This window comes from Streptomyces sp. AM 2-1-1 (assembly GCF_029167645.1).
GTDB lineage: Bacteria > Actinomycetota > Actinomycetes > Streptomycetales > Streptomycetaceae > Streptomyces.
The window spans coordinates 6,844,003-7,074,688 of the sequence record NZ_CP119147.1; the positions used below are offsets into that span (position 1 = coordinate 6,844,003).

At 72.3% G+C, this 230,686-nt stretch carries 173 protein-coding genes and 11 pseudogenes (2 of these 184 running past the window's edge); 103 read left to right on the forward strand and 81 right to left on the reverse strand.

What is annotated here, in order from left to right; translation table 11 throughout:
- On the forward strand, positions 1-758 hold the 3' portion of the coding sequence (locus tag PZB77_RS29565) for an ABC transporter ATP-binding protein (RefSeq protein ID WP_275495685.1). The gene continues 52 nt to the left of window position 1, outside the view; the window shows 758 of its 810 coding nt (coding positions 53-810); its start codon lies beyond the left edge, outside the window; its stop codon occupies positions 756-758.
- 128 nt (positions 759-886) lie between these two features.
- On the opposite strand, the gene PZB77_RS29570 is transcribed toward PZB77_RS29565, so the two are convergent.
- Positions 887-1,912, reverse strand: a complete 1,026-nt coding sequence (locus tag PZB77_RS29570) for a PRC and DUF2382 domain-containing protein (protein ID WP_275495686.1) — start codon at positions 1,910-1,912, stop codon at positions 887-889.
- Between the two features lie 376 nt (positions 1,913-2,288).
- Between PZB77_RS29570 and PZB77_RS29575 the strand changes: the two genes are divergently transcribed.
- Complete coding sequence (locus tag PZB77_RS29575) at positions 2,289-2,975, forward strand: adenosylcobinamide amidohydrolase (RefSeq protein ID WP_275496276.1); 687 nt, start codon at positions 2,289-2,291, stop codon at positions 2,973-2,975.
- Positions 2,976-2,999: 24 nt separating this feature from the next.
- Here the strand turns inward: PZB77_RS29575 and PZB77_RS29580 are convergent, their stop codons facing one another.
- Both PZB77_RS29580 and PZB77_RS29585 read right to left on the reverse strand, forming a co-directional pair.
- Positions 3,000-4,256: a sulfite oxidase gene (locus PZB77_RS29580; RefSeq protein ID WP_275495687.1), complete on the reverse strand. Its 1,257-nt coding sequence runs from the start codon at positions 4,254-4,256 to the stop codon at positions 3,000-3,002.
- 299 nt (positions 4,257-4,555) lie between these two features.
- Positions 4,556-5,428, reverse strand: coding sequence for a SigB/SigF/SigG family RNA polymerase sigma factor (locus PZB77_RS29585; RefSeq protein ID WP_275495688.1), 873 nt, complete (start codon positions 5,426-5,428; stop codon positions 4,556-4,558).
- A gap of 443 nt (positions 5,429-5,871) precedes the next feature.
- On the opposite strand from PZB77_RS29585, the gene PZB77_RS29590 reads away from it, so the two are divergent.
- The 4 genes from PZB77_RS29590 to PZB77_RS29605 all read left to right on the forward strand — a co-directional run bounded on the left by PZB77_RS29590 (position 5,872) and on the right by PZB77_RS29605 (position 9,804).
- Positions 5,872-6,666 carry a GNAT family N-acetyltransferase gene (locus PZB77_RS29590; protein ID WP_275495689.1) on the forward strand — a complete coding sequence of 265 codons (795 nt, stop codon included), beginning with the start codon at positions 5,872-5,874 and terminating at the stop codon, positions 6,664-6,666.
- A 524-nt stretch (positions 6,667-7,190) separates the two neighbouring features.
- Positions 7,191-7,874 (forward strand): TetR family transcriptional regulator, encoded by a 684-nt coding sequence (locus PZB77_RS29595; RefSeq protein ID WP_275495690.1) that lies wholly within the window; start codon positions 7,191-7,193, stop codon positions 7,872-7,874.
- Positions 7,871-8,647 carry an SDR family NAD(P)-dependent oxidoreductase gene (locus PZB77_RS29600; protein WP_275495691.1) on the forward strand — a complete coding sequence of 259 codons (777 nt, stop codon included), beginning with the start codon at positions 7,871-7,873 and terminating at the stop codon, positions 8,645-8,647. Before PZB77_RS29595 ends, PZB77_RS29600 begins: the two co-directional genes overlap by 4 nt.
- Positions 8,648-8,763: 116 nt before the next feature.
- A complete protein-coding gene (locus PZB77_RS29605) occupies positions 8,764-9,804 on the forward strand; it encodes an NAD(P)-dependent alcohol dehydrogenase (RefSeq protein WP_275495692.1) in 1,041 nt (346 codons plus the stop codon).
- Between the two features lie 216 nt (positions 9,805-10,020).
- On the opposite strand, the gene PZB77_RS29610 is transcribed toward PZB77_RS29605, so the two are convergent.
- Positions 10,021-10,497, reverse strand: coding sequence for an NUDIX domain-containing protein (locus tag PZB77_RS29610; protein ID WP_275495693.1), 477 nt, complete (start codon positions 10,495-10,497; stop codon positions 10,021-10,023).
- A 342-nt stretch (positions 10,498-10,839) separates the two neighbouring features.
- On the opposite strand from PZB77_RS29610, the gene PZB77_RS29615 reads away from it, so the two are divergent.
- From PZB77_RS29615 to pgm, 8 genes and pseudogenes are all read left to right on the forward strand, one after another.
- On the forward strand, positions 10,840-14,283 hold the full coding sequence (locus PZB77_RS29615) for a phosphodiester glycosidase family protein (RefSeq protein WP_275495694.1): 3,444 nt from the start codon (positions 10,840-10,842) through the stop codon (positions 14,281-14,283).
- A 217-nt stretch (positions 14,284-14,500) separates the two neighbouring features.
- Entirely contained in the window at positions 14,501-14,962 is a 462-nt protein-coding gene (locus tag PZB77_RS29620; RefSeq protein ID WP_275495695.1) for a hypothetical protein, read from the forward strand.
- Positions 14,963-15,153: 191 nt separating this feature from the next.
- Positions 15,154-16,392 (forward strand): DUF4032 domain-containing protein, encoded by a 1,239-nt coding sequence (locus PZB77_RS29625; RefSeq protein WP_275495696.1) that lies wholly within the window; start codon positions 15,154-15,156, stop codon positions 16,390-16,392.
- A 149-nt stretch (positions 16,393-16,541) separates the two neighbouring features.
- On the forward strand, positions 16,542-16,733 hold the full coding sequence (locus PZB77_RS29630; RefSeq protein WP_275496277.1) for a DUF6381 family protein: 192 nt from the start codon (positions 16,542-16,544) through the stop codon (positions 16,731-16,733).
- Between the two features lie 268 nt (positions 16,734-17,001).
- A pseudogene (locus PZB77_RS31315) lies at positions 17,002-17,199 on the forward strand (HGxxPAAW family protein); the annotation flags it as partial.
- A gap of 308 nt (positions 17,200-17,507) precedes the next feature.
- A complete protein-coding gene (locus PZB77_RS29635; protein WP_275495697.1) occupies positions 17,508-19,151 on the forward strand; it encodes an ABC-F family ATP-binding cassette domain-containing protein in 1,644 nt (547 codons plus the stop codon).
- Between the two features lie 74 nt (positions 19,152-19,225).
- On the forward strand, positions 19,226-20,899 hold the full coding sequence (locus PZB77_RS29640; RefSeq protein WP_275495698.1) for an ABC-F family ATP-binding cassette domain-containing protein: 1,674 nt from the start codon (positions 19,226-19,228) through the stop codon (positions 20,897-20,899).
- Between the two features lie 128 nt (positions 20,900-21,027).
- Positions 21,028-22,674, forward strand: a complete 1,647-nt coding sequence (gene pgm, locus PZB77_RS29645) for a phosphoglucomutase (alpha-D-glucose-1,6-bisphosphate-dependent) (RefSeq protein WP_275495699.1) — start codon at positions 21,028-21,030, stop codon at positions 22,672-22,674.
- A 95-nt stretch (positions 22,675-22,769) separates the two neighbouring features.
- Here pgm and PZB77_RS29650 read toward each other — a convergent pair whose 3' ends face one another.
- The 3 genes from PZB77_RS29650 to PZB77_RS29660 all read right to left on the reverse strand — a co-directional run bounded on the left by PZB77_RS29650 (position 22,770) and on the right by PZB77_RS29660 (position 25,861).
- Positions 22,770-23,849 (reverse strand): YncE family protein, encoded by a 1,080-nt coding sequence (locus tag PZB77_RS29650; RefSeq protein WP_275495700.1) that lies wholly within the window; start codon positions 23,847-23,849, stop codon positions 22,770-22,772.
- Positions 23,850-24,032: 183 nt separating this feature from the next.
- Positions 24,033-25,229, reverse strand: a complete 1,197-nt coding sequence (locus tag PZB77_RS29655; RefSeq protein WP_275495701.1) for an SGNH/GDSL hydrolase family protein — start codon at positions 25,227-25,229, stop codon at positions 24,033-24,035.
- A 62-nt stretch (positions 25,230-25,291) separates the two neighbouring features.
- A complete protein-coding gene (locus PZB77_RS29660) occupies positions 25,292-25,861 on the reverse strand; it encodes a TetR/AcrR family transcriptional regulator (protein WP_275495702.1) in 570 nt (189 codons plus the stop codon).
- A gap of 71 nt (positions 25,862-25,932) precedes the next feature.
- Between PZB77_RS29660 and PZB77_RS29665 the strand changes: the two genes are divergently transcribed.
- Positions 25,933-26,424, forward strand: a complete 492-nt coding sequence (locus PZB77_RS29665) for an FBP domain-containing protein (RefSeq protein ID WP_275495703.1) — start codon at positions 25,933-25,935, stop codon at positions 26,422-26,424.
- Positions 26,425-26,480: 56 nt separating this feature from the next.
- Here the strand turns inward: PZB77_RS29665 and PZB77_RS29670 are convergent, their stop codons facing one another.
- The 6 genes from PZB77_RS29670 to PZB77_RS29695 all read right to left on the reverse strand — a co-directional run bounded on the left by PZB77_RS29670 (position 26,481) and on the right by PZB77_RS29695 (position 35,208).
- Positions 26,481-26,855, reverse strand: a complete 375-nt coding sequence (locus PZB77_RS29670) for a hypothetical protein (protein WP_275495704.1) — start codon at positions 26,853-26,855, stop codon at positions 26,481-26,483.
- 189 nt (positions 26,856-27,044) lie between these two features.
- The gene (rho, locus tag PZB77_RS29675; protein WP_275495705.1) at positions 27,045-28,181 is read right to left on the reverse strand and encodes a transcription termination factor Rho; all 1,137 of its coding nucleotides are present in this window, start codon (positions 28,179-28,181) and stop codon (positions 27,045-27,047) included.
- A gap of 434 nt (positions 28,182-28,615) precedes the next feature.
- Entirely contained in the window at positions 28,616-29,839 is a 1,224-nt protein-coding gene (locus PZB77_RS29680; RefSeq protein WP_275495706.1) for an MFS transporter, read from the reverse strand.
- 255 nt (positions 29,840-30,094) lie between these two features.
- The gene (meaB, locus tag PZB77_RS29685) at positions 30,095-31,093 is read right to left on the reverse strand and encodes a methylmalonyl Co-A mutase-associated GTPase MeaB (protein ID WP_275495707.1); all 999 of its coding nucleotides are present in this window, start codon (positions 31,091-31,093) and stop codon (positions 30,095-30,097) included.
- A gap of 12 nt (positions 31,094-31,105) precedes the next feature.
- Positions 31,106-33,349 (reverse strand): methylmalonyl-CoA mutase, encoded by a 2,244-nt coding sequence (gene scpA, locus PZB77_RS29690; RefSeq protein WP_275495708.1) that lies wholly within the window; start codon positions 33,347-33,349, stop codon positions 31,106-31,108.
- On the reverse strand, positions 33,349-35,208 hold the full coding sequence (locus PZB77_RS29695) for a methylmalonyl-CoA mutase family protein (RefSeq protein WP_275495709.1): 1,860 nt from the start codon (positions 35,206-35,208) through the stop codon (positions 33,349-33,351). Before PZB77_RS29695 ends, scpA begins: the two co-directional genes overlap by 1 nt.
- A 406-nt stretch (positions 35,209-35,614) precedes the next feature.
- Between PZB77_RS29695 and PZB77_RS29700 the strand changes: the two genes are divergently transcribed.
- A complete protein-coding gene (locus PZB77_RS29700) occupies positions 35,615-36,424 on the forward strand; it encodes a tyrosine-protein phosphatase (protein ID WP_275495710.1) in 810 nt (269 codons plus the stop codon).
- Between the two features lie 148 nt (positions 36,425-36,572).
- Here PZB77_RS29700 and PZB77_RS29705 read toward each other — a convergent pair whose 3' ends face one another.
- Both PZB77_RS29705 and PZB77_RS29710 read right to left on the reverse strand, forming a co-directional pair.
- Positions 36,573-37,415 (reverse strand): hypothetical protein, encoded by an 843-nt coding sequence (locus PZB77_RS29705; protein ID WP_275495711.1) that lies wholly within the window; start codon positions 37,413-37,415, stop codon positions 36,573-36,575.
- Positions 37,412-38,008 (reverse strand): hypothetical protein, encoded by a 597-nt coding sequence (locus tag PZB77_RS29710; RefSeq protein WP_275495712.1) that lies wholly within the window; start codon positions 38,006-38,008, stop codon positions 37,412-37,414. The genes PZB77_RS29705 and PZB77_RS29710 overlap by 4 nt, the downstream gene beginning before the upstream one ends.
- Positions 38,009-38,218: 210 nt before the next feature.
- On the opposite strand from PZB77_RS29710, the gene PZB77_RS29715 reads away from it, so the two are divergent.
- The 3 genes and pseudogenes from PZB77_RS29715 to PZB77_RS29725 form a co-directional block, all read left to right on the forward strand.
- Positions 38,219-38,638 (forward strand): DUF1992 domain-containing protein, encoded by a 420-nt coding sequence (locus PZB77_RS29715; protein ID WP_275495713.1) that lies wholly within the window; start codon positions 38,219-38,221, stop codon positions 38,636-38,638.
- A 134-nt stretch (positions 38,639-38,772) separates the two neighbouring features.
- Entirely contained in the window at positions 38,773-39,264 is a 492-nt protein-coding gene (locus PZB77_RS29720) for a GNAT family N-acetyltransferase (protein ID WP_275495714.1), read from the forward strand.
- Positions 39,265-39,300: 36 nt separating this feature from the next.
- Positions 39,301-39,703 (forward strand): annotated as a pseudogene (locus PZB77_RS29725) (ABC transporter ATP-binding protein); the annotation flags it as partial.
- 215 nt (positions 39,704-39,918) lie between these two features.
- Here the strand turns inward: PZB77_RS29725 and PZB77_RS29730 are convergent.
- The gene (locus tag PZB77_RS29730) at positions 39,919-40,413 is read right to left on the reverse strand and encodes a hypothetical protein (protein WP_275495715.1); all 495 of its coding nucleotides are present in this window, start codon (positions 40,411-40,413) and stop codon (positions 39,919-39,921) included.
- Positions 40,414-41,084: 671 nt separating this feature from the next.
- Complete coding sequence (locus PZB77_RS29735) at positions 41,085-41,939, reverse strand: helix-turn-helix transcriptional regulator (RefSeq protein WP_275495716.1); 855 nt, start codon at positions 41,937-41,939, stop codon at positions 41,085-41,087.
- A gap of 169 nt (positions 41,940-42,108) precedes the next feature.
- Between PZB77_RS29735 and PZB77_RS29740 the strand changes: the two genes are divergently transcribed.
- From PZB77_RS29740 to PZB77_RS29755, 4 genes and pseudogenes are all read left to right on the forward strand, one after another.
- Positions 42,109-42,966, forward strand: coding sequence for an SDR family NAD(P)-dependent oxidoreductase (locus PZB77_RS29740; protein ID WP_275495717.1), 858 nt, complete (start codon positions 42,109-42,111; stop codon positions 42,964-42,966).
- Positions 42,963-43,196, forward strand: a pseudogene (locus PZB77_RS29745) (LysR family transcriptional regulator); the annotation flags it as partial. The gene PZB77_RS29740 and the pseudogene PZB77_RS29745, both read left to right, overlap by 4 nt.
- A 22-nt stretch (positions 43,197-43,218) precedes the next feature.
- Positions 43,219-43,638, forward strand: a complete 420-nt coding sequence (locus PZB77_RS29750) for a relaxase domain-containing protein (protein ID WP_343299910.1) — start codon at positions 43,219-43,221, stop codon at positions 43,636-43,638.
- A gap of 72 nt (positions 43,639-43,710) precedes the next feature.
- The gene (locus PZB77_RS29755) at positions 43,711-43,923 is read left to right on the forward strand and encodes a hypothetical protein (RefSeq protein ID WP_275495718.1); all 213 of its coding nucleotides are present in this window, start codon (positions 43,711-43,713) and stop codon (positions 43,921-43,923) included.
- 15 nt (positions 43,924-43,938) lie between these two features.
- Here PZB77_RS29755 and PZB77_RS29760 read toward each other — a convergent pair whose 3' ends face one another.
- The 3 genes from PZB77_RS29760 to PZB77_RS29770 form a co-directional block, all read right to left on the reverse strand.
- Complete coding sequence (locus PZB77_RS29760; protein ID WP_275495719.1) at positions 43,939-45,264, reverse strand: MFS transporter; 1,326 nt, start codon at positions 45,262-45,264, stop codon at positions 43,939-43,941.
- Between the two features lies 1 nt (position 45,265).
- The gene (asnB, locus tag PZB77_RS29765) at positions 45,266-47,077 is read right to left on the reverse strand and encodes an asparagine synthase (glutamine-hydrolyzing) (RefSeq protein ID WP_275495720.1); all 1,812 of its coding nucleotides are present in this window, start codon (positions 47,075-47,077) and stop codon (positions 45,266-45,268) included.
- Positions 47,078-47,254: 177 nt separating this feature from the next.
- A complete protein-coding gene (locus PZB77_RS29770) occupies positions 47,255-47,908 on the reverse strand; it encodes a hypothetical protein (protein ID WP_275495721.1) in 654 nt (217 codons plus the stop codon).
- A gap of 628 nt (positions 47,909-48,536) precedes the next feature.
- On the opposite strand from PZB77_RS29770, the gene PZB77_RS29775 reads away from it, so the two are divergent.
- From PZB77_RS29775 to PZB77_RS29790, 4 genes are all read left to right on the forward strand, one after another.
- Positions 48,537-49,301 (forward strand): phytanoyl-CoA dioxygenase family protein, encoded by a 765-nt coding sequence (locus tag PZB77_RS29775; RefSeq protein WP_275495722.1) that lies wholly within the window; start codon positions 48,537-48,539, stop codon positions 49,299-49,301.
- Between the two features lie 119 nt (positions 49,302-49,420).
- Positions 49,421-51,283: an NAD-dependent epimerase/dehydratase family protein gene (locus PZB77_RS29780; RefSeq protein ID WP_275496279.1), complete on the forward strand. Its 1,863-nt coding sequence runs from the start codon at positions 49,421-49,423 to the stop codon at positions 51,281-51,283.
- Positions 51,284-51,290: 7 nt separating this feature from the next.
- Positions 51,291-51,887 carry a hypothetical protein gene (locus PZB77_RS29785; RefSeq protein ID WP_275495723.1) on the forward strand — a complete coding sequence of 199 codons (597 nt, stop codon included), beginning with the start codon at positions 51,291-51,293 and terminating at the stop codon, positions 51,885-51,887.
- A gap of 349 nt (positions 51,888-52,236) precedes the next feature.
- Positions 52,237-53,496: a nucleotide sugar dehydrogenase gene (locus PZB77_RS29790; RefSeq protein ID WP_275495724.1), complete on the forward strand. Its 1,260-nt coding sequence runs from the start codon at positions 52,237-52,239 to the stop codon at positions 53,494-53,496.
- A gap of 353 nt (positions 53,497-53,849) precedes the next feature.
- Here PZB77_RS29790 and PZB77_RS31320 read toward each other — a convergent pair.
- Positions 53,850-54,284, reverse strand: a pseudogene (locus PZB77_RS31320) (transposase); the annotation flags it as partial.
- A gap of 622 nt (positions 54,285-54,906) precedes the next feature.
- Between PZB77_RS31320 and PZB77_RS29800 the strand changes: the two are divergent.
- Positions 54,907-55,407 (forward strand): cytochrome P450, encoded by a 501-nt coding sequence (locus PZB77_RS29800; protein WP_275495726.1) that lies wholly within the window; start codon positions 54,907-54,909, stop codon positions 55,405-55,407.
- 393 nt (positions 55,408-55,800) lie between these two features.
- The gene (locus PZB77_RS29805) at positions 55,801-56,001 is read left to right on the forward strand and encodes a hypothetical protein (protein ID WP_275495727.1); all 201 of its coding nucleotides are present in this window, start codon (positions 55,801-55,803) and stop codon (positions 55,999-56,001) included.
- A 387-nt stretch (positions 56,002-56,388) separates the two neighbouring features.
- Here PZB77_RS29805 and PZB77_RS29810 read toward each other — a convergent pair whose 3' ends face one another.
- Positions 56,389-57,090 carry a tectonin domain-containing protein gene (locus PZB77_RS29810; RefSeq protein ID WP_275495728.1) on the reverse strand — a complete coding sequence of 234 codons (702 nt, stop codon included), beginning with the start codon at positions 57,088-57,090 and terminating at the stop codon, positions 56,389-56,391.
- Between the two features lie 402 nt (positions 57,091-57,492).
- Here PZB77_RS29810 and PZB77_RS29815 point away from each other — a divergent pair, with 402 nt between their 5' ends.
- The 3 genes from PZB77_RS29815 (at position 57,493) to PZB77_RS29825 (ending at position 58,911) form a co-directional block, all read left to right on the forward strand.
- Positions 57,493-57,777 carry a hypothetical protein gene (locus tag PZB77_RS29815; RefSeq protein ID WP_275495729.1) on the forward strand — a complete coding sequence of 95 codons (285 nt, stop codon included), beginning with the start codon at positions 57,493-57,495 and terminating at the stop codon, positions 57,775-57,777.
- 295 nt (positions 57,778-58,072) lie between these two features.
- Positions 58,073-58,354: a hypothetical protein gene (locus PZB77_RS29820; protein ID WP_275495730.1), complete on the forward strand. Its 282-nt coding sequence runs from the start codon at positions 58,073-58,075 to the stop codon at positions 58,352-58,354.
- Positions 58,355-58,407: 53 nt separating this feature from the next.
- A complete protein-coding gene (locus PZB77_RS29825) occupies positions 58,408-58,911 on the forward strand; it encodes a DUF6328 family protein (RefSeq protein ID WP_275495731.1) in 504 nt (167 codons plus the stop codon).
- 40 nt (positions 58,912-58,951) lie between these two features.
- Here the strand turns inward: PZB77_RS29825 and PZB77_RS29830 are convergent, their stop codons facing one another.
- The 3 genes from PZB77_RS29830 to PZB77_RS29840 form a co-directional block, all read right to left on the reverse strand.
- Positions 58,952-59,776: a VOC family protein gene (locus PZB77_RS29830; protein ID WP_275495732.1), complete on the reverse strand. Its 825-nt coding sequence runs from the start codon at positions 59,774-59,776 to the stop codon at positions 58,952-58,954.
- A 288-nt stretch (positions 59,777-60,064) separates the two neighbouring features.
- A complete protein-coding gene (locus tag PZB77_RS29835; protein WP_275495733.1) occupies positions 60,065-60,217 on the reverse strand; it encodes a hypothetical protein in 153 nt (50 codons plus the stop codon).
- Complete coding sequence (locus tag PZB77_RS29840; protein WP_275495734.1) at positions 60,210-60,539, reverse strand: DUF6479 family protein; 330 nt, start codon at positions 60,537-60,539, stop codon at positions 60,210-60,212. The genes PZB77_RS29835 and PZB77_RS29840 overlap by 8 nt, the downstream gene beginning before the upstream one ends.
- An 88-nt stretch (positions 60,540-60,627) precedes the next feature.
- Here PZB77_RS29840 and PZB77_RS29845 point away from each other — a divergent pair, with 88 nt between their 5' ends.
- The 8 genes from PZB77_RS29845 to PZB77_RS29880 all read left to right on the forward strand — a co-directional run bounded on the left by PZB77_RS29845 (position 60,628) and on the right by PZB77_RS29880 (position 70,694).
- Positions 60,628-61,593 carry an LLM class F420-dependent oxidoreductase gene (locus tag PZB77_RS29845; RefSeq protein ID WP_275495735.1) on the forward strand — a complete coding sequence of 322 codons (966 nt, stop codon included), beginning with the start codon at positions 60,628-60,630 and terminating at the stop codon, positions 61,591-61,593.
- A 151-nt stretch (positions 61,594-61,744) separates the two neighbouring features.
- On the forward strand, positions 61,745-62,134 hold the full coding sequence (locus PZB77_RS29850; RefSeq protein WP_275495736.1) for a hypothetical protein: 390 nt from the start codon (positions 61,745-61,747) through the stop codon (positions 62,132-62,134).
- Positions 62,135-62,181: 47 nt separating this feature from the next.
- On the forward strand, positions 62,182-62,778 hold the full coding sequence (locus tag PZB77_RS29855) for a 2Fe-2S iron-sulfur cluster-binding protein (protein ID WP_275495737.1): 597 nt from the start codon (positions 62,182-62,184) through the stop codon (positions 62,776-62,778).
- The gene (locus tag PZB77_RS29860; RefSeq protein ID WP_275495738.1) at positions 62,775-63,752 is read left to right on the forward strand and encodes a xanthine dehydrogenase family protein subunit M; all 978 of its coding nucleotides are present in this window, start codon (positions 62,775-62,777) and stop codon (positions 63,750-63,752) included. The genes PZB77_RS29855 and PZB77_RS29860 overlap by 4 nt, the downstream gene beginning before the upstream one ends.
- A gap of 133 nt (positions 63,753-63,885) precedes the next feature.
- Positions 63,886-65,982, forward strand: a complete 2,097-nt coding sequence (locus PZB77_RS29865; RefSeq protein WP_275495739.1) for a xanthine dehydrogenase family protein molybdopterin-binding subunit — start codon at positions 63,886-63,888, stop codon at positions 65,980-65,982.
- Positions 65,983-66,174: 192 nt separating this feature from the next.
- Positions 66,175-66,633, forward strand: coding sequence for an ATP-binding protein (locus PZB77_RS29870; protein ID WP_275495740.1), 459 nt, complete (start codon positions 66,175-66,177; stop codon positions 66,631-66,633).
- A 154-nt stretch (positions 66,634-66,787) separates the two neighbouring features.
- Positions 66,788-68,209 (forward strand): NADP-dependent succinic semialdehyde dehydrogenase, encoded by a 1,422-nt coding sequence (locus tag PZB77_RS29875; protein ID WP_275495741.1) that lies wholly within the window; start codon positions 66,788-66,790, stop codon positions 68,207-68,209.
- Positions 68,210-68,300: 91 nt separating this feature from the next.
- Positions 68,301-70,694, forward strand: coding sequence for a phosphoketolase family protein (locus PZB77_RS29880; protein WP_275495742.1), 2,394 nt, complete (start codon positions 68,301-68,303; stop codon positions 70,692-70,694).
- 231 nt (positions 70,695-70,925) lie between these two features.
- Here the strand turns inward: PZB77_RS29880 and PZB77_RS29885 are convergent, their stop codons facing one another.
- Entirely contained in the window at positions 70,926-72,041 is a 1,116-nt protein-coding gene (locus tag PZB77_RS29885) for a chemotaxis protein (protein ID WP_275495743.1), read from the reverse strand.
- Between the two features lie 188 nt (positions 72,042-72,229).
- Here PZB77_RS29885 and PZB77_RS29890 point away from each other — a divergent pair, with 188 nt between their 5' ends.
- Positions 72,230-72,811, forward strand: coding sequence for a DUF1269 domain-containing protein (locus PZB77_RS29890; protein WP_275495744.1), 582 nt, complete (start codon positions 72,230-72,232; stop codon positions 72,809-72,811).
- A 59-nt stretch (positions 72,812-72,870) separates the two neighbouring features.
- Entirely contained in the window at positions 72,871-74,193 is a 1,323-nt protein-coding gene (gene glsA, locus PZB77_RS29895; RefSeq protein WP_275495745.1) for a glutaminase A, read from the forward strand.
- A gap of 91 nt (positions 74,194-74,284) precedes the next feature.
- Here glsA and PZB77_RS29900 read toward each other — a convergent pair whose 3' ends face one another.
- Entirely contained in the window at positions 74,285-75,133 is an 849-nt protein-coding gene (locus PZB77_RS29900) for an endonuclease (RefSeq protein ID WP_275495746.1), read from the reverse strand.
- Positions 75,134-75,390: 257 nt separating this feature from the next.
- On the opposite strand from PZB77_RS29900, the gene PZB77_RS29905 reads away from it, so the two are divergent.
- The 5 genes from PZB77_RS29905 to PZB77_RS29925 all read left to right on the forward strand — a co-directional run bounded on the left by PZB77_RS29905 (position 75,391) and on the right by PZB77_RS29925 (position 81,102).
- A complete protein-coding gene (locus tag PZB77_RS29905; RefSeq protein ID WP_275495747.1) occupies positions 75,391-75,615 on the forward strand; it encodes a hypothetical protein in 225 nt (74 codons plus the stop codon).
- Positions 75,616-75,686: 71 nt separating this feature from the next.
- Positions 75,687-76,862, forward strand: coding sequence for a methyltransferase (locus PZB77_RS29910; protein WP_275495748.1), 1,176 nt, complete (start codon positions 75,687-75,689; stop codon positions 76,860-76,862).
- Between the two features lie 269 nt (positions 76,863-77,131).
- On the forward strand, positions 77,132-77,926 hold the full coding sequence (locus PZB77_RS29915; protein ID WP_275496280.1) for an oxygenase MpaB family protein: 795 nt from the start codon (positions 77,132-77,134) through the stop codon (positions 77,924-77,926).
- Between the two features lie 67 nt (positions 77,927-77,993).
- A complete protein-coding gene (locus PZB77_RS29920; protein WP_275495749.1) occupies positions 77,994-80,297 on the forward strand; it encodes a serine/threonine-protein kinase in 2,304 nt (767 codons plus the stop codon).
- Positions 80,298-80,670: 373 nt separating this feature from the next.
- Positions 80,671-81,102: a DUF6083 domain-containing protein gene (locus PZB77_RS29925; protein ID WP_275495750.1), complete on the forward strand. Its 432-nt coding sequence runs from the start codon at positions 80,671-80,673 to the stop codon at positions 81,100-81,102.
- Between the two features lie 159 nt (positions 81,103-81,261).
- Here the strand turns inward: PZB77_RS29925 and PZB77_RS29930 are convergent, their stop codons facing one another.
- Entirely contained in the window at positions 81,262-83,112 is a 1,851-nt protein-coding gene (locus tag PZB77_RS29930) for a serine hydrolase (RefSeq protein ID WP_275495751.1), read from the reverse strand.
- A 232-nt stretch (positions 83,113-83,344) separates the two neighbouring features.
- Between PZB77_RS29930 and PZB77_RS29935 the strand changes: the two genes are divergently transcribed.
- From PZB77_RS29935 to PZB77_RS29945, 3 genes are all read left to right on the forward strand, one after another.
- The gene (locus tag PZB77_RS29935; RefSeq protein ID WP_275495752.1) at positions 83,345-84,871 is read left to right on the forward strand and encodes a fatty acyl-CoA synthetase; all 1,527 of its coding nucleotides are present in this window, start codon (positions 83,345-83,347) and stop codon (positions 84,869-84,871) included.
- Between the two features lie 99 nt (positions 84,872-84,970).
- Positions 84,971-85,381, forward strand: coding sequence for an ACT domain-containing protein (locus PZB77_RS29940; RefSeq protein WP_275495753.1), 411 nt, complete (start codon positions 84,971-84,973; stop codon positions 85,379-85,381).
- Positions 85,382-85,476: 95 nt separating this feature from the next.
- Complete coding sequence (locus tag PZB77_RS29945) at positions 85,477-85,977, forward strand: hypothetical protein (RefSeq protein ID WP_275495754.1); 501 nt, start codon at positions 85,477-85,479, stop codon at positions 85,975-85,977.
- A 654-nt stretch (positions 85,978-86,631) separates the two neighbouring features.
- Here PZB77_RS29945 and PZB77_RS29950 read toward each other — a convergent pair.
- Both PZB77_RS29950 and PZB77_RS29955 read right to left on the reverse strand, forming a co-directional pair.
- Positions 86,632-88,215 carry a cobalamin-dependent protein gene (locus tag PZB77_RS29950; RefSeq protein ID WP_275495755.1) on the reverse strand — a complete coding sequence of 528 codons (1,584 nt, stop codon included), beginning with the start codon at positions 88,213-88,215 and terminating at the stop codon, positions 86,632-86,634.
- 153 nt (positions 88,216-88,368) lie between these two features.
- On the reverse strand, positions 88,369-88,992 hold the full coding sequence (locus tag PZB77_RS29955; protein ID WP_275495756.1) for an XRE family transcriptional regulator: 624 nt from the start codon (positions 88,990-88,992) through the stop codon (positions 88,369-88,371).
- 92 nt (positions 88,993-89,084) lie between these two features.
- On the opposite strand from PZB77_RS29955, the gene PZB77_RS29960 reads away from it, so the two are divergent.
- Both PZB77_RS29960 and PZB77_RS29965 read left to right on the forward strand, forming a co-directional pair.
- The gene (locus PZB77_RS29960) at positions 89,085-89,993 is read left to right on the forward strand and encodes a DMT family transporter (protein WP_275495757.1); all 909 of its coding nucleotides are present in this window, start codon (positions 89,085-89,087) and stop codon (positions 89,991-89,993) included.
- Positions 89,994-90,588: 595 nt separating this feature from the next.
- The gene (locus tag PZB77_RS29965) at positions 90,589-92,178 is read left to right on the forward strand and encodes a hypothetical protein (protein ID WP_275495758.1); all 1,590 of its coding nucleotides are present in this window, start codon (positions 90,589-90,591) and stop codon (positions 92,176-92,178) included.
- A 144-nt stretch (positions 92,179-92,322) separates the two neighbouring features.
- Here PZB77_RS29965 and PZB77_RS29970 read toward each other — a convergent pair whose 3' ends face one another.
- Positions 92,323-94,563 (reverse strand): germacradienol/geosmin synthase, encoded by a 2,241-nt coding sequence (locus tag PZB77_RS29970; protein ID WP_275495759.1) that lies wholly within the window; start codon positions 94,561-94,563, stop codon positions 92,323-92,325.
- A 364-nt stretch (positions 94,564-94,927) separates the two neighbouring features.
- Here PZB77_RS29970 and PZB77_RS29975 point away from each other — a divergent pair, with 364 nt between their 5' ends.
- The gene (locus PZB77_RS29975; protein WP_275495760.1) at positions 94,928-96,250 is read left to right on the forward strand and encodes a peptidoglycan recognition family protein; all 1,323 of its coding nucleotides are present in this window, start codon (positions 94,928-94,930) and stop codon (positions 96,248-96,250) included.
- Positions 96,251-96,443: 193 nt separating this feature from the next.
- On the opposite strand, the gene PZB77_RS29980 is transcribed toward PZB77_RS29975, so the two are convergent.
- The gene (locus PZB77_RS29980) at positions 96,444-97,583 is read right to left on the reverse strand and encodes an aminoglycoside phosphotransferase family protein (RefSeq protein ID WP_275495761.1); all 1,140 of its coding nucleotides are present in this window, start codon (positions 97,581-97,583) and stop codon (positions 96,444-96,446) included.
- A gap of 233 nt (positions 97,584-97,816) precedes the next feature.
- On the opposite strand from PZB77_RS29980, the gene PZB77_RS29985 reads away from it, so the two are divergent.
- Complete coding sequence (locus tag PZB77_RS29985) at positions 97,817-99,307, forward strand: hypothetical protein (RefSeq protein WP_275495762.1); 1,491 nt, start codon at positions 97,817-97,819, stop codon at positions 99,305-99,307.
- A 90-nt stretch (positions 99,308-99,397) separates the two neighbouring features.
- On the opposite strand, the gene PZB77_RS29990 is transcribed toward PZB77_RS29985, so the two are convergent.
- Complete coding sequence (locus PZB77_RS29990) at positions 99,398-100,837, reverse strand: SpoIIE family protein phosphatase (RefSeq protein ID WP_275495763.1); 1,440 nt, start codon at positions 100,835-100,837, stop codon at positions 99,398-99,400.
- A 379-nt stretch (positions 100,838-101,216) separates the two neighbouring features.
- Here PZB77_RS29990 and rpmG point away from each other — a divergent pair, with 379 nt between their 5' ends.
- Positions 101,217-101,381 carry a 50S ribosomal protein L33 gene (rpmG, locus tag PZB77_RS29995; RefSeq protein ID WP_275495764.1) on the forward strand — a complete coding sequence of 55 codons (165 nt, stop codon included), beginning with the start codon at positions 101,217-101,219 and terminating at the stop codon, positions 101,379-101,381.
- A 112-nt stretch (positions 101,382-101,493) separates the two neighbouring features.
- Positions 101,494-101,751, forward strand: a complete 258-nt coding sequence (locus tag PZB77_RS30000; RefSeq protein WP_275495765.1) for a type B 50S ribosomal protein L31 — start codon at positions 101,494-101,496, stop codon at positions 101,749-101,751.
- 315 nt (positions 101,752-102,066) lie between these two features.
- Here the strand turns inward: PZB77_RS30000 and PZB77_RS30005 are convergent, their stop codons facing one another.
- From PZB77_RS30005 to PZB77_RS30015, 3 genes are all read right to left on the reverse strand, one after another.
- Positions 102,067-102,756, reverse strand: a complete 690-nt coding sequence (locus PZB77_RS30005; protein ID WP_275495766.1) for a YoaK family protein — start codon at positions 102,754-102,756, stop codon at positions 102,067-102,069.
- Positions 102,757-102,998: 242 nt separating this feature from the next.
- A complete protein-coding gene (locus tag PZB77_RS30010; RefSeq protein ID WP_275495767.1) occupies positions 102,999-104,048 on the reverse strand; it encodes a phosphatidylinositol-specific phospholipase C domain-containing protein in 1,050 nt (349 codons plus the stop codon).
- Between the two features lie 172 nt (positions 104,049-104,220).
- The gene (locus PZB77_RS30015; RefSeq protein ID WP_275495768.1) at positions 104,221-104,721 is read right to left on the reverse strand and encodes a tetratricopeptide repeat protein; all 501 of its coding nucleotides are present in this window, start codon (positions 104,719-104,721) and stop codon (positions 104,221-104,223) included.
- A 148-nt stretch (positions 104,722-104,869) separates the two neighbouring features.
- Here PZB77_RS30015 and PZB77_RS30020 point away from each other — a divergent pair, with 148 nt between their 5' ends.
- Positions 104,870-105,640 (forward strand): VanZ family protein, encoded by a 771-nt coding sequence (locus PZB77_RS30020; RefSeq protein WP_275495769.1) that lies wholly within the window; start codon positions 104,870-104,872, stop codon positions 105,638-105,640.
- 211 nt (positions 105,641-105,851) lie between these two features.
- Here PZB77_RS30020 and PZB77_RS30025 read toward each other — a convergent pair whose 3' ends face one another.
- Positions 105,852-107,585, reverse strand: coding sequence for a glycoside hydrolase family 6 protein (locus PZB77_RS30025; RefSeq protein WP_275496281.1), 1,734 nt, complete (start codon positions 107,583-107,585; stop codon positions 105,852-105,854).
- 1,502 nt (positions 107,586-109,087) lie between these two features.
- On the opposite strand from PZB77_RS30025, the gene PZB77_RS30030 reads away from it, so the two are divergent.
- The 7 genes and pseudogenes from PZB77_RS30030 to lepB all read left to right on the forward strand — a co-directional run bounded on the left by PZB77_RS30030 (position 109,088) and on the right by lepB (position 115,898).
- Positions 109,088-111,928 (forward strand): glycoside hydrolase family 48 protein, encoded by a 2,841-nt coding sequence (locus PZB77_RS30030; RefSeq protein WP_275495770.1) that lies wholly within the window; start codon positions 109,088-109,090, stop codon positions 111,926-111,928.
- A gap of 209 nt (positions 111,929-112,137) precedes the next feature.
- Positions 112,138-112,209 (forward strand): annotated as a pseudogene (locus tag PZB77_RS31325) (hypothetical protein); the annotation flags it as partial.
- Positions 112,210-112,452: 243 nt separating this feature from the next.
- Positions 112,453-112,967 (forward strand): annotated as a pseudogene (locus PZB77_RS30040) (DinB family protein).
- Between the two features lie 94 nt (positions 112,968-113,061).
- Positions 113,062-113,772 carry a DUF4230 domain-containing protein gene (locus tag PZB77_RS30045; protein WP_275495771.1) on the forward strand — a complete coding sequence of 237 codons (711 nt, stop codon included), beginning with the start codon at positions 113,062-113,064 and terminating at the stop codon, positions 113,770-113,772.
- A 179-nt stretch (positions 113,773-113,951) separates the two neighbouring features.
- Positions 113,952-114,461: a DUF664 domain-containing protein gene (locus PZB77_RS30050; protein ID WP_275495772.1), complete on the forward strand. Its 510-nt coding sequence runs from the start codon at positions 113,952-113,954 to the stop codon at positions 114,459-114,461.
- 149 nt (positions 114,462-114,610) lie between these two features.
- On the forward strand, positions 114,611-114,922 hold the full coding sequence (locus tag PZB77_RS30055; RefSeq protein ID WP_275495773.1) for a hypothetical protein: 312 nt from the start codon (positions 114,611-114,613) through the stop codon (positions 114,920-114,922).
- Positions 114,923-115,061: 139 nt separating this feature from the next.
- The gene (gene lepB / locus PZB77_RS30060; RefSeq protein ID WP_275495774.1) at positions 115,062-115,898 is read left to right on the forward strand and encodes a signal peptidase I; all 837 of its coding nucleotides are present in this window, start codon (positions 115,062-115,064) and stop codon (positions 115,896-115,898) included.
- Here lepB and PZB77_RS30065 read toward each other — a convergent pair.
- Both PZB77_RS30065 and PZB77_RS30070 read right to left on the reverse strand, forming a co-directional pair.
- Positions 115,868-116,305 carry a protein phosphatase gene (locus PZB77_RS30065; protein ID WP_275495775.1) on the reverse strand — a complete coding sequence of 146 codons (438 nt, stop codon included), beginning with the start codon at positions 116,303-116,305 and terminating at the stop codon, positions 115,868-115,870. The genes lepB and PZB77_RS30065 overlap by 31 nt on opposite strands.
- A 70-nt stretch (positions 116,306-116,375) precedes the next feature.
- The gene (locus tag PZB77_RS30070; RefSeq protein WP_275495776.1) at positions 116,376-116,624 is read right to left on the reverse strand and encodes a DUF6296 family protein; all 249 of its coding nucleotides are present in this window, start codon (positions 116,622-116,624) and stop codon (positions 116,376-116,378) included.
- A gap of 237 nt (positions 116,625-116,861) precedes the next feature.
- Here PZB77_RS30070 and PZB77_RS30075 point away from each other — a divergent pair, with 237 nt between their 5' ends.
- Entirely contained in the window at positions 116,862-117,671 is an 810-nt protein-coding gene (locus PZB77_RS30075) for a PepSY domain-containing protein (RefSeq protein ID WP_275495777.1), read from the forward strand.
- A 170-nt stretch (positions 117,672-117,841) separates the two neighbouring features.
- On the opposite strand, the gene PZB77_RS30080 is transcribed toward PZB77_RS30075, so the two are convergent.
- The 3 genes from PZB77_RS30080 to PZB77_RS30090 form a co-directional block, all read right to left on the reverse strand.
- The gene (locus PZB77_RS30080) at positions 117,842-119,869 is read right to left on the reverse strand and encodes an NB-ARC domain-containing protein (RefSeq protein WP_275496282.1); all 2,028 of its coding nucleotides are present in this window, start codon (positions 119,867-119,869) and stop codon (positions 117,842-117,844) included.
- 203 nt (positions 119,870-120,072) lie between these two features.
- Positions 120,073-120,981 (reverse strand): zinc-binding dehydrogenase, encoded by a 909-nt coding sequence (locus tag PZB77_RS30085; RefSeq protein ID WP_275495778.1) that lies wholly within the window; start codon positions 120,979-120,981, stop codon positions 120,073-120,075.
- 5 nt (positions 120,982-120,986) lie between these two features.
- A complete protein-coding gene (locus PZB77_RS30090) occupies positions 120,987-121,712 on the reverse strand; it encodes a ScbR family autoregulator-binding transcription factor (protein WP_275495779.1) in 726 nt (241 codons plus the stop codon).
- A 313-nt stretch (positions 121,713-122,025) separates the two neighbouring features.
- On the opposite strand from PZB77_RS30090, the gene PZB77_RS30095 reads away from it, so the two are divergent.
- The gene (locus PZB77_RS30095; RefSeq protein ID WP_275495780.1) at positions 122,026-122,790 is read left to right on the forward strand and encodes an SDR family oxidoreductase; all 765 of its coding nucleotides are present in this window, start codon (positions 122,026-122,028) and stop codon (positions 122,788-122,790) included.
- Positions 122,791-122,824: 34 nt separating this feature from the next.
- Here PZB77_RS30095 and PZB77_RS30100 read toward each other — a convergent pair whose 3' ends face one another.
- The 3 genes from PZB77_RS30100 to PZB77_RS30110 all read right to left on the reverse strand — a co-directional run bounded on the left by PZB77_RS30100 (position 122,825) and on the right by PZB77_RS30110 (position 124,843).
- A complete protein-coding gene (locus PZB77_RS30100; protein WP_275495781.1) occupies positions 122,825-123,355 on the reverse strand; it encodes a cupin domain-containing protein in 531 nt (176 codons plus the stop codon).
- 355 nt (positions 123,356-123,710) lie between these two features.
- Positions 123,711-124,259, reverse strand: a complete 549-nt coding sequence (locus PZB77_RS30105) for a TetR family transcriptional regulator (protein ID WP_275495782.1) — start codon at positions 124,257-124,259, stop codon at positions 123,711-123,713.
- Complete coding sequence (locus tag PZB77_RS30110) at positions 124,259-124,843, reverse strand: sugar O-acetyltransferase (protein ID WP_275495783.1); 585 nt, start codon at positions 124,841-124,843, stop codon at positions 124,259-124,261. Before PZB77_RS30110 ends, PZB77_RS30105 begins: the two co-directional genes overlap by 1 nt.
- 135 nt (positions 124,844-124,978) lie before the next feature.
- Between PZB77_RS30110 and PZB77_RS30115 the strand changes: the two genes are divergently transcribed.
- Positions 124,979-126,196, forward strand: a complete 1,218-nt coding sequence (locus PZB77_RS30115; protein ID WP_275495784.1) for a S8 family serine peptidase — start codon at positions 124,979-124,981, stop codon at positions 126,194-126,196.
- 51 nt (positions 126,197-126,247) lie between these two features.
- Here PZB77_RS30115 and eccCa read toward each other — a convergent pair whose 3' ends face one another.
- Positions 126,248-130,201, reverse strand: coding sequence for a type VII secretion protein EccCa (eccCa, locus tag PZB77_RS30120; RefSeq protein WP_275495785.1), 3,954 nt, complete (start codon positions 130,199-130,201; stop codon positions 126,248-126,250).
- A 319-nt stretch (positions 130,202-130,520) separates the two neighbouring features.
- Between eccCa and eccD the strand changes: the two genes are divergently transcribed.
- The 10 genes from eccD (at position 130,521) to PZB77_RS30170 (ending at position 153,959) form a co-directional block, all read left to right on the forward strand.
- Entirely contained in the window at positions 130,521-131,921 is a 1,401-nt protein-coding gene (eccD, locus tag PZB77_RS30125) for a type VII secretion integral membrane protein EccD (protein WP_275495786.1), read from the forward strand.
- A gap of 19 nt (positions 131,922-131,940) precedes the next feature.
- On the forward strand, positions 131,941-133,407 hold the full coding sequence (gene eccB / locus PZB77_RS30130; protein ID WP_275495787.1) for a type VII secretion protein EccB: 1,467 nt from the start codon (positions 131,941-131,943) through the stop codon (positions 133,405-133,407).
- Positions 133,408-133,650: 243 nt separating this feature from the next.
- Entirely contained in the window at positions 133,651-133,983 is a 333-nt protein-coding gene (locus PZB77_RS30135; RefSeq protein WP_275495788.1) for a hypothetical protein, read from the forward strand.
- 52 nt (positions 133,984-134,035) lie between these two features.
- Positions 134,036-134,359, forward strand: a complete 324-nt coding sequence (locus tag PZB77_RS30140; protein ID WP_275495789.1) for a WXG100 family type VII secretion target — start codon at positions 134,036-134,038, stop codon at positions 134,357-134,359.
- Entirely contained in the window at positions 134,359-134,802 is a 444-nt protein-coding gene (locus tag PZB77_RS30145) for a type VII secretion system-associated protein (protein WP_275495790.1), read from the forward strand. The genes PZB77_RS30140 and PZB77_RS30145 overlap by 1 nt, the downstream gene beginning before the upstream one ends.
- 43 nt (positions 134,803-134,845) lie before the next feature.
- Positions 134,846-138,205, forward strand: coding sequence for an AAWKG family protein (locus PZB77_RS30150; protein ID WP_275495791.1), 3,360 nt, complete (start codon positions 134,846-134,848; stop codon positions 138,203-138,205).
- Between the two features lie 9 nt (positions 138,206-138,214).
- Positions 138,215-138,682, forward strand: a complete 468-nt coding sequence (locus PZB77_RS30155) for a YbaB/EbfC family nucleoid-associated protein (RefSeq protein WP_275495792.1) — start codon at positions 138,215-138,217, stop codon at positions 138,680-138,682.
- Complete coding sequence (locus PZB77_RS30160; protein WP_275495793.1) at positions 138,682-139,026, forward strand: hypothetical protein; 345 nt, start codon at positions 138,682-138,684, stop codon at positions 139,024-139,026. The genes PZB77_RS30155 and PZB77_RS30160 overlap by 1 nt, the downstream gene beginning before the upstream one ends.
- 1 nt (position 139,027) lies before the next feature.
- Complete coding sequence (locus PZB77_RS30165; RefSeq protein ID WP_275495794.1) at positions 139,028-152,413, forward strand: lonely Cys domain-containing protein; 13,386 nt, start codon at positions 139,028-139,030, stop codon at positions 152,411-152,413.
- A gap of 121 nt (positions 152,414-152,534) precedes the next feature.
- Positions 152,535-153,959, forward strand: coding sequence for an RICIN domain-containing protein (locus tag PZB77_RS30170; protein WP_275495795.1), 1,425 nt, complete (start codon positions 152,535-152,537; stop codon positions 153,957-153,959).
- A 44-nt stretch (positions 153,960-154,003) separates the two neighbouring features.
- Here PZB77_RS30170 and PZB77_RS30175 read toward each other — a convergent pair whose 3' ends face one another.
- Entirely contained in the window at positions 154,004-154,606 is a 603-nt protein-coding gene (locus PZB77_RS30175; RefSeq protein ID WP_275495796.1) for a CGNR zinc finger domain-containing protein, read from the reverse strand.
- Positions 154,607-154,662: 56 nt separating this feature from the next.
- Between PZB77_RS30175 and PZB77_RS30180 the strand changes: the two genes are divergently transcribed.
- On the forward strand, positions 154,663-155,874 hold the full coding sequence (locus PZB77_RS30180) for an MFS transporter (protein WP_275495797.1): 1,212 nt from the start codon (positions 154,663-154,665) through the stop codon (positions 155,872-155,874).
- 179 nt (positions 155,875-156,053) lie between these two features.
- Here the strand turns inward: PZB77_RS30180 and gap are convergent, their stop codons facing one another.
- From gap to PZB77_RS30200, 4 genes are all read right to left on the reverse strand, one after another.
- Positions 156,054-157,052, reverse strand: coding sequence for a type I glyceraldehyde-3-phosphate dehydrogenase (gene gap, locus PZB77_RS30185; RefSeq protein WP_275495798.1), 999 nt, complete (start codon positions 157,050-157,052; stop codon positions 156,054-156,056).
- A gap of 205 nt (positions 157,053-157,257) precedes the next feature.
- Complete coding sequence (locus PZB77_RS30190) at positions 157,258-158,214, reverse strand: helix-turn-helix domain-containing protein (RefSeq protein WP_275495799.1); 957 nt, start codon at positions 158,212-158,214, stop codon at positions 157,258-157,260.
- A gap of 724 nt (positions 158,215-158,938) precedes the next feature.
- Complete coding sequence (locus PZB77_RS30195; RefSeq protein ID WP_275495800.1) at positions 158,939-159,682, reverse strand: ATP nucleotide 3'-pyrophosphokinase; 744 nt, start codon at positions 159,680-159,682, stop codon at positions 158,939-158,941.
- A 206-nt stretch (positions 159,683-159,888) separates the two neighbouring features.
- A complete protein-coding gene (locus PZB77_RS30200; RefSeq protein ID WP_275495801.1) occupies positions 159,889-161,025 on the reverse strand; it encodes a GNAT family N-acetyltransferase in 1,137 nt (378 codons plus the stop codon).
- A gap of 498 nt (positions 161,026-161,523) precedes the next feature.
- On the opposite strand from PZB77_RS30200, the gene PZB77_RS30205 reads away from it, so the two are divergent.
- The 4 genes and pseudogenes from PZB77_RS30205 to PZB77_RS30220 all read left to right on the forward strand — a co-directional run.
- Positions 161,524-163,074: a Re/Si-specific NAD(P)(+) transhydrogenase subunit alpha gene (locus PZB77_RS30205; RefSeq protein WP_275495802.1), complete on the forward strand. Its 1,551-nt coding sequence runs from the start codon at positions 161,524-161,526 to the stop codon at positions 163,072-163,074.
- 1 nt (position 163,075) lies between these two features.
- Complete coding sequence (pntB, locus tag PZB77_RS30210; RefSeq protein ID WP_275495803.1) at positions 163,076-164,533, forward strand: Re/Si-specific NAD(P)(+) transhydrogenase subunit beta; 1,458 nt, start codon at positions 163,076-163,078, stop codon at positions 164,531-164,533.
- Positions 164,534-164,867: 334 nt separating this feature from the next.
- Positions 164,868-165,857, forward strand: a complete 990-nt coding sequence (locus PZB77_RS30215; RefSeq protein WP_275495804.1) for an NAD-dependent epimerase/dehydratase family protein — start codon at positions 164,868-164,870, stop codon at positions 165,855-165,857.
- Positions 165,858-166,147: 290 nt separating this feature from the next.
- A pseudogene (locus PZB77_RS30220) lies at positions 166,148-166,857 on the forward strand (Tn3 family transposase); the annotation flags it as partial.
- A gap of 159 nt (positions 166,858-167,016) precedes the next feature.
- Here the strand turns inward: PZB77_RS30220 and PZB77_RS30225 are convergent.
- Together PZB77_RS30225 and PZB77_RS30230 are read right to left on the reverse strand one after the other, a co-directional pair.
- A complete protein-coding gene (locus PZB77_RS30225) occupies positions 167,017-167,955 on the reverse strand; it encodes an SDR family NAD(P)-dependent oxidoreductase (protein WP_275496283.1) in 939 nt (312 codons plus the stop codon).
- A 41-nt stretch (positions 167,956-167,996) separates the two neighbouring features.
- Positions 167,997-168,590, reverse strand: coding sequence for a TetR/AcrR family transcriptional regulator (locus PZB77_RS30230; protein ID WP_275495805.1), 594 nt, complete (start codon positions 168,588-168,590; stop codon positions 167,997-167,999).
- A 110-nt stretch (positions 168,591-168,700) separates the two neighbouring features.
- Between PZB77_RS30230 and PZB77_RS30235 the strand changes: the two genes are divergently transcribed.
- From PZB77_RS30235 to PZB77_RS30270, 8 genes and pseudogenes are all read left to right on the forward strand, one after another.
- A complete protein-coding gene (locus PZB77_RS30235; protein WP_275495806.1) occupies positions 168,701-170,134 on the forward strand; it encodes an MFS transporter in 1,434 nt (477 codons plus the stop codon).
- A 565-nt stretch (positions 170,135-170,699) separates the two neighbouring features.
- Positions 170,700-171,491, forward strand: a complete 792-nt coding sequence (locus PZB77_RS30240) for a recombinase family protein (RefSeq protein WP_275495807.1) — start codon at positions 170,700-170,702, stop codon at positions 171,489-171,491.
- Between the two features lie 98 nt (positions 171,492-171,589).
- The gene (locus PZB77_RS30245) at positions 171,590-172,597 is read left to right on the forward strand and encodes a hypothetical protein (RefSeq protein ID WP_275495808.1); all 1,008 of its coding nucleotides are present in this window, start codon (positions 171,590-171,592) and stop codon (positions 172,595-172,597) included.
- A gap of 17 nt (positions 172,598-172,614) precedes the next feature.
- Positions 172,615-173,259, forward strand: a pseudogene (locus PZB77_RS30250) (hypothetical protein); the annotation flags it as partial.
- A gap of 280 nt (positions 173,260-173,539) precedes the next feature.
- Complete coding sequence (locus PZB77_RS30255; protein ID WP_275495809.1) at positions 173,540-174,127, forward strand: Imm21 family immunity protein; 588 nt, start codon at positions 173,540-173,542, stop codon at positions 174,125-174,127.
- Positions 174,128-174,301: 174 nt separating this feature from the next.
- Positions 174,302-176,518, forward strand: a complete 2,217-nt coding sequence (locus PZB77_RS30260; RefSeq protein ID WP_275495810.1) for a helix-turn-helix domain-containing protein — start codon at positions 174,302-174,304, stop codon at positions 176,516-176,518.
- Between the two features lie 87 nt (positions 176,519-176,605).
- Positions 176,606-176,998 carry a hypothetical protein gene (locus PZB77_RS30265; RefSeq protein WP_275495811.1) on the forward strand — a complete coding sequence of 131 codons (393 nt, stop codon included), beginning with the start codon at positions 176,606-176,608 and terminating at the stop codon, positions 176,996-176,998.
- Positions 176,999-177,002: 4 nt separating this feature from the next.
- Complete coding sequence (locus tag PZB77_RS30270) at positions 177,003-177,557, forward strand: XRE family transcriptional regulator (RefSeq protein ID WP_275495812.1); 555 nt, start codon at positions 177,003-177,005, stop codon at positions 177,555-177,557.
- Between the two features lie 184 nt (positions 177,558-177,741).
- On the opposite strand, the pseudogene PZB77_RS30275 reads toward PZB77_RS30270, so the two are convergent.
- The 9 genes and pseudogenes from PZB77_RS30275 to PZB77_RS30315 all read right to left on the reverse strand — a co-directional run.
- Positions 177,742-177,932: pseudogene (locus PZB77_RS30275) on the reverse strand (hypothetical protein); the annotation flags it as partial.
- 311 nt (positions 177,933-178,243) lie between these two features.
- The gene (locus tag PZB77_RS30280) at positions 178,244-180,088 is read right to left on the reverse strand and encodes a N,N-dimethylformamidase beta subunit family domain-containing protein (RefSeq protein WP_275496285.1); all 1,845 of its coding nucleotides are present in this window, start codon (positions 180,086-180,088) and stop codon (positions 178,244-178,246) included.
- A 65-nt stretch (positions 180,089-180,153) separates the two neighbouring features.
- A complete protein-coding gene (locus PZB77_RS30285; protein ID WP_275496286.1) occupies positions 180,154-181,602 on the reverse strand; it encodes a condensation domain-containing protein in 1,449 nt (482 codons plus the stop codon).
- An 8-nt stretch (positions 181,603-181,610) separates the two neighbouring features.
- Positions 181,611-181,889 carry a phosphopantetheine-binding protein gene (locus PZB77_RS30290; protein ID WP_275495813.1) on the reverse strand — a complete coding sequence of 93 codons (279 nt, stop codon included), beginning with the start codon at positions 181,887-181,889 and terminating at the stop codon, positions 181,611-181,613.
- The gene (locus PZB77_RS30295) at positions 181,886-182,110 is read right to left on the reverse strand and encodes an MbtH family NRPS accessory protein (protein ID WP_275495814.1); all 225 of its coding nucleotides are present in this window, start codon (positions 182,108-182,110) and stop codon (positions 181,886-181,888) included. Before PZB77_RS30295 ends, PZB77_RS30290 begins: the two co-directional genes overlap by 4 nt.
- Before the next feature lie 4 nt (positions 182,111-182,114).
- Positions 182,115-185,153, reverse strand: coding sequence for an amino acid adenylation domain-containing protein (locus PZB77_RS30300; protein ID WP_275495815.1), 3,039 nt, complete (start codon positions 185,151-185,153; stop codon positions 182,115-182,117).
- Positions 185,154-186,653: a class I adenylate-forming enzyme family protein gene (locus PZB77_RS30305; RefSeq protein WP_275495816.1), complete on the reverse strand. Its 1,500-nt coding sequence runs from the start codon at positions 186,651-186,653 to the stop codon at positions 185,154-185,156.
- Complete coding sequence (locus PZB77_RS30310) at positions 186,650-192,202, reverse strand: non-ribosomal peptide synthetase/MFS transporter (RefSeq protein WP_275495817.1); 5,553 nt, start codon at positions 192,200-192,202, stop codon at positions 186,650-186,652. The genes PZB77_RS30305 and PZB77_RS30310 overlap by 4 nt, the downstream gene beginning before the upstream one ends.
- On the reverse strand, positions 192,199-193,578 hold the full coding sequence (locus PZB77_RS30315) for a condensation domain-containing protein (protein ID WP_275495818.1): 1,380 nt from the start codon (positions 193,576-193,578) through the stop codon (positions 192,199-192,201). Before PZB77_RS30315 ends, PZB77_RS30310 begins: the two co-directional genes overlap by 4 nt.
- A 1,197-nt stretch (positions 193,579-194,775) precedes the next feature.
- On the opposite strand from PZB77_RS30315, the gene PZB77_RS30320 reads away from it, so the two are divergent.
- The gene (locus PZB77_RS30320; RefSeq protein WP_275495819.1) at positions 194,776-195,627 is read left to right on the forward strand and encodes a nuclear transport factor 2 family protein; all 852 of its coding nucleotides are present in this window, start codon (positions 194,776-194,778) and stop codon (positions 195,625-195,627) included.
- 1,061 nt (positions 195,628-196,688) lie between these two features.
- Here the strand turns inward: PZB77_RS30320 and PZB77_RS30325 are convergent.
- Complete coding sequence (locus tag PZB77_RS30325; protein ID WP_275495820.1) at positions 196,689-197,195, reverse strand: TspO/MBR family protein; 507 nt, start codon at positions 197,193-197,195, stop codon at positions 196,689-196,691.
- A gap of 108 nt (positions 197,196-197,303) precedes the next feature.
- The gene (locus PZB77_RS30330; RefSeq protein WP_275495821.1) at positions 197,304-197,723 is read right to left on the reverse strand and encodes an arsenate reductase ArsC; all 420 of its coding nucleotides are present in this window, start codon (positions 197,721-197,723) and stop codon (positions 197,304-197,306) included.
- 94 nt (positions 197,724-197,817) lie between these two features.
- Between PZB77_RS30330 and PZB77_RS30335 the strand changes: the two genes are divergently transcribed.
- Both PZB77_RS30335 and arsB read left to right on the forward strand, forming a co-directional pair.
- Entirely contained in the window at positions 197,818-198,126 is a 309-nt protein-coding gene (locus PZB77_RS30335; RefSeq protein ID WP_275495822.1) for a metalloregulator ArsR/SmtB family transcription factor, read from the forward strand.
- On the forward strand, positions 198,123-199,235 hold the full coding sequence (gene arsB / locus PZB77_RS30340; RefSeq protein ID WP_275495823.1) for an ACR3 family arsenite efflux transporter: 1,113 nt from the start codon (positions 198,123-198,125) through the stop codon (positions 199,233-199,235). Before PZB77_RS30335 ends, arsB begins: the two co-directional genes overlap by 4 nt.
- 550 nt (positions 199,236-199,785) lie before the next feature.
- Here the strand turns inward: arsB and PZB77_RS30345 are convergent.
- Positions 199,786-200,157 (reverse strand): metalloregulator ArsR/SmtB family transcription factor, encoded by a 372-nt coding sequence (locus PZB77_RS30345; protein ID WP_275495824.1) that lies wholly within the window; start codon positions 200,155-200,157, stop codon positions 199,786-199,788.
- Between the two features lie 867 nt (positions 200,158-201,024).
- The gene (locus tag PZB77_RS30350) at positions 201,025-201,708 is read right to left on the reverse strand and encodes a ScbR family autoregulator-binding transcription factor (RefSeq protein ID WP_275490496.1); all 684 of its coding nucleotides are present in this window, start codon (positions 201,706-201,708) and stop codon (positions 201,025-201,027) included.
- A 375-nt stretch (positions 201,709-202,083) separates the two neighbouring features.
- On the opposite strand from PZB77_RS30350, the gene PZB77_RS30355 reads away from it, so the two are divergent.
- The 4 genes and pseudogenes from PZB77_RS30355 to PZB77_RS30365 all read left to right on the forward strand — a co-directional run.
- A complete protein-coding gene (locus PZB77_RS30355; RefSeq protein ID WP_275496287.1) occupies positions 202,084-202,785 on the forward strand; it encodes a response regulator transcription factor in 702 nt (233 codons plus the stop codon).
- Positions 202,786-204,722: 1,937 nt separating this feature from the next.
- On the forward strand, positions 204,723-205,652 hold the full coding sequence (locus PZB77_RS30360; RefSeq protein WP_343299891.1) for a cytochrome P450: 930 nt from the start codon (positions 204,723-204,725) through the stop codon (positions 205,650-205,652).
- Positions 205,556-205,867 (forward strand): cytochrome P450, encoded by a 312-nt coding sequence (locus tag PZB77_RS31330; protein ID WP_343299892.1) that lies wholly within the window; start codon positions 205,556-205,558, stop codon positions 205,865-205,867. Before PZB77_RS30360 ends, PZB77_RS31330 begins: the two co-directional genes overlap by 97 nt.
- 883 nt (positions 205,868-206,750) lie before the next feature.
- A pseudogene (locus tag PZB77_RS30365) lies at positions 206,751-206,861 on the forward strand (trehalose-phosphatase); the annotation flags it as partial.
- 544 nt (positions 206,862-207,405) lie between these two features.
- On the opposite strand, the gene PZB77_RS30370 reads toward PZB77_RS30365, so the two are convergent.
- Complete coding sequence (locus PZB77_RS30370) at positions 207,406-207,633, reverse strand: hypothetical protein (RefSeq protein WP_275495825.1); 228 nt, start codon at positions 207,631-207,633, stop codon at positions 207,406-207,408.
- A 1,287-nt stretch (positions 207,634-208,920) separates the two neighbouring features.
- Positions 208,921-209,409: an AfsA-related hotdog domain-containing protein gene (locus PZB77_RS30375; protein WP_275495826.1), complete on the reverse strand. Its 489-nt coding sequence runs from the start codon at positions 209,407-209,409 to the stop codon at positions 208,921-208,923.
- Between the two features lie 150 nt (positions 209,410-209,559).
- Between PZB77_RS30375 and PZB77_RS30380 the strand changes: the two genes are divergently transcribed.
- Positions 209,560-210,216: a ScbR family autoregulator-binding transcription factor gene (locus tag PZB77_RS30380; protein ID WP_275495827.1), complete on the forward strand. Its 657-nt coding sequence runs from the start codon at positions 209,560-209,562 to the stop codon at positions 210,214-210,216.
- A 1,148-nt stretch (positions 210,217-211,364) separates the two neighbouring features.
- On the opposite strand, the gene PZB77_RS30385 is transcribed toward PZB77_RS30380, so the two are convergent.
- On the reverse strand, positions 211,365-212,582 hold the full coding sequence (locus tag PZB77_RS30385; protein ID WP_275495828.1) for an MFS transporter: 1,218 nt from the start codon (positions 212,580-212,582) through the stop codon (positions 211,365-211,367).
- Between the two features lie 349 nt (positions 212,583-212,931).
- On the opposite strand from PZB77_RS30385, the gene PZB77_RS30390 reads away from it, so the two are divergent.
- Entirely contained in the window at positions 212,932-213,075 is a 144-nt protein-coding gene (locus PZB77_RS30390) for a hypothetical protein (protein ID WP_275495829.1), read from the forward strand.
- Positions 213,076-213,087: 12 nt separating this feature from the next.
- Here the strand turns inward: PZB77_RS30390 and PZB77_RS30395 are convergent, their stop codons facing one another.
- The 11 genes and pseudogenes from PZB77_RS30395 to PZB77_RS30445 all read right to left on the reverse strand — a co-directional run bounded on the left by PZB77_RS30395 (position 213,088) and on the right by PZB77_RS30445 (position 222,962).
- Entirely contained in the window at positions 213,088-213,987 is a 900-nt protein-coding gene (locus PZB77_RS30395; RefSeq protein ID WP_275495830.1) for a fumarylacetoacetate (FAA) hydrolase, read from the reverse strand.
- A gap of 80 nt (positions 213,988-214,067) precedes the next feature.
- The gene (locus PZB77_RS30400; RefSeq protein WP_275495831.1) at positions 214,068-215,369 is read right to left on the reverse strand and encodes a pyridoxal phosphate-dependent aminotransferase; all 1,302 of its coding nucleotides are present in this window, start codon (positions 215,367-215,369) and stop codon (positions 214,068-214,070) included.
- 56 nt (positions 215,370-215,425) lie between these two features.
- Positions 215,426-217,117 carry an AMP-binding protein gene (locus PZB77_RS30405; protein WP_275495832.1) on the reverse strand — a complete coding sequence of 564 codons (1,692 nt, stop codon included), beginning with the start codon at positions 217,115-217,117 and terminating at the stop codon, positions 215,426-215,428.
- A complete protein-coding gene (locus PZB77_RS30410; RefSeq protein WP_275495833.1) occupies positions 217,114-217,794 on the reverse strand; it encodes a hypothetical protein in 681 nt (226 codons plus the stop codon). Before PZB77_RS30410 ends, PZB77_RS30405 begins: the two co-directional genes overlap by 4 nt.
- Positions 217,795-218,267: 473 nt before the next feature.
- Positions 218,268-218,432, reverse strand: coding sequence for a hypothetical protein (locus PZB77_RS30415; RefSeq protein ID WP_275496297.1), 165 nt, complete (start codon positions 218,430-218,432; stop codon positions 218,268-218,270).
- A 122-nt stretch (positions 218,433-218,554) separates the two neighbouring features.
- Positions 218,555-218,830, reverse strand: a pseudogene (locus PZB77_RS31335) (gamma-glutamyl-gamma-aminobutyrate hydrolase family protein); the annotation flags it as partial.
- A 10-nt stretch (positions 218,831-218,840) separates the two neighbouring features.
- Positions 218,841-219,638 carry an acetylglutamate kinase gene (locus PZB77_RS30425; protein WP_275495834.1) on the reverse strand — a complete coding sequence of 266 codons (798 nt, stop codon included), beginning with the start codon at positions 219,636-219,638 and terminating at the stop codon, positions 218,841-218,843.
- Positions 219,635-220,693, reverse strand: coding sequence for an N-acetyl-gamma-glutamyl-phosphate reductase (argC, locus tag PZB77_RS30430; protein ID WP_275495835.1), 1,059 nt, complete (start codon positions 220,691-220,693; stop codon positions 219,635-219,637). The genes PZB77_RS30425 and argC overlap by 4 nt, the downstream gene beginning before the upstream one ends.
- Positions 220,690-221,541 (reverse strand): RimK family alpha-L-glutamate ligase, encoded by an 852-nt coding sequence (locus PZB77_RS30435; RefSeq protein ID WP_275490478.1) that lies wholly within the window; start codon positions 221,539-221,541, stop codon positions 220,690-220,692. The genes argC and PZB77_RS30435 overlap by 4 nt, the downstream gene beginning before the upstream one ends.
- A 1-nt stretch (position 221,542) precedes the next feature.
- Entirely contained in the window at positions 221,543-221,728 is a 186-nt protein-coding gene (locus PZB77_RS30440) for a lysine biosynthesis protein LysW (protein ID WP_275490477.1), read from the reverse strand.
- A gap of 79 nt (positions 221,729-221,807) precedes the next feature.
- Positions 221,808-222,962: an isopropylmalate synthase gene (locus tag PZB77_RS30445; RefSeq protein WP_275490476.1), complete on the reverse strand. Its 1,155-nt coding sequence runs from the start codon at positions 222,960-222,962 to the stop codon at positions 221,808-221,810.
- Positions 222,963-223,367: 405 nt separating this feature from the next.
- Here PZB77_RS30445 and PZB77_RS30450 point away from each other — a divergent pair, with 405 nt between their 5' ends.
- Positions 223,368-224,552, forward strand: coding sequence for an acyl-CoA dehydrogenase family protein (locus PZB77_RS30450; protein WP_275490475.1), 1,185 nt, complete (start codon positions 223,368-223,370; stop codon positions 224,550-224,552).
- 28 nt (positions 224,553-224,580) lie between these two features.
- Positions 224,581-225,804, forward strand: a complete 1,224-nt coding sequence (locus tag PZB77_RS30455) for an acyl-CoA dehydrogenase family protein (protein WP_275490474.1) — start codon at positions 224,581-224,583, stop codon at positions 225,802-225,804.
- A 383-nt stretch (positions 225,805-226,187) separates the two neighbouring features.
- Here PZB77_RS30455 and PZB77_RS30460 read toward each other — a convergent pair whose 3' ends face one another.
- On the reverse strand, positions 226,188-227,726 hold the full coding sequence (locus tag PZB77_RS30460) for a hypothetical protein (RefSeq protein WP_275495836.1): 1,539 nt from the start codon (positions 227,724-227,726) through the stop codon (positions 226,188-226,190).
- Between the two features lie 645 nt (positions 227,727-228,371).
- Here PZB77_RS30460 and PZB77_RS30465 point away from each other — a divergent pair.
- The gene (locus tag PZB77_RS30465; RefSeq protein ID WP_275495837.1) at positions 228,372-228,758 is read left to right on the forward strand and encodes a hypothetical protein; all 387 of its coding nucleotides are present in this window, start codon (positions 228,372-228,374) and stop codon (positions 228,756-228,758) included.
- 979 nt (positions 228,759-229,737) lie between these two features.
- Positions 229,738-230,686 carry the 5' portion of a beta-propeller fold lactonase family protein gene (locus PZB77_RS30470; RefSeq protein ID WP_275495838.1) on the forward strand. It continues 707 nt past the right edge of the window, so the window shows 949 of its 1,656 coding nt (coding positions 1-949); it begins with the start codon at positions 229,738-229,740; its stop codon lies beyond the right edge, outside the window.

Sequence of the window (230,686 nt, forward strand, 5' to 3'; positions counted from 1 at the left end):
GCGGCCGCCTCATCCTCGACGGCGTGACCCTCGCCCCGCCGCCCGGCTCCACCGTCGGCCTCATCGGCCCCAACGGCTCCGGGAAGTCCACCCTGCTGCGGGTGCTCGCGGGTGTCCTGCCGCCCGAGGGCGGCCTCGTCACCCTCGACGGGGAGCCGCTCGCCGCGACCGGCCGGCGCACGGTGGCCCAGCGGGTCGCGGTGGTCGACCAGCACGCGGCGACCCAGGTCGAACTGAGCGTGCTCGACGTCGTACGCCTGGGCCGCATCCCGCACCGCCGCGCCTGGTCCGCACCGGGGCCGGAGGACGACGCAGCCGTCCGGCGGGCCCTGGAGCGGACCGGACTCACGGACCGGGCCGGGCAGTCCTGGCACACCCTGTCCGGCGGCGAACGCCAACGGGTCCAGATCGCCCGCGCCCTGGCCCAGGAGCCCCGCGAACTGCTCCTGGACGAACCCACCAACCACCTCGACATCCAGCACCAGCTGGAGCTGTTGTCACTGGTGTCCTCACTGCCCCTCACCTGTGTCGTCGCCCTGCACGACCTGAACCTGGCCGCGACCTTCTGCGATCTGATCACCGTGATGGACGGGGGACGGGTGGTCGCGGCGGGCACCCCGGACGAGGTGATCACCGAGGAATTGATCGCGGACGTCTACCGGGTGCGGTCGGTGGTCACCCGGGAGGGCCCGCGAGGGCGCCCCAGCGTGCGGTTCCTGCCGGCGGCCGTCCGCTCCGCGCCCCTCGACGGCGTGTGACGTCGGGCGTGGGGCACACGGGGTGCGGGGCGGATCCGTCGCACGGACCCGCCCCGCACCCCGTTCGTCATGACCCCGGACGGCCGGGCGGCGTCCCGGCCCGTCGCGCCGCCGGCGGCGGCGTCCGGCTAGTGGCGCCGACCCCTCCCGAACTCACCGCCGCCCCTGTCCTTGCCGGTCCCCGCGTCCGTGCCGTCCGCGTAGTCGATCTTCTCCTTGCGGACCTCGGCGGAGACCTCCTTCTGCTCGGTCACCCGTTCCCTCTCCAGCCGTACGCGCTCCACCGGCACGGCCTCCTTGCGCACGGTCGCCCGCTCGGCGTGCAGGGTCACCTCCACGTCCTGGTCGCCGATGGCGGTCTGCCCGGTCACCTTCTCGCCGGGTGCCAGCGGCTCGCGGACCATGCGCACCTCCTCGTGCGAGACGGGCACCGTACGGGTGACCTCCTCGGTCACGACGTACTTGTGCAGGCGGGCCCGTCCGCTCTCGTACTCCTCCGTGCCGACCCGCAGCTGCTCCTCGGAGCGGATCATCTCCTCCCGCCCCGCGAGATCGCCCTTGGTCATGTCGGCGGCGGACCTCGTACCCGCGCCGGCGCCTGCCAGCGGCCGGGTGCCGGCCGCGGCGTCGGAACCCGGGTGCGTACCGGCGCCGGTCATGCCGGTGCCCGTCGTGCCCGCGGCGCCGCCGGCCGCCTTGCCGGTACCGGTGGTGCGCGCCGTGCCCGCCGCTCCGGCGCCCGCCGCGCCACCTGCCGCGGCGCCCATCGCCCCCGTCCCGGCCGTCGTCCTGCCGTCCGCGCCCGTCCCCGTCCCGGCGGAGCTCCGCGGCTTCCTGGTGAGTCCGTAGTGGCGGTAGAGCTCCTCCTCCTCGGCGACGGAGAGGTGGGCGTCCGCGTCTACCCGGGGCGCTTCCTTGACGCTCTCCTTCGGGTGCGCCACATGCAGGTCGGCGCCGACCCGCCGGGCTCCGGCGAGCGGGACGAAGCTCTCCTTCATCCCGAACATGCCGGTCTTGACCGTGACCCAGTCGGGCTTGCCGGTGTCGTCGTCGACGTACACCCGGCCGACACTGCCGACCTTCTCGCCCCCGTTGTCGTAGACGGTGAGACCGTCGAGCTCTCCGGAATCCGTGAAACCGTCAGCGGCTGCCATGACCGATGCCTCCTCGCCCGGACGCGTCCTGTGGTGGGTCCACTCAGGTACGGCACGCCCGGTTCCATCGCGCCTCACCCGGTTGGCCCCTGCAACCCACCGGCCGTCCGGGGCCCGGCGGGGAGGGGGTGCCAGGCCGTCCCCGCCCGCGCCCGCCCGGGAAGTCGGCGCCACCGGCGCGTTAGGCCAGACGGGTGACGGCCCTGGTGGCGGGCGGCCCGGACAGCCGGTGCCGGGCGGTGTCCGGGCCGGCCGGGCGCCCGCATAGGATCGGCCGTCGTCGTCCGTACCGGAGGGCCGCCCTCCGCGGCCGGCCGCCGAACCACCGGGAACCGTCATCGCCTCCGTACCCCACCAGCTCCCGTCCCCACGAGGCCTGCTGCGCACCCGGCACGAGGACGGCCACCGCCTGGGCCACCTCGTCTGGCGGCTGGCTCCCGGCAGCCGGGTGTGCAGCAGCGCGGTCCTCGGCGGCGGCATCGGCCCGCGCGCCTGGATCCTCAACGCCCAGGTGCCCGGCGGCTACCCCAGGCTCGACCCGGAACGTCACCTCGCCGAGATCGCGGCCGCGGAGGGCCTCGCCGGGCCGGGCACCGGACTCATGACCGCCGCCGACGTCAGCGCCCGCACCGAGGCGTACGACGACGGCGTCACGGCCACCGTCACCAGCGGCCTCGGCGTACGGGGCTGGGCGGCCGCGCGCGCGGCCGGCGAACGAGGCCCGCTCCCGCCCGGAACGGTCAACATCGTCGTCTACCTCCCCGTCGCCCTCGGCGACGCGGCCCTGGTCAACGCGGTCGCCACCGCCACCGAGGCGAAGGTGCAGGCGCTGCTGGACGCCGGTCTCGACTGCTCCGGAACTCCCACCGACGCCGTCTGCGTGGCCGTGCCCGGCCCGGGCGCCCAGGGAGCGGAACCGTTCGCGGGCCCCCGGTCGCGCTGGGGCGCACGCCTGGCGAGAGCGGTGCACGCTGCCGTACTCGACGGGGCACTGGCCCACCGTCGCGGTGAAGGCGAGGAGAGGGGCACGGGCGGGGAGCGGCCCCGTGCGGGCGGCCGGTGACGGTCCGACCGCCCCGCCCCCGCCTCAGACCACCGTCACCGGGTGACGGACCACGGCGTCGAAGAGGTACCCCTGCGTGTTGTGGGCCGTGGACGCCGGCTGGGTGCGCCCCGACCGGTCCGTGGCCCGGGCCGACAGGACACCCGGTCCGGTCCGCTCCGGCACCCAGTCGGCCGACCAGCGCACCCAGCTCCCCGCGCGCGGTGCGTCGCGCAGCCGGGCCCGCCGCCAGTGGCCGCCGCCGTCCGTACTGATCTCCACGGAACGGACCGGGGCCCCGCCCGACCAGGAACGGCCCGTCAGCTCGACCCGCCGGTGCGCGGTGAAGGAGGCACCGATCGGCAGCTCGAAGGCGCTCTTGAGGGTCTGCCGGGTCAGCGGGGCGCTGCCCTCGGCCGGGTACCCGGGGCCGAACAGCCGGTAGAGCGTGGTGTTCCAGGGGGACACCAGCGGCTGTGCGCTCACCTCGATGTCACCGAGCCACTTGATGTGGGCGATCCCCACCCAGGAGGGCACGATGAGCCGGACCGGGTGTCCGTGGTCCGGGGGGAGCGGCTCGCCGTTCATCTCGTAGGCGACGAGGACGTCGTCCAGGGCCTTGGAGACCGGCAGTGGCCGGCGCACGTGCCCCAGGTTCGTCCCGTCGGTCACGACCTCCCCGTCCAGGCCGCGCGGCAGCACGTCGACCGCGTGCCGGCCGATCCCCGCGCGGCGCAGCACGGTACGCAGGGGCACCCCGCGCCAGCGCGCGTTGCCGATCGCGCCGAGGGTCCACGCCGTGCCGCTGACCTGCTGGTTCTGCTGGGAGGTGTAGAAGCTGCGGGCGTTGCCCGCGCATTCGACGAACCCGGTGCGGGTGACCGAGGGCAGCGCGCGCAGGGCGTCGTACGAGAAGTCCACCGGGCCGCCGGTCAGTCCGTCGCCCCAGACCGTGAGCTTCCAGTCGGCCGCCTCGATACGGGGGGTCGCGGTGTGGTTCCGCACGAAGAAGCGGTCCGCGGGGGTGAGCAGCCCCGTACCCCGCAGCGAGGCGAAGTTGGTCTCCGCGTTGGTGCCACGGATCGTGAAGAGGTCGGCGGGCAGCGGCTTCACCACACCGGGCAGGGACTCGGCGGCGTGCGCGGGCGCGGCGAGGGAGGCCAGCGGCACGCCGGCGGAGGCGGCGGCCACCAGCTTCAGCAGATCCCGCCGGTCGATCCCCGCCGACCGCGCCCGGCCGTCCGCCCACTGGCGCATCCGTATCCGGTCGTAGGCGGACTCGGACATCGGTGCGTGAACCATGGACGCTCCTCGGAGGCTGCGGGCGGTCGTGCGGCGCGGCTTCGCCGCGGGCCGGTTACGGACCGTAGGACGAGCGGCCCCCGTCGGGAAGGGACTCGCACCCCCCGCCACGAACCTGCAACGTGCGCGCAACAGTCGAGCGCCGGCGAGGCCCGACGACCGCGCTCCTCCCCCTTCGACCTGGGTCCGCCCGCAGCCCCGCAGCCTTGTCGAGGGCGTGGGGCGGAAAGCGCACGCACGTGGGGCGCGGCCCCAAGGCCGCGCCCCACGTTCTTCTTCCGGGCAGTCCCGGACCCGCGTCACTCCTCCGTCAGCATCCCCTCGCGCAGCTTGCGCAGCAGGCGGCTGAGCAGCCGTGAGACGTGCATCTGGGAGATGCCCAGTTCGGCGCCGATCTGCGCCTGGGTCATCTCCTGGCCGAAGCGCATGTTGATGATCTGGCGTTCGCGGGCGTCCAGTTGGCTCATGAGCGGCGCCAGCGCGTGGATGTTCTCCACGCCCTCCATGGCGGAGTCCGGCTCACCGAGCACGTCGGCGAAAGTGCGGCCGTTCGTGTGCGGGCGGCCCGCCTCGCCGCTGTCGGTGGGCATGTCGAGCGAACCCGCCGTGTAGCCGTTGGAGGCGACGATGCCTTCGGTGACCTCTTCGGGCGTCAGGCCGAGGTGGTCGGCGAGTTCCTGCACGGTGGGGTCACGGTCCAACTCGACGGCGAGGTGGTCCTTGGCCTTGGCGAGGTCGACCCGCAGCTCCTGGAGCCGGCGGGGGACGTGCACCGCCCAGCTGGTGTCGCGGAAGAACCGCTTGATCTCGCCGACGATGTAGGGCACGGCGAACGAGGTGAACTCCACCTCGCGCGTGAGGTCGAAACGGTCGATGGCCTTGATCAACCCGATCGTGCCGACCTGGATGATGTCCTCCATGTCGCCGCTGCCCCGGTTGCGGAACCGGCCGGCGGCGAAGCGGACGAGGGAGAGGTTCATCTCGATCAGGGTGTTCCGCGCGTACTGGTACGCGTGGGTCCCCTCCTCGAGTTCCTGGAGGCGGTCGAAGAAGACGCGCGAGAGCTGACGCGCGTCCTGCGGAGCGACCTTCCCGGCGTCCTCGATCCACGGGAGCCCGTCCGCCACCTCCGCCTGTTCCACATCCGTCATCCGTGCCGTGTGTGCGGTCATCCCCTCACGCTCCTCTGGTCGAGTGCCCCTCAGTCACTGGCACCTTCCCCGGGTCCAACGCCTCATGCGCCGTCAGCGAAACTTAAAAGGGCCGGAGTTCGCAATTGGCCGGGAACCTGTGGCGCGGGCGCCCGCCCGCCGTCCCGGGAGGGGCTGCCGGGCCGTCCGGATACGGATCGGCCCCACCGGTACGGGGGCGCCCGGTGGGGCGGGCGGGCACCGGAGTGCCCCGCTGAGGTCCCGGAGAAGGCAGACCGGCGAGGCGCTGCCCTGGCTCCGGTCGACCGCGGTTCCCCCGCGTTTCTCCCGCACGCCGGGGTGGCCCGGCGGAGCCGTACCGGGCAACCCCGCGGGGCCCGGGAATACGCGGTCGCCGCAGGCGCTTCTCGCCAGATGCACGTCGACGTCCGGCGCGCCCCAGGAATCCCGGAGCGAGGAAAAGCATGTCCGAGGCACACGTCACCGATCACCGCCCGGCCCCCGCGAGCCACGGGAGCGGACCGGTGGACGTCCCGGCCCCGCGGCGGGAGAGCCCGGCCCCGTCCGGCCACCCCCTGGACCATCCGTCCCTCTCCGCACTCCACGGTCCCCACGCGCACTTCGCGGAACGGCGGGGCCGCGTCGTCCGCTACCCCGCCGACGTCTCCCCGTGGACGGCCATGCCCGACGAGCCCGACGCGCGGGACTGGGCCGACGCCGCCGCACTCGCCGGGCCCGGCGCCTTCGTCATGTTCATGGGCGCCGCACAGGCGCCGCCCGCGGACTGGGAGGACGGCTTCGAAATCGAGGGTGTCCAGCTGACCGGTGAAGGGCTGCGCACGGAGGCGTACCCGGAGGCGGTGCGGCTCGGCGCGGCCGACGTGCCGGAGATGCTGGATCTGGTCGAGCGGACCCGCCCCGGCCCCTTCCTCCCGCGCACCGTCGAGATGGGTACGTACCTGGGCGTCCGGCGCGGCGGGGAACTCGTCGCGATGGCGGGGGAGCGGGTGCACCCGGCCGGCTGGACCGAGATCAGCGCTGTCTGCACCGACCCGGCCGTACGGGGCCAGGGTCTCGCCGGCCGGCTGGTGCTGGCCGTCGCCCACGGGATCACGGAGCGCGGCGAGACACCGTTCCTGCACGCGGCGGCCGACAACACCGGGGCGATCCGGCTCTACGAGGCCCTCGGCTTCCGGCTCCGCCGGGGGATCGTCTTCCGCGGCGCGACCGCCCCGAAGGCTCCGTCCCGCGCGTCGTAGACCGGCGCACGCGTGACGGCGGGGCGGCGCGGGGGATACGCGCCGCCCCGCCGTCACGCCCGGCTCCCGCCCGGTCCGGCCCCGGGCGGGAGCCGGGTCGGAACCGGGGAGGCTCGTCGAACCACTGGTGCCCGGACGGGGGGCACGCGGTGACGCCCAGCGGTCGCGCTTTCCAGGGGCGACCGCGCCTCGACCGTCCGCTCGGACCCCGTTCGCCCGGTTCCGTCCACTCCACCCTCGGTGCCCGGTCACAGCCGGTGGCGCCGGACGTCGAGCTCCGTGACCTTCTCCGTGATCAGTTCACCCTCGTCGACGAGCGTGTCGGGGGTCTCGACCGGCTCATCGGCGAGCCTTCGGCGAGAGCGTGACCCGTCCGGTCCGCGTCTCGGCAGTGATCACCTCGGCAGTGAGGCGCCGGCCGAGATCCCACCGGCCGGAGCGCTGGATCACTTCCCGGAACCCGCCCCGAACGTCCCGGTGCGACCAATGTCCCACTGCGACACTTTCAGGTGTACGGTGCAGATATGAGCACGGAGCAGAGGGAACCGGAGAGGCGGAGCCGCAAGGCCCGCCGGACCCGGGACACGCTGGCGCGAGCCGCGTTCGAGTTGGTACTCGACCGGGGACTGCGGAAGGTGACGGTCGAGGAGATCGCGGAAGCGGCCGACGTCGACCGGCGCACCTTCAGCCGGTACTTCCGGAGCAAGGAGGACGCGGTCCTCGACGCCGTGCGCGGCGACGGCGACCGCATCAATGAATCCCTGCGTGCCCGCCCCGCCGCGGAACCCCCGCTCACCGCGTACCGCCGTGCCGTACTCGACTGGCTCGACGACACGGAGGCGGGCCCCTGGCACCTGCGCCCCCGGATCTTCGACCTGCTGGTCCTGGCCGAGGAGGAGCCGACCCTCTACGCGGCCTACCACCACATCAGGGTGGACGCCCAGGAGGAGTCGATCGCGATCCTCGCGGACCGGCTCGGCGTGGACCGCCGCGTGGACCTGCGTCCCGCGGTGACCGTGGCCGCCGGAGCGGGCGCCCTGCTCGCCGCGCAAGCCGCCTGGGTACGCGGCGGCCTCCCGGCGGCCCTGCCCGCCCTCGTGGTCCAGGCGTTCGACGCACTCTCCCCGGACCTCCTGGCCCCGGCCCCACCCGGCCGTGTACCAGGACCGGCGCACCGCAGCACCACAGAAAGAAGCACCCCATCATGAGCACTGACCTCACCCTCTCCTACGCGACCGAGTTCACCGGCAAGGTCGCGCTGGTCACCGGCGGCGCCTCCGGCATCGGCCTGGCCCTGTCGAAGCGCCTCGCGGCGGGCGGCGCGGCGGTCGTCGTCGCCGACTACGACGAGGAGGGCGCCCGCAGGACGGTCGCGGAGCTGACGGCCACCGGCGCCCGCGCCGCCGCCGTCCGGCTGGACGTCACCGACCCCGCCTCCGTCGAAGCCGGCGTGCGCTTCACCGTCGACACCTTCGGCGTGCTCCACCTCGCGGTGAACAACGCCGGCATCGGCGGCCCTGCCGCGCCCACCGGCGAGTACGCCGTCGAGGACTGGAACCGCGTCGTCGCCACCAACCTCAGCGGCGTCTTCCACTCGATGCGTTACGAGATCCCCGAACTCCTGAAGACCGGCGGCGGTGCCATCGTCAACATCTCCTCCATCCTCGGCACCAACGGCTTCGCCCAGTCCCCGGCCTACGTCGCCGCCAAGCACGGTGTCGTCGGCCTGACCAAGACGGCGGCCCTGGAGTACGCGGCACAGAACATCCGCGTCAACGCCGTGGGCCCCGGCTTCATCGACACCCCGCTGCTGCGCGACACCGACGCCCCGGCACGCGACCACCTCGTCTCGCTCCACCCCGCGGGCCGCCTGGGCACGTCGGAGGAGGTCGCCGAACTCGCCGCGTTCCTGCTCTCCGACCGCGCATCCTTCGTCCACGGCAGCTACCACCTGGTCGACGGCGGCTACTCCGCCTCCTGACCACCCTCCCCCGGGAGGTGTCAGGGGCGACGGGGGCCCGGAAAGGGGCCCACCACCGGCCGGCCGTCCCTGAGCGGCGTCCGGCGGTGGGCCCGGTACAGAAGAGAGGAAGAACCATGAAGGCAGTTCAGTACCGCACCATCGGCGGGGCACCCGAGGTGGTCGAGATACCGAAGCCCGTGCCGGGACCGGGCCAGGTCCTGCTGAAAGTCACCGCGGCCGGGGTCTGCCACTCCGACATCGCCGTGATGAGCTGGTCCGCCGAGGAGCTCACCTACCCGCTTCCGCTCACCCTCGGCCACGAGGGCGTCGGCACCGTCGTCGGGCTCGGCGAAGGCGCCCAGGGCGTCTCGATCGGCGAGAACGTCGCCGTCTACGGTCCCTGGGGCTGCGGCACCTGCGTGAACTGTGCCGAGGGCCGTGAGAACTACTGCCTGCGCGCCACGGAGCTCGGCATCATGCCGCCCGGCCTCGGCAACCCCGGCGCCATGGCCGAGTACATGATCGTCGACGACACCCGCCACCTCGTCCCGATCGGCGACCTCGACCCGGTCAAGACCGTCTCCCTGACCGACGCCGGCCTGACGCCGTACCACGCGATCACGCGCTCGCTGCCGAAGCTGCGTCCCGGCGCCACCGCCGTCGTCATCGGCACCGGCGGCCTCGGCCACGTCGCCATCCAGTTGCTGCGCGCCATGACCGCCGTCAAGGTCATCGCCCTCGACGTCACCGAGGAGAAGCTGGACCTGGCCCGCGAGGTCGGTGCCCACGAGACCGTCCTCTCCGACGAGAACGCGGCCGCCAGGGTCCGGGAGCTGACCGGCGGTGTCGGGGCCAAGGTCGTCTTTGACTTCGTCGGTGTCCCGGCGACCGTGCGGACGGCCGGAGCGGTCGCCTCCGTCGACAGCGACGTCACCATCGTCGGCATCGGCGGCGGACTGCTCCCCGTGGGCTTCGGAGTGCTGCCGTTCGCCACCTCCGTCAGCGCGCCGTACTGGGGCTCCCGCAAGGAGCTCGCCGAGGTGATCGAGCTGGCGCACACCGGCGCGGTCGACGTCCACGTCGAGACGTACTCCATCGACGAGGCCCCGCTCGCCTACGAGCGCCTGCACGCGGGCAAGATCAACGGCCGGGCCGTCATCCTGCCCAACGGCTGAGCCTCCCCGGATCCGTCGTGCCCGCGGGCGGCGCGGATCCGGTTCGCGAGCCCCCACCCCGACGCGGGCCGCCGCACCTCTGCGACGGCCCGCATCGGCGTGTCCGGAGCACGTCGGCCGGAGGGAGGCGGGCTCCCGTGCGGTGATCCGCGCCGGACGGCCGGCGGCCCCGCACCGCGTCGGACCGGAGCCGGGGAAGCGTACCCCCCGGCGGACTCACGGCCGCAGGTGCGCCAACAGCCGTTCCACGAAGACCCGCTGGCCGGTCACCAGCCGGGACGCCGCCTCCTGCGGGGTGCACCAGGCGACCCGGTCGATCTCGGGGAACTCCTGGACCACGCCGGAGCCCCGCGGCCACTCCATGGCGAAGGTGCCGTACACCGCCTTCGCGAGGTCCACCTCGCCCTCCACCGCCCAGATGACCACCATCTTGCCGCTCGGCTGGCGGGACTGGCCCAGCGGCACCCACAACCCCTCCGGCACCGGCAGCCCCACCTCCTCCTCGAACTCCCGCCGGGCCGCCGTCTCCGGCGTCTCGCCCGGCTCGTACTCCCCCTTGGGGATCGACCACGCGGCATCCTCCTGGCCGTCCCAGAACGGGCCCCCCATGTGGCCGAGCAACACCTCGACCCCGGTGCCGTCGGTCCCGGTCCGGTAGAGAAGGACCCCCGCGCTGCGCTTGCTCATCGACATGTCGTCAATTCTCCGTACATCGCGCCGCCTTCGCCACCGGTTCCGGCATACCGGACGGCCGGATCCGGTCGCCCGTCGCCGGACCGGCCGGCGTGCGGCGCGTCCTGGGGGCGCTGACGCCGCGTCGTGAGCCCGGCGCCGTGGCGGACCCGCCGTACTCTGTTGTCCCCGCCGTGACTCCTGCCCTCTGGCGCTCTTCGGACGCCCCCGGCACGCTGTCCGCCACAAGCGCTGATGAACCGTCCAACCCGCCTTTCAGCAGGAGGACTTGTGCGTCGACGTCCACCGTCCGCCGCCCGCCCGGCGCGGCCGCTCCTACTCTTCGCCACCGTCTGCGGAGTCATGGCGGGGGCCGTCGTCCCCGCGGCTGCCGCCGGTACGACCCCCGACCCCCGCCCCCGCAACGCCGCCGAGGTACTCAGACCGGTCTCCCCGCCCGGACCGAGCCTCCCGGCGGGCGCCGGGCGGCCCGTCGTCGACGACCACGGCATCGAGACCGCCCGAGCCTCCCGGCCCGTCGCGCCCGGGATCGGGCTCACCTCCTACGACCGGCTCGAAGCGGACAAGTGGCTCCGCGTCGACGCGCTCACCGTGGACCTGCACAGCGACGTGCGCGCCGACTACCTCTCCACCGGGAAGGTCGGCGAACGGCGCACGGTCTCCGAGCTGGCGGCCGGCCACGACCCCGGCTCCGGGCGCCGTACCGTCGCCGCCCTCAACGGCGACTTCTTCGACATCAACCAGACCGGCGCACCCCAGGGTCCCGGTGTCCGGGACGGCGCACTCGTCCACTCGCCGGCCGCCGGCTCCTCCCACGCGGTCGGAATCGGCCCGGAGGGCGCCGGACGGGTGCTGGACCTGTACTTCGAGGGCACCCTCACCCTGCCCTCCGGCACGCATCCTCTCGGCGCGTACGACGCGGCCGACGTCCCCGCCGGCTCGGTGGGCGCGTACACCTCCGCCTGGGGCGGCGCGGACCGCGCGCTGACCGTGGACGCGGCGCAGCCGGTCGCCGAGGCCGCCGTACGGGAGGGCCGGGTGGTCTCCGTGTCGACGGCGCCCGGCAGCGGCCCCGTCCCCGGCGGCACCACCGTCCTCGTCGGACGGGAAGCCGGGGCGGGACTGCTGAAGGCCTTGCGGCCCGGTGATCCCGTCGAGATCTCGTACCGGGTGCGCACCGACGACGGGCCCCTGCCGCGCACCGCGGTCGGCGGACGTGAACCGCTCGTCGTGGACGGTGTGGAGCAGAACCACGACGGCGGGAGCAACAACACCGCCGCCCCCCGGACCGCGGTCGGCTTCTCCCGGGACGGCCGCATCCTGCACGTGCTGACCGTGGACGGCCGGCAGGCCGACAGCGGCGGGGCGACCCTCACCGAACTCGGGCGGATGATGCGGGAGGCGGGCGCCTGGAGCGCGCTCAACCTGGACGGCGGCGGCTCCTCCACCCTGTTGGCGAGGGAACCGGGGAGCGACGCCCTCCCGGTGGAGAACAGCCCTTCGGACGGCAGCGAACGCGCCGTCCCCGACGGCCTGGCTCTCACCGTGCCGGACGGCAGCGGGACCCTCACCGGGTACCGGGTCGGGACCCGCACCCCGGCCCTCTCCGCACCGGGGGACGACCCCGTCGCCGGCGGTCACCCCGACCGGGTCTTCCCCGGACTCACCCGCTCCCTGACGGCCGCCGGTCACGACGAGACGTACGGTCCGGCGGCCGGCGCCCCGCGCTGGCGCACCACCGCACCCGGCGTCGGCACCACGGACGCGCGCGGCCTCTTCACCGCCCGGCACGGCGGCACCACCGAAGCCGTCGCCGAACGCGGGAGGGCCCGGGGCTCGGTCCGGCTCACCGTCCTCGACGAACTGGCACGCCTGCGGCCCACCACCGAACGCCTCGGCCTGCCGGGCCGGGGCACCACCGGCACCTTCGGCATCGTCGGCTTCGACGCCCACGGTGCCGGCGCTCCCGTCGAGCCCCGGGACGTCACCCTCGACTACGACCGCGCGCTCTTCGACGTCCGCGACGACGGGCAGGGGTCCTTCGCCGTCACCGCCCGCGCGGGCGGCGGAACGGCGGGGCTGATCACCGCGTCGGTGCACGGCGTCACCACCGCTCTCGCCGCCACGGTCGGCCTCGCCGACCAGGCGGTCTGCGACTTCGACGACGCGGCCACCTGGAAGTTCAGCCAGGCCCGGGGGAGCGGCTCGCTGAACGCGACCGAGGACGGCCGCACCGGCACCGGGCTGGAACTCACCTACGACTTCACGCAGTCCACCGCCACCCGCGCCGCCTACGCCGCCCCGCCCCAGCCGGTCGCGGTTCCCGGCCGGCCCCGGTCGTTCACCCTGTGGATCAACGGCGACGGCAAGGGCGCCTGGCCCACCCTCCACCTCAAGGACGCCGCCGGATCCGACCAGTTGCTCCGCGGTCCGTACGTGACCTGGACCGGCTGGCGGCAGGTCACGTTCGCCGTACCCGCCGGCGCACCGGCCCCGCTGTCGGTCCACCGGTTCTACCTCGCCGAGACCGCCGCCACCGCGCGCTACACCGGCCACGTCGTCATCGACGACCTCGTGGCCCAGGTCGTTCCGGCCGCCGAAGTGCCGGCCCGGGAGCCGGTGGCGGACCCCCTGATCGACTCGGCGGCCGTCACGGAAGGGCGGGACGCGCGGTTCGCGGTGATGTCGGACGCGCAGTTCGTCGCCCGCGATCCGGACAGCGAGATCGTCGCCCTGGCCCGGCGCACCCTGCGCGAGATCAAGGCCGCACGCCCGGACTTCCTCGTCGTCAACGGCGACCTGGTGGACGAGGGCTCACCCGCCGACCTCGCCTTCGCCCGCCAGGTGCTCGACGAGGAGCTCGGCGACGAACTCCCCTGGATCTACGTGCCGGGCAACCACGAGGTCATGGGGGGCACGATCGGGGACTTCGTCGCCCGGTTCGGCCCGGCCCAGCGCACGTTCGACCACGCGTCCACCCGCTTCCTCACGCTCGACACCTCCAGCCTGAGCCTGCGGGGCGGCGGCTACGCGCAGATCCGGGCGCTCCGCGAGCAACTGGACGCGGCGGCCACCGACCCCGCCATCGGCTCCGTCGTGCTGATCGAGCACGTGCCGCCGCGCGACCCCACCGTGCAGCGGGCCAGTCAGCTCAGCGACCGCAAGGAGGCGGCCCTCGTCGAGGAGTGGCTCGCCTCGTTCCGCCGGACGACCGGCAAGGGAGCCGCCCTCGTCGGCAGCCACGTCGGCGTCTTCCACGCCTCCCGCGTCGACGGGGTCCCCTACCTCGTCAACGGCAATTCGGGCAAGGCACCCTCCGGTCCGGCCGACGCGGGCGGGTTCACCGGCTGGAGCCTGATCGGCACGGACCGGGTCCCGCCGGCCGAGCGGGCGGCGGCCCGGCTGCGGCCGTGGACGGGCGGCCCCGACTGGATCTCCGTACAGACGCGGGCGCACGTGGACGGCCTCACGCTCGACGCCCCCGCCCTCCTCGCGGCGGGCGGCCGGGCCGAGGTGTCCGCCCGGATCACCCAGGGTTCGCGCTCCGTGCCGGTCGCCTTCCCCGTCAGCGCCGACTGGACCGGCTCCCCGAACCTCCGCATCGCGGACACCGCCGGCGGTCGCACCGGGGCGCGCGGCCGCCCCGTCGCGCTCCTCGACCCCGCCACCGGCACGCTCACCGCCCTGCGGCCGGGCACCGTCACCCTCGCGGTGACCGTCGACGGCGTCACCCGCAGCGCCCGCGTCACCATCGCCGCCGAGGGGGCCCTGCGGCCGGCGGCCTGATCCCGGGACGGTACGGCTCCGAGCCCATCGGGCCGTACCGCCCGCCGGGCCCCACCGTTTCCCGCACGACGCACCCCGGCTCCCGGCCGGGCGGCCCGCTCCCCGCACGCACTCCGGCCCGAGGAGCGGACCGCCCGGCACCTCGGTGGCTCGTCCGGTCGGGTGGTGGCCCGGTTCCACGCCCTGCCGCAGCCCTCGGGCCGGGCAGGTACCGCACATGAGCGACGAGCGCACCGACCGCCCCGACACCGCCCACACCCGGCCCGAGGGGGTCGGCGACGAGACTGTACGCGCCCTGGGCGCGCTCTCCGAAGCGCTGGAGACCACCGAACGCGCCCGGGGCGCCCTCTACACGTTCCACCAGCTCACCGGAGGCGCCGACTTCCAGCTCGGCGACGCGGTGCGACTGCTCCGCGAGGCCGGCCACGACCGGGCGGCGGAGCTGGTGGAGCGGGAGATCGTGGGCCGCAACGTCATCCCCGGCCACTGGACGTTCCAGATCGTCGAGGAGTACGACCGCACCTACTACCGCCCGTTCGCCGAGATCGAGCGTCGCCTCACCGACGAACTCGCGGCGGGGCGGACCCACCTGTACGAGGCGGAGCTGAAGGAGACCCGGCGGACCCGGGGCCGGCCCGACCACACCGCGCGCCCGGGCGTCCGGCCCGGGAACCGCTAGGGAGCGGTGGATCAGTGACCGGCAGGGCGGCGCGGCGTCCGGCAACTCCGCGAGGTGCCTTGCGCGGCGTCGGAACCCGGCCACGATCCACCGCACACCGCCTGGGGGCGAGACCCGGGCACCCCGCCCCCCGGCCCGTACGGCGGCGTCCCGCACACTGGTGGCCCGCACCCGTACGAGCGAGGCGAGCCATGGCTTTGCAGATCAGCGCCACCAACCCCGAACACCCCGCGCTCCTCCTAGAGCTGCCGTGGCACCTGCCGCTGGAGGAGTGGCCGGAGAAGTACCTCGTACCGCTGCCACGCGGCATCTCCCGGCACGTGGTGCGCTACGCGCGCGCCGGGGCGGACGTGGTCGCGGTCAAGGAGCTCGCCGAGCGGCCGGCGGTACGCGAGTACGACCAGCTCCGCACGCTCGACCGGCTCGGGATACCCGCGGTCGACCCCCTCGCCGTCGTCACCGGCCGCGTCGGGGCCGACGGGGAGCCGCTGGAGCCGGTCCTCATCACCCGGCACCTCAACGGCTCGCTGCCCTACCGCTCGATGTTCGAGACCACGATGCGCCCGTCCACGGTGCACCGGCTGATGGACGCCCTCGCCGTCCTGCTCGTCCGACTGCACCTGGTCGGCTTCGCGTGGGGCGACTGCTCGCTCTCCAACACCCTGTTCCGCCGCGACGCGGGTGCCTATGCCGCCTACCTCGTGGACGCGGAGACCGGGGAGACCCACGAGCGGCTCAGCGACGGTCAGCGGGAGTACGACATCGACCTCGCCCGCGTCAACATCAGCGGAGAGATGCTCGACTTGGAGGCTGCCGGCGCGCTGCACCCCTCCGTGGACCCGATCGCGTTCGGCGCCGAGATCAGCCGCCGGTACGCGGGGCTGTGGAAGGAGCTGACCCGGACCTCCGTCTACCCGGCGGGCAAGTACCACTACATCGAGCGCCGGGTGCGCCGGCTCAACGAGATGGGCTTCGACGTCGCCGAGATGCAGATCGTCAACTCCCCGGACGGTGACACGGTCACCTTCGTCCCGAAGGTCGTCGACGCCGGACACCACCAGCGCCAGCTGCTCCGGCTGACCGGACTGGACACGGAGGAGAACCAGGCCCGCCGCCTCCTCAACGACCTGGAGAGCTGGATGGCCACCCAGGAGGACTACGCTCCCGGCGATCCGCTCGGGGCGCGCACCGAGGTCCTCGCGCACCGGTGGGTCCGCGACCAGTTCCGGCCCACGGTCCGCGCCGTCCCCCTCACCCTGCGGGGCTCCATGGACCCGGCCGAGCTCTACCACGAGCTGCTGGAGCACCGGTGGTTCCTCTCCGAGCGGGCCATGCGCGACATCGGCCTGGAGACGGCGGTGGAGGACTACACCGCCACCAGGCTCCCCCTGGCCGAGCCTGCCGCGGAGGCGGAGACCGGCGAGGAGTGAGCGCTGCGGAGTGAAAGCCGCGGAGTGGAGTCCGGGAAGCGACCGGCGAGGGCGGTCGGCGGTGGCCGCTCCCGATCCCGCCGAGATGCGTCCGTTCGGTTCAGCTGGTTCGCTGGAGGCGTCGGATGTCCAGCGGACGAGGAGTGGTGATGAGCGGAGCGGACGAACCCGCCAAGCTGGCCCAGCAGATGCGGGACAAGGCGCGGCAGCTGAGTGAGGCGGCCGAGAGCGCGAAGGACCCCGAGGAGCGGCAGCGCCTCACCGCCAAGGCCAGCAAGATGCGCGCCCGGAGCGAACAGCAGTCCGGGATGAGCAGCGGGGACATCTACCCGCAGCTGTAGGACGACGGCCCGCGACCTCCCCCGGCACCGGATCCGGTGCCGGGGGAGAGGCGTGTCCGCAGGTGACCGGGGTGCGCGGAGGCTGTTCCCCCGTCCGCCCCCGCACACGGGGGCGGACGGAGCGCGCGGAGGTCCGGAGCGGGTACGCCCGGCCACCCCCTGGCCGGCTGGAGGGGCGCGGCCCCCGCGCGCTCGTCGGCGTGACGGGTAGGGGGCCGCCGTCTGCGCGGCCTCCCCTGCCGGCGCGGTCCTGGGAGGGCGGGGATCCCTGTTGACGGGGGTCGTCACCTGGGTGCTCGACCTGGCGGGCCGGGGCAAGCCCAGTGGCCCCCGGCCGCCGGAGGAGTGGAGCCGGCGGGTACGGGACACCAGGGCCCGCGCGGGGCACCCGGAGTGCCTCGGCTGCCGGGCGGCCGGACGGACGGGCCGCCCAGGGCCGTTCCCGCGCGGGAAGCAGCCCCGGTGACCTGCTGAGACGCCGGGGCGGCCGGGCGGTGGAAGCCCGGCGCGCCGGGCCGTCGCAGACAATTCCCGGCAGCCGCCACGGGGCCCCTGTTATCGTGGACGGCACGTGATCAGCGAGGTGATCGCCGATGAAGGAGAGCAGCTGTGAAGGGTGACGACGACATCTCCGGGTGACACCCGAAGGTGATCGGCCGACGGCCGCGCGTTCTCGCGCTGTTGCCGTGGCCCCCGTTGTCGTACCCCTCATCCCTGTTCGCCGCCGGGCGGCCGCCGTCGACGCGCGCCCGCATCACGTCACCAGGACCCTCCATGTCCACCTCGTTCCTCACCTGTTCCCACCTCTCCTTCTCCTGGCCGGACGGCACCCCCGTCTTCCAGGACCTCTCCTTCACCGTCGGCGCCGGCCGCACCGGGCTCGTCGCGCCCAACGGGGCGGGCAAGAGCACCCTGTTGAAGCTGATCGCCGGCGAGTACCGCCCTGCCGGGGGCTCCGTCTCCGTGCGCGGCACGCTCGGCCACCTCCCGCAGGACCTGCCGCTCACCGGCGGCCTCACCGTCGCCGACGTGCTCGGCGTCGCCCCGGTGATCCGCGCGCTCGACGCCGTCGAATCCGGTGACACGAGCGAGGAGCTCTACACCCTGATCGGCGACGACTGGGACATCGAGGATCGCACCCGGGCCCAGTTGGACCGGCTCGGGCTCGGGGAGGTCGCGCTGACGCGGTGTCTGGACACCCTCAGCGGGGGCCAGATCGTCTCCCTGGGGATCGCGGCGCAACTGCTGAAGCGCCCCGACGTCCTCCTCCTGGACGAACCGACCAACAACCTGGACCGCGAAGCGCGCCAGAAGCTCTACGCCGTGATCGAGGAAGGGAACGGCTGTCTCCTCGTGGTCAGCCACGACCGGGAGCTGCTCGACCGGATGGACCGCATCGCCGAGCTCGAACGGGGCGAACTCCGTCTCTACGGAGGCAACTTCACTGCCTACGAGGAGATGGTGCGGGCCGGGCAGGAGGTCGCCGAGAGAGACGTCCGCAACGCCGAGCAGGAGGTCAAGCGCGAGAAGCGGGAGATGCAGCAGGCACGCGAACGCGCGCAGCGCCGTTCGAGCAACGCCGCCCGCACCATCAAGAGCGCCGGCCTGCCCAAGATCGTGGCAGGCGCCCTGAAACGCAGTGCCCAGGAGTCGGCGGCCAAGGCCGACGGTACGCACGCCGCACGCGTCGGCGACGCCCGGGCACGGCTCGACGAGGCGGGCCGCGCCCTCCGCGACGAGCAGCGCATCACGCTGGAACTCCCCGGGACCCGGGTCCCCGCCGGACGCACCGTCTTCCTCGGTGAGGGCATTCGGGTCCGCCACGACGACCAAGACCTCTTCGCCGGCGACGGCCTGGACCTGGAGATCCGAGGACCCGAGCGGATCGCGCTCACCGGACCCAACGGCGCCGGCAAATCCACCCTGCTGCGGGTCGTCCAGGGCGAGCGGCCCCAGACACCGGGGAGCGGGACCGTGCGGCGGGCCGAGGGCCGCATCGCGTACCTCTCCCAGCGACTGGACCTGCTCGACACCGGCCGCACGGTCGCCGAGAACTTCGCCGCGTTCGCCCCCGCGCTGCCGGAGGCGGAGCGGATGACCCTGCTCGCCCGCTTCCTCTTCCGGGGACCGCGCGCGCACCTGCCGGTGCCGGCGCTCTCCGGCGGGGAACTGCTCCGGGCCACCCTCGCCTGCGTCCTCTACGCCGAACCCGCGCCGCAGCTCCTGCTTCTCGACGAACCCACCAACAACCTCGACCTGGTCAGCATCGGCCAGTTGGAGAGCGCCCTCCACGCCTACCAGGGAGCCTTCGTGGTCGTCAGCCACGACGAGCGCTTCCTGGCGGAGATCGGGGTGAACCGGCGGCTGCGCCTGGCCGACGGACGGCTCACGGAGGCGCCCGCGCCCGGCGACGCCTGACACCCGGCGTACTCCCGCCCGCCCGAGGCCCCTGCCCGGCGGGCACCACGACCGACCGGACCAGGTGATCCCCCATGGACCGACCCGCCCTGCTCGCCCACGACCTCGTCCGCACCCTCCGAGGGCGCCGGGTGCTCGACGGCGTCTCCCTCACCGTCGCCCCCGGCCGCCGCATCGGGCTGATCGGCGAGAACGGCGCCGGGAAATCCACCCTGCTGAGGATCCTCGCGGGGGTGGACGAACCCGACTCAGGCACCGTCGTCCGCCCCGCCGGCCTCGGCTTCCTCCATCAGGAGATGCCGTACGACGGGGGAGCGACCCTCGCCGACGTACTCGACGACGCCCTCGGCGAGGCCCGCGCGGATCTCGCCGCGCTGGACCGGCTCGCCCGCGAGATCGCCGCCGTGCCCGAGGACGCGCCCGGCCACGGCGAGCTTCTCGCCCGGTACGCGGCCTGTCTGGAGCGGGCCGAGGAGCGCGAGTCCTGGGACGCCGAGCGGCGTGCCGGGCTCGTCCTCGACGGCCTCGGCATCGGAGGACTCGCCCACGGGCGCACCCTCGGCTCCCTGTCCGGCGGGCAGCGGGGCCGGCTCGCCCTCGCGGGGCTGCTCGTCCGCCGGCCCACCGCACTCCTCCTCGACGAACCCACCAACCACCTCGACGACGAGGCCACCGCGTTCCTGGAGCGGCGGCTGTGCGAGATGCCCGGAGCCGTCGTCGTGGCGGGCCACGACCGGGCCTTCCTCGACGCCGTCTGCACGGACGTGATCGACCTCGATCCGGCCGTCAGGGGGCCGGTGCACTACGGCGGCGGCTATACCGCCTACCAGGACCAGCGGCGGGCCGCCCGGGAGAGCTGGCAGCGCCGCCACGAGGAGGAGGAGAAGGAGCTGGCCGCCCTGCGGGGCGCGGTGGAGGTCACGGCGCACCGGGTCGCCCCGGACCGGGGGCCGCGCGACAACGAGAAGATGGGCTACGGCCACTCCGGCGGCCGGGTCCAGCACCAGATCGCCCGGCGGGTGCGCAACGCCGCCCGCAGGCTGGACGAACTCCAGCGGCGCCGGGTCCCCGCACCGCCGGAGCCGCTGCGCTTCCGTACCCCCGAGCCCGCTCCCGTCCCACCCGCCACCGAGCCCGCCGACGACACCCCGCTGCTCTCCCTCCGGGAGATCCGGGTGCCCGGCCGTCTCGCGCTGGACCGTCTGGATCTGCGCGCCGGCCACCGCCTCCTGGTGACCGGCCCGAACGGCGCGGGCAAGTCGACACTGCTCGCGGTGGTGGCGGGCACCCTTCCGGCTCCCTGCGGCCGGGTGCGGCGCAAGGAAGGGCTCCGGACCGGACTGCTGGCCCAGGACACGGTGTTCGAGCAGCCCGACCGCACCGTCGCCCAGACGTACGCCCTCGCGCTCGGCGAGGAACGCGCCGAGCGCGTCCCGCTCGCCTCCCTCGGGCTTCTGGCCGCACGGGACCTCGACAGCAGGGTCGGCGAACTGTCGGCGGGTCAGCGCCGCCGGCTGGCGCTCGCCCTGCTCGTCGCGGATCCGCCGGACCTGCTGCTGCTCGACGAGCCGACCAACCACCTCTCGCCCCGGCTCGCCGACGAGCTGGAAGAGGCTCTGGGCACCGGGCCCGGGACCGTCGTGGTCGCCAGCCACGACCGGTGGCTGCGTTCCCGGTGGCCGGGCACCGAGCTGCGTCTGGCGGCCCCGGCGGGGCCCGGACGTGAGAAGGACCGCGTTCGCCCGTGACGGAAACCGGACGCCAGTACGGGAGGGAGGGGGCGGGATCGGGTACACATCGTAGTGATCGTCCGCCCCTGGGCGGTGGGCCGGTCCGGACGTACGGACCGGTCACCACCCATGAACGAGGAGAACCGATGGTGCACGCACGGGCCGGCAAACCGGCACAGTCCGACGACCTGGTCGACGTGGCGCGGCTGGTGACGGCCTACTACGCCCTCCACCCCGATCCGGCCGAACCCGGCCAGCGGGTGGCCTTCGGCACCTCCGGGCACCGCGGTTCCGCGCTCGCGACCGCGTTCAACGAGGACCACATCGCCGCCACCACCCAGGCGATCTGCGAGTACCGCGCACGGCAGGGCACCGACGGACCGCTCTTCCTCGGCGCCGACACCCACGCCCTGTCGGAGCCGGCGCGGGTCACCGCCCTGGAGGTGCTCGCCGCCAACGGCGCCACCGTCCTCATCGACTCCGAGGACGGCTACACCCCGACGCCGGCGGTCTCGCACGCCATCCTGACGTACAACCGGGGCCGTACGGACGGTCTGGCGGACGGGATCGTCGTCACCCCCTCGCACAACCCGCCCGCCGACGGCGGCTTCAAGTACAACCCGCCGAACGGTGGTCCGGCCGGCTCGGACGCCACGTCGTGGATCCAGGACCGCGCCAACGAGCTCGTCGCGGGAGGGCTCAAGGAAGTGCGCCGCATCCCGTACGCCCGTGCGCTGGCCGCCGGGACGACCGGGCGCCACGACTTCCTGGGCGGGTACGTCGACGACCTGCCGTCCGTGCTGAACCTGGACGCGGTCCGCGACGCGGGCCTCAGGATCGGCGCCGACCCGCTCGGCGGCGCGTCCGTCGGCTACTGGGGCCGCATCGCCGAACGTCACCGCATCGACCTCACCGTGGTCAACCCGCTCGCCGATCCGACCTGGCGCTTCATGACGCTGGACTGGGACGGCAAGATCCGGATGGACTGCTCGTCGCCGTACGCCATGGCCTCGCTCATCGCGCAGCGCGACGCCTACGCCATCTCCACCGGCAACGACGCCGACGCCGACCGGCACGGCATCGTCACGCCGGACGGCGGGCTGATGAACCCGAACCACTACCTCGCGGTCGCCATCCAGTACCTCTACACCCATCGCGACGGCTGGCCCGCCGGGACCGGCATCGGCAAGACGCTGGTCTCCTCCTCGATGATCGACCGGGTCGCCGCCGACCTCGGCCGCCCGCTGGTGGAGGTCCCGGTCGGCTTCAAGTGGTTCGTGGACGGCCTCTTCGACGGCAGCCTCGGCTTCGGCGGCGAGGAGTCGGCGGGCGCGTCGTTCCTGCGGCGCGACGGCCAGGTGTGGACCACCGACAAGGACGGCATCCTGCTCGCCCTGCTGGCCTCCGAGATCACCGCCGTCACGGGCTCCACCCCGTCGCAGCGCTACGCCGAACTCGCCACCCGCTTCGGCGATCCCGCCTACGCCCGCATCGACGCCCCGGCCACCCGCGAGGAGAAGGCGGTCCTCGCCAAGCTCTCGCCCGAGCAGGTCACGGCCGACTCCCTGGCGGGCGAGGCGATCACCGCCGTCCTCACCGAGGCCCCGGGCAACGGCGCGGCCATCGGCGGCCTCAAGGTCTGCACCGACAGCGCCTGGTTCGCCGCCCGCCCCTCCGGCACGGAGGACGTCTACAAGGTGTACGCGGAGAGCTTCCAGGGTCCCGACCACCTGAGCCGGGTCCAGGACGAGGCCCGCGCCCTCGTCTCGACGGTCCTGGGCGCCGCGGGCTGACCACCCGCCGTACCCGTGCGGCCGGTCCCGGAGCCCTGGGACCGGCCGCACCCGTCTGCCGCGGGGGTGGACGGTGCGCGGGGCCGGGCGGTCGTTCAGCGGCGCGGGCGCACCCGGGTGAGCAGGTCCGCGCCGTCCGTGCCCGCCCCGGACTTGTCCACGACGTAGGCGGTGCCGTCCTCGGAGATCCGCACGTGGTTGGGGAGAGCGGCGGTGGTGACCGTCGCGAGGACGGTGCCCGCCCGCGGGTCGACGACCGAGACGTTCCCGGCCAGCCGGTTGACGACCAGCACCCGACCGGAACGCGGCTGCACCGCGAGGGACTTCGCGCCCTCCCCGGTGGTCACGGTCCTGGTCACGGCTCCGGCGCGCAGGTCGACGACCGAGACGGTGCCCGCGGTCTGGTCGGCGGTGTAGGCGGTGCGGCCGTCGGCCGAGAGCGCGACGGAGAGCGGCCCCGCGCCGGTCGGCACGAACCGCGGGGCGTCGGACCCCCGGGTGACCTCGATGATCCGGCCGTGGGTGTGGTCGGCGGCGTACACCGTCCCGGTCCGCTCGTTCACCGCGAGCCCGGTCGGCCCCGCGCCCTCCACGGTGACGCGCCGGATCTCCCGGTAGGTACGGCTGTCGTAGGCGACGAGGGTGCCGTCGCCGTACCCACTGGCCCACACGGTGTCGTGCCGCTCGTCGACGACGACCTCGCGGGAGTGCGCGACTCCCGGAAGGGTCGCCAGGTGCTCACCGGTCCGCTGGCTGTAGACGGCGACGGAATCGCTCCGGGTGTTCGTGACCCAGACGGTGTTGTGCTCGTCGTCCACATCGATGCCGTACACGGCCTCCACCACCCCGGTCGCGTCCGGGGGAGGCGTGTAGGCGGCGAGCACCCGCAGCGTGTCCGGATCCGCCTTGACCAGGGTGGAGCCGGACACCGGGGCCGGCGGCTGCCCCAGGGCGGCCGTCGCCCAGAGCACGTCGTTCCGCTCGGAGTACGCGGACTGGTACAGCCCCGGCACCAGCGGGGCCGACACGACGGCCGGGGCGCCCGGAAGACGTGCGGCGACCGGGTGCGGTGGGCTGTCCGCGACGGCTGTGCCGGTCAGCGCGAGGGAACCGCAGGCGGCCAGGGCCACGGTGCCCGCGACGACGCTGCGGGCACGGCGATGGAGCGAGAACATGATGGGCCGATCTCCCTGAGGGGTCCGAGGAGCGGCCGGGTGACGGGGCGGCACACCCGTATGACAGGACCTCACACGTCGTACGCCCCTCCGTGGCGCCCCGGCTCACGTAAAAGTGAGGCAAGCCTAAGCTAAATTTTCAGTCAAAGGCAATGGCGCCGAGGTAGGGAGCCGCGCCCCTCGTCACCCGCGGACTCCCGCGAACGGACCGTCGCCGGTGAAGGCCAGCGCGGCGAAACGCTCACCCATCAGCCGGTGGGTCGCGGCATCGGGGTGCAACTGGTCGGGGAGCGGCAACTCCTCGGCGTCGGCGGGGCCGTAGAGCGCGCGGCCGTCGAGGTGGTGCAGGTGCGGGTCGTCGCCGGACCGCTGTGCGACGATCCGGGCCAGCTCGTCCCGCACGACGGTCAGCGTCAGCTTTCCGCCCGGGATCTCCGCCGCGTCGCCCATGGCGACGAACCGCAGCTGACCGGTGCTCAGCCGGGAGAGGTCCGGCGCGCTCGGACCGGGGGTGTCCTCGTGGATCGGGCAGAGGATCGGCGAGACCAGCAGGATCGGCGTGCTGGGGTGGCCCTCGCGGATCGTGTCCAGGAAGCCGTGGACGGCGGGGGTGAAGGCGCGCAGACGCATCGCATCGGTGTTGACCAGGTTGATGCCGATCTTGAGGCTGATCAGATCGGCCGGCGTGTCCCGGACGGCGCGCGCGGTGAAGGGATCGAGCAGGGCGCTGCCCGCCAGGCCCAGGTTGATCAGTTCCGCCCCGCCGAGGCGCGCGGCGAGCGCCGGCCAGATCTCGCTGGGGCGCGCGGCGTCGGAGCCGTGACTGATCGAGCTGCCGTGGTGCAGCCACACCGGGCGGCCCCGGTCCGGGGCCGCCTCGACCGGGGCGTCGGTGCGCAGGGCGACGAGCTCGGTGGTCTCGTTGTGCGGGAGCCAGATCTCGACGTCCTTGGCACCCTCGGGCAGGTCGGCGAAGCGGATCGTCGCGACCTGCCCCGGCCGGTGTTCGGCGGATCCGGTGGCCATGTCGATGATCACCGTATTGCCGGTGGGGGCGGTGGCCCGGCCGGCCGGCCGTCCGTCGACGAACAGGTCGTACACACCGTCCGGACGCGGCGGCGCACCCGCGTACGCCCTCTTGGTGGGCAGGGTGTCCAGCTCCAGGACGGTGGCGGCCGTACGGAAGGCCAGCCGGACGCCCGAGGGCTGGGACTCGGCCGAGGCCAGCTGGGCGTCGGCGTACTGGGCCCGGGCCCAGGCGGGCAGCCGGTGCGGGAGCACGCCCCGCTCGGTCCGCTCGAGGTCGAGTGCGCCCCGCAGGAGTCCTGCGGTGAGCGGCGTGGTGATCCAGCGGTGCGGTCTCTGCGGTGCGATGCTCAAGTCTCTCAGCCTGTCGGTCGGGTGCCGATGTGCGTACGGGGGGAACGGCGCCGGGTGCCGGGTCACGGGGCGGCCCAGTTCCTCAGGAGCGCGTCGAGGCGGTCCAGCGCCCAGGTCCAGCTCTCCTGCGAGTCCGGGGCCGAGTGGCTGAAGCCCCCGGCCATCTCCAGGGTGACGTAGCCGTGGAAGACACTGCCCAGCAGGCGGACGGCGTGCGTCTGGTCCGGCTCCGCCAGGTCGTATCCCCGCAGGATCGCCCGTGTCATCCGGGCGTGCCGGGGCCCGGCGCTCGCCGCCGCCGTCTCCGGGTCGAGCCTGAGCTGCGCCGCCGCGTAGCGGCCGGGGTGCTCCCGCGCGTAGTCGCGGTAGACGTCGGCGAACGCGGTCAGCGCGTCCCGTCCGGCGCGCCCCGCCAGGGCGGCGGCGACCCGGTCGGCCATCTCCTCCAGGGCGAGGAGGGCGATCCGCACCCTCAGCTCCTGGGAGTTCCGGAGGTGGGAGTAGAGGCTCGCGACCTTGACGTCGAACTGCCGGGCGAGCGCCGAGAGGGTCACCTCATCGAAGCCGACGCTGTCGGCGAGGTCCGCTCCCGCGTGGACCAGGCGCTCCGTCGTGAGTCCCGCGCGTGCCATGGTCTCTCCTGGATGTCCCTGAACGAGATAATCATTTGCCTATAGCCTTTAGGCAAATTACCATATCGCTTATGCATCCGCTGACTGAGCAAGAGATCCGTGCCGCCTTCGTGAACTGCACCAAAGGGGAGGCGAAGCGCCTGGCGGTCCCGCGCGACCTCGCGGACCGCGACTGGGCGGACCTGGACTTCCTCGGCTGGCGCGACCCCCAGGCGCCCGGCCGCGCCTACCTCGTCACGAGGACGCCGGACGGCCCGAAGGGCATCGTGCTGCGCTGCCCCGGCTCGGTGGCAGGCCGGCAGCGGCGGAGCATGTGCTCGATGTGCCTGACCACCCACACGGGCGGTGTCTCTCTGATGGTCGCGCCGAAGGCGGGGAAGGCCGGACAGCAGGGCAACTCGGTGGGCGCCTACCTCTGCAGCGACCTCTCCTGCTCCCTGTACGTCCGGGGCAAGAAGGACGCGGGCGCCAGTGCCAGGATGCAGGAGTCGCTCACCCTGGAGGAGAAGATCCAGCGGACCGTGGCGAACGTCGCCGCGTTCCTCGACGGCGTGACGGCGTGACGGCGTGACGGCGTGACGACAAAAGGGCGCGGCCCCGTCGCGGGGCGCGGGTGCGATCAGGCGCCCGGCGCGGCCTGCCGGGCGACGCCGCGGGCCCACAGCACCAGGGGCACCTGGAGGGGTACCCGGGCGTAGGCGATGCCGCGCAGTGCGGCCGGGCGGTGGCGCCAGTCGACCGCCATCTTCACGTTGCCGGGCAGGACGCCGACGAAGAACGCGGCCGTTCCGAGGGCAGCGGCGCGGCGGGTGCGCGGGACGAGGATCCCTGCCGCCAGGGCGAGTTCGACGCCGGCACTCGCATACGTCCACGTGCGGGGGCTGCCCGGCAGCGCACGCGGGACGAGCGAGTCGAAGGGGCGCGGCACCGCGAGGTGCAGGGCTCCCGCGCCGGCCAGCAGACCGGCCAGCGCGACGGCGGAACGGTGGGTCATGGGTGGGTGCCTCCTGGTGGGGGAGCGGGTTCCTCGGATCCTAGGCCCTTGCGGGCGCGGCCCGGTGCCGCTGCTCGTCGAGCACCTCCTGTGCTCCCCGGCCGACGGGATCTCATGTCCGGTCCGACGGGGAAGCGGGGACGGCCCCGGCGCGAGGCCGCCGCGCTCCGTGCGGCGTCCTGCGCCCGCTCACGCGCCCGGAACCGTCCGGTGCACCTCGCGGAGGAAGGCCGCGTTGTCGGGCGTACGGCGGACCTTGTCCAGGACGGCTTCGAGCGCAGACCGGCCGTCCCTGCCGTGCAGTGCGCGCCGCAGACCGCGTACCGCTGTCAACTCCGCCTCCGGGACCAGTAGTTCCTCCCGCCGCGTACCGGAGGCGACGATGTCGATCGCGGGGAAGAGCCGCCGGTCGGCCAGGGAGCGGTCCAGCCGGAGTTCCATGTTGCCGGTGCCCTTGAGCTCCTCGAAGAAGAAGTCGTCCGCCCGGGAACCCGTCTCCACCAGCGCTGTCGCGAGGATGGTCAGCGACCCGCCCTCCTCGGTCAGTCGCGCCGCGCCGAACAGCTTCTTGGGGCCGCTGAGCGCCGAAGCGTCGACGCCGCCGCTGAGGGTGCGTCCGCCTGGACCCGCCGCGTTGTTGTGCGCCCGGCAGAGCCGCGTGAGGGAGTCAAGGAGGATGACGACGTCCTGCCCCTGCTCGACGAGGCGTTTGGCCCGTTCCACGGCGAGTCCGGCCAGCGCGATGTGTTCCTTCGCCGGCCGGTCGAAGGTGGAGGCGAGGACGTCGCCCCGTACGGATCGCCGCATGTCCGTCACCTCTTCGGGGCGTTCGTCGAGCAGCACCACCATCAGGTGGCACTCCGGGTGGTTCGTCGCGACGGCGGCCGCGAGCTGCTGGAGCAGCACCGTCTTACCGGTCTTCGGCGGGGCGACGATCAGTCCTCGCTGTCCCTTGCCCACCGGCGCGACCAGGTCGACGAGGCGGGGAGCGGGCCCTCCGGCCACGGTCTCCAGGCGCAGCCGGTCACGCGGGTGCAGCGGAGTCAGCTCGTGGAAGTGCGGCCGGGCGTGCAGAGCGTGCGGAGGGAGGCCGTTGACGCGCTCGACGACGGTGAGCGTGCCCGGCCGGTCGCACCCTCCCCGCACGAAGTCGCCTCTGCGCAGGCCGTGTCGGCGGATCAGGGCGGACGGGACCCGGACGTCGCCGGGAGCGGGATGCCCCTGCGTACCGCGCAGCAGACCGTGTCCGCCGTCGGTGGTGTCGAGGACACCGGCGGCGACGGGGGAGTGCTGGGCGGTCGCTGGGCGTTCGAGAGTGGTGGTCATGGGGATGTCCTTTCACGGACGGAAGAGAGTGCGGGCCCGGTGCGGGCCTCGGGAAGCGGGGGAACACACGCCTCGGGGTGCGCCCCACGCACCGGCGTCCCGTCGTGCGGCGGAGCATCGTGCGGTCGCACGGATACGGTGACCTGCGACGACGCGCGGTGAGTGCCGCGGCTGGGGGCGGTGCGGGGAGTGAGCTGAATCGCATGCCGGTGACCGGCGGACGCGACAGCGGTGGAGGAACGGCACCGGCGTCCCGACGGGACGAACACGAGTGCTTCTCGGACCATAACACGGCGGAGACACAGCGCGCCGGAGACACAGCACATCGGAGGCACGGGAGGCGGACTTCCTCCGCATGGCTCCGGAGGGCGCAGGCGGAGACCGGCCGGGCGCGGGACGCGTCGGCCGAGGCCGTCCGGTGGAGCCGGACGCCGCTACGCGTCTTCGGACACCGGGCGCGCGTCCGGCGTGGACGCCGTTCCCGTGGCGCGGCCGACACCCACGGCCGGAGCGAGGAAGATCGCCACGGTGACGGCTGCGAGGACGACGGTCATGGCGGCGCGCAGGCCGTAGTGGTCACCGAGGAAGCCCAGGCCGGGCGGCCCGACGAGGAAGGCCACGTACCCGATCATCGCCACGAGGCTGACGCGGGCGGCGGAGTCGGGTCCGGAGTCGCCTGCGGCCGAGAGGGCGAGCGGAAATCCGAGCGATGCTCCCAGTCCCCACAGGACCACCGCCACCCCGGCGAGCAGGGGATTGTCCGCGAAGACGACGACGGCCAGCCCGAGCGCCGCGGACATCGCGCTGGCGCGGACGACCGGAGCGCGGCCGAAGCGGTCGATGAAGAAGCCGCCACCGAAGCGGCCGAGGGTCATGGCTGCCGCGAAGCCGGCGTAGACGGCCGATCCGAGGGCGGGGTCCATGGCGTGCCCGTCGACCATCAGCAACGGCAGCCAGTCGTTGGCCGCGCCCTCCGCCAGGGCCATGGTCAGCACGATCCCGCCGATGAGCAGCAGGCGGCGGTCCTTGTGGACGGCCGGACGCGGCGCTCCCGTCCGGCCGCCGGCCCGCCCGGTGCCGCGGGTCCGGCCGACACCGTGCGGGATGGCCCGCAGGGCGTAGGCGAACATCGAGGCGGTGACCAGGGCGACGGCTCCCAGGTGCCAGTGGGCGGGGAAGCCGACCGCGGTGCACAGGATGCCGAGCGACGCGCCCACCACGGTTCCGAGGCTGAAGAAACCGTGCAGGGTGGGCAGGATCGTGCGGCCGGCCATGCGTTCCACCTCGGCCCCGTCCACGTTGACCGCGACCTCACCGCCTCCCATGCCGGCGCCGAAGACGAAGAGCCCCGCGGTGACGACGGGCGCGGAGGACCACAGGGCCCCGCAGCCGATCACGGCCATGCTGAGGACGACGAGCGCGGTCCCCGCGCCCATGACCGGCCGGGTGCCGAACCGGGCGACCAGCGCTCCCGAGCCGAGGACCCCGAGCATGGAGCCGACCGACAGGCCGAACAGTACGACGCCCATCTGCGCGGTGGACGCCCCCAGCTGGTCGCGGATGTCGGGGGTGCGGGTCACCCAGGAGGAGATCGACAGGCCGGGCATGAAGAAGAAGAGGAACAACGCGGTGCGGCGTCGGCGGGTGGCCAGGTCCATCACTACGGGCTCTATCCAGACATGGGGCGGCGACCGGCGGCGCGCGGCGCTCCGGACAGTGTGTACAAACGTACATGCCCAGGGGAAGAGCGGGGTGGGCCACCCCGGCGCGAGCGCACGGACCGGGGCCGCCCCTGCGGGAGGGGTCCGGCCCCACGGGCCCGGAAGACGTCGACGAGGAGACGGACCGCCGAGGAGGCCGGGCGCCGGACCACCGGAGTGGCCCGGCGCCCCGGGGCCCCGGACCTCTCCGGATCATCCGCCCGCGGAACCGCCCCGGAAGGCCGCGAGGATCTCCTCGGCGGCGAGCGTGGCGGTCACTTCGCCCGCGCGGACCCGCCGTTCCAGCTCAGGCGCCCGTGCCCGTACCTCCGGGTGGGAACGCAGGCTCTCCAGCAGCTCGTCCCGGACCATCGTCCAGGTCCAGTCCACCTGCTGCTCGCTCCGCTTGGCCGCCAGGCGCCCCGTGGAGTCCAGCAGGGTGCGGTGCTGCTCCAGGCTCTGCCAGACCGAGTCGAGGCCGGTCGCCTCACGGGCGCTGCAGGTGAGGACCGGCGGCGTCCACGCGGCGTCGGCGGGGTGCATCAGCCGCAGTGCGCCCGCCAGTTCGCGCGCGGCCGACCTTGCCTCGCGCTCGTGCGGGCCGTCCGCCTTGTTCACCGTGATGACGTCCGCCAGCTCCAGGACGCCCTTCTTGATGCCCTGGAGCTGGTCCCCCGTACGCGCCAGGGTGAGCAGCAGGAAGGTGTCGACCATGCGGGCGACGGCGGTCTCCGACTGGCCGACGCCCACCGTCTCCACGAGCACGACGTCGTAACCCGCCGCCTCCATGACCACCATGGACTCACGGGTCGCCTTCGCCACCCCGCCCAGCGTGCCGGCCGAGGGAGACGGGCGGACGAACGCGTGCGGATCCACGGAGAGCCGCTCCATCCGGGTCTTGTCGCCCAGGATGGAGCCGCCCGTACGGGTGGACGACGGGTCCACGGCGAGCACCGCGACCCGGTGCCCCAGTCCCGTCAGCAAGGTGCCGAGCGCGTCGATGAAGGTCGACTTGCCGACCCCGGGCACGCCGCTGATCCCGATCCGCCGGGCCCGGCCGGCGTGCGGCAGCAGCCTGCTCAGCAACTCCTGCGCGAGGGCCCGGTGGTCGGGGCGGGAGGACTCGACGAGGGTGATGGCGCGCGCGACGAACGCGCGCTTCCCGTCGAGCACCCCCTTCGCATAACTCTCGATGTCGATCGTCGGGGCCATCGGGTCAGCGGCTCACAGCTCGTGGCCGAGCGCCGCACCGAGCCGCCGCACCAGATCGTGAGCGGCGTCCGGGATGACGGTGCCGGGCGGGAAGACCGCCGCCGCACCCGCCCCGTGCAGCGCCTCGACGTCCTGCGGCGGGATCACCCCGCCCACCACGATCATGATGTCCTCGCGCCCCTCGGCCGCCAGCTCCTCCCGCAACGCCGGGACGAGCGTGAGGTGACCGGCGGCCAGCGACGAGACGCCCACGATGTGCACGTCCGCCTCGACCGCCTGCCGCGCCACCTCGGCGGGCGTCTGGAACAGCGGGCCGACGTCCACGTCGAAGCCCAGGTCGGCGAAGGCCGAGGCGATCACCTTCTGACCACGGTCGTGGCCGTCCTGGCCCATCTTCGCCACCAGGATGCGCGGACGGCGGCCCTCCGCCTCTTCGAAGGCGTCGACCAGTGCGCGGGTGCGGTCCACCGACGGGGACTCTCCTGCCTCTTTGCGGTACACCCCGGAGATCGTACGGATCTGCCCGGCGTGCCGGCCGTACACCTTCTCCAGCGCGTCCGAGATCTCGCCCACGGTGGCCATGGCACGGGCCGCGTCCACCGCCAGCGCCAGCAGATTGCCCTCCAGGTCGGGGCCGGGGGAGCGGCCGGCGGCCTCGGTCAGCGCGCGCAGCGCCCCCTGGCACGCGGTCTCGTCCCGGTCCTCCCGCAGCCGCCGCAGCTTTTCGATCTGCTGGGTGCGCACGGAGGAGTTGTCGACCGAGCGGACGTCGATCCTCTCGTCCGTCTCCACGCGGTACTTGTTGACGCCGATGACGGGCTGGCGGCCCGAGTCGATGCGGGCCTGGGTCCGGGCGGCGGCCTCCTCGATCCTCAGCTTGGGAATGCCTGCGTCGATGGCCTTCGCCATGCCCCCGGCCGCCTCCACCTCCTCGATGTGCTGCCAGGCCCGTCGCGCCAGGTCGTGGGTGAGCTTCTCCACGTACGCGCTGCCGCCCCACGGGTCGATGACCCGACCGGTCCCGGACTCCTGCTGGAGGAGGAGCTGTGTGTTGCGGGCGATGCGCGCCGAGAAGTCGGTGGGCAGCGCCAGCGCCTCGTCCAGCGCGTTGGTGTGCAGCGACTGCGTGTGTCCCTGGGTGGCGGCCATCGCCTCCACGCAGGTACGGGTGACGTTGTTGAAGACGTCCTGTGCGGTCAGCGACCACCCCGAGGTCTGCGAATGGGTGCGCAGCGAGAGGGACTTGGGGTTCTTCGGCTCGAACTCCTTGACCAGCTTGGCCCAGAGCAGCCGGGCCGCCCGGAGCTTCGCGATCTCCATGAAGAAGTTCATGCCGATCGCCCAGAAGAACGACAGCCGTGGTGCGAACGCGTCCACGTCCAGACCGGCCTCGCGGCCGGCCCGCAGGTACTCCACCCCGTCCGCGAGGGTGTACGCCAGCTCCAGGTCGGCCGTCGCCCCGGCCTCCTGGATGTGGTAGCCGGAGATGGAGATGGAGTTGTAGCGCGGCATCCTGCGCGAGGTGTACGCGAAGATGTCCGAGATGATCCGCATGGAGGGGCCCGGCGGATAGATGTAGGTGTTGCGGACCATGAACTCCTTGAGGATGTCGTTCTGGATGGTCCCCGCCAGCTTCTCGGGCGGTACGCCCTGTTCCTCGGCGGCCACGATGTACAGCGCCAGTACGGGCAGCACCGCGCCGTTCATCGTCATCGACACCGACATCCGGTCGAGCGGGATGCCGTCGAAGAGCCGGCGCATGTCGAGGATCGAGTCGATCGCCACGCCCGCCATGCCGACGTCACCGCTCACCCGGGGGTGGTCGCTGTCGTACCCCCGGTGGGTGGGCAGGTCGAAGGCGACGGAGAGCCCTTTCTGACCGGCCGCCAGGTTGCGCCGGTAGAACGCGTTGGACTCCTCGGCCGTGGAGAACCCGGCGTACTGACGGATCGTCCAGGGCTGGTTGACGTACATCGTCGGATAGGGGCCGCGCAGGTACGGGGCGATACCCGGGAAGGTGTCGAGGAAGTCGACGCCCTCCAGGTCGCTCTCGGTGTAGAGCGGCTTGACGGTGATGCCTTCGGGGGTCTCCCACAGCAGGTCGTCGACCGAACTGCCGGTCGACTCCTTCACCGCCGCCCGCCACCGGTCTGCCGACGGCGCCGGGGGAGCCTCCCCGTCGAGCGGGAGGGTGGAGAAGTCCGGCACGGGACTCGCGGGGGCCCCGGTCGTGTCGGGGGTCTCGGGGTTCTGCATCACGCCACTCCCAGCCGGTCGAGTTCGAAGGAGAGCACGGTGACGGCGTCGCAGCCGGCGAAGACGTGACCGTCGACACCGTCCACCGTGCCGGGACGGCCGGCGACCAGCACCCGGCCGGCTCCGGCGGCCACGAGCGCCTCGGCCACCTCGGCCGCCTCCTGCTCGTAGACCGCGTCCGAGGAACAGAGGCACGCGAGCCGGGCGCCGGACGCGGCGAAGGCGTCGGCGACCGTCACGGCGTCCACCGTGACCGGGCGGTGGACCGTCTCGATGCCGCCCGCCTGGAAGAGGTTCGCCGCGAAGGAGACCCGGGCGGTGTGCGTCGCGGCCGGGCCGAGAGCGGCCAGGAAGACCTTCGGGCGGGCGCCCGTCGCGGCCAGGTGGGCGTCCGACCGGCTGCGCAGCGCCTCGAAGGCCTCGTCGCGGCGGACCTTCGGCAGCCCGCCGGCCGGAGCCCGCGTGCCCGGTACCGGCTCGCGCTCCAGCGGCCGTTCGTCCAGATGGGGGAACTCGCTGACGCCCGTCACCGGTTCCTCGCGGCGCGCGAGGCCGCGGGAGCGCTTCTCCCAGGTGGCGGCGAGCCGCTCGGCGACCAGGCCCGAGGCGGTGGCGGCCTGCTGACCACCCGCCCGCTCGATCTCCTGGAAGAAGGCCCAGGCCGAGACCGCCAGCTCCTCGGTGAGCCGCTCCACGTACCAGGAGCCACCGGCGGGGTCGACGACCCGGGCCAGGTGGGACTCCTCCATCAGGATGGTGGAGGTGTTCCGGGCGATCCGCCGGGCGAAGGCGTCGGAGAGCCCCAGTGCCTCGTCGAACGGAAGGACGGTCACCGCGTCGGCGCCGCCGACGCCGGCACCCAGGCAGGCCAGCGTGGTGCGGAGCATGTTCACCCACGGGTCGCGCCGCGTCATCATCACCGACGAGGTCACCGCGTGCTGCCGCTGGGCACCCGCGCCGGGCGCGCCGCACGCCTGCGCGACACGCGCCCACAGCCGGCGGGCGGCCCGCAGCTTGGCGATCGTCAGGAACTGGTCGGCGGTCGCCGCGTAACGGAACTCCAGCTGGGCGCAGGCCGCTTCGACGGACACCCCGGCAGCGGTCAGCGCCCGCAGGTACGCCACGCCGGTGGCGAGCGAGAGGCCGAGTTCCTGAGCGGCCCCCCCACCGGCCTCGTGGTACGGCAGCGCGTCCACGCTCAGCGCCCGCAGCCCCGGGTACCGGGCCGCGCACCTCGCGGCCCAGTCGACGGCGGTGGTGAGGTCGGGCGTGGCGCCCGTACGGGCGGACCGGCCCAGCGGATCGATGCCGAGGCCGCCGCGGACGGCTTCCGGGGCGACGCCCCGCTCCCCGTACAGCCGCACCAGCTCCGCCGCCGCGGCCCCCGCGTCGTCGCCGGCGTCGAGGACGAGCGGGGCGAGATCGAGGAGGACCCCGTCGAGCGCCCGCTCCAGCCCGGCGACCGGTACACCGCCCGGGCCGCCGACACCGAGCCACAGCGAGGTGACGCCGTTCTCCAGATCGGCGAGCAGGGCGTCGTTGAGCCGGGCCGGATCGGCGATCAGGTGGCGCTGCCGTACGTCCCAGCCCCCCGCCGCGTTCCCGGCGGGGCCGCCGCCCCTCGTGAAGGGCGCGAACCCGGGCAGGCCGGCCGGGGGCGCGCTGTCGCGGGAGGTGTACAGGGGACGGGTGGTGAGCCCGTCCTCCAGCGTCGTGGACAGGGCTTCCAGAGCGGCCTCACCCGTGACGTCCTTGCCCGACTTCCGCAGCACGCCCTCGACGAGGGTCTGCCACTGGCCGGGGGAGGCGTCAGCGAATTCGGCGGCCAGGGGGAGCCCATCAGCAGGCAGGACCGTCATGCCCAGATGCTAGGACAGTCCGGTGGAGCGCCAGCAGAGGGAGCCGATGTGACCTATCCCTCTCCGGTGCGCGTCCGTGTTCTCACGCAGCGTGTCGGGCCGGGTTCCCGGCGAGGACCGCTGTCCCGTGGCGGTGCGCGTCGGCGTGCCGGACCCGGATTTCCCGCCGAGGCGAACATGTCGGGAGAGCGCCCCGCATGGCGGCACGGACGGTCCCGGAGTGGCGGATCGTGTCGGACGGAGCCGAGGCGTCGGCTCCGTCCGCCGGCCGGTTCACGGCGGCGCCCATCGGCTCCGCCGCGGTGTTCCGCCCACCGGCACACCGGCACCTTCCGTTGTCGAATCATCTCCGCCGTGCGACGTTGATACGGGAATGCGTAGAACGTCGGGAAAGAGGCAGCTCATCGTGCAGACCGCCCGGGCCGTCCCGGCCACCACCGTCGTCAATCTGCGGGATCTGGGCGGCATCGCCCTCGGCCGCGGCCAGCGGGTGCGGCAGGGGATCCTCCTGCGTGCGGGCCAGCTGAGCGAACTGGACCCGGAACACGACATGGCGGTCGCCGCGCTCGGTGTCCGTACCGTCGTCGACCTGCGCACCGCCGACGAGCGTCACTGGGCCCCCGACCGGCTGCCACCCCGAGCCAGGCTCTTCGTCGCCGACGTGCTGGGCGGCAATCCGGGAGTCGCCCCGGCCCGGCTCCGAGCCCTGCTCGCCGATCCGGCGGCGGCGGAAGCCGCCCTGGGCGGCGGAAGGGCCGAAGAGGTGTTCGCCCAGACCTACCGTCAGATGGTCCTCTCTCCGGGCGCGGCGGCCGCCTACCGCGCCTTCCTGGAGACGGCCGCGGACACGGCGGCCCGGCCGGTGCTCTTCCACTGCACGGCGGGGAAGGACCGCACCGGGTGGGCCACCGCGGTCCTGCTGATGATCCTGGGCGCGTCCCGGGAGACCGTACGGGCCGAGTTCCTCGCGGTGAATCCCGCCGTACGCCTCGCCTTCGCCCCCTCCGTGCAGCGCTTCCTGGACGCGGGCGGCGACCCGGCGATCGCGTCCGCCGTCATCGAGGCGCGGCCGCGTTACCTCGAGGTGGCGCTGGACGCCATGGAGGAGCGCTGGGGAGGGCTCGACGGCTACGTACGCAGCGGGCTGAGGCTGCCGGAGCCGGTGGTGCTGCGTCTGCGCGAGGAGCTGACCGCCCCCGTCGGCGTACCGGTGTAGCAACGGGCCCGGGGCGTGGCCGGCCACAGGGCGCGACCGGACGCGTCGACGCCGGCCGTTCCCTCCGGCGCACGCGGGAGCGGCCGGGAGGCACGTGGACGAGGTGTCCGCGTGCCTCCCGGCCGCTCGTGGCGCGAGGCGCCGGAGGTCAGACCGCCAGCAGGCGGTCGGTGAGGTCGCGGTACTGCTGGAGCACGATCCTCAGCTGCTCCGTCCGCTCACCGGTCCGCTCGCCCTTGCCGTCCGTACCCTCCTCCGAGCGCAGCGCGGAGCTCCGCTCGGCGAGCGCCTTGACCAGGCTCTCGGTGACCGCGTCGAAGGTGGCTCCCGCCTCCCGGACCGCGCGCTGCGGGTCCTCGACGAAGTCGCTGACCGCGTGCCGCATCCGCTGCTCCAGCTCGTCGTGGCCGGCGCCCGCGAGCAGGGCCCCGTCACGGTCGTGCCCGGGCGTGGAGGTGGCGGAGGAGTCGCGGCGCGTTCCGGTACCGGCCGAACCGCTGCGGTCCGTGCCCCTCGTCGCGCCGACGGCGCCGGTACGGTCGGCGTTCGCCGTCGCCGAGCGGTCGTCGTGCGCCGAGTCGGTCCTGGCGTCCGTGGCCGTGCGGGTTCCGGTGTTCGTGCTCGTCGCCGTCGCCGTCGTCGTACGGTCCGTACGGTCGGCGCGGTCCGTACCGGGGTCACGGTCGGTACCGAGGTCACGGTCGGTACCGCGGGTGGGGCCGGCACTGGTCGTGGCGGTCTCCGGCACCGTGGTCTTCCGGCCGGTGGTCTCCCGCCCGGTCGTCTCGCGGACCGGGGCCTTCACCCCGTCGGCCGAAGCGGACCCGTCGGTCCCGGGGGTGTGTACCGGCTCGGGGCCGGCGGCGCTCTTCGGGCCCGTGGCCGTGGTGGAGCGCTCGGCGGCCGCCGCCGTGCGCGTCTCGTCGTCCGTGCGGCGGGCGTCTGCCGCCTCGTCGGTCCGCTCGCCGTTCGTGGAGGATCCAAAAGTCATGACGTCACACTTCCCTTCGCGTGGTGCTGCTTGTCCGTACCGGTCCGGTTCTGGCCGGACGACGCCGTCGTCCGGTCGCCCAGCAGCTCGTCGAAGAGTGCGCGGGCCTCGACGAGGTCCTTGCGCAGTTCCTCGGTGCCGCCGGAGCTGTCGCGCGCCGTGTGCACCCGGCGGTAGGCGTCGACGTGTGCGGGGTGGTGGACCGACAGGGCTTCCGCCCGGTCCTCCACGCTGCCCGACTCCGGGAAGCCGCGGTCCCGGGAAAGCCGGGTGAGCAGGTCACCGGCTTCGGCGACCGCCTCCTCGGGAGCGTCGACGAACCGCTCCTGCACCCGGGTCCAGCGGGCGGTGTACTGCTCCCGGGCCTCGGCCGACAGCGGCTGAGCGCTGATCGAACCGTGCCGCTTCACGCGCTCCCCGAGCTCCTGCTCCGCGAGCTTGGTGTCGCCCTGGTGGCGTGCGAGGACCCGGTCGTACTCGGGTCCGAAGCGGCGCTTCAGACCCGCGCCGCCGGTCGCCCGTCCACGCAGGAGGAGATAACCGGCGATCGCAGCGAGGACGACGACGCCGACGATGATCAGTACGGTCGTCATGATCGCGGCTCCCGCCGTTCGCTGTCCGACACGCAGTTCTCTCGCACGGTGGTCAACTCCTCCCGGTCCGGGCGCCGGCCGGTTGATCCGGCCGAGCGGGGTGCGTGAACTCGTGTACCCCCGACCGGCGGTTCGAGACAGCACCGTTTCGACACGTGCGCTCGGTATCGTGGAAAGGACGTGGACGGAGTACGGAAAGAGGTGTGTGCCGTGACCGAACGCAAGCCCCCGTCGGTCCCCTTCGAGTCCTGGGTGGACCGGCAGATCAACGAGGCCGAGCAGCGCGGTGACTTCGCCTCCCTGCCCGGTTTCGGCAAACCGCTCCCCGGGCTGGAACGCGCCTACGACGAGGACTGGTGGATCAAGGACAAGATGCGGCGTGAGGGCCTGTCGGTCCTGCCGCCCGCGCTCGCCCTGCGCAAGGAGGTGGAGGACGTCCGCCGCGCGGTCGCCGGGGCGGTCTCCGAACGCCGGGTGCGGGAGCTCCTCGTGGCGGTCAACGAGAAGATCGACGAGGCCGTACGCATGCCACCGCCGGGCCCGCCGCTCACCGTCGGGCGGTTCGACGTCGAGCGGGCGGTCGAGGAGTGGCGCACGGCCCGGGCCGAAGAAGGGCGCCGGTCCGCCTGACGCGGACACGGTGGCGCCCCGGTCGCCGCGCCGCCGGTCGCGGCGGGCCACGCGGGGTATCTCCGCCTTCCCCGGACTGCAGGACCGGAGCCCGCCGGCATCCACCGGACGACGGTCCGGGCGATACTCGCCCCATGAACGCGAGCGGCGCCGACACCGGTGCGCCCCACATCAGAAGGGCTCTGGCCCGGGACGCCAAGCGTCTGACGCGCCTGGTCAGGACCTCGCGCGCGTACGAGGGCCACTGGGCGCCCATGGTCGAGGGGTACCGCGTGGGGCCCGACTACGTCGAGTCCCACCGGGTCTTCGTCGCGGTGGCCGGGACCGAAGGGCCGGTGCTCGGCTTCTACTCCCTCGTACTCGATCCGGGTGGACGCCGCGGCCTCGGTGAGCTGGACCTCATGTTCGTCTCCGACACCGCCCAGGGCCACGGGGTGGGCCGGCGGCTGGTCGAGCACCTGCGGGAGGAGGCCGCCCGGGCCGGCCTCGACGCCGTACGGGTGGTCGCCCACCCGCCTGCCGAGGGCTTCTACCGCCGCGTCGGCGCCGAACGCACCGGTACGGTCGCCGCCACGCCCCCGTACGTCATGTGGGACCGGCCCGAACTGATGCTCCCCATCGTCTGAGCCGCCTCCGCCCGGGAAGTGGTCCCGGGGTGGCCCATGAAGCGTCCAACGGCCCGTCGGCCCGCACGTGACCGCGAATCCGCACCACCGGACGGAGTGTCCGCGTCGGAGGAGTCGCTCTTCGGCGGACCGCTCCGCTACGACATGGGGTTCAGCGAGCACGACGACGCGTTCCTCCGGCTCGGTCGGCCGGGGAGTGGTCCAGGCTGTCGCCCTGGTCGCCGTCAACGCCGTTCTCGCCCGTCTGCTGGAGAGCGGTGACACCGCCGACCGGCTCCGCGCCGCCGCACCCGCGCTCGGGGTGGTGGCCCTCGCCGCGCTGGCCGGAGCGCTGTTGCGGGCCGCTTCCACCGCCGGGACGGGACGCCTCGAACCGAAGGTCGAGCGCGTCGCCACCGAGCGCTATCTCGCCCGCACCGCCGAGGTGGAGCTGGAGGCGGCCCCTACAACCCCGAGGGTGGCGCCGGGGCGCAGGGCAAAGCCGGGTTCGAGACGTGGTGCGCTGTCAAGGACCTCACGGTTACGGTCGTCGGGTCACCGTCCGGCTCGCGGAGAGAAGGTCCACGAGCGGGTGAACCTCCGCCCGGTCAAGGACGGGCGTACGAACCGTTGAGCAAGGTGCCCTGTACGGCAGGGAGAGTGAGGGCGCATGAATCAGGCCGGGATCGGAGGGCCTTCCAGTTTCCTGGGTCCGCGAGACAGCCCACGAGGCCGCCGTTCGCTCAGCTCTGCGAGGTGGCCGGGACGCGGGAGATCAAGCCCCGCCCACCACCGGCGCCCGCTCGGCGCGGTCTCCATACCGATATCGCGAATCCCGAGTGCTGCCAGGGCACGCATGTGTTCGGCGTCCCGGAGCGCCTGACCGTCGTCGCTCGGCAGCATGTTCTGCCGGTGGCTGAGCGCCAGGAGCATCACCCGGTCGTGGTCTTCGTCGTCGGCCAGGTGCAGCGAGACGCGCCGACCGCCGTCCCGCGCCGCCGAGCGCAGCAGGAGCTCGACGGCATGCTGGACCTGGTCATCCTTCGGCCGGTAGCCCCATTGGTGCAGTGCCGCGGCGACCTCCCGGCCCACGCGGGCGGCGGCGCCAGGGCTCGGGGTGACAGCCCAGTTCCGTACGGACCGCCCGCGGATCGTGACCGGAGCGGGCACAGGGGCAGTCTGCAGGTCCGGCGGTGGAGGCTGGAGGGGCCGCTTGGGCGGCGGCAGAGTCTTCGGCGGGTAGTCGGGACGGTGTGGTGACACAGCAGCCTCCCGGCGAGTACGGAGGCACCAATCGTAGGGCGGCCATCCCGGGCCAGGGCCTGCTTTGGCCAACTCGGGCGGCCCGGGCCCGGCTTGCACCAGGATGCCTGGCCACCATTCGTGAGGGCCTTTCTCCACGCACGGGTGCGCCCCTGGAGCGCGGGGAAGGGTTGGTGGTGGTCAGGGCCTGCTGCGGGCCCACCGCGTAGACGGCCGACCGGCCGGAACGCGGGGAGGAGGTATTCGTTGATCCCGGTTCCCTTCACACGGGACCATCGCCGGGTGAACGTCTCGCCCTCAATGGCGTGGGGGCCGCAGAAAGGGCTGGAGAGCCTGCCGTGTTCGTCGAGGAGGTGGACGCGGGCGCTGAGGGTCCAGTGCACTCGGCGCCAGTTGCGGAGCCGCGCGGGCGCCGTGCCCGACGAGCTCGGCGGCGGGGGAGCGGTGAAGTGGACCACCCGGACACCACGGAGCGCGCCGAGGCGGGCCCGCCACGAGGCGGTATTGGGCCAGCTCCTCGCCTCGGCCGCGCTGGCAGGCGCGGCGGACCCTCTACGAAACCCGGGGGCTCGACAGTGTCAGGAGCCTGCGAATGTGTCAGCGCCGACGACGGTCAGCAGAGCGAGCTTGTCGTGGCTGTCCGTGCCGGGTGTGGCGGTGAAAATGAGCAGGGACTGTCCCTGGTCAGGGTCGAGCAGTGTCTGACAGTACAAATCGATGCGTCCGATCTGAGGATGGACGAAGCGTTTGGCGCTGCTCCACCGCAATCCCACTTCGTGGCGGTTCCAGAGCTCAGCGAATTCCTCGTTGTGTTGCAGGGCGGCCACGAGCAGCGCGGCTGAGGACCCAGGCCCTTGCGCGGTGGCGCCGGCGCGCAGGGTGGCGACATGGACGCGGCTGTGCTGATGGTGGTCTTCGGGCAGGTAACGATGGCGGGCGAGAGGGTCGGTGAACCACCGGTAGAGGGCGCTGCGTGCCGGGCCGGTGTGGTGCGTTTCGTTGCCGAGCAGGGCTACGGCGGGCGGCGTTTGCTGCAGCGTTTCACCGACCGGGCCCACGATCTGTGCCGGGGTGTCCTGGAGCCGGTCCATGACGCGCAGCAGGCCGGGACTGATGTGTGCTTCGCGCAGGTGCCGTGTCTGGAGCCGGTGACCGCACAGCAGGAACAGGTGGTCGCGTTCGTCCGGGGTCAGGCGCAGGCCCCGGGCGATGGCCGCCGCCATCTGCTGCGACGGCTGGGAGCCGCTACCGCGTTCCAAGCGGGCCAGATAGTCGGCTGACATGTCGCACAGTTCGGCGACCTCCTCCCGGCGCAGCCCGATCGTGCGCCGTCGCATACCGCGGCGCAGCCCGACGTCCTCGGGTTGCAGGGACGCCCGGCGTCCGCGCAGGAAGTGGGCCAGACCCTCACCGTCCAGTGCCGTGTCCGCCATGTGCCCCCACCTCGTATGCCGCGTGTCTCCACCTGATTGTCCGGCAGGCGGGCGCGGGTATCCACGCCCTGCCATTCAGTGGCTGGGCAGGTCCTTCATCCGCTGGCACAGGCCCTTTGTACTGGACGACGTCAGGAAGCCGGTAAGAGATTCTCTGGAGAGTTTCACTATGGCCAAATGGACCGCGGAACGGTTGCCGAGCATGACCGGCGTGACGGTGGTGATCACCGGTGGCGGCGGGGGGATCGGCCTGGTGACCGCCCGCGAACTCGCGGGAGCCGGCGCCCACGTGGTGCTGGCCGTGCGCAACGTCGACAAGGCGCGCCGCGCAGTGGCCGGTATGCGCGGAGATTTCGATGTCCGCCACCTCGATGTCGCCGACCTGGACTCGGTACACGCGTTCGCGGCGTCGTACACGGGCGCCCTCGACGTTCTGGTCAACAACGCGGGGGTGATGGACATCCCGGCGGCGCGGACCGCGCAGGGCCTGGACGTTCAGACCGCGACGAACTATTTCGGGCCGTTCGTGCTCACCAGCCTGCTGCTGCCCCGGCTGACCGACCGCGTGGTGACGGTCTCCAGCCAGCTGCACCGCTTTGGCAGGATCGACCTCGAGGACCTCGACTGGCGTATCCGCAAGTACAACGGGCTGGCCGTCTACGAGGCGTCCAAGCTCGCCGTGGTGCTGTTCTCGCTGGAGCTGCAGCGCCGCCTGACCGCCTCGGGCAGCCATGTCCGCTCGGTGATCGCTCACCCGGGCGTCGCACGGACCGGACTGGTGACGCACTCGCCGCTGAGATTCGTCAACCGGCTCCCGTTCCTTGTCCAGGACGTGGAGCACGGAGCGCTGCCGCTCCTGTACGCGGCCACGCAAGACGTTCCCCGTAACGCCTACGTCGGTCCGGACGGGTTGTTCGGCTTCACGGGCTCCCCACTGGTCCGCAAGCCCGGCCGGGCCGGCCTGGACAAGGCCGTCGCCGAGAAGCTCTGGCAGGCAACCGCCGCTCTCACCGGAACCAGCGTCTGAGCCGCCCCGGCTCCGGCAGGGGCCCAGAGCGGGACATCTCCGGTGCAGGACTGCGGGTCGTGCGGCAAATCGCCGAGTCCGGCAGCTTCACCGCACCAGCCACGCAGCTTGGCTACACCCGGTCGGCTGTCTCACGCCAGGCAGCCTCCCTCGAAGGAAGCGCGGGCGCCGTCCTGTTCGAACGCGACCCCGACAGAGTGCGCTTCACACCCGCGGGTCCGACCCTGCTGTTCCCCTCTGCATGAGCACTGTCTGGTCGCCAACCGGGGGCAGCGCCCTGACGGCTCCTGGTACGCGCTGGACACGGTATGCCTGTACCAGCATGTCGTGGCGGCCGGGACGCTCTACACCCTCCAGATGACGACCGAGGTGTGCGAAGAGCTCGGGCCGGCGACGGTGCCCCGGGAGATGACGCCGGGCCTTCGCCCGTTGATGGAGACAGCCGGGGTCGACCAGAAGCGTATCGACCGGTCGGCCACCCGCCGCCGGCGGATCGAGGACGTCCTGGAGGGCATTACCGACGACTACGTGAAGAAGCATGGCCGGCTGCCGGGCGAGCGCGCCCGCCACGGTCTGGCGTGGTGGGCGGCGCACGAGACCCGCCCGGAGAAGAAGACTCTCCGCGCCCGATGGATCTGCTGGTCGCGTGGCGGCTGGTCTCCGCGCTCCTGAAGTTCGGGCAGCGGACGGTCGACGGGCTCCCTTCAACGGTGCCAGGCGGCCGGGAAGTTGATCCGGTCCGGGGTGAGGCCGCGCGTGGACACCGCGCTCGCCATCGTCGACGTCGCCGCGGTCGTCTTCACCGTGCGCAACATCTTCGCCCGCCGCCACGTCCTGGCCGAAGCGCGCCGGCCCCTGATGGAGACCCTGCGCGGCCGCGCGTACGTGCCCGGCATCGACAGCTACATCGCCGACCGCGCCTTTGTCATACAGGCGGCGTTGGGGATGCCGAGGTAAGCGCTCCCGATCACGTCATGCGGTACGGCTTGGGCATGTTCCTTCTCCTTCAGTCGTGGGAGGCCAGAGGCGGGGCGAGGGGGACCCGTCCGCCACGGGCTTCGCGCGCCGCAGTCGCCGGATCGGGGCCGTGGCGATAAGTGCCGCCGCGCACCCGGTGCTGATCAGGGCTGCGAGCAGCAGTAGCTCATGGATGCCCACGAGCGAGCTGGCCGGGCCAGCGATCACCTGGCCGAGCGGGACGGCGAGGATCGATCCCGCGATCTCGTACGCGGAGACCCGGTTGAGGCGGTCCTCGGGGATCTGGGTCTGCACGGTAGTCGCCCACTGCACGCCCCAGAACGCCCAGCCGCTCCCGCTGACCGCGTACCCGAGGAGCAGCACCGGCAGTCCGAGGTCCGGGGCGAGGCCTGCGGACAGCGGCATCATCGGGAACAGGAACATCGCGACCGCCCCGCCGAACAGCGGCCGCGCCGGACGGATCCGGATGGCGGCCAGGCCGCCGAGCACGCACCCGGCGCCGAACGCGCCCTCCGCGTAACCGAACGCGGCGACCCCATGCGCCCCGGTGACCGAGGCCGCGCCGAGCGGCACGATCGGGCCCCAGACGAAGACGCCGAGCACCCACCAGATCAGGACGACCGCCCACAGCCAGGACCGGGACCGGAATTCGTACCAGCCGGTCTTCAGATTCTCAAGGGTGGAGGCAGAACGGTCGATCTCGTAGGCGCCCAGGCGTAGCGCGAGCAGACTCAGCCCGCTGGCCGCGAAGGTGCCCGCGGTCACCGCAAAGGCCAGGGCCGGGGAGGCCGCCGCGACGAGGAGTCCGGCGAGCGCGGGCCCTGCCATGGTGGAGATGCCCTGGGCGACCCGCAGTACGCCGTTGGCACTCTGCGGATCGGCGGCGACCTTCGGTACCAGCCCATTCACCCCCGGCTGGAACATTGCGGTGGCGAGGCCGCCGAGAGCCGTCACGCAGATGATGAACCACAGCTCAGGCCGCCCGATCGCGAAGGCGAAGGCCGTCGCACCGATCAGGGCGCACCGCACAGCGTCCGCCGCGATCATCAGCGGCCGCGGGTGGACCTGGTCTGCCAGGACACCGCCGAACACCACGAAGAGCGCGAACGCCCCCATCCAGGCGCCCAGGGCGTACCCGACGGCGCTCACCCCGTACCCGAACGTCAGCATCGCCACCGAGAGGGCGACGGGCAGCATCGCGTCGCCGAGCAGCGAGGCGATGCGGGCCGTGAAGTAGAGCGTGAAGTTGCGGGTCCACAGCGGCGGGCGGAACGAAGGCACAGCGGATGCGGGCGTGGGGGCGGAGGCGGAGTCGGTCATCTCAAAGCTCCACTCGTACGCCGTACGTCTTCAGCCAGTCGCCTAGCTGCAGCGCGGTCTCCAGGACCGGCCGGCCAACCCCGTCCAGGGCCGCTCCGTGCCGCAGGCCGTCCGAGAGCAGTGGCAGAACGGGGCTGTCCCCGGCGCGTACGACGGCGGTGAGACGCTCCCGGAGGACACGGTCGTAGGTCTCGTCCCGCAGGTTCGGGTAGGGGGTCTTGACGCGCATCGCGACCTGCTCCGGCAGTATGTCGCGGACGGCGGCGCGCAGCACGCTCTTCTCTCGGCCGTCGTGCGACTTCATCGACCAGGGGATGTCGAAGGCGTACGCGAGCAGACGCGGGTCGGCGAACGGCACCCGGATGTCCAGGCCCGCGGCCATACCGAGCCGGTCGAGCCGGTCGAAGAGCACCCGCGCGTGCCGGGTGAGGGCGAGGTAGGTGACCTCCCGGTGCCGCGCCTCGGCGGGATCGGCGACGGCCTCGCGCACTCCCAGCTCGGCGATCGCGTCGCGATGGCAGTCCTGCTCATACGCGGCGAGGTCCAGCTTCGCCAGCAGCCCGGCGTCGAAGACGGTGGCCATGCCGTTGAAGCGGCTGCGGCCCTCCGCGACCCACGGGAATGTGTCGGTGTGCACCCAGCGGTCGAAGCGCTGCCAGTTGTAGCCGCCGAACACGTCGTCCCCCAGTTCACCGGAGAGAGCGACGGGAGCGTGCCGGCGGGCGGCGCGAAACAGGCTGAGCAGCGAGGCGTACTGATCGCCCTTGTTGATCGGGATGTCATACGCGGCCAGGACGTCCGTGCGTAGCCGCGGGTCGAGGAGGTCGAGGCCCGCAAGGGAGATCTCGTGGTGATCGGTCCCGGCGTGCTCGGCCATCACGCGCGCGTAGAGGTGGTCGTCATTGCCCGACGTGCCGTCCGCACCTTGGTCGTTGACAGCGAGGGTGCGGACCGGCCCAGTTCCGAGCCCGCTTGCCGTCCGGGCTGCGAGCGCCGTCAGCGAGCTGGAGTCCAGGCCGCCGGAAAGCAGCGATGCGGGCGGTTCGCCGCCGGGTCCGAACTGCTCCGAGATCACCGTCTCCAAGAGCTCCCGCACGGTTGTAACGGTCTTGTCCAGGCCATCCGTGTGCTCCCCGGCCCGCAGTGCCCAGTACGTCCGTTCACTCGGCCGGTGCTCCCGCCCGACCCGCACCACACACCCGGGCCGTACCTCGCGCATCCCCCGAAACATCGCGTGCCCAGGCACCCGGGCGATGGACAGGATGTCGCGGAGCCCGCCAGCGTCGACGGACGGCGTGAACAGGGGGTGCGCCAGGATCGCCTTCGGTTCCGAGCCGAACAGGACTCCCTGCTCCATCGGCGCGTAGAACAGCGGTTTCACGCCCATCCGGTCGCGTACGAGGAGCAGCTCCTCGCGGCGCTCGTCCCAGAGGGCGAAGGCGTACGAGCCCTCGATCCGCTCGACGCACTCCTCGCCCCACTGCTCGTATGCGCGCAGTACTACCTCCGCGTCACCGCCGGAGCCGTCGTGAGTGAACTCACGTCCAAGAGAGCGGAGTTGGCCGCGCAGCGGCTGCGCGTTGCTGAGGCGCCCAGCGTATGTGACGACAGTACCGCTCCCCGCGGTGCCGTTGGTGGCCAGCGGCTGTGTGCTGGACGTGGAGGTGCTCCGGTGCCCAAGCGCGGCGTGGGCCGACCGCCAGAGCCCTTCGCCGCCCGGACCGCGCCCGGCGAGTGCCGAAGTCATGACACCTATGGGGTCGGGTGCCCCGGCGGCGTGCGCGAAGTCGACCCATCCGGTTATCGCTGACATGCAAGTGGACCTTTCAGTTTGGGAATTGAGGCTGGTCAGGATCCGGAGGCCAGGGTCTCCATCCGCTCCAGGATGACCAGGTTCTCGGGTTGCCCGGTCTGCGCTTACCAGCCGGGCGAGGCGGGTCTTCTGCCCCCGCTCACGTGCAGCAGCTCCTCGGGAAGCGCGCGATGCTGCTCAAGAGGCGGTTGCGCGCAGGCCCGGGCCGACGGTTTCGGGTGCCGCTCCACTCGGGAAGAAGCTGACCATCTCGTTGTACAGGTCCAGGGGTTGGTCGTCGGGGGAGAGCCAGTCCGTCTCGCCTTGGCGCCACTCGTAGGCACGGTGGTGCGCGGCGATCTCCTCGATGAACTCGGCGGCCAGCCGTGACGCCTCGAACAGGTCTTGGTCGGTGGTCTGAGAACTGGCTGCGACGATCAGGCCCCGGACTTCCGCCGAGTGGCCGTAGCGGAAGGCGCCGGTACCGAGCAGATGCGGATCGGTGTGGACGGACGATCCATTGTTGTGGCCTGTGCGCCTATGGGCAGCGGCCTTAGCGGCTGCTTTCGGGAGGAATCCGCGCGCTTGGTCTCCCACGGTGACGGCTCCCAGCACTGAGGAGGCGGCATCCGTCTGCACGTCGAGCGTCGGGTCGAGGATGACGAATCCCATGGCCGGCCGAGGGTAGGGCCCGCGCGGGGCCTCACCCGGGGCGGCGGTGCGGCTCCGGAGGATGCTTTTGGCCCGGCGGCGTCCCAGGGATGCCAGCACCTCGGTGAGCTCGGCGTCGGTGAGCATGTACGCGTAAGGATTGCGGTGTACGGCCGCCTGTACGTGCAGGGTGTCATTCATGTGCTTCTCCGTAGCTGGGGCGTACGTGGAGCAAATACAGGGCCACGAGGACAGTGAGCGCGCTGCGCGAGTACGGCGTGACGGCGCGATCGATACCGGGCGATTCGCCCCCACGCCGCCTCTTCCAGCGAGCCCGATGCTCAGTTTGTGTCACCTGAGAGAACGCGAAGGGCGAGCCTTCTCGCCGGCGCGCGCCTGTTTTTGAGGGCGCATCGACGCCAATGTCGGCGACACGGGGCGGCGGTCCTGCGAGGCCCTGGAAGGATCATCAACGCTGCAACGGCATCTGCCAAGAGAGGAATTTCAGCCGCCACCCGAAAAGATCATGCCGTTCCGGTTGATTGGTTGCCCCAGTCACCTTGCTGGGCTGGGGATGTATCGACATCGCCGTGACCTGCGGTGATGATCTCCGCAACGCGTCGGGGAGTCGCTGTCCCTGGCACTCCATCCCTGGGTAAACGACCTTGACCCGCTTCCGAAGCGGCTCCTATGCTCCGATGGCCCTGCAGGTCTAGACCATGCCGAGGGTGCCTTCTCCATGTCCGCGAGTGCATTCCCCGGTGCTGCGCACCGCGCCAGAAAATTGCCGCAAATAAACGCAAGGAGTTGTTTTTCTTTGGCCACGCAGGTGGTTTCCGATGTTGCCCAGAAGTTCGCAGACGACGGTTTCGCCGTAGTGGGGGAGGTCATTTCCCCCGATGAACTGGAGGTGTACCGGGACATCTACGACCGTCTCCTGAGCGGAGAAATCGAATCCGGGGACAAGAGGTCCGATCTCGGATCTCATGTGCCGCGCAAGGAGGGAGTAGTCGAGAACATCACACAGATCATGTGGCCCTCCGCCCTCCACCCGCCGTTACGCGACCTGCCCCTCCACGCCAAAGCGCTGTCCGTGGCCCGCGAACTGATCGGCGCGGACGCTGAACTCGACTTCGACATGATGATCCACAAGGCGCCACACACCGGGGTGGCGACCCCGTGGCACCAGGACGCTGCCTACTGGGTCGACATGCCCGACCGCCGTGCCGTCTCCATCTGGGTCGCACTGGACGACACTGATCTCGACAACGGATGCATGTGGTACGTCCGGGGCTCCCACCAGCAGCCGCTGCGCCCTCATCGCCCCACCAGCGACGGCAAGAACATCGAGTGCGACTGCTCCGAGGACGAGTCAGGTGCCACTCCTGTGCCCATGCGGGCAGGCGGAGCAGCGGCGCATTCGGGGACAACGCTCCACTACTCGCGCGGCAACACCACCAACGGATTGCGCAGGGCGTACATCCTCAACTACCGACCCGCCGCGATGATCAAGCTCGAGCGGGAGCGCGGCGCAGACCACGGCCTCAACGAGAACGTGCGGCAGGTGCGCAACTCCGACGCGGCCAAGGACTGACCACAACGGCACAGCCATCCGGGCGGACGCCCGGGCAAACACCTTCCTTCCTCCTTCGGCCGGGCCGGCCGATACGCCGGCCCGGCCTCGAGTGGCCAGAAAGGCACGCCGTGAACGTCATGACGCTGACAGGCGCAGTGATGACCCACCCCCGGAGAATCGCTGCAGCCGGGGAAGTAGCAGCGAAGGACCCGAAAAGCCGCATTCAGGTGGTCACCGACCCAGACCCGACGGGCCCTCCTACCGCACTGCGGACCGCGAATCCCTCATGGAACTGCGTCGGGTCCACGGCAACGCATCACATCGTCCTCCAGGACGACGTCCTTCTCGCTGACGACTTCTTCTCTCACGTGGAAGCGGTCGCAGCCGCCGTCCCCGACGAGGCGGTCGCCTTCTACGAGGGGTGGGAAGGGAGAAACAGCGGTGTGGTGAGGCTGGGAGCACTCACCGGAGCGCAATGGGGGTATGCGATCGATGAACACGTCCCGTCGCTGGCTCTGATGCTGCCGGCCGAAGCAGCGCGAGGCTACGCGAAGTTCGCTGCGCAACACGGTGACGGGTGGCCTTATGACGTCGTCATGCAGCGCTATCTCAAGGCATTGGGAATGCGAGTCAGGATAGCCGTTCCCAGCACGGTCGACCACGACGACGTTCCGAGCCTGGCGGGAAACAGCAAGCACGGCTGGCGGCGGGCCACGTACTTCGCCGAGAAAGCCGATGCCGTCACCTCGCAGGCGTGCGCCGACTTCGACGTGGTGCCGTTCTACCAGTACGGCGAGTCCAAGTGTGCGGTGCGATACGGGGCGCGCTGGGACTACCTGGACACCGACCGCTACCTGGGACGCATTGGCCTGGCCGAACGCTGCGACAGCGGCTTCGCCGGGCTGAGCAACCCAGTTGGCGAAGGGCTGCCTGCAACGGTGCGCCGGCAGGCATGGCTCACGGCCTTCGCCACCGGCGTGGTGGTCGCGGGCCTGACACAGCAAGACCCTAACCCTGACACAGCCCGCGCCGTCATGGAGTCCCTCGGTCCCGGAGGGCTGTGCGAGGAGTACACGGACGCCGAACTCCTCCCTATGATCCCCCGGATCAGGGATCTGGCGACGAAAGCCTTCGAAGCAGGCAGAACCGCCCGCCGCGCCCAGGACGGAGCGATGCCTTCCCTTCCCGCAGACGTCGTGGTCACCGGCGGCAACCCGGCATTCGGTGAGCATCTGGTCCGTCTGCTCGGCGACGAAGGCTGCCGCTCGGTGTACGCCGAGCGGCTCGTTTCCCACCAGGAAGTGCACACCGTTGTCCATCTGGGCGACCCGCAGTGCAGCCCTCATACGGTAACAAGCACGCTCATGGCGGCCGAGAAGCTCGGCGTTCAGCGTCTGCTCCATATCAGTTCAGCAGCCGTCTACCGCAATCAAAGCACTGACGTATGCAGGGAGAACACGTTGTCCGCGCCACCTACGGACGCAGAGGCCCGTGCCTGGTGGGACGAGGAGCAAGAATATCTACATTGGGGTAAGAGGACCGGTGTCACGGTGCAGATCATGCGTCTGGCTGAGCAGGTGGGACCGCATGCACCGTTGAACGGTGTGCTCGCCACCTGGATGCTGAAAGCCTGGACGCGCCGCCCCATGGCTCTCCTCGACGGGCGACGGCACCAGCTCGTTGACCACCGCGACGTCGCCGGGGCACTCGCCGCAGTCCTCGCCTTGCCCGCCCAGTCCCCGGTGTACAACGTCGCCTCCGCCCAGTTCGACGAAATGGAACTGGCCGAGCTGGCCGCACAGACAGCCCGGCTCACTCCTTGGGAACAGGCTGCCGACGCCCCACCGCCCGCCTCCACGATGTCCACCACCCTGATCACGGACGAGACCGGCTGGGTGGCTTCGGCCGACATCCGCAGCGGAGCCAGGGCTCAAGCCCAATGGCTGGCCTGCGACACCCACGATGATCTCGCCGGTCTCGGCCTCCGCCGGTCTCGGTAGACGGCCCATGCCTGAGGAACAACCACAGCAGCTTCTCCAGCCCGACAGCACCGCACAGGCTGGGATCTTGTCCCGCCCCAACGCTGAGGCCACCACCGCGTTCACTGTAGTGATGTCCCTGACGGGATTCGCCGCGCTGGCCGTGGTGCCCATCTCGCCGACCGCTGCCCGGGACCTGGACGGCGTGCCGCTGTTTCCCATGGTGGCGGGCTGCTTCATGGCAGTGACCCTGCTCGGCGGTGGCCTGGGCGGACACTGGTCAGACCAGGCAGGGACCCCGCGCCCGCCGGCGCTCGGCATGGTCCTGTCCGTGGTGACGCTTCCGGTGCCGGCCAACAGCGTGTCGATCGGGCAACGGGCGATCGGCAGGTTCGTAGACGGTCGGGCCGCCGGTACGGTCGCAGTTTCGATGGCGACAGCGATCGGCCACTCCTACCCGGAGCACCTGCGCCTTTGCACGCTCGCCATGATGAGCACGAGCTGGGTCCTCCCTTTTTTGGCCGGGCCGCCGCCCCTGACGCTGATTACGGATCGGGACGGCCCTACCGTCATGGTCGGAGTGGCCTTCACCGCATCAGCGGTCCTGTGGGCGGCAACTTCATGAGTGCAGGGAAGAGTGCTCCAGTACGTTGCTCGGCATCGCCTGGTCATTGCCGGCGCGCCGATCACGGCGGCCTCCGTCGCGTTCACCCTCCTGGGAAGCCTCCCCGGCTGCCGCCTCTCAGCGCCGACGTGGCTATGCCCTTAGCTGCGGGCGACATGGGTTTGCTCGACTCGCACGTCACCGTCCTGTCGCTCTCCCACGGCGCACGGCCCACGGCACCCCCACGGGCACACCACCAGCGCGAGGCAGACGAACAAGAACCTGGGGCAGGTCGTCGTGCTGGCCCTGGCCTCCACCGTCCTCAGCAACTGAGTCAGCTCAACCCCATTCACTCGAAAGGCAGCAACCTGTGCGCAGCGATCTTGTCGTTATTGGCCTCGGATACGTAGGCCTGCCTCTGGCCGTGGAAGCAAGCCGCTCCGGCCTGACCGTTGTCGGCCTGGACCGTGACGCACCTACCGTCGCGCAGCTCAACAGCGGCGTCTCGCACATCGACGACGTCGACGACACCGCCGTTCAAGCCATGCTGTCACAAGGCTTCGCGGCAACGACCGACGAAAGCGTTATCGCCGGCGCCCACACCGTCGTGATCTGTGTGCCAACCCCGCTCTCAACGCACGGTGGACCGGATCTGTCCATGGTCGAAAGCGCATGCGCGACGATCAGCCGCCACTTACATGCCGCCACACTGGTCGTACTGGAGTCCACCACCTATCCCGGAACAACCGATGAGGTGGTCAAACCCATCCTCGAACAATCAGGCCTCACCGCGGGAACTGACTTCCACCTGGCCTTCTCACCGGAACGGGTCGACCCCGGAAACAAGATTTTCGGCATCCGCAACACCCCCAAGGTCGTCGGAGGCTATACCCCCGCCTGCACCGCCGCCGTTGCCGCCTTCTACGGGAAGTTCATCGACCAAGTCGTCCAGGCTGCGGGAACGCGCGAAGCCGAAATGGCTAAGCTCATCGAGAACACTTACCGGCACGTCAACATCGCTCTGGTCAACGAAATGGCGATTTTCTGCCACGAACTCGGTATCAACTTGTGGGACTCCATCTCCTGCGCCGCCACCAAACCCTTCGGCTACCAGGCGTTCCACCCCGGACCTGGCGTAGGTGGGCACTGTATTCCCATCGACCCGAACTACCTTGCTCACAAGGTCCGTACCCTCGGCTACCCCTTCCGCATGGTCGAGTTGGCGCAGGAGATCAACACTCGCATGCCGCGTTACGTGGTCGAGCGGGCCCAGCAACTCCTCGATCGAAACGGCAGCACACTCAGCGGTTCGCGCGTCCTGCTGCTGGGCGTCACCTACAAGGCGGATATCTCAGACCAGCGCGAAACCTCTGCCCGCGATGTCGCCCGACGGCTCCGGACCCTAGGTGCCGAGGTGGTATACCACGACCCCTACATCCACGGCTGGGAAGTCGACGGCACGCCGGTCACCGAGGATCGCGATCTGACCACCGCTTTGGAGCGAGCCGACCTCGCTATCCTCCTGCAGCAGCACACCACCTTCGACATGGATCACATCGAGACCCATGCCCCGCTGCTCCTCGACACCCGTGGCTCGGCTCGTCCGCAGCCGCACGTCGCCCGCCTGTAGCGTCGCGGTCTGCCGCAGGCGATGTCAACGAGTGCGCGGACCCTTTGAAGACACGCCCTGAACTTGCCGTGCAACGTTCGGCTGCTTCGGCATCGGTGGCCGATGCAGGTTCGCCGTGACGGGCATTCCAATGAGTTCAGAGAGCTCACCGTTCCAGTGCACGAGGTCTTCAAGGGGCCGGCTTCTGCTCGCGTCCATGTTGCCCATCCTGCTTGACCGCATGGTCACTGGGCATTGACAGCCGCCGGTCAGCTCGGAACGGGCGTGACGCGTCGGGGTGTGTGGCGACTTTGTGGTGGGCGGGTCGGTTGAACTCGTCGCCGGTGGCAATGACTCTGCTCACGTCGTGGCTGGGCGGCGATCCTCAGCCAGGTCCACCGGTCGGCCGCCTCGGAGCTGCGAAGACAGGGCTGGGTCCGTTCGAGCGTCTGCTTGAACAGGCGGAACGTGTGCTCGATGTCGAAGCGGCGGAGGAAGGACTGCCAGCAGCGGTTCACGTCGTCCGAGGTGGCGCCGGTGCCCGACCACCACAGCCAGACCGGCTTGTTGACCCCGCCGCTGGGCAGCTTCTCCACGATCAGCCGGATGACGGTGCCCTTGATGAGGGGCAGCGGGCCGTCGTGGTCGAGCCATGCGGCCCGGCGGGTCAACCGCGGGTGCGGTCGGGCCCACGCCTGCGCGGCCGCCTTCTCGTGGAGCCGGGTGTCCGTGGTCGTCACGGCCTGCTCGGTGCCCCAGGTTGCGGGATCACCAAAGACGAACTCGGCGCCGTGCTCGGGCGGCCGGCCGCCCTTGGGTGGGCCAGGCGGAAAGAAGAAGTGCGCCAAGTGCTGTCGGATCCTCGGTTCGTGAACGACCCCTCGCATGTGCCCGGCAGTGAACCCGAGCATCGCATCGAGCAGCTGTGGCGCACCCGTGGGGCTCGCCCCAAGGAGGTGAAGTACCTGCGCGCCGCTCTGTTCGGCACCGACGGACCCGCACACCATCGCCTGCGCCGCACGGTGGTCCGGGCGTTCACGGCCGGCCGCGTGACCCGGCTGCGTCCCCGCATCGAACACATCACCCACACCCTCCTCGACGCCTCCCCCGCCCACACCGGCCCGGACGGCGTCGATCTGATCCCCCGCCTCGCCTACCCTCTGCCGATCACCGTCATCTGTGAGCTCGTCGGCGTCCCCGAAGCGGAGCGCCCGCACTGGTCGCTCTGGAGCGCGGTGCTCACCGACGGCGGCACCGGTAGCACCCTGGGCGAAGCCCTCCACGCCATGAGCGCCTCGGCACACGCGATCATGGACCACCTCCGCGCCCACCCCGGCGACGACCTCCTCTCCGCACTGCCCGCCGCGCACGACGACCCACTCACCGCCACCGAAACCGTCGCCCTGATCCTCAACCTCGTCTTCGCCGGACATGCCACCACCGTCAACCTCATCGCCAACGGCATCGCGGCCCTCCTCACACCCCGACCAACTCGCCCTGCTGCGCCACGACCCCACTCTGGGGCCCAGCGCCGCCGAGGAACTGATGCGCTGGTGCGGCCCCACCCCGCGCGCCCTGCCCCGTTACGTGACCGAAGAAGTCCGTCTGAACGGATGCCTCGTCCGCAAGGGCGAGGCGGTCCTGCCGGTTCTGGCCGCCGCCGACCGCGACCCCCGCGCTCACCCCAACCCCGACCGGCTCGACATCACCCGCGCCCGCACCCGATCCGGCTCTCCGCAGGTCGGCTTCGGCCACGGCCCCCACCGCTGCATAGGCGACCACCTCGCCCTCCTGGAGGCCCAAGTGGCCTGGGAAGCGCTGTGGGACCGCTTCCCGGATCTGACCCTGGTCGTCGCGCCGGACGAGCTGGTCCGCGAGGCCCACCCCAACTCCTGGAAGCTGACCGCACTGCCCGCGCGCCTGCACCCCTGATCGGGCGACCGGCCCGAAACATACGCCCTGCCGAGCCGCGAGCCGGCAGCCGACCGCGCCATCTCCGCGCAGCCACTCACAGTGCAGGCCGTGACCGCCGACAAGAAGCAGGTGCGCCATTCGCTATGGGGACAGCGCCCCGCCGTCGGCCGGACTTGGCGCCGGTGACTGTGGCGAGTTCCCGTCCGGGCTGCGGCCAGCGGGGCCGTAGTGCCGCGGTCGCCGCCGCGAGGAGGAGTGGGGCGGAGGAGAAAGGGCCTGGACGCGCACAGGCCGGTCACACCGCGGCAGGCTGGGTGAGTGAGCCGGGGCCGAAGCGGCGGTGGGCCGCGCACGCTGCCGCTGTTCTCGGGCCGTTCTCCCCGCGCGGAGACGGCCCGAGCCTACGGTGGCGTGCTGGACGAGACGATCGAGGTCGAGCTGCACGGCGGCTCGCTGGACGGGAAGAGAGTCCCCGTGCTCCTTGATGACGACGACCCGTGGACCGCCGTTATCAGCGACCACGGCACCTGCCCCGGAGGCCGCTCCCTCTACGCCCCGGACCCGGCAGGCGTCTGGCGGTGGGTCAGGGACCTGCGCGCGGACGAGCTGTAGCACCCCCTCCTCAGGGAAACCCGAAAACGCGACAGGCGGGTCAGCCGGCCCGCCCGCAGAGCGACGAAGGTGGTCAGCGCTGGACGTTGGTCATCCCCACCCGAGGTCCTCGTCGTGCAGGCCCCACCCACGTCTCCGCAGCAGATCTCCCTCATGCTCAACACCCCAGGGTCGGTCGGAAGGCAGAAGGCTACGCCCCACCTGATGGTGTGGTGGAAGCCGTTCACCCGTCCGGTAGCTTGCGGCAGAGCTTGTCCATCGACTGCTTCACGTCCTCGAGCTGGTCGCCCGTGTCCGCAGACGCCCATCTATGCGCATCGTTCTCGAGGCGGCGTCGCCCCGCCGCCGGGAGTCGGCGGCGGGGCGAGAGGCTGAGGCTGACTCCGTTTACGGCAGGTCGCCGGTGTAGCGGTAGATCTCGGCGTTGGCGTTGACGCCCCAGACGGTGCCGTCGGCTGCGGCGCTGATGTCGGTCAGGCCGCCGGGGACGCCGTGCCACGGCGTGGCGTCGTCGTTGGTGAACCGGTAGATCTGTCCGTTGGCGTTGACGCCCCAGACATTGGAGCGGGACCCGGCGGAGATTTTGACCAGGCCGCCCGCGATCTTCTTCCAGTGGCCGGTGGTGCCTTGGTCGCCGGTGTAGCGGTAGATCTCGGCGTTGGCGTTGACGCCCCAGACGGTGCCGTCGGCTGCGGCGCTGATGTCGGTCAGGCCGCCGGGGACGCCGTGCCACGGCGTGGCGTCGTCGTTGGTGAACCGGTAGATCTGTCCGTTGGCGTTGACGCCCCAGACATTGGAGCGGGACCCGGCGGAGATTTTGACCAGGCCGCCCGCGATCTTCTTCCAGTGGCCGGTGGTGCCTTGGTCGCCGGTGTAGCGGTAGATCTCGGCGTTGGCGTTGACGCCCCAGACGGTGCCGTCGGCCGCGGCGCTGATGTCGGTCAGGCCGCCGGGGACGCCGTGCCACGGCGTGGCGTCGTCGTTCGTGAACCGGTAGATCTGCGCATTCGCGTTGACACCCCAGACGTTGGACCGCGACCCCGCCGAGATCCCCGTCAGACCGCCCGCGATCTTCTTCCAATGAGCCATGCCGACCTTGTTCCTTTCGCTCGGGCCCCGCCTTCAGGGCCGGTCGCAGACTAGGTCGCCTAAATGGGCCAATACTCGGACTGATCCCACAAGATGATCTGAAAATGAACGTTTGGCGCTGCGCGCTCCCGTTCCGCCTGACGATCGGACCGGCCAGCTGCCGGCATCTTGGCCTGATGTGCTGTCCCACCCCAGGGGGATCGACGCAGCGGTTCAGTATGTGCGGAGGCGGATTACACCATCTTCGCTGTCGACTCCGTACGGGGTTTCTGGCCCTCGGCCGTCCACAGATCACCGCGCCCGGCCCTTAAGTTGCCGTCCTCTGTCCACAGGTGAGCCGTTTTACGGTTCGAGTCCGCTTCTGGGTGTCAGGTGCCGGGACGCACACGAAAGGGCCCAGCCGTGGAACAGACGAAGTTCGACCGGCAGGTGGAGAAGGACGCCGAATCCCTCGTGTTCGGGATCGGCAGGGTGTTGGCCGGCCGGGACCTGGACGGGGTCCGTCGTACGGACGCGACGTTCTGGCGTGCGGGTACCCGGGTCCTGCCGAAGGTGGAGGGCAAGGTCCGGCGCCGCTCCTACAAGCCCGGGTGGCGCCGGTTGTCCTTCCGCGTTGTGCTGGGGACCGGTGTCGCGGAGAGTGGCTACCTGTCCACCGGGATCTGGACGCCCCCCGGGAAGCGCTGACAGAGCTGTGGGAGAACCGGGAGACGGCGCTCGCCGCGCTGGAGCCGGCCGGGACCGGCGCCGCCTCGTTCCTGGTCAGCCCCCTGGCACGCCGAGGGCCGCATGCCGTATGTGCGGGTGAAGAAGACCCGCAAGCCGCCGGCGAAGTCCGTCTTCGAAGATCCCCGGACGCCGGAGCTGGTGGCCAGGGCCAAGGAGTCCGCGCCGATCATCGCTCGGGAGCGTACGGGCCGCCGACGAGATCCACGTACTGGAGGACGGCGGGGTCGTCGAGAGCGGCACCTTCGACTCCCTGATGGCCGACGACCACCCCGGCCCGGGGACGTTCCGCACCCTGTACGGGATCCAGGCCGCCCAGTACGGGGTGACCACCGCCGCCGCCGCGGTCCCGCCGGCCCGGACACACCCCGCCGACGACCCGGTCATCGGACCCGGTGACCTCCGCGCCGACCAGGACACGAGCGACCGGACACCCCCTCCACGTCCTCCGCCGGTCCGTCGGAGTGAGCGCGCCGACAGGACCTCCACCGGTATGAACATCGCAGGATTCACCAGCGCGAGTGAAGGGAAGGCGTAGGTTCCCGACCGGCGCCGCCGCCCCGGTCGGCATGTCGATGAGGGGAGAAACCGGTGACGGACGCGCGCGACGACGGACGGCAGGAGAGCCTGGAGGAGCGGGCGGACCGGCAGTGGGGGGAACTGCTCCAAGAACTGCGCGTCGCCCAGACCGGCGTGCAGATCCTCTTCGGCTTCCTGCTCGCCGTGGTCTTCCAGCCCCGCTTCGCCCAACTGGGCGACGCCGACCAGGCCATCTACGTGGTCACGGTCATATTGGGGTCCTCCACCGCCGCCGCGCTCATCGGGCCCGTCTCCTACCACCGGCTCCTCTCCGGCCGCCGGATGAAGCCGCAGACCGTCGCCTGGGCGGCGCGGCTGACGATACTCGGGCTGGTTCTGCTCTTCTGCACCATGTGCAGCGCGCTGCTGCTCATCATGCGGGTCGCGCTCCACAACCAGCTGGCGCTCTGGCTCGTCGCCGGCATGGCGTTGTGGTTCGCCGTCTGCTGGTTCGTCTTCCCGCTCTGGGCGATCGCCCGGGACAACCGTGAGGACCGCGCAGCGGCGTCGTCCTGATCCGGCGCGTCCGCACTCCACGGAAGCCGCCGGGACCTGATCAGGTCCCGGCGGCTTCCGGGCTGATGGCATCCGTGACGCCGAACAGCGCACCGTCCGGATCGCGCACCACCGCCTCGATGCCGCCCCGGACGTCGTGGTGCGCGACGACGGAGCCGCCGGAGCGGCGCACCGCCTCCGCGGTCTCCGCGACGTCCTCCACCAGGAACTGCACCTGCCAGTGGGGACGCAGCACCGGATCGGGCGCGGCCTCCACCGCCCCCGAACTGATCCGCGCCAGCGGACGGCCCTCGCAGCGCACGATGACCTCCTCCTGTTCGTAGGAGACCTCGCAACTGCCGGGGCGGCCACTGGCCCAGTCGAGTACCTCGCCGTAGAAGATCGCGGCGTCGAACGCGTCGCGGGTGCGCAACCGCAGCCAGGCATACGAACGGTCGGCGGTCGAGGCCGACGGGGCGGGGGGCGTGAGGCGCTCCCAGAGACCGAAGACCGCTCCGTCGCGGTCGGACGCCAGTACCCCGCGTCCCGTGCCGAGCGTCAACGGCCCCACCGCCACCGTCCCGCTGCGCTCCCGGACACGGCCGGCCGCGAGGTCCGCGTCCCGCACGGAGAAGTACGGGAGCCAGGCGACGGCCGTCTGGTACGAGGACGACACCCCGCCGAGACCGGCCAGCGGCGTGCCGTCGCGGCGGGCGACGGAGTACTCGGGGCCGAGCTTGCTGGGATGGAACGTCCAGCCCAGCGCGGAGCCGTAGAAACGCTGCGCGGCGGCCAGGTCCCGGGTCAGCAGATTGACCCAGCAGGGCGCCGCAGCGCCGGTCAGCGGGGCGGCGCCGGGGGGCGTACGGGGAGCGCTTCCGGTCATGTTCACACTGCCTTCGTCCGGTCGGGCGGGCCCGCCTGCCGACTGCCGCCGGGCCAGAACCAGCGTCGGCCGACCGGACCGGTCCCGCAACACGCGGACGGCACCCTCGGCCGTCGGCCGAGGGTGCCGTCATGGGGGCGCCGCGGGTGCGCGGGGGAGTACGGCGGCGGTCCCGCCCTCATACCCCGCCGCAGGGCGGGGCGTTGGTGATGTCGAGGTGAGGAGCGGCCCCGGAGAGCGGGGCCGGAGAACCGGAGAGGAGGCCGCCCACCGCCTTCGCGGCGGCGGTCACCGGATTCGCTGCGCGAGGGCGACGAGCACGGTGACCCGGGTACGCCGGTCGGCGTCGTTCCCGCTCACCGTGCCCGCCGCCCTCGCGTCGGGTGGTTCGTCCGCGGCGCCGCCGGAGGCCCGGGGCTCGGTGCGAACCCCGTCAGTCACGGGGACGGTCGCTCTCCGGCGGAGTGGTGCCGGTGTCCTGCTCCCCGAGCTCATAGGGGGTCAGGGCGGTCCCGTCGCCGGGGAAGTGGTCGTCCGCGTGCACGTTCTCCTGCTCGATGTGCGCCCGGTGCGCCGGCGGATCGGGCTGCTCCGCGGGGGTCGGGGGCGGCAGCTCCTTGTCCCGGCGACGCATGCCGAACCAGAAGGCACCGATGATCAGGGCCACGAGGGCGACGGCGACGACGACGAGGCCGACACCGATCGGTCCCGCGTCGGCGAGGGTGGTGGTGGCGGCGGCGTGGGCTCCGTTTGATACGTCCATGCAAGCCGGATACCCCGAACGCCCGCAGTCAGACAGCCATTCACCTGAATACATGTTTTGTCGATACATAAGGGGAGAGGTGTTTCATATGGTGAAAATTGGCTACACGATGATGACCGAGCAGACCGGCCCGAGAGAGCTGGTGGCCGACGTCGTCGCCGCCGAGCGGGCGGGATTCGACTTCTCCGTCACTTCGGACCACTACTTCCCCTGGTTGTCCGAGCAGGGCCACGCCCCGTACGCCTGGACCGTGCTCGGCGCCGCCGCGCAGGCCACCTCCACCATCCCCCTCATGACGTACGTGACCTGCCCGACCGTGCGCTACCACCCGGCCGTCGTCGCGCAGAAGGCCGCGACGCTCCAGATCCTCTCCGAGGGACGCTTCCGCCTCGGACTCGGCTCGGGGGAGAACCTCAACGAGCACGTCACCGGGGCCGGATGGCCGCGCGCCCGGGTCCGGCTCGAGATGCTGGAGGAGGCGGTGCGGATCATCGGTGCTCTCTTCGACGGCGACGTGGTGAACCATGCCGGTACCCACTTCCAGGTGGAGAACGCCCGGCTGTGGGATCTTCCGGAGACCCGGGTGCCCATCGGCGTCGCCGTCTCCGGCCCGACGTCCTGCGCACTCGCGGGCGAACGGGCCGACCTCGTCATCGCCACCGAACCGAAGGCGGAACTGCTCGACGCCTTCGCCCGCCACGGCGGCGCCGGCAAACCCGCGGTCGGCCAGCTCCCCGTCTGCTACGACCCCGACCGGAACGCCGCAGTGGCCCGGGCCCACGAGCAGTTCCGCTGGTCGGTGGGCGGCTGGAAGGTCAACTCCGAACTCCCGGGGCCGGACGGGTTCGACCAGGCCACCGCGTACGTCCGTGCCGAGGACGTCGCCGGGGCGATCCCCTGCGGCAACGACGTGGACGAGTTCGTCGAAGCCGTCCGGGCCTACCAGGAGGCGGGCTTCACGGAGATCGCCCTCGTCCAGGTCGGCGGGGCCCACCAGCAGTCGTTCATCTCCTGGGCGCACAAGACCCTGCTGCCGGCGCTCCGCACTCTGTAGAGGTCATTCCCCACGCGTACGCCGGGACTTCGCGGGCAGGACCCGGGACAGGCACTCGGCCGACTGCCGTACCCGTGTCGCCGACTCCCGGCCGCGGGGCGAGCCTGGGAGCGGGCCGGCTCCGCCGCGTCCGGCTCCCGAGAAAGGAACCATGGTGAACACCAGCGACAAGACCGCTTCCGAGCATCAGGAGAACTACGACGTCCTGGTCTCGCTGAGCGAATGCACGGCCACCGACGCGAGCACCGTGTTCGAGGTGCTCCGCCACTCCTTCGCCTCGGACCGGGCCGCCTCCGAGGCGCCCGCCGAGACCAACGGGCCCCGCCCGACGGTGTGGTCCGCCACCGTCGACGTGTCCGCGACGAAGGAGCCCGCCGGCCGGGCCTCGCTCGACGGGTCGGTCACCGTCGACGCGCAAGGCGGCTACTGGGCCATCGACCGGCTGCGGGAACACCTCGGCAAGACGTTCACGGTGGAGAGCGCCGGTACGTCGGCGGGGGACCAGGAACAGGAAGTCAGGCTGCGGCTCACCAGCCGCTGACCATCCCACCCCGCCGCCCGGAGGGGCAGAACGGAAGGCACCCGCGCATGGAACCCCACCGGCCGGACGAGGACACCGGGACGGCGCCACGGCCGGCTCCCCCGGGACCCGGGGGAGCCGCCCTCCCCGACCGCTCCGCCGTCACCCTGCACGTCAACGGCGCCGCGCGGACGGTGACGCTCGACCACCGCACCACCCTCCTGGACACGCTGCGGGAACACCTCGGCCTCACGGGGGCCAAGAAGGGTTGCGACCACGGGCAGTGCGGGGCCTGCACCGTCCTCGTCGACGGCCGCCGTGCCAACAGCTGCCTGCTGCTGGCCGTCGCCCAGGACGGGGCGCGCGTCACCACGGTCGAAGGGCTGGCCGACGGCGACCGGCTCCACCCCGTGCAGCAGGCGTTCGTCGACCGCGACGCCCTCCAGTGCGGTTACTGCACCCCGGGCCAGATCTGCTCCGCCGTCGGCATGCTGGCCGAGGCGCAGGACGGCTTCCCCTCGCACGCCACCGCGCCGTCCGACCTCGCCGGGGGCGGTCCCGCGGCTCTGGATTCCGAGGAGATCCGCGAACGGATGAGCGGCAACCTCTGCCGGTGCGGCGCCTACCCGCACATCGTGGAAGCGATCGAGGACGTGGCCCGGTGAAACCCTTCGGCTACCTGCGACCCGCCTCCGTCACCGAAGCCGTACGCGCCGGCGCCAGTCACCCCGGCGCCCGCTTCCTCGGTGGCGGGACCAACCTCGTCGACCTGATGAAGCTCGGCGTCGAGACGCCGGGGCTCCTCATCGACGTCACCCGGCTGCCCCTGGACCGCACCGAACCCACCGCGGACGGCGGACTGCGCGTCGGGGCGACCGTCCGCAACAGCGACCTCGCCGCGCACCCCCTCGTGCGCGAGAGGTACCCGGTCCTGACCCAGGCGCTGCTCGCCGGAGCCTCCGGACAGCTGCGCAACACCGCCACCACCGGCGGCAACCTCCTGCAGCGCACCCGCTGTCCCTACTTCCAGGACGTGTCCAAGCCGTGCAACAAGCGCGTCCCCGGCACGGGCTGCCCCGCCCGTGAGGGCGCCCACCGGGACCTCGCCGTACTCGGCCACTCCGAGAACTGCGTCGCCACCCACCCCTCGGACCTGTCCGCCGCCCTCGCGGCCCTCGACGCCACCGTCGAACTCCACGGACCGGAAGGCGAACGGACCGTTCCCGTCACCGCGTTCCACCGGCTTCCGGAGGAGAACCCGGACCAGGACACGGTGATCCGCCCCGGCGAACTCATCACCGCGGTGACGCTGCCGCCGGCGCCCGACGGCTCGGCCCAGCTCTACCGCAAGGTCCGCGACCGCGCCTCGTACGCCTTCGCCCTCGTCTCGCTGGCCGCCGTCCTCACCGTGCGCGACGGCCGCGTCCAGCACGCCGCCCTCGCCTTCGGCGGCCTCGCCCACCGCCCCTGGCGTGCCACCGCCGCGGAGGCCGTCCTGCGGGACGCCCCCGCCACCCCGGAGACCTACGCCCGGGCCGCCGCCGCCGAACTCGCCGCCGCCCGACCACTGCGCGACAACGCCTTCAAGGTCGACCTCGCCCGCAGGCTGACCGTCGACGTCCTCACCGAACTCACCTGATGTCGCGTCAGCCGGGGGCGGCCCGCCCGCACGGCCCGGCGCGGCAGGTGCGAGCCGCTCGTGCCGCCCGGCCGTAGCGGGCGCACCCCACCGTCCCCTCACCCCCCCCGCAACCCTTGCCCGAGGACCCGTCATGAGCCACGCCCCTCAGCCGCTCGGTGCTCCCGTCGTCCGCCGCGAGGCCCGGGAGAAGGTCACCGGGAGTGCGCGCTACGCCGTCGAACACGCTCTGCCCGACTGCCTGTACGCCTGGCCCGTCCCGGCCACCGTGCCCAGCGGGCGGGTGACCGCCGTCCGGACCGCCGACGCGCTCGCCCTCCCCGGCGTCCACACCGTGCTCACCCACGAGAACGCGCCCCGCCTCCAGGAGCCCGACGACGCGACCCTCGCGCTGCTCCAGGACGACCGGGTCCCGCACCGCGGCTGGTACGTCGCGCTGGTGGTGGCCGACAGCCTCGAAGCGGCCCGGGCGGGAGCCGACGCCGTCGTCACCGAGTACGCCCGCGAACCGCACGACGTCCTGATCTCCGAGGACCACCCCGGGCTCTACACGCCCGAGAAGGCCAACGGAGGCTACCCGGCGGTCCGCGAACGCGGCGACTTCACCCGGGCCTTCGAGGACGCCGGGGTCCGCATCGACACGACGTACCGGATCAGCCCTCTGCACAACCACCCCATGGAGCCGCACGCCACCACCGCCCGGTGGACGGACGGCAGGCTGACCGTCCACGACTCCAGTCAGGGCTCCACCACGGTCCGCGACACCCTCGCCGCCGTCTTCGGGATCGACACCGATCGGGTGACCGCGATCTCCGAACACGTCGGCGGCGGCTTCGGCTCGAAGGGCACCCCGCGCCCCCAGGTGGTGCTCGCCGCGATGGCCGCGCTGCACACCGGCCGGCCCGTGAAGCTCGCGCTGCCGAGGCGGCAGATGCCCGCCGTCGTCGGCCACCGCGCGCCCACCGTGCACCGCGTCCGCATCGGCGCGGGCGACGACGGCGTGATCACCGCCCTCTCGCACGAGGTCACCACCCACACCTCCACCGTCAAGGAGTTCGTGGAGCAGGCCGCCGTACCGGCCCGGACCATGTACACCTCCCCGAACAGCCGGACCACGCACCGTGTGGCCGCCCTCGACGTACCCAGCCCCTCGTGGATGCGCGCCCCCGGCGAGGCGTCCGGGATGTACGCGCTGGAGTCAGCGATGGACGAACTGGCCTGCGCGCTCGGCATCGACCCCGTCGAGTTGCGGGTACGCAACGAACCGGCCACGGAGCCCGACTCCGGCAAGCCGTTCAGCAGCCGCAACCTGGTGGCCTGCCTGCGCGAGGGCGCCCGGCGCTTCGGCTGGGACGACCGCGACCGCCGCCCCGCCACCCGGCAGGAAGGGCGCTGGCTCCTCGGGACGGGCGTCGCCTCGGCGACCTACCCCGTCCTCGTCGGGCCTTCCTCGGCCTGTGCGTACGCCGCCGCCGACGGGAGCTACCGCATCGAGGTGAACGCCACCGACATCGGCACCGGTGCCCGTACCGTCCTCGCCCAGATCGCGGCATCGGCGCTCTCCACCGCGGCCGACCGGGTCCGGGTCGTCCTCGGCGACAGCGACCTGCCCGACGCGCCGCTGGCCGGCGGCTCCTCCGGCACAGCCTCCTGGGGGTGGGCGGTGCACAAGGCCGCCGCACGACTCGCCGCCGAGATCGCCGCGCACTCCGGGCCGCTGCCCGCCGAGGGCCTGACGGTGCGCGCCGACACCCGCGAGGAGACCGGCGCGGAGTCCCCGTACGCCCGGCACGCCTTCGGCGCCCACTTCGCCGAGACCGCCGTCGACTCGCTCACCGGTGAGGTCCGGGTGCGGCGGCTGCTCGGCGTCTACGCCGCCGGACGCATCCTCAACGCCCGCACCGCCCGCTCCCAGTTCATCGGCGGCATGGTCATGGGCATCGGCATGGCGCTCACCGAGGGCAGCACCCTCGACCCCGTGTACGGCGACTTCACCGCGAGCGACCTCGCCTCCTACCACGTACCGGCCTGCGCCGACGTGCCGGCCGTCGAGGCGCACTGGATCGACGAGGACGACCCCCACCTCAACCCGATGGGCAGCAAGGGGATCGGCGAGATCGGCATCGTCGGCACCGCCGCCGCGATCGGCAATGCCGTGCGGCACGCCACCGGGGCGCGGCTGACGGAACTCCCGCTCACGCCGGACAAGGTCCTGCCGTACCTGCCGTGAGGGGGTGCGGCTCGTGCCCGTACCCCGCCCGGAGCGCGTCCACCGGCGGCGACGGTCCAACTGTTGCGCACCCGGCCCACCCGCGTCACCCTGAGGAGTGACACAGAAGTGATGGCCGCTCACGCTTCGTGCTCGGGGGCCGTCGGATTCCGACGGACGCGCACGTGGGCCTCGCGGTGAGGAGTCCCGACGATGACCGTTCCACTCGACCGGCACTACCTGGTCGAACTGCAGGTGTCGGCAGAACGCGTTTCCCAGCTGCGGCGCATCGTCGCGGCGCACCTGCGCCACTGGAGTCTCGATCTGCACGTCCGCCCGGTGTGCCGGGCACTGGAGGAGCTCCTGACCAACGTCCACCGCCACGTCGGCGGGGACAACGAGTGCGTCATCGAGCTCCGTTGGACCGGCCGCCACCTGACGGTGGCCGTGGCCGACAACGGAGCGGGGATGCCCAGGCTGCTCGCCGCCGGCGGCGGACTGAGCCGGGTCATGGCGCTCAGCGACAGCTGGGGCACCTGCCGGACCGACGACGGCAAAGTCGTCTGGTTCACCCGCTACGCCGAGGTGCCGCACGCGACCGGCCTGCTGCCCCGTACGCCCCCCGACGGCGCACCGGAGTCCCACCCGCTGCCTCCCGCGGTCCTCGCCTGACCGTGCCCCGGCCACCCCTGCCCGGCCGATCCGGATCGTGTGCCTCCGGCGCGCATGATCCGCGTCGGCCGGGTAGGCGCTGCGTCGGGGCCCGCGTTGCGCGGGGCGCGAAGGCGCGGGACGGTCGGAGAAACCATGCAAGGAGGCCACTGCCATGCCCATCGCGACGGTGAACCCCGCGAACGGCGAAACGCTGAGGACGTACGACGCGATCGACGCCGGGGAGATCGAGCAGCGGCTCGCCAACGCGTACGAGACCTTCCGCACCTACCGCACCACGGGTTTTGCCGAACGGGCAGCCCTGCTGCACCGGGCCGCCGACCTCCTGGACGCGGACCGCGACATGATCGCCCGGACCATGACCCTCGAAATGGGCAAGCCGCTGGCGGCGGCACGGGCCGAGGCCGCGAAGTGCGCCAAGGCCATGCGCTGGTACGCGGCCCACGCCGAGGAACTGCTGGCCGACGAACACCCCTCGGACGAGGACGTGAAGGACTCCGGTGCCACCCGCGCGCGGGTCCACTACCGGCCGCTCGGTGTCGTCCTCGCCGTGATGCCGTGGAACTTCCCGCTCTGGCAGGTGGTCCGCTTCGCGGCACCCGCGCTGATGGCGGGCAACGTCGGCCTGCTGAAGCACGCGTCGAACGTGCCGCAGACCGCCCTCTACCTGGGTGACCTGTTCCGTCGGGCAGGATTCCCCGCCGGAGCCTTCCAGACGCTCCTGGTCGGCTCCGGTGCCATCGAGGCCGTCCTCCGGGACGACCGCGTCGCCGCGGCCACCCTCACCGGCAGCGAGCCGGCCGGCCGTTCCGTCGCCGCCGTCGCCGGGGACACCGTGAAGAAGACCGTGCTCGAACTCGGCGGCAGCGACCCGTTCCTGGTCCTGTCCTCCGCCGACGTCGAACGGGCCGCGAGGACCGCCGTCACCGCCCGGGTGCAGAACAACGGCCAGTCCTGCATCGCCGCCAAACGGTTCATCGTCCACACCGACGTGTACGACGCCTTCGCGACACGCTTCACCGCCGCGATGAGGGCGCTCACGGTCGGCGACCCGCTCCAGGAGTCCACCGACGTCGGCCCGCTCGCCAGCGAACAGGGCCGCACCGACCTGGAGGAACTCGTCGACGACGCCACGGCGAAGGGAGCGCGGGCCCTCTGCGGCGGGGGACGGCCGAAGGACCTCGGTGCGGAGCTGGAGAAGGGCTGGTTCTACGCCCCGACGGTCCTGGCCGGCATCACCCCCGCGATGCGGATCCACCGCGAGGAGACCTTCGGCCCGGTGGCCACCCTCTACCGGGTCTCCGGACTCGACGAAGCCCTGGAGGTCGCGAACGACACCCCGTTCGGCCTCAGTTCCAACGTGTGGACCCGCGACCCGCAGGAGATGGAGCGGTGCGTCCGCGACCTGGAGGCCGGCGGTGTCTTCTTCAACGGCATGACCGCCTCGCACCCCGCCCTCCCCTTCGGAGGGGTGAAGCACTCCGGCTACGGCAGGGAACTCGCCGGCCACGGCATCCGGGAGTTCTGCAACGCCACCACCGTCTGGTACGGCCCCGCGGGGGACGACGCGGCCTGACCCGGCCACCACCCCCACCGCCCACGCCCGGCCGTCGGAGCCGGCCGGCGCCCCTTCGCCCTCCCGTCCACCCTCCAGGAGGAGACCCCTCGTGACCACCACCGCCGGGCAGCCGGCCCCCCTTTCCGCCCCACTCACGGACGACGAGCTCGCCGCTCTCGACGCCCACTGGCGGGCGGCCAACTACCTCGCGGTGGGCCAGATCTACCTCATGGCCAACCCGCTGCTGGAGCAGCCACTCGCCCGCGAACACATCAAGCCGCGGCTGCTGGGCCACTGGGGCACCTCGCCCGGACTCAACCTCGTGCACACCCACCTCAACCGGGTGATCAAGGCACGGAACCAACAGGCGCTCTGCATCTGGGGACCCGGCCACGGCGGTCCCGCCGTCCTCGCCAACTCCTGGCTCGAGGGCACCTACTCGCAGGCCTACCCCGACATCAGCCGGGACGCCACGGGCATGGCGGCGCTGTTCCGGCAGTTCTCGTTCCCGGGCGGAGTGCCGAGCCACGTGGCACCCGAGACACCGGGTTCCATCCACGAGGGCGGCGAACTGGGGTACTCCCTCGCGCACGCCTACGGCGCCGCCTACGACCACCCCGACCTGCTCGTCGCCTGCGTGGTGGGCGACGGGGAGGCGGAGACCGGACCGCTCGCGGCCTCCTGGCACTCGAACAAGTTCCTCGACCCGGTGCACGACGGTGCCGTCCTGCCGATCCTCCACCTCAACGGGTACAAGATCGCCAATCCGACCGTGCTGGCCCGTCTCCCCGAGGCCGAACTCGACCAGCTGCTGCGGGGATACGGCCACGACCCGATCCACGTCAGCGGCGACGAGCCCGCGGACGTGCACCGGGCGCTCGCAGGCGCGATGGACCTGGCACTCGACCGCATCGGCGAACACCAGCGCGCCGCCCGCGGCGGCCGGTCCACCGGACGCCCCCGCTGGCCCATGATCGTGCTGCGTACGCCCAAGGGGTGGACCGGCCCCGGGGAGGTCGACGGACTGCCCGTCGAAGGGACCTGGCGCGCCCATCAGGTCCCGCTCTCCGGGGTCCGCGACAACCCCGACCACCTGCGGCAGCTGGAGGCGTGGCTGCGCTCCTACCGGCCCGACGAACTCTTCGACGACGCCGGCCGCCCCACCGCTCCGGTGCTCTCCGCGATCCCCGAGGGCGACCTCAGGCTGGGCGCGACCCCGTACGCCAACGGCGGGCTGCTGCTGCGCGAGCTCCCGGTGCCCCCGCTCGACGACCATGCCGTCACCGTCGACAAGCCCGGCGCCGACTCCCACGAACCCACCAAGGTCCTCGGCCGGCTCCTCGAAGGCGTCATGGCCGCGACCGCCGCGCGCCGGGACTTCCGGATCGTCGGCGCGGACGAGACCGCGTCCAACCGGCTCGACGCCCTCTACGGTGCGACCGGCAAAGCCTGGCAGGAGAAGACCCTCCCGACCGACGAACACCTCTCCCGCGACGGCCGGGTCATGGAGATCCTCTCCGAACATCTCTGCCAGGGCTGGCTGGAGGGGTACCTGCTCACCGGGCGCCACGGACTGTTCTCCAGCTACGAGGCGTTCGCCCACATCGTCGACTCCATGGTCAACCAGCACATCAAGTGGCTGCGCGCCTCGCGTCGGATCGCCTGGCGCCGCCCCATCGCCTCGCTCAACTACCTGCTCACCTCGCACGTCTGGCGCCAGGACCACAACGGCTTCTCGCACCAGGACCCCGGTTTCGTCGACCACGTCCTCAACAAGAGCCCCGAGGTGGTCCGCGTCTACCTGCCGCCGGACACCAACACCCTCCTCTCCACCGCCGACCACGTGCTGCGCAGCCGGGACTACGTCAACGTGATCGTGTGCGGGAAGCAGCCGACGTTCGACTGGCTGACCATGGACCAGGCCCGCGCCCACTGCGCCCGCGGGGCGGGCGTCTGGGAGTGGGCCGGCACCGAGGACGGGACCCGCGAACCGGACGTGGTGCTCGCCTGTGCCGGGGACGTCCCCACCCTGGAGACGATGGCCGCCGCCGACCTGCTCCGGCGCCATCTGCCCGACCTCGCCGTACGCGTGGTGAACGTCGTCGACATGACCCGGCTGCTGCCGCACGGGGAGCACCCGCACGGCATGCCCGACAACGAGTACGACGCGCTCTTCACCCGGGACAAGCCGGTCATCTTCGCCTACCACGGCTACCCGTGGCTGGTCCACCGCCTCGCCTACCGCCGGGCCGGCCACGCCAACCTCCATGTGCGCGGCTACAAGGAGGAGGGCACGACCACCACCCCCTTCGACATGGTGGTCCGCAACGACCTCGACCGGTACCGGCTCGTCATGGACGTGGTGGACCGGGTACCCGGCCTCGGGGTCCGCGCCGTCGCCGTACGCCAGGCCATGGCGGACGCGCGGTCCCGGCACCACGACTACATCCGCGAGTTCGGCGAGGACATGCCCGAGGTGGCCGACTGGTCCTGGACCGGCTGACCCCTCCCGCGCCCGGGACCGCCTCCGCACAAGGGACCGCCCGCGCCGGGGCGGTCCCGGACCGGTCTCCGGTGCCGCGCCCGGCCTGCGCGACCCGAGCACCGTGGGCGGGACCGCGAGTTCCTTCGCCCCGCCGGTCGCACTCACCGGGCCCTGCTGCCCGGTCGCGCTCCTGGGGGCGTGAGCCGGACGAGGCGCCCGGACGGCACCCCCGCCAACGCGGCGCCGCGCTCAGTAACGCAGCGCCGCCGCGATCCCGCCGTGCTCGGTCAGGGTGCCGTCCGGGAGGAACACGACCTCGGCGCCGCTGTCCAGGGCGGCTTCGACGAGTTCGTCCACCACGTCCTCGCGCACCGACGCGTCGCCCGGGGCCGCCTCCTCGGCGTCCACCGGGACGAGATGCCCCTCGCTCGTGCGCGCGGTCCGCTGGAAGTGCTCCTCCACCACGACCAGCCCGGCGCGGCCCTCCCCGACGCTGGTCCACACCTCGTCGAGGCCGCCCGCGAAGGTCTTGGCCCCGCGCGCGGCGTCGAGCCGGGCCCGCACCTCGGCGGCTCGGCGCTCGGCGTGCTCCGCCATCGCCGTCCCGAGTTCGGCCAGCAGGGCGGCCGGCGCGATGTCGGCGGGCGCGCCCTTGGCGACCCGGCCGACGGCCGCGTGGGCACGTGAGCCCGCCTCGTCCAGGAGCGAGAGCGCGGGCGGCAGGCCGACCAGGTACAGGGGGCGCGGGTCCGCGTCCAGCACGGCCCCCAGCCGCTCGTCGGCCGTACGGAGGAACTGGCGGGTCTCCTCGTCGCTGTAGGTGCTCGGGGTGTCCCCGATCCGCTCCATCCGCTGCGGGTTCGGCGCCTCGGTCGGGGCGGTCAGCGGAAAGCCGCCCCTCTCCTCCAGGTGCACCGAGTCCGCGGTGCCGCCCCACAGGGCCGCGTGGTCGGCGGCGACGGTCAGCGCCCAGTACGGCTGGGACTGCGCCTTGGCCGCGACCAGGTTGCGGGTCAGATAGGTGTCGCTGAGCACCACCCGTTCGGGAGCCGTACGCGGCAACTGCCAGATCTGGTACTCCCGCGTGCTCACGAGCAGCACCAGCGAGTCCAGGGCCCGCCGGGCGTCCACCTCGGTGACCGCCCGGTCCAGCTGCGCGCGGAGCGCCGCGGCGGTCTCCCGCGACACCCGCGGATCGGCGTCCAGCCGGCTCGACGCCTCAGCGACCAGGTTGCGCAGCCGTACGGAGTCCTGGGCGTTCTCCGGGGCGCGGCGGTGGGTGGGCATCGTCAGGGACAGGACCGGATAGGCGCGGGTCGCCCGCAGTTCCTTGAGCACTCCGGTGGTCAGGGCGTCCGTGTCCATCGTTCCCTCCCAGGGGTTCGACTCCGGTGGAGGCCCGGCGCGGTGTCCGCAGGGGCCCGGGACCGTTCCCCGCTCCCGGGGACGGATGGTTCAACGAGTCAATTCATACCGTTTGATCCTAATATGGGCCAATTAGCTGCTGTGGCCGATGCTGATCGGTGCCGTGCTCGTGTCCGGGAGGTAGCGGTATGTCCACCCTCACCGTGTGGAAGTTCCGGACGGCCGACGCCGCCGAGGACGTGGAGGCGTCGCTGAAGTCCCTTCAGAAGCAGGGGCTCATCAGGATCATCGACGCGGCGGTGGTCAGCTGGCCCGCCGACCGCACCGCACCACGCACCCGGCAGCTCCGCAATCTGGTAGGCGCCGGGGCTCTCGGCGGCACCTTCTGGGGCATGCTCTTCGGGCTGCTCTTCATGATGCCGCTGCTCGGTGCGGCCATCGGCGCCGCCGCCGGGGCGCTCGGCGGCAAGCTCGCCGACGTGGGGATCGACGACGCCTTCATCGACGAGGTCAAGAGAGAGGTCACACCCGGAACGTCCGCGCTCTTCCTGCTCACCATGAGCGAGATCACCGACCGCATCGGCGCGGCGCTCCCCGCGGGCGGAGCCGAACTGCTGCACAGCAACCTGGACGCCGCGAGCGAGGAGAGACTCCGCGCCGTCTTCGCCGAAGACGTCGAAGACATGGAAGGCACCGGGGATGCCGGCGGCGCGGAACGCGACCGTGACTCCGGGGGCGGGGCGGCGCCCGGAGCGGTCGGGGGAAGGTGAGTCCGGCGGACGCGCGCCCGGCTCGCCCACACCCTCTCCATGAGGGAGCAGCCGGTGCCGTGACCGCCGCCCTCGGTGAGCTGCGGTCGCGGTTCTCCGGAGTCCGGCAGGGTGAAGTGGCGTCGTACATCCCCGAGTTGCGCCGAGCCGATCCGGACGCCTTCGGGCTCGCCCTGGTGAGCATGGACGGTCATCCCTACAGCGTCGGCGAGGCGCGTACGCCCTTCACCGTGCAGTCCGTCTCCAAGCCGTTCGTCTACGCCCTCGCGCTGGCCGAACTCGGCCTCGACGAAGTGTCGGCCTGGGTGAACGCGGAACCCAGCGGCGAGGCGTTCAACGCCATCAGCCTGGAGCGCGGCACCGGCCGGCCCGCCAACGCCATGGTCAACGCGGGCGCCCTGGTCGCCTCCTCCCTCGTCCCGGACACCCCGGAACACCCGCGGTTCGACCGCATCCTGGCCTTCCTGAGCAGGTTCGCGGGCCGGCCCCTCGACGTCGACGAGGCGGTGTACCGCTCCGAGTCGGTGACCGGCGACCGCAACCGGGCGCTGGCCTACCTGATCCGCAGCGCCGGCCGGCTTCCCGTCGATCCGGTCACCGCCACCCAGACGTACTTCCGCCAGTGCGCGGTGCGCGTGAACGCCGTGGACCTCGCGGTCATGGCGGCCACCCTGGCCCACGGCGGCGAGAATCCGGTGACCGGCGACCGGGTCGTCTCCGAGGAGGTCGCGGCGCAGGTACTGGCCGTCATGGCGACCTGCGGGATGTACGACGCGTCGGGGGAGTGGCTGCTCCGCGTCGGGTTGCCGGCCAAGAGCGGGGTTTCGGGTGGTCTGATCGCCGCCGGGCCCGCCCGGTTCGGGCTCGCCTCCTACAGCCCGCCGCTCGACGCCGCCGGAACGTCCGTACGCGGGCGGGCCGCCTTCGCCGCCCTCTCGCAGCGCCTCGGACTCCACCTCATGCTCAATCCCGCGCTGCCCGGTTCCACCGTCACGCTCGTCACCACGGGGGAGGACCCGCTGCCCGGCGGCGGACCGGTCGCGGGGGAAACGGGGAAGGTGGCGGTGGTCGCCGCCCAGGGAGCGCTCGACTTCACCGCGGCCGAGCGGGTGCTCCACGGACTCGACGAGGCGGCCTCCGGCGGCGCCCCGTCCGTGGTGCTGGACCTGGCGCGGGTGGACGGGATCGAGCCGGTGGCCTACGCGATGCTGCGGCAGGGGCTCGCCCGGCTGGAGCGGGCGGGCCACCATGTGGCCCTCGCCGACCCCGCCGGACGGCTGGCCGCCCCGCCCGGCGGCGGCCGTCCGCGGGACGGCGGACCGCCTCGTTTCGCGACCCGGGCCGAGGCGGCCGCGCGGTGCGCCCGGGAAGGTGGCCGGTGACGGGAGCGGACCCCCGGGGGGTGCCGTCACCGGCCGGGTCGCGCACCGTCCCCGGCGCTTCCCGACAGGTGACGGCCCGGTGCGGGCCGGACTACCAGATCGACTCGACCCACTCCGGGTGGTCGATGAACGGGTTCCGGTTGTGCTGGTAGGCGCTGTATATGACCTCGTTGCGGTTCTTCTCGAAGGAGCTCGGCGGGTCCTCCTGGCTCCACTGCTTGAGTACCGAGAGCTTGCCGATGTACGGCGCCGAGCCGTTGCTCACCTTCTCGTTGGGCTCCAGGTCGGCCCAGGTGTCGTCGCCCTCGTACCGCACCGCCATGTAGAGGATCATCCGCGCCACGTCGCCCTTGTCCGCGTCCCGGGGCTCGAAGGAGTCGGCGTCGGTGTAGTTGCCGGGGGCACCGGACACTTGGCTGCCGCCGTTGTCGAAGTCCTTGTTGCCGCGGATGGAGTTGACCTGGACGTCGGCCGGGCGCAGGTGGTGGAGGTCGGTGCCGGGGCCCGTCGCCGTACCGAAGTCCCCGTGCGACTTGGCCCACACGTGCTCGCGGTTCCACTGGCCGACGTTTCCGCCGTTGTCGTCCTCGGACTGGGACTCGCCGGTGTACAGGAGGATGACGTTGCCGGGGTGGGCGGGGTCCTCGTCGGTGTCCTTCAGCGCCTCCCAGACCTGGCTGTAGGAGACCTTGGTCTGGCTCTTGATGATGGTGTGCAGAGCCGCCTTGAGGGCGGTGCCGGACTTGCCGAGGGCGTTGGCGTAGTAGGTGTCGACGAGTGAGGAGGTCACCGCGGTCGCGGACGAGGTGCCGGCGACGGCGACCGCCGCGGGCGCCGGACCGTCGTCGGCCGGAGCGGCCGCGGCGGTGCCCGTGAGGACGAGGACGGAGGCGAGGGCCGCCAGGAGTGGACGCGCGTAGATTTTCGGGCGACGGGACATGTGGGGTGTCCTTCCGGGGCGCGTGGAGGACCGTGGCCCGCCCTCCGGGAGCGCGGGGGAGGAGGGGGCGCCGCGGTCGGCTGGGGTCGATCTGCTCCGGAGCCTTCCACACGCGCCGTACCCGATGGATGAACAATCCGTGTTCATCATGTGCAGGTCAAGTAGGCGTTGGTCCCAGCAGTTTCCGCCGTCCCAGGGGTCACGGATGCGCGCGCTCCGCCGCGGCGTGAGAATTGCGGGAAGGACGAGGAGGCAGCATGAGCGAAGACCCCGAATCCCAGTCCGCCACGCCTGACACGGAGGTGGTGGCGCGGGAAGCGATCACGCCGGACCGGTTGCTCCACACCGGGGGGAGCGACCGGCCCACCCCCGAGGACCTCGTCCTCGCCTCCGGGCGGGACCTGACCCCGCAGAGCATGGAGTGGGCCCGGCGCACGCTCGCCGAGGAAGGCCGTTCGGCCATCGACAAGCGACTCCCCTGAGACCGCCGGGCTGCCGGGCGGGGCGCGCACGGCGCGGCGGGTGCTCCCGCCCGGGTTAGCCTGAACGCACAATGAACTGTTTGACGACGTCACAGGGCCCCGTCGATCTGGCCCGTTTCCCCGAACACCCGCGCGACCCGTTCCGTGCCTGGGACGCGGCCGACGAGTACCTCCTCAACCGACTGGAGGGACCGGCGGAACCCGGGGCCGCCGGACCGGCCGGGCCGGTCGACCTCTCCGGCACTGTCGTGGTGGTGGGCGACCGCTGGGGCGCCCTCTCCACGGTCCTGGCCGGGCACGGTCCCGTCCAGATCGCCGATTCCTTCCTGGCGCAGAGTGCCACCCGGGCGAACCTCGCCCGCAACGGCGTCGACCCCGGGGCGGTGCGCCTGCTGTCGTCCCGCGACACCCCGCCGGAACGCATCGACGTCCTGCTCGTACGCGTGCCCAAGAGCCTCGCGTTCCTCGAGGACCAGCTGCACCGCCTCGCGCCCTCCCTCCACGAGGGCACCGTGGTCATCGGCGCCGGCATGGTCAAGGAGATCCACACCTCCACGCTCAAGCTCTTCGAGCGCATCGTCGGCCCGACCCGCACCTCGCTCGCGGTCCGCAAGGCCCGGCTGATCTTCTCCACCCCCGACCCGTCCCTGCCCCGGACCCCCAGCCCCTGGCCGCTGCGGTACGCACTCCCCGACGACATCGGAGCAGCCTCCGGCCGCACCGTCGCCAACCACGCCGGAATCTTCTGCGCCGAACGGCTCGACATCGGCACCCGCTTCTTCCTGAAGCACCTGCCCCCGCGCTCCGGCCCCGATCGGGTCGTCGACCTCGGCTGCGGCAACGGAGTCGTCGGCCTCGCGGCCGCGCTCGCCAACCCGGACGCGTCCGTCCTCTTCACCGACGAGTCCTACCAGGCCGTCGCCTCCGCCGAGGAGACGTTCCGGGCCCTTACGGACGCCGGGCGCGAAGCCTCGTTCGCCGTCGGTGACGCCCTGTCGGACACCGAACCCGGCAGCGTGGACCTGGTCCTCAGCAATCCGCCGTTCCACTCCCACACGGCCACCACCGACGCCACCGCCCGCACCATGTTCGTCAGCGCGCGCACGGCGCTGCGCCAGGGCGGCGAACTGTGGGTGGTCGGCAACCGGCACCTCGGCCACCACACGCAGCTGCGCCGGATCTTCGGCAACTGCACCACCGTCGCCGGTGACCCCAAGTTCGTCGTGCTGCGCGCCGTGAAGCGCTGACCCCTCCCCGGGGCCCGGCGCACGACGCCCGGCCCCGGACCCCGCCCCACCCATCCCGCGCCCAGCCGTGGTGGGGCGTCCCCGGGGCCGGGGCAGGGGTGCTCTCGGCCGCAGCACGCCCCGGTGCCGCCCGGCCCGCGCGGCGTACCATCGGGCGCAGCACTCCGACCCGCCGCACACCCCGGAACACGCCCCCGCCCCGAGCTGGAGGCCCACCCGTGAACGACCCCGACCCCGGTCTCTTCGGCACCGGTACGGTCACCTGGCAGATGCACGCGGACCCCATGATGTGGGTGGCCGGTGTGCGGGCCCTGTACCTCCAGGCGCTGCACCCGCGCGCCCTCCGGGGCGTCACACAGAACAGCGACTTCCGCAACGACGCCTGGGGCCGGCTCCTGCGCACCGCCGACTTCGTGAGCGTCCTCACCTACGGCACCACCGAGGACGCGGAGAAGGCGGGTGCCCGGGTCCGCCGGATCCACCGCCACCTCACCGCCACCGATCCGGAGAGCGGAGAGCGCTACGGCGTCGACGAACCGGAACTGCTCCTGTGGGTGCACTGCGCCGAGATCGCCTCCTACCTCCACGTCCAGCGCCGCTCCGGCTACCCCCTGACCGACGCGCACGCCGACCGGTACGTCGACGAACAGCGCCGCAGCGCCCGGTGCGTCGGACTCGATCCGGCCGCCGTGCCCGCCACCACCGCACAGCTCGACGCCTACTTCCTGCGGGTCCGTCCCGACCTCGCGGCGTCTCCGGAAGCCGCGGAGGTCGACGACTTCCTGCGCCGCCCGCCCGTGCCCGCACCCCTGGTGCCCGCCCGGGCGGTGCTCTGGCCTCGTTTCGCCGCGCTCGCCTACGACTCCCTGCCCCCGTACGCGCACGCCCTGTACGGCCGCCCGGCTCCCCCCGCCGCCACCGTCGACCGACGGCTGCGCGCCGCCGGCCGGCTCCTGCGGGCCGTGCCCGCACCCCTGCGCCGGCAGCTGCCACCCCGGCGCATCGTGACCGCGATGGGCCGCCTCGGCCCCGGGAGCCGCCCCGGCCCGCACGGACTTCCCTGACGGGCCGCCATACTGGAGCGCCGGGGAGGGCGCGGACGTAGCGGAGCGACGGGGGCGACGGCGGACCATGGCGGAGACCAGGCTGATCCAGGACCGGTACCAGCTGCTCGATCTGATCGGTCGGGGCGGTATGGGCGAGGTGTGGCGGGCTCGCGACGAGTCGCTGGGCCGCCACGTCGCCGTCAAGTGCCTCAAGCCGTCCGGCCCCCCGCACGACCGCTCCTTCACCCGCGTCCTGCGGGAGCGGTTCCGCCGTGAGGCCCGGGTGGCGGCGGCCCTCCAGCACCGGGGCGTCACCGTCGTCCACGACTTCGGCGAACACGACGGCGTCCTCTACCTGGTGATGGAGCTGCTCGAAGGGCGCAACCTCAGCCAGCTCCTGGAGGACAACGGCCGGCGCGCGCTGCCCGTCGACGACGTGATCGACATCGCCGAACAGGTCGCCGACGCCCTCGGGTACACCCACCGGCAGGGCATCGTGCACCGTGACCTGAAACCCGCGAACATCATGCGGCTCACCGACGGCACGGTGAAGATCTGCGACTTCGGCATCGCGCGCCTCGCCCAGGACATCGGCTTCACCTCCAAGCTGACCGGTACCGGCATCTCCATGGGCACCCCCCACTACATGTCGCCCGAGCAGATCGGCGGCGTCGGCGTCGACCACCGCAGCGACCTCTACTCGCTGGGCTGCGTGCTCTACGAGATCGCCACCGGGGCACCGCCGTTCGACCTGGACGACGCCTGGGGCATCCTCGTCGCCCACCGGGACACTCCACCGGTGCCGCCGCGCACCCACCGCGCCGAACTCCCCGGGTACTTCGAGCGGATCGTGCTCGACCTGCTGGCGAAGTCCCCCGGACAGCGGCCGGAGGACGCCGTCTCCCTGCGCCGGCGCATCCTCCTCGCGCGCACCGGCGGGGAGCGGGAGACCGGCCCCGCCGGACACCCGCACCTCTCCCGGGCGGCTGTCCCCGCACTCCCACCGGCGCTCGCGGGAGCCCCCGCGCCGCTCGCGGCGCCGGCAGGACCTCCCGCTCTTCCCCCCGCGATCGCAGGGCCCCCGGCGCTGCCCGACTGGACCCGCTCGATGACGACCGGCCGCCGGGTCGCCGGTACGCGGAGCGGGGCCGCCGCCCCGCCCGACCACGTGGCCGCCCTGACCGGCGCATGGACGACGGGGATCCGCCCCGCACCACCGTCCCCGGCCCTCCCGGGGGCTCCGGCCGCCGATGTCCTGCGGTCCCTGGCCGGACGTCACGAGGCGGGTCTCGCCCTCTCGCGCCTCGGGCGCTGGGCGGAGGCGGGCGAGATCCACCGGGCGGTCGCGGCGGAACGGGCCCGGCTGCTGGGGGCCGCCCACCCCGAGGCGCTCGCCAGCCGGTACGAACGGGGCTTCGCCCTCAGCCGCACCGGACACGACACGGCGGCACTGGAGGAGTTCGGCCAGGTCGCCGAGGGCCGGTCACGGGCGTTCGGGCCCGACCACCCCGAGACCCTGGCGGCCCGTCAGGAGACGGCGTACGTCCTGGGCAGGCTCGGACGGTACGCCGAGGCCCACCGGGTGTACGCGGCGGTGCTCGCGGCCCGGGAGCGCACGGCCGGCCCCGACCACCCGGACACCCTGCGCTGTCGCCACAACCTGGCGTACAACCTCGGACGCCTGGGCCGCGCGGAGGAGTCGTACCGGATGTTCCGCGGGGTCGCCGAGGCGCGCGCACGGGTGCTCGGCGCCGACCACCCCGACACCCTCGTGAGCCTTTTCGAAGTGGGGTACGCCCTCGGCCGGTCGGGGCGGTGGCAGGAGGCGCTGGACACCTACGCGCGGGTCGCCCGGGACCGGACTCACGCGCTCGGCGCCGGTCACCCGGACACGCTCTCCACCCGCTACGAGATCGGCATCTGCCTCGGTCGGCTCGGGCGGATCGCGGAGGCGACCGAGCTCTACCGCGCCCTCGTCCACGACCGGACCGCCGCCGGCGGGCCCGACGATCCGGAGACGCTCCGGGCCCGGCACGGCCTGGGCGTCAACCTCGGCCGCCTCGGCCGATGGGAGGAGGCGCTCGCCGAGGCGAGCGCGGTCTTCGCCGCACGGGAGCGCACCCTCGGTCCCGACCACCCCGACACCCTCGTCAGCTGCCGCGAGCGGGCGGTCTCGCTCGGCTGGCTCGGCCGGTGGGCGGAAGCGCTCGTCCTCTACCGGAGGGTCGCCGAGGCCAGGACCCGCCTGTTCGGCGCCGGCCACCCCGACGCGGTGGCGAGCCGTGACGACGAGGCCCACTGCCTCGAACAGCTCCGCTCCGGCGCCCCGCCCGCCGGACCGGACCGGCCGGCCGCACCGCCCCGCCCCGGGGCGCCGTCGTCCCGGTGAGGACAAACGGGTCACCTCCGCGCGGGACCCTCCGGCCGCACCGGACCGGCCGGCCCTCACCCTCGGTGTCCTGTCCTCAGGGGGAGGGCGACCCGTGCGGCTCAGCAGCGACGGCCCCGCGCCCGGAGCGCCCGCGAAGAACGCGGCCGTCCTGATCGCCGAGCGCGCCCAGCAGGGGCGGGACGACGTGCCACCCCGTCCGCGCCACCCGCAGAGGAACCGGGGCGACACGGGTTCGGCCCGCCCCCGTGGGACCGGTGAGCAGCGGAGCGCCTCGACGGTCGTGCCGCGCCCCACCCGCGCTCTCCCGACCCCTCCGGTACGGCCGGATCGCGTCCTACCGCACCTGACGGACCGTCCGGACCCTGAATGCATGGGGGATACCGGAAATACCACGCCAGGTCCGGACAGCGCCGACCACCTCTACCGGGCCCTCCTCGAAGGCGCCGTCGCCCCGCGCCCACCCGCCTCGCCCGACTGCCCCTTCTGCGACCTGCGCCAAGACCGCTACCCCACGCACTACCCGGGCCACTGGGTGCTCCTCGAACCCCGGACGACCGTCGCGGCCCATACGGTCCCCCCGCACGGGCGCTGGATCATCACGTCGGACGGTGCCGCCATGAACCTCTGGGACGCCGAACCACTCCCGGGCACCCGGTGCCGCATCCCGCACCGGCTCGTCTGCCCGTACCTCCGCCCCGAGGACTTCGGGCTGTGGATCACCGCCCTGCGCCAGGAGAACAGCCGCAGGAGGGGGCGGCTGTTCGACCTGCCGGAGGACGGGCCGTCCACGGGTGATCACTGAGGCCGCGTCGCCCCCTGGCCGGCCGGGCGAAGCCGACGCGGTGCGCCGGACTGCCCGTCCGGGGCGATGGCCCCGGGCCGGCTCCGGAGCCGCGAGGGCCCGGGCAGTGCGGCCTACTCGATCGGTGACCGGCCGACCGCCGCGCATCCGACCCCGCGTTCAGTCGGCCGACAGGGTCCAGCCGACGGTCGTGACACGGGCCGCGTCGGCCGGGCGCCCTTCGTCGAAGAGTGCCCGGCGCCCGTCGGTCACCCGGAGCGCGTCGGCGTACACACCGCGCCCGACGTACAGCTTGTCCGTCGTGTACCGCCAGCGCAGCAGGAGATCCTGGCCGCGCCAGGCGCCGAGTCCGGCGTCCACGGTGTGCCAGACCCGCCCGGACCAGCCCGACACCCTCCCCGCCGGATGCTCGGTCACCGTGCCACCGCCTCCGGTGGCGGTCGGCGCCGTGGTGAACGGCACCGGCTGCCAGCCGGCGCCCCCGTCGGCGGAGACCTCCAGCGTCAGCGTGTCGGCGTCCGGCTCGGTGTCCCACCAGAGCGCGCACGTGAACCTGGCCCGTTCGGATCCGGGGCGCACGGCGGGCAGCGACAGCAGCGCACTGGTGGCGCTCGCCATCCCGGAGAACCACGCGCGGCGCCCGTGTTCCGGGCGGACCGCCACGGCCCGGGCCATCCGGTCCGCGGTGGCCACGCGCGGCGCACTGCCCGAGCGCCAGTTGCGCACGGGGTGGACGGAGTTGCCGAGCACGATGAGGAAGGAGTCGGTGGTCGGATCGATCACCAGACTCGTGCCGGTGAACCCGGTGTGGCCCGCCGTGCGCGGGGTGGCCATCGCTCCCATGTACCAGTGCTGGCCCAGTTCGAAACCCAGCCCGTGCGCGTCTCCGGGGAACGAGGTGTTGAAATCGGTGAACATCAGCTCCACCGACTCCCGCGACAGGATGCGGGCCCGCCCGTAGGTCCCGCCGTTGAGCAGGGTGCGGGCGAGAATCGCCAGGTCCCAGGCGCGGGAGAAGACCCCCGCGTGACCGGCGACCCCGCCCAGGGAGTACGCGTTCTCGTCGTGCACCTCGCCCCGGACGAGCCCTCGGTCGAGCCCGGACCACGGCAGCCGGGCGTCCTCCGTGGCAGCTGTCTCCGGCAGCCAGGAGGCGGGCGGGTTGTAGCGGGTGCGGTGCATCCCGAGGGGCCCGGTGACCTCGTCGTGGAGCAGGACGTCGAGCGTGCGGCCGGTGATCTTCTCCAGCACGAGCTGGAGAGAGATCAGGTTGAGATCGGAGTAGAGGTAGGCCGTGCCGGGGGGAGCGATCAGCTTTTCGCCCCAGAGGAGTTGGAGCTTCCCCTCCCGGGTCGGAGCCTTGTAGAGCGGGATCCACGACCGGAACCCCGAGGTGTGCGTCAGGAGCTGACGGATCGTCACGTCACTCTTGCCGCCCCCGGCGAATTCGGGGAGGTAGGAGGCGACCGTGGCCTCCAGTGTCAGCCGGCCGCGCTCGATCTGCTGCACCGCCAGGATCGAGGTGAAGAGCTTGGACACCGAGGCCAGGTCGAAGACGGTGTCCTCGGTCATCGGCACCTGCTGGTCGGCGGGGAACTCCACGCCCGTGTCGGTCTTCTCGTCGTACGCCGCGTACCGGACCGCCATGCCGATCGGGCGGTGCAGGGCGACCGTACCGCCGCGCGCCGCGAGCAGCACCGCTCCCGCGTACCACGGGTGGTTCGGAGAGTCCTCCAGATAGCGTTCGGCCACCCCGACGAGTGCGTCCAACTGCTCTTGGATCAGGCCGGCGCGCCCGGCGGTGCCGTGGCGGAGGGTGGGGTGCTTCGCCGCTGCCGTCATACCCGGTCCCTTTCCCGTGGGCGCGTCCGGGGCCCGCACCCCGGTCTCCGCGCCCGCCGCCACGCCCGCCAGGGGGAGCGGCGCCAGGGCCAGTGCCCCGCCGAGCGCCAGTATCCCGCCGCCCAGCCTGCGCCGGCCGATCCCGAAACCTTCCGTGTCCCCGGTCATGTCCGTGACCCCTCTCGATCCGCGTCGGCATCCGTGTGAAAGTAACTTCCGAAAACGTGTCCGATCCTGAAACTAGTTTCCGGAGGAGAGAGTACTGTCACCACCGCTCCGCCGTAGGGGGTTGTACGGAAAGGCATGTGACGGTCCGTCGGGCGGCCGGGGCGGCCGAACGCTCTGCCCGGACACCGCGCCACCCTTGACCGGGAGCGCCCGCCCGCACAGGATCTCGGCCATGACAGGTGTACGCAGCAGTACGGTCGACGGTCTCCTGACCCGCAGTGCCCGGCGCGCCCCCGGCCGCACCGCGCTCCGGTACGCCGACCGGGCGTGGAGCTACGCGGAACTGGACTCCGCCGTCACGACCGCCGCCGCCGTCCTTACCGGCGAGCACGGACTGGGCCACGGGGACAGGGTCGCCACCTACGCCCACAACTCCGACGTCTACCTGATCGCCTACCTCGCCTGCGCCCGCGCTGGTCTGATCCACGTACCGGTCAACCAGAACCTCACCGGCGCGGATCTGGGCCACGTTCTCGGGGAGTCCGGCACCTCCCTCGTCCTCACCGACCCCGACCTGGCCGACCGGGTCACCACCGGTCACCCGGTACGGGCGCTGCGCGACGCGCCGGGCTCCCTGCTCGAAGCGCTCGCCGTCTCCCGCCCGTTCACCCCCGAGCGCGCCCCCGGCGCGGACGACCTCGTCCAACTGCTCTACACCTCGGGCACCACCGCGCTGCCCAAAGGCGCGATGATGACGCACGGCGCCCTCGTCCACGAGTACATCAGCGCTCTCACCGCGCTCGGCCTCGACGCGGCGGACCGCCCGGTGCACGCGCTGCCCCTCTACCACTCCGCGCAGATGCACGTCTTCCTGCTGCCCTACCTCGCCGTGGGCGCGGAGAACACCGTGCTGGACGCCCCCGACGCGGGCCTGATCTTCGATCTCGTGGAGGCGGGGCGGGCGGACAGCCTCTTCGCACCACCCACCGTCTGGATCTCCCTCGCCAACCACCCGGAGTTCGCCACCCGCGACCTGCGCGGCCTCCGCAAGGCGTTCTACGGGGCGTCGATCATGCCGGTCCCCGTCCTGGAACGGCTGCGTGCCCGCCTGCCCGGCCTCGCCTTCCACAACTGCTTCGGCCAGAGCGAGATCGGGCCGCTCGCCCTCGTCCTCGGCCCCGACGAGCACGAGGGACGGATGGACTCCTGCGGCCGCCCGGTCCTCTTCGTCGAAGCGCGGGTCGTGGACGAGCACGGCACGGAGGTCCCGGACGGTACCGCCGGTGAGATCGTCTACCGGTCACCGCAGTTGTGCCAGGGCTACTGGGACCGGCCGGAGGAGACCGAGGCGGCCTTCCGGGACGGCTGGTTCCGCTCCGGCGATCTCGCGGTGCGCGACACCGACGGCTACTTCACGGTCGTCGACCGGGTGAAGGACGTCATCAACTCCGGCGGTGTCCTCATCGCCTCCCGCCAGGTGGAGGACGCTCTCTACACCCACCCCCAGGTGGCCGAGACCGCCGTCGTCGGACTGCCCGACGCGCGCTGGATCGAGGCCGTCACCGCCGTGGTCGTCCTACGGGACGGAGCGATCCCCTCCGAGGCGACCGCCACCGAACTGATCGCGCACGTCCGCGAGCGACTCACCCCCTTCAAGGCCCGGAAGCGGGTCGTCTTCGTCCAGGACCTGCCGCGCAACGCCAGCGGCAAGATCCTCAAGCGCGACCTCCGCGAGCGCCACGCGACGGAAGCATCCTGAGACGACTGCGGCGCCTCGTGCGGCGGCGGCCACCCGCGCGCGTGCGGAGCGGCCGCGACCCTCACCGCACGCCCCCGGCGAGGGCCTTACCATGACCTCATGACCGGCGAGCGCGACCTCCGCACCCTCCTGGGCTCCCTGCGGCCCGATCTGAACGACGGCCGGTACGTCTTCGCGAGCGTGCGCCGGGACTCCGTACCGACGGGCGTCTCACCCGTCGTCACGGTCATGGAGCGGGAGGGCCTGACGCTCGTCCTGCCCGAACACGAGGCGAGGGACGCCGGTCTCCCGCATGCCTTCCCGGCGGCGTGGATCACCCTGCGGGTGCACTCCGCGCTGGACGCGGTGGGGCTCACCGCCGCCGTCTCCCTCGCGCTGACCGACGCCGGCATCAGCTGCAACGTGGTCGCCGGGTACCACCACGACCACCTCTTCGTCCCGTACGAGCGGGCCGCCGAAGCGGTCACCGTCCTGGAGTCGCTCGCGTCGGAGCAGTCGCTCGGCCCGTGAGGCGGTCGTAGGCCCCGCGTCCCCGGTCCGGGCGCCCTCCGAAACCGCTCCGGGCCCGGATCCGCGACGTGAGCCGGGCCACGTAACATGGTCGCATGTCCTTCCTCCGCCGTCGCAGCGCCGCCACTCCCGCCGGCCCGGACTTCGATGTCCTCGCCATGGACCCGGGGGACTGGCCCGGGAACCTCGGCGCCGGTCTGCTGCCCGCGCCCGACGGCACCTGCCAGGGTGTCTTCCTCCGGTACGACCTCTACGGTGGCCGCGGTCCGGCCATGATCATCGGGAACCTCCCGGAGGGCTCACCCGCCCGCGAGACCGACGAGGGGCAGGTCCCCTTCGAGGTGGCGCAGCTGCTCCTCGCCCTGGAGAACGACGAGCCGGTGGAGGTCACCTCCACCGAGGACGTGCCCGTGATGCAGGGCGACAACCTGTTGATCGTGCGCCGGGTCAAGCTCTCCGAGACGCGCGTCGCCTGTGTGCAGTTCGACCGCAGCGACGGTGTCCTCGTCACGATCGCCAGCTGGGACCGCCCGATCACGGACGATCTCTACGCGCTGCTGAAGCCGCTGCCCGCGGAGCTCTTCCAGCAGAGTTGATCCCCCCGGCCCCGGAGCGGCTGAAACGTCCCTGCGACCGACGCGGATTCCATCGGCGGCAGGGACGTGATGTGTCGCCGAAGCCCTGCGGGGGCGCGGTCAGGACGGGTGCCCGCCCTTTCCCGTAAGGCCCGGTCCACCGCCCCGAGGACCCGCTCGTCCCCCGGCCGCTCGCGACGGGCCCGCCCCCCCGCCCGACCGGGGGACCGCGGTGGCGGCGCCGGTGAGCAGCAGGAGAACGGCGGGGGTGGGTGTCCACGGCTGGTCAGCCCGCCCGTGAGCCGGCGGACCTCGCTCTCACTCCCGCTCGGGCCGCGCCATCCTCGGGTCCGCCGGCCGGGAGCGGCCGGGTGAGCCCTTCGGGGCCACCCCGGCCAGGCCCACTTCGCGCCAGTGGCGCCCCGGCGCTCCACCGACCGCTCCGAGAGCCGCGACGAGGCAGCGGTCTTCTCGCGGGGCTCGAAGCCGGCCACGGCCTGCAGCCCGACCCGCTCCCGCCCTCACGGCGTCGGTCGGGCCGCCGCCCCGCGGACGTCTCACCCCACCAGGGCCACCGAAGCCCTCCCTACACGGTCCGGCGAACAGCCCGCATCACCCGATCCGGTCGACTGCGTGGGTATGTGCCGGGGGAGGGTGCTGATGAGGACCGCCCCGTCACTCTCCGACGACGATGCCTGCCGCTTTGCCGTACGCGCGCAGTTCGCCACGGGTCCTGGCGAGGTCGTCCAGCGTCAGACCCGGCATGACTGCGGCGACGTACTCGGCCATCGCCGCTTCGCGGTCGATGACGTCCAGAGCCTTCCAGTGCGACGCGATGTCACGGCGTGCGGACTCCTCGCCAACGGTGAGGCCGAGGCGCTGAGCCGCTCGCCCGGCCAGTTCCGGTTCGGTGAGGTAGCGGTAGTCCAGCGAACCGGGCTCGGGCGAGAGCACCTCGACGTCCAGAGACGCGACGACTCCCTTGCCGGCGTCTATCAACCGGCGCATCGAGGCGGCGTTCTCGGCCAGGAGTTCGGGGGTCATTCCCAGGTGGCCGATGACGAAGCCGATCTTGAGCAGCAGACCGTGCTCCCGGGCGGTCCGCATGGCCTGCACATTGTGCTCGAACATGAGCTCCGCCCGGTGGGCGGGGTCACCGTCCTTGCGCGGGCTCAGTGGTTTGTTCATGGCCAGGAGAGAGACGGGGGCGCCCGCATCCAGGCCGACCATGAGTTGCCGGATTCCGAGCCGCCGAAGCGTTTCCGCGTGGCGGGGATTGGACAGTCCGTCGGCGCGCGCATACCCCACCATGACGGGCCGCTCGTTCTCCGGGGTCCGGGTCCACCACTCGGGGGCCTCATCGAGCATGCCGCGCAGCAGGCCGCCGAAGGTCAGGGGGAGTTCGTCGGCGGTCAGGTAGAGGTAGTCGTAGGTGTGGTTGCTCATGTGCTCGATGAGCTGCCAGGCCGTGTGCGGGTCGTGCACCGAGTTCTTCCACATTCCGCCGAACTGGATCGAGCAGAACGAACAGGCGTCGTCGCGCCGGAACTTGATGCAGCCCCGGCCGATCTCCACGGGCATCCCGGCCTGCAGGTTCACGCCGAGCATCTTGCGCAACTGCGGGGCTACACGCGTTTGGAAGTTCGACCGGTAAGGCGTGGAGTGGTCGAACGTGGCGTCGACCAGGTCGTGGCGAACGGCGGTGAAGACTGGCTCGGGGCGCTGCGGGACGGAAATGATCTCTCCCCCGTTCCAGACCGCGATGCCGGGGTACGCCTCCGGCTTCCGGAGCCGGCCGAGGTGCAGGTCGGCGATGAGTGCCTGGAACGGGGCGATGACTTCGTTGCCGCGGAAGCCGAAGTCGATGCAGGCGTGGTGCCGGGTCAGGCACTGCTCGGTCAGCGCGGTGAAGTGGTCGTTGCCGATGACCGTCCAGATCTGCGGGCGTACCGCTTTGGCGTGGGCCAGGACCGCGACCGCGGCTTCGTACGTGGCCGTGAGCGCGCTGGCGCACACCGCGAGAATGTCGCCGGCGTGGGCGTCGATGTAGTCCAGCAGGGTGGGCCAGGGGACGACCGTGCCGTCGATGTACACCGGGGTCACGCCAGGGATGTCCGCCAAGGCGGACGCGAGGGTCAACGCGCCCAGGCTGGGGAAGTTGGACCAGTCGGTGTGATCCTCGGGGCGGGTGACCGTGCAGGTGGCGCCGTCGAACACGGTGTTGGAGTTGGGCGGGTTGACGATGAGTACCTGTGCCATGCGTGCAACTCCTCAGCTGGCGGTGCAGGTTGTCAGCTCCACGGAACGCCGTCATGCGGACAAGGCTGAAGAACAACCGTAGGCAGCCCGCTCCGTCGAACGACGCTCGAACCGACCGGCCTGGCGCTTTTTCTGCCGTGTGTGGCTTGATGGCTACGCGGGCATTTCCGCCGCGTTGCCGACCCGGCAAGGCCGTTCGGGGGCGATCTGGGGCTGGAGGACGGCCATGACGAAGTGGAGCCGCTCGTCGGCCCGGTTTCCGTAGCTGTGCTCGCGGTCGGCGGCGAACACAGCGGCATCGCCGTGACGCAGGACGAACGTCTGGCCTCCTACGTCAAGAGAGAGCACGCCGCGAAGGACGTAGACGATCTCCCAGCTTCCCGAGGCATGCGCTTCGCCGCTGTAGCAGTCACCCGCGGAGAGGCGCCAGTCCCACATCTCGATGGCGTTGGGCAGCTCGGAGCCGATGAGGAGCCGGCCGCTGCTCCCGGCCCGGCCCTCCCACAGACGAGCGGCGTCCCCGTCGCGCACCACGCGCACCGTGGTGTTCTCGGAAGCCTGCAGCAGGCGCTCCAGCCGCACTCCCAGAGCATCGGCCAGCCTGCAGAGGGTCGCGATGCTGGGGTTGGTGCGGGCCTTCTCGATCTGCACCAGCACTCCCTTGCTCACGCCCGCACGGGTCGCCAGGGCCTGCAGGCTCCACGAGCGTTCCGCACGCAGGGTCTGGACGTTCCAGGCGATCGCCTGGTTCGCCGACTCGGCAGCGCTCGCCATCATGGTTCCACCTTCCGTCGCACGGACTTGGGGAGTTGCACCTTCTCTGCCCCCGCGGTCCTGCAAACTAGTCCAGTTGGCCGGTCTACGGAACCATGCGCGGACCGAGATGGCTCGTCACTGCCCGACGGTCGAGGAAGGAGTTCGCCGTGGCACTGCTGCTGGGGCTGTGTTCGAGCATGCTGTGGGGGGCGGCGGACTTCGTGGGGGGCCGGCTGTCACGGGCGCGGTCCGCCTACTCAGTGATCTTCATGGCCCAGGTGTCGGCCTTGGGCGGTGCCGTCGTGTTCTTCGTCGCCCAGAACGACCCGGGGTGGGAGACGGATGCGCTGGCCTGGGGAGCAGTGGCGGGGCTGGCGGGAGCAGTCGCCCTCGGTGCGTTCTACCGGGCTCTGGCCGTAGGACAGATGAGCCTGGTGGCCCCGGTGACATCCATCTCCGTCGTTCTTCCGGTCGTCGTAGGCGTCGCCGAAGGCCAGATGCCTCCGCCGCTGCAGTTCGTCGGCTTGGTGACGGCGGGTCTGGGCACCTGCCTGGCCGTGACGCCCGAGCTGAGGTCCGGACCCGAAGCGGGGGTGTCCTCAGGGCAGTCGATCGGCCTGGCGCTGCTGGCTGCCGCGGGGTTCGGCGTCGTCCTGATCGCCATCGCCGAGGGCAGCCGTACATCGGTCTCCCAGACCATGCTCGGCCAGCGAGCCGCCTACGTCGGCGTGGTCGGGATCATCCTGCTGCTGCGAGCGGGTACGCAAGGGCACCGGCCTCGCTGGAGCCGCCCCATGCTGGCCGCCGCTGCCGCGGTCGGCCTGGCGGACATGGCCGCGAACCTGATGTACGCCTACGCCACCCGAACCGGCTCTCTGCCAGTGGTGTCGGTCCTTTCCTCGCTGTACCCGGTCGCCACAGTCCTTCTGGCCCGGTGGCTCGACCACGAGCGCCTCCGCCCTCTGCAACTGGCCGCGATCGCGGTGACTCTTCTCGGCGTCTCGTTGATCGGGGCCGGTTGAGCACCTGGCAAGCGTTCGCACCGCCCGTTGACACCTGCCGGCCAACCGTGGGGACGACCAGGTCGTCTCGTCCCGGATCACCCAGAGCGTGCTGGAAGGAGACCTCGGACCCTTGCACAGGCCCGCGTAGTACGGCGTTTCACTCCTCCGGCCGATGCGTACGAGGACATCCTCCGCGACGAGACGGCCGGCGCTGGGATCACGCTGATCACCATGGAGCAGGGCCCCGGCCGCCCCTCCCGGCCCCCGTTCCCGGCCTGCCCGCCGGGTCTGCCCTCGCCACCGCCAGGACGGCCGGCGTCTGGAGGTCGTGGCAGGACGACGGTCGACCGCCGTTCGGGGCCGTCGTCCTGCCGCGGAATCGGCCCGGCGCCCCTCCGGTCCGCTCGACCCGCATCTCCGTGGGTCACGCGATGCCGGGAGCGCGGCAGAACCGGCCCGCCGACGAGCGGGACGCGGTGGCCCCCGGTTCCGAGCCGCATGCCCCCGAACACCACCTCGCGGACGGCCCTCCGCGCCCCGCGCGCGAAACCACGGGCCGCTCCCGCGCGTCCTTCCCGCTGTCCGGTAGTACCGCGGGGCGAGAGGGCCACCCATGCGTTTGACCATCGACGTCCGTGAAGGCGACTGGTCCGTCGTCTCCTACGGGTCCTACGGCGCCCGGTTCTCCCACACCCTCGACACGATGATCGCGGCGGGGGAGTTCGAGGGTGACTCCACCGGACGGTGGCACGAGCTCGGCCGGCGCACGGGTCAGGGCACCTTCACGCTCTCCGTACCCGACGGCGACCGGTCCACCGTGACCGTCGGCGAACTGACGGCCCGCTGCCTGACCGAGGCGCGCAGCCGGGGAGCCGCCCGACCCGCGCCCGTCGTCCCGGGCCGCGGATCGCCCCGCCGAAGTCCCCGGGACGACGACGCCGTCCTCGGCGTGTGGCTCTCGGACGCCGCCACGGACGAGCGGCTCGCCGCCGGGCTCACCCTGGACCGGGCCGGGCTGCGCGACGGGGACCTGCTCGTCCTCTCCGTCGAGTACCCGGCCCAGGCCTGCTACGAGATGGGGGCGCCGCGCAATCCGGACCAGCTCTTCCGCTGGCTCCAGCTGGCGGAGCACGCTGCGGCACCCTCGGGGGGACCGCGCCTGTGGGGCGTCCTGCTCTACACCGACGCGGACGTGGAGCTCGCCACCTACGTACGCACCCACTTCGACGACCTCAACGCGCTCTCCGGGCCGGCCACCCGGGTCTTCGTGGTGGAACGCCGCGCCGACTGGCCGCGGGCGAAGAAGTACTGGCGCCGCCACCTGGAACCCGAGCTGTACCGGGTCATGTCGGTGATGCACTGGCTCCGCTGGACCCCGTACGACCCCCAGGGCGCATACGAGGTGGCGGCCCGGCTCGGGCTGGACCCCCAGATGCTTCCCTGCCGGGTGTTCTTCCGGCCGCCCGGGGACGGCGAGGAGCACGAGAAGGCCGTGTTCCGGATCGAGCACACCTCGACGGCCTACTTCAGGACCCTCTTCGGGTCGGTGAACCGCGCGCTGCGGTCGGTGACGTCCACCGGGCCGAGCCCCGAGGAGGCGGGCACACGACCGGCGCGGTACGGACCCGCTTCCGAGCGCGGCCGGGGCGCCTCGCCCTCCCCCCGCACCGACACCTGCGCTCCCGCCGCCGACGCCGTGGAGGCCCTGCTCTCCTCCGGCCCGGTCACCGACGACACCGCCCTGCGAGCCGTCCGCGAGGCCGAGACGGCGATCAAGGCGGAACTGGTGCCCCCGCCTCCCGGACTCACGGTCAGCAACAGCCTCGTCGTCCTCCCACGACCCGCAGGAGCCGCAGTGCCCGACAACTTCTCCTTCCACGGTGAGCACACCACCTTCGTCAACCGCCCCCGGTCCACCGTCATCCGGGACTTCCAGAACACCTACGCCACCGCTGCCCACGCCGAGGACCTGGTGGGACTGCTCCGGCTCGTACTCGAGAGCCGGGACACGCCCGAACCCGCACGGGAGGAGGCCGCCGCCGCCATCCACGACCTCGCACGCCTCGGCGCGGAGCCGGAGCACGACGGGCCGGCCGCGACGGCCCGCCTCGAACGCCTGCGGACCCTGCTCGCCTCCAGCGCGGACATCGCCCAGCCGGCGCTGACGATCCTCGCTTCCCTGGGCACGTTCTTCGCCGGCTGAGCGTCGGCCCCGGATGCCGGGTGAACACCCGCCGCAGGCGGCCGTCGGTGGACCCCGCCGGCCCGCGCGGCCGGCCGGGGCAGGGGTGCGCGGCAACCCCGGCCCCGACTCCGACCCCGCCGCCCCAGGCGGAGCCGACCCGCGCTACCCCCGTGCACTCGCCATCAGGGAGGCCATCCGCGCGGCCGAGGTGCCCAGCCCGGTCGGGCCCGCCACCTGCCCCCAGGGCGAACGGGCGGCCTGTTCCCGGCGCAGGTCCTCCTCGCGGTACCGGCGGCAGCCCCGGTGCCAGATCAGGATGCCCGCGAGCCAGTGCCGGAGTTCCTGCACATAGCCCGCGAGGACCTCCCGCGATTCGGCGTCCAGAGCGAAGTCGTCGTACAGCACCGGCAGTTCCACCTCGGCGACGTGCTCGAACTGCCGCAGACGCCCGTGCATCAGATCGTGGATGACCGCCACCCCGGTCGGATAGTCGACGTCGAAGAAGTTCTGCACGACCAGGACGCCGTTGTGCACCTCACCCTCGTACTCGATCTCCTTCTGGTACGAGAAGAGGTCGTTCAACAGGGCCGCGTAGTCCGCCGCCGCGTTCTCCAGCGACCGCATCGGACCGCTGCGGTAGATCTCCTGCGGCACCTTCTTCCCGTGTGCCAGCCGGCACAGGGCCATCGTGAGGTCCGAGCCGAAGGTCATGCGCCGCATCTCGATGTAGTCCACCGGGTCGGGGATACGGTTCTGCGCCTGGTTCGCCAGCTCCCACAGCCAGCTCTCCGTCATCGACTCGATCGCGTACCGGAAGGCCACCCGGCCCTCCTCGTCCATCGGCCCGGCCGTCCGCCGCCACAGATCCCCCAGCGAACGCTCCAACGCGTTGACCGGCTCGGGCATGCTGGTGACCGAGCCGTCCAACGGCATGAAGAGCGAGAGCCGTTCGTTGGCCAGACGCGCCCCGGCCAGATCGCGGGTGCGCCCGTGCACCACCGGGAACCAGTCGTCGCCGTACGTGCCCCACGCCAGCCACGCCGAGGAGAGGTCCAACTCCTCGGGCGAGGCATCCGGATGGATGCCCGCCGCACAGAGCGGGAGGTCGATCGCGAGGATCCGGTCCTCGTCCCAGATGTGCGAGCCGGGTACCCCCGGCTGTTCCTGGAGGATGCCCATCCGCCCCGCCCAGTCGACGATCCGTACCCGCGCCCCGTCCAGGTGAGGGCTGAGCGTGGTCCCGAACGGCAGGTGCAGGTCCGGAAGCAGGGACGGGCCGACCCGCTGGTTCGGCGCGTGGCTGTGACCGCGCAGCCGGGCGGTCTCCGAGCGGGGAGTGAACCGGATCGACGCGGCCGCCATGCCGAACGCGTCCGACATCCCCAGGCGCCCCGGAGCCGTTCCCGCCGCCCCGCCGTCGTTCATGTAGCGACTGGAGCGCAGATGCCACTCGTGTCCGCCGGACTGCCAGTCCTGCAAACCCTTCACGTACGCGAGAACCGCGGCGCTCTGCGCCGGGTCCAGGCCCTTGGACGCGCAGAGCGGGCCGAGTTCCGTCAGGGCCGTGTTCTCGAACTGCTGGAGCCGGGAGGTGAGCAGGTCGTTGACGGCCTCGGCCGCCTCCTGCGTCGAACAGCCGAGGAACTTCTCCAGCACCAGCACGCCGTTGCTGTTCTCGCCCTCGTCCTCCACCTCACGCTGGTAGGAGAAGAGGTCGTTGCGCAGGTGGACGCCGTCGGAGAAGGCGTCCCGCAGGACACGCAGGGCCCGGGATCCGGCCACCGCCTCGGGGACCTCGGCGTTCGCCGCGTACTCCACGAGCCCGGCCGACCAGGGGGCACCCCCCACCTTGCGGCGCATCTCGATGTACTCGACGGGGTTGGCGATCCGCCCCTCGTTGATGTTCGCGAGCTCCCACAGGGACTCGTTGAGCAGGTTCTCGGTAGCCTCGGCGAACCGCGCCCGCCAGGCGTCCGACATGGCCGGAACCGTACGCGCCCACAGATCCGCGAGCCCCGCCTCGACCGGATTCACGGGCTCGGGTGTCGGGGCGCCCCGCTCCATCGGCATGAAGGCGGGCAGCCGCTCCAGATAGCGCTTGGCGCCGTCGCGGTCCGGAGTGCGTTTGAAGAGCTCCAGGAAGTGGTCGTCGAAGAAGAAGACCCAGACGTACCAGTCGGTGACCAGGGACAGGGCCTCGGACGAGCAGTCGGGATGGGTGTACGCGCACAGCAGCGCGTAGTCGTGCGCGTCGAGGTCCCGCTCGTCCCAGATGCCGGATCCCTCCAGCATCCCCATGCCGCGCGCCCATTCCTTGGTATGACGCCGCGCCTCCTCGAGATGCGGGCTGAGCCGTGCCGGATACGGGACGTAGAAGTCCGGCAGCGAGAAGGGCTGTGCCATGTGCGTGGGGCCTTTCCAGGAGACTCCGCGCGCCGTTCGCGCGGACCCGTCTTGTCCGCGCGAGCACTACCCCTCCGCCATCCGGGGTACGCACAAGGGTCATAAGTCACATCATCACCACGGCGCCCGGGTGATGGAGTAAAACTCCGGTAACGGCAACCCGTCATCCGCCTCGAACACTCCCGTCGTCGCAGGTCACAGCTGCCTTCAGTGGTCTGCACCACTGACTCGTCCACCGCCCTCCACCACGCTCTTGACGAGCCGTCACCCCGCGCCGGAGAGTGTGCCGCCACGACCGTACGAGAGATCGCCCCGCACCCGGCCGGACGCCGCACATGCACGTCCCGCTCCCAGAAGGGTTGTCATGACGTCCACGAAGAGGTCCAGGCTCGCGCTCGCGCTGGTCACGGCCGGCGCGCTGAGCGCCGCCCTGCTCACCCCGGCCGCCCAGGCCGAAGACGTGCGCCCCGAGTGCCCGCGCAGCCTCGCCTGCGACTGGGTCCCCGCCGCGTACCAGCAGACCGGAGACCCGGCCGACAAGGACACCTACGGCAACTACGACACCGCCGACCGGCCGCAGAGCAACGCGATCAAGTTCATCGTGCTGCACGACACCGAGGTCGACTTCGACACCACCCTGAAGATCTTCCAGAACCCGCTGAACCAGACGTCCGCCCACTACGTCGTCCGGTCCTCGGACGGGCACGTCACCCAGATGGTGAAGAACAAGGACGTCGCCTGGCAGGCCGGCAACTGGTACGTCAACACTCACTCCATCGGTATCGAGCAGGAGGGCTTCGCCGCCGACGGAGCGGCCTGGTACACCGACGCGATGTACCGCTCCACGGCGAAACTGGTGACCCATCTCGCCGAGCGCTACGACATCCCGCTCGACCGGCAGCACATCCTCGGCCACGACGGAGTCCCGCCCACCAGCGCCGCCGGGACCCCCGGAATGCACTGGGATCCGGGCCCCTACTGGGACTGGAACCGCTTCATGGCGCTGGTCGGCGCGAAGCCCCGGCCGACCGGCACGAAGAAGGGCGGACTCATCACGGTGGCACCGGACTTCCGGCGGAACGAGCAGGAGTTCCGCGACTGCGAGAAGGGCGTCGACCTGCCGCTCCAGGGCAGCAGCGCCGTTCCGCTGCGTACCGCTCCCGCCGCCGACGCGCCCCTCTTCTCCGATCCCGGGCTGCACCCGGACGGATCGGCCGGCACCGACTGCGCCGCCGACTGGGGGAGCAAGATCAGCGCCGGCCAGCAAGCCGTCGTCGCCGAGCGGCAGCCCGGCTGGACGGCGATCTGGTGGTACGGCAGCAAGGCATGGCTCAGCACTCCCGCCGGTACACGTGTCACCGTCCCCACCAAGGGCACCGTCGTCCGGCCGAAGGCGGGCCGGACCGAGGTCCCCGTCTACGGCGTCGCCTACCCGGACGCGGCCGACTACCCGGCCGGCTTCACGCCCCGCACGGGCTCCCCGCTCGTCTACACGATCAAGGCGGACCAGGCGTTCCCGGGCGGCGGCGAAGCCCCGACTGGCTACTACTACGCCCCGACGATCGACGCCTCGAAACCGTACGACCACACGTACTTCACGGGCGCGCAGAAGTATGTGACCGTCCAGATCGGCCACCGGGTCGGGTTCGTGAAGGCCACCGACGTGGACGTGGTCCGCGTCGGCTGACGGACGCCCCGCACCGCGCACGGGCCCCCCGCGCCGCACGGCCGCCCCTGCGGGGGAGTTCCCGCAGGGGCGGCCCGCGGGAGCGACGCGCCCCCACAGCACCGCGCGCCCGCGGGGCCGGTGTGTCGGCACCGTTCCCGCGGGCGCGCTCCCCCCTCAGGGGCGGGACCGGTCTTCCGGGCCCCGCCCACGGTCAGCGGGTGCCGACGGCCGCCCGTACGGCCCGGCGGGCCATCGCGCAGTCGTCGTGCAGCCGGCGCAGCAGCCGGCGCTGAACCTCACCGGAGGACAGGGTCCCCGGGCGGTCCTGCGAGGCACCGGCCGGTCCCGGCTCCCGCATGGTCCGCTGGACAGCCGTCTCGTAGGTACGGATCTCTCGTGTCAGCACCAGCATCAGGTTCACCAGAAACGCGTCCCGGGCGTCCGCGCCGCGGGCCTGGGCCAGCTTGCTGATCTCACGCCGCGCCACCAGGGCGTCCGGGCCCAGCACCATCCAGAGCGTCGCCAGGTCGTACCCCGGCAGGTACCAGCCCGCGTGTTCCCAGTCCAGGAGGACCGGACCGGTGGGCGACAGCAGGATGTTGGAGAGCAGGGCGTCCCCGTGGCAGAACTGGCCCATGCCGGTCCGCCCTCCCGCCACGGCGAGGCCGTGCAGCAGCTTCTGCAGGTCGCCCAGGTCCCGGTCGGTGAAGAGCCCCAGCTCGTGGTAGCGGGAGATCCGTGAGGCGTAGTCCAGCGGGGTGTCGAAGAGGCCCACCGGCGGACGCCACTCGTTGACCCGGCGGATCGCGCCCAGCACCTGACGCACATCCGTGCGGGGCGGGGGCTCTTCCGGGTGGCGCGTCAGCGCCGCCACCCGCCCGGGCATCCGCTCGATCACCAGCGTGCAGTTCTCCGGGTCGGCGGCGATCAGCCGGGGCACCCGGACCGGCGGGCGGTGCCGGACGAAGGAGCGGTAGGTCGCTATCTCGTGCCGGAACCGTTCGGTCCACGCGGCCGAGTGGTCGAGTAAGCACTTGGCCACCGCCGTGGTGCGCCCGGTCATGCCCACGATGAGTACGGAGCGTCCGCTGCGGCGCAGCACCTGGACCGGGTTGAACTCGGGACAGATGCGCTGCACGGAGGTGATGGCCATGCGCACCTGCGCGCCCTGAGGGCCCGACAAGTCGATTCTGCCGCTGAGCGGTTGGGCGCCCGGGCCCGCCGTCCGCCGGGCCCGGCCCAGTCCCTGCACCGGAGTTCCGGAGAGGGGGGCGAGATACGGTCCGCCTCCGGATCCCCTCGGACGGATCGGCCGGGGCGGAGCGGACACGGAGGACGATGCTGTGTACATGGGCGAGACAGATCCCTTCGCGCGCCGACAAGTTGCGTGCACCACCCCGGCCGGCGGCCGTCCGGCACCCTGGGGAGTACCGAGGGCTGCCGGGCGGGGTGGCGCACTCCTACCTGACACCGGGACGGCCGTGGCAGTGCAGATGGCGTGCCCTGGCGTACGGGTGGCGAATATGCGCACCGCATCTGACTCGGGGCTAGGGTTCAACTCAGCCGAGAACCTGGGGGCTTGAAGTGACCGGAGAACCCAACACCCGTCTTTCCGATCTGTTCGGCATGGCCGGATGGTCCAAGGGCGAGCTCGCGAGGATGGTGAACCGGAAGGCGGCGGCCATGGGCCACTCCCAACTGGCGACCGACACCTCGCGCGTCAGGCGCTGGATCGACACGGGGGAGTCCCCGCGCGATCCCGTGCCGGAGGTGCTGGCGGCTCTGTTCACCGAGCGGCTCGGCCGTGTCGTGACCATCGAGGACCTCGGGTTCGGCCGACGCGGGCGCACGGGAAAACGGCGGGTCGCCGGGAAGGACGAGCATCCCGACGGCCTTTCGTGGGCGCCCGAACGGACGGCCGCGGTCCTCACCGAATTCACGGGAATGGACCTCATGCTCAACCGACGCGGCTTGGTGAGCGCGGGCGCCGCGCTCGCCGCTGGACCCGCCCTCACCGGCGCCATGAACGACTGGCTGCTCTCCGACCCCGCTCCGGTGGCCGACGCGCCCCGGACCGACAGCTCCCTCCCCGCGGATCCGGCGGGGTACGACCGCTACGACACCGCTCCCATCGGATCGGCCGAGGTCACCGCCTTGGAACACTCGGTCGACATCTTCCGCAAGTGGGACGCCCAGCGGGGCGGCGGTCTCCAGCGCAAGGCGGTGGTGGGCCAGCTCAACGAAGTGGGCGGCCTTCTCGCGCACCGCCACCCCGCCGACCTCCAGCAGCGGCTGTGGGGCGTCGCGGCCAATCTGGCCGTACTCGCCGGGTGGATGTCCCACGACGTCGGCCTCGAACCCACCGCGCAGAAGTACTTCGTCATCGCCGCCCACGCGGCGCGCGAGGGCGGCGACCGTCCGCGCGCCGGCGAGGCGCTGTCCCGGGCGGCACGGCAGATGGTCCACCTGGGACGGCCGGAGGAGGCCCTCGACCTGATGAAGCTCGCCCAGTCCGGTTCGGGCGAGGAGACGCTGCCACGCACCCGCGCCATGCTCCACACCATCGAGGCGTGGGCCTACGCGTCCCTGGGGCGCGGGCAGGCGATGCGCCGGGCCCTCGGGGAGGCCGAGGAGCTCTTCGTCTCCGACCGGAACGTCGAAGAGCCGCCGGGCTGGATGCAGATGTTCGACCGGGCCGACCTCTACGGCATGCAGGCGCTCGCCTTCCGGACGCTCGCCGACCACGAGCCCTCGGCCGCCGTCCTCGCCCAGCAGCACGCCAAGAAGGCCCTGGAGATGCGGGACGACGGGCGCCAGCGCTCCAAGCTCTTCGACTACATCTCGCTCGCGTCGGCCTGCTTCATCGCCGGTGATCCCGAACAGGCGGACCGGTACGCCCGGCGCGCCCTGGTGTCGATGGGGGAGACCTCCTCGCACCGCACCTGGGACCGGCTGTGGCAGATGTACGAACTCACCGGCAGGTATGCCGGCGACCCCGCGATCCGCGACCTCCGCGAGGAGCTCATGCTCGTGATGCCCCGGCAGGTCAAGAGCCCGAGGAGTGCCGAAGCCTGACCCGCCCCGACGTGGGCGGACCACCGCGGGAGCCCTCGGCCGGGCGGACGGCAGGTCCCACCGGGCCCGCCACGGTGGACCGGTGCGCCCTCACCCCGTGATGCGGGCGATCAGCACGCAGCCCTCCACCGGACGGGCGTCCCCACCGAACTCCTCGGCGACGGTCCGCACGCATTCGGCGGCCGTGCGGGACCGGGCCATCCGGGGTGCCAGCCGGAGCAGTTCCCCGGGGGCGGCGTCACGGCCGGCGGCCGGGCTCACCCCGTCCGTGCGCAGCAGGAGCACGTCGCCGGGAAGCAGCCGCACGGTCTCCTGCCCGTAGGCCGTTCTGGGCACCGCGCCCAGGAGTACGCCGTCGGGGGGTGGCAGCGGGACCCCGGACCCGCCGCGGAAGAGCAGGGGCGTGGGATGTTCCGCCTGCGCCCAGGTGAAGAGGCCGGTCGAGGGGTCGAAGAGCCCGCACAGGGCGCTGCGCAGAGCGGGCTGGACGGATGCCTGGAGCAGCTGGTTCAGGTGGGTGAGCAGCGCTCCGGGCTCGATGCCCGCCACCGCCATGCCCCGCAGGGCGCCCAGCACCATCGCCATGGCGGAGGCGGCGGGGATGCCGCGCCCGGCGAGGCTGCCGATGGTGAGCAGCGTCCTGCCGTCCGGCAACGTCATGGCGTCGTACCAGTCACCGCCGGCCGGGCCGCACACCCGCGACGGCAGGAGGTGGGTGGCGACCTCCATGACGTGGGCCGCGTCCGGCGCGGGCTCCGGCGAGCCGTGCCGGGACGGCAGAACGGCCTCGTGCAGTTCGACAGCGATCCGGTGCTCGGTCCGCGCGCGGTCGTCCTGCCGGTGCAGGGAGTCGCGGGTGCGAACCACGCGCCGCCGGCTGTCGGTCAGCGCACTGACGTCGCGCAGGACCGCCCACAGGGAGATCGTGCGTCCCTCGGGGTCCAGTACGGGCTCGCCCAGCGCGTGGAGGGTCCGCGTCCCGCCGTCCGGACGGCGGATGCGGAACTCACCGTCCATCGGCTTTCCGTCGATGAGGCAATTGGTCACCATGGAGGTGAGCAGGGGCTGGTCCTCCGGCACGAGGACGGTGGGCAGTTCGTCCAGGGAGAGCGGTCCCGCGGCGACGTCCCTGCCGAAGATCTCGTACAGCTCGGCGGACCATGCGACGCCGTCGTCGAGCAGGTTCCACTCGGCGCTGCCCGCCCGGCCCGACCAGGGTCCGGCGTCCTCGCCGGCGAGGGCGCCGTCCGCTGCTCCGGCGAGGAGACCGACGACGTCGGGGGCCGGCGGAGGCGGTCCCTCCCGGAGCTGACCCAGTCGTGCGCCCAGGTCGTCGAGATGGTGGGCCGCGAGTTCCCAGAGCGCACGCTGCCAACGCTGCTGGGGATCGTCCTCGTCGACGGCCACCGCGTCCCGGCACATCGAGTCCAGGTCCCCGCGCAGTCGGCGTGCGCGGCCGATCATCGCGTCGAGGGTGTCCCGCTCGGGCAGGCGTGCCGCCGGGCGGTCGGCGAAGAGGGGGGACGGCATCTCGAACTCCGATACGGACGCTACTGCCGGCTCTCGGGGAGGAACGGAAGAGGAACCGAGGACGACTGTGACACAGCGGAGTGGGGCCCGTAAGGGGTTCGGCAACACTCGTCGCGTTCTTGCGCCTGACATATGCCAGCGGCTGACACCACGGCCCCTGACTCGAACAACCCTTCGTGGAAACGGCGTTGGTCCGACGGGGGAACGAGCCGGCGGCATCTCCGGGTGGGTTTTCCGCTCTCCGGCGGGGGATTCCCGAATCCTCCGGGCCGCACGGAGAGGGCGGGAATGTCCTGCGGGTCGCTCGTGTTCCACCAGCAGAATGAAAACGACATCCATCCCGGACAAGGGAATGGCGTCGCCCATCGGAGGAGGATTCATGGCACGCGGTGATCTCAGGCCGGTCGTCACCCTCCGGTCCACGGCGGGGACCGGGCAGAGCTACGTCACGCGGAAGAACCGCCGCAACGACCCGGATCGGCTGGAGCTGCGGAAGTTCGACCCGGTGGCGGGCCGCCACGTGATCTTCCGGGAAGCCCGCTGAACCGTTCGGCCCGGCGTCCCCCGGCGGCCGGCCCGATCCCGGCGCCCGGCGTTCGTCCCCCGGGGCCGGCCGGCCCCGTACCGAGAAATGGACCCAGGAAGGAACATCCCGCATGAAGCAGCACATCCACCCGGCCACCCGTTCCGTCGTCTTCCGTGACAAGGGTGCCGGGGTCGCCTTCCTGACCCGGTCGACCGCCGACCCGGCCGACCGGGTGGAGTGGGAGGACGGACGGAGCTACCCGGTCGTCGATGTCGAGACCTCGTCCGCGAGCCACCCGTTCTACACCGGCACCCGGCAGGTGCGGGACACGGCGGGCCGGATCGACCGCTTCCACCGCCGCTACGGCGACATCGCGGCCGGACGCTGACGAGTCGCCCCGGGGCTCCGGCACCGGGGCCCGCCCGTCCGACGTGTGCCCCGGATCACATCGGGGGCGCGGGAGTCCGGGAACAGGGACGGGTGGTTTATCGTTCACCTATACGTGGTGCGAGGGGGACAGTGTCCCCGGGCCTCACCTTTCGCCCACGGGGAAGATCGTTCGGCTGAAGCCCCGTGGAGCAACCCGCCGAGAGGCGACCGCCCCTCGCACCCCGTGAACGGCCCCGGCCGGATTCCCCCGATCCGACCGGGGCTTTCTCCTGTCCGCGGCCGGGCGCGACGGCGAACGCGGCCGCCGGCTCCCTCAGCGGCGCGACCGTGCGAGCCGCCCCGACGCCTCCAGTACCAGCGCTCCCAGCGCGGCCACCACCGCCACGGACGCGGCTCCCGGCGGCCACCAGCGCGCCGCGAGGGCGGCGAGCGCCGCGCCGGCGACCACCGCGGCCAGTCGCCCGCACACCCGGAGGTCGCCCCGGGCCGGGCGGCCGAGGGCCAGCCGTCCCGACAGGGAGGTCAGGGTGCCGGTGAAGTAGTTGGTCGGGGTCACCCGGATCATCCCCTGGATCCCCATGGCGACCGCCACGACGGCGAGCAGCTCCGTCCGGTCCCGGACCGACGTGACGAGACCCAGCCCCCACGCCGTCGCCGCCACACCCAGCAGGACCACCTCGGCGAGGAGCAGGGCCGCCACCGGCCACTCCCACCGCCGCGCCATCAGCGCTCCGCACCCGGCCCCGGCCATGTACGACACCAGCGCGGCACAGACACTGGGCGCGGAACCCTCCTCGCCGGCCCCTGCCGCCGAAGCGCCCAGCAGGACGAGATTCCCGGTCATCACCCCCGCGAAGACCTGCCCGGCGCAGAGGAAGACGAACGCGTCGGCCGCGCCGGAGGCCGCCGAGAGCAGGAGCAGGGCCCCGGCGACTCGCCCGGTCGGGGTGTCATCGGACGGCCGTTCCGGCGGCGCGGGGGAGGAGAGGGAGGAAGGAGGCACCCGGGCATTCTCGGTGCGCCGGTGCCGGGACACGGCGCACTCCCGCACCCTGGCGCGCCGGGACGCCGTGCACTCCCGCACCCTGGCGCGCCGGGACGCCGTGCACTCGCACACCCGGGCGTGCCGGGAGGCGGCGGCGCTCGCGCCCGGGCGTGCCGGGGCGCGGGCTCACGGCGCGCGGTCCGGGCGCGTCCCGGGGCGAGCCGCCGGTGCGCGTACGGACCGCGGGTGGGCGGGGCGGGTCACCCCGCGGCGCGGGGGACCACCGTGGAGAGGACGTCGGTGAGCGCGTGCCAGTCCGCGGAGACGATGCTGGCGTGCCGCCCCGCGAGGAGGCCGAGCCGGTCCAGGGCCTGGGCGGGCGTCGGGTTGGTGCCGTCGATGGCCGGCGCCACGTTGTGCGCGTCCGTCATCAGCACCAGATAACGGTTGCGGGCGTACCACGCGGTGTCGATGGAGCCGCCCGCGTACGCGGAGGCGTCACCGTCGAAGATCACGAACCACGGCCGGAGGGAAGCGTCGGCGTACCGGGTACGGGGGTCGCCGGCCTGCGCCGTGTGGACGGCCGGGAAGGCCGACGCCTCGCGCAGTCTGCCCGCCGCGGCGAGGTCGCGCAGCCGGGTGGCGTACTCGCGGTCGGTCCACAGGGTGTCGAGCGGATTGCCCTCCTCCACGGTGCCCGGGATCAGCTCCACCAGGAAGCGGCCCGCCAGGGCGTCGCGCGTGGGCCAGCCACCCGCGGTGACGGCCTCGTCGAGAGTGGCGTGCGAGCCGGCCAGGTCGGCCGGGCGGTAGAGCGCGTCGCCCAGTTTCGCCGTGAGCAGCGCGTCCAGGTCGGCCGGGCCCCGCCCGCTCGTACCGAGGAAACCGTCCTTGAGCTCGACCTTCAGCACCACGGGCCGGTGCCCGGGGTGGGCATCGTGCCAGGCACGGATGTCGGAGAGGCAACCGGAGAGGTTCTGGTTGCGCGGCCTGCTGCGCAACTGGCCGGCGTTGGCCGCGTTCTCGCAGTTGTTGTCGTTGGCGACCGGGTTGCCGTGGGAGACCCGCCACGAGCTGCCGAAGACGTTGGTCCACACGTCGAGTTCGAGCATCGCCGCCCCGGAGTCGAGCGCGTCGGCGAAGTAGGTGTACGTCGACTTCTCGTAGGCGTTGTGCACCCCGACGCCCGTCGTCGCTCCGTACGAGCTGCCGCCCTGGCCCGTGGCGGACTGGGCGCTGCCGGCCGAGACGGCCACGCAGAACAACCCGGCCGCGGCGGTGGCCGCCCACCGGCGCCATCCCTGCTTCATGGATCCTCACCCTCACCCACGTCGTCAAGGTTGATGCGAACGCGTCAACCGGAAGCACGATAGGAGGTGCGGGTGACCGGCAGGGGTACGCGAACCGGCCGTTCGGGGAGCAGGGGGCGGCCCGGGGGAGCCACCCCGGGCCGCCCCGGGTCCCGGGCGCGGGGCGGGCGGGTCAGACCGTCTCGTCGAGGCCGCTCGCGTAGTGCTCGACGGCGGTGCGGTAGCGCCGCACCGACGGGTCCTCGCTCGTCGTCGCGACGACCCGCAGCAGGAGCTCCATCGCCTCGTGGTGCTCGCCGGTGTTGTAGAGCGCCATCGCCAGGAACGTCCGCAGTGCGCCGTCGGCCGGGAACTCCGCCACTCCCCGGCGCAGTACCTCCACGGCCTGCCCGTATCTGCCGAGCACCCGGTACGTGCTGCCGAGACCGATGAGCGCGCCCAGGCGGTCCTCGTCGCCGAGCTTCCCCGCCGACAGCGCGCGTTCGTAGTACGGGACGGCTTCCGCCTCCAGGCCGAGAACGTCGTGCGCCCACGCGGTCTGGTAGGCGATCTCCGCGTCCTCGGGGAACTCCGCGGTCAGCGTGAGCAACCGTTCCCGGGCCTCTTCGGGGCGGCCTTCGGTGCGCAGCCGTACGGCGCCGGCCAGCAGTTCGTCCTTCGTGGCTGAGGTCATGGCGCCATGATTCCAGGCGCCGGGAAGCCCTCCTCGCGCGCCCCGGCGGGGTCCGTTCCGGGCGGGTCGCGCAGGCGTCCCCGACGACCCGGGGCACGACGTGGCCGTACGGGGGTGTGGCCCGACCGTGGCGGGGCATCTGACGGCCATGACCGCTGACGCGAACCGCACTGTGCAAAAGAGAAGTTGGGCGCACACGCTGCTGCGCGCCGGCATTCTGGTGATTGCTTTCCTGGGCCTCGTCGCCTTTTCCGTCGTTTTGGCCAAGGTGACGCTCACGCCGTCGCCCGCCTCCGCGGGGATCGCACATTCGAACATGACGCCGGGGCGTTCGCTCCGGCAGTACGCCGAGGACTACACCTTCCTCGCGGCCTGCAAGCAGGCGGGCGGGAACATCCTGCTCGGCGCTCCGTTCGGTGTGCTGCTGCCGGTGCTCGTACCGCGCCGGCTCCGGATGCTCCGCATGATCCTGCTGACCGGTGTGGTCATGGTGGTCGTGGAGCTGGCCCAGGGCGCCGTCGTCGAGGGCAGGGCCTTCGACATCGACGACGTCATCCTCAACACCACCGGCGCGCTGCTCGGTTACCTGCTCGTGGGGCGCCGGATCAGCCACCACTACCACGCCTTCGCGACGGTCAGGACCGAGCCGGCCGCTCCGGTCGCCGAGGACATCTCCGACAGCCGGTACGCCGGACGCTCCGCCCGGAACAAGGGGCTGCGGGCGAAGGTGGCGGCGGCCTCCTCACGGCTGGGCGGGGACCGGACCCCGAAGGCGCGGGCCGACGTTCCGGCGACGCGCTCGGCCAAGGCTCCGGTGGCCGCCCGGACCTCCGCGAAGGAGCCCGTGGCCGCCGGGAGTGACGGAGCGGCGCGGCCCGCGGGCGGGCGCACGCTGCTGGAAAGGCTCCGCAACCGCTGACCGGCACGGTAGGGCGTCCGGTCAGCGGTGACCGCGGCGTGCAGGGGTGCCGCGGAGCGGGCGGGTCGTGCGCGCGGACCGTGCCGGGCCCGTCCGCCGGGTCCGGCACGATCCGCGCCGCACTGCTGTGGTGCCGTACTCCGGGTGCCGTACCCGTGGTGCCGTACGGCTCGATCTCCCTCCGCCGGCAGGGCGCCGGAGGGAGACCCGGTCAGAGCGCCGGGTAGGCGTTCTTCATGAGCTCCTGGAACTGCGCGGAGAACCACTGCCCCGAGATCGGGGCGTTCGGCAGCGCGCCGGAGAGGCTGTTGCCGTTACGTGCGTTGCCCGTGTAGGTCGGGTCGCACATCCGGTCGAATCCCTTGCCCTCGTCGTTCGGGATCGCCGAGCTGGAGCCGTCCGACTCCCCCGGGGGCTTCATCCAGACGTACGCGTCGATCCCCGGCTCCGGAGAGGCCTTCGGCCGCTCGCCGAGACCCGCACCGGCCTGGTTGCACCAGTTGCCCATGTGGATGCGGCGGTCGACTCGGCCGCCGTCGACGTAGGTGTCCACGCTCGTGGACGCGCCCGCGGCGGTCGGACGGGCCGTGCCGCCCCAGCCGTTGCGGGACGTGTCGATCAGCATGCCGATCCTGGAGTCGAAGCCGACCGAGACCAGCTTGTCGCGGAACCCCTGGGCGAAGGAGAGTTCGTCCGTGTACCGGTTCCAGTCGACCCACTTCGACTGGCGGACGGACGTGCCGTTCACCGAGTCGTTGATGGTGAAGAAGGGCTCCTTGAGAGCGCTGTAGTTGGCCGTGTTGGTGATGAAGCCCTGGACGTCGGCGACCGTGGCGCCCTCGGCCGTCGCGGCGGCCTTGAAGGTGTCGGCGGAGGGGCCGAGGTTGTCGTCCCAGCCGATCCACCCGTGGTGGCCGGCGTCGATGTAGTTGTAGACGTTGGGCACGTCGCCGAGCTTGTTCAGCGCGTAGCCGACGCCCTTGACGTAGTTGCCGTTCGCCTTCATCACGTCGCAGTTCGGGGTGGCGGTCGGGCGCCCCGAGGTGTTGGTGACCAGGTTGGGCAGGGAGTCGATCTCCACGGTGGTGACGATGCGCAGGCCGGCGTACTTCGGGTCGGCCAGGATCGCCTTGATCGGGTCGATGTACTCGGTCTTGTAGCGGCCGAGGTCGTTCGGGCCGAGCTCACCGTTGGAGGCGAGAGCGGCGCAGTCGCGGCCGGGGAGGTTGTAGATCACGAGCTGCACGACCATCTCGCCGCTGCCCTTCTGGGCCAGCGCGGCGTCGAGGTGGTCGCGCAGGCCCATGGAGCTGCCCGCGCCCTCGATCGCGGCGGTGCGGTCGAGCCACACACCGGTGGGCTGGTTCGCGACGCGGCTGCCGCCCGGCTCCGCCGCTGCCTTCGCGGACCACTCCGGGTTCACGTAGACCTTGGCCCCGGCGTACGGGTTGTCGACGCGGGAGCCCGCGGGGGTGCCCGGGTCGGTCGGATCCGTCGGGTCGGTCGGGTCCGTGGGGTCGGTGGGGTCGACGGCGCCGGCGTTGCAGGTGACACCGTTCAGCTTGAAGGCGGCGGGAACCGCGCTGTTGCCGTTGCCGGACGCGTTGAAGCCGAAGGAGGCCGAAGCGCCGGTCGCCAGCGCCCCGTTGTACGAGACGTTCTTGACGGTCACGGCCGACCCGGTCTGGCTGACCGCCGCGTTCCAGCCCTGGCCGATCTGCTCGGAACCGGCGAAGGACCACTCCAGCTGCCAGGAGGAGACCGCGGCGCTATTGTTGGTCACCGTCACCGCGGCGGTGAGTCCGCCGTTCCACTGGTTCTGGATCTTGTAGTCCACCGAACACGCCGGGGCGGCGGCGGCCGAGGCCGAGAAGGGGCCGGCGGCGGTCCCGGCGGCGGCGACGAGGGCCGCTGCGGCGAGAAGCGCGGTCCGTGATCGGTACATCGGTGTGCGGCTCATGCGAGGTCATTTCCTTCTGTTCGAGGGCGAGCGGGTGATCCCGCAGCCCGATTCCGTACATGGGGGGTGTGGTCGTGGTCGCCGGCCGGGGACGGATCCGGGAAACCGGTCCGGGCCTCCGGGTCCGCCCGAGAAGGGCGGTTCCGAACGGCCCCCGGTCACCCGCTGCCCGCGGCAGGGCAGGGCAGGGCGTGGCTGGTTCCCACCCGGCCCCGGCGATGCGGAAGGGGCTCGGGTGACGGTCAACCGGAGGTGAGTGCCGATGCTTCTCGACCGGGCAGGTGTCGAAGCGGTACCCGTGCCACGCCCGGCGGAGTTCTCCGCCCGGTCACGGCCGGCGGGTGAGAGGCGGGGCCGGGCCGCCGGAGCGCGGGTTCACCGGCCGGAGCGGCCGCCGCGCCCTCGGGAACGCCCACCGGGTCCCTCGGGTCCGGTGCGCGGGCGGCGTGCCGCCCTATGCCCCGGAGGAATTACCGGTGCGCTCGCGATTTCTGGTCAAGCATTGTTCCCCCCGGGTTTTCGGCGGTATTCGGTCGATGCACCGCATACCGTGACGGCGGCGACGCAATTGTTTCTCGCGGGGCGCGGATGGATGGGTCAAGGACAGTCGTCACTCCTCGTCCGGACAATTGCGGATGGTGTTGAGCGTGCCGACGTTCCCCTCCGGGATGCGCGGACGGACACGTCGTCGACAGGGCCGTCGGGCACGCCACTGGTCGGTCGGCGTACCGGACATCGCTTCCCCTGCTGCCGGATGGAAACCGCCCGCTCCGCTCGCGCCCGGAACGGGCGAAGCGTCGTGGGTGGTGGCCGCGATGGCGGCCCGCCGGCCGCCATGTCCGGGCTTCGACCCGGCCGTTTCCCGGTGGGCCGGGAGATCGGGCCGAGTGGTCCAACCATGCGGCCGCACCATCCGGTTGGCTGTCCGGAAGCCGGTGGGCACCCGGACGGCGAAGGAGCGGCGAACCGTGCGGAACGGGGTGACCCGCACGCCGCGGTCCGCGGTGGGACCGGCCCTGGCGCGATCTGTTCCGAAGAGCAGCCACACCACGTGCCGGATGCGAACGGGAAGCGGAAGGTGTCGCACGAGCGACTCCTGCCAGACCGGAAGTGCCCCCTACGGCACTGCGGTCGATGGAACCGCTCCCACTGGTCGGCATGACGTTAGAGCGTCAACTGATCTCGGTCAACAGGCCAGTTCTGAACTGGATCAATCGAATTTATTCGACTCTTCACCTCTCTTGACGGGGATTTTCCACTTCCTCATGCTGGGAGCGCTCCCACTGGTTCAAGGCTTGTGCTCGATTCCGCACACCCCCCGCATGACCCCCATCATCGTCAGAGCCGCGAGGAGGAACCCGCGCATGGCAACGGGACGCGCCCGCAGTACGTGGGCACCAGGAAGACCCGGGAGAACCCGGGCAAGTGGAGTGCGGTCGCGCCGGCTGTGGACCGCCCTCGCGACGGCATTCCTTCTCCCCACCGGGATGACCGCGATGGCCGGAACCCAGGCACAGGCGGCCTCCGTCCAGTGCAGTGTCGACTACAAGGCCAATGACTGGGGTTCGGGCTACACCGCCGAACTCACCCTCACCAACCGCGGTACCGCCGCCCTGGACGGCTGGACCCTCACCTACCAGCAGACGGGCAACCAGCAGCTGACGAACGGGTGGAACGGCACCTGGTCGCAGGCGGGCAAGGCCGTCACCGTCAAGAACGCCGCCTGGAACGGCACCATCGCCGCCGGGGCGGCCACCTCCACGGGCGCCCAGTTCACCTACAGCGGCACCAACGCGGCTCCCACCACCTTCGCGGTCAACGGCACCACCTGTGCCGGCGCCCACCAGCCTCCGATCGCCCTCCTCACCAGCCCGGCGGCCGGTTCCGTCTTCACCGCGGGCGACGCCGTCCCCCTGGCCGCCACCGCGGCCGCCGCGGACGGCGCCCGGATCAGCAAGGTCGAGTTCTACGACGACACCACGCTGCTGGGTACGGACACCACCTCGCCCTACACCTACAGCGCCACCGGCCTGACCGCGGGCGGCCACTCCGTCTACGCCCGTGCCTACGACAGCCTGGGCGCCTCGGCGGAATCGACGCCGGCCGGCATCACGGTCGTCTCCGGACCGGCGCTCGTCGCCACGCCGACCCAACTCGGCGTCCAGCAGGGCAAGTCGGGCACCTTCAACGTGTCGCTCTCGACCAAGCCCACCTCCAACGTCACGGTCACCGTGGCCCGGACCGCCGGGAACACGGGTCTGAGCGTCAGTAGCGGGGCGAGCCTGACCTTCACCCCGTCCAACTGGTCCACCGCGCAGAAGGTGACCATCGCGGCCAACGCGACCGGCACCGGCGCCGCGACCTTCACCGTGACGGCCCCCGGCCACGCCGCCACCGCCGTCACCGCCACCGAGCTGGCAGCCACCAAGGAGTACGACGGGCGCTTCCTCGACCTCTACGGAAAGATCACCGACCCGGCCAACGGCTACTTCTCACCCGAGGGCATCCCCTACCACTCGGTCGAGACCCTGATCGTCGAAGCCCCCGACCAGGGCCACGAGACGACCTCGGAGGCGTACAGCTACCTGATCTGGCTCCAGGCGATGTACGGCAAGATCACCGGCGACTGGACCAAGTTCAACGGTGCGTGGGGCACCATGGAGAAGTACATGATCCCCACCCACGCCGACCAGCCGACGAACTCGTACTACAACGCGTCGAAGCCCGCCACCTACGCGCCCGAGCACGCCGAACCCTCGCAGTACCCGGCCGTACTCGACGGCTCCGCCGCCTCCGGCCAGGACCCCATCGCCGGTGAGCTCAAGACCGCCTACGGCACCGACGACATCTACGGGATGCACTGGATCCAGGACGTCGACAACACCTACGGCTACGGCAACACCCCCGGCGGCACCTGCAGCGGCGGCCCGACCAAGTCCGGCCCGTCCTACATCAACACCTTCCAGCGCGGCGCCCAGGAATCCGTCTGGGAGACCGTCACCCACCCGACCTGCGACAACTTCACGTACGGCGGGAAGAACGGCTACCTGGACCTGTTCACCGGAGACTCCTCCTACGCCAAGCAGTGGAAGTTCACCAACGCCCCCGACGCCGACGCCCGCGCGGTCCAGGCCGCCTACTGGGCCGACGTCTGGGCCGGCGAGCAGGGCAAGAAGAGCGAGGTCTCCGCCACCGTCGCCAAGGCCGCGAAGATGGGTGACTACCTCCGCTACGCCATGTTCGACAAGTACTTCAAAAAGATCGGCAACTGCGTCGGTCCGACCACCTGCCCCGCCGGCACCGGCAAGGACAGCTCCCACTACCTGATGTCCTGGTACTACGCCTGGGGCGGCGCCACCGACACCTCGGCCGGCTGGGCCTGGCGCATCGGCTCCAGCCACGCGCACGGCGGCTACCAGAACCCGATGGCCGCGTACGCGCTGAGTTCGGTCGCCGACCTCAAGCCGAAGTCGGCCACCGGAGCGCAGGACTGGGCGAAGAGCCTCGACCGGCAACTGGAGTTCTACCGCTGGCTCCAGTCCGACGAGGGCGCCATCGCGGGCGGCGCCACCAACAGCTGGAACGGCAGCTACGCCCAGGCCCCGGCCGGAACCCCCACCTTCTACGGGATGTACTACGACGAGAAGCCCGTCTACCACGACCCGCCGTCCAACCAGTGGTTCGGCTTCCAGGCGTGGTCGATGGAGCGCGTCGCCGAGTACTACCACGAGTCGGGCGACGCGGACGCCAAGGCCGTGCTCGACAAGTGGGTCGACTGGGCGCTGTCCGAGACGACCGTCAACCCGGACGGCACCTACCAGGTTCCCTCCACCCTCCAGTGGACGGGGGCGCCCGACACCTGGAACGCGTCGGCCCCCGGCGCCAACGCGGCTCTCCACGTCACCGTCGCCGACTACACCAACGACGTCGGTGTCACCGGTGCCTACGCCCGCACCCTGACCTACTACGCCGCCAAGTCCGGTGACGCGGAGGCCAAGGCCACGGCGAAGGCGCTCCTCGACGGCATGTGGGACCACTACCAGGACGACGCCGGCATCGCCGTGCCGGAGACCCGCGCCGACTACAACCGCTTCGACGACCCGGTCTACGTCCCCAGCGGCTGGACCGGCAAGATGCCGAACGGCGAGACGGTCGACAACAAGTCCACGTTCCTGTCGATCCGTTCCTTCTACAAGGACGACCCGGAGTGGCCGAAGGTGCAGGCCTACCTGGACGGCGGAGCCGCCCCGGTCTTCACCTACCACCGGTTCTGGGCCCAGTCCGACATCGCACTCGCCCTGGGAGCGTATTCCGATCTCCTGGAGTGAGTGACCGAGCAGGCGGAGGTGCGGGTTGAACGGGACGCCCCGCACCTCTGCCGTTCCACCCCCCGGCGGGCCCGCCCCGGCCCGCCGGGGACACCCGTTCGGACCCCGGCGTATTGCCCGGCCGGCGCCCCGGGCAGGGTGGCGGTGACGTCTGCCTCTCGGTCGCGGCCACCGTCATGGCCGTCGTCGGCTGGTTCGCGACCCTAGGGATGATCACCGCGCTGGTCGTCGAAGGGCTCGCCGTCACCGGCTGGTTCGGCCTCTCCTGCGTGTGGTGGCTCGTCACCCTCGTCCTCGGCCGCATGCCGGAGCCCCTGTGCGAAGCGACCGCCGCGACCCTGCGCGCCACCAGGTGCGGTTCACGCCCGCGCCTCGACTCACCCCGCCCACCCTCAGGGCCTCGTCGGCGACGACGGCCTCGCCCCGGTCCGTACGCCAGCGGATCGGCGACCCGTCCCTTGCCGGTGGGCCGGCCGCGAGCCACGTGGGTGGCGACCCGGCCGACCGCGGGGCATGATCGCCCGATGACATGGACAGCACCTGAGGCGATACGCCCCGCCGGCTCTCTCAACGCCCCGAGCGCGAAACACTGACCGGGTTTCTCCACTTCTACCGCGCCGGGCTGCTGCGCACATGCGCGGGGCTGACCGGTGAGCAACTGGCGGGACGGACCACCGCCCCCTCCCGCCTGAGCCTGCTCGGCCTCGTGCGTCACCTGGCCAAGGTCGAACGCACCTGGTTCCGCGAACGGTTCGCCGGCCAGGACCTGCCGCCGATGTACGACCCGGCGAAGGGCAAGGACGCGGACTTCGAGGATCTCGTGCCCGAGCGTGCCGAGGAGGACTACGCCCGCCTGCTGGAGGAGATCCGGCTCGCGGACGAGGTGGCCGCCGCCGCTTCGCTCGACGACACCTTCGTCCACGGGGGCGAGGTGTACTCACTTCGGCTGATCCATGTCCACCTGATCGCGGAGTACGCCCGGCACGCGGGCCACGCCGACCTGCTGCGGGAACGGCTGGACGGGGCGACCGGATTCTGAAACGCCCGCTGCTCGTCCACGACTCAGCGCGAAAAAGGGTCAGTTGGAGGAGCGGGGGAGGAGTGAACCGTCGCGTACGGGTCAAACGAACGGCATGACGGCCACCACGGAACCAGACAGCACCGAGCGGCGCGGGACAGAGCCCGCCCGTCTGGCCGCGAAGAAGCGGGGATGGGTCAAGCCCCTCGGCATCTGCGCCGCGGTCCTGGCTCTCCTCTTCGCGGGCACCCGGCTCAGCCTCGTGCCGGGCCTGGGCGACATCTTCGGAGAGCGGACCAACGACCGCTCGGGGCCCGCGGTGCTCAAGTCGATCCAGGACATGAGCGCGTACGAGGCCGCCTCCGGGAACTTCCAGGTCGTCGTCGATCTGGAGAAGGACGCCAAGTTCCTCCCGGACGCGGTCCGCGGGACGCGCACCCTGTACGTCGGGGCGGGCACGGTCGGCGCCTCCGTCGACCTCGGCAAGGTCGGTGAGGACGGGGTGATCGTCAACGACGACCGGACCGAGGCCACGCTCACCCTGCCGCACGCGGTTCTCGGCAAGCCCGCACTCGACCCCGACCGGTCCTACTCGGTCTCCAAGCAGCGCGGTCTGCTGGACCGACTCGGGGACTTCTTCTCCGACAACCCGGGCAGCGAGCAGGCGGTCAACAAGCTCGCCGCCCAGCACATCGGGGAGGCGGCGAAGGAGAGCGGCCTCACGGCCCGGGCGGAGAAGAACACCGCGAACATGCTCAAGGGCCTCCTGGGGTCGCTCGGGTTCACCAAGGTCACGGTGAACTACGCCATGCCCCAGGGGTCGTAGCACCCACGGCCGGCAGGCCCGCGCCCCCGCTCCCCGCGACCTCTCCACCACGATCAAGGGGAACGGGGGCGCTGTCCTCTCCCGCTGTCCGTTCGATCGCCCGCCGGGCCGCATCAGTGTCACGACGGAGAATCCGTGATGCCGATGCGGCCCGGCGGCACGCCCGCCACAGTGGAGAGATGAATACCTCAGATCTGCTGACCGATGCCTTCGGCCGGGTCCGGGAAGCGGTGCACGCGGCCGCCGAAGGACTCTCCGCCGACCGACTCAACGCCCGGACCGACGAGGGGGCCAACTCCATCGCCTGGCTGCTGTGGCACCTGACCCGGATCCAGGACGACCACGTGGCGGACGCCTCGGGCGGTGAACAGGTCTGGTTCACCGACGGCTGGGCCGACCGGTTCGACCTCCCCTTCGACCGGGCCGCGACCGGCTACGGACACACCGGCAAGGAGGTCGGCGCCGTGCGGGTCGCCTCGGCCGATCTCCTGCTCGGCTACTACGACGCCGTGCACGAGCGCACCCTGAGCTTCGTCGGCGGCCTCACCGACGACGCGCTCGAACGCATCGTCGACGAGGCGTGGTCGCCGCCGGTCACCCTCGGTGTCCGGCTCGTCAGCGTGGTGGCCGACGACCTCCAGCACGCCGGACAGGCCGCCTTCGTACGCGGGGCGCTCGAACGCGCCTGAGCCCGCCGTCGGCTGCGCACAGGGCGGGAGAGCCCAGGTCAGCGCGGTGTGCGGCTCCGGATCCGCACACCGGTGCGAGCCCGGGACGGCGGTGCCATACTCGAAAGCAGCCAGTAGGCAGGCTTGGCATTGTCGAAAGGCGAGACGTCATGAACTGGGCATCGTGGACAACCAGTGGCGTCTTCGCGGGAGCCGGCGGAGTGAGCACCGCCGAGGTGGGCATCGTGACCGGGGATCTGACCGTGCACACGACGTGGTCGGACGAGCAGGCGGCCGTGGCCGTGCAGTTCAGCGGATCCTCCGATTGGTTCACCATGGCGGGCAGCCCCGTTCCGTGCTTCTCCGAAGAGGAGAGCCGCACCTTCCACCAATCCGTCGTCGAGGCCGTGCGCGCGGGCGCGGGAGCGACGGTTCCCTCACCCCGGTGCGCACCGGCTCCCGCGCCACCCTCGATCGCGTAGCGGCGCCGAGCGCCACAGCCCCGTGCCGTGACGGCGACGCCGCCGGGAGGGAGGGATCCCGGTCCTCGCGGTACTAGAGTTGCTCACGCACCCGAACCGGACAGGTACGGGGAGTGAGTGCGGGGCGAGGAGCGGTGCGATGACAGGGACGGACGTCTTGCGAAGGAAACGGGGACGACGGGCGCAGCCGAAGAAGCAGCGGCCCTACTGGGTGGAGATCCCGCTGCTGGTGATCGTCGCCCTCTGCCTCGCACTCCTCATCAAGACCTTCCTGGTGCAGGCGTTCTCCATCCCCTCCGAGTCCATGCAGAACACCCTGCAGAAGGGCGACCGGGTACTGGTCGACAAGCTGACGCCCTGGTTCGGTTCCGGACCCGAGCGCGGCGAGGTCGTCGTCTTCCACGACCCCGACGGCTGGCTGAACGGTGTCGACGCGGAGCCGCCCAACCCGGCGCAGCAGGTGCTGACCTTCGTGGGGCTGATGCCTTCGACGGAGGAGAAGGACCTGATCAAGCGCGTGATCGGGGTGGGCGGTGACACCGTCCAGTGTTCCGGTACCGGTCCGCTCCTCCTCAACGGGAAGGCACTCGACGAGCCGTTCGTCTATCCCGGTAACACCGCCTGCAGCCCGGAGGGGGACGGAGAGTTCAAGGTGACCGTCCCCGAGGGAAAGATCTGGGTGATGGGCGACCACCGCCAGGCGTCCGCCGACTCCCGCTACCACCGGAACGACAAGAACGACGGCATGGTCCCCGTGGACAAGGTGGTGGGACGGGCGGTCGTGGTCGCCTGGCCGGTGAGCCGCTGGGCGACCCTGCCGATTCCGGCCACCTTCGACCAGCCGGGCATCGCGGCAGCCTCGGTCCCGGGAGGGCTCGCACTCGCCGGTACGCTCCCCGTCGTCCTGCTCCGCAGGCGCCGGGAGGGGGCCCTGGACGCACCGGGTCAGACGGAGTCCCCGAAACGCAGGACGTAACGCCGCTGCCAGGGGGTCTCCACGGCGCGGGGGTCGTAGCGCTCCCGCACGAACGCGACGGCCGCCGCCGGCGGGACCCCGTCCAGCACCGCGAGGCACGCCAGGGCCGTGCCCGTACGCCCCCGGCCGCCTGCGCAGGCGACCTCGACCCGCTCGACGGCGGCCCGGTCCCACACCTCCGCCAGCAGCGACCGGGCGGCGTCCCGGTCGGCGGAAAGCCGGAAGTCGGGCCAGCGCAGCCAGCGCGACTCCCATGCCACCGGACCGGGGTCGCGGCCCAGCAGGTGTACGGAGAAGTCCGGCGCGGGCCCCTCGGGCACCGGCCGCCTCAGTCCCCGCCCCCGGACGCGCCGCCCGGAGGGCAGGCACAGCACCCCCGGGGCGGCCACGTCCCACGTCTCGTTCATACCCGCACCCTACGGCGGTCCCGCGCGCCGGCGGAGGAGAGCCCCGTTCACTCCCGGAGGGGAGCCCCGTTCACTCCTGGGGAGGGGCCTCCGCGCCCAGCGGGCGGGCCAGCAGAGGGGCGCCGGGTACCTGGTGGCCACCGCTCGCCAGCATCCGCACCTCGCCCCTGGCGCTGATCTCGGCACGGACGATGCCGGTCTCGTCCTCGTACACGGGGTGCCCTCCCGCCCCGGCGCGCTCCGTGAGCCGGACGACGACGACGTCGTCCTCCGCGCCGAGCGTCTGGAAGATGAGCTCGAAACGTTCCGGATAGTCCATGTGGGCCTCCCGATCGGGCACGACGAACGTCGGACCCCTTGGATTCCATTGTTTCCCACCCTCGCGGTCCGTGCCCGGTCAAGGGAAGGGCCCGTTCGGCCGCTTGTTCTCCGCGAGGGGGCGGACGGGCCCAACGGGCGGAGTGGTTCAGGTCGATCGGGTGGTTCGGCGCGGCGCCGCCCATGGTTGACCGCCGCCCGGGCTAGGCATGCGCACATGAGACTTGATCCCCCCCACATGAAACGTGTCTCCTCGCGCACCCGCACGCTCCGAGCGGTCGGCGCGGTCGTGTGCGCCGTCGCCGTCTCGGCGATGGTGACGGGCTGCGGACAGGACAGTGGCTCCGGGTCGGCGTCGGCCACCTCGGAGGCCGCGAAGGTCATGCCGCACCAGGCCACCACCTCACCCTCGGGGTCGGCCAGCCCGTCTCCGAAGAAGCTGAGCCAGGAGCAGCAGAAGCGCAAGGACGTGCTCGACGCCACGAAGATCACCTTCGACAAGGCCGCCGAGACGGCGGTGGGTGCGGTCTCGGGCAGCACTCTGGTCGACCTGGAGCTCGGCGGGCTCGACGACGACAACGCCAGCGGCAGCCCCAGTCCGTCGGGCAGCCCCAGCCCCAGCCCCAGCGGCAGCTCCAGCCCCAGCGGCAGCCCCAGTCCGTCGGGCAGCCCGAGCCCCAGCGGCAGTTCCGACGACCCCGAATGGGTCGCGCAGGTCGCGGAGGACGACGGCACCGCGCACACCGTCCGGATCGACGCGGTCTCCGGGAAGGTCCTGGACACCACCGAGGACGAGGACCAGGACGCCGACGACAAGAGCCGGCTGGCCGGAATGGTCGACAAGGCGACCCAGACGCCGGAGCAGGCGGCGAAGGTGGCCACCGACAAGCAGAAGGGCTGGGTGACCTCGCTCGCTCTGGAGGAGAACGACGACGACGTCCTCGTCTGGACGGTCGACGTCGTCGACTCCTCATGGAACGAGACCGACTTCGAGATCGACGCCGCCGAGGGAACCGTCGTCGGCGAGGTGACCGAAGAGGAGAACTGATCCCCCCGCCGCCGGCCCCGGTGCGGAGGTGTGCCGCCCGGGCGGCACACCTCCGCACCGCGTTTCCCCGGCGGGTCGCCGCCGGGCGGCGACCCGCCGGCCCCCGGGGCGAGATCCCTCCGGAGCCGGCGTGCGTCCTGCCGCCCGCGAAGACGGCGGGACGCGCGCCGTCACCCCGGAGGGCGCTCCGGCCGCAGCGCGTGGGCGAGTCCGTGCTCCGCGGTGTCCTTGAGTGCCCGGTCGTAGGCCGTCTCGTACGCGGACTCGCCCGCCGCCTCGCGCGCGAGGCGTTCCCACCGGTCGCGGATGGCCCCCAGCTCCGGAGTGCCCCGCTGCGGGTGGCCGACCATCCGCCAGAAGGTCTGCCCCGTCCCGAGGGTGCGCGCCGCCCCCACTCCGTCGCCCTGGGCGGCGATGGCACCGGCGAGCAGGTCGAGCGCGAGAGCTATGCCGAGGCTGTCCCGCAGCTGGTGCTTGCTGGTGAGCATGGCGCGGGCATGGATCTCCGCGTCCTTCGGGCGGCCCCGCAGCATGTGTATGAGCGCGAGTTGGTGGTCCGCGTACCCGCGCGCCCAGCGCTCCCCGTACTCCAGGCTGATCCGCTGGAGTCCGACGGCGTCCTCGTAGGCCTCGTCCAGCCGTCCGAGAGCGGTCAGCGCGAACAGCCGTATGACCCGGCACCGAAGGACGGAGGGAGCGGCGGAGGGCTCCACCGGCAGCTCGCGCAGCGCGCCGTCGCTCACCGCCAGCGCCTCCTGCGGCCGGCCCGCCATGAGGTGGTTGAAACTCACCGTGTGCGCCGCGGAGAGGATCGATTCAGCATCCGCGTCCTCCCGCGCCGAACGGGCGCACTCCTCGCCGACCCCGGAAGCCGCCCCGTGGTCACCCTGCAGGGTGAGGGTGATGCCCAGTGCCCACAGGGCCCGCGTCCGGTCCCTGCCGCCGGCCGGGTGCAGCGCGAGCACCCTCTCCAGGTACGTACGGGCCTGGTGGAGGTGGCCGCAGCAGCTCCAGAAGAGCCCGGCCTGCCCCGCCATGCGCAGCGCGAGGGCCGGGGACGCGACCAGGAGGTGGTCGAGGGCGGCCGACAGGTCCGTGTGGCTCTCGTCGACGCGGCGGTAGCGCGCCAGCTGACGAGGCCCGAGCCACCCGGCGTGCGACCGGTCGGTGACGTCCGCGAAGTGGGCGGCGTGCCGGTCGGCGAGCACTCCTGCCTCCGCGAGTTCCCCGAGCCACATGGCACCGTACTCGCGCAGGGTGTCGAGCATGCGGTAGCCGGCGCCGTCCCGCTGGAGCACCGACTGGGCGGCGAGCCGCTCCAGACCGCGGGCCACCCCGTCCGCGGTGAGGGGCCCGCCGGCGCAGACCGCCTGTGCGTCCGCCGGCCGGATCACTCCGCGGAAGACGGAGAGCCGGGCCCACAACAGCCGTTCGATCGGTGAGCACAGCTCGTGACTCCAGCCGATCGTCGTGCGCAGCGCCCGGTGGCGCCGGGGCCACGTGGTGTCGTCCACCAGGGTGCCGAGCCGCGAACCGAGCCGGTCGAGGAGTTCCTCCACCTCCGACTCCCGCAACCGGGCGCAGGCGAGTTCGACGGCGAGCGGGATCCCCTCCAGACGGCGGCAGATCTCGCCCACCGCCGCCGCCGCCACCGGCAGGTCGAGCCGCCGGTCCGGCGCGGTGAGCGCGGCCCGTTCCCGGAAGAGGCGCTGCGCGTCGCTCCCGGGCGCCAGTGGCGGTACCTCCACGGCACACTCGCCGACCACGTCGAGGGGCTCCCGGCTGGTCGCCAGCACCCGGAGCCCCGGCGCCGCGGCGAGCAGCTGCTCCACCAGGTCGCGGCAGGCGGCCAGAACCCGCTCGCAGCAGTCCAGGACGAGCAGCAGCCGCTGGTCGGCCAGCCACTCGCTCAGCGCCTCCACGGGACGGCGCCGGCTGTGGTCCAGCAGACCGACCGCGTCGCAGACGGCCGTGGTCAGCGACGCGTCACCGTGCAGGTGCGAGAGGTCGGCCCAGCAGACACCGCCGGTGTACCGGCCGGCGGTCCGGTCCGCGACGTGGAGCGCGAGACGGCTCTTGCCTATGCCGCCGGGCCCCGTGAGAGTGACCAGCCGGTGTTCGTCCAGTGCCCGCTCGGTCCGGTCCAGCTCACCGCTTCTGCCGATGAAACTGGTCGTGACGACGGGTGGGTTGCCCATCACGGGGGTCATCCTGCCTCTCCCGGCGGCGCGCCTCCCCGCCTTGGGGAGAAGCAGTCAAAAAAGGCCGACATGTGATGCTCCGGCCGACGGTAATTGGCGTGAATGTCCGTGGCGCTGCGCGACCGGAGGACTCCCACGGAGCCGGCCGCGCCCCGGCCCCGGCCCCCACCACCGCGGGTGGTGGTCCCGGGCGGAGTTCATCAGGGCCGCAGCACGAGCTTCCCGACGGTACGGCGCGCGAGCAGGTCCTCGTGCGCCCGCCGGGCCTCGGCCAGCGGGTAGTCGCCGCCGGTGAGAGGCTTCAGGCGGCCCCGCGACAGCAGGTCGAGGAGCTCGCCGAGCGCCGTGGAGAACGCATCCGGACGGGAGAGCGACCTGCCCAGCTGGAACCCGGTCACCGACGCGTTCAGCATCAGGAGCCGGCCCGTGTCCAGCGGCGCCGGCGCGGACCGCGAGGCGTTGCCGTAAGTGACGATCCTGCCGTGCTCCGCGAGCGAGGCCAGTCCCTGGTCGAAGAGCGCGCCTCCGGAGGCGTCCAGCACGATGTCCGCCTTCCCGGTGAGCGGATACTCCACCGCCTCGTCCGCACCCGCCTCCAGGGCGGCGGCCCGTTTCGCGGACGTCGAGGCGACCGCCACCACCCGGCCGGCGCCGAACTCCCGGGCCAGCTGGACCGCCAGATTCCCCACCCCGCCCGCGGCGGCGTGCACCACCACCGTCTCGCCCGGCACGAGCCGGGCCGCCGACTTCAGCAGGTGCCAGGCGGTGAGACCCTGCATCAGCAGGGAGAGCGCCTGTCCGGCGTCGACCTCCTCGGGGAGAACGACCATGGTGGCGGGATCGGCGCTCACCCGCTCCGCGTATCCCGACCGCACTCTCGCCAGGACCCGTCGGCCGTCCTCGGCGCGTGCGACGACTTCGGTACCCGGGATGTACGGATGGCCGCTCGGCGCGGGGTACGTACCGTCGGTGACGAGGGTGTCGACGAAGTTCACCCCGGCCGCTTCGACCTCGAGGAGCACGCGTCCCGGCGCGGCGACCGGGTCGGGTACCTCCGCGTACTCGAGGACCTCGGGGCCACCGGTCGTGCGGACGTGGATCGCGTGCATGCGGGTCACCGTTTCGACGGGGGAACAGGAGCCTCCACCTGCCCGGACGACACCGGGAACGAGGCACCGGGCACGTTATCGAACGTCACCGGCAGGTCCCAGCCGGGCTGTCCCAGCACGTCGAACACGTGATGCGCGCGGTCCGGACCGGTGGAGAGCACCCGCAGGACTCCCGGCACGGCTATGCCCGGCAGGACCAGGCGGTACAGGTCGGAGGCGAGGAGGAGCAGGCTGTCCGGACCGTCCGCCACGGTGGACACCAACTGTAATCCGGTGAACGCACCCACCAGTACGTTCGCGGTCTCGAGCGGGTCGATGTGCTCGAACACCTCGCCCTGGGAACGCCCTTCGGCGAGCAGGGTCGCGATGACGTCCCGCCACTGCGGCCACGGTCCACCGAAGAACGGCCGCGCGTTCTGGTCGGCGGCCAGCCGTGCCGCGCCCCTGAGCAGGGGCTCGCGGGGCAGCCGGTACGCCAGGAGCAACCCCAGGTCCACCACGGCCTGCATCTTCACCGGGTTGTCCGGCTTGACGATGACCGCGTGCTGGAGCACCGCGTGCGCGAGCGCCTCCTTGCCGGAGAAGTGGAAGTAGAGAGACCCCTTGGTGACCCCGGCGAGGGACATGATCTCGCTGATGGTGGACGCTTCGTACCCGTTCGACGCGAACACCTCGGCCGCGGCCTCCAGCACGGTGTATCGCGTTCTGATGGCCCGCTCCTGCTGCGCCATGGCAGACTCCTTCGGTCCGTTCGCCCGGTCGCCCTGCCGCGCGGCGCGTCTCGTGACGAGGCGGGCGCGAAACAGACGCGCCGGTATGTTACCCCTGCTCACGGGCCCCGACTCCCGTGCTTGAAACGGGGACTGACGGACCGGCACTCCCCGCGCGAGGCGCCACCCCACACATGCCTCGACGCGCCCCCGGCCCCGGCCCCGGACCCGCGTCCGGGCCCTCGCTGCGCCGACCGACCGCCCCGGGGACGGCTGCCTGTACGGTTTCCGGGACCGTACGGACGGGCCGTCGGGTGAACGGAGCTGGGCACACATGGGATCGCTCACCGGCAGGACCGCACTGGTGACCGGCGCGAGCCGCGGTATCGGACGCGGGATCGCCAGGCGCCTCGCCGCGGACGGCGCACTCGTCGCCGTCCACTACGCGAGCAACGAGGAAGCCGCCGCGCGGACGGTCGCCGACATCCGTCAGGCCGGCGGGCGCTGCTTCCCGGTGCGGGCCGAACTCGGCGTCGACGGGGACGTGCGGACCCTGTTCGACGCCTTCGACGCCGGTGCCCATGAGCAGGGGGACGGCCCGCGGCTCGACATCCTGGTCAACAACGCCGCCGTCAGCATCTCTTCGCGCATCGAGGATCTACGGGCCGAGGACTTCGACCGGCTGATCGCCGTCAACACCCGGGCCCCGCTCTTCGTCACCCAGGAAGCGCTGAAGCGGATGGGGGAGGGCGGACGCATCATCAACCTTTCCTCCGCCGCCAGCAGGAAAGCGCTCCCGCGCACCCTCGCGTACTCCATGAGCAAGGGAGCGGTGGACTCCCTGACCCGCACCCTCGCCGAGGAGTTGGGGCCCCGCGGCATCACCGTGAACGCCGTGGCACCGGGCTTCGTCGAAACGGAGATGAACGCCGCACGGCGCGCCACCGAAGAGGCGCGGCACGCGATCGCCGCACTCTCGGTCTTCCGTCGGATCGGCCGTCCCGACGACATCGCCGGCATCGTCGCCTTCCTGGCGTCCGACGACTCCCGGTGGATCACCGGCCAGTACATCGACGCCACGGGCGGCAGCGCGCTCTGAGCGGGCCGGTGCGAGGCGGTCCGGGTGCCCCGCCTCACCGGCTCCCGGGGTCCGGATCTCCGGTGCCGGCGAGCGCGTGGAGGCCGGGCAGGTTGACGACGATCGCCTCCTGGGTGCTGCGGGCGATGACGACGACCGCCTCTTCGGCGGGATCGGGGTTCTCCTCGCGGTGCGGTACGTACGGGGGTACGAAGACGTAGTCGCCCGGTGAGGTACGCAGACGTACCTCCCGCGTCCCCCCGTCGTCGGCCGGTTCGAGGAAGACGAACTCCGGGTGCCCGCTGACCACGTGGATGGCGGTCTCGGACGCGCCGTGGTGGTGGTCCGAGGACGCGGTCGCGGGCGCCACGTGCGTCTGCCCCATCCACAGCTTCTCGGAGCCGGTGGTGCTCCCGCTGATGGCGGCGAATCTGCGCATGCCGCCGGACTGCGCCGTGTCGCCGTCGAGCCGACCGGCGCGGACGTGGTGCAGACGGGTGCGCGGGGAGCCCGCTGCCGGGTGGTCCGGTGCGCCGGCCAGGTGCGGGTGGAAGCCCTCGCCGGGGTGGGTCAGCGGATCGCTCATGCGCGCGACTCTATGCGGTCCGCCCCCGGGCGGGGCGGCCCGGGCCGGACGACGGGTTCCGCGCCGGGCCCTCCGCGTGATCCGAGGCGGACGGAAGCCGCTTCCGCACGTGTACACGGGGGCTTCGGCGGAGAGTTGCGTGCCCGGGGGAGGTGTCGGGCGCGCACCGGGAGCGGCGACGCCTGGAAGGCCGAGCCGTTCCCCGGCGCCGTCGAGGGTTCGCAGGCCCCGTCGAAGGCCCGTGAGGCGCGCGTCAGGACGCGCCTCACGGGCAGTTCTGGGGACGGGCCGACCGGGCCGGAGCCGAGCGGAGCCGGTGATCCGTGCCGCGGCCGCTCGCGCGCGGACGGCAGAACTAGGCCGCACCCGCGGTGAGGCGGCCGACCGCCTCGCGCGTCAGCGCGCGCGGATGCGGTTCGGGGTCGAGGGCGCGGTGCAGGGCCATTCCCTCGATCAGGGCGTCGACCTGACGCGCGGTGTCCGGGTCGAAGCACCGCTCCAGGAGGCTCCGGCTGCGGAGCATCCAGGCCCGGGTCAGTTCCCGGTACTCGGGGCGGCGGGCGGCGAGGGTGTAGAGCTCCTGGGCGAGGACGAGATCGCGCTGCGGTCCCTGCGAGAGCGCGTGGATGAGGTCGGTGACCGCCTCGCGGGCCTGTTCGACGGAGGCCACCCCGGTGAGGTGGTGCTCGAAGACGGCCACGATGTGGCCGGCGAAACGGCCGAAGGCCTCGCGCAGCAACCCGTCCATGCCGTCGAAGTGGTACGTCATCGAACCGAGGGGTACCCGGGCCCGTGCCGCGATCTTGCGGTGCGAGACGCCGGCCACGCCGTCGTCGGCGATCAGATCGAGCGTGGCGGCGAGGATCCGCTCGCGCCGCTCCGGATCCGCCTGCCCGGTCGCCATCAGATGTCGCGCACGGGGCGGGCGGGATTGCCCACCGCGACGACGTTGGCGGGGACGTCCCTGGTGACCACGGAGCCGGCGCCGACGACCGCGTTGTCACCGATCGACACGCCGGGGCACACGATGACGCCGCCGCCGAGCCAGACGTTGTCACCGATGGTGATGGGGAGCGCCGCTTCCAGCTTGTCCCGGCGGGGCTGCGGGTCCACCGGGTGCGTGGGGGTGAGGAGTTGTACGTTCGGACCGATCTGGCAGTCCTCACCGATCGTGATCCGGGCGACGTCCAGGGCGGTCAGATGGTAGTTGATGAAGGTGCGGGCTCCGACGGTGATGTTGCTGCCGTAGTCGACGAAGAGGGGCGGTCGCACGTCGACGCCTTCCCCCACCGAACCGAGCAGCTCGGTCAGGACGGCCCCGGCCCGCTCGGTGTCCGCGAGGTACGCCTGGGTGTAGGAGGCGGCCAGCCGCATCGCGTGCCGTTGGCGCTGCGCGATCTCGGGGTCGTCGGCGATGTACAGGTCCCCCGCGAGCATGCGCTCCAGCGGGGTGCGCGGGTCGTCGGCAAAGTAGTCCGTCGTCGTCATGCGTACGATCGTACACCTTGTCGGCCGTTGTCCGGCGACCGCGGTCCACGGCTTCGGCCCTCCTCGGGGCGCAGGCGAACACCAGGTGAACGGGCCTGCCCCGCGGCGTCGCGCGGGCCGCCTATCATGCGCCGCATGCGACGTCACGTCACCACGCGCCTGCTGCTCGGATCGGCGGCAACACCCCTTCTGGCCCTCGGACTCGCCGTCCCCGCCGTCGCGGACGGACCTCCCGCCCCGGCGGCCCCGGCGGTCACCCTGCTGCCCCCGCTGCCGTTGACGCTGGGGGACGGGGCTCCGTGCACCGCCGCCTCCGAGCGCACGGCGTCGAGCGGATCGTGGGTGCGCAGGACGCTCGGCTACTCCCGGGCGCAGGAACTGAGCCGCGGGGCCGGAGTGACCGTCGCCGTCGTGGACACCGGGGTGGGCGGCGCGGTACCCGTCCTGGCCGGGCGGGTGTCCGCCCTTGCGGGCGCGGGCACGGACTGCGTCGGGCACGGCAGCTTCCTGGCCGGCGTCATCGCCGCCGCCCCCGCCGAGGGGTCGGGTGTCGTCGGTATCGCCCCCGCGGCCGACGTGCTGGCCGTCTCCGGCACGGACGACCGCGGCGCGTGGGAAGCGGCCCTGGTGGCGGACGGCATCCGCAGCGCGGTGGACGCCGGTGCGGACGTCGTCTGCACGGGAGCCGCGTTGCGTTCCGGGAGGGGCGTACTGACGGCCGCCGTGAGGTACGCGACCGCGCACGACGTCCTCGTCGTCGCACCGGCGGCGCCGGACCTCGCGGCGGACACCCGGGGCGACGCCCCGCCCCCGTCAGGACCGTACTGGCCCGCCGCCGTACCGGAGGTGCTGGCCGTCGTCGACTTCGGTCCCGACGGCTCCCGCCCGGCGGAGGCGCCGGACGCCTACCGGCCGGACCTGGCCGCGCCGGGCGACCAGGTCGTGGGCGTCGGACCGCGCGGCCAGGGGCACTGGATCGGTTCGGGTTCCTCCATAGCCGCCGCGACGGCGGCGGGCGCCGCGGCCCTCGTACGCGCCCGCCACCCCACGATGCCCGCCGCCGAGGTCTCCCGTCAGCTCACCGAGGCCTCCTACCCGGCGGACGTGCCGCGCCTCGACCCGTACGCCGCACTGGCCACCGTGCTGCCGGAGGGGCGCACCGCCGCGGCGGCCCCCGCGGCGCCGGTGCGGATGCCCGCGGCCGCTGACCCGCAGCCCGGCAGGCGGGCGCTGGTGGTCGCCGGCGCGGGCCTGGCCGTGGTGCTGCTGGTCGCCGGGGCGCTGGCCGTCGTCCCGCTCGGCCGTGCGCGCAAGTGGGTTCCGCAGGGGCGCCGGCTCCCCGGCGGCCGGTGACGCGGCGACCCGCCCGCGTGGTGGCGGGCGGTGAGCCCGGGCCCGCTCACCTCACTCAGGCTCCTCCAGCACCGGGGTCTGGATCTGGACGGTCTTGCGGCGGTGCAGCCGTACGGCCCGTCCGGGCGGCAGGATGCGGCCTTTCACGTTGCCGAAGAGGTACCCCTCGCTGGGCGGGCAGGACATCAGCAGGGCGGGTGTGTTGACCTCCTGCAGCCGCCGCATCAGCCCGTCGTTGAGCGCCCGTCCCGCGCCGGCGGCGGAGCGCGCGACGATGACGTGGAGGCCGGTCTCCCAGCCCAGTGCGAGGTGGTCCAGGAGCGGAGCGAATGGCTGGGTGACGTTGTTCGCGCCGACCATGTCGTAATCGTCCACCAGAACGAACAGCCGGGGCCCGGTCCACCAGTCGCAGAGCTTCATCCGGGACGGAACGATCTCCTGGCCCGGCACCCGGCGCTTGACCGCGCGGGACGCGCCGTCCACCAGGTCCTTGAGCACGTCCATGGAGACCGCGTGACCCAGCCGGTACTCGGCCGGGACGCTCTCGACCAGCTCACGGCGGTAGTCGACGACCATGATGCGCGCCTCTTCGGGCGTGTAGCGGTCGGTGATCGCCTTGGCCATGAGCCGCAGCAGGTTGGTCTTGCCGCTCTCCGAGTCTCCCACCACGATCATGTGCGGGTTCTCGGAGAAGTCGTGCCGCACGACGGAGAGCTCATCCTCCTCCAGGCCGATCGCCACCCTGAAGTCGCCTTCGGGTGAGGGAAGTTCCGCAAGGGGAAGTCGGGTCGGAAGCATCCGGACGGGGGGTGCCGGCTCGCCCGTCCAGTTCTCCGCGACCGCCGCGACCAGCGCGGCGACCCCGTCCGTGAGATCGTCGCCGTCCCGCACCCCGTCGACGCGGGGGAGCGCCGCGAGGAAGTGCAGTCTGCCCTCCTGCGTGAGTCCGCGCCCGGGACTGCGGGGCACCCCGGCCGCCTTGCGGGTGTCGATGCCCGAGTCCATCGGATCGCCCATCCGCAGCTCCAGACGGGTGCCCGCCTGGTCCCGCACCGCCGCGGACAGCTCCACCCACCGCGCCGTGCTGATGACCAGGTGGACCCCGTAGTTCAGACCGCGGGCCGCGATGGCGTTGAACGTCTGGAGGTGCCGGTCGAAGTCCTGGCGCAGGGTGGACCAGCCGTCCACGACGAGGAAGACGTCGCCGTGCGGTTCGTCGTCGAACTCGCCCGCCGCCCGCCGCCGGCGGTAGGCCGCCATGGAGTCGATCCCGTGGTCGAGGAAGAACTGCTCGCGCCGGCCGAGCAGCGAGGTCACCTCGGAGACGGTACGGCCGACCCGCTCGGTGTCGAGCCGTCCGGCGACGCCGCTCACGTGCGGCAGACCCGCCAGGCCGGTGAGCGTGCCGCCGCCGAAGTCGAGGCAGTAGAACTGGACCTCCCGCGGGGTGTGGGTGAGCGCGAGAGCGGTGATCAACGTGCGTACGAGCGTGCTCTTCCCGCTCTGCGGGCCGCCGGCGATCGCCAGATGGCCACCGGCGCCGGAGAGGTCGACGGTGAGCGGGTCGCGGCGCTGGTCGAAGGGCCGGTCGACGATCCCCACCGGCACCCGGAGCGAGCCGCCGCCGCGGTCGAAGAGCGCCGGGCGACCGCCGCCCGGCGCCGGCCGGGGGAGGAGCTGGTCCAGGGTGGCGGGCAGATCCAACGGCGGCAGCCACACCTGGTGCGCCGGCGGACCCGCGTCGCGCAGCCGGCCGAGAGCGACCGACAGCAGCGTCTCGCTCTCCTCCTCGGTCTCCGCGCTCTCCTCGGGGGCGTCCGGCAGCTCCCGGGGCACCACCCAGCCCGACGTCCACGGCATGATCTGACTCGCCACCCGCGCCCGGACGACCGCGCCCCGACGCTGGTGGTACGGCCCCGACACGTAGGCGGCCTGGAACCGGGTGAGGGCCTCCACCCCGCTCTTGAGGAAGCCGCTGCCCGGCTGGGGCGGCAGCTCGTAGGCGTCCACGACCCCCAGCACGCCGCGGCTCTCCATCGCCGAGAACGTCCGCAGCCCGATCCGGTACGAGAGATGGCTCTCCAGCTGGTGCATGCGGCCCTCGTCGAGCCGCTGGGAAGCGAGCAGGAGGTGCACGCCCAGACTCCGCCCGAGCCTGCCGATCATGACGAACAGCTCCATGAACTCGCGATGGCTGGAGAGCAGTTCGCTGAACTCGTCGACCACGACGAAGAGACTCGGCAGCGGGGCGAGCGACACGCCGGACAGCCGCGCGCGTTCGTACTCCAGCGCCGAGGTGTAGTTGCCCGCGGCCCGCAACAGCTCCTGACGCCTGATCAACTCACCGTGCAGGGCGTCCTGCATGCGGGCGACGAGCGCCACCTCGTCGGCGAGGTTGGTGATGACCGCCGAGGTGTGGGGGAGTTCGTCCAGCCCGAGGAAGGTCGCGCCCCCCTTGAAGTCGACCAGGACGAAGTTGAGGGTCTCGGAGGAGTTGGTGAGCGCGAGCCCCAGGACCAGCGTGCGCAGCAGCTCGCTCTTGCCCGAGCCGGTCGCGCCGATGAGCATGCCGTGCGGGCCCGTTCCACCCTGCGCGGACTCCTTGATGTCGAGCATCACCGGGCGGCCCTCCCGGCCCACGGCGATCGGTACCCGAAGACTCGCGGCCCCGGTGCTCCGCCTCCACAGCTCCACCGGCTGGTGCCGGTGCAGGTCCGGTATCCCCAGCAAGGTGCTCAGCTCGACGTCTCCGGTGACCGCCTCGCCCGCGTCGTCGCCGAGACTGGTACGGAACGGGGCGATCAGTTTGGCGAGGGACCGGGCGCCGACGGGGCCCAGGCGGTCCGGCGTGCCGAGCGAGGTGGACTGCTCCTTGCGGTCCCGGTCGGTCCGCACCAGACAGACGGTCCCGCCCCGGACGTCGAGACGCAGGGTGGTGCGCCCCGGGCTCCAGTCGAGCGCACCGGAGAGATCGAGAACCACGGCGTTGCGGTATCCGTCGCGGTCCAGGCGGTGGCCGGCCGGCACCGCGCACCCGTCGACCACGATCACGGTGAAGGGCTCGTCACGGCCGGGCGCAGCCTCCGGATCGCAGGAGGGCCGCTCCTCGAACTCCGCCCCGAGCATGTTCTCCAGCTCGTCGAAGGCCGAGACGATACGGCGGGCGGGCCCGGCGCCGTCCTGTTCGTGCGGATGCAGCGTGTGCGGCAGCCACTTCGCCCACTCCCAGGCGGACCGCCGCTCGTCCGCGACACAGAACGCCAGCCACAGGTCGTCGGGGGAGTGGAACACCGCCAGCTGGGCGATCAGGCTCCGGACGGCGGCGCGCACCTCCTCTTCCTCACCGCGCAGCAGCACCTTCGACCAGGCGCGCAGATAGACCGCGATGGGCTGCTCCGGCACGGTCGAGTAGGCCCTGATGAAACTGCGCAGCGCGTGGGCGGTCAGCGGTTCGAGGTCCTCGACCGGCTTCGTGGTCAGCGGAGTCAGCCGCAGTCCGAGGCGCTGCTCGCCGACGCCGATGCGGACCTCCGCGAAGTCGGCGTCCGAGGAACGCCGTTCCCAGAGACGGCTGGTGCGCGCGACGGCCGCCAGGGCGTCCGGCGCCGGGTGCCGCCAGGCCAGAGCCTCCTGCTGCTCGACCACGGCCGCACGGACGGTGCGCCGGGTCTGCGCCAGGTAGCGGAGGTAGTCCCGCCGCTCCCCCTTCAGCCGCTGCTTGCGTTCGGCGCTGCGGCGCATGACCTGACCGAGCATCATCGCCGCCGACGCGAGCACCATGAGGCCGAGCGCGAGGTACATGAAGCTTCCGCCGCTGCCCGACCCGGGCCGCATGAACATCAGCATCATCGAGACCGACATCATGGCCATCGGGAGGTAGGTCCAGATCGCCGAGGAGTCCGGAACCGTCTCGGCCAGCGTGGGCGGCTCCTGGAGGTCCAGCTCTCCCGAAGGCACTTCGGGACCGCGTCGGCGAGCCGGTCTGCGGAACAGCACCACGGTCACTCTTCAGTCTCCTCGTCGGCCATCAAGAATTCACCTTCCATACGTTCCGGCGACAGGGAAACTCTTCTTTCCCGGATGCCCGCAGGGCCCGCGCCGTCCCTTTCCGGCGATTTCCGCCGGGTGAGAAGACACGACACCTGACCGCGCCGTGGCGCCTTTTCCCGCGCCGGATTGCGGATTCACCCGGCGAACCGTCAAACTCATCGGCGCGTACATCTTTTCGCATGCGCGGCAGTAGTTTGCAGTTGATCGGCGCGCACGTCCAACACCACCCCCCGGGCGGGCGCCCATTCCCGCGAGGAAACGCGAGCCACCACACATGACCGACACCCGGGCGGCGCATCTCTGCCGCCTCACCGTCCACGCCCCCGGCAGGGTCGTCGACCTGGCCGTGCCCGCCGACGTCCCGGTCGGCGATCTCCTGCCCACCCTCGTCGGTTACGCCGGCGACGACCTGGAGGAGAGTGGCCTGGAACACGGCGGCTGGGTGCTCCAGCGGCTCGGCGAGCCGCCCCTCGACCCCGAACTCACTCTCGACGCGCTCGCACTGCGGGACGGCGAGACCCTCCACCTGCTGCCCCGTGCCGAAGCGCTCCCCGAGGTACGTCTCGACGACCTGGTGGACGGGATATCCAGCACCCTGACCCGGCAGCCGCACGGCTGGAGTCCCGATGCGGGCCGCCGGCTGCTCAACGGCCTGGCCACCGCGACCCTGCTCCTCGGGCTCGTGCTCATCGCGCTGCCCGGCGGCCCGGCCGGCCGGCGGGCCCTGGCAGCCGCGGTCGCCGGGCTGCTGATAGCCGCGGGCGCCGGGGTGGCGAGCCGGGCCGTCGGCGACGGCGCCGCCGCGGCGACGCTGGGCCTGATGGCCGGCCCCTACCTCGCGCTCGCCGGATGGCTGGTACCGGGCGGTGAACTCGCGGGCCCGGACGGCCACGAGGTGCTCGGCGCCCGGCTCCTCGCCGCGTCCGCGGCGGCCGCAGGCGGGTCGGTGCTCACCCTCGCCGCTGTGGGCGTCCGCCCCGCCCTCTTCCTGGGATCGGCGATCGTCGCCCTGGCCGGCGCGCTGGGCGCCGTACTGATGACCACCGCCGCACTCCGCCCCGCGCAGGCCGCCGCCGTGGTGGCGGTGGTCTTCGTCCTCTTCGGCGGCTTCGTCCCCTCGCTCTCCTTCCGGTTCTCCGGCATGCGGATGCCCCCGTTGCCCGGCAACGCGCAGCAGCTCCAGGAAGGCATCGGCCCCTACCCCGCCGCCGACGTACGGGAGCGCGCGATCGTCGCCGACGGCTGGATGACGGCCCTGTTCGCGGCCGTCGGCACCGTCGGGCTGGTCTGCCTCACGGCGCTCTCGCTCGCCGGGACCCTCGCCGCGACCCTGACCGCCGCGGTCCTCGCCCTTCTCCTGCTGCTCCACGGACGCGGTCTCGGAAACGTGTGGCAACGCCTGGCGCTGACAGGGGCCGGGGCGGCGGGAGCCGCCCTCCTGCTGCTCGCGGCAGCGGTACGGATCTCCTCGACGGACCGCCTCGTACTGCTGGCGGGCCTGCTCGCGACCGCCGCCGTCATCGCGATCGCCTCCTGGACCGTGCCCGGCAGGCGGCTCGTGCCCTACTGGGGCCGTGCGGCCGAACTGCTGCACTCCACGGCCGCGATCGCCGTCCTCCCCCTGGCGCTGTGGACGCTCGGCGTCTACGACTTCCTGCGCTCCCTCAACGGCTGACCGAAGGAGCCGAGCAGTCGTGCAGTCCAAACGTGACCAGGTCCAGGCCCACATGTTCGTCATGCAGCGGCTGGCCTCCGGCATGCTGCGCGCCGACCCCGACGCGCCGGAGAGTCCGTCCGGGCGGACCAACAGGGGCGTGGCCATCGGTCTCGTCGTCGCCGTGCTGGTGTGCGCCGGGACCTTCGTGATCGGCCTGATCAAACCGGGAGGCAGCGACTCCTGGAAGACCGCGGGCGACCTCATCGTCGACAAGGGCACCGGCGCCCGGTACCTCTACCTGGAGGGGCGACTGCACCCGGTACGCAACTACGCCTCCGCGCGCCTCCTCGGTGGCAAGGACCTCGGCACGACCACCGTGGGATCCTCCTCGCTGGACGGCACGCCCTTCGGCAGCCCCGTCGGCGTGCCCGGGGCGCCGGACACCCTGCCCCCGGCCTCCGGACTGGACACCGGCAGCTGGCAGGTGTGCTCGGGGCTGGCCGCCACACCGTCCGGGGAGGTCTCCGGCACCACCGCGCTGGCGATCGGCGCGACGGCCGAGGGTGGCGCGCTCGGCGCGGGGCAGGCGGTGCTGCTCGCCGGCCCGGACCGCAGCCGGTACCTCCTGTGGCAGGGCAGCAGGCTCCGCCTCGACGCCGAGGCGGGAGCGGCCGACGCGCTGGGCTACGGCTCCGCCGTCCCCCGGCCCGTGACCGCGGCGTTCCTGGACGCCCTGCCCGCCGGCCCCGACCTGGCGCCGCCCGACGTCCCGGGCCGGGGCTCGCCCGGCCCGGCGCTGGGGAACGGGAGCACCCGGCTCGGCCAGCTCTTCCGGGTCGACGTCCCGGGCACCGCACCCCGCTACCACCTGCTGACCGCGAAGGGCCTGGTGCCCCTGACGGAGACCGGAGCGGCACTCGTCCTGGGCGACCCGCAGACGCGCACCCAGGCGTACGCGGGGCGCGCGCCCACCGCGCGGCCACTCGGATCCGACGTCCTCGGCCGGCACCTCGCCCCGGCGACCGACGCCTTGGCGGCTCTGCCCGCCGCACCGCCCCGGCTGGTGGACATCCCCCGGGACTCGGTCGCCTGCGTCGGTGTCGACGGAACACCGGGCCGTACCCGGGTCAGCGCCGCGGTCCTTCCGGGTGCGGTGCTCGGACCCGCCGTGCAGCCGGCACCCGAGGCACGTCCCTCCTGCCTGGCCGTCGACACGGTCAGTGTGGCTCCCGGCCGAGGCGCCCTGGTCCGCGCCGTGAGCTCCGGCGGCGCCGCGCTGGGGGACACCACCTATGTGGTGGACGGCACGGGAGTGAAGTACCGCGTCGGCTCGTCCACGGCTCTGGAAGCGCTCGGATACGCCGGTGCCACGGCCCGGACCCTGCCGGCGATGCTGCTCGCCATGCTGCCCACCGGCCCGGACCTGACGCCGGAGGCCGCCGAGCGGGGAGCCGCGGAGGTGTCGGCCGGGCAGTGCTCCACCGTGCCCCCCGCCCGCCGGTGAGCCGAAGAATGCGCGAAGAGCCGGCGAAGAACACGGAAACCGTGCCGATCCGATGTTCACGAGAAATTCGAGAAGAGCGGCGCATTTGCCCGATTCATGATCGTTATGCATTTCTCCCGGCGTGTGACCGCCGACGGGAAGAGCGAACGGCGGCGTGGACTCCGGTTCGGGGCCGTTTACTCATCGACGCGCGACTGTCTAATCTTCTGACCCGTCGGTTCGATTCAAACCCAGGAGGATCTGATGAGCGGAGTGCAGTCCGAGGCCGGTGCCACCCAGAATGGCATCAGGGCCCTCAAGCAGGCGTTCACCGGAATCCTCAACTCCAGGCAGGACGTCCAGAACACCCGGACCGATCTCTCCTCGACCTACGCGGGATCCGACGGAGGGAAGTACGGCGAGCTCCTGGACAAGTGGGACGACCAGGTCGACATCATCCTGACCAACCTCCAGTCGATGGTCGACGAGCTCACGGAGACGGCCAAGCAGCACCAGTTCGCGCAGGACACCGCGGGCCAGGACATCAACACGGCGTACAGCCAGGCCGATGCGGTCTTCGACGCCCTCAGCGCCTGACATCACGCCCCCACCGTTCCACCGGCTTCCGTTCCAGCGAGAAGAGGACTCCATGCCCGACTACTCCGACGGTTTCATCAAGGTCGACTACAGCCACGCCGACAACGCGGCCGACGACATGGTCCTGCAGACCGCGGCCATCAAGCGCACCCTCTCCGAGCTCGAGATGGAGCTCCAGACGCTGAAGCAGTCGTGGATCGGCGACGACGCCGACGTCTACACGGGCAAGCAGGCCGCCTGGGACGAGGCGGTCACCCGGATGGAGACGCTGCTGAAGTCTCACGCGTCCCTTCTCACGGACGTTTCCCAGAACTACCGCTGGACCGAGAACTCCCTGTCGCAGCAGTGGTCCGAGATCAGGATCGGCGTGCGCTGATGGCGGACGTCACCGTCCTCGACAAGGCCTGGCTCAAGGGTTTCATCGAGAACCAGTTCGAGAAGTTCAGTGGCTCGCTCGACCGGGTGATCAAGAGCGATCCCGACGCCGATGTCGACTCGATCAAGGACATCGCCGAGGGAGTGCCGACCAACATCACCCTGGCGTCGACGAAGCCACTGATCATCGGCGCCATGGCCGGCGACGCCAAGACGAACGGCGGGCCCCTGAACACGCTGGTCGGCGAAGCGGCCGGGGAGCTGGACCGCGTCCTCACCCACCACGACCTCCTGCTCGACACGGTTCTGGACGCCCTGAACGAGACGCTCGAGAAGTTGGGGAAGACGCAGGGGGACAACCTCACCCTCATCTCCGGAAGCGACTTCCTGGAGATCTTCGAGGACGTCGAGAGCGACTTCGCCGGCGAGGGCGACGACACCTGACGTCCTCGAAGACCACCCTTCCCGCACGATTCCGGAGACCGACGTGTCCGTCGACGGCAAGACGAACAACGACTACTGGAAAGACGCGGTCACCCTTCTGACCGGCTATCCCCTGGAGGGCCAGGACAAGATCTTCGACAGCCTCAAGGGGAACGACGACATCCCCCTGATGCACGTCGAGATCAAGTCGGCCGGAAGCCTGCACGATCTGCTGAACGACGGCTCGGGCGGCTGGCGCAAGGAGAACACCGACTTCGTGGTCCCCTTCATGGTGGACAGCGGATCGAGTGTCAGCTTCCGCAAGGCCTACATCACCCTCCTCGTCACCTACGACGGCAAGGTTCCGGACGGCGCGACGAGGTTCGAGGGGGGTGTGGTCACCAGCAAGGTGCACAAGAAGGGCAAGGACTACGAGTCCTACGACACGACCCGTCTCGCCCAGTACGCCCAGGGCGCCGGCGACGCGTTGCAGGCCCTGCTGGACCCCCCGTACAGCACCCAGGGCTTCGTCAACCGCGGTCTGTCGGTGAGCGACGAACAAGCGGTCGACCTCCTCTCCCTCACCCGGGTCGCCCGGTCGTTCGAGCGGGTGGTCGAGTTCTTCGAGTACGCCGCCAGGGAGACGGAGAACTGGGAGAACACGGTCGTCGGCGAGGGGAACGAGAGCTGGCAGGGCACCGGAGCGAGCCTCTTCCGGGCCTTGGTGCACAAACTCCGCCGCAACTACGAGGGTTACGTCAGCCAGCTCGGCAAGGGCACCCGGGTGGAGGCCATCACCCTGGACAACTACTGGCTCTACTCCCTGGCCGGCCGTTCGCTGGCCCAGGCCCAGGTCGAGATCCACCGCGCCGTGCAGAGTCTGCACACGGCATGGAAGGCGTGGGAGCCGATGAGCTCCCCGCAGCGCTGGGTGTACGACATGCTGCTCGACGCCCGGATCGCCCTGCTGGACCAGATCGATCACGTGGAACCGGTGGTGCCCATCAGCACCTTCGGGTATCCGCAGGCTCCCTACTGGGAAGCCACCCCCGGCTTCTTCGAGGACCTCACTTTCGGAGGGACCACCTACGGTCCGCCCAAGGAGATGGCCACCTGGAAGAAGCTCGGCGACGAAGCGGTGAAACGCTGGCGCGACGCTGTCGACAACGCGTTGGGGACCGCCGGGGCGGACGCCATCGTCGCCGTCAACAAGGCGCTGTCGGCGGCGAAGGACGGTTTCGACAAGAAGCTGACCGACCGGGACGGGACCTCTCTCAGCGAGACCCTGACCAGCGACAAGAGCAAGATCGACGAACGCAAGGCGGAAGAGGAACGCAAGGAGGCGGAGAAGGAGAGGGAGCGGGCCAAGGCGGAAGCCGCGGCGGCCAAGGCCGAGTACGAGAAGGACAAGGCGGAAGCGAAGGCGGAAGCCGAGAAGGAGAAGGCCGAGGCCAAGGCGGAGCAGGCCGCGGCGAAGGCGGAGGCGGAGAGGGAGAAGGCCGAGGCCAGGGCGGAGGCGGAGAAGGAGAAGGCCGCAGCGAAGGCGGAGCAGGAGGCGGCGAAGGCGGAGGCCGAGAAGGAGAAGGCCGAGGCGAAGGCGGAGCAGGAGGCTGCCAAGGCAGAGGCGAAGGCGGAGCAGGCCGCGGCGAAGGCGGAGGCGGAGAACGCGAAGGCCGAGGCCAAGGCCGAGCAGGAGGCTGCCAAGACGGAAGCCAAGGCGGAGCAGGAGGCGGCGAAGGCGGAGGCCGAGAAGGAGAAGGCCGAGGCCGAACAGCGCTACCAGCAGGACAAGGCCGAGGCGGAGCAGGAGAAGACCGCGGCCAAGGCGGAGGCGGAGCAGCAGCAACTTCTCGTCGCGCAGCAGCAGGCGGCAGCCAAGAAGGAGGCGGAGAAGGAGCGCGAACGCGCAACCGCCGAACAGGACGCCGCCAAGGCCGAGGCGGAGCAGGAGAAGGCGGCGGCCGAGGCTGAGCAGGAAGCCGCGAAGGCCGAGGCCAGGGCTCAGCAGGACGCGGCGAAGACGGAAGCCGACGAGGAGAAAGCGGCGGCCAAGGCCGAGCAGGACGCGGCGAAGGCCGAGGCCAGGGCTCAGCAGGACGCGGCGAAGACGGAAGCCGACGAGGAGAAAGCGGCGGCCAAGGCCGAGCAGGACGCGGCGAAGGCCGAGGCCAGGGCTCAGCAGGACGCGGCCAAGGCCGAGGCGGAGCAGGAGAAGGCGGCGGCCAAGGCTGAGCAGGACGCGGCGAAGGCCGGGGCCGAGGCGGAGCGCGCCGCTGCCCAGGGCAAGGCGGACCAGGTCCAGGCGGATGTCAAGGCCGAACAGGACGCCGCCCGGCAGACGGCCGAGCGGGAGAAGTTCGAAGCGGCTCAGCAGGCCTCGGAGGACCGCGCCGAGGCGCAGCGGGAGTACGAGGAGGCGCGGGCCCAAGCGCAGGAGGACCGGGCGGCCGCCGTGGACGACGCGAGGCAACAGGAGGCGGAGGCCCGCGCCGAGTACGAGAAGGAGCGCGCCGAGGCCGATGGACTGCGGGACGACGCCCGGGAGCGCGCCGACTCGGAACGGGCGGCCGCCCGCGCCGAGTACGACCGGGAGATCGCCGACGGGAGGGACCAGAGCGACGCACGGGCCGACTACGAGAAGCAGCTCGCGGACATCGACCGCCGCGAGGCCGATGCCCTCCAGCGCGCCGACGACCTGGAGGAGCAGGCCCGCGCCGACTACCAGGAGGCCAAGGACGAGGCGCGCGCCGACCGGGACGCGGCCAGAGCGGAAGCACAGCGGCAGATCGCGGAGGCCCAGGCCGACTACGACGGACGCAGGGACGAGATCCAGGCCGAGTACGACCGGCTGACGGCCGACGACTACAGCCGGGAGAACTACCTCCAGGACCGTCTCGACGGCTACACGGCTTCCGTGGGGACGAGCGCCGGACCTCTGGCCGACGGACTCCTCACCGACGGGTCGCCCTTCACGAGCGACTTCTCCGAAGGCACGTTCGCGAACGACTACGGAACGCTCGGCGGCCCTTCCGCCTCCTCGGCCCAGTCGGGCCAACAGGCGCCGGCGCAGCAGTCGTCGAGCCCGATGGGTCCCTCGCCGCACATGCCCCGGATGGGCGGCGGAGAGAACGGCAACGCCGCCTCCGAGCGCACCCGGTCCGTGATCGGGCCCGCGACGAGCCGTTCCCGGGGGAGGGGCGCGATCCGGGAGCGCGGGACCGAGGAGAACACCGTACGGACCGGTTCGGTGCCGGTCACCAGTGGCAGCAGCCCCTTCCTGCCTCCCATGGCCGGGGGAGGGGCGTCCGGCGGGAGACAGCAGCAGACGCAGAGCGCCGACCGTGAACGCAACGCGTGGATCACGGAGGACGAGGACGTCTGGGGTACGGACGAAGGCGGCGCCCCCCAGGCGCTCGGCCGCTGAGGAGAGACCGTGAGGGAATCGATCGACGACCGCGTCGCCCGGGCGATGGCGGAACTGGCGGCCACCGAGGCGGCCGTGGGCCGGGCGGAGGAGCGGTTGCGGCAGGTGTCCGTGACCGTGAGTTCGAAGGACCGGTCGGTGCGGGTCACCGTGGGACCCCAGGGCGAGGTGACGCACCTGGAGTTCCTGGACGGCAAGTACCGGACCATGGGCGCCACCGGTCTGGCCGCCGTGGTGATGGAGGCGTTGCGGGAAGCCCGCACCCGGATGGGCCGGGAGGTGGTCGACACCCTGCGACCGCTCGTCGAGTCCGCACCGGGGCGGCCCGCCTCCGCGCGCCTGGACGTCGACTGGGAGAAGCTGTTCGGTTCCGAGGCAGCCGGGGCGGGCGAGACCGCCGCCGGCGCTGCGCCCCCATCGCCGAGCCGCTTCCGCGACGAACTCTACGACGACGACGGTTACGGGAGGACACGCTGATGTCCGGAAGCGGTTACGAGGCGAGCCCCGCGCACATCGCCCGTGAGGCGCAGGCCTTCTCCGACCTCGCGAAGAAGGCGACCAGCTCCAGTGAGTCCTTCACGTCCGAGGTCGAGCGGTACTCCTCCTGGTACGGCTACGGCGACGACTACGCGGACGCGCAGGGACCGGAGTACGAGGCGACCCTCCGGCAGATAGAGGACACCGCCGCCCTGATAGCCGACTCGCTGGCAGCGGTGTACGAGGCCGCCGCGGGCCTTAGCGACCGGGTCCGCCGGCCGCAGGACGAGGCGATCGACGCGATCGGCAGCCACGACCGGGGCGAGACGGGATCGAAGCGCTGACGTGAAGGCCCTCGTCTTCAACGAAGAGCAGCGGACCATGCTCCTCATCCTCATCGGCGAAGTGCCACTCACCGCCAACGAGGAGGACGCATGGAACAGCCGTCTCCCCTACAGGGACCTGGCGAAGAGGAACCGCTCGCTCGCCACTGAGATCGAGACGGTGGTGAACAGGCTCGCCTACTCGCTCCCCGGCGACGTCGGGAAGCAGTTCGCCGGTGCTCTGAAGACGCTCGTCGACGACGGTGGTGTCAACCACCTGGGGAAGTTCTCCGACGCGCTGGACGCGGTGAGCGAGCGCCAGGTCGACAACGCCCTGGAGATCCAGGAGGGCAAGCGGGAGATCATCGCGGAACTCGTCTCCCTCATGATCGAGATCGCCCTCCTGATGGCCCTCGCCTACTTCACGGGCGGCACCTCCCTCACTCAGATCGCGCTGGCCAAGGCCCGGAGCGGGCTGGCGATCCTGCTTGTCCTCCAACGGCTGATGCACAGCGGCCTCCCGCTCTTCGGCGCGGCGCTCGAAGCGCTCCAGGAGGCCTTCATGAGCTTCTGGGTGCGGGTCTCGATGCTCGCCAACCGACCGGGGGAGCGGCCCGACGGCTTCGACTGGGGGAAGATCGGCCGGGACGCCGTCTTCGGGGCGTTCGCCGGACTGCTCGGGGGCGTCGGCGAGATGCTCGGCCACACCTTCAAGAACAACTTCAAGAAGCTCTTCGACAACAAGTGGCTCGGCGAGTTCCTCGATCTTTCGGGGAGCTTCGTGAACGAGGGTTTCGCCGAGTCGGTGGGGGAGACCCTGACCAACGGAATCTACGACAAGACCTGGCAGTGGAAGCCCGACACCTTCTGGCACGCGGGAGTCAGCGGCGCCTCCAACGACCTGCTCTTCCACGGCGCCGGCTCGGGCAGCCTCTGGCTGCGCGACCTCACCTTCACCGGCCCCGACCCGAACGTCGGCCTCCACTCGGGAGCCGGGGGCGGTGCCCGTGCCGGAACGGCCGGCCCCGGCCCTTCGACCACGCACGGCCCGGGGCCCGGCGCGGAGCCGGGGGCGGATCCGCCGCCGCTGCCGTACGTCCCGCCGCCGCTGGTGGGGCACGCACCGCCGGTGGCGTCGACGTACGAGCCGCCGCCGGTGGTGGCGCCCGTACCGACGCCCACCACCGCCCCGTTCCCGGCCGTCCCGCTCCCGTCCGCGCCGGCACCGCTCCCCACCCCGGCTCCGGCCCCGGTCCTGACGACGCCACCGGATCCCGCTCACCCGCGGGTACCGGCGCCCTTGGTGCCCGCACCCGCGCCGCCCGTCCCGGCGCCCCCGCTCCCCGGCGCGACGGCGTCGCCGACCACGGCTTTCACCACCCCGCCGCCGGCCCCGACACCGCCCACCCCGTCTTCCCCGGATCCGCTCCCGCTGGCGACCCGAACGGTTCAGCCGGCGCCCGCGGCGACGACCGAGCCCTCCGCCGCAACGACGCAGCCGCCCGGGGCCTCCACCGAACCGACCGGCGTGGCGTCCGGGCCATCCGGGGTGTCGTCCGTGTCGTCCGACCTGCCCGGTGGGACGACCGAGGCGTCCTCCGCGCCGATGGTCCCTCCCGCGAACACCGCCGCGCCCGGCCGTCCAGTCCCCACGACGAGTGGTCCGGCTGCGTCCCAGTCCGGCGCCCCGACGCCGCCCGGCCCGACGAAGGCGGCGGTCACGAACCCGGCCGGTGCCACGGACGACGCGGCGGACGCGCGGCCGTCCCGGCAGGAGGACTCTGCGGCGAGCCCGGAAGCCGGCACGGCCGACTCTCCCGCAGCCGACGACGAGGGAGCGGATACCCCGGCGAACGGTCCGGGCGTGGAGACGGAGACACCCCGCGCGGAAGACCCCGAGAACCCGGCGAACCCGGACCTTCCGTACCTGCGGCCGCCCGTCAGTTCCTCCGCCCCGCCGAACGGCCCGGACTTCCTGGCCGGCGCGTCCCACGGGACGGACGCGGAAGACGTGGAGATGGAGGAGGGCGGTGACGACGACTTCCGTTCGGACACCGCATCCGATGCCGGGTCGGTCGACTCGGTCGATCTCATCTCGCTGGAGGACTCTGACGACAGCCGCTCCCTCTCGCCGGAGGCGGACGAGGAGAGCGCGTACGGGACGGACGACGAGGCGGACCCGCTCCCGGCGCACCACCCCGTCGACCCCCTCGCCCACCAGCCCCTGCTGGAATCCGTCTTCGGGCCCCGCATCGCCGAGAACCGCATCCACCCCCGGTTGGCGGAGGCCGTCAGCACCCTGGACCACCTGCGTCTGGCCGACGCCGCTCTGGGCCCGATGCCGTTGGACGTGAACACGCTGGCGGCCAGGGTGCTCCACCTGGACCCCGGTGCGCCGGTGGGCTCCGCCGCGCACGGCGAGCTCTTCCGGACGGTGATCGGCGCACTCGACGACGGCCGGGCGCAGAGCCTCGACTCCCTCGCCGCGTACGCGATGGAGGTCGGGGGCGCCCTGTCCGTCTCCCGGGCCCTGCCCCCCGTGAACGGTGTCCCCGCCGGCCGCGACTGGTCGAACTCGCCCCCGCCGTCGGTGCACCCCCACGCGGTGGCCGTCAAGCACGCACCCATGCCGGCGCACATCGTCCAGCCCGCCGACGTCACCGGTGCGGCGCCCTGGCGGGGGAGCCGGCCGTACTACGTCGTGGCCTCCGCGGACGCCGGCGGCATCGTCGTCCGAGGGAACAGCGGTCGCTCCTACCGGGCCTCGGCGGCGGAGTTCGTCGAACTCCTCGCCCACGATCCCGCGTTGACCGGCCTCGCTCCCGGCACGCCGATCGTCCTCGTGGTGCCCTTCGCGGGCGCCGGCGGTCTGGACCTGCCGCGCTCCCTCGCCCGGCGGACCGGCCGTACGGTCTGGTCGTCCAGCGGCCGTGCCGTGCTGCTGCCCGATCCGGCCGGTGGCCCCGCCCTGGTGGCCACCTACGACAGCCACCCCGGTGTGATGCCGGTCGGCGCCTGGATACCCAGCCGCCCGGACGATCTCGACACGGCCCCCGACCCGACGCGGGCCCCTGCCCGGATCCGAACAGTCGACGGCTCATGGGTGCGGGACGCGGACGTGCTCACCCACACCGTGGTCGACGAGTCGAACCGGCCGGCCGGCCGGGCCTCGATGACCCATGCCGACTGGAGCCGGCACTTCGGGTACGTGCCGCTGGGGAGGGAGGCCGGCCACCGGGCCGTCCCGGGCATCACCCACTTCCACCACTGGAACGATGCCCAGCAGCGTGCGGCGAGGAGCCAGGCTCCGCTCTCCGGCCCCGAACCCCTGCCCTGGACCGGCCGGTTCGGCGGCGCCACCCCGTACTTCTGGGGCGGCCACGGGAGCAGCAGCGTGTTCGAGCTGGCCCTGCGCGACGGGCGCCGTGTCGGCGTGGACGGCACCGAGTTCGGCGGCTACCTCCGCCGCCGGCCCAGCGTCTCGCGGCTGGACCGGCGGGCGCCGATCGTGGCGCTCAACTGCATCACCGCCAATGTCCCCGCGGGCGGCGATCCGCTGGAATCCCTGGCCCCGGCCCAGTTGCTCGCCAACGAGACGGACCGCACGGTCTTCTCGCCCACCGGTGAGTTCGGCATCACGCCGCCGATCGGCTCGTTGCCGACGCTCGTGACGCTGCTGACCGACGGCGAAGGCAACCGGGAGGCGTGGGGGGAGTTCCGGCCCGAGCCGATCGGGGACGCGCTCGACACGGTCGCCCGCACCGCCGGCTTCCACACCGCCGCCGGACCGGCCCCCCGCCACGTACGCGAGCGGGCGCTGCGACTGGTGCGCGCGCTACGGCTGAGCGCCGGACCCGACGCCGACGAGGACCCCACCCTGGTCCGCGCGGCGGCTTCGCTCGACCTGTTGCGCGATGACGGGACCTTCCCGGACGGGGCGTCCATGACGGCGCTGGACGTGCTGGACGCGGTGGTGCCGGGAGGGTCACCCGGAAGGATCGCCGGGTACCTGGCGGCCGACCGGCAGGCGCGCGTCCGGGCGCTGCTGTTCGGCGTGGCGGAACAGCCGGGCGACCGTCCCGTTCCGGTGGTGACGACGGGGACGGACTCGCCGCTGCCGGGGACCTCGCAGCCTGGCCGCACATTCCCGGCAACGGAGTCCTCGGGCCGTCCCCCGTACCCGGGCACGGAGCAGCCGGAGCCCGGGTCGCAGGTGCTGGAAGCGGGCGAAGCCGAGGTCTTTCCCCACCTGCCTCCCGCGACGTCCGCCATGGCCGCTCCCGAAGCGCCGGATCCCGTCGTGTCGGCCTCCCGAGTCCCGGCCCCCGTCGTGCCGGTCACCTGGGCGCCACACACCGCCGCGCCGGGCGAGGCCTTGTTCCCGACCACTCCCTCCACCCCCTTGGAACCGATCCCCGAGGAGCCCATGCCCCACGAGGGAATCGTCGGGACTCACACGCCGGAGGCCGCCGGGGGAGGCACCACCCCGGAGACCACCGGGTCCGCCGTGAACGCCCCACCGCCGGCCCCCTCGGACCGGATCCGTCCGCGCCGCGCACCGGACGTCGGACACATCCGCGTCGAGGCGCATCTCGACCGCCGACGACCGCCCCGCATCGATCCTCAGCTCCCGCCACCGCCCTCCGTGTTCGCCGGGACACGCTTCACGGACGGGACGGCTCTGCCGCCACCGCCGGGCCCGGCCGAGGTCATCGCGCCGGACGTGATCGGTGGCGGTAGCGGCCAGCACCGTCCGCAGCTGCGCGCACCCGACGACGTGGTGGCCGAGATCCTCCGGCGACTCGACGCGCAGGCGTCGACCCGGCCGGCGCCCGGCGCCGCGGACGCCCCCGAAGGCACCGGACCGGCGTCCGACATCGCGCGCGCACTCCGGTCCACGCCGGGCGACTTCTCCGGGGACGGTCTCAGCTTCTCGTACAGGACTTCCCGGACACGCACCGGCTGGAAGGTGTGGCGGCGGTCCGCCGCCGACGACGCCGCGCAACGGATCGTTCATGTGCGGGCCCGGCCCTACGGCGCGTGGGAGCGGTTCGCGGACGGTGCGGGCGGCCCGACCAAGTTCGACAGCATGCACCGCACCACCGTCACCACCGGCCAGGTCCATCAGCAGAGCCAGAGCATCAAGATCGGATCCTTGTCCTCCGTGGGGCCCACGTCGCTGATGGGCGCGAAGGGCTTCGGCCGTCTGCAACTGCGCGCCGGCTGGTCGCGCACCGCGAAGTACGGGACGTACGACCAGACCGTCAACCAGACGGAGACCCGCACCCTCGACAGCTCCCACCTGTATCTGGACGACGTCTACTACGAGGTGACGGTCACCGCCCCGCACGACGGCACCGCCCCGCCCACCTCCTTCGGCTTCGGGGTGCGCGACGGGGTCGTGGTGCGGCTGCCGGAGAGCGCCGTCAAGAACGCGGGCCCGAACCGGATGCCGGAGCGGATCCCCCTCGACGCCGCCTCGGACCAGCGGCTCTTCCACACCGAGAGCTACGGCCCCGTGGCCCACCTCCGCGACGCGGCGGCCCGGCACGTCGGAGCGAAGCCCGGGGACACGGCCTACCAGGAGCTGACGTCCTTCTTCTCGACCCGGGGCTTCAACGAGCGGGCCGGAATGCTCGCGGCGGGCCGCGTCGTGACGCCCGTGCTGTTCGACGCCGAGAACGAGCCCCTGGGAGTCTTCTCCGTCCGCGCGACGCCCCGGCGCGCCCTTCTCCTCGGCGAGACCGACAAGGCCGAACTGCGCGACATGGTCCAGTCGGGGTTGCGGAACGACGTCACCCACACCAAGAAACACAGCGAACAGGTACTCGTCGCGGCCGGCCCCGCCTTCAACTCCACCGTGCTGGCGGGCGGCCTGTTCAGAGTCCGCCTGATGGCGGGGCTCAACAGCCGGTTCGGGCGCTCCCGGGGCCGGTCCCGGACGACGGGCGGTACGGGTGCGTTCCGGGCCGGCGGACAGGTGAAGGGGGACCGGACCGGCCTGTACTGGGTGGAGAGGTCGGTCTCGCTGCGGCTGAGCGGAGACCCGGAGGGCCTCGTCCCGGAGCAGACGGTGTGGAGTCTGGAGCGCATGACGCGCACCGAGGCCCGGCGCCTGGCGGGCTTCGACGACGGAACGGCCCGGCTCACCGAACCGTTCGCGCCGGCCTACCTGACCCGCGACGCGCCGCCGACGCTCGGGATGAGCCGCGTGGAGTCGTTCGCCCACCCGGCGGGCGCGCACACCCGGCACATCGGGAGTGCGGGACGGAAGACCTTCCTCGATCACGTCACCGACGAGGTGATCGCGTCGCTGGCGAAGGCCTATCCGAACGCCGTGGCGCCGCTCGACGAACTCGGTCCCCGACGCGCCGGGGTACGGAGCTCCCGCCACTACCGGATCATGCTGGAGAACACCCTCGGCGTGGTCAACGTCCTGTCCCGGCACAGCATGGCGAGCAATCTGCACACGCTGACGACGACCGGTATCCCGGTCCGGCTCACCGACCCGAGCCGGTTCCGCCGCGGCCACCGCTACGTCATGCTCCGGGGCAGCCTCACCAACCGGCGGTACGAGGGAACCCAGAACGACCTCAAGATCCGCTTCAGCCCGCCGGGGAGCCAGCGCCTGGACGGGGCGCAGTCGGACACGCGGGAGTGGCAGGGCGGCATCGAGGGCGTGCTGGCCGGACGGTCCACCAAAGTCGACGACACCAGCGCCCCCCAGCACGTCCTGGCACTCTCGGCGGGAGCACGCGGCGGTCTCGCGAGCACCGTCGAGAGTGCCCACGGGCTCGGCGCCACGCACGAACCCCTGGCGTTCAGTACGAAACCCTCCCACCTGTTCCGCTACGACCTGTCGGTGACGGCGACGGGCGGAGGGTACTGGCGCTTCCGCAGCTGGCTCCGCGGCATGCCCAGCTTCGGTCTGCTGGGGCTCCCGGCCTTCGTCTTCCACGAAGGGGCCACCACGCTGATACCGCCCGGCTCGCTCCAGGGCGAGGTCCTGCTCAGCGTGCCCGGGGAACACGCACCGAAGACCGATCCGCACGCCCCGGGCGCGGTCAACCCCTACCTGCCCACCGCGCCACCGGTCGTCTTCGCCGCCATGGAGCCGGAGCGGGCCGAGGAACTCCTCGCTTCCGACACATCCGTCCCGACCACCGGGCCCGGCGACCAGGACCTCCGGATCCACCCCCACATGGTGTTCAACACCGTGACGCCGCCCGGCATGGGCACCGCCGTGGCCGAGGCGGTCGGCGAGGCGTCCCACGGCTCCTGGGCCCTGACGAACCAGGCGGCCCCGCAGCTCACCACGGTGACGGCCACCCTCCGGCCGTCCTGGGGGACCGCCGACCTCGACAACACCTCGGCCCCCGGAGGAGCGCCCCTGGACGGTCTGTGGGTCGACCGGCTGGGGGTCCTCGGCACGTACGTGCAGCTCACCCACAAGACCGCGTACACCCGCCTCACCCCCCTCACCGGCGCGGTGCCCGTCCAGACGGAGACCACGGTCGGCGGGAGCATCGTCGTCTCGGGCCGGATGACCAGCACGGTCTCCCTCTCCGTGGGCGGGCAGCTGACGACCCTCCAGGCGCACACGCCGGACCCGGCCAAGGAGGGGTTCAACGGTGCCTACGGGGTCGTCGCGAACCCCTACGCGAAGTCGAAGGCCGTCAGCGTCGAGGTGGTCCGGAGCGTCGTCGCCGAGATCAACCGCAAGGACCAGGGCCACCACGTGGTGGTGGCCGCCGACATCACGCACTACTTCCTCACGGCCGCGGGTTCTCCGGCCGCGCCGCGGCGGGTGCGTGGCAGAGAGGGCACCGTACCCGGAGGCGTGCTCATGCACCTGCCGGAGAAGACCGCCCATCGTCTGAAGGTCCTCGACGACGGTCTGGGGGACGTGCCGATGTACGCCGAGAGCCCCTGGACCTCACAGCCCTGGATGGACGACGACCCGTTCGGAGGGTTCCCGGTCAACTCCCTGGACACTGCGGAGGTCCTCGGCCGCTTCGCCAGGGCGCTGCACGGCAGCGGGATGGACACGACCAGCGCGCAGTCGATCAGGGCCCTGGTCTCCGCCCGGATCGGCCGGGCGCTCGGCAAGGAGATGATCGGGGCGGGCACCTCGGTCCTGATCAGGAGCGGACGGTACGGCTGGGGGACGGTCAACATCGGCGGGCGGTCGCTGCGCGTGCGGGCCCGGCTCATCGCGGTCGGCTCGGAGTTCCACGGACTCGGCCACAGTGTCGAGTTCGAGGAGAACCGGCACGCCGCCGAAGGGGAGCAGCACGCCGAGCGGCGGGCGAGCGGGCCCGACTTCGGCACGATGGTCGCGGAGACCGCGCACACCCAGGATCCGGTGGCCAAACGGGCCGGACTGACGTACACCGAAGTCGCCTCGGTCCGGCGGATCGTCACCAGCCAGCGGTCGGACGGAACCGTCGGCATCCACACGGCGACCACGACCGAGCCGTACGCCGAGTACTCCACGCGATACCGGCTGAGGATCACCCTGGACGTCGTCGAGGGCGGAGCCGACGAGGAGGAGAGCGCCTGGGAGGCGTTTCGGGGGAAGCGGCGCGTCTCCGAGGAAGGCGACGCCGGTGTACTGCGGGAGCACATCCCCCTCAGCCTGATGCGTCCCACGGCTCCCGGCACCGGCCAGGAGTCCGACGTGCTGGAACCACCGGCGATCACCGCCGGCTCCACCTCGCGACCCCTGGGACGGATGACCCCCGCCGCCCTCGAGGAATGGCGCGCCACCCCACTGCCGGACGGGACGAGCGGCCCCTTCACCCTGCCGGAGAGCGGCTTTCTGGTCAGGCGGATCGCGGGGCTGGAGAACATCCGGGGCGCCGGGACCCTCGCCCTCGGCGACGCGTACAGGCGCCGGACCCCGGGGCCCCCGTCCAAGGCCCTGCTGGAGGCCGGCAACACGGGGCTCACCCGCGCGGGCACCCCGGCGGCCCAGGCGCTGGAGCGGGGCACCGCGAACGCCATGCTCTCGACCTTCTACGGCGACACCCTGGGGCCGAAGGGTTACCGGCCCCACGGACTGACCGAACGAAACTTCCTCGGAGCCGCGGACGGAACCCTCGCGCTCCACTCGAAGCCGGACTTCGGCCGGGCCAGGCTGTTGACCGTGTCCTACGGCATGAAGACCGAGGAGTCGAGACGAACCACCCACGGCAGCGGCTCCGGGGTGGAGAACGACACCTCCCACGACGTCTCCCTGGGTGCGGGTCCGGTCGTCTCCTCGCCGTCGACGGGCACCAACCCTCACACGGCGGCGCTCACACCCGTCGACACGGGCACGGCCGGAGGACCGTCCGACGCCGCGAACACGGTCAGTTCCCTCAACGTCAAACCCGATCCCGGCAGGACCTTCCTCTTCGCGATCCCGACCACCTGGCTCAGCGTCGGCGAAGTACGGCGCCATCTCACGGACGCCGCGCCGGTACGGAACGTCCGCGGTCCGCTCGGCCTTCGGCTGGACCCCGGCCCCCAGGCGATCGAGACGGAGGCCACCGTCATGGCGTGGATCCGCGAGGACGTCGCCCGTGACCTCGGCCTCATCGACGCCACCTCGTTTCCCCAGGACGTCGCGTCGTCCTGGGACGCCGCCGACGCGGCGGCGAAGGCGTGGGTCGCCGCCGACAACGCCTACTGGAAGGTCCGGCGACCCGAGCTGGACCTGCGCGCCCGTCGTGACACGGCCGAGGAGGAGTTCACGAGCCTGCGGGAGGAGCTGCCCGCGGCCCTGCGGGCCGAAGAGACCGCCCACGAGCCCCTCGCCACCGCCGAACGGGCGCTGCGCACGGCGGAGGAGGCGGACGCCGATGCGCGGACGGAAGCCGAACGCGTGAAGAAGCGGGTGGACACGCTCGAAGGAGCCGGCCGCCGGCCGGTGCCGACGGACCCCGGCAGCGGCCAGGACGAAGCCGACCGGAAACTGCTCTCGGCACGCCTGCTCGCCGAACTCACCGCACGGGTGGCGGCCGGCCGAGTCCGCGCGCTCGCCGACGCGCGGACCCTGCGCCGCGAGACCGAGGCCGCGACGCGGGAAGCCAGAGAAGCGGCCACCCTGCACCGGGAGGAAGTCGAGCGGCGGCTACCGCTGGCCCGGAAGAGGGCCGAGGCGGTCCGGGACACCTGGCGCGACGTGACCGAGCGCTTGGCAGCGCTGAAGAAGGCGGCCGACACGGCCGCCGCGGAACACCACCGGGTGCGCCGTGCGGCCGACCGGATCACCCGGTGGTACCAGCTCAACGCCACCGAAGAAGGCAGGGCACAGCTGGGCGCACTGGAGGCTCCCGCCGCCGCGACCTTCGCCCCGGCCCCGAAGAAACCGACCGGGCAGAAGAGCACGGCGCGCTTCAGCACACCGGCCAACACCCCCGGCGCGACCCGGCTCACCGCACCCAGGGGGGAGACGGCGCCACCGCCGTCCTTCGTCCTCCAGCCGCCCTCGGCGAACGGTGACGGATTCTTCCGCTCGCTCGCCGAAGGGCTGGGCCACCACGGTCCCGAGCTGCTGGGCGCCCACTCCCTGGACCCCGCGGCCCCGTCCTTCACCTCCGACCTCCTGGAGCTGCTCGCCGGGCGGCTGCGGACCGAAGTCGCCGGCGACCCTTCGCTGCAAGCGTTCTTCGCACCGGACGAGACCGACACCTTCACCCAGGAGGACCTCGACGCCGCGGGCATCGACCTTCCCCCGCACAGCCCGGAACGCATCGAGTTCGAGGCCACCGGGCGGCTCTCTCCCTACCGGGAGTTCCTCCCCGCCCAGCTCGCCGAGCTGGCGGCGCGGCAACTGCTCCGCTCGGCCGGGCTGACCGGTGAGAGCCGCTGGAACCACGCCGCGTCGGACGTACTGCCGCTCCTCGCCGCACGTACCTTCCACGTCGCCGTCACCGTCGTCACCGGACGCGGCGGCTTCCAGGAGTTCCGGCCGCACCCCGACACAGGAGCGGCCGTCCCCCAGGTGGTGATGTACCTGGACGGCGGACGGTACCGGTACGCGCGGCCCTCCGGCGACGCCCCGGCCACCACGCTCCCCGCTCCCGCGCCGGAGACCACCGCCCCGGTCCCGCCGGCCGACGGGCCGGCACCGCGGCCCGCCCACACCGCACCGCCCTGGTACCCGTCGACCTCCGGCGCGCCGGTGTTCGACGCCTCGGGGGACCACCGCCTCCTGGTCGGACCGGACGAGGACGCGACCGTCTACGACCTGGTGGCCCCCACCGCCGACGGCAACCGCTTCTTCGCCGCCGTCGTGGAGGCCCTCCGCGGCCCGGACACGCCGGCGGACCCGGCACGTGCGGTGGGCGGACCGGGCGAGGGGGCCGGGGGAGTGGAGCTGCGGGCGCTCAGCGGAGCGGGGAGGCTGCGCGGCCAGGTGTCGAGCGCCCCGCTGCCGGACACCGCGCGGCTGGATCCCGGCGCGGTCTTCCGGCCGGACGAGATCCGGGCCGCGGGGATCGACCTCGACGAGGACGGCGAGCGCGCCCTGCGGCTCAGGGGCGGCGTGCTTCCCGCCGATCTCGCCGTCTCCCTCACCCCGGACGAGCGCATGGCCCTGATCCGCTCGCAGTTGCGCTCCGCAACCGCCTGGAACCGTGAGACCGCCGACCTCGCCGCCGAACTCGCCGCGAGGGCAGGGAACCTGACGCTGACGCTCGTACGCGAGGACGGTACGTACCGGACCTTCCGTGGAGCACCGAGCGCCACCGCGACCCCGGTCGTGCTCTACGAACGCGGCGGAGAATATCTCGCCGCCCGTCCCCGCACCCCTGCCGCCGTGCCACCGGACCCCTCGCCGAACAGCGCCCTGCCGCCCGTTCTGCCGGTGCGGCCCGACCCGCTCGACCCGCCCGTGCTCCCCGACCCGCTCGACCCGCCCGTGCCCGCATCCGCTGTCCCGCTGCCGGTCCCCGCGACGGAGAGGCCGGAGAAGCCCGCGGACACGAAGCCGCGGAAGAAGCCCGGGGAGAGGGAGCCGGAGCAGCTGGGGAAGATGCCGGCCCCCACGGAGGGGCAGAGGGCCGAGTCCCTGCGCGTCGGAGAGCGGTCCTTCGCCGTCCGGCCGGTGCGGGGCGACGGAGACTGCCTCTTCGCCTCGGTTCTGACCGGTGCCGCCCTCGACACGAGCGCCGCGCGGCTCCGGGCCGACACCACCAGGTGGCTCCAGGAGGAGAGCGGAGACTCGACCAGGGCCGAGATCGATCTGGGCGGCACCCCGCTGGAATGGCTCCTGCAGGACCGGTTCCGGAGCGCGGAGCGGCTGCGGGAGCTGCTGGGGCTGTCCGGTGCGCGACGCCGGACCGAGCTGTCGGAGCTGCTGGCGAGCGGCAGGCGCGCCGCGCCGCGCGGCGAGACACCCGAACGACGCGTCCGGCGGGAGAGACTGGAGGACGAGGCGACCCTGCGGGAGGAAGTGCTCAGGCGCCTCAGGGTGCCCGAAGGCGCGCCCGGGCACGCGGAAGCGGATCGCCTGTGGTCCCGGGTACTGGCCGTGGCGGCGCCCGCCGTCCAGAAGATGGGTCCGCTGCGGAGCCGGATCTCCGCCGACCGTACGCCACTCAGCGACCTCGTCGTTCTGGCCCTGCGGAACACCGATCTGTGGCACACGCCCTTCTTCGACCAGGCACCCCACATCCTCGCGCTCGCCCTCGGGCGCCCTCTGCGTGTCGTCACCCGGCACGCAGAGGGGGCCGTGCACGTCGACGAGCTCAACCCCTCGGCACCGGGCGCGCCTCTGTACGTCCTCCACAACGGCACGGACCACTACGACGCCCTGGTCCCCGACGACACAGCCCCAGGCAGCGCCGTTTCCGACAGCGCCGTTTCGGGAGCGACAGCAGACCCCACCGCACCCGTCCCGGCTCCCGAGGTGAACTTCCTCCGGACGGCCGACCCCTCCGGTTTCGCGGCCTCCCTCGCCTCCCTCGCCGCCCGTTCGGGCCGTCCGGAGCTCTCGAACCCCGCCCCGGGAGGGACCACGACCCCAGACGGCCCGGTGCGGGGCTTCGCACGATGGGCGGCGGATCACCTGCTCGCCGGTGACGTACCGGACGCGGAGTTCGGCCCTGCTCAGGTGACTCTCCTCGAACTCAGGGCGCTGAAAATGGATCTGACGGAGGGACAACTCGCAGAGATCACGCTCTCCGGTGAACTGCCGACAACCTCACTGAACCTTGACCGTTCGCAGAGACTGCGGCTCCTGCTGCTCCGGCTGTCGGACCCGCTGGATCCCGCGGACCCCGCGCACCTCGTGGCCCTCCGGGCGTTGCTGGCCGTGGCGGCACGGGAGCTCCGCACGCGCATGTGCCTGATCCTGCCGGACGGGGAGGAGTTCCGCTTCGAGCCGCCCGCTGCGCGTGGCAGTACCGGCAGCGACTGACCCCCCTGTGTTCAGGGCCCGTTCACCGGAGTGCGCGCGAGCCATGAACCAATGAGGGACGTAGCGACGACGCGTTGAGCGTCCCGAGGCACCAGAAGTCATTGCCGGGGAAGGACAACTGATGGCAGGCCCACAGAACCGCGACGCCGAGGCCCGGAGCTCCGGCGAACCCGCCGTTCGTCCTTCGGGTTCCGCAGGGGCGGTCGAAGAACCGACGTCCGGGGCGGCGGCCGATGCGCGGGGCCGGGGAGACGTCTCCGTACCCGGAGTAGGACTGGGCGCTCCCGGTTCTCCCCGGGAGGAGCCGCCCGCGGCCGCCGCTCGCGGGGAGACGGCGGAGGCTGCCGGGGCCGGACCCTCCCCGGCGACGGGGGAGCCCGCTCCGCCGAGTGCCGCTGCTGCCACGGCCTCCGGAGAATCCGGCGGCGAGGAGCCGGCGAACGCGGCCGATGCGAACACGGCGGAGGGGAGCGCCGAAGCGGCGGAGCGGGCCGGCGGTGCGGCGCGGGCGGAAGGCGCGGCTGCGGCAGGAGCCACCGCGCCGGCAGCCGCGACGGCGACCGCCGCCCGCGTCGGGGCGGTCGGCGAAGGCGCCCTCGCCGCCACCGGCACCGGAGCGGACCGGGAGGGGTCCGCACACCGTCCGCGCAAGGCGATGCTCGCCGCGGCCGCCCTGGCCGGCTCGGTGCTGCTCGCCGTACCGTTCCTGCTCGCCGGTGACAAGCACGACCACGACCACGACAACGTCGAGTCGGCGGACTACCAGGCCGGCACGACCCTGCAGGACCGGCTGCCCGACGACGGCGCCGGAGTGCCGGGCGCGTATGCGGCCGAGTCGCCGAAGCCCAGTGTGCTGCCCTCCTCCTCGGCCTCCCCGACCGCGAAGGCGCAGACCGGCGGGGAGCTCCCCGTCGTCCATCCGGGCGGGGCGGCGGACCGGCAGGAGCCGATCGGGGCCGCGAGCCCCTCCCCGTCGCCGAAGGCCGCCGCCGCTCCGAAGGCGAAGGCGAAGGCGGCGGGCACGCCGAAGGCCGAGCCCACGACCGAACGGAAGGCGGCGACCGTCGCGGCGCACCCCAGCATCTCCCGGGTGCTGATCAAGAACCTGAAGACGCAGATGTGCGCGGACCTGCCGGCTTTCGGCAAGGGCACGTCCACGGGCCCGGTGAACCAGTCGACCTGCAACAGCAACAGCGACGACAACCAGATCTGGACGCTGGACATGAGGTACCCCCACACCAGCCCCAAGGGCGGGGATCTCTACCAGATCCGGAACGTCACGGACGGACTCTGCATGGACCTGCCGGGGTACGGGTCGAACGGCATCACCACCCCGATCAGCGAGTACCCGTGCAACGGCACCACCGCCGACAACCAGCTCTGGTGGCTGGACCCCCGGGCCGGCGGCTACTACTGGATCCGCAGCTTCTCCAGCAACGGGCTCTGCCTGGACGTCGCGTCGGCGAACGGGACCGGCCGGGACTCCCGGCTGACGATCTTTCCGTGCAGCGACTCGGACGACCACCGCTGGTCCTTCGTCGGCTGAGGACGCGGAAAGAGCGTCGTGCGATCTCGGCCGCCCGGGTCGGGTCAGTCGGAACGGGAGCGCCGGTGGGCGGCCACCCGTTCGCGGGTGGCACACCGGCGGGAGCAGTAGCGCCGCTCGGGGCCGCGGCCCCCGGTGAGGTAGACGTTGCGGCAGCCGGGAGAGGAGCAGACGCCGCCGGGCGGCCGTTGCGCATCCCAGAGCAGGACGGCGAGGGCCATGCACGACGAGGCGAGGAACCACTCGTTCCACGGGGCCTCGTCGTCGTGGTCGAGATGGGGGTGCCAGGGGCTGCCGCCGCCGTGGGAGGTGAGCCGCAACCCTCCGGTGTGCTCCCGCAGGAGGCGGTTGAGCACCCCCGCGGCGGCATCGGTGTGCTCGGCGGTGAACACCTCCCGCACCAGGCCGGCGACATCGCGCATCGCACGGACGTCCTGCGGGGCGAGGACGACCGGCTCCCTCTCGCCGAAGGCGCGGAGCACACCGGCGATCCCGGCCGCGTCGGCGCGTGGATCGGTGCCCTCGCCGACGAGCGCGTTGACCAGCGCGACCGCCCGCCGGGCGGAGCTGAGGACGGAGTGCCGGGTGGACCAGTCCCCGGCGGACGACGATGACGACGGGGGAGACGGAGAGGAGGCGGCGGACATCCGCCGAATGTAACGCATATTGCGCATGTTTGAGTTACCTCGGTAACGTCCCGCGGGTGAGGAGAAGTCGTTTCCCCGCGGTCTTCCTCGTCGGGGCTTTCGTCGCCCGGACCGGCGAGGAGACGTCCGGGCCCGCGCTGCTGCTGGCCGGCGCCGCGCTCACCGGGTCGGTCACCGAAGGGTCCTCGCTGCTCGCGGGCGTCACCGTCGCCGCCGTGGCGGGGGGACCGGTGACCGGCGCGCTGCTGGACCGCTCGCGGCGTCCCGGCCGGATGCTCGCCGTCGCCCTCGCCGTGCACGCACTGGGGCTCGGGGCGGTCCTCCTGGCGCTCGGGCGGCTGCCGTTCGCCGCCGTGCTCCCGATCGCGGTCTGCACTGGGCTGACGGGGCCCGCCCTCTCGGGCGGATGGACCGCCCGACTGCCGGAGACGACCTCGCCCGACCGTCTGCACCGGGCGAGCACGTACGACGCCATGACCATCGGCGCGGCAGGTCTGGCCGGCCCGGCGCTCGCGGGCGGCACCGCCGAGGTGTGGGGCGCCCCGGCCGCCCTGGTCGTCGCGGCGGCACTCGTCGGCTCGGCGCTGCCCGCCGCGTGGGCGCTGCCCGCCCGCGCGGGCGGGGGAGGGCGGGTCCGGGCGTCCTCCCTCCGCGGTGACCTCGCCGCCGGAGCCAAGGCCGTGCTGCGTACTCCCGCCTTGGCCCGTGCCACCCTCACCTCGACCCTCAGCTGCGCTGCTCAGGGCATGCTGGCGGCCTGCGCGGTGCCCCTGGGCGAACGCGTCCTGGGAGGAGCTGGCCGAGGTGCCATGCTCCTCGCCTGTTCGGCGATCGCGGCGCTGGCGGCCAACGCCGTCCTCGCGAGGCACCCGCGCCCTCTCGCCCCCGACACGATCGTCTGGGCCGCGGCACTCGTCCAGGCGGCAGCCCTGACCCTCGCCGCCTGGGCTCCTCCCGCCTTGCTCCTCGGAGCCGTACTCCTGGCGGGTGTGGGTGAAGGCCCGCAGCTCGCGGCCGTGTTCGCGATCCGGCACCGCGAGTCACCACCCCGTCTGCGCGGCCAGGTCTTCACCACCGGCGCCGGAGCGAAACTGACGGCGTACGCGCTGGGAGTCGCCGTCGCCGGACCGGCCGCGAGCCGGTCCCTCCCGGGCACGCTGCTCCTCGCGGCGAGCGTGTCGGTCGTCGCGGCGCTCTGCTTCTTCATGGTGCCGTCGGCGGCGCCGTTCCCGACGCCGGACCGGACGGCGAACCGGCCCCGCCCCTGACCGGTGACCGGCAAGAAGCGCCATGTGCCTGTGCGTCGGTGCGCCGGTGTGCCTGGGTGACTGCGCGTCCGTGCGGGCGGACCGGGGGGCCGGACGCACCGACGCCCCGGCCGGCCCTACGGGCCAACCGGGGCGTCCACCGACCGCGTGCGTCGACCGGGCGCGCTCCCGGCTCGCGGTCAGCCCGCCGCGAGAAGTTCGAGCGTGTCGATCACGCGGTTCGAGAAGCCCCACTCGTTGTCGTACCAGGCGACCACCTTGACGTGGCGGCCCTCGACCCGGGTGAGGGCCGAGTCGAAGATCGAGGACGCGGGGTTACCGGTGATGTCGGACGACACGAGCGCGTCCTCCGAGTACTCGAGTACCCCGGCGAGGGGACCGGCGGCCGCGGTGCGGTACGCCTCCAGCACGTCCTCACGGGTCACGTCACGGGCGACGGTCGTGTTGAGCTCGACGATCGAGCCGACCGGGACCGGAACCCGGATCGAATCGCCCGACAGCTTGCCGTCCAGCTTCGGCAGCACCAGGCCGATGGCCTTGGCGGCACCCGTGGTGGTCGGCACGATGTTGACGGCCGCCGCGCGAGCGCGCCGGGCATCGCGGTGCGGGCCGTCCTGCAGGTTCTGCTCCTGCGTGTAGGCGTGCACCGTCGTCATGAAACCGTGTTCGATACCGGCGAGGTCGTCGAGCACCGCGGCCAGCGGCGCGAGCGCGTTGGTCGTGCACGAGGCGTTCGAGACGATGGTGTGCGCGTCCGGGTCGTACGCGTCGTTGTTGACGCCGAACGCCAGGGTCACGTCCGCACCGCTCGCGGGGGCGCTGACGAGCACCTTCCTCGCACCCGCGCCGATGTGGGCGCGGGCGGCGTCCGCCGAGGTGAAACGGCCGGTCGCCTCCAGTACGAGGTCGACACCGAGCTCACCCCAGGGCAGCCGTGCCGGGTCGCGCTCGGCGAGCACGGCGATGCGCCGGCCGTCGACGACCAGGGTGTCGCCCTCGGCGGACACCGGGCGGCCCAGCCGGCCCGACGTCGTGTCGAAGGCGAGCAGCCGCGCCAGAGTGGCGGGCTCCGTGAGGTCGTTGACGGCGACGATCTCCAGCTTGCTGTCACGTTCGAGGAGGGCGCGCAGCACATTGCGTCCGATGCGGCCGAACCCGTTGATGGCGATGCGAGTCATGAGCGGTGTCCCTTGTCCCTAGGTCGTTCCTGCTCCCGTTCACCACCAGGTTCGCGCGCCGCCGGGACCGGTGACAGCGGCTCGATCGCCACGGTCCGAAAGGATCGTGCCACCGGATCCGACCGCCCTGTTCGCCCTGTCCTCCCCGGTTGTCCCGCTCGCCCTGTCGCCCCGCTCACCCCCTCGCCCCGCTCGCGCCCTCTCCCTACTCGCCCCGGGCGAACGTCCGGCGGTACTCGCTCGGCGTCGTCCCGAGGATGCGCTGGAAGTGCAGCCTCAGGTTCGCGCCCGTACCGAGCCCGACATCGGCGGCGATCTGCTCGACGCTCCGTTGCGAGGCCTCCAGCAGTTCGCGGGCGACATCGACACGGGCGCGCATCACCCACTGCATCGGCGTGTACCCGGTGTCCTCGACGAACCGCCGGGAGAACGTGCGCGAGGAGACGGCCGCGTGGCGGGCGAGCACATCGAGGGTGAGCGGTTCGCCGAGCCGGCGCAGCGCCCACTCCCGGGTCGAGGCGAACCGCTCCCCGAGCGACTCCGGCACACTGCGCGGCACGTACTGCGCCTGACCGCCGCTCCGGTACGGAGCGGCGACCAGGCGCCGGGCGGCGTGGTTCGAGGCCGCGACCCCCAGGTCACCCCGGAGGACGTGCAGGCAGAGGTCGATGCCCGAGGCGGCGCCCGCCGAGGTCAGCACGGTGCCCTCGTCGACGAAGAGGACGTTCTCGTCGACCCGGACCTCGGGATGCTTCGCCGCGAGGGCCCGCGTGTAGTGCCAGTGGGTCGTGGCGCGCTTCCCGTCGAGCAGGCCGGTCGCCGCGAGGGCGAAGGCACCGGTGGAGATGGCGGCGAGCCGCGCCCCGCGCTCGTGGGCCGCGACCAGCGCTTCGATGACGGCCCGGGGCGGTTCGTCGCGGTCCGGGAACCGGTAGCCGGGGACGAAGACGATGTCGGCCCGGGCGAGCGCGTCGAGGCCGTCCGCGACGTGGTACGACAGGCCGTCGCCACCGGTGACCAGACCGGGTCGCGCCCCGCAAACCCGTACCTCGTACGGCATGCTCGCCCGGGTCGTGAACACCTGGGCGGGGATGCCGACATCGAGCGGCTTCGCGCCTTCGAGCACGAGGACGGCGACACGGTGCGGAAGCGAGGCGGCCACGGGGGACAGGTTACGTGGACCGGCGGACCCGGCACCGGACCGGAGGGCGGCGCCGTCGGCGGGGCGGTCCGACGGCGCGCACCCGCGCGGCCGGGCGGATCCGCGCCGCCTGTCCTCCGGAAGAGTGGAGGGGCGGACGCGGGTGCCTGCATCCGCTGGGCGGGGGCAGGAGAAAGACAGGACCCCGCACGCCGCGGGACCCGGACCGTACCTCCTCCCTCCGGACGAGGGAGCGGAATGGAGTGATGATGTCTTCGTTGACGAGCGCCGCCGACGCGTCGGCCGCCCCCGCCTGGTTACACGTCGCGGTCATGGTGATCGCCGTCCTGGTGCTGATGTACAGCCTTTCCAAACGCAGGAGTTGACCGATCGGGTCCGAGCACGTCCGCCCCGTCGCGGACGCCCGCCGCGAGGTCGCGGACCGGCTCCCCGCACGGCCGGTACGGACCGCATGACCGGTCCGACGCACGTGGCGGGCCGACGCGTGCGTCGGTTGACCAGGGCCGGTACCGACCGCACGACCGGGTACGACCGGTGACGGTGGCAGGACCCGAACGACCGGTGACGCCCCGTAGGGCTCGGTCACCCGACGACGAGGGCCCGAGGCCGCGCAGCGCGGTCCCGGGGAACGACGCCACCACCTGCCGGAAATCGGCCCGGGGTCCGGCGGCCCACCGGTGTACGGGCGCCCGGTGCCGGAGAGCCCGGAACGGGGCCCGGGGGGTTACGCGGGCGCCGGCAGCGTCCGTACACCCGGGGCCGTGAGGGTGGCGGCGCCGCTCGGCACGGGCACGGCGGCGAAGAGGGCGTCCTGCTCCCGCTGCAGCTGCTGCTTGCGCTCGGCGCCGGTGGAGGGGAGCCGCTGCTCCTCGTAGAGCCTGTGCGTCACCTCCTGCGCGTGCTTGCTCGCGGGGGTGTGGAACTGGACCTCGAAGAGCTGCCCGGAGCGGGGAGCGCGCCAACCCGTGTTGAGCGCCCGGTACCCCTTCGCGCGGCCCCATGTGTTCGACCACTTGGTGGAGTCGTTGCCCCAGCCGTCGAGGGTGTGCGAGGCCTGGACGACGCCCGCGGTGTAGGTGGAGTCCTGCCACTGGAGGGTGTACCGCACGGCGTCGGTGATACCGGCCAGCACGGTGTCGACATTACGGCCCGACTCCTCGACGAGCGCCGTGGCGACCTTCCGCTTGAGGGAGTCGGGCGATTTCAGACGCTGGTCGAAGGCGACGAGCTCGCCGCCCGCGAGCGCGGCGGCGGTGCGTACCTGGACGCTGATGGTGCGTTCTGCCTTCCGGGCGCGGTCCAGGTAGGCGTCGACCCGGTTGTTCTCGTCGGCCGTCAGGGTGAGGCCGCCCTCGCCCTTCCAGCCCTGGGGCTCGTCCGCCGCGGCCGCGGACCCCAGGGACAGGACGGCGGCGACGGTGACGGCGACGGCCGTGCGGCTCACGACGGGACGGATGCTGGTGTTCATGCGGCGCTACCGGTCTCTCTGCTGCGGGTCGGGCGATCCCCTACGGCACGTGGATCGCCCCCTGCGAACGATCACGACCGCCGCCCGTCACGTCCCGCCCCCTCCCGCCACCCGCCCGGCCCCGTCCGACCGCGCGGGGCGTCCGACGAGCCCGCCCGACCCCCGTCCGCCGAGCCGTCCGACCCGTGGGCCCGCCCGGCCGGCACTCATCCGGTGTCCCAGTCCCAGGTGTCGAAGTACGCCGTCTCGCCCGACCGCCGGGCCCGGTCGACCGCCAGCAGCCTGCGGTAGTCGCCGGCCGGCATGAGGCCCCGCCACTCCTCCAGCGGCAGGACCCGCGCCTCGTCGTGCTCCGCCGGATCGAGCACGAGAGCGTCGATCTGCCGGCGTGTGAGGCGTCCGCCGTCGAAGATGCACCCGAAGGTGCTGTACGGCCACTGCGCGCCCGGCAGCCCGTAGACGGCGGCGAGAAGACGCCGGGGAGGCCCCTCGACCACGATCCCCGTCTCCTCCAGACACTCCCGCACGGCCGTTCCCCACGGCCGTTCGCCCGGGTCCATGGTGCCGCCCGGCACCTGCCACGGGTGCGTCGAGGAGTACACCGCGTGGAGTTGGAGGGGATGGCCGTCCTCGTCGGTGAAGTACAGACCGGCGAAGCCCGTGGCGCGCATGACCGTCTCGGCGAACTGGGCGGTGGACAGGCCCGCCGTGTGCGCGGGCCGCCGGCCGGGGACCCGGGTCATCCGCAGGAGCGCCGCATCGCGGTGGAAGCCGAACCGCTCGTAGAACGACACCGGTTCACCGCCGGCGTACAGCGCGTACTCCGCGACGCCCAGCCCTTCCAGGTGCCGCAGCAGCGCGCCCAGCGCGGCGGTCGCGTAACCCCGCCCGCGGTGAGAGGGCTCGGTCGCGACGACGTCCACCTGCGCCGCGAGACCTTCGGGCGCCTCGGGCGACGGGAACACCGGGTGGACGAGGGCGAGCGCGCAACTCGCCAGCCCGCCACCACCCGGGGCGTCGACGACGAAGGCCACCGCACTGCCGACCGGACCCAGACGGGCCGCCAGGAGGGTGCGCGTCGGGCCGAGCCGCTCCGGTGACAGCGCCCCGGAACCCGTCAGCACCGACTTCAGCCGGGCGATCTCCGCGGCGTCACCGGCCACCGCCCGACGGAGGCCGGGGACGACCGAACTCCACGCGGGCGAGGCGGGGGCCCACCGGTGCGCGGCATCCTGCGTGCGGTGCTCCCCGGCCTCCACCGGCACCCGCCCGCCTTGCTGGGGGAAGGCGGAAGGGGCGTGCTCCTGCAGGGCGGGCCGCTCACCCCCGCTCCCGCCCCTCACGCGAGGCCTCCGGGCCGCCGGGCGAGCCGGACGGTGAACACGCTCTCGGCGCGGCGGGCCGCGTGGTCTTCCGTCATCAACGGTGTCGCTCCTTCGGGCAGTTCGGCGCCGGGTGGACGAGCGGCCCGGCGAGACGCGGATCAGCGGGAGGCCCCGCGCCGCGCGGACCGTGCTCCACGGCCGTCGACGGGTGAGGGTCACCCACTGCCCTGTGAACGCGTTTTCCCGTCCCACGGTCACGGACGCCCGCCCGGTCGCCCCGGCAAAGGCCCGGGAACCGGCCGGTGCACGGCGTGCCGTCCGCCGTACGGGCCCGGTCCACCACCACCGCGGGGGACACCGATCTACCGTTCGACGGGCGCGGCCGTCAACCCGTTGCCCGTGTGCCGATCCACGCCCCGACACGGTCTGGTGCACTCCCAGGGGAACGGGCAGCATCAGACCTCCGCCCCTCACCAACCGTGCGCGGTGGCCCACGTTCGAGAAGGAGTCCTTTCCATGCGCATCGGAGTGACCCGTGAGCCGGCCGGGGAGACCCGCGTGGCCGCGACACCCGCGACAGTCAGGCAACTCACCGCCCTCGGCTACGCGTTGACGATCGAATCCGGTGCAGGTGAGCTCTCCGCGTTCACCGACACCGCGTACGCCGAAGCCGGGGCCGCCCTGGGCACCGCCGACGAAGCGTGGAGCGCGGACATCGTCCTGCGCGTCAACAAACCCTCACTCGACGACATCGCCAGGCTGAAGGACGGAGCCTGGCTCGTCGCCATCCTGGCCCCGGCACACAACCCGGAACTCGTGGACGTCCTGTCCGACCGGGACATCACCGTACTGGCCATGGACGCCGTGCCGCGCATCAGCCGCGCCCAGTCCCTGGACGTCCTGTCGAGCATGGCCAACATCGCCGGCTACCGCGCGGTGATCGAGGCGGCCCACGAGTTCGGCCGGTTCTTCACCGGCCAGGTGACCGCCGCCGGAAAGGTACCGCCGGCCAAGGTCCTGGTGGCCGGCGCCGGCGTCGCGGGACTCGCCGCGATCGGCGCCGCGTCGAGCCTGGGGGCGGTCGTACGGGCCACCGACCCGCGCCCCGAAGTCGCCGACCAGGTCGGATCCCTCGGGGGCGAGTACCTCCCGGTCGTCGTCGAGGAGGAGGTGCAGCAGTCCGGTGACGGCTATGCCCGAGCCACCTCGGACCTCTACGACGCCGCTGCCGCCGGGCTCTACTCCGCACAGGCCGCCGACGTGGATATCATCATCACCACCGCGCTGATCCCCGGCCGCCCGGCGCCCACGCTGATCACCGCCGCCGACGTCGCCTCGATGAAGGCCGGCTCCGTGATCGTCGACATGGCCGCCGCGCAGGGCGGCAACGTCGTCGGCAGCGTCGAAGGCCGGAAGGTCGTCACCGACAACGGCGTGACCATCCTCGGCTACAGCGACCTGGCGGGCCGACTGCCCACCCAGGCGAGCCAGTTGTACGGCACCAACCTCGTCAACCTGCTGAAGCTGGTCACCCCGGAGAAGGACGGCGAGGCCGTCCTCGACCTCGCCGACCCCGTCCAGCGAGGCATCACGGTGGTCCGTGCCACCGGCGACGGGCGGGGCGAGAAGCTCTGGCCGCCGCCCCCGGTCCAGGTCAGCGCGGCCCCCGCGACCGCACCGGCCGCCTCCGTCCGTCCGGCGCCGGAGAAGAAGACCCTGGCCGCCGCCACGAGGCTCGCGCTCGTCCTGACCGGGATCGCCCTGCTCTGGCTCGTGATCGCGTTCGCCCCGGCGCCCATCCCGCAGAACTTCACCGTACTCACCCTCGCCGTCGTCATCGGCTACTACGTCATCGGCAAGGTCCATCACGCACTCCACACACCCCTGATGAGCGTCACCAACGCCATCTCCGGAGTCATCGTCGTCGGCGCGATGATCCAGGTCGGGCTCGGCGGCCACACGATCCAGGCACTGGCCGGCCTCGCGACCCTGCTCGCCTCCGTCAACATCGTCGGCGGCTTCGCGGTGACGCGCCGCATGCTCGCCATGTTCAGCAAGGGAAACTGACGTGACCGCAGCCTCGATCTCCACCGCGGCGTACCTCGTCGCCGCTCTGCTCTTCATCCTCTCCCTGGCAGGCCTGAGCAAGCACGAGACGGCCCGGCAGGGCTGGACGTACGGCGTGGCCGGTATGGCCGTCGCCCTCTGCGCCACCATCGGCCTGACCCTTCACGACAGCCACGTACGCGGCGCCACCGCGCTCGTCCTCGCGGTCTCGCTCGTGGCCGGCGCCGTCATCGGACTGTGGCGCGCCCGCGTGGTGCGGATGACCGGTATGCCCGAACTGATCGCGCTGCTGCACTCGTTCGTCGGCCTCGCCGCCGTACTGGTCGGCTGGGCCTCCTACATCGAGGTCGAACGCGACGGCGAGGGCGGCTTCTCCGGAGCCCTCCTGAACATCCACCACGTCGAGGTCTCCCTCGGCATCTTCATCGGCGCGGTCACCTTCACCGGCTCGATCGTCGCCAACCTCAAGCTGAGCGCCAGGATCAAGTCGTCCCCGCTCGTGCTGCCCGGGAAGAACCTCCTCAACCTGGGTGCGCTGCTCGCCTTCGTCGTCCTCACCGCTCTCTTCGCGGCCCGCCCGACCCTCTGGCCGGTCATCGCGGTGACCGTGATCGCCCTGCTCTTCGGCTGGCACCTGGTCGCCTCCATCGGCGGCGGCGACATGCCGGTGGTCGTCTCGATGCTCAACAGCTACTCCGGATGGGCGGCGGCCGCGAGCGGCTTCCTGCTCAACAACGACCTGCTCATCGTCGTCGGCGCGCTCGTCGGCTCCTCGGGTGCCTACCTCTCGTACATCATGTGCAAGGCCATGAACCGCTCCTTCGTCTCCGTCATCGCGGGTGGTTTCGGGATCGAGGCACCCGCGGGCGGCGACGGCGGCGCACAGGGCGAGCACCGGGAGACCACCGCCGACGCGACCGCCGAACTGCTGGCCGGCGCCTCCCGGGTGGTCATCACCCCCGGCTACGGCATGGCGGTGGCCCAGGCCCAGTACCCGGTCGCCGAACTGACCCGGATCCTCCGGGCCCGGGGCGTCGAAGTGCGGTTCGGGATCCACCCGGTCGCCGGCCGCCTGCCCGGCCACATGAACGTCCTGCTGGCCGAGGCCAAGGTGCCCTACGACATCGTGCTGGAGATGGACGAGATCAACGACGACCTCGCCGCCACCGACGTCGTCCTGGTCATCGGTGCCAACGACACCGTCAACCCGGCCGCCCTGGACGACCCGGGCAGCCCGATCGCCGGCATGCCGGTCCTGCGCGTATGGGAGGCCGCGAACGTCGTCGTCTTCAAGCGTTCGATGGCCAGCGGGTACGCCGGCGTGCAGAATCCCCTCTTCTTCCGCGACAACACCGCCATGCTCTTCGGCGACGCGAAGACGAGGAGCGACGAGATCGTGTCCGCTCTGGCCGCCCTCGCCGCTCCGGCCCCCCAGCGCACCGCGCCCGCGCTCGCCTGACCGGGGGATCGGCCGCGCGTCCCGGCGCTCCACCTCGTCGAACGCGCGGCCGGTGGGCCGGCATCGACCTGCTCGGGTCACTCCGTCGGCCGGTTCTCGGGACGCGGGGCAGACGACGAGCCCGGCACCGTTCTCAAGATCCTCACCGCGCGCCGCGGAAGATCCTCACCCCGTCGCAGCGGTCCGGTCGCCGACCCACCTGCATCCTCGACCGTGTTCCGGTGCCCCGGCGGGGCGACGTGGTCGCCCAGGGACCGGGGCGACCTGACGGACACTCATCTGCTGTCAGCGAATCGGCCTGGCCGGGCGGTGATCCGGCTGCTTGTGTGTCGGGATGGAGATCCTGGTTCTGGGCGGAACGGCATGGGTGGGTCGGGAAGTGTCGCGACAGGCGATCGAGCGCGGGCATCGGGTGACCTGCCTCGCGCGGGGTGAGAGCGGAGAAGTGGTGGCCGGAGCGACGCTGGTCCCCGCGGACCGGCGCGACCCCTCGGCGTACCAGCCCTTGCTGGACCGGGTATGGGACGCGGTCGTCGAGGTGTCGTGGCAGCCGGGCTTCGTCCGTGGAGCACTCGACGCCCTGGGCGGTAAGGCCCGGCACTGGGTGTACGTCTCGTCCGTGAACGCCTACGCCTCCCACGCCACGCCGGGGGCGGACGAGGCGGCGGCTCTGCTCGCCCCGACCGACAGGAGCGAAGTCGACCGCGAGCTGTACGGCGAGGCGAAGGTCGCCTGCGAGCAGGCGTCGACGGCCGCTGTGGGCGACCGCCTCCTCATCGCCCGAGCCGGACTCATCGGCGGCCCGGGCGATGGCAGCGGGCGCTCCGGCTACTGGGTCGCCCGCGCCGCACGTGATCCGCGAGGGCCGATGCTGGTCCCCGACACACCGGCCATGCCCACCCAGGTGGTCGACGTGCGGGACCTCACCACCTGGCTGCTCGACGCCGCGGAGACGGGAACCACCGGCACGTACAACGCCGTCGGCCCGCTCGTTCCGTTCGAAGAGTGGATCGAACTGTCCCGTGCCGTCGGCGGGCACACCGGCCCGGTGGTCACCGCCGCCTCGGCGTGGCTGCTCGCCCAGGGGGTCGCCGAGTACATGGGGTCCGAATCGCTGGCGATGTGGCTGGTGGAGCCGGGCTGGGAGGGGTGGGCGGCCCGGGACGGTTCCTCCGCGCGGGCCGCGGGGCTGCGTCACCGGCCGTCGGCGGAGATGCTCGCCGACACGCTGCGCTGGGAGCGCGAGCAGGGGCTGGACCGGGAAAGGCGCGCGGGCCTCAGCGCGCGGCGCGAACGCGAGTTGCTGGCCGCCCTCACGTCGTGACGTCCCGATCCCCGTGGACGGAGGGGCCGTCGGTGCGACCGAGATTTCTGCTTGGCGGACGAGCGCAGTAGTTGGCGAATCTTGCTTTTGTAACGCTGTGTTGTCAAGCGTGCTCGTACGCCGTCTTCAACCGCTCGGTGTACTCCTTGACGCAGGAAACGTCCTCGATCCCCAACTGCGCCGCCAGGTGCTCCACCACCCACGGCACGGGCCAGCTCACTCACCCCAGGCAGCAGCACCCGGTGCCGGCGCAGGCAGCCCACCGAGTGATCGAACAACGCCTTCGGGAGGCGCCCACCCGGGCCCGGCTCGTCCACGTCGACCAGCACTACCTGCGCGCGGAGACCATCGCCGCGGCGAACGCCGCCCTGATTGAGGCCCGGGCGAAGGTGCCGATCGTCCAGCACTGGGGCAAGGGCCTGCTCGCCTCCGTCGACGGCCTGCGCTACGTCGTCCCCGTCCGCACCATCAACGCCGCCCCCAGCCCCAAGTACTCCGCGAAGAAGAAGGGCATCACCTGGCTGAACGCCATCAACGACCAGGTCATCGGTATCGGGCAGATGGTGGTGCCCGGTATCCCGCACGACTCCCTGTTCATCTTGGACGCCCCTGCTGCGCCTGGACGGCGGAGTGAAGCCGGAGATGGCTCACTGTCCAGGAGTCCCGCCACAAGCTCGCCCGTGACCTCTGCCACGGCAAGAAGGGCACCATCCACCAGGCATACCGGGACGGCATGGAGGACCAGCTAGGTGTCCTGGGCCTGGTTCTCAATGCCGTAGTGCTCTGGACCACGAGATACATCGACGCCGCCGTCGCCCAGCTCCGCGCCGAGGGCTACGAGATCAAGGACGAGAACATCGCCCGGCTCTCCCCGCTCAAGCACAAGAACCTCAACGTGCTCGGCCACTACAGCTTCACCGCCTCCACCCCGGCCGGCGGCGGCCTGAGGCCGCTGCGCGACCCGGACACGGTCGAACCGGACGAGGATGACGAGGCGTAGAGGCCTGGCCGCTCCACACCGCCGTCTGCGACCCGCATGCGGCCGCGCGCTCCTATCGGGCTGTCCCGGGCCCTCGCCCGTCTGATGACCCCGCGGCCCGCCCGCGGCAACGGCCGGCCACTGTCACCTGCGCCGTCGGCTACCGATGCTGTGCGGGCGTCAGGATGTGAAGGCTTCTACGCGGGTCAGTTGGGTGCTTGCTGTCCAGAGGGCTTGGCCGGTGGGCTGGTCGGTCATGTGGGGGTGGGGTGTTTCGAGGTGGGGTTTGCCGCTGAGGCCGAGCCTGCTGGGGCCCCACAGCTGGCCGCCCTGGACGTCCGGGTCGATGGTGGCGCGGACGGCGGGCCAGGCGCCGGCGTCTTTGCCCTGGACGAGGAGTTTCGCCGGCAGGGTGAGGAGGTGCTGGGATCCGGAGCGCTGGTGGATGCCGGGGCGGGGCGGGGTGAGGGCGTCCAAGGCGCCGCCGGGGTGGGCGATCACGCTCATGCAGGTGCTGCCTGCGGCGCGCAGCCGGCGGTCGAGTTCGAAGGCGAAGGTCATCTGGGCGAGTTTGGAGCGGCCGTAGGTGCGCTTGGGGTCGTAGTCGCGTACGGATTGCAGGTCGTCGAGGTCGAGGCGCTCGGAGCGGGCGGCGAAGCTGCCCATGGTGACGATCCGGGCTGCCGGAGCCGCCTCCAGCCAGGGCGCCAGCCAGTGCACCAGGGCGAAGTGGCCGAGGTGGTTGGTGGCGAACATCAGCTCGTGGCCGCGCCGGTTCTGCTTGCGGGGCGGTTCGTCCAGTGCGATGCCCGCGTTGAGGACGACGGCGTCCAGGGCGTCGGTGTCCAGCTGGCTGACGGACGCCCTCAGGGAGGCGAGGTCGGTCAGGTCCAGGGGTATGTGCTGCACCTGGGACCCGCGGACGCGGGCGGTGATGGCTTCCACGGCGGCGGCGGCTTTCGCCGGGCTGCGGCTGCCGATGATGACGGTTGCTCCGGCGGTGGCGAGTTGCTCGGCGATGAAGTAGCCGATGCCGGCGTTGCCGCCGGTCACCAGCACGGTGGTGCCGTCGGCGCGCAGGGGCTTGTGAACGTTCCAGGCCACGGGGGCTCCTTGCAGGGTGTCGCGGGTGGGGCCCGTAGGCGGCGGTGGGGGCGTGATCAGAGTTCGGGCCAGCCCAGGTGGAGGCGGTGGAAGGCCTCGGCGAGGGAGGCCTTGCGGTCGGGGCGGCTCGATGCCAGGTCGGGGGTTTCCAGTACGTAGCGGGCCAGGAGGCGGTGGGATTCGTCGGGCTCACTCTGGCCGGCGGCCTCCGCGAGCAGGAGGGCGAGCGGCTCTTGACAGGCCACCCAGACCTGACGTGCGTAGGCCCACAGCGCGGGAGTGTCCATGATCAGTTTTGACGCGCGCCGGTAGCGCTCGGGCAGGTCGTCTTCGTCGGCGAAGGGGGCCCGGCCGGCGAAGAAGGCGTGCAGGGCGTCCAGGGCCGAGCTGCCCTCGGGCCGGTTGCGGACCGCGTCGACCAGGGCTCCTTCCCGCTCCCCGCTGTCGTCGAGGATCAGGGCTTCCTTGCCCGCCGGGAAGTGCGCGAACAGGGTCGTGGTCGCGGTGTCCGCGGCCTCGGCGATCTGAGCGATCGTCACTTTCTCGTAGCCGTGCTCCAGGAAGAGTTCCAGGGCCGCGTCGGCCAGGGCCTTGCGGGTTGCCGCCTTCTTGCGTTCGCGCCTGCCGGGCGCGGCTCCAGTGGTCGCCATGACTGAAAGGTAGCACCACATACTTCAAAACACTACTCGTTGCAGTTTCAGTCATAGTTGTGTTTCAGTCTGCGTAGGAAATCCGATGCTGTTCACTCTTGGAGGCCGTAATGACCATCACCACCGAAGTCCGGCCTCCGACAGGAGCGGCACGGCCCGGCAAGCTCGCGATGTGGGCGGTCCTGCTCCTGGTCCTGCTCGCCGACGCGCTCGACATGATCGACGCGACGGTCACCAACATCGCGGCGCCCACGATCGTGGACGACATCGGCGGCGGCGCCGGTCTGATCAAATGGCTCGGCGCGTCCTACGCCCTGGCCATGGGCGTCCTGCTCGTCATCGGAGGACGCCTCGGTGACCGCTACGGTCAGCGCCGCCTCTTCCTGATCGGCATGAGCGGCTTCACCCTCGCCTCGGCGGCCTGCGGACTGGCCGGCGGATCCGGCGTGATGATCTTCGCCCGGATCCTGCAGGGCGCCTTCGGCGCGCTCCTCATCCCCCAGGGCATGGCGATCATCACCCGCCACTTCACGCCCGACATGCGACGTACGTCGTTCAACCTGTTCGGGCCGCTCCTGGGCATCGCCACGATCGGCGGCCCGGTCCTGGCCGGGTTCGTCATCGACGTCGACTTCGCCGGCCTGTCCTGGCGGCCGATCTTCCTGGTCAACCTGCTCCTGGGCACCATCGGCGTCGCCTTGGCTGCCCGCATCCTGCCCCGCGACAACGCCGACCCGGCCGTCACCGTGGACGGCGTCGGCGCGGGCATCCTCGCCCTGGCCATGTTCGGGACGATGTTCGGGTTGATCGAAGGCTCCGAGTCCGACTGGAGCATCCTCTCTATCGCGGCCCTGACCCTCGGCGTGGTGTTCCTGCTGCTGTTCGCGCGCCGTCAGCGCACCGCCGCCGCGCCGCTCATCGAGCCCTCCCTGTTCCGCAACAAGGGCTTCACCTCAGGACTGCTGGTCGGGCTGATGTTCTTCGCCGTCACCAACGGACTGGCCTTCGTCATCTCCCTGTTCATCCAGCAAGCCCTGGGCGCCAGCCCCGGCAGCGCGGCCGTGGGCATGCTCCCGCTGACCCTCGGCATTATCGCCGGAGCCGGAGCCGGCATGGCCCTGACCAAGAAGCTGGGCCGCCTCCTCATCCTCGCGGGCATGCTGGTCACCCTCGCCGGCGCCGGCTGGCTCCTGGCCCTGGTGGTCACCAGCGGCACCGACGTCACCCTGCTCGCCCTGGCACCCGCCAGTGTCCTGGCCGGCATCGGCATGGGCGCCTGCTTCGGCACCCTCTTCGACATCACCATCGGCAACACCGACCCCGCCGAAGCAGGCAGTGCGAGCGGCACCCTCACCGCCGTCCAGCAACTCGCCACCGCGCTGGGCTCCGCCACCGTCACCACCGTCTACCTCCACGGCGGAGCCCCCGACCACGCCATGACCCTCGCCATCATCACCGTCATGACCGTCACCGTCATCTGCCTGCCCTTCCTCGGCCTCCTGCCCAAGACCGCACCCGCCGACAGCCCGACCCCCGGCCACTGAACGCTCGGACGCATCCACCCGGCGACGGCAGACCTTCGCCACCCCAGCCGGTCCGCGCTCACCCGCAGCGCAGACCGGCGCCGCTAGTCACCGTGGTGTTCGCCATGCGGTCCGCCGGCCCGGGGCGACCCGACGGGGCCATCAGTCGGACCCTCTGCCTTCGGCGGGGTGTCCGCAGGTTCGACGGTTGCTGTCGGACCCTCCGCCACTCTCACAAATGACCATCTGTGACAGTTCTGCGAGAGCGCCGGAAGTGATTACGTTTCCGCAGGTCGCTACTCGCAAAAGTGCGCTCGAAACCCGCGTGTTGTGCGAGGCACTTCTGCGAGACTCCCCGCATGGATCTCACGCCCGATCAGGCCGCATTAGCGGTATAACGTCACAACTGCCCGAACTGTGACGCGCCTGCTGGCAGTCCCTGCCGCACCCGGGGCGGGAAGACCGCCGCGAAGTCCACACCCCGAGGTTCGTCCTTGTCCCCGCACTCCGCGAGGCACTGGAGATCCCGGAGCCCGCCGACCGCGGCCCCGGCCGCGCGTGGAAGCAGGGCCCGGCGCTCGCGGTCGTGCCCGCGCCCCGCACGGAGCGGCCGATCCGGACCGGGTACGCCCGCACCTCGACGGCCCGCCAAGAACTGGCGAGCCAGCTCGAAGCCCTTCACCGGGCGGAGTGCCACAAGGTCTTCAAGGAGCAGATCAGCACCCGCATCAAGGTCCGGCCCGAGCTGGAGAAGGCTCTCGCCCTGGCCCACCAGTTCGAGGAGGCCGCGCCCGAGACGCCGGTCATCTTCACCGTCCATGAGCTGAAGCGTCCGGCCAGGAACGCGGCCGAGCTGATGACCCTTTCCGCCGAGCTCCAGGACGGCGGCATCCAGCTCGCACTCCTCACCGGGCCGCTCGCGGGGATCTACGACCCCAATGGCATGGGCGCCTTGTTCTTCGCCGTGCTCGCCGTGGCTGGGCAGATTGAGCGCAACTACATCCGGGAGAAGACCCTCGAAGGCCAGGTCATCGCCGCGTCCAAGGGAAACCGCGGCGGGCGCCCGAAGGTCATGGACGACGACATGCTTACCTTCGCCGCCGCACTCAAGGACAAGGGCGTCCCCGTCCCCGACATCGCCAAGAAGCTCACCATCAAGGTCGGGAAGAACGCGGGCAAGTCCCCCTCGGTCGCCTCGCTCTACCGGGCGCTCGCGGAAGCCGAGGCCGCAGCGGTGGACGATGACCTGCCGCTGCGGCCCAAGCCCGTCCACATCCGTCGGCCCGAGGACCCGCTCACTGCCGAGGAGATCGGCCTCCGCGAACGGCTCCAGTCCCAGCCCCATCCGAACGCCGAGATCCGCAACTGGCAGCCGTGATCAAGGCTTAGCGCCAACGGCTGTACCGCAGGTCCCCATGGCCGGGCCCACACCGCCCCGGATCTTGAAGTCCCTGAGCTGGGCGTTAGCCTCGGCGGATGATTCCTGAGCCGCCACCGAAGGTCATCACGCGTTTCCGCGACGGGCGGATCGACGCCTACGTCGTGGGCGCCGGCGTCTACGGGCGGCTGGAGCCCGCAGCGGTTTTCCAGCCGCGGGAGGGCGATGAGGTCGTAGCGTCGGTGGTCCGGCAGGATCTGGAGCGGGTCGTGTACACGACGCTGAACGGAGCGGTCTGCCGTACGCGCGCCGGCGACCTCCTGTGGGCCGCGGACTTCGAACCGCACTCCGACGTACGCCATGGCCACCGGCCTGACTGCGTGCTGTCCCGGGACGGCCGGACGGTGTGGGTCTACCGGCCCGACGCGATGGCGGGCTGCGGGGGTGGGGACCAGTGGGTCGTGCACGACGCCGACAGCGGTGTGGTACTCGCCCGCCACGAGCTGGAGACGGTCGGGCACGGCGCCTTCCACCGCGTGCATCCCGTGGACGGCGGCATCTACCTCGACATCGGTGAGGGCCAGGACGGCTCCGTCATACTCCGGGGCACGATCAAGGCGGACAGCGAACCGGAGTTCGTGACGTATCCGTGGCAGGACCGCTGCCTGATCGACCTGGCCCCGTCCGGGCACCAGTTCATGACCGTGGACCACGGCCAGGCGGACGTCGCCTTTCACGACCATCCCAGCGGGGACGTGCTCTTCACCCTCCCCGTCGAAGCCTTCGGATACGACCCGGAGGAGTCCTTCGTGGAATGGAGCGGCGGCTACCTGACCGAGGACACGGCCATCGTCACCCTGGGCGGTCAGAGTGAGGACGAGGAGGAGTGGTTCCGTCACCACCTGGTCGACGTACGCACGGGCACCCTCAGCGGCGAGTTCACCGTCGAGGCGAGCAACCCCTACGAGCTGGTGCCCCTGGGCGACGGTTCCTGGCTCACCCGCGGCGCCGGCGGCTACCCCGTCCGTTGGTCCAGCGCTCCACAGCCCCCTGCACCGCCGCACCCAGCTGCACCAACCTCTCCAAACGAGAGGCAGCAACCGTGACGGCAGACCCCCGAGCGCCGCTGATTCCTCAGGCGCCTGAAGGCTTGAGCCGACGAGCTCGGTACTTCGTCGAGGGGCACGGGCTGCGTGTTCCCCACCGCGACCTCGCGCTTTTTCGGGAGGCATGGCTCAGGCAAGGGATTCCGGATGCCGAGATCGACCGGGCTTTCGCCTTCCAAAAGCGCTGGGGCGGTCTCGCCCTGCCCCCGGCCCCCGAGTACGAGGGCGGCCCGCGCGTTCTGGAAGCCGATGCCCCCGAGGGCTCGGCCGCGAACGGGTGGCGGTTCCCGGCCGGCAGCTGTCGCGTCTCGATGGCCCACGGGTTCATGATCGGACCAGGAGGTGAGTTCGGGATCGACGCTGACCACTGGACGCCGCTGCACGCCAGCACAGAGGGGTGGGTGGAAGCCCTGGCACTGGCCAGCCACGCGGGCTACTGGGCCAAGACCATCACGAAGATCAAAGGCAGTGCCGTCGAGGACCTCAACCTCGACGGATTCGAGCCGGTGCCCGAAGTCCAGGGACTCGCTGACACCTGGTGGCGGGGCAAGGACTCGCTCATCGCCGTCTACCGCGGCGAAGCCTCCGGCTTCAGCGCCCCCCATTGCGTGAGGGCCCATGTCTACGGCGGGCTCGATACATGGGGCCTGGCCGCCAACTGACTCCCGAAACACGCCAGGCAGGTGATCGTCATCATCAGTCGGGCATCGTGACCAAGACGGATCCCGGCCCGCCCACTATCGCCCTCGGGATCCGCCAACCAGTTCCCTCCACCTGCCGACGACCTGCACCGAAGAGAGCATCACCGGCCAACTGCGTTCTTCGGCCACAGTTGTCCTGTGTCATCGAACTTTGAGCGATTGCCACCGAAGCTTGAGCGGTGGGAGGTCGGCCAGGCTCTGGCCGCCGAGTGGTGTCAGTGGTGGGCGGCAGACTGCGCGCATGGATGCCTCTCATGACACTGATCGCTGTGACCGCACTGGGCTGGTGTGGGTTCGGTCGATGGGCGGCCCCTTGATCGTCGTTCCGGAGTCTTCGGTAGGCGCCTGGGGTGGATGCACGGAAGACGGTTCTGTCCTTGGTGACGCCGATGGCCGTGATGACTACGACCGCGCCTGTGAGGTGGAGGACTTGGCCGGTGTGATCGCCGTGGGAACGGGCACCGCTACTGCTCTTGTCCTGGCCGATGAACCTGCCAAGACGTGCTTCCTGCCGGAGACACTGCTGTTCGTGCGGTGGCTGGCCGCAGACTCCGAGGCCGAGGTGTTCACGGCAGCCGCGGCGGTTCTGGCCGATCCGGACACCGCGTGGGAGGACAGCGGACTGTGGGTCACTGACGGCCCGGCAGTGTTGATGGACTCGGCCGAAGCGGGTGCCGATCCGGGAGTGAACTATCCCCACGGGGGCCACTCGGATCAGGCCCCCGTGCAGCTCCCGGCAGGTCAGTGGAAAGTGCGCGCGGTCCATAGAAGCGGCGACTTTCCATGGGTCGGCTTGGTGCAACTCGTCGTCGACAACGGTCGCTCCTGACGCTCGGCCCCTACCGCTCAGACTTCGGTGACAATCGCTCAAAGTTCGGTGACACAGGACAACAGTCGGCCTCCCGCGCGCCCCGCTGCCACCCACCCAATCTCCTGATCGGGTTAAATTACGAGTTAAATGACGGGGTAACTCTGCTACTCTCCGGGGCGGAGGTGCACCCCTGTGGCGAGTGAAGAAGAGCTGTTCGCGAACATCGACGCCCTGCTGGAGGAGGAGCCGCAGCTCCCGCCCCCGGCGGAACGTGCCCGGCTGCGCGAGGCCGCCGGCATCACGCAGGCTCGTCTCGCGCTCGCGCTCAAGACATCGACGCAGACGGTGAAGAACTACGAGAACGGCCGCTCCGAGCCCAAGTCGCCGCGCCTGGAGGCGTACCAGCGACTGCTGAACGGGTGGGCGGCGAGGTACTCAGCCTCCAGCGCATCGGCCACCGCCCCGCCGGCGGCACCACAGCCGAAAGCGCCCGACGCGTCCGGCATTCCGGCGTCCGGCACTCCGGCGTCCGCCGCTCCCGGCACCGTCGAGCCGGAGGTCGCCACGCAGGTCCGAACCGCGCCCGACGCGTCCGGCATTCCGGCGTCCGGCACTCCGGCGTCCGCCGCTCCCGGCACCGTCGAGCCGGAGGTCGCCGCGCCGGCCCGAACCGCGCCCGGCACTCCTGCGCGCCCGCCCGCGCACTCCCGTCACCCGGAACCCCGTAAGGCGAACACCTCGATCGACCCCAGGTTCCCGCACGGCCCGCTTGTGGTGCTGGACGGCGACGGATCCGCGTACGGCGTCGACGGGATCGTGCTCGACTGCCCCGCCACGACCGTCCCGGATCTGGTCGAGTGGACCCTCGAGGAGTCCGGCCTGGGGGCCGCGAAGCTCAACCGGTACGGCACGGACTCCGATCCGCTGATCGTGCTCACGGCGGCGGCCGCGGTGAAGCTCGGGCTGCCGGAACGTCTGGAGGGTCCGGAGCAGCGCCGCTCCCTGCGCCTCCCGGACGACCACCCGGTCGTCAAGCAGGTCGCGAGGGCGAAGTGGCAGCTCACACGGCGCGGCTTCGGCCCGTGGGCGCGGATCTACCGCAAGGCTCAGGGACGTGAGCGGCAGTGCGTACAACTGGCGGTCCTGTCGTGGGACGCCCTCGACGAGCGGTCCTGGTCCGGCGTGAGCGAGATGGAGCCGCCCGACATCGCGCGGGTGTTGGGCCTCTACGCCCAGCGGGTCATCACCCCACGCGGTTCGACCGCCGTGTGCGGCCTGGAGCTGATGACGGCCCTGCGCCCACCGACGAAGCCGGAACGCGACACCGAGACCGGCAACTGGGTCTCCGGCCGCAACCCGGGGTCGCTCGGGACGGAACCGATCGACCCGGCGCCTCCGGAGGCCACCCCCGAGCACCCCGTCGTCGTGGACAGCGGGTGGACCGGCGGGTTCCTCGACGAGGAGGCGTACCAGTGGGTGCGGCCGGTGGACTCGCTCAGCGACGAGGAGTGCCTGCTGCCCTTCGCGGTCGGCCTGGACCTCAACACGGCGTTCCTCGCGGCGGCGGCGCGCCTGGTCGTCGGCCTGTCCGCCCCCGACCATTTCCACGCCCCCACGTTCAACCCGAAGATCCCCGGGTCCTGGCTGGCCGACCTGAGTGGCATCGAGCCGGACCCGCGCCTCCCGTCGCCGTTCACGCCCGACGGCGCCCGTCCGACGGGTCCGGCCTGGTACCAGACGTACACCCTCGCCTACGCCCAGGAACTCGGCCACGACGTCCACCCGATCGAGGCGTACCTGCGCCGCGAGACCGGTGCCTACCTGGACCCGTGGCACGACCGGCTCAAGAGCGCGTACGTCGACACCCTCGCCGACCTCGGGGTCACCCGTGACCTGGACGACGCGCGGTTCCTCGCCGCCATGGAGCGGCACAAGCAGACCGACCCCGCCCTGGCCGCCGTCCTGTCCGCCATCAAGGCCACGGTGAAGGGCGGCGTCGGCAAGCTCCGCGAGCGCCCCCAGGGCAGGAACTATGAGGACGGCGAGAGGTGGCCCGCCCTGGAACGCCCGACCTGGCGCCCCGACATCCGCGCCGCCGTCATCGCCAAGGCACGGGTCAACATGCACCGCAAACTGGTCAACATGGCGAAGATGACGGGTCTCTACCCGCTCGCCGTCCTGTCCGACTGCGTCGTCTACCCCTCGCCGGGCGAAAGCCCTCTCGACTTCCTCCCGTACGCAGCCTCCGGCAAACCCCAGCCCGGCGGCTTCCGGCTCGGTCTCAGCCCCGGCCTGGCAAAACTGGAGGGCGTCCAGTCGATGCTGTGGGCGGTCGACCTGATGGAACGGGGACTCAACCCCGCCCGGCACATCAAGGGCGGCGACGCCGTCTTCGACGAAGGCGAATGAAGCCGCTACCACCGCACCGGCACGGAGCGATCCCGCACCGGGCCGGACGACGAAGCCGCACCGCACCGAAGGAGCCGGCAACCACCGATGAGCACTCCCGACGCCCCGCCCCCGCGGTGGCCCCTCCCCACTGCCCCACACACCCATGACCCGGTGCTGTTCGCACGGGCGATGCGGGACATGCGCCTGACCTGGCGCGCCCGCGGGATCCTGGCCGAACTCGCCACCGGCTACCCGCCGGGCCAGGAGCCCAAGATCGGTGACCTGGTCTCCCTCAACCGTGACCAGCGTGTGGCCGCCGAAGGCCGCGCGGCCTTCAGCAAGGCGGTCGGCGAGTTGCGCGCCGTCGGCTACCTCGTCCTCGCCACCACCAGAGCGTCGGGTGTCGGCGAGCGCCTGGTCGTGGACCTCACCCAGGCCGCGGACGCCCGGATGATTTCTGAGGGTGCCGGGTGGAGTTCGTACACCGACGGGAGCTGACGGGGTGGGGGAGATCGAGGAAGCCATCGAGCGGGCGGACCAGGAGACGTTCACCCGCGAACCGCCCAAGGGACTCCCGGCGCGTATCAACTTCCTGCTGGGACGGTTGAAGACCACCCAGGCCGTCGCGGCGGAGATCGGAGTGAGCAGGCGCTCGGTGGAGCGGTACCGCACCGGCGAGCGCAAACGCCCGCCCCGAGCCATCGCCGAGCGGATCGATGCGGCCGTCCGTGCCCGTTGGCAGCCGAGGGTCCGGGGGCGCCGACGGAAGCGGGCCGGGACCGCGACCGGCATCACCGTCGAGACCCGGGCCCGTTTCGGTTACACCGCGCCGGTCGGCACCACCGACGACGGCCGGATGCGCCGCCTGACCGTCCACCTCCCCCCGGAGCGCGCCCGCCGGCTGCTCGACGCGCAGCAACAGGGCGCCACCGACCAGCAGATGCGGGAGATCGTCGCCGAGGGACTGCAGGAGGTGTACTTCAAGGACGGCGGACGCCGCGCCGCGGGCCTCGAAGTCGCCCTCACCGACATCGACTACTTCGACGTCTCCTACTGACCACTGCGCCCTCTCGCGGGGTGGGCGGGCATACGGGTCGATCGGATACGTGCGAGGGGGCCGGATCCGCTCGAAAGTCTCCCGTTCCTCCGAAAGTCAGGTCCCGGCCGTGGGAGGCGGCGAAGATCAGTCGTTCCACCCGCAGATCCGTCGGGGACCGGGTGGGGTTGATGCCGTCCACCCCATGAGGTTCCTCGCAGTGCGGCCACGGTTCCTCGGCGGGCCACAGCAGCGGCCCGCCGATCGAGCTGTCGTACCAGTCGGGGCCCCGGGGCGCGGGTGCAGGCGGGTCGCCGTGCGGGCCGGCGGGGCCAGTCCGGGAAAGACCGCGACAACGTCGACCGGCCGTGGCGGAGTGACAGGGGTGACATACATGGCCGCAACCTTGCCGATCGCTTCTGACAGCGGCCCGCGCAGCCACCCCATGAAGAGCCCCGCCGCGAGCGCCGCCCGGGAGAGCCCTGCCGCCGGTCCGTCGCCGGTCGTTGACCGTCCCGTACGCACGAGGCTGCTCGTCCGTCGGAAACTCCACCGGCACCCGACGGACCGTATCCGGCACCCTCGCCCCTCCGGTGCCCTTTCCGCGAGATCCGGCGGAGCCGGTGGCCGGTGTGCCGGCCGACCACGATCGTTCGACCCCGCGGAGCCGGCTCCGCGCGCCGCGGTCCGGCTCCCGCGCCCCGCAGCTACGCGACCGGAATGGCCCCCGGCCGAAGGCTGACGAGGAGGCCGTCGTCCGTCGCCGCCAGCAGTCGCCCGGCGTACGCGGCGAGAGCCGTGGCGGCGGGGAGGGCACCGGTCGGGACGAACGGGGCCTCGGTGGTGACCGGCGTGCGGGTGGACAGCCCGTCCGGCCCGGCCGCGTACAGCCGCGCGTCGAGCACGGTCAGGGAGGAGGCCTTGCCCGCCGGGCCCAGTGCGGTCCACGGGGCCTGCGGGTGCAGGGCGGGCCGGTGGTGCAGGGTGTCGTCGTGGGCGGTCACCGCGAACAGCGTGTTGTCGCACATCGCCAGCGCGGTCGTGCCTGCGGGGACCTTCCCCGCCGGGCACCAAGGGGACGGGCCCGCCACCGGGGCGCGTACGAGGAGCCGGTCGTCCGCGTCGACGGCCAGCAGGGCCAGGGGCACGGGGTGGCACGCCTCGCGGGGTGCGGTCAGGCACCGGATCTCCGGCGCGGGGCCCGGGGCCGGCGGGCAGACGGACCACGGCAGGTTCTGGTCGGAGGGCTCGCGCCGGAGCAGGGACCTGCCGTCCTCGGACACCGCGAAGAGCAGCCCTTCGCAGGCGGCGAGCGCCCGCAGCCGGGGTGCGCGCCCGACGGTGTGCCAGGAGGGTCCGGGAGCCGTGCCACCGAGCCGGTCCAGTACGTTGCGGGTGATGCGGTCCACCACCGGATCGGGCAGCGCACGCGCCCAGTTGATGGTGGCCGCGTTGAAGACGGTGCCGGCGCCCAGGCGGAAGACGCCCATAGTGGCCCAGCCGCCCTGCCCGTACGCACGCCAGTGGCGCAGGTCGGCGGTGGCGAGGACGGCGAAGGAGCGCGGGGTGCCGTCCCGGCCCGTGGCACGGGGGACACCGGCCGACCAGTCGAGTTCGGCGGCATCCGTCTCGTACCCGAGGGCGCCCCGGGCGAAGGTGTCCCCGTCGCGGAGTCCGGTGCCCTCGAAGACCCAGTGGTCGGCGAACCGGACCGTGTAGGACTCCCGAGCCGTGAGGGCCATGCCCTCACCCCACGCACCGGCGCCGTTGCGGAAGCTGACACCGGTCATGGAGTTCTCGGGACGGTCGACGGGCGAGCTCGACCACTCCACGGTGGTGCGCCGCGGGTCGACGGCGGAGACGGGGTCGGCGGCCGCGTCGCGGTGGCAGACCATCGTGCGGCCGCCGTCCTCCAGGCGCATCTGCCACCACGCCGTGTTGCCGGCGAAGACGGCCAGGTTGCCGCCCTTGCGGACGAAGGTCTCGACGCTGTCGCGCATCCCCGCGGACCAGTACTCGTCGTGGCCGTTGACGACCAGCAGCCGGTAACGCGACAGCAGCCCGTCGCCGTCGTCCAGATCCAGGCCGGAGCAGAACTCGACCGGGTATCCGGCCCCGGGGAGCCAGCGCAGCAGTGGTTCCTCCCAGCGCTCGGGCGGCGGCCCGCCCCCGGGATCGGTGAAGGAGACCCGTGCGGCCCGGCCCGGTTCCTCGGCGTAGTAAATGCTGCGGCCCGGCTGTCCCGCGCGGTGGTAGGCGCGCCAGGTGGCGAAGGGGACGGAGACGAGTACGGACGAGGTGGCCGCCGGCCGCGCCGCCCGGACGACGAACCACACCTCGTGTTCGGCGTCCCGCTCCGGCTCCGGCGTCTCGGGGCGGTCGTCGTGGAAGCGGGCCACGTACAGCGAACTGGGCCAGTGGTACGGGATCTCGAGGGTCCATTCGATTCCGTGCACGGATGCCCGTGTCACCGGACGCTCGGTGACGACGTCGGTGACGACGACGTGACCTCTCAGAGGTCCTCCGTCGCCCGCGGTCACCCCGAAGCGCATCCTCCCGCCCTGCGGGCAGGACGTCCTCCCGGCGCGGGCGACGGGTCGCGGAGTGAGGTGGTCGCTCATCGGCCGGCCTCCCCGGTGGCGAGGAGCGCCGGCAGTTCCGTCAGCCTGGGCGGGTTTCCGGCCGCCGCGTTCACGACGACCCCCTCGATGGCCCGCAGATGGGCATGGATGGATTCCGGCGGGAGGAACGCGGTGTCGGCGGTCAGCGTGACGGTGAGTGCGCCGTCGTCGCCGCTGACGTGCAGGCAGTACCGGCAGGCGACCCGGTCCTGGGTAGCGGGGAAGTCGAGCACGCTCCGGCGGCGGAGCGCGTCGAGTTCGTCCGGGCGCGGCGCCGGGCGGGGCGCCGACGGCCGCTGCGCGAGGCGCATGTCGTTGAAGCAGCAGTAGGGGTGCACCTCCACGCCCCGCTCGACGGTCATCCGGTCCAGCAGGGCGTCCCACTCGGCGGGGTCGTACGCGGCAGCCCGGTATCCGGCGAGCGCGGCCGGCCAGCCGTCCGCCAGCAGAGCGGTGAAGTCGGTCTCCGGGCCCGCGACTGCGTCCATGCGCAGGACGAACAGTGCGTCCTGGGAGAGCGTGGTGACCAGGGTGCGGTGGCCCTCAGCCGCACGATTGCCGGCGATGGGCATGACCGCTGCCACCGAGTGCCCCTGACCGGCGGCGACCAGGGCGGCCGAGGCGGTCAGCAGCACCGTCGAACCGCTGACCCGGTGCGCGGCGGCCAGCGCGTCGACGGCCCGGGGAAGCGCCGCCGAGATCAGCCGGCCGGTCCAGAAACGAGGGGTGAGCGGCTCCGCGACCGGTGCCGGAAACATGGTCGGGGGCGCCGCCCGCAGCCCTCGCTCCCAGTGGTCGAGCGCGGCCCGGCCGGAGCGGCGGCCGGCCGGGGACGCCTGATGGCGCGCCAGGTCGAGAGGGTTCTCCGCGCACGCCGCGCCGGCCGACCCGCGGCGGGCCAGCAGCCGCAGATCACGGACGAGGAGCTCCGCGGCGTGACCGTCGGCGGCCAGGTGACACAGCGCCAGCACGACGTGCGTGATCCGCCCTTCGTGGCGGACGGCACCGAACCGTACGGGCCACTCGCACGCATAGTCGAAACAGTGGGAGGTCAGGGACGACAACAGGTCGTCGGCGGCCTCCGCGGCCTCGGCCGGATCAGTCACCTCGCGGACGCGGACGTCCGCCACCCCCTGGTCGAAGAGGAGTTGACGCGCCTCGCCACCGTCACCGCACACGATCCGGGTGCGCAGCGCCTCGTGGCGGACGAGGAGCGCCGCGAGCGCGTCGGCCAGCCGGGGCAGGTCCACCGGCGCGCCCCGGTCGGCGAGGGTCAGGACGCGGCCGATGTTGAAGTAGTGGTCATTGGGCGCGGTACGCCGGATGGCGTGCCAGATCGCACGCTGGCCCCACGTGAGAGGGGCGTCGCCGCTCCGGCCGCCCGCGAAGGGAACGGCCGCGGTGACGACCGCCGTCGCCGTCCCGTCCGCCGTCGTATCCGCGATTGCCCCCGTCACGGTGTGCCCTCCGCCACCAGGTTGCGTACACGGGCGGTGAGGCCGGCGAGCCCTTCGGTGTACAGCGTCCGGTCGCCGAGGTCCACCAGGACGCCGTATTCCGCCTCCAGGCTGTCGGCGAGCCGCAGCAGCGCGAGCGAGCTGACACCGAGCGCGGCCAGGGAGGCGGGGGAGTCCACGATGTCGGCGGCGGCGAGCCGGCCGTCGGTGGCCCGCTCGACCAGTCCGGCGAGGCCCTGAAGGCTGGGGATACGGCTGGGGGCGGGCACGGTCACCGGGCACTCCCGTCCTGCCCGGCGGCCTCGTCGGCCAGCCGGCGGCGCAGGCTGAGCGGCCGGATGTCCGGCCACACCCGGTCGACGTGCGCGACGCACTCCTCCTCGGTGCCGCTGAAGCCTTCGGGCCGCCACCCGGCGGGCAGCGGGGTGCCCTCCCGCCAGAGTGCGTGCTGCTCCTCGTCGTTGACGGCCACGAGGTAGGGGGTCGGATCGGTCATGGGGTCACTCCTTGCGCAGTGCGGTGACGGCGGCGGTGATGCCGTGCACGGTGGGGGCGTCGAAGAAGACGTCGAAGGGGAGGTCCACGCCGAGGGCGCGGCGGATGCGGGCGGCGATGGCGGTGATGGTCAGCGAATGGCCTCCCAGGTCGAACAGGTCCTCGTCGGGGCCGAGGTCGTCCAGCTCCAGGACCTCACGCCAGATGCCGAGCACCACCTCGGCGGTGGGACCGAGCGCCGCCCTCTCGTCGCGGCCCGCCACGGCCCCGCGCTCCGGGGCCGGCTCCGGCAACGCGGCCCGGTCCAGCTTGCCGTTGGGTGTGAGCGGAAAGGCGTCCAGCACCGTGTACGAGGCGGGAACGGCGGCGGCGGGGAGCACGGCGGCGAGATGGGCACGCAGTTCCTCCGCCGCGGGCGCCGGACCGGCCGGCACGACGAAGGCGCTCAGCCTGCGGTCGCCCTCCACGCCGTGCACCGTCGCGGCGGCCTGGGCGACGGCGGGGTGCGACGTCAGGCGCGCCTCGATCTCGCCCAGTTCGATCCGGTGGCCGCGCAGTTTGACCTGGGTGTCGGAGCGGCCGAGGCAGACGAGGCCACCGCCGGGCAGACGCCGGACGAGGTCGCCGGTGCGGTACAGCCGCGACCCCGGCGGGCCGTACGGGTCGGGTACGAAACGCGTCGCCGTCGGGCCGGGGCGGCGGGTGTACCCGTGGGCCAGGCCCGCGCCGCCGAGGCAGAGCTCACCCGGCAACCCGTACGGGACCGGGCGCAGCCGCTCGTCGAGGACGTAGGCGCGCGTGTTGGCGAGCGGTTCGCCGATGAGGACCTGTCCGTCGTCGGTCACGGCAGGTTCCGCCAGGGTGGACCAGATGGTGGTCTCGGTCGGGCCGTAGACGTTCACCAGCCGTGTGCTCACGGCGCCCAGCTCCCCGGCCAGGGCCTCGGGCAGCGCCTCCCCGCCGGTGAGCGCGGTGAGCCCCGCCGCGTACCTGCCGAGACCCGCGTCCAGGAGCGACCGCCACCCGCTGGGGGTCGCCTGGACGTGGGTGACCCCCTGACGGCCGATGAGGGCGAGGAGGGCGGGGCCGTCGCTGTGGCCGCCCTCCGGCGCGAGGACGACGCGCCCGCCGCTGATGAGCGGCAGGAGCAGTTCGACGGCGGAGATGTCGAAGGAGAGCGAGGTGAGAACGAGCCAGCGGTCCTCGGGCCCCGAGCCCAGATGGTCGCGCAGGGAGCCCAGGACGTTGGCGAGCGCCGAGTGCGGCACCTCCACCCCCTTCGGCCGCCCGGACGATCCGGAGGTGTAGAGCACATAGGCGGGATGGGCGGGCGTCGGGCCGGGTGGCAGTGGCGGGGTGCCGGTGCCGTCGGGTGCGAGAGCTGACGGGGCGAGGTCTCCGGGGCCGACGGGGTGTGCGGTGACGCGGAGCGAGAGACGGGAGTCGGCCCGGAGGAACGCCAGTCGCTCGGCCGGGTAAGCGGGGTCGAGCGGCAGATAAGCGGCCCCGCAGGCCAGCGTGGCGAGCACGGCCACCACCTGGTCGCGCCCACGCGGCAGCTCGATGCCGACGAGGGCACCCGGCCCGGCGCCCCGGCGGCCCAGCGCGGCCGCCGCGTGCGCGACGAGAACGGAGAGTTCGCGGTAGGTCAGGGCCTCCTCGTCGCAGACGACGGCGATCGCGTCGGGACGGGCCGCCACCGCTCCGGCGAACAGCGCGGGCACGGTGCACCGGGTGAGGCCGGGACGCGGCTCCGGCGCGGTCAGCTGCGCCGACCGTTCCCCGTGTGTCAGCAGCGGCAGATCGCCGACCGGTGTGCCGGGTTCGGCCAGCGCGCCGTCGAGGAGGGTCGTCCAGTGATCCGCGATGCGCCGCGCCGCGTCCGCGGTGAGGGCGTCGGCACGGAACTGCAGGCTCGCGTCCACCTCGGAGCCCGAGTCGACGAGCTGGAGGTGCAGGAGATTGCGCGCGGTGCCGCAGAAGCCGAGCCAGCGGACCTCGGCGCGCACCGCCGGACCGAAGTCGGGGTGCGGCTCCGCGGCCGGGCGCCGCCGGTAGCTGAGGGAGAGGGGGGTGAGCGCCGTGCGCGGGGTGAGCCCGCGCACGGCGCGGCCGAGCGGGACGGCCCGGTGCCGGTACAGGGCGCGCAGCCCGGCGCGCACCGTCCGGGACCAGGCCGCGAAGGAGACCCCGTCGCTCGCCGCGCTGAAGAGGGGCAGCTCGTTGACGGCCAGGCCCACGGCGACCTCCGCGCCGCGCGGGCGCAGCGAGAGTTCGACGGCCGTGACGGGAGCCGGGTCGCCGTAGCGGGCGAGCAGCGCGTGCCAGGACGCCGTGAGCAGTTCGAAGCGCGTGAGACCGAGCCGGTGCGCCACCGCGTCCAGCAGGGAGGTGCGCTCGGAGCCCAACCGCCACACGATCTCCGCGCCCGGTGCAGGAGAGGTGCCCGGCAGGGAGGAGGTCGCGAGCCCCGGCAGCGGAGGGGGACCCGGATCGTGCCAACGGGTGGCCCAGAACGCCTCGGCGTCCGCGACAGCTTCGGCGTCCGCGACCGCGTCCGCGGACGGATCGAGCCCCGGGTGCGGGCGGACCGGAGCGAGCGGGTCTTCCCGGTAGGCGGTGGCCAGGTCCTCCATCAGCCGGTCCTTGGACTCGCCGTCGACAACGAGGTGATGGGCGGTCAGGGCCAGGACGTGCCGGACGGGGGACAGCCGGACGAGGAGGAAGCGGTGCGCCGGCCCGCCGGTGAGGTCGAAGGGGAGGGCCCGCTCCCGGGCGAGGAGCACGTCGAGTTCGGCGGCGGTGCACTCGGCGGTGCGCAAGGACGACGATCCGGTGCCGGCCCCGGGGGCGCCGTCGGGGCCGAACACCGTGGTGAGGACCGGGTGACGGGCGGCGACGGCCGAGCACGCCCGGGCCATGCGGCCGGCGTCCAGGTTGCCGTCGAAGTGAACGGTCAGGGTCAGGTGGTAGGCGGAAGCGGTGTCCAGGGTGCGCTCGGTGAGCCAGACGCCGTGCTGGGCGGAGCTGAGGGTCGCGTTCACTTAGGTGGCCTCGGGATCGTCTTGGGCGAGGATGCGGCGCAGTTCGCGTTTGAGGACCTTGCCGCCCTCGTTGCGCGGCAGTGCGTCGCGGAACAGCACGGTGGCGGGCAGTTCGTGAACGGCCAGCCGGTCGAGGAGGAAGGTCCGCAGGGCGGTGGCGGTGAGCGCCCCGTCACGGACGACCACCGCGGCGACGACGCTCCCGAGCACGGGGTGCGGCACCCCGACCACGGCGGCGTCACGGACCTGCGGATGGGCGTGCACGGCGTCCTCGACCTGAAGGGTGGAGACCTTGTGGGCACCCGACTTGACGACGTCGCCCTCCCGGTCGAGCAGGTGCAGGAAGCCCTCGTCGTCCACGCGGCCCAGATCGCCCATACGTGTCCAACTCCCCTGGAAGACCTCGCCGTCCGCCTCCCCCACGTACGCCCGCGGAGCCGCCGCCGAACGCAGCCACAGCTCGCCCGGCTGCCCCGCGGGCACCGGTACGCCCTCGGGCGTGGTCACCCTCAGACCCGTCAGGGAGACCGGGCGGCCGGGCGAGTGGGGACGGGCCGGGTCGAACAGCAAGGTGATCTGCGCGGGCGCGGCCTCGGTGGAGGTGTAGTAGTTGACGACCTGCGCCTTCGGGAAAGCCCTGCCGAGCCCGAGCGCGACCGGCTGGGGCAGGGCGGCGGCCGTGGAACCGACCAGGCGCACGGCCTCCCGCGCGTCCGAGGATCCGGCGTCGGTGAGGGCGGGCGACGCCAGCAGTTCGATCGCCATGGCGGGCACGAGGAAGACGCTCCCGACGTTGTGCTCGGACAGCAGCCGGAGGAAGCGGGCGGGGGTGAACTGTGGAGCGGTGACACAGGTGGCGTGCGCGTTCAACGCGTCGACCAGCATGGTCTGTCCGGCGTTGGTGCCGACCGGGAAGGCGTGCAGGAACGCGGCCGAGTGGCGCAGCGGCCGGCGCCGCTCGTCGAGCGTGCAGCCGTACGCGAGGTTGGCGTGGCGGGCACCGACGGCCTTGGGAGTCCCGGTGGTGCCCGAGGTGTAGAGGATCTGGGCGAGATCGCCGGGTCGGGGGGCGGGCAGATCCGGCCGCGAGGGGTGTCCGTCGGCGTCGGACTCCGTCAGCACGGTTGTCCCGGCCGGAAGCGCGGGCGGCAGGTCACCGCCTCCGTGCAGCAGGAAGCGGGCCCCGGCATGCGCGAGCACGTACGCGGTGGTGGCCGGCGCGGACCGGTCGGAAACCGGGACGGCCACCCCGCCCGCGCTCAGCACCGCCAGGAAGGCGACGGCGAACTCCGTCCATCCGCTCGTGCCGTGATGGAGTACCACCCGGTCCCCGGGCTGCACCCCGGCCGAGCGCAGAGCGGATGCGTACGCCCCCGAACGGGCGTGCCACGAAGCGAAGTCGAGCCGTTCGCGGCCGGTGACGAGTGCGGTGCGGTCCCCGTGCGCGCCGGCGCGGTGGGCGAGCAGGGCGGGCAGCGTGGCGACCGCGTACCGGGTCATGGCCGGCTCGCCTTAGCGCGGCGGGCGGCGGCGATGCGGGCCCGCTCGCGCAGGCCGACCAGGTCGTCCGGCTCTGCCTCGGGCACGTCCCGGTCGAAGCGCGCCAGCACCGGAAGGCGCAGGCCGAGCGCGACCAGCGCGAGCATGGCACAGCCGAACAGCACGTACATCAGGGCGATGCCGCGTCCCGGGCCGGTACCGATCAGCGGGCCGAAGACGGGCGCGAGCATCCCGTCGGGCTCCATCAGGGGCCCCAGCAGCGAGGAGCCCAGCGGGGCGATGACCCCGTGTCCCAGCGGCAGGGTGGACCAGGCGACCAGGGTGTTCAGGGCGAAGACACGGCCGTGGAAGCGCTGGGGAACCTTGACCTGGACGATGGTGGAGTAGACGCCGTTGACGAGGGAGAGCGCGAAGGACATGCCGAACGCTCCGGCGGCGATCACCCAGAGCCCGGCGTGCAGTCCGGTGACGGCTCCGGCCAGCGCCAGGAGCGCCGCGAGGCCGAGCATGCCCCGCATCCGGTGACGGCGCGGGCCGCCCCAGAACCCCATGACGATGCCGCCCAGGATCGCGCCCGCACCGCCCGCGACGGCCACCCGGGCCGCGCCCTGGAGGTCGTCGAAGGCCAGGACCAGCGGGGTGATGAGCAGGAAGAGCGGCGAGAGGAAGAGGTTCAGTCCCGCGAACCACAGGAGCATCGCCCGGAAGCCCCGGTTGCGCCAGGAGTGGGCGAACCCGTGCCGGATCTCGGAGACGAGGGATTCGCGCCGGGTCCACGGCAGGGTCCGGGGGAACTTGACCGCCAGCAGGACGCCGACGGCCAGGACGTAGCTGACCACGTCGATGACGAGGATGCCGCGCAGACCGATCGCCGCCATCAACGCCACGGCCACCAGGGGCACGACGAACTGAGCTGTTCCGAAGGCAAGTTGGACGATCCCGTTGGCGTGACCCAGGTACTGCTTGGGTACGAGCTGCGGGACCGCGGAGGCGTAGGCGAGCCGTTGGAACGTCAGCGCGAGGGAGAGCACTCCGAGCAGCACGTACACCTCCCAGGAGTGCAGGTTCCCGGTGAGGAGCAGGGCCAGGAGGGCGGCCTGCGTGGTGCAGGCGGTGATGTCGCCGGCGAGGAGCACCCTGCGCCGGTCCATCCGGTCGACGAGTGCCCCCGCGAGCGGGCCGACGAGGATGCCCGGGACCATCGCGACGACCGCGTACAGCGCGTACCGGGTGAGGGAGCCGGTGTTCAGCAGGATCCAGAGGGGCAGCGCGAACTCGGTCAGCGCCGAACCCGTGATGGAGACCAGCTGGCCGCTCGCGACCGCGAGGAACCGGCGCATGCTCGGTTCGGGCCCGGTGTCCGGTTCCGCCCCCGTGCGCGGTTGCCCCCGGGGCCCGTCGCCGGCCGAGGCCGACTCCGCGGCGACGGGCCCGCTGTCGTCCTGGAACCACCAGGAGTGCAGCGGATCGCGGGCGGGCAGCTCGTCGGTCCGTCCGTCGCGGACGGCGAGGTGCACCGTGGTGACGGCCTCGGCTACCTCGGCGGCCCGGTACTTGAGGAAGAAGTGGCCGCCCTGGTCGAGCACGGCGACGGCTGAGCGCTCGGCCAGCAGCAACCACTCGCGGTAGCGTTCCTGGTAGAAGTCGGCGGCCGGGTCCTGGTCGCCGACCAGACAGACGAGCGGGGCGCGCAACCTGGGGGCACCGTCGGCGACATCGGCGATGGCCCGGGTGAAGTAGTCCTCGGCCGCCTGCGTGTCGCGGCGCATGTTGCCGATGATGAAGGCGGCCTGCTCCTTGTCGAGGCCGGAGGTGTTCACCCCGAGGCCGATGAGCCAGTTCGCGTAGACCCGGTCGCCGAGAAGCGGTTCCAGGGAGGCGACGCGGCTGAGAGCGTTGAGCACGCGGCTGCGCGGCCGGGCGAAGGGGAACTGGGCACCGGCGTAGACGGCCTCCAGCGGATGACCGGCCGCCTCCAGCAACCGCGAGACGGCGATCGCCAGGGCCGTACCGACGGCGCAGTGGCCGTAGACCACGACGGGCCCCCCGGTCCGCTCCCGCACCTCCGCCGCGATGCGCCCGGCCAGTTCGTCGAACGGCACGGACTCCTCGGTGACGCCGACGTCGTGGCCCGGAACGGCGACCGCCCACAGCTCGGTGTCGGAGGGCAGCGCGTCGGCGACGGGCTGGTAGACGACGGGGCTGCCCCCGCCGTAGGGCACGCAGACGAACGTACGGCTGCGGTGGGCGGCGGACACGGGCGGGGTGAGCCGGTGCAGCAGCGGCCTCGGAGCGTCGTCGTGCTCGTCCCGGGCGGCGAACGCCGCCAGGTCGCGGACGGTGGGGTGGGTGAAGAGGTCCATGACACTGACGGGCCGGGCGCCCGCCTCCGTCAGCCGGCCGCGCGCCCTGGCGACGACCTGGGTGGCGAGGAGCGAGTGGCCGCCGATGTCGAAGAAGTCCTCGTCCGTGCCGACCTCCGTCAGGCCGAGCACCTCACCCCAGACATCGGCGAGCAGGCGTTCGATTCCGGTGGCGGGCCGGGTGGCGCCCGCCGCGCGCCGCAGCTGGGGCGCGGGCAACGCGTGGCGGTCGAGCTTCCCGTTGGGAGTCAGCGGCAGGACGGGTACGACGGCCACCACCGAGGGGACCTGGTGGTCGGGGAGCAGCCGCTTGAGGGCCGTACGCAGCCGTGCCGGCTCCAGTTCCCCGGAGCCCGCCGCGGCGACCACGTACCCGACGAGGCGCTTGTCGCCGGGCCGCTCCTCACGAAGGACGACAGCCGCGTCCGCGACACCGGGCTGGGCGCGCAGCGCGGCCTCGGTCTCGCCCGGCTCGATGCGCAGCCCGCGCAGCTTGATCTGCTCGTCCACGCGGCCCAGGTGCTGGAGAGTGCCGTCGGGGAGGCGGCGGGCCAGGTCTCCGGTCCGGTAGAGGCGGGAGCCGGGCGGACCGTACGGGTCGGGCACGAAGCGGGCCGCGGTCAGACCCGGCCTGCGGTGGTATCCGAGCGCGACCGGGGTACCGCCGATGTGCAGTTCTCCGGGGGCGCCGGGCGGCACCGGACACAGGGCGGTGTCCAGCACGTACAGCCGCGTGTTGTCGATCGGCAGCCCGATCGGCACCGTCTCCAGCGGACCGGCGCACTCCCAGGAGGAGACGTCGACGGCGGCCTCGGTCGGTCCGTACAGGTTGGCGAGGGCGCAGTGCGGCAGCCTGCCGGTCAGCTCGCGAGCCGTGTGCGGCGGGAGGGCCTCCCCGCTGCTGATCACCCGGCGCAGCGCCGTGCACCGTTCGACGCCGTCTTCGGCGAGGAAGACCGTCAGCATCGCGGGGACGAAGTGTGCGACGGTCACACCGGCGGTGGCGATGAGGTCGAGCAGGTAGCCGGCGTCCTTCTGGCCGCCGGGCTTGGCGAGGACGAGGCGCGCCCCGGTGGTCAGGGGCCAGAAGAACTCCCAGACCGACACGTCGAAGCCGACGGGGGTCTTCTGCAGAACGGCGTCGTCCGGGCCCAGCCGGTAGGCGTCCTGCATCCACTGGATGCGGTTGGCGATGGCCCGGTGGGTGTTGGGCACGCCCTTGGGGCGGCCGGTGGACCCGGAGGTGTAGATGAGGTAGGCGGGGTCGTCGGGGGAGGGTGCGACCGGCCGGCGCCGCGACCGGGGCGGCTCCACCGGATCGTCCAGCAGCATGATCTGCGCGGTGCAGCCGTGCGGGGTGGACAGTCCGCGCTGCGTGAGCAGGACGGGCGCGTCGCTGTCGGCGAGGAGGAAGGCGAGGCGCTCGGCGGGATAGCCCGGTTCCAGCGGGGCGTAGGCCGCGCCGGTGCGCAGGATCCCGAGCAGGCCCGCGACGAGCTCGGGTGAACGTTCGGAGCAGATGGCCACCAGGCTGCCCGGTCCGACGCCCTCGGCGGCCAGGCGCGCGGCGATCCGGTCGGCCAGCGCGTCGAGCTGCCGGTAGGTGAGGGCCGCCCGGTCCTCGACGGCCACGGCGACCGCGTCCGGCGTACGGGCGACCTGCTCGGCCACCAGGGCGGTGAGGGTGGTGGGGGCCCGGTCCAGAGCGGTGTCGTTGAACCGGCGCGTCTCGGTGTCGCGTTCGACCGGGGTGGGTCCGGCGAGGCCGGACAGCGGGGTCTCGGGAGCGTCCGCCACGGACCGCAGCACCCTGCCGAGGTGGTCGGCGAGGCGCGCGATGTCACGGGCGTCGAAGAGGTCGGTGTTGAAGTTGAAGGAGCCGTGCAGCCCGTCGGGCCACTCCTGGAGGAAGAGTTCCAGGTCGAAGCGGGTGCCGCTGGCCCGCACCCCGAACGGTTCGGCCGTCAGGGCGCCGTCCGGCCCCGCGTCGCGCTGGGTGGCGTAGTTCTGGACGGCCAGCACCGCCTGGAAGACGGGCGGCCGCGAGACGTCGCGGGGCACCTTCAACTCGCTGACCAGCTGCGCGAACGGCAGCTCCTGGTGCGCGTAGGCGTCCAGGCAGGTCTCCCGCGTGCGGCGCAGGAGTTCGGTGAAGGACGGATCACCCTCGAGGCGGGCCGGCAGTGCGAGGACGTTCACGAACATCCCGACCAGAGGCTCGAGTTCCGGTTCGGAGCGTCCGGCGACGGGAGAGCCGACGGCGAAGTCGCGCTGGCCGCTGAAACGGGCGAGCAGGATCTGGAACGCGGCCAGGAGCACCATGTGCACGGTCGCGTCGTGCCGCCGGCCGAGCGCCGCGAGCCGGTCGAGGAGGGACCGGTCCACCGAGAACGCGTACCCGGCGCCGTCGAAGGTCTGACGGGGCGGCCGGGGACGGGAGAAGGCGAGCTCCAGCGGCTCGACCCCGGCGAGCTCCCGCGACCAGTGGGCGACCTCGGCGGCCAGCCGCTCGCCACTGAGCCGCTCACGCTGCCACAGCGCGAAGTCCCCGTACCGCACGGCCAGTTCCGGCAACGGATCGGGCTCGCCGGCGACCCGTGCGGCGTAACCGTGCAGCACCTCGCCGAGGAGGATCTCGCTGGACCAGCCGTCGCTGACGCTGTGGTGGACCACCAGGAGCAGTACGTGGTCGTCGGGGGAGAGCCCGATCAGCAGGGCACGCAGCAGCGGGCCGTGCTCCAGGTCGAAGGGGACGGCCGATTCCCTGTCCACCAGGCGTTCGGCCTCGGCCGGGGAGCCCGCCTCCACCCGCGTCAGGACCGCCGGACCGGACGCGTCGACGACCAGCAGCGGGCGTCCGTCGTCGGTGGCCGGGTAGCGCGACCGCAGCGTCTCGTGCCGGGCCACGGCGGCGTCCAGCGCGGCGCGCAGCACCTCCCCGTCCAGCGGGCCGCGCAGGCGCCGGACGACCGGGATGTTGTACGCGGCGGTACCGGGGGCGAACTGCTCCATGAACCAGAGGCGTTCCTGCGCGAACGACAGCGGGACCGGTGTGCCCGGCTCCCGGCGGGGGATCGTGGTGCGTGCGGCAGGACGCCCGGCGAGGCGGCGGCGCAGCAGTTCCCGCTTGGCGGCGGAGAGGCTGGCGGCGGCGGGTTCCGCCGGGCGGGCTGTGTCGGCGCTCATGAGAGGAACCGGTTTCCTTCCGGTGAGTCCTGCGCGGCCAGCAGCTCTTCGGCGGCCGTGTCCGACAGGGCGTCGATCTCGGCCAGCAGAGCGGCCTCCACCGCTTGTGCGAAAGCGGCACAGGTGCGGTGGGTGAACAGGGTGCGCAGGGACACGCCGAGGTCGGCGGCGGCGCGGATGCGGGCGACGACCCGGGTCGCGAGGAGCGAGTGGCCGCCCAGATCCGCGAAACGGTGCTCACCGAGGGCGCCGCCGCTCTGCGTGTGGACGGTCAGCAGCGTCTGGAAGACGGGCGTACGACCGGTGTCCCGGTCCTGCCGCACCTCCTCGGTCAGCCGCTCGAACGGAACCCGGCCGTGGGTCAGGGCCCGGAGCCAGTCACTCCTGATCCGCCGCAGGACGGCGTCGAACGACCGCGTGCCGGCGAAGTCCGCGCGCAGGACGAGGGTGGAAGAGAAGTACCCCACCGTCCGTTCGCCGTCGACCGTGGTCCGCGCGGCCGTGGGCACGCCCACACAGAAGTCGTCCTGGCCGGTGCAGCGGTGGAGCAGGGTCTGGTAGGCGGCGGCGATCACCATGAACGGGGTGACCCGCCGCGCACGGGCGAACGACTCCACGGCGCTCCCCAGCCCGTGCAGGACCCGCGTGTGGTACGCGCCTCGGCTGCTGGGGAGCTCCGGGCGGGGGTTCTCGTGCAGGAGTTCCAAGGGCTGTGCCCCGTCGAGCAGTCGGCGCCAGTGGTCGAGTGCGGCGGTGGCCTCGGGGCCGTCCAGCCAGGCGCGCTCCGCCGCGGCGTGCTCCAGGTAGGAGGGCGGATCGGTCAGCTCCGCGTCGTGGCCCGCGCGGTGGGCCGAGTAGAGCGCCGCGAGTTCGGAGCGCATCAGTCCGAGCGACCAGCCGTCGGCGGCGATGTGGTGCACCGCGAGAGCGAACGTGTGTGCGTGCGGCCCGGTGCGGAAGAGCGCGGCGCGCAGCAACGGACCCTCCGCCAGGTCGAACGGTCGATTGGTGAACTCGGCCACGTACGCGGCGACATCGGACTCCGGGAAGCCGCGCAGATCACGGCTGGCGAGCGGCACATGGGCCGGCGGTCCGACGACGACGTACGGGCGCCCGTCCTCGGAGGGGAACCGACTGCGCAACGCCTCGTGCCGGCCGAACAGCGCATCCAGCGCGGCCCCGAGGGCCTCCGCCGAGAGAGGCCCGGAGAGCCGGAGCACCAGAGGAATGGTGTACGCGGGGTCCCCCGGCTCGAACTGGTCCAGGAACCAGAGGCGCTCCTGCCCCACGGAGAGAACAGCTCCCGCGCGAGACCCCGTCGGCAGCCCGGTTCCCCCGGGCGCCGAGGGGTGGGGCTGCTGGTCCGATGCGGGCATGACGCTCCTGGGGCCGGGCTGTGGACGGAAAGCCGAACTGGCCGAATCTGTATGCCGGTACGTCCCACGAAGGTGACGCGCGAGGGGTGGGTGCAGCTACCCGGAGAGGGTGCTGTGATGCCGCAGATGCTAGAGAGACACCGAGCGGAGGGTCAATGGTCTGGACCAGAATTCTGGGCGCCGGGTTCGCAACTCCTCCGCCCTCGGATTGGCGGAAAAGAGCTGAAATCAGCTTCCGGGCAGCCGTCCCCGGCCCACCCGACCGGCCGCTCCGGACGGGGCGGCCGCGCAGCGGGGTGCCTGCGGGGCGCCCGCCCCGGCGGTGGCCGTAAGGGCGGCGGTCGAGGTGGCCGGCGTCCGCATCGTCGTTGCGGCCGGCCCGGCCGCGGCCGCCGCGATCGACCTGGAGAGTGAGCCGGAGGAGAGTTGCGTTCTGCTCAAGAACGTCGGCTGCTCCGAGGATTCCCATCGGGTGGGGTCCAGTCCCGTCGATGGAGGACTTCGACAACTCGCCGGCGGTGGCAGGACGTCCCGCGCGCCCATTGCGCCCCGACGCACCCTCGGGCTCGGGCGGTCGGGTGCTGTGCAACGGGTCGCACCGGTGGGCTCCCTCGTGTGGGGGGGACCAGCCCTACCCCCAAGGATGGTGGCGTCCGCCTTCTTCCGTGGGTTCGAGCTCGGAGCACGCGAGGTCGACCGGCCGCACCCGCCCACCTGTCACCCGCATCCGCCGGACGCCGGCTTCTCCGGGCTCGCCCTCCGCCACTCGGCGACGACAGCAGCCGGAACCGGCGCGGACGTGCCACGCCGACGGTGGTTGACGACCCCGCTGCCGAGGCACAGTAGGGGAGTGACCGACTTCGTGCTGTCCGGCCGGTGCACCCTCCCGAAGGACCCCGCCGCACCGGCGCTGCTCGGTCCACGTCCCAGGACCGCCGTGCGAGCGGACTGGTCCCAGCCCCGGAGCGGCGGCGGACGGATCGCCGAGGCGCTGGTGGCGGACCCGCGGACGCACGGCGGTCCCCTGCGGGGCTCCGGTTCCGCTCCGCGTCCCTCTCCTCCCGGGCCGAGCGTGCACGGCACGTGCGGACGACTCGCCGCCCGGGCCGCCCTGCGGCGTGAGCTGCACCTGTCCGCCCCGCCACCCCTTGAGCCCGGGGGTGACGACACATTTCGCCCGACAGCCAGGAGAACAGTATGAGTACTGTCCACCACGCCCTCGCCGCCGAAGACTTCACGGGATATCTGCGCACCTACCACGCCGACGCGTTCGACGGTTCGGAGCCGGTCGAGCAGGTCTGGGACCGCTACCACCTGCCCGAAGGGACCCACGTGGTCAACGGGAAGGCGTGGGACCGGAAGAAGTTGCTGCGCGACATCGAGTCGCGACGGGCCCTGGGCGCGCCGTACGAGCTCCACATCCACGAGGTGAATGTGGAGGGGCGTCTTGCCGCCGCGCGGTACACGGTCAGCACGCCGGTGCTCTGGAAGGTGCAGAGTGCCACGGAGACAGCAGTCTTCGCGGAGATCGCCGAGGACGGCCGGGTGGCGCGCACCACGACCTTCGCGACGACGGGAGCCGGCTGGTCCGGTGCCGGGGGAGAGACACCGTACGACAGCGAATCCCGTCCGGGGCCGGGCACGGTACCGGCGCCGCGCCCCGGGGCCGGCGTCGAACCGACGCCGGCGCAGGACCCCGCGCACTTCCTGCACACCTACTACATGAACGGTTACGACAGCGCGCATCCGGTGGCCGAGGTGTACGACCGGCTCTTCACCCCCGACGCCGTGCACGAGGTGGGAGGGAAGACGATGCAGCGGTCAGGGGTGCTGAGGGCGCTGGAGGAGAGCCGCGCGCGGAAGCACACGTACCCGGTGGAGGTGCACGAGGCCCTGCGGGACGGCAACCGCTTCGCGGCCCGGTACACCACCAGTCAGGGCGGCAAGCCGTCGAAGACCCAGGAGGTCTTCGTCTTCGGCGAATTCGCCGAAGACGGCCGCGTGAGGTTCGCCCGCTTCCTGCTCGAGCCGGGGCGCGGGGCGTTGTAAGGCCTGCGGGAGCGAGTCGACCGTGGCGGAAGCAGGTGTCGCCGGCGAGGACACCCTCGCCGGCGACACCCATCAACACGGGGACGACGAGCGTGGCGAAGAGGAGGACGACGAGCGGAGGACGGGTGCGATCTGTGGGGCCGGCAGGGGAGCGACAGCGAGTACGGGTTGCTCCGGATCGCGCTCCCACTCGGCGTCGCGCCGGAACGGAGCAGCACGCTGAGACCGCCCGCGTCATCCACACCCCGCGTCCGCCGGCGCGGCCTCCGCGCCGAGGATCCCGACACGTGCCGGACCTCGCTGCGCGAGGGGCTATAGTTGATCTTGAGGGACCGGAACGCTTCGGCGGTGCGGTCACCCGTGCGTTGGTCGTCCAAGGAAAGACGCCCCGCTTCCCGCGGGGAAATGCAGGTGCAAGGCCTGCCCAGCGCTCCACGAGGAGCCCCGTTCCTGCCGCGGCAGGAACGGGGCTCCTCTTCGCGGTGTCTGCTGGTCCTTGCTCGGAGGTTCACGGGCGCTGCTGTGGACCCCCGCGCTGAACGCGGCCGTCAACGAACGGCGGTGAACGGCACGTTCACCGCAGGCACGGGTCTGCCTTCTCTCCAGCCCTCGGTCGGCCGGCCGCTCGCGGCCCCAGACGGCCAGCGGCCGGGAAACCCTGGTCTTCGACGCGCACGACCCCACGCCCGTGAAGCCAGGCGCAGGCGCTCCGTGCCGGCACCTCGTCTACACGCTCGATCTCTGGATCCCCTGGGTCGTAGATGCCGGCGTACCGCCTGGTATCGGACGGACGGTGGCCCTCAGAGGCTGGCCCCCGTGATGATCACCGCGGGTGGGCATTGACGACCACCGTCCTCCCGGGCGCCACCCGCACCCTGCGGAAGAACTGGCGGACGACAGGACGCGGAGCCGACGCGGCGTCCATCATCCAGATGGTCGGTGCGCTCCGGGCACGGACCACGGTCGATCGGAAGGGAAGGTCTTCGCGGGCCGGCCCAGGAGCAGGATCCGGGATCCGTGCTCCGCTCGTGAACCGCTCCGACTCACGACCGCTGACCTGGTCAGGCGGGGTTGCGCCGGGCAATGGCGGTGTTCAGGGCGGTGGCGAACACGCACCAGCCGGCGTAGGGGATCAGGACACGGGCAGCGGTCGGATCGGTGCGCGCCATGCGGCGAACCAGTTCGGCGTTGCTGGCGTTCAGCAGCAGGATGACGAGCATCCCGCCCTTGAGGCTGCGGCGGCCGAAGAAAGCTCCGTTCCAGGCCGTGTTCAAGGCGAGGTTGGCCGCCAGGCTGGAGGCCAACCGGTGCCGTGCGCGGCCACGTGCCCGGTTGAGCGCATGACCGCCGGACCAGGCGATCGTGGCGTACAGGGGTGTCCAGACCGCACCGAAGGCCCAGGCCGGCGGCTGCCACGAGGGTTTGTCCAGTCCGCGGTACCAGGCACTGTCCGCGTCGACCGCCTTCGCACCCGCGACCGCGCATGTGGTGACCGCAGCGGCGGTGAGCGCGTACGTTCGCCATGCCGGGGACGATCCGGCGCTTTTCCTTGTACCGAGCAGCCTCATGGATACTCCTCTTCCCCGTCCAGCGCTCGCGGTATCAGGTCGACCCGCCGGCCTAGGAGAGCGGCGGTTCATCCGGCGGGCCGCAGCCGATGACGTCGAGCATCCCGCTCATGCCGTCCTGTCCGGGGCGATCTCGGCGATCAAGCGCTCGACGAGGGTCTTGATCTCGTCGCGGATCGGGCGGACGGCGGCCACGCCCTGGCCGGCGGGGTCCTCGAGCTTCCAGTCGAGGTAGCGCTTGCCGGGGAAGACGGGGCAGGTGTCGCCGCAGCCCATCGTGATGCAGACGTCGGACTCGCGGACCGCGTCGACCGTGAGGACCTTCGGGATCTCGGCGGAGATGTCGATGCCGACCTCGGCCATTGCCTCCACGGCAGCGGGGTTGACGGCATCGCCGGGGGCGGAGCCGGCGGAGCGGACCTCGATGCGGTCTCCGGCCAGGTGGGCCAGCCAGCCGGCGGCCATCTGGGAGCGGCCGGCGTTGTGGACGCAGACGAACAGGACGGACGGCTTGCCGGACTCGGCCATGGTGATCGTTCTCTCTCGTCGTACGACGGCAGCGGCCGCCAGTGACTTCAGTCCTCGCTGGTATCAGCGGGGACTGATGTGACAGTATCAGCGCATGCTGACTTCAGTCGATCCTGATGTGATGCGGGTTCTGGGCGATCCGCTCCGCCTGAAAATCGTGACCCTGCTGGCCCGCGAGACGCTCTGTACCACTCACCTCGTGGACGAGACCGGAGCCAAGCAGACCAACCTCTCCAACCACATGAAGATCCTGCGCGAGGCCGGGGTCGTGGAGACCGAGCCGTGCGGCCGCTACACCTACTACAAGCTGCGCCCCGAAGTCCTGACCGGGCTGTCCGAGCAGTTCGCCGCGCTCGCCGCCTCCGCCCGTACCGCCTGCGAGAACAAGAGGGCCTGCCCGTGACCTCCACCGAATCCGCGGCCGCCCAGGGGGCCGGTCCGTCCGGGGACGACTCGATCGTCAGGAAGCTCTCCACGCTGGACCGCTATCTCGCGGTCTGGATCCTCCTCGCCATGGCCGTCGGTTTGGGCCTGGGCCGTCTCATCCCCGGGATGAACGACGCGCTCGCCAAGATCGAGGTGGGCGGAGTCTCCCTGCCGATCACGCTCGGCCTGCTGGTGATGATGTACCCGGTGCTCGCCAAGGTCCGCTACGACCGACTCGACCGCGTGACCGGCGACAAGAAGCTGATGGTGTCTTCGCTGATCATCAACTGGATCATCGGGCCCGCCGTCATGTTCGCGCTGGCGTGGATCTTTCTGCCGGACCTGCCCGAGTACCGCACCGGCCTGATCATCGTCGGTCTCGCTCGCTGCATCGCCATGGTCATCATCTGGAACGACCTTGCCTGCGGCGACCGGGAGGCCGCCGCCGTCCTCGTCGCCCTCAACAGCGTGTTCCAGGTCGTCGCCTTCGGCCTGCTCGGCTGGTTCTACCTCGACCTGCTGCCCCAGTGGCTCGGCCTGGGCGACGGCCAGGGCCTGGACGTACCCGTCTGGCACATCGCGCTCAACGTCGTCGTCTTCCTCGGCATCCCACTGCTCGCCGGGTACCTCACCCGCCGCATCGGCGAGAAGAAACTGGGCCGCGCCTCCTACGAGCAGCGCTTCCTGCCGAAGATCGGGCCATGGGCGCTGTACGGGCTGCTGTTCACGATCGTCCTCCTGTTCGCGCTCCAGGGGAAAACGATCACCTCGCAGCCGCTGGACGTGGTACGGATCGCGCTGCCGCTGCTGGTCTACTTCGCGATCACGTTCTTCGGGACGTTCCTCCTCGGCAAGGGCCTCGGCCTCGCCTACGACCGCACCGCCACGCTCGCGTTCACGGCCGCCGGGAACAACTTCGAACTGGCCATCGCCGTCGCGATCGCCACGTTCGGTGTCACTTCTGGCCAGGCGCTCTCGGGCGTTGTCGGCCCACTGATCGAAGTGCCCGTCCTGATCGGGCTGGTGTACGTCGCGCTCGTCTGGCGCCGCGGGTTCGCACCTGGGGCGGTGACTACGGCCCCGTGACGCCGCAGGTGGATGGGGTGTTGGTGGTCGGCGGCGGCGGCGGCGGCCAGGCAGGGCTCGCCGTCGACTACCGCCTGCGCCGACGCGGCCTCGGCTTCGTCGTTGCGGAGGTCTGATGCGCCGACTTGCGCGCCGCTCTGGCCCGCTTGGCCCTGCTGGGTGTGCGGGGCTCCGCTGGGCCTGTGTGGGCCGCTGGGCGTGGGTGTGTGGGTGTTGGGTGCGTGGGTGTTGGGTGAAGCGGGGTGCGCGTGCTGGGTTACGGCGGCTGGAGCGGCCGTGTCTCCGGCGCCCTGATCGGTGTGAGCCGTGGGGCCTGTGATGCCGTCCTCGGGATCGCGCGGCTCTGCGGACCGGCCCTGACCGGCTTTGACCGGCTACGGGAGGGGGCGTAGTTGGGGGTTTGGCGAGGACGGCGTCGCGCCGGGCGCTGCGGTGGTGTTCGGTCCGCGCACGTTTCGGTGACGCGGAGTCCGGCCGGCTTGTGCGTGTTGGGCCACGGTTTTCGTCCGTCGTGGTTGGTGTCTGTGGTGTGTGTGGTGTCGGGGTTGTTTCAGGTGGTGGTTGTGGTCAGGAGTTGGTGTATGGCGGTGAGGGTGGAGGGTTGGGCGCGGTAGTAGATCCAGGTGCCGCGTCGTTGGGAGGTGAGAAGTCCGGCTTCTTTGAGTTTTTTAAGGTGGTGGGAAACGGTGGGTTGGGAGACTCCGACGTCGGAGATGTCGCATACGCATGCTTCTCCGTCTTCATGTGAGGCGATGGCGGAGAGCAGGCGCAGACGTACGGGGTCTCCGAGGGCTTTGAAGATCCGTGAGGCCTTCTCCGCTTCTTCGGGGTTCATGGGGCGCTCGGTCGGTGGTGGGCAGCAGGGTGGGGCGCTGTAGGTGTTGGCGGGCTCGTTCTGCGGCGGGCTCTTCGTATTCGACATGCGTCTATGTTGACATGTGTCGAACCAGTGGGGCCAGAGGTGTCATCGCCGTGCGGGACGGCTGGCCGGGCGCCCCGCGACTCGACGCGGTACGCCTACGGCGGGACGCGGCCCGGCAGGAGACGCCAGGGCGCGGCGTGGCGGGGCGCTGCCCGCTGCACGGTAGGACGCTGCCCGGCTCGTGAGGCGTGGCGGTCTGCCTGCGGCGGGAAGTGCCCCGGGACGGCATTCCCTCGGCGCGGTACGGCAGGACGCGAACCTACCGGGCAGGTCTCGTCCCGGCGGGACGTGCCCCGGGACGGCATCTCCTCGGCGCCGCATGGCGGGACGCGGCCTGTGACACGGCGCGGCGTCCCCTGGGACGGTATTCCCTCGGCGGGGCGCGGTAGGCCGCTGCCTGGCTCGTGACGCGAGGTGGTCCGCCTGCGGGAAACGACTCGCCTGGCCGGGCGCGCCCCGGCCTGTGGCATGGACGCGGTCTGTAGCGCGTTGGGGACGTGTCCCGGCACCGCGCGGCGCCTCCTCGGTGCTCCGTGGCAGGACGCGATCCCGGGCGGTGGGACGCGAACCGGGCGGGCAGTCCTCGTCCCGGCGGGACGCGCCCTGGGACGGTGCTCCCTTGGCGCGGCACGGCAGGACGCGATCTCGGGCGGTGGGATGGGCGCGACTCCGGTAGGACGTGGCCGGTGGTGGTGTCCCTTGGGTGTGGTCCGGCGGGTTGTGTCTCGGCGGGTTGGGGGGCGGTGTGGGTGGGTGTTCGTGGTGGGTTGGGGGTGGGTGCGGGTCCTGGAGTGTTGGGGGGTGTGGGTGGGGGGTGTGGGTGGGTGGTGGTGCGGGGGCGGGGCGGGGGTGCGGGGTGGTGGGTGGTTAGGGGTGGGTGGGTGGGGTGCCGTTGAGGTGGAGGTGGGTGAGGGTGGTGGGGGTGACGGTGTGGTGGAGGAGGTGGTGGAAGAGGTTGGTGATGGTGGGTGGGGTGAGCCAGTTTTTGTTGTGTCGGGCGAGGGTTTCGTAGCCGATGGTTGCTCCGGTGATGGTTTGGGCGAGTTGCCAGGGTGTGGTGTGGGGGGTGAGGGTTCCTTGGGTCGCGGCGTGGGTGAGGGTGGTTTGGACGTAGCTCTGCCAGGTGTGGCGCAGGTTGAGGCAGGTGCGTTCGCGGGCGTCGCTGTTGAGGCGGAGGCCGGCGCGGGTGATGACGTCGTGGTGGAGGGTGCGGGCGAGGGCGTGGGTGGTGTCGATGAGTGTCTGGAGGGCGTTGTGGGGGGTGTGGGGGGTTTGCCGGGCTGCTTGGTGGAGGTGGTGGAGGGCTGTTTCCTCGACGGCGTCGGCGAGTTCTTGTTTGTTGGGGAAGTGGAAGTGGAGGGCTCCGCTGGTGACGCCGGCCGCGGCGGTGACCTCGCTGAGGCGGGTCCGTTCGTATCCGTTGGTCTCGAACTGTTCGGCGGCGGCGTGCAGGAGGGCTCCGCGGGTGCGCAGGGAGCGTTCCTGTCGTCCTTTTCCGGTGCGGTGGGCGGGGGGCTGTCCGGGATCGTCCATCGGCTGTGACGGCAACATGAAGACATCAGTACTAAGAAGAATCATTTGATGCCAGCCCGCCGAGGCCTATGTCCCTTATGAGTATTTTATAGGGACTTTCGCGCCAGGCTGGCCGGAAGTCGTTTTGAGGCGAAAAGGAAGAATGCCCGTTGCTGATGGGTTGATAAACCCGCAGAGTGTACTTTTCGTCCGCGTCAGGACCTTTGACAAAAACATTCTTCGGCGTCTTATAATCGGTTGACGGGTTGCGTGGTGATCCACTCGAGGGGAAATGAAGCCATGGCTGGCGACACAGGCCTGCTTGCGTACCGTGTTCCCGGCGTGCGTGGGGGTCAGGGTGAGGCGCGCGGCGGGCCGGGCGGGGTGCCGGGTGGTGTTCCGGGCCGGGCGGACGTGGTGCCGGTGGGCGCCGAGGGGGGCGGGGGCTGGCGCGTTCTGGTGGTGGAGAGTGATCCGGCCGAGGCGGATCCCCTGATGCGGGCTCTGCGCCGTCATGGTCACCGGGCGGCGGGTGCGGTGACGGGGACGGCGGCTCTTCGCGCTTACGGGCAGGCGGATCTGGTCCTCCTCGATCTGGATCTTCCCGATCTGGACGGTCTGGAGGTGTGCCGGAGCATCCGCCGGGTGGATGACATCCCCGTGATCGCGGTGACTTCCCGGGACAGTGAACTCGACCGGGTGCTGGGCCTTCGCGCGGGAGCGGACGACTATCTGGCCAAGCCCTACGGGCTGCAGGAGCTGATGGCGCGCATGGAGGCGGTCATGCGGCGCTTCCGGCCGCACGCTCCCGTCCCGGGCGGGCCGGGCGGTGGGGTCACGGCGTGCGGCGGGCTGCGGATCGACACCGAGAGACGCAGGGCGACCCTGGCCGGCCGGCCGCTGGATCTGACGCCCAAGGAGTTCGACCTCCTGCACCTGCTGGCCGCGCACCGCGGCGGCGTGGTGCCCCGCAAGCTGCTGATGCAGGAGGTCTGGGCCGGTTCCTGGTCCCGGCGCACCCTGGACACCCACGTGTGCAGCCTGCGGAACAAGCTGGGCTCGGGCGACTGGATCCTCACCGTCCGCGGGGTCGGATTCCAGATCGGACCACGCTGACAACACGACAACCCCACGGCACGACGGCGCAGCCGGCCGGCCCCGCCGTCCCCCTCCGCGACCCCCCACCCCCTCCGCCGCGACACCCCACCCCCTTGGCCACGACCCCCGCCGGCCGGCCCAGGGGTACCCGCCGCGACCCCCACCCCCTCCGCGACACCTCACCCCCTCCGCCGCGACACCCCGCCGACCGGCCCGGGGGTACCCGCCACGACCCCCCACCCCCTCCGCGACCCCCCACCCCCCTCCGCCGCGACACCCCGCCGCCCGCCCGGGCGGTACCGCAGCGACCCCCCACCCCCCTCCGCCGCGACATCCCGCCGGCCCGCCCCGGGCGGTACCGCCGCGACACCCCACCCCCTCCGCCGCAACATCCCGCCGGCCCGCCCGGGGGCACCCGCCACGACCCCCACCCCCTCCGCCGCGACATCCCGTCGGCCGGCCCGGGGGTACCGCCGCGACACCCCGCCCCGCTCTGCCGTCTCGCGCCGGGATGCCCGCCGCCGTCCGGGCGCGGTTGTCGGGTCCGGTCGGTGATCGGTGTCTGGGCGCGGCTGTCATGGCCGGTCGTCGGTGATCCGCAGGGGGTCTCCCTTCGCCACGGGGTCCGCTCGGCCCCGGCGGCTCGTGCACCGCCCTGCGGTCACCGACTTCGGGTCGACAAGGTCATCGGCACCCTGTTGCGCACCCGGGCCGCCCGGATCATCGCCGGCCGGACTACTTGCTGCGGGGCCGCCGGGCTGGGAGGCGCGCAGCCGGGAGGCGGGGGCTCTGGTCAGGCACTGGACGAGCAGCTGCCACAGCTCCTCGGGCAGCCCGGGATGCCGGGATGCCGGGGGCCGGGGGCGGGACGGTGGTCGCCGTGACGTGCCGGCGCAGTGCCGGGCCGGGTGGCTGCCGCCGAAGGAGGCGAACCCGAACCGGGTGAGCGGCGCGTGGAGACGGTGGCGAGGGGGTGCGGATGTCGACGGCCGCACGCGGCGGGAGCCCTTCCACCCACTGCCCGCCCCGGTGGCCACGGGGGAGGAGCAACCCTCCCCGGCCCGCGGGGAGGAGCAACCCCCCGCTGGCCGGGGGAGGGGAGGAGCGACCCGCCCGGTGGCCGCGGGGGAGGAGCAGCCCGTGGCCGTGGGGAGGAGGGGACCCTCCCGGTGGTTGCGGGGCGGTGAAACCTTGCTGGTGGTCGTGGGGAGGAGCAACCCTCCCGGTGGCCGCGGGAGAGGGGAGTGACCCTCTCGGCGGTTGCGGGGGAGGAGTGATTCTCCTGGTGTCCGCGGGGCGGTGAAACCCTGCTGGTGGGTGTGGGCAGGAGGGACCCTGCTGGTGGCTGTGGGGGGAGGGACCTTCCCGGTGGCCGGCCGGGTGGGGAAATCCTTGTGGTGACCGGGGCGGGAGGGGATTTCCCGGGGTCCTGCCGGGTGGGGCGTGTGTGCTTGGCGAGGGGTGGGTGGCTGGTGTGTTCGCGCGTTCATCGCGGGGCCGGCCCGTTGTCCCGGGTCCTCCGGGCGGGCTGTTCGTGAGGAATGGGGATGGCGGGGGAGTGGGGGGTGGCCGTCGGGTTGTTTTCCGCCCGGGTGGGGTGGTGCGTGAGTGTTCTGCTGTGACGCAGGAGGTGTTTTCCGGACGCTTGTCTTTCTGCTCGAAAAGGGTTTTCCCTATTTCGTGCCCCGGGTAATATCGGGTGGAATCCCGGCCCTGTTGACGAGGGCCGGGAAATGGAGTCTGCTGGGCGTCGGCCCGTACATCGGCCGCGCCGTTCTCTGGGAATTGGCGGGGCCGGATGCTGTGCGTGCTTTGTCATCCTCCTATCGAGAGCGGGAACACCGGTGAACGTCCAGTCCGTCCAGTCTTCAGTCCTCTCTTCCGATCTCGTCCGGATCGACGCTCTGGGTGCGGATCCGCACGGGGAGATCGCGCGTATACGCGGGTACGGTCCCGTGGCGCGGGTCGTGCTGCCCGGCGGTGTCGTGGTGTGGTCGGTCACGGGCCATCGGGAGATCAAGCAGTTGCTGGCGGACCCGCGGGTCTCGAAGGACGCGGAACAGCACTGGCCGGTCTGGATCAACGGTGATGTCCCGGCCGGCTGGCCCCTTTCTCTCTGGGTTTCGGTGCGCAGCATGATCACCGCGTACGGCGAGGATCACAAGCGATTGAGAAAGCTCACCGCGAAGGCGTTCACCGCGCGCAGGATCGGTGGACTCAGACCGAGGGTCGAGGAGTTCACCGGTCTGCTGCTGGAGGAACTCGCCGCCGCCCCGGAAGGCGAGGTGGTGGATATACGAGAAGGCTTCGCCGCTGTTCTGCCCGTGCAGGTCATCTGCGATTTGCTCGGTATTCCGCAGGAGGCGCGCCGCCGGCTCCAGGACACGATCGGCCTCACCTTTCTCACGGACGTGCCGCCCGAGACGGTGGAGCGGAACGTCGGTGAGCTCTACGCGGCACTGAACGCCCTGGTCGATTCCCGGCGCGCCACGCCGGGCGACGATCTGATCACCTGCCTGATCGCCGCGCGGGACGAGGAGGTGGAGGGGGGCCTGACCCAGGAGGAGCTGGTGGACACCGTCCTGCTCATCATCTCCGCGGGCTACGAGACGACGGTGAACCTGCTGGACCACGCCGTGCACAGTCTGCTGCGCCATCCCGGACAGCTCGCGCTGGTCCGTGAGGGCGTCGCGAGCTGGGACGACGTCGTGGAGGAGACCCTCAGGTGCGAGCCTCCCGGTTTCCACGTCCCTCTGCGGTACGCGGTCCAGGACATCGAGGTGGGGGTGTGGTCGTCGCGGCCGGGGACGCGATACTCGTCTCGCCGGCGGGGGCCGGACGCGACCCCGAGGTCCACGGCCGGAACGCGGACGTGTTCGACGTAACCCGCGGCACGCGCCGGACCCACCTCACCTTCGGCCACGGGGTGCACCACTGCCTGGGGGCCCCACTGGCCAGGATGGAGGCGGTCGTCGCCCTCGAAGCCCTCTTTCGCCGGTTCCCCGGCCTGCGGCTCGCGGAGCCGGAGCAGCCCTTGGCGCCGCTGCCGTCGTTCCTCTCGAACGGCCACCTCCGCCTCCCCGTACTGCTCCACGCCTGAGCCCCACCACCGTCCGGGCCGGCCACCACCGTCCGGGCCGGCCACCACCGTCCGGGCCGGCCACCACCGTCCGGGCCGGCCGGGGCCGGCCCGAACAAGGTCCGCCCCGCCAGGCTGAGGGATGCGGGGTCCACGGCCCCGCACCCCTCCCCGTGCCCGCCCCGGACCTGCCTGGGAAGCACCCCTTCACACCACGGAACGCGGAGCGTCGCCCCCACCGACGGCGGACGTCGCCGCCACGCGGACGGTGAGCGTGGCCCACGGGGGAGGAGCGTCCGCCCTTGCGGACGGCGGGCGTTGCCCCCACGGGGGTGAGCGTCGCCCCACGGACGAGGAGCATGGCCCCCGCGGAAGGCGGGCGTTGCCCCATGGACGGTGAGGGTGGTCCACGGACGAGGAGCGTCCGCCCACGCGGACGGGGAGTACGGCCCCCGGCGGAAGGCGGGCGTCGCCCCCACGGACGGTGAGCGTGGTCCACGGACGAGGAGTATGGCCCCCCTCACGGACGGCGGGCGTTGCCCCCCACGGACGGTGGTCCACGGACGAAGAGCGTCCGCCCCCACGGCTGGCGGGCGTGGCCCACGCGGACGACGAGCGTCGCCCACGCTGATGGCGGGTGACCACCGGGGCTGGCCGTGCCGTGATCCTGGGCGGTCGGGGCGTGCCGTCGTGGCGGTCGATTTCGACGGCACCCACGGACGAGGGAGGGTTGTTCTCGCGGGCGAGAGCGCACGGCCCTCGCGGACGAGGAGCACGGCCCCCCCGGACGAGGAGGGTTGTCTTCGCGGACGAGGAGCGTCGCCGTCGCGGACGAGGTGCATGGCCCCCACGGCTGGCGGGCGTGGTCCACGCGGACGACGAGCGTCGCTCACGCTGATGGCGGGTGACCACAGGGGCGGGCCGTGCCGGCCGTGCCGTGATCCTGGGCGGTCGGGGCCGTGCCGGCGTGGCGGTCGACTTCGACGGCACCCTCGCCGACAGGGTGCCCGACCCGAGCAGCGGGCCCGGGCCCACGCCGACGCGCCGACGTTGCCCACACGCACGCAGAGCATGGCCCCCTGCGGACGGCGAGCCTCGCCCTGCGGACGGCGAGCGTCGCCCCGGGGGGCGAGGAGATCGCCCCGTGGATGCGGAGCGTCGCCCCCTGCGGGACGGGGATGTGTCCTGCGCGCGGGTGGAGGCGTGCGGGGAGGTGGGTAGCGTCGTGGTGGGCCCCGGGGGGGATGTGGAGGGCCCGGGGAACACCCCCTGATGTGTGCAGGGCATGACAAAGGAGGGCCGTGCGGGTCGTTCGTGGGTTCCGTGTCCCGCACGGCTCGCGTGAGAAAAGGATCCGCGACCTGTTGTGGCCCGTCGCGGGGGCGGGGGCGGGGGCGGGGCGGTGCGTGGGGGGAGGGCGGGGTGTTCGCCCCGTCCGTCTCCGTCATGCCGTCCCGGCCGTCATGCCGTCCCCGACCGTCATGCCGTCCCCGACCGTCATGCCGTCCCCGACCGTCATGCCGTCCCCGGCCGTCATGCTCTCCCTGGCCGTCATGCCGTCATGCTCTGCCGGTCGTCTTCGCCGTCCCGGCTGTTCCGGCCTCCTGGCCGTCCTGGCTGTGGCCGTCTTGGTTGTCGGGGCGGTTGCTGAAGTGGTGGAGGTGGTCCGATGCCCAGTCGCGGTAGGAGTGGGGGCGGTGTCCTGTCAGCCGTTCCAGGTCGTCGCCGGTGCGCCGTTTGTTTCCGGCAGCTTGGAGATCGGCCCGTTGGAGGAGTGCTGTGACCACGTGGGGGCGGGTGGCGCCGGGCGAGGGCCGCGGTCTCTTCCTGCCGGGTCCGTTCCCGGAACTCCACGGGTGTGCCGAGTCCCGTTCGCCCAGGATCGCGGTTTGCTGCCGGGCTGTCCAGGGTCTGCGGTCCGACCAGGGTCTAGGTCCTTGCCCCGGTGTTCGGCGCGGGTCAGTGCGCGTACCGCCACGGAGGCGACGTCGCGGGGATCGACGGGTGCTGTTGGGGGCGTCCACGTACAGGGCGCCGACCGTTTCCTTGGCGCTGATGCCCGGCCGCCCAGGCCAGTGTGGTGGACATGAAGGCGCGGGGCCTGAGCAAGTGTCCAGGAGAGCGGTGCGGCGCGGACTTCCTCCTCGATCTCCCCGCTGGCGGCGGGTGAGGGAGGTCGTCCACGGTAGGTCGTCGGCGACGGCCGCGGCGGAGAGTTTCACGACGTGCCCGACGCCTTCGGCGGCCGCGGCCCCCTGGTGGATGCGCGTCGTGGGGGGCGGTGGGGTGGTTCGTCACGAGGAACGCGGCGTGCACCCCGCGCAGGTGCCGCAGGGCGGGGGGTCGGCGTAGTCGGCCGTGACGGTCTCGGTCAGCCGAACGTCCGCGCCGACCCGGCCCAGCCAGGGTCCCGGGCCATCAGGCGTCCGGGCACGCGGTGCGCGGCCAGCTCGGCGGGCGACGAGCGCGCCGGTGACGCCGGTGGAGCCGGTGACGAGGATCACCGGACCGCTCCGCCTTCGGGGGCAGTCACCGAGGACCGGGAGAGCACTTCCTCCCCCTTCCTGGCGTCCGGTGACCACGACCGTGTTCCGGCGCTGTCCTGGCCGTGCCTCGATCCATATCGGCTCGCCGAACTCGGCGTAGCGGGCGAAGGAGTTGGTCTCCGCCAGCGGGGTGGAACGCCGCGGGGCCCATTAAGGTGTACGCCGCCTGTCTGGCCGCCTCGACGAGCACCATTCCCGGGATGTGGTCCTTGGGGCCCTGGTAGAGGGTGGTGTGGCCGGTATCAACGCGCAGCTGCCAGGGTCGCTCCGGGAGGGCGGGGGCCAGGAGCGTCCTGGGGGCGGAACCGTCCCACGGTGTGCGGGGGACCCCGGCGCCGGGGGAGCGTGCGCAGGGCCCCCGTCCGCCCGCCGCGCAGCCTCGCGTAGGTCCGCGGGCTCAGGATCCTGATGCTGCTGACGCCGACGCCGGCCGTTGCCGCCCTCCCTGCGGACCGTGACGCGGCTGTCCATCCCCACGCGCAGAGGCGGTCGCCCGCCACCGTCGTGTCCGTGAAGGACACCTCCAGCTCACCCTCGGCGGCTCCCCGCGGCCCGCAGGTGCGCGGGGTCGCAGGTGAAGTCCAGCGACCCCATCAGGAAGTGATGGTCCAGCTGCACGCCGTAGGCGCCGTGACCGATCAGTACCGTGCTCTGCCGCATGGACTTCACCAGCAGCAGAGGCGTCGTGCAGGCCGTCCGCCGGGCGAAGAAGCCGTGGTCCGCGGGCCATATCCCGCTCACGAGGAACCGGTTCTCCCGCTCTGCGTTCCCATCCCGTGGAGTACGACGTCCCGTGGTCTCGCCCGGTGGACGAGTTCTCCCAGTACGGCGGCTCTCGTCGTGCCCTCTACCAGGGCATACGTGTCCGACACGCTGCACGCTCCTCCGTCTGTGGCCGACTGCCCCACGCAGCCCGCGCCGACAAGATACGTACGCCGGAGTATGTTTTGCAATGGCCCCTGGAAAAGTAGCCAGCCTTCCTCCGGATCCTTCGATACACGTGCAGGTGGAAGGCATGTGGCACGGGCCTTTTCGGTCGAGTTTCCCCGTTACGGGCCCCCTCGGCCGGACGGTGCGGGGCCCGCGACGGCCTCTGACGACGGGCCGGCCGTTAAATTCATACGGTTCAGTCTTTAAAACGCATCGGCAGTACCCGCAGGGAGCACGGTGGCTAAACAGGATCGATCGGTACGTACACGGCGCCGGGTGCTGGAGGCGGCGGCGGAGGTCTTCGACCGGGAGGGCTACCGGGCGACGACCGTCAACGAGATCGCCGCGGCGGCCGGCATGACGAAGGGAGCGGTGTACTTCCACTTCAGCGGTAAAGAGGAACTCGCCCAGGTCATCCTCGACGAACAGCAGCGCGGCGCCGAGGAGGCACTCCTGCCGCAGGCCGTGAAACTGCAGGAGACAGCGGACTCGGGCCTGGTGCTCGCCGAACGGCTCCACACGGACGGCCTCGTGCGCGCCAGCGTCCGGCTCAGCCTGGACCAGCAAGCGGGCGAACTCGACCGCAGCAGCCCCTTCCGTACCTGGACGGAAGTCAACCTCGCCATCCTCCAGGAGGCCGGGCGGCGCGGGGAACTGCTCGCGCACGTCGACCTCGCCGCCACCGCCGAACTGTTCGTCGGCTCCTTCGCCGGCCTCCAGCACATGTCGCAGGTCCTGTCCGGATACGCGGACCTGCCACGGCGGATCTCCGTACTGCTGCGCACCGTGCTGCCCAGCATCGCCGTCCCCCGGTCCTGGGCAAGCTCGACCTGTGCGCCGAGCGCGGCGCCCACCTCATCGCCGAGGCCGAGGCCCGGGCCGCCGCCCCAGTAGCGCCCACCCCGGCCGGCGCACCGGCGGACACACCGGCGGACGCATACGAGGGGGACGCACCGGCCGCGGCCGGGAAGAGCCCGGCGCCCGGGGAGCGATGACGCGGCGACAGGTCCCCCGGCCGCGGGAGGCTCCGGCACCCGCCGGCCGCGTCCCGCGGCGTACCGGGAGGAATCTTTTCCCCGCGCGCCGGACGCCGGCCGCGCGGCGGCCGGGTCACCTCCGCACTCCGGGCCGCGCCTGTGCGCGGTGTCGTTCCTGCGGTCCGTGCCGCACCTGCGCGCGGTGCCGCCTCTGCGGTCCGGGCCGCGCCCGGCCCGGGCGGCCCGGACCGCGGTGTCCGGGCCCGCCGTGTCCACGTGCGGGACTCCGTGCCCCGCGCAGGGGCTGCGCGGGGCACGGAGTCCCGCCTCGCCCCACGGCCGGCCGGGGGGAGCTGCTTGGTGGGAATACGGACACCGCCCCCGGGCGGGCCAGCCCGGGGGCGGTGGCACGCCGGGGCCCGGCAGCGGGTCCGGTGCGGTGACTTCGAAGGCGCGCCCTCCACCCCGGCGCCCTCCACCCGGGCGCCCTCCACCCGGGCGTGGCCCCCATCCGGGCGGGCTCCCGCCCGGACGTGAGATCCCGGCACCGGACCAGGGGCAGCCCGTCACCCTGCTGTCCCCGGCGGATGCGCAGCTGCTGCGGCACCTGGCCGCGTTGCCGCAACGTCCCCACACATCCCGTACGCGCCGCGCCTTTTGGCCGTGCGCCACGCCTTGGCCGTGCGCCAGGCCCCTCGGCCGTGGCGACACGCCGCGGCCGGTGCCGCGCACCGGACGCCACGCATCGCGGCCGGGCCCCCTCCGGCCGGGAGGGGGGCCCCGGCACGAACCGGGGGTGGCCCGGCCCCGGCGGTTCCTGGCGGGTGCACGACGACGGCCACGGCGCCACGCCGCGTTGCCGGAGCATCCGCACACACCCGCATACGGACGCCTTTCCACCGTGCGCCGCACCGCGCGCCGCACCGCTTCAGACCGCCGCGCCGCGCTGTGCGCCGCGCCGCGCCGCGCTGTGCGCCGCGCCGCGCCGTGCGCCGCGCCGCTCCAGACCGGTGCGCCGCGCCGCGCCGCGCCGCGCACGGCGCGGCGCGGGCCGCGGGCCGGTCCTCAGGCCGCTTCGACCATGTCCGGCCGCTTCGCGGGGAACGCGTGCTTGCGGGCCAGGACCACCACGACCAGCACCGGCGCCATGAGTGCCAGGACACTCCAGGCGAAGGAGTCGGGGCCGATACCGCCCAGGAGGATGCCGCCCACCGCGCCGCCGCCGGCCATGAAGGAGTTCCACGTGGTGACCAGCAGCGCCTGCCCCCGGTCGCCTCCCGCGTCGGTGACGGCGGTCTGGAGCAGGGTCGTGACACCGCCCCAGCCCAGGCCCCAGAGCACCATCGCGCCGTAGACCACGACGATGTTGCCGGCCAGCAGGGCCAGGAGGACCGCCGCGGCCAGGAACAGGGCGCTGCTGACGATCGTCAGCTGGCGCAGCCTGCGGTCGACCAGCGCACCGGTGATCAGGATGCTCACCACCGAGGCGATACCGAAGACCAGCAGCACCACGTCACGGGAGTCGCCCATGTCGTTCTCGTCGAGGAAGGTGGCGATGTACGTGTACAGGATGTTGTGGGCGAGGACGTAGGCCGCGACCACGAACAGCACCGCCGAGACACCGGGCAGCGCCAGCGCCTTCAGGATCGGCTCACGGGCTTCGGGCCGCTTGCCGGGGGCGTCGGGGACGGAGACGAAGATCCACCCCAGCAGGGCCACGGAGACCAGGGTCACCAGGCCGAAGGTCAGGCGCCAGCCGAACAGGCCGCCCAGGAAGGTGCCCAGCGGGATGCCGAGCGACAGGGCGAGCGGGACACCGGCCATGGTGATGGCGATGGCCCGGCCCTGCAGATGGGGCGGGGCCAGCCGCCGCGCGTAGCCGACGAGTTCGGCCCACACGGCCGCCGCGGCGACGCCCGCGATCAACCGGAACACCATCGTCAGGGGGTAGCTGGACGAGAGTGCCGCGATCAGGCCGGCGACGGCGAAGGCCAGGACCGCCAGGAGCAGCAGCTTCTTGCGGGCCCAGGCCGCCGTGGTGACGGACAGCGGGATGGCCGAGAGGCCGGTGGCGATCGCGTAGATCGTGAGGGACTGGCCCATCGCGGACTCGCTGACCGAGAGGTCCCGGGCCATCTCGGGGAGCACCCCGGCGGGAAGGGCCTCCGTCAGGATCCCCATGAAGGCCGCCGTCGACAGGGCTACAGGAGCGGTGATAGCGGGAGCTTTGCGGCTCTCTGCCGGCGCGGACGTGCCGGGGAGCTCCGTTTGAGAAGCTGACATGACGGTATCCTCAAACCTCTGTCATCAGCAGAAATGCCAATTGCGCGGGAGAACGGGTGGATCCAGATGCGGATCGGTGAGCTCCGGATGGCACGGCAACGCCGCGCCGAATGCCGCTGTACTACGAGGAACAGGGACTTCTCGCGCCCTCACTGGCGTCGAACGGATATCAGGATCACGCCCCGGGGTGCGTGGACCGGACCCCGGTGATCAGGGACTGCTCGAACCTGGTCAGCCCACACGGGGTCACCCGGCGAGGTCCTGACCCGGCATCGACGACCTCAAGGCCATCCACATCTCCGGCGCCACGCCCGAGACGATCGCCACCCTGGAGCGCGAACGCAACAGCATGGCGCACCGCCTCCAGTGCTCGCTCCGCAGCCACGAGGCGATCGTCGGCTACCTGGAGGCGGTCCGCCGCGACCAGCAGCCCCGCACCCAGGTCCCCGCGATCCGCCACGGCAGGGCGGACGCGGTGATCGAGGCGGCCTGAGGCCGTCGCCGACTACCGGCGGGGCCTTGGGGCCGGGGCGATTGGTGACGTTGGGCAGCGACACCCTGGTGGCTGGTCACGGTCGATGACCATGCGGTCACCGTCCTCGATCCGGAAACCGTCGTGGTAGGTGGCCTTGTCCGCCCCCATGAACAGGTAGTTCACCAGGGCCCGGACGGCGGAGCGCATGCAGATGAACAGGTACTGCGTCATGTCGCCGAACTGCTGGAAGATGGAGTCCGCGCCGCAGGAGAACGCGCCTTCCCACGCCGTGGCCCCCCCGCGCTCGATGACGACCCGGCCGCTCACCGCCGCCGGGGGGTCCTCCAGGAAGAGCCAGGGGGCGATGGAGGTCTCGCACAGCTTGGCGTAGGGGGTCCACGCCCACGGCTTCTCCAGGTGGAGCCCGATGTCGTTGAGGTCGTTGCCGAACGTGTAGCCCGCGTAGTGCGGGATCCCCTCGTCGTCGTTGACGTAGACCAGCACGACTTCCGGCTCCTCCAGCAGCCAGAGCGGATCGGCCGGGGTGACGAGCGGCTCGTCCGGCATGCGCAGCCAGGACCCGAAGCCCTTGATGTAGTAGTTCGGCGCGGCGAACGCCTCGTCGGGTTCCGGGGCACGGTCGAACTTGGAGCGGTGGGTCCCCATGAAACCGTTGATCAGTGAGTTGTTCGTCGACGTGGGCAACAGGGGCGGCAGGAAACGCAGTTCACGGTCCCCCACCGCGACCGACAGCACCTCCCCGCCCGCCCTGAGGGCCTTGGCGACGTCCGCCGGGCCCGAACCGGCGACCAGGGCGTCCCGCAACTGCCCCTCCCGCACCGCGTACAGCTCGTGGAACGCGCCGTCCGCGGGCAGGCCCAGCCCCGCGTACCGCCGGCCTTTGTACTCGCACTCGAAGATGACGGACATGGCTGTCGCTGACCTCCACAGGTCGTTGGGATCCGGCGGGTGCGCCGGACGGTGTCCGAAAAACGCGCCGGGCGGCGTGTTCAGCGGGAGAGAGCGGCCGCGTCCGGTACGGGGCGGCCGGTGAGGTCGCCCAGGACCTCGGCGACGCGGTCGAGGCAGGCGCTCACCCACGGCAGGCGCAACGGGTCCGCGGCGCTCAGCGCGATGCCGCGCTCGGCGTCGCTCTCCCCGTACAGCCGGCCGGTGGCGGCCCGGATCCGCAGCGGGCGCTCCGCTTCACCGAACGCCGTGGCGGGCAGCACCCCCACCCCGTACCGGCGCGAGAGCAGCTCCGCCAGTTCCCCGCTGCCCCCCACCTTGTGGACACGGGCCAGATGCGGGCGCAGGGGTTCGAAGTCGGGGTAGAGGTAGCAGGTGGCCCGCACCGGGGTCAGGCGGGCGCCGGCGGCGGTGAACTGCCGGGCCACCGCCCGCACCACCACCTCGTGCAGCCGCAGGCTCGCGGCCACGCGGGCGACGACCTCGGGCGGCTCCTCGAAGGCGTAGGCCGCGGCGGCCTGCACCGGGGCCGCGGTGCTCGACCAGATCTGGCTGGCGACGCCGGCCAGCCGCGCGTGCAGCGTGCGCCCCAGGTCGCTGTCGGGCAGGCGGGCGACGCCCGTCCGCCACCCGCCCAGCGCCAGGTTCTTGGTGAGCCCGGTGGTCACCACCGTCCTCTCGGGTGCGAAGACCGCCGGGGAGAGCGCCCGGTCGGCGACATCGAAGACCAGGTCGCAGTAGATCTCGTCGGAGACGACGACCAGGTCCAGCTCCCGGGCGGCCTCGGCGAGCCGGCGCACGGTGGCCGCCCGGGCGATCGTGCCGCTCGGGTTGTCGGGCAGGGTGACCACCACGCACCGCGGATCCCGCCCCGCGGCCCGTGCCCGCCGCACCGCCCCGACCAGGGCGTCGGGATCGGGCACCCCGCCCTCACCGGGGCGCACGGCCACCGGCAGGGCACGCCCCCCCGCCAGCGCGGCCTGCGCCCCGTAACTCACCCAGCTCGGCACCGGCACCACCACGTCACCGCCGACCGCCAGCATCAGCGCGAACAGCAACGGCTTGCTCCCCGGCCCGCAGACCACCAGGCCCGGATCGGTCGGCAGACCGCGCCGGCCCCAGTACCCGGCCGCCGCCACCCGCAGCGCCCGGTCCCCGGTCACCGGACCGTAGGCGTTGCGGCCGGCCGCCGCGGCGAGCCGCTGCGCCAGGACCGGCAGGACCGGCAGCCCGATCTCACCGCCGGCCAGGGACACGACCCGCTCCCCGGCCGCCCGGCGCCGCGTCAGCTCCTCGTCGGCGGCGAGGGTGGCCGACATGGCCACCGGCGCGCGATCAGACATGCTCTCTCCTACGGGTCAAAAAAGAGGGGGGGGAGGGGGACTGCGGACCGGCCGCCCTACCGTGCGCCGCCGGCCTCCACCGGCTCCTGGCCGGCGTACCGCTCCCGCAGTTCGATCTTGCGGACCTTGCCGGTCAGCGTCTTGGGCAGCGCCGCGAGCACCTCCAGCCGGTCGGGGAGGAACCGCGCCTCCTGGCCGGCGGCCGCCAGATGGGCACGGACCTCCTCCAGGGAGGGCGGGTCGTCGCCCCGCGGCACGACCACCGCCAGGATCAGGTCGTCCAGCCGCCCCGCGGGGCCGACCACGGCCGCCTCGGTCACCTTGGGATGCCGGGCGATGATGGCCTCCAGCTCGGCCATCGGCACGACGATGCCGTCCCGCAGGATCGCGTCCTTCGCCCGGCCCAGCAGCCGGATCCCGCCGCGCCCGTCCTCACGGGCCACGTCACCGGTGTCGAACCAGCCCTCCGCGTTCATCTCCGCGTCGAACGCGTCGGCCCGCTTGTAGTAGCCGAGCGCCCGGGACGCCCCGCGCACCCGCAGCCGGCCCACCGGGGCACGCTTGCTGGGATCGTGGCAGGCATCGATCCGGATCGCCATGGAGTCGATCGGACGCCCGTGACTGTGCGCCGCCCAGTCCTGGTTGTAGTCCAGCCGGGTGATGGTCACCGGACCGAACTCCGACATCCCCCACACCGAGTAGGTCTGCGCCCCGAACGTCTCCCGCAACTCGTCCACCAGCTGCTGCAGGACGGGCGCGGCACCGGTGACGACATGCCGCAGCGAGGACACGTCCCGCGGCTCCGCGCGCTGGGACTCGGCGACCGCGGTGAGGGTGGGCGGCGGCCCGTACAGGAGCGTCGCCCCGTACCGCTCGATCAGGTCGGGCAGGAGACTGTTGTCCGTCAGGTCCTGGAAGACGACGGTGCCGCCCAGCATGACCCCGGCCAGGACACCCTGGCCGAAGCCCGAGTAGTGGATCAGGGGTGTCGTCAGCGCGGCGACGAGATCCTCGCGCAGCAGGAAAGTGTCCACGTAGCCGCGCACCGCCGAGTGGATGGTGTTCTGGCTGTGCAGCACCCCCTTGGAGTCGCCCGTGGTACCCGAGGTGAAGAGCACGACGAAGGGATCGTCGGGACCCAGCTCACGGCCGGCCGGATCCCGCCGGCCCACCCGCTCCCAGGGCTCGGCGACGAAGTGGTCGTGGAAGTCCACGGCCTGCTCGGGGGTGTGCCCCCCGACCACCACGACGTGCTCGAGGGCCAGTTCGCCCCGGAGCGCGATGAGCGTCTTCGCCAGGGGGTAGCCCTCCCACTCGTCGACCGTGACGCAGACCTTCGCCCCGGTCAGCGAGAGGCGGTGGCGCAGGTCGTTCTCCCGGCAGACCGGCGCGATGGGGCAGATCACCGCCCCCACCCGGATGCAGGCGAACATCAACGGCACGATCTCCCACCGGTTGGGCAGCTGGACCGCGACGAAGTCACCCCGCTCCACACCGAGTTCGAGCAGCGCACCCGCGAAACGCTCCGTCAAAACGGCGAGCTCGGAGTAGTCGAGGGTGTCGGTACGCGCCTCGTGCAGCCGCCGGCCCGCGACAGCCAGCTTGTGCGGCCGCTCCCGCGCCTGACGCCGCAGATCGTCCAGGAACGTCTCCTCGCGCCACCACCCGCGCCTGCGGTACTCCGCGGCGTTCTCGTCGGACGTCGCGACCGCCGGACCGGGGTACACCGCCCCCTGCTCCGCGCTCACCGCCGGTCCGCCCGTCGGGCCGCGAGCAGCTCCGGGAGCGGGTCGCCCGCCCGGCCCGCCGCGATCTCCAGCAGGTCCACCGTGTTCTGCCGCACCCGGTCCCCGACCCAGTCGAAGACCCACGCCTTGCGCGCGTCCGCCGCCAGCCCGAAGGGAACGACCCGGGTGACCGCCAGCGCCGCGGAGGCCGCCCCCCCGATGTTGGCGATGACACCGGGCACCAGGGTGACCCCGGCACCGGCCGCCTTCTCCTTGGCGGCGCCGCTCGACGCGAGGTTCGCACCCTCGACGACCACCCCGCAACGCAGCCGGTGGGTGTTCTCCGCGGTGAGCGCGTGCTTCTGCGCGGCGAGGACCAGGAGGTCGGCGTCGACGTCGAGCCAGGCGTCCGCCCCCGCCGACAGCGTCACCCCCTGCGGCAGACCCGAACGCTCGATACGCCCGAACTCGTCCGTCGCGGCGACCAGCGCCGCCACCGGGAGACGGTCCGCGCTGATGGTCCCCTCCACATCGGCGACACCCACCACGACGTGCCCGCGCGCCTCCAGGAACCGGGCGACGGCCCGGCCCACCGCGCCGAAGCCCTGGATCACGACCCGCGCCGGACCCTGGTGGCCACGCGCCTCCAGAGCGGTCACCGCCGCCACCCCGACACCGTGCCCGGTGGCATCGATCAACGGCTCGTAACAGGTAGGCCCGCCGATGGTTTTGTCCGGCGCTACCTGAAAAGAAGAGCGGGTTGGCACCTACCTCGGCGGGGAAGACGGCTCCGACGAGCTGGGGTGACCCGCATGTCGATACCGAGGTGGATGCCCAAATGAGGCAAGGTTTTCCGTTCGAATTAACGTGGAACGTCTCCTCACGGTCCGCCGCTTTTTTTGCCACGATGCCGGCCAAGGCACCACCGATGCGCAGCCCTGCCAGGTGAACTTGTCGGTCACGTGAGGGAAAAACTCACCGGCGGTCATCCGGTACCGCCCAAAGCTACCCCTTGACCAGCCAGGGACCACGACCCACCCCCGAGACTGCCGCCACAGGGGTGCAGACGGGTGAGGAACGCAGGGGCAACGGCAGTTCTTCCGAAACTCTGAGGAAAGGGGGGGGGGAAGGGGGTGGGCGGAAAAGGAGACCGGCTCGCGCGCAAAAGCGCTCACCGGTAGAGCTGGGCGAAGCCGCGCATGATCTCCAGGGGTTTTTTTTTTTTTTTTTTTTTTTTGGGGGGGCCGAGGATGTGGCCGTCCTCGGAGTTTTTTTTTTCACGTTGGCCAGCTCTGGAGCGGCCGATGGACCTGAAACCCGCTTTCGCCTCTCGCATTTCAGGGGGGGGGGGTGGAAGACAATCACCGTAAACTTGACGTAAAAAGAGAGTTTTTCCACCAAAAATACGTGCGCCTCGTACCCCCCGACCCGCTGCGGGCCCTCGACGAGGCTGCCGCCGGCCGCGACCGCCAGGATCTGCATCCCTCCGCAGATCCCCAGGACCGGGACGTCACTGCTCATGACCAAGTCGATCAGCGGCCGGTAGTAACCGCTGTCGTAGGCCCGCACCTTGGTGCCGCTCAGCGCGATCGCCTGGTACCGGCCGCCGAGACGGGCGGGCACCGACGCCGCGTCCACGGCGTCCGTGTCCGAACCCAGATCCTCGAACCGTTTGCGCAGCTGCTTCAGCGACAAGGTTCCGTTGTTGACCACGAGTACTCGGGATTTCGTCACGGGGAATCCTTTAGTTTCGCGTGATGACGGTGCCGGTACGGGCCGCCAGGAGGTCGGAGAGGGGCGCGCTGCCGATGACGACCCGCTCCGCCCCCCGCTCCAGCGCCTCCGTCCCTGCCCGGAGCTTCTTGCGCATGCCGCCCGTGGCACCCCTGTCCCGGAACTCGGCCGCGGCCGCGGCGGTGATCCGGTGCACCGGCCGGTCCTCGATCAGCAGGTGCGTGACATCGGTGACCAGCACGAGATCGGCCGCACCGACCGCCCCGGCCACCGCCGCGGCGGCCCGGTCGGCATCGGTGTTGACCTCCTGGCCGGCCGCGTTGCGCGCCAGCGGGGTGACGAGGCAGGCATGACCGGGCACCACGTTCTTCAGGTACGCCGCATCCACCCCGGTGATCGGCCCGACGAGGTTGTCGAGCTCGACGAGCTGCTTCTCCCGCCACCACCACCGCTCACCCTCCCCGGCGCTCACCAGCCCCTCGCTGCCCACCAACCGCTCCGCCGTGACACCGCGGCGCTCCAGCCGCCCCAGCACGTCCTCGGCGAGCTGCGCGCTGACGGCCCTGATGTCCGCGATGACCTCCGGCGTGGTCCACCGGCTCTGGTTGCCGTACCGGTCACGAAGGACCGCCGAGGACTGCGAGTAACGCGGGTGGAGCCTCTTGAGGGGCTTGGACCAGCCGTGCACCAGGACCAGCGGGCGTCGCCCGGCGTGCCGGGCGAGATCGTCCCACCACGTGCCGTCCAGGTCCTCCAGGCAGCTCCCGCCGAGCTTGACCACGAGGGGCGACACCGACTCCGCGCTCATGCCGGCAACAGGGGCTGCATCGTCAGCCCCGTCCTCTCCGGCAGCCCGTAGCGCAGGTTGAGCGCCTGCACCGCCTGGCCCGCCGCACCCTTGACCAGGTTGTCCAGCGCCGCCAGGACGACGATGCGACCACCGTCCGCATCGTGCAGGACCGTCACGTCGCAGTAGTTGGACCCCAGCGCCGCCTGGGGGTCGGGCATGGGGATCAGCGTCTCGTCGTTGCGGCGCACCCGCACGAAGGAACGGCCCCGGTAGAACCGGGCGTACGCCCGCTGCAGCTCCCGCAGGTCCACCTCCTCGTCGGTGAACACGTAGCAGCTGACGAGCAGCCCGCGCACGTGGGAGACCCCGTACGCCGACATGCTCAGCGAGTCGATCCCGCCCGGCCCCTGCCGGCCGAGGAACTCGGCGACCTCCGCGGCATGACGATGACCGGTCGGCGCGTACGGGGCGATGGCACCGTTGCGCAAGGGGTGCAGGTCGGCGGTCCGCAACTGCAGACCCCCGCCGCTGGAACCGCTCTTGCCGTCCACGACCACGGTCCTCAGGCGCAGACCCAGCCCCAGGGTCAGGGGCGCCAGCCCGAGCGTGATGGCCGTCGCGTAACAACCGGGTACGGAGATCAGCGCGGCACCCTCGAGCGCGTCGCCGACGAGCTCCGGCACCCCGTACACGAAGCGCGCGGCCAGTTCCTCCGACCGCTCGGCCTTCGGATACCACCGCTCGTGCAGCTCCCGGCCGCTGATCCGGAAAGCACCACTGAGGTCGATCACGCACGCCACACGATCGGCGAGCTCCGCGGCGAGCCGGGCGGACACCGGGGCGGGCGTGGCCAGGAACACCACGTCGCACCGCTCGGCCACCCGGTCCGCGTCCACCGGCTCGACCACCAGCCCGAGATCGAGGCGCAGCCCGGGATGGAGCTCCGCCGGGCGCCGGCCCGCACTGGAACTCCCGCCCAGGAAAGTCAGTTCGAGATCGGGGTGCTGGATGACCAGCCGGAGAAGTTCGCCTCCGGCCAGCCCCGAAGCCCCGACGATTCCCACACGTATCATCCCAGTGTCTCCCGCAGATGTCCGAGCACGGCCGACGAGATGTCCGTGCTCGTCGTGGACGCCACACCCCGCCATGCGGGGGCGTGGTTGACCTCGTTGACGACGGGGCCCGTCGCGGTCCTGAAGAGATCCACCCCGTAGATCCCGGCGCCCAGCCGGTCCACGACACCGTCGACGCTCTTGCGGACCTCGGGATCCTCGCTCAGGGACCGGCTCCGGTTGCCCAGCGCCGCGTTGCTGCGCCAGTCGGCACCCGCGCTCTCGAACTCGGCGGCCGCCACGATCTCCCGGCCGACGACCAGGCAGCGCACCGACCCGCCCCCCAGATACGGCTCGACCAGGCAGGCCTGCTCGAAGGCGTGCCCGAGATCCTCGACGTAGTCGTACACGGAGTGCGCCAGGTCACCGTCGCGCACCAGGGTGACGCGCTTGCCCATCCCCCCGTACACCGGCTTGAGCACCACGGGCGTGCCCAGTTCCCCCAGCGCCCGCTCGAAGTCCTTGCGCGACAGGGCCAGCCGGAAATCGGGCACGGGTATCCCGGCCGCGCGCAGCACGGCGCGCAGCACGAGCTTGTTCTCACAGGCGTGGATCGAGGCGGCCGAGTTGAGGACCCGCACCCCGTTCGCCTCGGCCATCGTCGCGATCAGCCCGCCGCGGGTGTAACTGCGGCTGCGGACCAAAAGCGCGTCGTACCCCTCCAGGGAGGAGACGGCGTGCGCCGCCCCCAGGCACAGGGACTCGTCGTTGACCCAGTCGATCCGCAGACCGAACCGCGGGGCCGCCTCGATCAGCCGGCGTTCCTCCCAGCCGATCCGGTCCGCGACGACGGCGATGCTGCCGGCCATGTCACTGGCCCCAGTCGCGGAGCTTGACCTCCACCATCTGCAGGGTCAGGACGCCGTCCTCGATGTCCTCGACCCGCAGGGTCAGCATGCACTCGGGGCACGACAGCGTCTCGCCCCGCACGAGCGGTGGAACGGTCAGACCGGTCTCGCACTCGGGGCAGGTGCCGGTCAGGGTTGCGGTGCTCATGGACGACTCCGGTTTCGAAAGAGGGAACGGAAAAAAAGGGGGGGAGGGGCCGGGGCCGGAAGGCCCGCGGAAGAGAAGGTCAGACGACGGCCTGGAAGTCCACGGCCGCCTTGCGGACCGCGTCCCGGTCCAGCAACGGGCCGCCGGCGTCCCTCTGGCGCTCGCTCAGCCAGTCGGTGAAAGCGCCCACGTCGGTCCCGACACCGGACCCTTCGAGCGCCCACGCGACCAGCGCCGTCGTCAGCCGGGTGCGGACCCGCAGCTCCCGCCGGTTCCCGACGACCTCCGCGGGCAACGTCTCGTACGCCTCGGGGAAACTCAGCTGGCCGGGAAGCTCGTACGCGAAAGCGTGCGGGGCGGTGGGACCCGACTGGAAGGCGTCGCCCAGACCCGCCCCCTTCAGCGCCAGCCGCGAGAGCTCCGTCAGGTGCGTCAGATCGAAACGGGTGTCACCGTGCATCACCCGCAACGACGTCAGGAGCTCCGCCAGCGGGGCGTTGCCACCGCGCTCACCGATCCCGCCGACGGTCGCCGAGACCCACTGGGCACCGGCCCGCACCGCGGCCAGGGAGTTGGCCACCGCCATACCCAGCATGTTGTGCGAGTGGATCTCGATCTCGGACCCGTCGATGGCCGTCAGGTCACCGATCACGGACTGCATCCGCCACGGCGACAGACACGCCACGGTCTCCGCCAGCCGGAACCGGTCGGCACCGGCCTCGAACCCCGACGTCACGTACGGAACCAGCCGCTCCCGGGGCGTGCGGGCACCGTCCTCGCCGCTGAACGTCACATGGAAGCCACGCTCCTTGGCCTGAACGATCGCCGAACGGGCCAGCGCCTGGAGGAACTTGAGACTGGGCGAGTCCAGCTTCAGCTGCGCGTGCTGTTCGGAGGTGGGAATGGAGTACATGATGTGCCGCACCCCGAGCCGCTCCGCCTCGTCCAGGGCCCGGGCCACCTGCCGCCGGTCCCGCACCACGACGAGCGTCATGCTGCGCTCCGGGCCGACGGCCTCATGGGTGGCCAGGACGAGATCGGCGTCCTTGGAGTCCGGACCGGACACCATGCCCACCTCGACCAGCTCGACACCGGTCCTCACCAGCCGTTCCGCGATGGCTGCGGCATCCTTGGGACCGAATTCGACCCCCGCCATGTGCGCTGAGTCCCGCAGGGTCGCGTCGGATATGCGGGGAAGCCCCGGCAGGCTGTCCTCTCCGGCATCGAAAGGCATGGCATTCCTTTCCCTCGGCGTATTCGAATTGAATTCCCGACCGGCTCGGCAAAGATCCGGGAAGGAGAAGGCCCGCAAGGTCCCCGGCACACACTTCGGAGCAACGGGACCGGTGCGGAGCGCTGAACCACATCCTGCTCCCCCCTGCGGCGACAGGCAACGACCTGAATGTCAGAACGATGTCAGGAACCGTCATGCCGCGTCACACCCGCTGACGTAGGACAATCCTCGCCCGCGTTGTGAAAGGACACCCGCCGCCCGAAAAGAATTCCTCGCTAGAGTGTGCGAAGCGAATGCACTTGACATGTTGTTCCCGCTATTTCTCGGCAACGCGGCGACGGACGAGGAAACAAGACCTCGAAAAAGCCCGGACCACGCGGCCGAGCGAAGAACAGGGGAGATCTGATGGCGCTCTTGCAATCCCCGGCCGGCCCCCGCACAGACGACGGCACCGCCGGGACCTCACTGCTCGCCGAGAGCCGGGAACTCGCCGGCCGGCTCGCATGGCCCACCACCGCGGCCCGCGACGACGAACGCCGGTGGGACACCGGCCTCTTCACCCGCCTCGCCGACACACAGCACGGCCGCGGCCTCACCGGACCCCTGGTCCCACGGGCCCTCGGCGGCCGCGGACTCTCCGCCGCCGACACCTGCGAACTCCTCGAAGGACTCGCCGAAGGCTCCCGCGACCCCGGACTCGCCCTCGCCCTCACCGTCCACGCCGTCCTGGTGACAGTGCCCCTGCGCGCCTTCGGCACCCCCGCCCAACGCGAGCACTACCTCCCCCCGATGGCCTCGGGACAGTGGTTCGGCGCACTCTCCCTCCACCAGACACAGGGCGCCTCCCTGACCCCCGCCGTCACCGCACGGCCCAGCACCTCCGACCACGACGGCTGGGTCCTCACCGGCGAACTCGACCTCGTCGCGGGCGCACCCCACGCCCACCACTTCCTCGTCGTCGCCGCCCACCAGGACGGCACCAGAACCGCATTCGTCCTCGACCGCACCACACCGGGCCTGCTGCTCCGCGACAGCGCCCCCACCGCCATGCGCACCTGCCCCTGGGGCCGCCTGGTCCTGGACGACTGCCCCGCCCCCGCCGACGCCGTCCTGGGCACCCCCGGCGAGGCCTCCGCCGAAGTCGAACCCCTCCTGGCGGCCCTCGACTGGGTCTTCGCCGCCGCCCCCTGGCTGGGCATCATGCGCGCACTGGCGCGCGACACCATCGGAGCCTCCCGCGACCGGACCCTCTTCGGCCGCCCCCTCGCCCACTCCCAGAGCACCAGATTCGCCTTGGCCGACCTCGCCACCCGCACCGAACTGGCCCAAGGCCTGCTGCGCCGCACCGCCGGCCTGTTCGACGCCGGCGGCCGCCCCACCCTCCCGCAAGCCGCAGCCGCACGGCTGTTCGTCGCCTCCTGCGCCCGCGCCGTCACCGAGGCGGCCGCCCGCATCACCGGCCCCCTCACCCCCACCGGCGACCGCCTGGCCGAACGCGCCTTCCGCGACGCCCTCTTCTTCTCGGAGACGGGCGGCGGCCCCGCCGTACTCCAACCCGTCATCGCCGCCCACCTGCTCGGAATCGGCTAGAAACCAGGAACGAGGAGTCGTCACCGCGATGAACACCGAACGCAACCCCTACCGCACCGCGCTGAACTTCCCCGGCATCACCGCCCGCGCCCCCCAAACCGATACCACCGGCCACATACCCCCCGAAAACTGGAGAGAGATCGTCGACAGCGGATACCTGCGGCTCTTCCACCCCCCGGAGCACGGCGGCACCGGCGCCGGCGCAGCCACCCAGATCGACGCGATGCACGCACTCGCCCGCGCCTGCTCCGGCACCTACTGGTCGGCGACCGTCTCCGCGCTGCTCTGCGGCAAACTCGTCTCCACCTACGGCGACCTGCGCCACCACGACAAACTGCTCCGCTCCCTGCTGTCGGGCGAGAAGACGGCCTGCTTCGCCATCGCGGAGCCGACGGCCGGCAGCGACGCCGGCACGTACCGCACCACCGTGCGCCCCGACGGCGGGCCCTCGGGCGGCTTCGTCATCCGGGGGGAGAAATCCCGCATCACCAACGCGCCCACCGCCGACGTGGCCGTGGCACTCGCCCGCAGGGAGCGACAGAACGGCGACACCGGCCCGGAATGGTGCCTGGCCTTCGTCGATCTGCACCAGCCCGGCGTCCACCGCTACGAAACAGCACACATGGGACTGCGGGGCATGCCCTGGGGCGGCCTCGTCCTCTCCGACGTACCCGTCGCCCGGGAAGACGTCGTACCCGTCCCGTTCGGCGAACTCGCCAAGGGAATGACCTGGGGATGGCTCCTCGTCTCGGTCGCCGCCCTCGCCACCGCCGAATCCGCACTGACCGCCTCGGTCCGGCACGCCCACGAACGCGTCTCGTTCGGCCGCCCCCTGGCACACATGGAAGGCGTCCAGGCCCAACTGGCCGAGTCCCGCGCACAGATCGACGCCGGCTGGGTACTCGCCCGCCGCGCCGCCGACGAGCGCGCGGCGGGCAGATCCGCCCAGCACCTGATCGGCATGCTGAAGGTGTACGCCACGGAAATGGCCGTCCAGGTCACCGGACGCGCCGTACAGATCCACGGCGCCTTCGGAGTGACCTCCGGCCACGAGGTCGAACGCCACTACAGAGACGCCCAGATGAACGTCATCGGCGCCTTCGCCTCCAACCGCCTGCGCGAACAGATCACCGAAGGGCTGGGCCTGGGACCCGCGGTCCACGACACCTTCGACTGGCTGACCCCGGCCGGCCTGCGACAGCACCCCGCCGGACTCGACGGCTTCTCCCGGCCGCCGGCGGCAACCGTCTGACACCCCCCCCGAGCCGCGAACGCACCCCGGCGCGCACAGACACCGGGGTGTCCCAGGTCCCGGAACAGGACCAGACCAGGCACAGGGGTGTCCCGGGTCCCGGAACAGGACCCGGGACACCCCGCCCGTCACCGCGGACACACCACGCACGACACCGGCCCCACGGAGAGGAGACCCGGGCCCACGTGACAGCCCGGTGATCGACAGCGTCAACGGGGCGGCGGACCCCCTCACCGGAACCACCGCGCCCGCCCGACGGCAGTCACGGGCCGGCGCCTCGGGAGAAGGCCGCGGACGGATCGCCGCGGAGTCTCCCGCCCCGGCGGCGCCGCACTCCGGCGCGCCGGGGTAGCCGGGCAGCGACGGGGCTGCCCCGCCTGCGATCACCAAGCGGGCGAAGCCTCCCGGCGTCCCACCGCGGTCGGTGGGGCGGCGGCTCCGCCGAGGCAGCGGTCCAGAAGTGCGTGCATACGGGGTACGGGGAGGGACGGGTTGGCCGCGGCGCCTTCCGCGGTGCGGGGGGCGGTGAGGAGGATCTCCAGGGTTTCCGGTGTCAGGCTCGGGTTGGCGGCGGCGGCCCGGCGCACCCCCTCGTCGGCGTCGTCCACCGGTGGTCCGGGCAGGGTGGGATCGGCTGCTGCCAGGGCGCGTACCTCCGGATCCGGGTGGCCGATGAGGTGGGTCCGGCCGGTGCGCGGGAAGCCGGGCAGCGTCAGCAGGTCCCCACGGTGGTCCGGGCGGGTGACGAAGACGTCCAGGAGGAGGTGTGGCGGAGCCAACGGGTGGTTGCGGGCCAGCCGGATCCGGACCTCCTCGTCGTCGTCCTGCGCGAGTCTCCCGACGAGTCCTGCGGGCAGGCCGGACCAGCTCGCCGCAACCCGACGCAGCACCGTTTCCCCGGACACCGCGCAGGCGGCGAACCAGCCGGGCGACGGCACGGTGGCCGGCTCGGGGTCCGGCTCGGTGATCGGGCAGACGCACGCAGGACCGTGCCCGACGACCCGGCCGATCACGTCGTACTCGGCCCACGTGCGGGGAAAGGGGTGGAGGCGCGCGCGCGTCCGCACACCCTCGTCCGGGTCCGCACTCAGCTCCGCCACCAGGTCCGCTCCCAGGTCCGGCCGGGCGGCGACCATCTCGCGGACCTTCGCCTCGCAATGCCGGGCGAGCCGGGCGACGGCGTCGGCCGGAGTGTGGGGATTCCGGGCCAGGGGGTGCACCGTGCCGTCCGCGAAGCACTGCTCGACGAGCGTCGGCGACAGAACGCACCTGCCGAGCACGAACGGCCTGCTGCTCGGACGGATCAACGCCAGCCCGGCCTCCACCCGTTCCGGGTCCAGCTCCCAGTTCCTGTCCCGCGCCGCTTCACGGACCGCGGGGTCCGGATCGTCGAGCAGGCCCGCCCGCTGCGCCAGGGTCAGCGACTCCCACCGCCCAGTGGCCCGTATCCGCAGTGCGGGGTCCTCGTGGCCGGCCAGGGAGCGGAAGAAGGACAGCGGGATCTGCCGGGACGAGTCGAGTTCCCCGATGATCTCTTCCGCGGTGACCTTGCCGTCCTCGCCCCCCTCCCGGGCAGTCAGGAGGGTGAGGAGGATGTCGTCCGGCAGCGGCCGTACCCGGCTCGGCCAGGGGTACAGGCGGGGGTGGGCGAGCCGCGCGCGGACGAGTCCCGACGGGTCCCTCGCCAAGGGAGCGAGCCGCGAAGGATCCACGTGCTGGTTGCGGGCGAGCGCGCCGCGGATCCGCCACTCGGGGTGACGCAGGGCTGCGTCGATGACGGCGTCGGGCAGATCACGGTCCCCGCACATCAGCCGGCCGAGATCACCGGCCGCTGGATCCATCAGGCGTATCAGTACGTCGGAGGTCGCCGCCGGATTGAAGGCGACGCCGCGCAGCCAGAGTTCCCGCAGAAGGTCGGACACCGCGTCATCCTGCCACCCCCGCGCGCTCCCGGACCGGGCCACGTGGCGCCCACGCCGCTCGCCTGCAGCCCCCTCCGAAGGCTCCGAATCCAGGCGGCGCAGCACGCTGGTGCTGCGCCGCCTGGACCGCATCATCGTCGTCCGCTCCGGCTCCTTTCGGCGCCCGGAGTGCTTCTCTCGCCGTCGGGCGCGCGAATCGTCGGCCCCGACCCGCGGGAGCGGCTCTGCTCCGACGTGACGCACCTGCGGGTGACCGAAGCACGAACACCTCCTCCGTCCCGCCGGCGGAGTCCGTCCCGTCGCACTGCCCGCCGCCGAGCCCCGCGTCCGGAGCTCGGCGCCGGCCAATTCGCCGCCGCCACGTTCGCCCCGCCGAGCCCTTCCCCCGCTCACTGACCGCAGGACTGCTGAGTGCCGCCCTCCCGCCGCGCGCCCCGCGACGCCACGTCGCTCCGGGGCCGTCACCGGATGCCGGGGCGTACGGGCGGGCCTGCCCCGCACATACCTCGGCGCGCACGGGTTCACCGACGTCATCGCGGGGCGGACCTGGGCAGCGCCCGTGGCCGACCAGGCTCCCGCCTCGGATACCGTGCTCCTGGACGGGGTGCACAACGGATGTGCCGCCCCCCACGGAGGTAGTCGCGTATGAGTTCCAAGCGCAGCAAGAATCCAGCCCTGCCCATACTTGCCGACGCGTTCCGGCTCGAGTCGGTCAAGGACACGGAGGAGTCAAGGCGTGAGGTGGCCGCACGGCTGGCCACCACCGAACTGCGCCGCGTTTCCCACCCGGGCCGGGCCACCTGGGGGCCCACCGACGAGGCGGAGCCCGTTCCGGTTCCGCCGACGGTGGTCGACGGTGACGGGGACCTGTGGCTGCGGGACCGGGGCATGGGCACCTGGACCATGCCGGAATTCGACCCGAAGGAATTCCCGGCCCGCTGTGGCGAGGTCCTGACGTGGAGCCAGCTCGCCTGCGAGTACGGCCCGCTGACCGCACTGGCCGACGATCGCCGCGTCGGCGGTCGCCGCTGACCGCGCAGCCCGCCGGGCCGACCGCGCCCCCCAAGGGTTTCTGACGGCCGGCCGGGAGCTCCGGCTCACCGCCGACCCCGACGCCGGCCCAGACCAGGAACGGCGTCGGCGGCGGTCGCCGCTCCTGCTGACTCAGCGATCTCGTCCACGGTCGGCGGACAGCGCGAAGAGTCGCCCCCGACTGCGAATGTCGGGCTTCGTGGCGGGGCCGGGGCGGCCCGTGGTCGGCTCATCCCGGCTCATCCCGTAAGTACGGTGGGACTTCACCGCGCCTCTCGGTGCCCCGCTCGGCGAGCCCCGTTCACCCTTCTTCGATCCGGCCGCCCGGCTCCGGCCGCGCCGGGCCGGTCCTCGGAGAACGGGCCAGGCCGCCTGCCGACCGCCGGACCTGGGCTTCCGCCCGCACCGGCAGCCCGGGTTCGCGCCTGCCGGCCCTCTCCTCCTCATCGGTCCACCCTCTCCTCCTCGTCGGGGCGCGAGCTCTGCCGCACGTCTCGCTGCCGAGCCCGCGCCGCTGGTCTCCATCGTCATCCTCACCGTGATCACCGGCGCGGCGGCGAACGGGCCCCCCTTCGCGCACGCCCGCACGCCCCGTCGCGGGGCGGCGACGTCCCTTTTGGGCCACGCGCGTGCGGATGTGCCGGTTCGGAACCGGTGCGGGAGGCCGGAGTGCCATGCTGGGGGCGTCGAGGGGGCCAACGTCGTTGGCCGCCAGGGATGTTCGCTCCGCGGCGGGTACGTCCCGGCGGCGGGGGCCCGGGGGCGGCGAACATCCGGCGCCCAGGGACCGCCGCCTCCCGGCACCCCGACGCGGGGCGGACCTCGAAGAAGGGTCGAGGCACCTGATGTCCTCACGCTCCGCGTTACGCCCGTCGCGTCTGCGACGCAGATTCTCCGCACTGGTCGCCGCCGGCGCACTCGCCGTCACCGGACTGGTCGCGCTGCCCCCCCGGCCGCGCAGGCGCTGCCGCCCGCCCCCGTGGCGTACGTCGCCGACCTGAGCGGCAACACCGTGACGGCGCTCGACACGGCCACCAACACGGCTGTCGCGACCATCCCCGTGGGAGCTTCCCCGATCGGGGTGGTGGTGTCCCCGGACGGTACCCGCGCCTACGTCGCGAACAACGGCTCGTCCTCCGTTTCGGTGATCGACACCACCACCAACACCGTCACCGCGACCCCCGCGGTCGGCAACGGCCCCATCAAGCTCGCGGTGTCCCCGGACGGCGCCACCCTCTACACCGCGAACTCCGGCGCGAACACCGTCTCCGTCCTCGACACCGCCACCAACACGCTCACCGGGACCGTCGCGGTCGGCGCCCTCCCGTTCGGCATCGCACTGTCCCCGGACGGCACCCGCGCCTACGTCTCCAACAACAACGGCAACACGGTGTCGGTGATCGACACCACCACCGACACCGTCGTCGCGACCGTCGGCACCGGCCTGAAACCCAACGTCATCAAGGTGACCCCGGACGGCACCCGCGCCTACGTCGGCAACCAGAACTCCCACACCGTCTCCGTGATCGACACCGCCACCAACACCGTCACCGCGACCGTCCCTGTCGGTATCGGCCCCTTCGGCCTCTCGCTCTCCCCGGACGGCACCCGCGCCTACGCCAGCAACAACAGCGCGTCCTCAGTCTCGGTGATCGACACCACCAGCAACACCGTCGTCGCCACCGTCGGCGTCGGCAACGGCCCGTTCGAGTCCGCGGTCACCCCCGACGGCACCTCGGTGTACGTCCCCAACGGCTACAACGGCACCATGTCGGTCATCGACACCGCCACCAACACCGTCACCGCGACCTTTCCCCTCGGCCCCTTCCCGTACGCGGTCGCCTTCGCCCCCGCCGGCACCGCGGTACCCACCGCGGACCTGACCGTCGCCGTCACCGACGCCCCCGACCCGGTCAACGCCGGCGACC

Bases quoted from the DNA above. Each gene is read 5' to 3' on its own strand.
- PZB77_RS29570 (WP_275495686.1), bottom strand. From the start codon at position 1,912: ATGGCAGCCGCTGACGGTTTCACGGATTCCGGAGAGCTCGACGGTCTC.
- PZB77_RS29580 (WP_275495687.1), bottom strand. From the start codon at position 4,256: ATGGTTCACGCACCGATGTCCGAGTCCGCCTACGACCGGATACGGATG.
- PZB77_RS29585 (WP_275495688.1), bottom strand. From the start codon at position 5,428: ATGACCGCACACACGGCACGGATGACGGATGTGGAACAGGCGGAGGTG.
- PZB77_RS29590 (WP_275495689.1), top strand. From the start codon at position 5,872: ATGTCCGAGGCACACGTCACCGATCACCGCCCGGCCCCCGCGAGCCAC.
- PZB77_RS29595 (WP_275495690.1), top strand. From the start codon at position 7,191: ATGAGCACGGAGCAGAGGGAACCGGAGAGGCGGAGCCGCAAGGCCCGC.
- PZB77_RS29600 (WP_275495691.1), top strand. From the start codon at position 7,871: ATGAGCACTGACCTCACCCTCTCCTACGCGACCGAGTTCACCGGCAAG.
- PZB77_RS29605 (WP_275495692.1), top strand. From the start codon at position 8,764: ATGAAGGCAGTTCAGTACCGCACCATCGGCGGGGCACCCGAGGTGGTC.
- PZB77_RS29610 (WP_275495693.1), bottom strand. From the start codon at position 10,497: ATGTCGATGAGCAAGCGCAGCGCGGGGGTCCTTCTCTACCGGACCGGG.
- PZB77_RS29615 (WP_275495694.1), top strand. From the start codon at position 10,840: ATGGCGGGGGCCGTCGTCCCCGCGGCTGCCGCCGGTACGACCCCCGAC.
- PZB77_RS29620 (WP_275495695.1), top strand. From the start codon at position 14,501: ATGAGCGACGAGCGCACCGACCGCCCCGACACCGCCCACACCCGGCCC.
- PZB77_RS29625 (WP_275495696.1), top strand. From the start codon at position 15,154: ATGGCTTTGCAGATCAGCGCCACCAACCCCGAACACCCCGCGCTCCTC.
- PZB77_RS29630 (WP_275496277.1), top strand. From the start codon at position 16,542: ATGAGCGGAGCGGACGAACCCGCCAAGCTGGCCCAGCAGATGCGGGAC.
- PZB77_RS29635 (WP_275495697.1), top strand. From the start codon at position 17,508: ATGTCCACCTCGTTCCTCACCTGTTCCCACCTCTCCTTCTCCTGGCCG.
- PZB77_RS29640 (WP_275495698.1), top strand. From the start codon at position 19,226: ATGGACCGACCCGCCCTGCTCGCCCACGACCTCGTCCGCACCCTCCGA.
- pgm (WP_275495699.1), top strand. From the start codon at position 21,028: ATGGTGCACGCACGGGCCGGCAAACCGGCACAGTCCGACGACCTGGTC.
- PZB77_RS29650 (WP_275495700.1), bottom strand. From the start codon at position 23,849: ATGTTCTCGCTCCATCGCCGTGCCCGCAGCGTCGTCGCGGGCACCGTG.
- PZB77_RS29660 (WP_275495702.1), bottom strand. From the start codon at position 25,861: ATGGCACGCGCGGGACTCACGACGGAGCGCCTGGTCCACGCGGGAGCG.
- PZB77_RS29665 (WP_275495703.1), top strand. From the start codon at position 25,933: ATGCATCCGCTGACTGAGCAAGAGATCCGTGCCGCCTTCGTGAACTGC.
- PZB77_RS29670 (WP_275495704.1), bottom strand. From the start codon at position 26,855: ATGACCCACCGTTCCGCCGTCGCGCTGGCCGGTCTGCTGGCCGGCGCG.
- rho (WP_275495705.1), bottom strand. From the start codon at position 28,181: ATGACCACCACTCTCGAACGCCCAGCGACCGCCCAGCACTCCCCCGTC.
- PZB77_RS29680 (WP_275495706.1), bottom strand. From the start codon at position 29,839: ATGGACCTGGCCACCCGCCGACGCCGCACCGCGTTGTTCCTCTTCTTC.
- meaB (WP_275495707.1), bottom strand. From the start codon at position 31,093: ATGGCCCCGACGATCGACATCGAGAGTTATGCGAAGGGGGTGCTCGAC.
- scpA (WP_275495708.1), bottom strand. From the start codon at position 33,349: ATGCAGAACCCCGAGACCCCCGACACGACCGGGGCCCCCGCGAGTCCC.
- PZB77_RS29695 (WP_275495709.1), bottom strand. From the start codon at position 35,208: ATGACGGTCCTGCCTGCTGATGGGCTCCCCCTGGCCGCCGAATTCGCT.
- PZB77_RS29705 (WP_275495711.1), bottom strand. From the start codon at position 37,415: ATGACTTTTGGATCCTCCACGAACGGCGAGCGGACCGACGAGGCGGCA.
- PZB77_RS29710 (WP_275495712.1), bottom strand. From the start codon at position 38,008: ATGACGACCGTACTGATCATCGTCGGCGTCGTCGTCCTCGCTGCGATC.
- PZB77_RS29720 (WP_275495714.1), top strand. From the start codon at position 38,773: ATGAACGCGAGCGGCGCCGACACCGGTGCGCCCCACATCAGAAGGGCT.
- PZB77_RS29735 (WP_275495716.1), bottom strand. From the start codon at position 41,939: ATGGCGGACACGGCACTGGACGGTGAGGGTCTGGCCCACTTCCTGCGC.
- PZB77_RS29740 (WP_275495717.1), top strand. From the start codon at position 42,109: ATGGCCAAATGGACCGCGGAACGGTTGCCGAGCATGACCGGCGTGACG.
- PZB77_RS29760 (WP_275495719.1), bottom strand. From the start codon at position 45,264: ATGACCGACTCCGCCTCCGCCCCCACGCCCGCATCCGCTGTGCCTTCG.
- asnB (WP_275495720.1), bottom strand. From the start codon at position 47,077: ATGTCAGCGATAACCGGATGGGTCGACTTCGCGCACGCCGCCGGGGCA.
- PZB77_RS29770 (WP_275495721.1), bottom strand. From the start codon at position 47,908: ATGAATGACACCCTGCACGTACAGGCGGCCGTACACCGCAATCCTTAC.
- PZB77_RS29780 (WP_275496279.1), top strand. From the start codon at position 49,421: ATGACGCTGACAGGCGCAGTGATGACCCACCCCCGGAGAATCGCTGCA.
- PZB77_RS29785 (WP_275495723.1), top strand. From the start codon at position 51,291: ATGCCTGAGGAACAACCACAGCAGCTTCTCCAGCCCGACAGCACCGCA.
- PZB77_RS29800 (WP_275495726.1), top strand. From the start codon at position 54,907: ATGCCACCACCGTCAACCTCATCGCCAACGGCATCGCGGCCCTCCTCA.
- PZB77_RS29810 (WP_275495728.1), bottom strand. From the start codon at position 57,090: ATGGCTCATTGGAAGAAGATCGCGGGCGGTCTGACGGGGATCTCGGCG.
- PZB77_RS29820 (WP_275495730.1), top strand. From the start codon at position 58,073: ATGGCCGACGACCACCCCGGCCCGGGGACGTTCCGCACCCTGTACGGG.
- PZB77_RS29830 (WP_275495732.1), bottom strand. From the start codon at position 59,776: ATGACCGGAAGCGCTCCCCGTACGCCCCCCGGCGCCGCCCCGCTGACC.
- PZB77_RS29840 (WP_275495734.1), bottom strand. From the start codon at position 60,539: ATGGACGTATCAAACGGAGCCCACGCCGCCGCCACCACCACCCTCGCC.
- PZB77_RS29845 (WP_275495735.1), top strand. From the start codon at position 60,628: ATGGTGAAAATTGGCTACACGATGATGACCGAGCAGACCGGCCCGAGA.
- PZB77_RS29850 (WP_275495736.1), top strand. From the start codon at position 61,745: ATGGTGAACACCAGCGACAAGACCGCTTCCGAGCATCAGGAGAACTAC.
- PZB77_RS29855 (WP_275495737.1), top strand. From the start codon at position 62,182: ATGGAACCCCACCGGCCGGACGAGGACACCGGGACGGCGCCACGGCCG.
- PZB77_RS29865 (WP_275495739.1), top strand. From the start codon at position 63,886: ATGAGCCACGCCCCTCAGCCGCTCGGTGCTCCCGTCGTCCGCCGCGAG.
- PZB77_RS29870 (WP_275495740.1), top strand. From the start codon at position 66,175: ATGACCGTTCCACTCGACCGGCACTACCTGGTCGAACTGCAGGTGTCG.
- PZB77_RS29875 (WP_275495741.1), top strand. From the start codon at position 66,788: ATGCCCATCGCGACGGTGAACCCCGCGAACGGCGAAACGCTGAGGACG.
- PZB77_RS29885 (WP_275495743.1), bottom strand. From the start codon at position 72,041: ATGGACACGGACGCCCTGACCACCGGAGTGCTCAAGGAACTGCGGGCG.
- PZB77_RS29890 (WP_275495744.1), top strand. From the start codon at position 72,230: ATGTCCACCCTCACCGTGTGGAAGTTCCGGACGGCCGACGCCGCCGAG.
- PZB77_RS29900 (WP_275495746.1), bottom strand. From the start codon at position 75,133: ATGTCCCGTCGCCCGAAAATCTACGCGCGTCCACTCCTGGCGGCCCTC.
- PZB77_RS29905 (WP_275495747.1), top strand. From the start codon at position 75,391: ATGAGCGAAGACCCCGAATCCCAGTCCGCCACGCCTGACACGGAGGTG.
- PZB77_RS29910 (WP_275495748.1), top strand. From the start codon at position 75,687: ATGAACTGTTTGACGACGTCACAGGGCCCCGTCGATCTGGCCCGTTTC.
- PZB77_RS29915 (WP_275496280.1), top strand. From the start codon at position 77,132: ATGCACGCGGACCCCATGATGTGGGTGGCCGGTGTGCGGGCCCTGTAC.
- PZB77_RS29920 (WP_275495749.1), top strand. From the start codon at position 77,994: ATGGCGGAGACCAGGCTGATCCAGGACCGGTACCAGCTGCTCGATCTG.
- PZB77_RS29925 (WP_275495750.1), top strand. From the start codon at position 80,671: ATGGGGGATACCGGAAATACCACGCCAGGTCCGGACAGCGCCGACCAC.
- PZB77_RS29930 (WP_275495751.1), bottom strand. From the start codon at position 83,112: ATGACCGGGGACACGGAAGGTTTCGGGATCGGCCGGCGCAGGCTGGGC.
- PZB77_RS29935 (WP_275495752.1), top strand. From the start codon at position 83,345: ATGACAGGTGTACGCAGCAGTACGGTCGACGGTCTCCTGACCCGCAGT.
- PZB77_RS29940 (WP_275495753.1), top strand. From the start codon at position 84,971: ATGACCGGCGAGCGCGACCTCCGCACCCTCCTGGGCTCCCTGCGGCCC.
- PZB77_RS29945 (WP_275495754.1), top strand. From the start codon at position 85,477: ATGTCCTTCCTCCGCCGTCGCAGCGCCGCCACTCCCGCCGGCCCGGAC.
- PZB77_RS29950 (WP_275495755.1), bottom strand. From the start codon at position 88,215: ATGGCACAGGTACTCATCGTCAACCCGCCCAACTCCAACACCGTGTTC.
- PZB77_RS29955 (WP_275495756.1), bottom strand. From the start codon at position 88,992: ATGATGGCGAGCGCTGCCGAGTCGGCGAACCAGGCGATCGCCTGGAAC.
- PZB77_RS29960 (WP_275495757.1), top strand. From the start codon at position 89,085: ATGCGCGGACCGAGATGGCTCGTCACTGCCCGACGGTCGAGGAAGGAG.
- PZB77_RS29965 (WP_275495758.1), top strand. From the start codon at position 90,589: ATGCGTTTGACCATCGACGTCCGTGAAGGCGACTGGTCCGTCGTCTCC.
- PZB77_RS29970 (WP_275495759.1), bottom strand. From the start codon at position 94,563: ATGGCACAGCCCTTCTCGCTGCCGGACTTCTACGTCCCGTATCCGGCA.
- PZB77_RS29975 (WP_275495760.1), top strand. From the start codon at position 94,928: ATGACGTCCACGAAGAGGTCCAGGCTCGCGCTCGCGCTGGTCACGGCC.
- PZB77_RS29980 (WP_275495761.1), bottom strand. From the start codon at position 97,583: ATGTACACAGCATCGTCCTCCGTGTCCGCTCCGCCCCGGCCGATCCGT.
- PZB77_RS29990 (WP_275495763.1), bottom strand. From the start codon at position 100,837: ATGCCGTCCCCCCTCTTCGCCGACCGCCCGGCGGCACGCCTGCCCGAG.
- rpmG (WP_275495764.1), top strand. From the start codon at position 101,217: ATGGCACGCGGTGATCTCAGGCCGGTCGTCACCCTCCGGTCCACGGCG.
- PZB77_RS30000 (WP_275495765.1), top strand. From the start codon at position 101,494: ATGAAGCAGCACATCCACCCGGCCACCCGTTCCGTCGTCTTCCGTGAC.
- PZB77_RS30010 (WP_275495767.1), bottom strand. From the start codon at position 104,048: ATGAAGCAGGGATGGCGCCGGTGGGCGGCCACCGCCGCGGCCGGGTTG.
- PZB77_RS30015 (WP_275495768.1), bottom strand. From the start codon at position 104,721: ATGACCTCAGCCACGAAGGACGAACTGCTGGCCGGCGCCGTACGGCTG.
- PZB77_RS30020 (WP_275495769.1), top strand. From the start codon at position 104,870: ATGACCGCTGACGCGAACCGCACTGTGCAAAAGAGAAGTTGGGCGCAC.
- PZB77_RS30025 (WP_275496281.1), bottom strand. From the start codon at position 107,585: ATGTACCGATCACGGACCGCGCTTCTCGCCGCAGCGGCCCTCGTCGCC.
- PZB77_RS30030 (WP_275495770.1), top strand. From the start codon at position 109,088: ATGACCGCGATGGCCGGAACCCAGGCACAGGCGGCCTCCGTCCAGTGC.
- PZB77_RS30045 (WP_275495771.1), top strand. From the start codon at position 113,062: ATGACGGCCACCACGGAACCAGACAGCACCGAGCGGCGCGGGACAGAG.
- PZB77_RS30050 (WP_275495772.1), top strand. From the start codon at position 113,952: ATGAATACCTCAGATCTGCTGACCGATGCCTTCGGCCGGGTCCGGGAA.
- PZB77_RS30055 (WP_275495773.1), top strand. From the start codon at position 114,611: ATGAACTGGGCATCGTGGACAACCAGTGGCGTCTTCGCGGGAGCCGGC.
- lepB (WP_275495774.1), top strand. From the start codon at position 115,062: ATGACAGGGACGGACGTCTTGCGAAGGAAACGGGGACGACGGGCGCAG.
- PZB77_RS30065 (WP_275495775.1), bottom strand. From the start codon at position 116,305: ATGAACGAGACGTGGGACGTGGCCGCCCCGGGGGTGCTGTGCCTGCCC.
- PZB77_RS30070 (WP_275495776.1), bottom strand. From the start codon at position 116,624: ATGGACTATCCGGAACGTTTCGAGCTCATCTTCCAGACGCTCGGCGCG.
- PZB77_RS30075 (WP_275495777.1), top strand. From the start codon at position 116,862: ATGAAACGTGTCTCCTCGCGCACCCGCACGCTCCGAGCGGTCGGCGCG.
- PZB77_RS30080 (WP_275496282.1), bottom strand. From the start codon at position 119,869: ATGGGCAACCCACCCGTCGTCACGACCAGTTTCATCGGCAGAAGCGGT.
- PZB77_RS30085 (WP_275495778.1), bottom strand. From the start codon at position 120,981: ATGCACGCGATCCACGTCCGCACGACCGGTGGCCCCGAGGTCCTCGAG.
- PZB77_RS30090 (WP_275495779.1), bottom strand. From the start codon at position 121,712: ATGGCGCAGCAGGAGCGGGCCATCAGAACGCGATACACCGTGCTGGAG.
- PZB77_RS30095 (WP_275495780.1), top strand. From the start codon at position 122,026: ATGGGATCGCTCACCGGCAGGACCGCACTGGTGACCGGCGCGAGCCGC.
- PZB77_RS30100 (WP_275495781.1), bottom strand. From the start codon at position 123,355: ATGAGCGATCCGCTGACCCACCCCGGCGAGGGCTTCCACCCGCACCTG.
- PZB77_RS30105 (WP_275495782.1), bottom strand. From the start codon at position 124,259: ATGGCGACCGGGCAGGCGGATCCGGAGCGGCGCGAGCGGATCCTCGCC.
- PZB77_RS30110 (WP_275495783.1), bottom strand. From the start codon at position 124,843: ATGACGACGACGGACTACTTTGCCGACGACCCGCGCACCCCGCTGGAG.
- PZB77_RS30115 (WP_275495784.1), top strand. From the start codon at position 124,979: ATGCGACGTCACGTCACCACGCGCCTGCTGCTCGGATCGGCGGCAACA.
- eccD (WP_275495786.1), top strand. From the start codon at position 130,521: ATGACCGACACCCGGGCGGCGCATCTCTGCCGCCTCACCGTCCACGCC.
- PZB77_RS30135 (WP_275495788.1), top strand. From the start codon at position 133,651: ATGAGCGGAGTGCAGTCCGAGGCCGGTGCCACCCAGAATGGCATCAGG.
- PZB77_RS30140 (WP_275495789.1), top strand. From the start codon at position 134,036: ATGCCCGACTACTCCGACGGTTTCATCAAGGTCGACTACAGCCACGCC.
- PZB77_RS30145 (WP_275495790.1), top strand. From the start codon at position 134,359: ATGGCGGACGTCACCGTCCTCGACAAGGCCTGGCTCAAGGGTTTCATC.
- PZB77_RS30160 (WP_275495793.1), top strand. From the start codon at position 138,682: ATGTCCGGAAGCGGTTACGAGGCGAGCCCCGCGCACATCGCCCGTGAG.
- PZB77_RS30170 (WP_275495795.1), top strand. From the start codon at position 152,535: ATGGCAGGCCCACAGAACCGCGACGCCGAGGCCCGGAGCTCCGGCGAA.
- PZB77_RS30175 (WP_275495796.1), bottom strand. From the start codon at position 154,606: ATGTCCGCCGCCTCCTCTCCGTCTCCCCCGTCGTCATCGTCGTCCGCC.
- gap (WP_275495798.1), bottom strand. From the start codon at position 157,052: ATGACTCGCATCGCCATCAACGGGTTCGGCCGCATCGGACGCAATGTG.
- PZB77_RS30195 (WP_275495800.1), bottom strand. From the start codon at position 159,682: ATGAACACCAGCATCCGTCCCGTCGTGAGCCGCACGGCCGTCGCCGTC.
- PZB77_RS30205 (WP_275495802.1), top strand. From the start codon at position 161,524: ATGCGCATCGGAGTGACCCGTGAGCCGGCCGGGGAGACCCGCGTGGCC.
- PZB77_RS30215 (WP_275495804.1), top strand. From the start codon at position 164,868: ATGGAGATCCTGGTTCTGGGCGGAACGGCATGGGTGGGTCGGGAAGTG.
- PZB77_RS30230 (WP_275495805.1), bottom strand. From the start codon at position 168,590: ATGGCGACCACTGGAGCCGCGCCCGGCAGGCGCGAACGCAAGAAGGCG.
- PZB77_RS30235 (WP_275495806.1), top strand. From the start codon at position 168,701: ATGACCATCACCACCGAAGTCCGGCCTCCGACAGGAGCGGCACGGCCC.
- PZB77_RS30245 (WP_275495808.1), top strand. From the start codon at position 171,590: ATGATTCCTGAGCCGCCACCGAAGGTCATCACGCGTTTCCGCGACGGG.
- PZB77_RS30255 (WP_275495809.1), top strand. From the start codon at position 173,540: ATGGATGCCTCTCATGACACTGATCGCTGTGACCGCACTGGGCTGGTG.
- PZB77_RS30265 (WP_275495811.1), top strand. From the start codon at position 176,606: ATGAGCACTCCCGACGCCCCGCCCCCGCGGTGGCCCCTCCCCACTGCC.
- PZB77_RS30280 (WP_275496285.1), bottom strand. From the start codon at position 180,088: ATGCGCTTCGGGGTGACCGCGGGCGACGGAGGACCTCTGAGAGGTCAC.
- PZB77_RS30295 (WP_275495814.1), bottom strand. From the start codon at position 182,110: ATGACCGATCCGACCCCCTACCTCGTGGCCGTCAACGACGAGGAGCAG.
- PZB77_RS30305 (WP_275495816.1), bottom strand. From the start codon at position 186,653: ATGACCCGGTACGCGGTCGCCACGCTGCCCGCCCTGCTCGCCCACCGC.
- PZB77_RS30310 (WP_275495817.1), bottom strand. From the start codon at position 192,202: ATGAGCGCCGACACAGCCCGCCCGGCGGAACCCGCCGCCGCCAGCCTC.
- PZB77_RS30315 (WP_275495818.1), bottom strand. From the start codon at position 193,578: ATGCCCGCATCGGACCAGCAGCCCCACCCCTCGGCGCCCGGGGGAACC.
- PZB77_RS30320 (WP_275495819.1), top strand. From the start codon at position 194,776: ATGAGTACTGTCCACCACGCCCTCGCCGCCGAAGACTTCACGGGATAT.
- PZB77_RS30325 (WP_275495820.1), bottom strand. From the start codon at position 197,195: ATGAGGCTGCTCGGTACAAGGAAAAGCGCCGGATCGTCCCCGGCATGG.
- PZB77_RS30330 (WP_275495821.1), bottom strand. From the start codon at position 197,723: ATGGCCGAGTCCGGCAAGCCGTCCGTCCTGTTCGTCTGCGTCCACAAC.
- PZB77_RS30335 (WP_275495822.1), top strand. From the start codon at position 197,818: ATGCTGACTTCAGTCGATCCTGATGTGATGCGGGTTCTGGGCGATCCG.
- PZB77_RS30345 (WP_275495824.1), bottom strand. From the start codon at position 200,157: ATGTCGAATACGAAGAGCCCGCCGCAGAACGAGCCCGCCAACACCTAC.
- PZB77_RS30350 (WP_275490496.1), bottom strand. From the start codon at position 201,708: ATGTTGCCGTCACAGCCGATGGACGATCCCGGACAGCCCCCCGCCCAC.
- PZB77_RS30375 (WP_275495826.1), bottom strand. From the start codon at position 209,409: ATGCCTTCCACCTGCACGTGTATCGAAGGATCCGGAGGAAGGCTGGCT.
- PZB77_RS30385 (WP_275495828.1), bottom strand. From the start codon at position 212,582: ATGTCAGCTTCTCAAACGGAGCTCCCCGGCACGTCCGCGCCGGCAGAG.
- PZB77_RS30390 (WP_275495829.1), top strand. From the start codon at position 212,932: ATGGCGCACCGCCTCCAGTGCTCGCTCCGCAGCCACGAGGCGATCGTC.
- PZB77_RS30395 (WP_275495830.1), bottom strand. From the start codon at position 213,987: ATGTCCGTCATCTTCGAGTGCGAGTACAAAGGCCGGCGGTACGCGGGG.
- PZB77_RS30400 (WP_275495831.1), bottom strand. From the start codon at position 215,369: ATGTCTGATCGCGCGCCGGTGGCCATGTCGGCCACCCTCGCCGCCGAC.
- PZB77_RS30415 (WP_275496297.1), bottom strand. From the start codon at position 218,432: ATGCGAGAGGCGAAAGCGGGTTTCAGGTCCATCGGCCGCTCCAGAGCT.
- PZB77_RS30425 (WP_275495834.1), bottom strand. From the start codon at position 219,638: ATGAGCGCGGAGTCGGTGTCGCCCCTCGTGGTCAAGCTCGGCGGGAGC.
- argC (WP_275495835.1), bottom strand. From the start codon at position 220,693: ATGATACGTGTGGGAATCGTCGGGGCTTCGGGGCTGGCCGGAGGCGAA.
- PZB77_RS30435 (WP_275490478.1), bottom strand. From the start codon at position 221,541: ATGGCCGGCAGCATCGCCGTCGTCGCGGACCGGATCGGCTGGGAGGAA.
- PZB77_RS30440 (WP_275490477.1), bottom strand. From the start codon at position 221,728: ATGAGCACCGCAACCCTGACCGGCACCTGCCCCGAGTGCGAGACCGGT.
- PZB77_RS30445 (WP_275490476.1), bottom strand. From the start codon at position 222,962: ATGCCTTTCGATGCCGGAGAGGACAGCCTGCCGGGGCTTCCCCGCATA.
- PZB77_RS30450 (WP_275490475.1), top strand. From the start codon at position 223,368: ATGGCGCTCTTGCAATCCCCGGCCGGCCCCCGCACAGACGACGGCACC.
- PZB77_RS30455 (WP_275490474.1), top strand. From the start codon at position 224,581: ATGAACACCGAACGCAACCCCTACCGCACCGCGCTGAACTTCCCCGGC.
- PZB77_RS30465 (WP_275495837.1), top strand. From the start codon at position 228,372: ATGAGTTCCAAGCGCAGCAAGAATCCAGCCCTGCCCATACTTGCCGAC.